This is a genomic window from Azoarcus sp. L1K30, assembly GCF_018122735.1.
GTDB lineage: Bacteria > Pseudomonadota > Gammaproteobacteria > Burkholderiales > Rhodocyclaceae > Parazoarcus.
The window spans coordinates 4,642,021-4,869,452 of the sequence record NZ_JAGRRD010000001.1; the positions used below are offsets into that span (position 1 = coordinate 4,642,021).

General features: G+C 63.6%; 206 protein-coding genes and 1 tRNA gene (2 of these 207 only partly in view). 105 read left to right on the top strand and 102 right to left on the bottom strand.

Annotated features, from left to right (window positions below; all coding sequences use genetic code 11):
* Both J5J83_RS21375 and J5J83_RS21380 read right to left on the bottom strand, forming a co-directional pair.
* Positions 1-1,165 carry the 5' portion of an NAD(P)/FAD-dependent oxidoreductase gene (locus tag J5J83_RS21375; protein ID WP_212352099.1) on the bottom strand. 110 nt of this gene lie to the left of the window's left edge, so the window shows 1,165 of its 1,275 coding nt (coding positions 1-1,165); it begins with the start codon at positions 1,163-1,165; its stop codon lies off the left edge, out of view.
* 15 nt (positions 1,166-1,180) lie between these two features.
* Entirely contained in the window at positions 1,181-1,483 is a 303-nt protein-coding gene (locus J5J83_RS21380; protein WP_212352101.1) for a c-type cytochrome, read from the bottom strand.
* Between the two features lie 261 nt (positions 1,484-1,744).
* Here J5J83_RS21380 and J5J83_RS21385 point away from each other — a divergent pair, with 261 nt between their 5' ends.
* From J5J83_RS21385 to soxB, 8 genes are all read left to right on the top strand, one after another.
* Entirely contained in the window at positions 1,745-2,104 is a 360-nt protein-coding gene (locus tag J5J83_RS21385) for a metalloregulator ArsR/SmtB family transcription factor (RefSeq protein ID WP_212352103.1), read from the top strand.
* A 52-nt stretch (positions 2,105-2,156) separates the two neighbouring features.
* On the top strand, positions 2,157-3,494 hold the full coding sequence (soxC, locus tag J5J83_RS21390; protein ID WP_212352105.1) for a sulfite dehydrogenase: 1,338 nt from the start codon (positions 2,157-2,159) through the stop codon (positions 3,492-3,494).
* Positions 3,478-4,554, top strand: a complete 1,077-nt coding sequence (locus J5J83_RS21395; protein WP_212352107.1) for a c-type cytochrome — start codon at positions 3,478-3,480, stop codon at positions 4,552-4,554. Before soxC ends, J5J83_RS21395 begins: the two co-directional genes overlap by 17 nt.
* 22 nt (positions 4,555-4,576) lie before the next feature.
* Positions 4,577-5,044: a thiosulfate oxidation carrier protein SoxY gene (gene soxY / locus J5J83_RS21400; RefSeq protein WP_212352109.1), complete on the top strand. Its 468-nt coding sequence runs from the start codon at positions 4,577-4,579 to the stop codon at positions 5,042-5,044.
* 30 nt (positions 5,045-5,074) lie between these two features.
* A complete protein-coding gene (gene soxZ / locus J5J83_RS21405) occupies positions 5,075-5,386 on the top strand; it encodes a thiosulfate oxidation carrier complex protein SoxZ (protein ID WP_212352111.1) in 312 nt (103 codons plus the stop codon).
* Between the two features lie 107 nt (positions 5,387-5,493).
* Positions 5,494-6,297, top strand: a complete 804-nt coding sequence (soxA, locus tag J5J83_RS21410) for a sulfur oxidation c-type cytochrome SoxA (protein WP_212352113.1) — start codon at positions 5,494-5,496, stop codon at positions 6,295-6,297.
* A 13-nt stretch (positions 6,298-6,310) separates the two neighbouring features.
* The gene (gene soxX, locus J5J83_RS21415; protein WP_212352116.1) at positions 6,311-6,928 is read left to right on the top strand and encodes a sulfur oxidation c-type cytochrome SoxX; all 618 of its coding nucleotides are present in this window, start codon (positions 6,311-6,313) and stop codon (positions 6,926-6,928) included.
* 99 nt (positions 6,929-7,027) lie between these two features.
* Entirely contained in the window at positions 7,028-8,752 is a 1,725-nt protein-coding gene (gene soxB, locus J5J83_RS21420; RefSeq protein WP_212352118.1) for a thiosulfohydrolase SoxB, read from the top strand.
* 22 nt (positions 8,753-8,774) lie between these two features.
* Here soxB and aceK read toward each other — a convergent pair whose 3' ends face one another.
* Positions 8,775-10,529: a bifunctional isocitrate dehydrogenase kinase/phosphatase gene (gene aceK, locus J5J83_RS21425; RefSeq protein WP_212352120.1), complete on the bottom strand. Its 1,755-nt coding sequence runs from the start codon at positions 10,527-10,529 to the stop codon at positions 8,775-8,777.
* A gap of 245 nt (positions 10,530-10,774) precedes the next feature.
* On the opposite strand from aceK, the gene icd reads away from it, so the two are divergent.
* Positions 10,775-12,019, top strand: a complete 1,245-nt coding sequence (gene icd, locus J5J83_RS21430; protein WP_212352121.1) for an NADP-dependent isocitrate dehydrogenase — start codon at positions 10,775-10,777, stop codon at positions 12,017-12,019.
* Positions 12,020-12,113: 94 nt separating this feature from the next.
* Here the strand turns inward: icd and J5J83_RS21435 are convergent, their stop codons facing one another.
* Positions 12,114-12,572, bottom strand: a complete 459-nt coding sequence (locus J5J83_RS21435; protein ID WP_249115809.1) for a universal stress protein — start codon at positions 12,570-12,572, stop codon at positions 12,114-12,116.
* Between the two features lie 311 nt (positions 12,573-12,883).
* Here J5J83_RS21435 and J5J83_RS21440 point away from each other — a divergent pair, with 311 nt between their 5' ends.
* The 3 genes from J5J83_RS21440 (at position 12,884) to J5J83_RS21450 (ending at position 15,510) form a co-directional block, all read left to right on the top strand.
* On the top strand, positions 12,884-13,138 hold the full coding sequence (locus J5J83_RS21440; protein WP_212352122.1) for a DUF4212 domain-containing protein: 255 nt from the start codon (positions 12,884-12,886) through the stop codon (positions 13,136-13,138).
* Positions 13,139-13,149: 11 nt separating this feature from the next.
* Positions 13,150-14,955 (top strand): sodium:solute symporter family protein, encoded by a 1,806-nt coding sequence (locus J5J83_RS21445; RefSeq protein WP_212352123.1) that lies wholly within the window; start codon positions 13,150-13,152, stop codon positions 14,953-14,955.
* Between the two features lie 144 nt (positions 14,956-15,099).
* Entirely contained in the window at positions 15,100-15,510 is a 411-nt protein-coding gene (locus J5J83_RS21450) for a hypothetical protein (protein ID WP_212352124.1), read from the top strand.
* 68 nt (positions 15,511-15,578) lie between these two features.
* Here J5J83_RS21450 and J5J83_RS21455 read toward each other — a convergent pair whose 3' ends face one another.
* Together J5J83_RS21455 and fusA are read right to left on the bottom strand one after the other, a co-directional pair.
* Positions 15,579-15,842, bottom strand: a complete 264-nt coding sequence (locus J5J83_RS21455) for a DUF4212 domain-containing protein (RefSeq protein ID WP_212352127.1) — start codon at positions 15,840-15,842, stop codon at positions 15,579-15,581.
* Positions 15,843-15,957: 115 nt separating this feature from the next.
* A complete protein-coding gene (gene fusA / locus J5J83_RS21460; protein ID WP_212352129.1) occupies positions 15,958-17,994 on the bottom strand; it encodes an elongation factor G in 2,037 nt (678 codons plus the stop codon).
* A 207-nt stretch (positions 17,995-18,201) separates the two neighbouring features.
* Between fusA and J5J83_RS21465 the strand changes: the two genes are divergently transcribed.
* From J5J83_RS21465 to pepN, 3 genes are all read left to right on the top strand, one after another.
* Entirely contained in the window at positions 18,202-20,916 is a 2,715-nt protein-coding gene (locus J5J83_RS21465) for a cation-transporting P-type ATPase (protein ID WP_212352130.1), read from the top strand.
* A gap of 83 nt (positions 20,917-20,999) precedes the next feature.
* Complete coding sequence (locus J5J83_RS21470; protein WP_212352131.1) at positions 21,000-21,896, top strand: universal stress protein; 897 nt, start codon at positions 21,000-21,002, stop codon at positions 21,894-21,896.
* A gap of 130 nt (positions 21,897-22,026) precedes the next feature.
* Positions 22,027-24,711 carry an aminopeptidase N gene (pepN, locus tag J5J83_RS21475; protein ID WP_212352132.1) on the top strand — a complete coding sequence of 895 codons (2,685 nt, stop codon included), beginning with the start codon at positions 22,027-22,029 and terminating at the stop codon, positions 24,709-24,711.
* Positions 24,712-24,805: 94 nt separating this feature from the next.
* Here the strand turns inward: pepN and J5J83_RS21480 are convergent, their stop codons facing one another.
* The 7 genes from J5J83_RS21480 to rlmM all read right to left on the bottom strand — a co-directional run bounded on the left by J5J83_RS21480 (position 24,806) and on the right by rlmM (position 32,322).
* Positions 24,806-25,249: a CBS domain-containing protein gene (locus J5J83_RS21480; protein WP_212352133.1), complete on the bottom strand. Its 444-nt coding sequence runs from the start codon at positions 25,247-25,249 to the stop codon at positions 24,806-24,808.
* 122 nt (positions 25,250-25,371) lie between these two features.
* Complete coding sequence (gene panC, locus J5J83_RS21485; RefSeq protein WP_212352134.1) at positions 25,372-26,199, bottom strand: pantoate--beta-alanine ligase; 828 nt, start codon at positions 26,197-26,199, stop codon at positions 25,372-25,374.
* 35 nt (positions 26,200-26,234) lie between these two features.
* Entirely contained in the window at positions 26,235-27,050 is an 816-nt protein-coding gene (gene panB, locus J5J83_RS21490) for a 3-methyl-2-oxobutanoate hydroxymethyltransferase (protein ID WP_212352135.1), read from the bottom strand.
* A gap of 81 nt (positions 27,051-27,131) precedes the next feature.
* The gene (locus J5J83_RS21495) at positions 27,132-27,773 is read right to left on the bottom strand and encodes a deoxynucleoside kinase (RefSeq protein WP_212352136.1); all 642 of its coding nucleotides are present in this window, start codon (positions 27,771-27,773) and stop codon (positions 27,132-27,134) included.
* Positions 27,774-27,842: 69 nt separating this feature from the next.
* The gene (locus tag J5J83_RS21500) at positions 27,843-29,417 is read right to left on the bottom strand and encodes an EAL domain-containing protein (RefSeq protein WP_212352138.1); all 1,575 of its coding nucleotides are present in this window, start codon (positions 29,415-29,417) and stop codon (positions 27,843-27,845) included.
* Positions 29,418-29,505: 88 nt separating this feature from the next.
* Complete coding sequence (locus tag J5J83_RS21505) at positions 29,506-30,981, bottom strand: DEAD/DEAH box helicase (RefSeq protein WP_212352140.1); 1,476 nt, start codon at positions 30,979-30,981, stop codon at positions 29,506-29,508.
* Positions 30,982-31,227: 246 nt separating this feature from the next.
* Positions 31,228-32,322 carry a 23S rRNA (cytidine(2498)-2'-O)-methyltransferase RlmM gene (gene rlmM, locus J5J83_RS21510; protein WP_212352142.1) on the bottom strand — a complete coding sequence of 365 codons (1,095 nt, stop codon included), beginning with the start codon at positions 32,320-32,322 and terminating at the stop codon, positions 31,228-31,230.
* A gap of 106 nt (positions 32,323-32,428) precedes the next feature.
* Between rlmM and J5J83_RS21515 the strand changes: the two genes are divergently transcribed.
* Positions 32,429-33,466 carry an aldo/keto reductase gene (locus tag J5J83_RS21515; RefSeq protein ID WP_212353552.1) on the top strand — a complete coding sequence of 346 codons (1,038 nt, stop codon included), beginning with the start codon at positions 32,429-32,431 and terminating at the stop codon, positions 33,464-33,466.
* 15 nt (positions 33,467-33,481) lie between these two features.
* Here the strand turns inward: J5J83_RS21515 and J5J83_RS21520 are convergent, their stop codons facing one another.
* A complete protein-coding gene (locus tag J5J83_RS21520) occupies positions 33,482-33,853 on the bottom strand; it encodes a hypothetical protein (protein WP_212352144.1) in 372 nt (123 codons plus the stop codon).
* Positions 33,854-34,051: 198 nt separating this feature from the next.
* Between J5J83_RS21520 and J5J83_RS21525 the strand changes: the two genes are divergently transcribed.
* From J5J83_RS21525 to J5J83_RS21540, 4 genes are all read left to right on the top strand, one after another.
* The gene (locus J5J83_RS21525) at positions 34,052-35,338 is read left to right on the top strand and encodes an extracellular solute-binding protein (protein WP_212352146.1); all 1,287 of its coding nucleotides are present in this window, start codon (positions 34,052-34,054) and stop codon (positions 35,336-35,338) included.
* Positions 35,339-35,342: 4 nt separating this feature from the next.
* Positions 35,343-36,086, top strand: coding sequence for a glycerophosphodiester phosphodiesterase (ugpQ, locus tag J5J83_RS21530; protein WP_212352148.1), 744 nt, complete (start codon positions 35,343-35,345; stop codon positions 36,084-36,086).
* A gap of 134 nt (positions 36,087-36,220) precedes the next feature.
* Positions 36,221-37,150 (top strand): polyprenyl synthetase family protein, encoded by a 930-nt coding sequence (locus J5J83_RS21535; protein ID WP_349251958.1) that lies wholly within the window; start codon positions 36,221-36,223, stop codon positions 37,148-37,150.
* A 48-nt stretch (positions 37,151-37,198) separates the two neighbouring features.
* Positions 37,199-37,275: transfer RNA gene (locus J5J83_RS21540), tRNA-Pro, on the top strand.
* Between the two features lie 271 nt (positions 37,276-37,546).
* Here the strand turns inward: J5J83_RS21540 and J5J83_RS21545 are convergent.
* The 11 genes from J5J83_RS21545 to zwf form a co-directional block, all read right to left on the bottom strand.
* Entirely contained in the window at positions 37,547-38,737 is a 1,191-nt protein-coding gene (locus tag J5J83_RS21545) for an ROK family transcriptional regulator (RefSeq protein ID WP_212352152.1), read from the bottom strand.
* A gap of 165 nt (positions 38,738-38,902) precedes the next feature.
* On the bottom strand, positions 38,903-39,835 hold the full coding sequence (locus J5J83_RS21550) for a carbohydrate kinase (protein ID WP_212352154.1): 933 nt from the start codon (positions 39,833-39,835) through the stop codon (positions 38,903-38,905).
* 45 nt (positions 39,836-39,880) lie between these two features.
* Entirely contained in the window at positions 39,881-40,810 is a 930-nt protein-coding gene (locus J5J83_RS21555) for an ABC transporter substrate-binding protein (RefSeq protein ID WP_212352156.1), read from the bottom strand.
* Between the two features lie 92 nt (positions 40,811-40,902).
* Positions 40,903-41,901: a ribose ABC transporter permease gene (locus J5J83_RS21560; protein ID WP_249115810.1), complete on the bottom strand. Its 999-nt coding sequence runs from the start codon at positions 41,899-41,901 to the stop codon at positions 40,903-40,905.
* A gap of 40 nt (positions 41,902-41,941) precedes the next feature.
* The gene (locus tag J5J83_RS21565; protein WP_212352160.1) at positions 41,942-43,489 is read right to left on the bottom strand and encodes a sugar ABC transporter ATP-binding protein; all 1,548 of its coding nucleotides are present in this window, start codon (positions 43,487-43,489) and stop codon (positions 41,942-41,944) included.
* A 15-nt stretch (positions 43,490-43,504) separates the two neighbouring features.
* A complete protein-coding gene (locus tag J5J83_RS21570; protein WP_212352162.1) occupies positions 43,505-44,722 on the bottom strand; it encodes an ROK family protein in 1,218 nt (405 codons plus the stop codon).
* Positions 44,723-45,035: 313 nt separating this feature from the next.
* Entirely contained in the window at positions 45,036-46,103 is a 1,068-nt protein-coding gene (locus J5J83_RS21575) for an oxidoreductase (protein WP_212352164.1), read from the bottom strand.
* Positions 46,104-46,122: 19 nt separating this feature from the next.
* On the bottom strand, positions 46,123-47,778 hold the full coding sequence (gene pgi, locus J5J83_RS21580) for a glucose-6-phosphate isomerase (RefSeq protein ID WP_212352166.1): 1,656 nt from the start codon (positions 47,776-47,778) through the stop codon (positions 46,123-46,125).
* Position 47,779: 1 nt separating this feature from the next.
* Positions 47,780-48,697, bottom strand: coding sequence for an SIS domain-containing protein (locus J5J83_RS21585; RefSeq protein WP_212352168.1), 918 nt, complete (start codon positions 48,695-48,697; stop codon positions 47,780-47,782).
* A 66-nt stretch (positions 48,698-48,763) separates the two neighbouring features.
* Positions 48,764-49,501, bottom strand: a complete 738-nt coding sequence (gene pgl / locus J5J83_RS21590) for a 6-phosphogluconolactonase (RefSeq protein WP_212352170.1) — start codon at positions 49,499-49,501, stop codon at positions 48,764-48,766.
* Complete coding sequence (gene zwf / locus J5J83_RS21595; protein ID WP_212352173.1) at positions 49,501-50,964, bottom strand: glucose-6-phosphate dehydrogenase; 1,464 nt, start codon at positions 50,962-50,964, stop codon at positions 49,501-49,503. The genes pgl and zwf overlap by 1 nt, the downstream gene beginning before the upstream one ends.
* A gap of 363 nt (positions 50,965-51,327) precedes the next feature.
* Here zwf and edd point away from each other — a divergent pair, with 363 nt between their 5' ends.
* From edd to J5J83_RS21635, 8 genes are all read left to right on the top strand, one after another.
* Positions 51,328-53,160 (top strand): phosphogluconate dehydratase, encoded by a 1,833-nt coding sequence (edd, locus tag J5J83_RS21600; protein WP_349251959.1) that lies wholly within the window; start codon positions 51,328-51,330, stop codon positions 53,158-53,160.
* Positions 53,161-53,187: 27 nt separating this feature from the next.
* On the top strand, positions 53,188-53,832 hold the full coding sequence (eda, locus tag J5J83_RS21605) for a bifunctional 4-hydroxy-2-oxoglutarate aldolase/2-dehydro-3-deoxy-phosphogluconate aldolase (protein WP_349251934.1): 645 nt from the start codon (positions 53,188-53,190) through the stop codon (positions 53,830-53,832).
* Entirely contained in the window at positions 53,829-54,890 is a 1,062-nt protein-coding gene (locus J5J83_RS21610; RefSeq protein WP_212352179.1) for an aldose 1-epimerase, read from the top strand. The genes eda and J5J83_RS21610 overlap by 4 nt, the downstream gene beginning before the upstream one ends.
* Positions 54,887-56,305: a pyruvate kinase gene (pyk, locus tag J5J83_RS21615; RefSeq protein ID WP_212352181.1), complete on the top strand. Its 1,419-nt coding sequence runs from the start codon at positions 54,887-54,889 to the stop codon at positions 56,303-56,305. The genes J5J83_RS21610 and pyk overlap by 4 nt, the downstream gene beginning before the upstream one ends.
* Positions 56,306-56,354: 49 nt before the next feature.
* Positions 56,355-57,989 (top strand): NADP-dependent glyceraldehyde-3-phosphate dehydrogenase, encoded by a 1,635-nt coding sequence (locus tag J5J83_RS21620; protein WP_212352183.1) that lies wholly within the window; start codon positions 56,355-56,357, stop codon positions 57,987-57,989.
* 87 nt (positions 57,990-58,076) lie between these two features.
* Positions 58,077-58,241: a hypothetical protein gene (locus tag J5J83_RS21625; RefSeq protein WP_212352185.1), complete on the top strand. Its 165-nt coding sequence runs from the start codon at positions 58,077-58,079 to the stop codon at positions 58,239-58,241.
* A 217-nt stretch (positions 58,242-58,458) separates the two neighbouring features.
* Entirely contained in the window at positions 58,459-61,248 is a 2,790-nt protein-coding gene (gene ppc, locus J5J83_RS21630) for a phosphoenolpyruvate carboxylase (protein WP_212352187.1), read from the top strand.
* A 174-nt stretch (positions 61,249-61,422) separates the two neighbouring features.
* Positions 61,423-62,397 (top strand): glucokinase, encoded by a 975-nt coding sequence (locus J5J83_RS21635; RefSeq protein WP_212352189.1) that lies wholly within the window; start codon positions 61,423-61,425, stop codon positions 62,395-62,397.
* Here J5J83_RS21635 and J5J83_RS21640 read toward each other — a convergent pair.
* The 6 genes from J5J83_RS21640 to J5J83_RS21665 form a co-directional block, all read right to left on the bottom strand.
* Positions 62,310-62,840, bottom strand: coding sequence for a ribbon-helix-helix domain-containing protein (locus J5J83_RS21640; protein ID WP_212352191.1), 531 nt, complete (start codon positions 62,838-62,840; stop codon positions 62,310-62,312). The two genes, J5J83_RS21635 and J5J83_RS21640, sit on opposite strands and share 88 nt — an antisense overlap.
* Positions 62,841-62,925: 85 nt before the next feature.
* Positions 62,926-63,504 (bottom strand): DJ-1/PfpI family protein, encoded by a 579-nt coding sequence (locus J5J83_RS21645; protein ID WP_212352193.1) that lies wholly within the window; start codon positions 63,502-63,504, stop codon positions 62,926-62,928.
* Between the two features lie 159 nt (positions 63,505-63,663).
* Positions 63,664-65,307 carry an aldehyde dehydrogenase family protein gene (locus J5J83_RS21650; RefSeq protein ID WP_249115811.1) on the bottom strand — a complete coding sequence of 548 codons (1,644 nt, stop codon included), beginning with the start codon at positions 65,305-65,307 and terminating at the stop codon, positions 63,664-63,666.
* A gap of 42 nt (positions 65,308-65,349) precedes the next feature.
* On the bottom strand, positions 65,350-66,564 hold the full coding sequence (locus J5J83_RS21655) for a GGDEF domain-containing protein (protein WP_212352195.1): 1,215 nt from the start codon (positions 66,562-66,564) through the stop codon (positions 65,350-65,352).
* 85 nt (positions 66,565-66,649) lie between these two features.
* Positions 66,650-67,144 carry a DUF302 domain-containing protein gene (locus J5J83_RS21660; RefSeq protein WP_249115812.1) on the bottom strand — a complete coding sequence of 165 codons (495 nt, stop codon included), beginning with the start codon at positions 67,142-67,144 and terminating at the stop codon, positions 66,650-66,652.
* 4 nt (positions 67,145-67,148) lie between these two features.
* Complete coding sequence (locus J5J83_RS21665; protein WP_212352197.1) at positions 67,149-69,236, bottom strand: TonB-dependent receptor; 2,088 nt, start codon at positions 69,234-69,236, stop codon at positions 67,149-67,151.
* A 433-nt stretch (positions 69,237-69,669) separates the two neighbouring features.
* Between J5J83_RS21665 and J5J83_RS21670 the strand changes: the two genes are divergently transcribed.
* A complete protein-coding gene (locus tag J5J83_RS21670) occupies positions 69,670-70,830 on the top strand; it encodes a porin (protein ID WP_212352199.1) in 1,161 nt (386 codons plus the stop codon).
* Positions 70,831-70,954: 124 nt separating this feature from the next.
* Entirely contained in the window at positions 70,955-71,644 is a 690-nt protein-coding gene (locus tag J5J83_RS21675) for a DUF3334 family protein (RefSeq protein WP_212352201.1), read from the top strand.
* Positions 71,645-71,714: 70 nt separating this feature from the next.
* On the opposite strand, the gene J5J83_RS21680 is transcribed toward J5J83_RS21675, so the two are convergent.
* Positions 71,715-71,975, bottom strand: a complete 261-nt coding sequence (locus J5J83_RS21680; protein WP_212352203.1) for a KTSC domain-containing protein — start codon at positions 71,973-71,975, stop codon at positions 71,715-71,717.
* A gap of 255 nt (positions 71,976-72,230) precedes the next feature.
* Here J5J83_RS21680 and J5J83_RS21685 point away from each other — a divergent pair, with 255 nt between their 5' ends.
* The 8 genes from J5J83_RS21685 (at position 72,231) to J5J83_RS21720 (ending at position 83,942) form a co-directional block, all read left to right on the top strand.
* Positions 72,231-74,330, top strand: a complete 2,100-nt coding sequence (locus J5J83_RS21685) for a TonB-dependent receptor (protein WP_212352205.1) — start codon at positions 72,231-72,233, stop codon at positions 74,328-74,330.
* A gap of 45 nt (positions 74,331-74,375) precedes the next feature.
* Positions 74,376-76,319 (top strand): carotenoid biosynthesis protein, encoded by a 1,944-nt coding sequence (locus J5J83_RS21690; RefSeq protein ID WP_212352207.1) that lies wholly within the window; start codon positions 74,376-74,378, stop codon positions 76,317-76,319.
* Positions 76,320-76,520: 201 nt separating this feature from the next.
* Positions 76,521-77,093 (top strand): YfiR/HmsC family protein, encoded by a 573-nt coding sequence (locus J5J83_RS21695; protein ID WP_212352210.1) that lies wholly within the window; start codon positions 76,521-76,523, stop codon positions 77,091-77,093.
* Complete coding sequence (locus J5J83_RS21700) at positions 77,080-79,854, top strand: ATP-binding protein (RefSeq protein ID WP_212352212.1); 2,775 nt, start codon at positions 77,080-77,082, stop codon at positions 79,852-79,854. Before J5J83_RS21695 ends, J5J83_RS21700 begins: the two co-directional genes overlap by 14 nt.
* Positions 79,847-80,773 (top strand): diguanylate cyclase, encoded by a 927-nt coding sequence (locus J5J83_RS21705; protein ID WP_212352222.1) that lies wholly within the window; start codon positions 79,847-79,849, stop codon positions 80,771-80,773. The genes J5J83_RS21700 and J5J83_RS21705 overlap by 8 nt, the downstream gene beginning before the upstream one ends.
* Before the next feature lie 112 nt (positions 80,774-80,885).
* The gene (locus tag J5J83_RS21710) at positions 80,886-81,884 is read left to right on the top strand and encodes an HlyD family efflux transporter periplasmic adaptor subunit (protein WP_249115813.1); all 999 of its coding nucleotides are present in this window, start codon (positions 80,886-80,888) and stop codon (positions 81,882-81,884) included.
* Position 81,885: 1 nt separating this feature from the next.
* Positions 81,886-82,824: an ABC transporter ATP-binding protein gene (locus J5J83_RS21715; RefSeq protein WP_212352224.1), complete on the top strand. Its 939-nt coding sequence runs from the start codon at positions 81,886-81,888 to the stop codon at positions 82,822-82,824.
* Entirely contained in the window at positions 82,821-83,942 is a 1,122-nt protein-coding gene (locus tag J5J83_RS21720; protein WP_212352226.1) for an ABC transporter permease, read from the top strand. Before J5J83_RS21715 ends, J5J83_RS21720 begins: the two co-directional genes overlap by 4 nt.
* Positions 83,943-83,963: 21 nt before the next feature.
* Here the strand turns inward: J5J83_RS21720 and J5J83_RS21725 are convergent, their stop codons facing one another.
* The 5 genes from J5J83_RS21725 to J5J83_RS21745 are packed head-to-tail and all read right to left on the bottom strand — an operon-like array spanning position 83,964 to position 90,168.
* The gene (locus J5J83_RS21725; protein WP_212352227.1) at positions 83,964-84,608 is read right to left on the bottom strand and encodes a response regulator transcription factor; all 645 of its coding nucleotides are present in this window, start codon (positions 84,606-84,608) and stop codon (positions 83,964-83,966) included.
* Complete coding sequence (locus tag J5J83_RS21730) at positions 84,605-85,975, bottom strand: histidine kinase (protein WP_212352228.1); 1,371 nt, start codon at positions 85,973-85,975, stop codon at positions 84,605-84,607. Before J5J83_RS21730 ends, J5J83_RS21725 begins: the two co-directional genes overlap by 4 nt.
* A 4-nt stretch (positions 85,976-85,979) precedes the next feature.
* Positions 85,980-88,370, bottom strand: a complete 2,391-nt coding sequence (locus J5J83_RS21735) for a TonB-dependent receptor (RefSeq protein WP_212352229.1) — start codon at positions 88,368-88,370, stop codon at positions 85,980-85,982.
* Positions 88,367-89,329: a quinoprotein relay system zinc metallohydrolase 1 gene (locus tag J5J83_RS21740; protein ID WP_249116113.1), complete on the bottom strand. Its 963-nt coding sequence runs from the start codon at positions 89,327-89,329 to the stop codon at positions 88,367-88,369. Before J5J83_RS21740 ends, J5J83_RS21735 begins: the two co-directional genes overlap by 4 nt.
* Positions 89,330-89,373: 44 nt before the next feature.
* Complete coding sequence (locus J5J83_RS21745) at positions 89,374-90,168, bottom strand: quinoprotein dehydrogenase-associated SoxYZ-like carrier (protein WP_212352231.1); 795 nt, start codon at positions 90,166-90,168, stop codon at positions 89,374-89,376.
* Between the two features lie 335 nt (positions 90,169-90,503).
* On the opposite strand from J5J83_RS21745, the gene J5J83_RS21750 reads away from it, so the two are divergent.
* Complete coding sequence (locus J5J83_RS21750) at positions 90,504-92,303, top strand: methanol/ethanol family PQQ-dependent dehydrogenase (protein WP_212352232.1); 1,800 nt, start codon at positions 90,504-90,506, stop codon at positions 92,301-92,303.
* 216 nt (positions 92,304-92,519) lie between these two features.
* Here the strand turns inward: J5J83_RS21750 and J5J83_RS21755 are convergent, their stop codons facing one another.
* Genes J5J83_RS21755 through J5J83_RS21765 form a run of 3 tightly spaced genes read right to left on the bottom strand, consistent with a single transcriptional unit; the run spans position 92,520 to position 95,550 of the window.
* Entirely contained in the window at positions 92,520-93,023 is a 504-nt protein-coding gene (locus J5J83_RS21755; protein WP_212352233.1) for a c-type cytochrome, read from the bottom strand.
* Positions 93,024-93,034: 11 nt separating this feature from the next.
* On the bottom strand, positions 93,035-93,619 hold the full coding sequence (locus J5J83_RS21760) for a pentapeptide repeat-containing protein (RefSeq protein WP_212352235.1): 585 nt from the start codon (positions 93,617-93,619) through the stop codon (positions 93,035-93,037).
* A 50-nt stretch (positions 93,620-93,669) separates the two neighbouring features.
* Positions 93,670-95,550, bottom strand: coding sequence for a methanol/ethanol family PQQ-dependent dehydrogenase (locus J5J83_RS21765; protein WP_212352237.1), 1,881 nt, complete (start codon positions 95,548-95,550; stop codon positions 93,670-93,672).
* 572 nt (positions 95,551-96,122) lie between these two features.
* Here J5J83_RS21765 and J5J83_RS21770 point away from each other — a divergent pair.
* The 3 genes from J5J83_RS21770 (at position 96,123) to J5J83_RS21780 (ending at position 98,175) form a co-directional block, all read left to right on the top strand.
* Entirely contained in the window at positions 96,123-97,091 is a 969-nt protein-coding gene (locus J5J83_RS21770) for a histidine kinase (protein WP_212352239.1), read from the top strand.
* On the top strand, positions 97,066-97,713 hold the full coding sequence (locus tag J5J83_RS21775; protein WP_212352241.1) for a response regulator transcription factor: 648 nt from the start codon (positions 97,066-97,068) through the stop codon (positions 97,711-97,713). The genes J5J83_RS21770 and J5J83_RS21775 overlap by 26 nt, the downstream gene beginning before the upstream one ends.
* A 111-nt stretch (positions 97,714-97,824) precedes the next feature.
* The gene (locus tag J5J83_RS21780; RefSeq protein WP_249115814.1) at positions 97,825-98,175 is read left to right on the top strand and encodes a c-type cytochrome; all 351 of its coding nucleotides are present in this window, start codon (positions 97,825-97,827) and stop codon (positions 98,173-98,175) included.
* A gap of 146 nt (positions 98,176-98,321) precedes the next feature.
* Here J5J83_RS21780 and J5J83_RS21785 read toward each other — a convergent pair whose 3' ends face one another.
* Complete coding sequence (locus J5J83_RS21785; RefSeq protein WP_212352247.1) at positions 98,322-98,756, bottom strand: CBS domain-containing protein; 435 nt, start codon at positions 98,754-98,756, stop codon at positions 98,322-98,324.
* 442 nt (positions 98,757-99,198) lie between these two features.
* On the opposite strand from J5J83_RS21785, the gene J5J83_RS21790 reads away from it, so the two are divergent.
* Genes J5J83_RS21790 through dctP form a run of 3 tightly spaced genes read left to right on the top strand, consistent with a single transcriptional unit; the run spans position 99,199 to position 102,054 of the window.
* The gene (locus J5J83_RS21790) at positions 99,199-99,720 is read left to right on the top strand and encodes a TRAP transporter small permease (protein WP_212352248.1); all 522 of its coding nucleotides are present in this window, start codon (positions 99,199-99,201) and stop codon (positions 99,718-99,720) included.
* A 1-nt stretch (position 99,721) separates the two neighbouring features.
* Positions 99,722-101,041 (top strand): TRAP transporter large permease, encoded by a 1,320-nt coding sequence (locus J5J83_RS21795; protein WP_212352250.1) that lies wholly within the window; start codon positions 99,722-99,724, stop codon positions 101,039-101,041.
* Between the two features lie 41 nt (positions 101,042-101,082).
* Positions 101,083-102,054, top strand: coding sequence for a TRAP transporter substrate-binding protein DctP (gene dctP, locus J5J83_RS21800; protein WP_212352253.1), 972 nt, complete (start codon positions 101,083-101,085; stop codon positions 102,052-102,054).
* 29 nt (positions 102,055-102,083) lie between these two features.
* Here dctP and leuE read toward each other — a convergent pair whose 3' ends face one another.
* The 6 genes from leuE to J5J83_RS21830 form a co-directional block, all read right to left on the bottom strand.
* Positions 102,084-102,737, bottom strand: a complete 654-nt coding sequence (gene leuE / locus J5J83_RS21805; protein WP_212352255.1) for a leucine efflux protein LeuE — start codon at positions 102,735-102,737, stop codon at positions 102,084-102,086.
* 123 nt (positions 102,738-102,860) lie between these two features.
* Complete coding sequence (locus J5J83_RS21810) at positions 102,861-103,754, bottom strand: radical SAM protein (protein WP_212352257.1); 894 nt, start codon at positions 103,752-103,754, stop codon at positions 102,861-102,863.
* A gap of 118 nt (positions 103,755-103,872) precedes the next feature.
* On the bottom strand, positions 103,873-104,544 hold the full coding sequence (locus tag J5J83_RS21815; RefSeq protein ID WP_212352259.1) for an LUD domain-containing protein: 672 nt from the start codon (positions 104,542-104,544) through the stop codon (positions 103,873-103,875).
* Positions 104,545-105,972, bottom strand: a complete 1,428-nt coding sequence (locus tag J5J83_RS21820) for a LutB/LldF family L-lactate oxidation iron-sulfur protein (protein WP_212352261.1) — start codon at positions 105,970-105,972, stop codon at positions 104,545-104,547. It lies immediately after the preceding gene.
* A complete protein-coding gene (locus J5J83_RS21825) occupies positions 105,969-106,808 on the bottom strand; it encodes a (Fe-S)-binding protein (protein ID WP_212352263.1) in 840 nt (279 codons plus the stop codon). Before J5J83_RS21825 ends, J5J83_RS21820 begins: the two co-directional genes overlap by 4 nt.
* A gap of 136 nt (positions 106,809-106,944) precedes the next feature.
* Entirely contained in the window at positions 106,945-108,642 is a 1,698-nt protein-coding gene (locus J5J83_RS21830) for an L-lactate permease (RefSeq protein WP_212352265.1), read from the bottom strand.
* Positions 108,643-108,961: 319 nt separating this feature from the next.
* Here J5J83_RS21830 and J5J83_RS21835 point away from each other — a divergent pair, with 319 nt between their 5' ends.
* Positions 108,962-109,732 (top strand): GntR family transcriptional regulator, encoded by a 771-nt coding sequence (locus J5J83_RS21835; protein ID WP_212352267.1) that lies wholly within the window; start codon positions 108,962-108,964, stop codon positions 109,730-109,732.
* A 16-nt stretch (positions 109,733-109,748) separates the two neighbouring features.
* Here J5J83_RS21835 and J5J83_RS21840 read toward each other — a convergent pair whose 3' ends face one another.
* Both J5J83_RS21840 and J5J83_RS21845 read right to left on the bottom strand, forming a co-directional pair.
* Complete coding sequence (locus tag J5J83_RS21840; RefSeq protein ID WP_212352269.1) at positions 109,749-111,818, bottom strand: M1 family aminopeptidase; 2,070 nt, start codon at positions 111,816-111,818, stop codon at positions 109,749-109,751.
* The gene (locus tag J5J83_RS21845; protein WP_249115815.1) at positions 111,815-113,038 is read right to left on the bottom strand and encodes a ChaN family lipoprotein; all 1,224 of its coding nucleotides are present in this window, start codon (positions 113,036-113,038) and stop codon (positions 111,815-111,817) included. The genes J5J83_RS21840 and J5J83_RS21845 overlap by 4 nt, the downstream gene beginning before the upstream one ends.
* Positions 113,039-113,201: 163 nt before the next feature.
* On the opposite strand from J5J83_RS21845, the gene chrA reads away from it, so the two are divergent.
* The gene (gene chrA, locus J5J83_RS21850; RefSeq protein ID WP_212352271.1) at positions 113,202-114,569 is read left to right on the top strand and encodes a chromate efflux transporter; all 1,368 of its coding nucleotides are present in this window, start codon (positions 113,202-113,204) and stop codon (positions 114,567-114,569) included.
* A 143-nt stretch (positions 114,570-114,712) separates the two neighbouring features.
* The gene (locus J5J83_RS21855; protein ID WP_212352273.1) at positions 114,713-115,840 is read left to right on the top strand and encodes an aminotransferase class V-fold PLP-dependent enzyme; all 1,128 of its coding nucleotides are present in this window, start codon (positions 114,713-114,715) and stop codon (positions 115,838-115,840) included.
* A 214-nt stretch (positions 115,841-116,054) separates the two neighbouring features.
* Here J5J83_RS21855 and J5J83_RS21860 read toward each other — a convergent pair whose 3' ends face one another.
* Entirely contained in the window at positions 116,055-116,219 is a 165-nt protein-coding gene (locus J5J83_RS21860; RefSeq protein ID WP_212352275.1) for a hypothetical protein, read from the bottom strand.
* A gap of 114 nt (positions 116,220-116,333) precedes the next feature.
* Between J5J83_RS21860 and gcvA the strand changes: the two genes are divergently transcribed.
* The gene (gcvA, locus tag J5J83_RS21865) at positions 116,334-117,308 is read left to right on the top strand and encodes a transcriptional regulator GcvA (RefSeq protein WP_212352277.1); all 975 of its coding nucleotides are present in this window, start codon (positions 116,334-116,336) and stop codon (positions 117,306-117,308) included.
* 185 nt (positions 117,309-117,493) lie between these two features.
* Here gcvA and J5J83_RS21870 read toward each other — a convergent pair whose 3' ends face one another.
* From J5J83_RS21870 to J5J83_RS21900, 7 genes are all read right to left on the bottom strand, one after another.
* Positions 117,494-119,587, bottom strand: coding sequence for an acyltransferase family protein (locus J5J83_RS21870; protein WP_212352279.1), 2,094 nt, complete (start codon positions 119,585-119,587; stop codon positions 117,494-117,496).
* A gap of 763 nt (positions 119,588-120,350) precedes the next feature.
* Positions 120,351-121,544, bottom strand: a complete 1,194-nt coding sequence (locus J5J83_RS21875; protein ID WP_249115816.1) for an MFS transporter — start codon at positions 121,542-121,544, stop codon at positions 120,351-120,353.
* A 321-nt stretch (positions 121,545-121,865) separates the two neighbouring features.
* Positions 121,866-125,039, bottom strand: coding sequence for an efflux RND transporter permease subunit (locus J5J83_RS21880; protein WP_212352281.1), 3,174 nt, complete (start codon positions 125,037-125,039; stop codon positions 121,866-121,868).
* Position 125,040: 1 nt separating this feature from the next.
* Positions 125,041-126,489 carry an efflux RND transporter periplasmic adaptor subunit gene (locus J5J83_RS21885; protein ID WP_212353571.1) on the bottom strand — a complete coding sequence of 483 codons (1,449 nt, stop codon included), beginning with the start codon at positions 126,487-126,489 and terminating at the stop codon, positions 125,041-125,043.
* An 83-nt stretch (positions 126,490-126,572) separates the two neighbouring features.
* The gene (locus J5J83_RS21890; RefSeq protein WP_212352284.1) at positions 126,573-127,877 is read right to left on the bottom strand and encodes a TolC family protein; all 1,305 of its coding nucleotides are present in this window, start codon (positions 127,875-127,877) and stop codon (positions 126,573-126,575) included.
* A gap of 89 nt (positions 127,878-127,966) precedes the next feature.
* The gene (locus J5J83_RS21895; protein ID WP_212353574.1) at positions 127,967-128,248 is read right to left on the bottom strand and encodes a copper-binding protein; all 282 of its coding nucleotides are present in this window, start codon (positions 128,246-128,248) and stop codon (positions 127,967-127,969) included.
* Between the two features lie 229 nt (positions 128,249-128,477).
* Positions 128,478-128,984: a cupredoxin family protein gene (locus J5J83_RS21900; RefSeq protein ID WP_212352286.1), complete on the bottom strand. Its 507-nt coding sequence runs from the start codon at positions 128,982-128,984 to the stop codon at positions 128,478-128,480.
* A 177-nt stretch (positions 128,985-129,161) separates the two neighbouring features.
* On the opposite strand from J5J83_RS21900, the gene J5J83_RS21905 reads away from it, so the two are divergent.
* From J5J83_RS21905 to J5J83_RS21915, 3 genes are all read left to right on the top strand, one after another.
* Positions 129,162-129,842 carry a heavy metal response regulator transcription factor gene (locus tag J5J83_RS21905; RefSeq protein WP_212352288.1) on the top strand — a complete coding sequence of 227 codons (681 nt, stop codon included), beginning with the start codon at positions 129,162-129,164 and terminating at the stop codon, positions 129,840-129,842.
* Between the two features lie 2 nt (positions 129,843-129,844).
* The gene (locus J5J83_RS21910) at positions 129,845-131,230 is read left to right on the top strand and encodes a heavy metal sensor histidine kinase (RefSeq protein ID WP_212353592.1); all 1,386 of its coding nucleotides are present in this window, start codon (positions 129,845-129,847) and stop codon (positions 131,228-131,230) included.
* 67 nt (positions 131,231-131,297) lie between these two features.
* The gene (locus J5J83_RS21915; protein WP_249116116.1) at positions 131,298-131,732 is read left to right on the top strand and encodes a DUF411 domain-containing protein; all 435 of its coding nucleotides are present in this window, start codon (positions 131,298-131,300) and stop codon (positions 131,730-131,732) included.
* Between the two features lie 42 nt (positions 131,733-131,774).
* Here the strand turns inward: J5J83_RS21915 and J5J83_RS21920 are convergent, their stop codons facing one another.
* Both J5J83_RS21920 and arfB read right to left on the bottom strand, forming a co-directional pair.
* The gene (locus tag J5J83_RS21920; RefSeq protein WP_212352292.1) at positions 131,775-131,963 is read right to left on the bottom strand and encodes a hypothetical protein; all 189 of its coding nucleotides are present in this window, start codon (positions 131,961-131,963) and stop codon (positions 131,775-131,777) included.
* A 247-nt stretch (positions 131,964-132,210) separates the two neighbouring features.
* The gene (gene arfB / locus J5J83_RS21925; RefSeq protein ID WP_212352294.1) at positions 132,211-132,615 is read right to left on the bottom strand and encodes an alternative ribosome rescue aminoacyl-tRNA hydrolase ArfB; all 405 of its coding nucleotides are present in this window, start codon (positions 132,613-132,615) and stop codon (positions 132,211-132,213) included.
* An 82-nt stretch (positions 132,616-132,697) separates the two neighbouring features.
* Between arfB and J5J83_RS21930 the strand changes: the two genes are divergently transcribed.
* From J5J83_RS21930 to dmeF, 3 genes are all read left to right on the top strand, one after another.
* Positions 132,698-132,913, top strand: coding sequence for a hypothetical protein (locus tag J5J83_RS21930; RefSeq protein ID WP_212352296.1), 216 nt, complete (start codon positions 132,698-132,700; stop codon positions 132,911-132,913).
* Positions 132,914-133,039: 126 nt separating this feature from the next.
* The gene (locus J5J83_RS21935; protein ID WP_212352298.1) at positions 133,040-133,426 is read left to right on the top strand and encodes a hypothetical protein; all 387 of its coding nucleotides are present in this window, start codon (positions 133,040-133,042) and stop codon (positions 133,424-133,426) included.
* A gap of 102 nt (positions 133,427-133,528) precedes the next feature.
* Positions 133,529-134,500, top strand: coding sequence for a CDF family Co(II)/Ni(II) efflux transporter DmeF (gene dmeF / locus J5J83_RS21940; RefSeq protein WP_212352300.1), 972 nt, complete (start codon positions 133,529-133,531; stop codon positions 134,498-134,500).
* Positions 134,501-134,546: 46 nt separating this feature from the next.
* On the opposite strand, the gene J5J83_RS21945 is transcribed toward dmeF, so the two are convergent.
* The gene (locus J5J83_RS21945) at positions 134,547-135,407 is read right to left on the bottom strand and encodes a PA4780 family RIO1-like protein kinase (RefSeq protein WP_212352302.1); all 861 of its coding nucleotides are present in this window, start codon (positions 135,405-135,407) and stop codon (positions 134,547-134,549) included.
* A gap of 373 nt (positions 135,408-135,780) precedes the next feature.
* Here J5J83_RS21945 and J5J83_RS21950 point away from each other — a divergent pair, with 373 nt between their 5' ends.
* Complete coding sequence (locus J5J83_RS21950; protein WP_212352304.1) at positions 135,781-136,437, top strand: hypothetical protein; 657 nt, start codon at positions 135,781-135,783, stop codon at positions 136,435-136,437.
* A gap of 32 nt (positions 136,438-136,469) precedes the next feature.
* On the opposite strand, the gene J5J83_RS21955 is transcribed toward J5J83_RS21950, so the two are convergent.
* Positions 136,470-137,786 (bottom strand): mechanosensitive ion channel domain-containing protein, encoded by a 1,317-nt coding sequence (locus tag J5J83_RS21955; protein WP_212352306.1) that lies wholly within the window; start codon positions 137,784-137,786, stop codon positions 136,470-136,472.
* 363 nt (positions 137,787-138,149) lie between these two features.
* On the opposite strand from J5J83_RS21955, the gene J5J83_RS21960 reads away from it, so the two are divergent.
* The gene (locus J5J83_RS21960) at positions 138,150-139,160 is read left to right on the top strand and encodes a diguanylate cyclase (protein WP_212352308.1); all 1,011 of its coding nucleotides are present in this window, start codon (positions 138,150-138,152) and stop codon (positions 139,158-139,160) included.
* Positions 139,161-139,179: 19 nt separating this feature from the next.
* On the opposite strand, the gene J5J83_RS21965 is transcribed toward J5J83_RS21960, so the two are convergent.
* Positions 139,180-139,581 carry a hypothetical protein gene (locus J5J83_RS21965; protein ID WP_212352315.1) on the bottom strand — a complete coding sequence of 134 codons (402 nt, stop codon included), beginning with the start codon at positions 139,579-139,581 and terminating at the stop codon, positions 139,180-139,182.
* A 218-nt stretch (positions 139,582-139,799) separates the two neighbouring features.
* Here J5J83_RS21965 and J5J83_RS21970 point away from each other — a divergent pair, with 218 nt between their 5' ends.
* Entirely contained in the window at positions 139,800-140,378 is a 579-nt protein-coding gene (locus tag J5J83_RS21970) for an OmpA family protein (RefSeq protein WP_212352318.1), read from the top strand.
* A gap of 4 nt (positions 140,379-140,382) precedes the next feature.
* On the opposite strand, the gene J5J83_RS21975 is transcribed toward J5J83_RS21970, so the two are convergent.
* Together J5J83_RS21975 and J5J83_RS21980 are read right to left on the bottom strand one after the other, a co-directional pair.
* The gene (locus J5J83_RS21975) at positions 140,383-141,069 is read right to left on the bottom strand and encodes a glutathione S-transferase (RefSeq protein ID WP_212352320.1); all 687 of its coding nucleotides are present in this window, start codon (positions 141,067-141,069) and stop codon (positions 140,383-140,385) included.
* Positions 141,066-141,998 carry a rhodanese-related sulfurtransferase gene (locus J5J83_RS21980; RefSeq protein WP_212352322.1) on the bottom strand — a complete coding sequence of 311 codons (933 nt, stop codon included), beginning with the start codon at positions 141,996-141,998 and terminating at the stop codon, positions 141,066-141,068. Before J5J83_RS21980 ends, J5J83_RS21975 begins: the two co-directional genes overlap by 4 nt.
* Before the next feature lie 217 nt (positions 141,999-142,215).
* Between J5J83_RS21980 and J5J83_RS21985 the strand changes: the two genes are divergently transcribed.
* On the top strand, positions 142,216-143,064 hold the full coding sequence (locus J5J83_RS21985; RefSeq protein ID WP_212352324.1) for a hypothetical protein: 849 nt from the start codon (positions 142,216-142,218) through the stop codon (positions 143,062-143,064).
* A 141-nt stretch (positions 143,065-143,205) separates the two neighbouring features.
* Here the strand turns inward: J5J83_RS21985 and J5J83_RS21990 are convergent, their stop codons facing one another.
* Together J5J83_RS21990 and J5J83_RS21995 are read right to left on the bottom strand one after the other, a co-directional pair.
* On the bottom strand, positions 143,206-143,586 hold the full coding sequence (locus tag J5J83_RS21990; RefSeq protein ID WP_212352327.1) for a hypothetical protein: 381 nt from the start codon (positions 143,584-143,586) through the stop codon (positions 143,206-143,208).
* A 217-nt stretch (positions 143,587-143,803) separates the two neighbouring features.
* Positions 143,804-144,616, bottom strand: a complete 813-nt coding sequence (locus tag J5J83_RS21995; RefSeq protein ID WP_212352329.1) for a helix-turn-helix transcriptional regulator — start codon at positions 144,614-144,616, stop codon at positions 143,804-143,806.
* Between the two features lie 283 nt (positions 144,617-144,899).
* Here J5J83_RS21995 and J5J83_RS22000 point away from each other — a divergent pair, with 283 nt between their 5' ends.
* From J5J83_RS22000 to J5J83_RS22015, 4 genes are all read left to right on the top strand, one after another.
* A complete protein-coding gene (locus J5J83_RS22000) occupies positions 144,900-146,357 on the top strand; it encodes an alanine/glycine:cation symporter family protein (RefSeq protein ID WP_212352331.1) in 1,458 nt (485 codons plus the stop codon).
* A gap of 95 nt (positions 146,358-146,452) precedes the next feature.
* Positions 146,453-147,853, top strand: a complete 1,401-nt coding sequence (locus J5J83_RS22005; RefSeq protein ID WP_212352333.1) for an aspartate ammonia-lyase — start codon at positions 146,453-146,455, stop codon at positions 147,851-147,853.
* Positions 147,854-148,855, top strand: coding sequence for a type I asparaginase (locus J5J83_RS22010; protein ID WP_212352335.1), 1,002 nt, complete (start codon positions 147,854-147,856; stop codon positions 148,853-148,855).
* 420 nt (positions 148,856-149,275) lie between these two features.
* Positions 149,276-150,697, top strand: a complete 1,422-nt coding sequence (locus J5J83_RS22015) for an RCC1 domain-containing protein (protein ID WP_212352337.1) — start codon at positions 149,276-149,278, stop codon at positions 150,695-150,697.
* 240 nt (positions 150,698-150,937) lie between these two features.
* On the opposite strand, the gene J5J83_RS22020 is transcribed toward J5J83_RS22015, so the two are convergent.
* Positions 150,938-152,575 (bottom strand): sigma 54-interacting transcriptional regulator, encoded by a 1,638-nt coding sequence (locus J5J83_RS22020; protein ID WP_212352339.1) that lies wholly within the window; start codon positions 152,573-152,575, stop codon positions 150,938-150,940.
* 351 nt (positions 152,576-152,926) lie between these two features.
* On the opposite strand from J5J83_RS22020, the gene adh reads away from it, so the two are divergent.
* The 3 genes from adh to J5J83_RS22035 all read left to right on the top strand — a co-directional run bounded on the left by adh (position 152,927) and on the right by J5J83_RS22035 (position 155,327).
* Positions 152,927-154,447 carry an aldehyde dehydrogenase gene (gene adh / locus J5J83_RS22025; RefSeq protein WP_212352341.1) on the top strand — a complete coding sequence of 507 codons (1,521 nt, stop codon included), beginning with the start codon at positions 152,927-152,929 and terminating at the stop codon, positions 154,445-154,447.
* 119 nt (positions 154,448-154,566) lie between these two features.
* Entirely contained in the window at positions 154,567-154,935 is a 369-nt protein-coding gene (locus J5J83_RS22030; RefSeq protein ID WP_212352343.1) for a DUF779 domain-containing protein, read from the top strand.
* 68 nt (positions 154,936-155,003) lie between these two features.
* The gene (locus J5J83_RS22035) at positions 155,004-155,327 is read left to right on the top strand and encodes a c-type cytochrome (protein WP_249115818.1); all 324 of its coding nucleotides are present in this window, start codon (positions 155,004-155,006) and stop codon (positions 155,325-155,327) included.
* 130 nt (positions 155,328-155,457) lie between these two features.
* Here the strand turns inward: J5J83_RS22035 and J5J83_RS22040 are convergent, their stop codons facing one another.
* Genes J5J83_RS22040 through pedF form a run of 4 tightly spaced genes read right to left on the bottom strand, consistent with a single transcriptional unit; the run spans position 155,458 to position 158,255 of the window.
* The gene (locus tag J5J83_RS22040) at positions 155,458-155,994 is read right to left on the bottom strand and encodes a cytochrome b (RefSeq protein WP_212352345.1); all 537 of its coding nucleotides are present in this window, start codon (positions 155,992-155,994) and stop codon (positions 155,458-155,460) included.
* Positions 155,991-156,965 carry a beta-propeller fold lactonase family protein gene (locus J5J83_RS22045; protein WP_212352347.1) on the bottom strand — a complete coding sequence of 325 codons (975 nt, stop codon included), beginning with the start codon at positions 156,963-156,965 and terminating at the stop codon, positions 155,991-155,993. The genes J5J83_RS22040 and J5J83_RS22045 overlap by 4 nt, the downstream gene beginning before the upstream one ends.
* Before the next feature lie 2 nt (positions 156,966-156,967).
* Positions 156,968-157,819 carry a transporter substrate-binding domain-containing protein gene (locus J5J83_RS22050; RefSeq protein WP_212352349.1) on the bottom strand — a complete coding sequence of 284 codons (852 nt, stop codon included), beginning with the start codon at positions 157,817-157,819 and terminating at the stop codon, positions 156,968-156,970.
* The gene (gene pedF, locus J5J83_RS22055) at positions 157,809-158,255 is read right to left on the bottom strand and encodes a cytochrome c-550 PedF (RefSeq protein ID WP_349251935.1); all 447 of its coding nucleotides are present in this window, start codon (positions 158,253-158,255) and stop codon (positions 157,809-157,811) included. The genes J5J83_RS22050 and pedF overlap by 11 nt, the downstream gene beginning before the upstream one ends.
* Positions 158,256-158,496: 241 nt before the next feature.
* On the opposite strand from pedF, the gene J5J83_RS22060 reads away from it, so the two are divergent.
* The 13 genes from J5J83_RS22060 (at position 158,497) to J5J83_RS22120 (ending at position 170,601) form a co-directional block, all read left to right on the top strand.
* Entirely contained in the window at positions 158,497-160,539 is a 2,043-nt protein-coding gene (locus J5J83_RS22060; RefSeq protein WP_249115819.1) for a sigma-54-dependent Fis family transcriptional regulator, read from the top strand.
* A gap of 159 nt (positions 160,540-160,698) precedes the next feature.
* Positions 160,699-161,175, top strand: a complete 477-nt coding sequence (locus tag J5J83_RS22065) for a 4Fe-4S dicluster domain-containing protein (protein WP_212352354.1) — start codon at positions 160,699-160,701, stop codon at positions 161,173-161,175.
* A 12-nt stretch (positions 161,176-161,187) separates the two neighbouring features.
* Positions 161,188-163,035 carry an aldehyde ferredoxin oxidoreductase family protein gene (locus J5J83_RS22070; RefSeq protein WP_212352356.1) on the top strand — a complete coding sequence of 616 codons (1,848 nt, stop codon included), beginning with the start codon at positions 161,188-161,190 and terminating at the stop codon, positions 163,033-163,035.
* Positions 163,036-163,154: 119 nt separating this feature from the next.
* Positions 163,155-164,420: an FAD-dependent oxidoreductase gene (locus J5J83_RS22075; protein WP_212352358.1), complete on the top strand. Its 1,266-nt coding sequence runs from the start codon at positions 163,155-163,157 to the stop codon at positions 164,418-164,420.
* Positions 164,421-164,434: 14 nt separating this feature from the next.
* A complete protein-coding gene (locus J5J83_RS22080) occupies positions 164,435-164,686 on the top strand; it encodes a MoaD/ThiS family protein (protein WP_212352359.1) in 252 nt (83 codons plus the stop codon).
* 2 nt (positions 164,687-164,688) lie between these two features.
* Positions 164,689-164,994 (top strand): hypothetical protein, encoded by a 306-nt coding sequence (locus tag J5J83_RS22085; protein WP_212352360.1) that lies wholly within the window; start codon positions 164,689-164,691, stop codon positions 164,992-164,994.
* A gap of 101 nt (positions 164,995-165,095) precedes the next feature.
* A complete protein-coding gene (locus J5J83_RS22090; protein ID WP_212352364.1) occupies positions 165,096-165,800 on the top strand; it encodes an ABC transporter permease in 705 nt (234 codons plus the stop codon).
* A gap of 10 nt (positions 165,801-165,810) precedes the next feature.
* On the top strand, positions 165,811-166,524 hold the full coding sequence (locus J5J83_RS22095) for a phosphate ABC transporter ATP-binding protein (RefSeq protein WP_212352366.1): 714 nt from the start codon (positions 165,811-165,813) through the stop codon (positions 166,522-166,524).
* A gap of 93 nt (positions 166,525-166,617) precedes the next feature.
* Positions 166,618-166,890 carry a PepSY domain-containing protein gene (locus tag J5J83_RS22100; RefSeq protein ID WP_212352367.1) on the top strand — a complete coding sequence of 91 codons (273 nt, stop codon included), beginning with the start codon at positions 166,618-166,620 and terminating at the stop codon, positions 166,888-166,890.
* 108 nt (positions 166,891-166,998) lie between these two features.
* Positions 166,999-168,270 (top strand): 2Fe-2S iron-sulfur cluster-binding protein, encoded by a 1,272-nt coding sequence (locus tag J5J83_RS22105; protein WP_212352368.1) that lies wholly within the window; start codon positions 166,999-167,001, stop codon positions 168,268-168,270.
* Positions 168,271-168,849, top strand: coding sequence for a hypothetical protein (locus J5J83_RS22110; protein WP_212352369.1), 579 nt, complete (start codon positions 168,271-168,273; stop codon positions 168,847-168,849).
* Positions 168,846-169,592 carry a cytochrome c3 family protein gene (locus J5J83_RS22115; protein ID WP_212352370.1) on the top strand — a complete coding sequence of 249 codons (747 nt, stop codon included), beginning with the start codon at positions 168,846-168,848 and terminating at the stop codon, positions 169,590-169,592. The genes J5J83_RS22110 and J5J83_RS22115 overlap by 4 nt, the downstream gene beginning before the upstream one ends.
* The gene (locus J5J83_RS22120) at positions 169,579-170,601 is read left to right on the top strand and encodes a DUF533 domain-containing protein (protein ID WP_282959142.1); all 1,023 of its coding nucleotides are present in this window, start codon (positions 169,579-169,581) and stop codon (positions 170,599-170,601) included. Before J5J83_RS22115 ends, J5J83_RS22120 begins: the two co-directional genes overlap by 14 nt.
* 55 nt (positions 170,602-170,656) lie before the next feature.
* On the opposite strand, the gene J5J83_RS22125 is transcribed toward J5J83_RS22120, so the two are convergent.
* Positions 170,657-170,875, bottom strand: coding sequence for a Nif11-like leader peptide family natural product precursor (locus J5J83_RS22125; protein ID WP_212352372.1), 219 nt, complete (start codon positions 170,873-170,875; stop codon positions 170,657-170,659).
* Between the two features lie 237 nt (positions 170,876-171,112).
* The gene (gene moaC, locus J5J83_RS22130) at positions 171,113-171,607 is read right to left on the bottom strand and encodes a cyclic pyranopterin monophosphate synthase MoaC (protein ID WP_212352373.1); all 495 of its coding nucleotides are present in this window, start codon (positions 171,605-171,607) and stop codon (positions 171,113-171,115) included.
* 114 nt (positions 171,608-171,721) lie between these two features.
* Between moaC and J5J83_RS22135 the strand changes: the two genes are divergently transcribed.
* A complete protein-coding gene (locus J5J83_RS22135) occupies positions 171,722-173,161 on the top strand; it encodes a M48 family metalloprotease (RefSeq protein WP_212352377.1) in 1,440 nt (479 codons plus the stop codon).
* An 81-nt stretch (positions 173,162-173,242) separates the two neighbouring features.
* A complete protein-coding gene (locus J5J83_RS22140) occupies positions 173,243-173,473 on the top strand; it encodes a sulfurtransferase TusA family protein (RefSeq protein ID WP_212352379.1) in 231 nt (76 codons plus the stop codon).
* Positions 173,474-173,760: 287 nt separating this feature from the next.
* On the opposite strand, the gene J5J83_RS22145 is transcribed toward J5J83_RS22140, so the two are convergent.
* From J5J83_RS22145 to J5J83_RS22165, 5 genes are all read right to left on the bottom strand, one after another.
* Positions 173,761-175,965, bottom strand: a complete 2,205-nt coding sequence (locus tag J5J83_RS22145) for an OsmC domain/YcaO domain-containing protein (protein ID WP_212352381.1) — start codon at positions 175,963-175,965, stop codon at positions 173,761-173,763.
* A gap of 172 nt (positions 175,966-176,137) precedes the next feature.
* Positions 176,138-179,134 (bottom strand): valine--tRNA ligase, encoded by a 2,997-nt coding sequence (locus J5J83_RS22150; protein WP_212352396.1) that lies wholly within the window; start codon positions 179,132-179,134, stop codon positions 176,138-176,140.
* 163 nt (positions 179,135-179,297) lie between these two features.
* Positions 179,298-179,804, bottom strand: a complete 507-nt coding sequence (locus J5J83_RS22155) for a hypothetical protein (RefSeq protein WP_212352398.1) — start codon at positions 179,802-179,804, stop codon at positions 179,298-179,300.
* The gene (locus J5J83_RS22160; RefSeq protein WP_212352400.1) at positions 179,801-180,238 is read right to left on the bottom strand and encodes a DNA polymerase III subunit chi; all 438 of its coding nucleotides are present in this window, start codon (positions 180,236-180,238) and stop codon (positions 179,801-179,803) included. Before J5J83_RS22160 ends, J5J83_RS22155 begins: the two co-directional genes overlap by 4 nt.
* Positions 180,239-180,243: 5 nt before the next feature.
* Entirely contained in the window at positions 180,244-181,746 is a 1,503-nt protein-coding gene (locus tag J5J83_RS22165) for a leucyl aminopeptidase (RefSeq protein ID WP_212352402.1), read from the bottom strand.
* 121 nt (positions 181,747-181,867) lie between these two features.
* Between J5J83_RS22165 and lptF the strand changes: the two genes are divergently transcribed.
* The gene (lptF, locus tag J5J83_RS22170; protein WP_212352404.1) at positions 181,868-182,947 is read left to right on the top strand and encodes an LPS export ABC transporter permease LptF; all 1,080 of its coding nucleotides are present in this window, start codon (positions 181,868-181,870) and stop codon (positions 182,945-182,947) included.
* Positions 182,944-184,020 (top strand): LPS export ABC transporter permease LptG, encoded by a 1,077-nt coding sequence (lptG, locus tag J5J83_RS22175; protein WP_212352406.1) that lies wholly within the window; start codon positions 182,944-182,946, stop codon positions 184,018-184,020. Before lptF ends, lptG begins: the two co-directional genes overlap by 4 nt.
* A gap of 124 nt (positions 184,021-184,144) precedes the next feature.
* On the opposite strand, the gene rplS is transcribed toward lptG, so the two are convergent.
* The 4 genes from rplS to rpsP all read right to left on the bottom strand — a co-directional run bounded on the left by rplS (position 184,145) and on the right by rpsP (position 186,192).
* Complete coding sequence (gene rplS / locus J5J83_RS22180) at positions 184,145-184,537, bottom strand: 50S ribosomal protein L19 (protein WP_212352408.1); 393 nt, start codon at positions 184,535-184,537, stop codon at positions 184,145-184,147.
* Positions 184,538-184,623: 86 nt separating this feature from the next.
* Positions 184,624-185,418 (bottom strand): tRNA (guanosine(37)-N1)-methyltransferase TrmD, encoded by a 795-nt coding sequence (trmD, locus tag J5J83_RS22185; protein ID WP_212353601.1) that lies wholly within the window; start codon positions 185,416-185,418, stop codon positions 184,624-184,626.
* A complete protein-coding gene (rimM, locus tag J5J83_RS22190; RefSeq protein WP_212352416.1) occupies positions 185,418-185,924 on the bottom strand; it encodes a ribosome maturation factor RimM in 507 nt (168 codons plus the stop codon). Before rimM ends, trmD begins: the two co-directional genes overlap by 1 nt.
* A gap of 19 nt (positions 185,925-185,943) precedes the next feature.
* Entirely contained in the window at positions 185,944-186,192 is a 249-nt protein-coding gene (gene rpsP / locus J5J83_RS22195) for a 30S ribosomal protein S16 (protein WP_212352418.1), read from the bottom strand.
* Positions 186,193-186,389: 197 nt separating this feature from the next.
* Here rpsP and J5J83_RS22200 point away from each other — a divergent pair, with 197 nt between their 5' ends.
* Complete coding sequence (locus J5J83_RS22200; protein WP_212352420.1) at positions 186,390-187,910, top strand: hypothetical protein; 1,521 nt, start codon at positions 186,390-186,392, stop codon at positions 187,908-187,910.
* Here J5J83_RS22200 and J5J83_RS22205 read toward each other — a convergent pair.
* Positions 187,898-189,136: a YihY family inner membrane protein gene (locus J5J83_RS22205; RefSeq protein WP_212352430.1), complete on the bottom strand. Its 1,239-nt coding sequence runs from the start codon at positions 189,134-189,136 to the stop codon at positions 187,898-187,900. The genes J5J83_RS22200 and J5J83_RS22205 overlap by 13 nt on opposite strands.
* 70 nt (positions 189,137-189,206) lie before the next feature.
* On the opposite strand from J5J83_RS22205, the gene wrbA reads away from it, so the two are divergent.
* Both wrbA and J5J83_RS22215 read left to right on the top strand, forming a co-directional pair.
* Entirely contained in the window at positions 189,207-189,806 is a 600-nt protein-coding gene (gene wrbA / locus J5J83_RS22210) for an NAD(P)H:quinone oxidoreductase (protein ID WP_212352432.1), read from the top strand.
* Positions 189,803-190,156, top strand: a complete 354-nt coding sequence (locus J5J83_RS22215; protein ID WP_212352434.1) for a DUF2069 domain-containing protein — start codon at positions 189,803-189,805, stop codon at positions 190,154-190,156. The genes wrbA and J5J83_RS22215 overlap by 4 nt, the downstream gene beginning before the upstream one ends.
* Before the next feature lie 28 nt (positions 190,157-190,184).
* On the opposite strand, the gene J5J83_RS22220 is transcribed toward J5J83_RS22215, so the two are convergent.
* From J5J83_RS22220 to J5J83_RS22235, 4 genes are all read right to left on the bottom strand, one after another.
* The gene (locus tag J5J83_RS22220) at positions 190,185-191,720 is read right to left on the bottom strand and encodes a 2-isopropylmalate synthase (protein ID WP_212352436.1); all 1,536 of its coding nucleotides are present in this window, start codon (positions 191,718-191,720) and stop codon (positions 190,185-190,187) included.
* A 283-nt stretch (positions 191,721-192,003) separates the two neighbouring features.
* On the bottom strand, positions 192,004-193,326 hold the full coding sequence (locus tag J5J83_RS22225; RefSeq protein ID WP_212352438.1) for a ferric reductase-like transmembrane domain-containing protein: 1,323 nt from the start codon (positions 193,324-193,326) through the stop codon (positions 192,004-192,006).
* Positions 193,327-193,394: 68 nt separating this feature from the next.
* Positions 193,395-193,889 carry a diheme cytochrome c gene (locus J5J83_RS22230; protein WP_212352440.1) on the bottom strand — a complete coding sequence of 165 codons (495 nt, stop codon included), beginning with the start codon at positions 193,887-193,889 and terminating at the stop codon, positions 193,395-193,397.
* Positions 193,890-193,904: 15 nt separating this feature from the next.
* Positions 193,905-194,324 carry a DUF1924 domain-containing protein gene (locus J5J83_RS22235; RefSeq protein WP_212352443.1) on the bottom strand — a complete coding sequence of 140 codons (420 nt, stop codon included), beginning with the start codon at positions 194,322-194,324 and terminating at the stop codon, positions 193,905-193,907.
* A 176-nt stretch (positions 194,325-194,500) separates the two neighbouring features.
* On the opposite strand from J5J83_RS22235, the gene J5J83_RS22240 reads away from it, so the two are divergent.
* Genes J5J83_RS22240 through J5J83_RS22250 form a run of 3 tightly spaced genes read left to right on the top strand, consistent with a single transcriptional unit; the run spans position 194,501 to position 196,895 of the window.
* Positions 194,501-194,860 carry a PepSY domain-containing protein gene (locus J5J83_RS22240; RefSeq protein ID WP_212352445.1) on the top strand — a complete coding sequence of 120 codons (360 nt, stop codon included), beginning with the start codon at positions 194,501-194,503 and terminating at the stop codon, positions 194,858-194,860.
* Complete coding sequence (locus J5J83_RS22245) at positions 194,860-195,522, top strand: response regulator transcription factor (RefSeq protein ID WP_212352447.1); 663 nt, start codon at positions 194,860-194,862, stop codon at positions 195,520-195,522. Before J5J83_RS22240 ends, J5J83_RS22245 begins: the two co-directional genes overlap by 1 nt.
* Positions 195,519-196,895 carry a sensor histidine kinase gene (locus J5J83_RS22250; protein ID WP_212352449.1) on the top strand — a complete coding sequence of 459 codons (1,377 nt, stop codon included), beginning with the start codon at positions 195,519-195,521 and terminating at the stop codon, positions 196,893-196,895. The genes J5J83_RS22245 and J5J83_RS22250 overlap by 4 nt, the downstream gene beginning before the upstream one ends.
* 164 nt (positions 196,896-197,059) lie before the next feature.
* Here J5J83_RS22250 and pssA read toward each other — a convergent pair whose 3' ends face one another.
* Positions 197,060-197,851, bottom strand: a complete 792-nt coding sequence (gene pssA, locus J5J83_RS22255; protein WP_212352451.1) for a CDP-diacylglycerol--serine O-phosphatidyltransferase — start codon at positions 197,849-197,851, stop codon at positions 197,060-197,062.
* A gap of 245 nt (positions 197,852-198,096) precedes the next feature.
* On the opposite strand from pssA, the gene J5J83_RS22260 reads away from it, so the two are divergent.
* Positions 198,097-199,020, top strand: a complete 924-nt coding sequence (locus J5J83_RS22260) for a cation diffusion facilitator family transporter (protein ID WP_249115820.1) — start codon at positions 198,097-198,099, stop codon at positions 199,018-199,020.
* Here J5J83_RS22260 and J5J83_RS22265 read toward each other — a convergent pair.
* The 5 genes from J5J83_RS22265 to J5J83_RS22285 form a co-directional block, all read right to left on the bottom strand.
* Positions 198,990-200,294 (bottom strand): sensor histidine kinase, encoded by a 1,305-nt coding sequence (locus J5J83_RS22265; protein ID WP_212352453.1) that lies wholly within the window; start codon positions 200,292-200,294, stop codon positions 198,990-198,992. The two genes, J5J83_RS22260 and J5J83_RS22265, sit on opposite strands and share 31 nt — an antisense overlap.
* Complete coding sequence (locus J5J83_RS22270; RefSeq protein ID WP_212352456.1) at positions 200,291-200,944, bottom strand: response regulator transcription factor; 654 nt, start codon at positions 200,942-200,944, stop codon at positions 200,291-200,293. The genes J5J83_RS22265 and J5J83_RS22270 overlap by 4 nt, the downstream gene beginning before the upstream one ends.
* Positions 200,945-200,972: 28 nt before the next feature.
* Positions 200,973-201,527, bottom strand: a complete 555-nt coding sequence (locus J5J83_RS22275) for a cytochrome b/b6 domain-containing protein (RefSeq protein ID WP_212352458.1) — start codon at positions 201,525-201,527, stop codon at positions 200,973-200,975.
* A gap of 68 nt (positions 201,528-201,595) precedes the next feature.
* Positions 201,596-201,856 (bottom strand): PepSY domain-containing protein, encoded by a 261-nt coding sequence (locus J5J83_RS22280; protein ID WP_212352460.1) that lies wholly within the window; start codon positions 201,854-201,856, stop codon positions 201,596-201,598.
* A 182-nt stretch (positions 201,857-202,038) separates the two neighbouring features.
* Positions 202,039-203,541: an ABC transporter substrate-binding protein gene (locus J5J83_RS22285; RefSeq protein WP_249115821.1), complete on the bottom strand. Its 1,503-nt coding sequence runs from the start codon at positions 203,539-203,541 to the stop codon at positions 202,039-202,041.
* A gap of 128 nt (positions 203,542-203,669) precedes the next feature.
* On the opposite strand from J5J83_RS22285, the gene J5J83_RS22290 reads away from it, so the two are divergent.
* The gene (locus tag J5J83_RS22290) at positions 203,670-205,247 is read left to right on the top strand and encodes a diguanylate cyclase (RefSeq protein ID WP_212352462.1); all 1,578 of its coding nucleotides are present in this window, start codon (positions 203,670-203,672) and stop codon (positions 205,245-205,247) included.
* Positions 205,248-205,424: 177 nt separating this feature from the next.
* Here the strand turns inward: J5J83_RS22290 and ilvC are convergent, their stop codons facing one another.
* The 3 genes from ilvC to J5J83_RS22305 form a co-directional block, all read right to left on the bottom strand.
* Positions 205,425-206,441 carry a ketol-acid reductoisomerase gene (ilvC, locus tag J5J83_RS22295; protein ID WP_212352464.1) on the bottom strand — a complete coding sequence of 339 codons (1,017 nt, stop codon included), beginning with the start codon at positions 206,439-206,441 and terminating at the stop codon, positions 205,425-205,427.
* 87 nt (positions 206,442-206,528) lie between these two features.
* A complete protein-coding gene (gene ilvN, locus J5J83_RS22300; protein ID WP_212352472.1) occupies positions 206,529-207,020 on the bottom strand; it encodes an acetolactate synthase small subunit in 492 nt (163 codons plus the stop codon).
* 48 nt (positions 207,021-207,068) lie between these two features.
* Positions 207,069-208,772, bottom strand: a complete 1,704-nt coding sequence (locus J5J83_RS22305) for an acetolactate synthase 3 catalytic subunit (RefSeq protein WP_212352474.1) — start codon at positions 208,770-208,772, stop codon at positions 207,069-207,071.
* A gap of 93 nt (positions 208,773-208,865) precedes the next feature.
* Between J5J83_RS22305 and J5J83_RS22310 the strand changes: the two genes are divergently transcribed.
* From J5J83_RS22310 to J5J83_RS22325, 4 genes are read left to right on the top strand one after another with little or no spacing between them, the layout of a single operon-like run.
* Entirely contained in the window at positions 208,866-209,462 is a 597-nt protein-coding gene (locus J5J83_RS22310) for an RNA polymerase sigma factor (RefSeq protein WP_349251936.1), read from the top strand.
* Positions 209,459-209,863 (top strand): DUF3619 family protein, encoded by a 405-nt coding sequence (locus J5J83_RS22315; protein WP_349251937.1) that lies wholly within the window; start codon positions 209,459-209,461, stop codon positions 209,861-209,863. The genes J5J83_RS22310 and J5J83_RS22315 overlap by 4 nt, the downstream gene beginning before the upstream one ends.
* Positions 209,836-210,297, top strand: coding sequence for a DUF3106 domain-containing protein (locus J5J83_RS22320; RefSeq protein ID WP_212352476.1), 462 nt, complete (start codon positions 209,836-209,838; stop codon positions 210,295-210,297). Before J5J83_RS22315 ends, J5J83_RS22320 begins: the two co-directional genes overlap by 28 nt.
* Entirely contained in the window at positions 210,294-210,800 is a 507-nt protein-coding gene (locus tag J5J83_RS22325) for an RDD family protein (RefSeq protein ID WP_212352478.1), read from the top strand. The genes J5J83_RS22320 and J5J83_RS22325 overlap by 4 nt, the downstream gene beginning before the upstream one ends.
* Here J5J83_RS22325 and J5J83_RS22330 read toward each other — a convergent pair.
* Positions 210,785-211,330: a DUF1415 domain-containing protein gene (locus tag J5J83_RS22330; RefSeq protein WP_212352480.1), complete on the bottom strand. Its 546-nt coding sequence runs from the start codon at positions 211,328-211,330 to the stop codon at positions 210,785-210,787. The genes J5J83_RS22325 and J5J83_RS22330 overlap by 16 nt on opposite strands.
* A 23-nt stretch (positions 211,331-211,353) precedes the next feature.
* Positions 211,354-212,310, bottom strand: coding sequence for a tRNA (adenosine(37)-N6)-dimethylallyltransferase MiaA (gene miaA, locus J5J83_RS22335; RefSeq protein ID WP_212352482.1), 957 nt, complete (start codon positions 212,308-212,310; stop codon positions 211,354-211,356).
* A 181-nt stretch (positions 212,311-212,491) separates the two neighbouring features.
* On the opposite strand from miaA, the gene J5J83_RS22340 reads away from it, so the two are divergent.
* The gene (locus tag J5J83_RS22340; RefSeq protein ID WP_212352485.1) at positions 212,492-213,355 is read left to right on the top strand and encodes a DNA ligase; all 864 of its coding nucleotides are present in this window, start codon (positions 212,492-212,494) and stop codon (positions 213,353-213,355) included.
* Between the two features lie 9 nt (positions 213,356-213,364).
* On the opposite strand, the gene J5J83_RS22345 is transcribed toward J5J83_RS22340, so the two are convergent.
* Positions 213,365-213,940 (bottom strand): HupE/UreJ family protein, encoded by a 576-nt coding sequence (locus tag J5J83_RS22345; RefSeq protein ID WP_212352487.1) that lies wholly within the window; start codon positions 213,938-213,940, stop codon positions 213,365-213,367.
* Positions 213,941-214,256: 316 nt separating this feature from the next.
* Entirely contained in the window at positions 214,257-216,029 is a 1,773-nt protein-coding gene (locus J5J83_RS22350) for a sensor domain-containing diguanylate cyclase (protein ID WP_212352497.1), read from the bottom strand.
* A 222-nt stretch (positions 216,030-216,251) separates the two neighbouring features.
* Between J5J83_RS22350 and J5J83_RS22355 the strand changes: the two genes are divergently transcribed.
* Positions 216,252-216,905 (top strand): DUF4124 domain-containing protein, encoded by a 654-nt coding sequence (locus J5J83_RS22355; RefSeq protein WP_212352499.1) that lies wholly within the window; start codon positions 216,252-216,254, stop codon positions 216,903-216,905.
* A gap of 101 nt (positions 216,906-217,006) precedes the next feature.
* Positions 217,007-217,585 carry a YqaA family protein gene (locus J5J83_RS22360; protein WP_212352501.1) on the top strand — a complete coding sequence of 193 codons (579 nt, stop codon included), beginning with the start codon at positions 217,007-217,009 and terminating at the stop codon, positions 217,583-217,585.
* Positions 217,586-217,596: 11 nt separating this feature from the next.
* Here the strand turns inward: J5J83_RS22360 and mutL are convergent, their stop codons facing one another.
* The gene (gene mutL, locus J5J83_RS22365) at positions 217,597-219,477 is read right to left on the bottom strand and encodes a DNA mismatch repair endonuclease MutL (RefSeq protein WP_212352503.1); all 1,881 of its coding nucleotides are present in this window, start codon (positions 219,475-219,477) and stop codon (positions 217,597-217,599) included.
* A 190-nt stretch (positions 219,478-219,667) separates the two neighbouring features.
* Here mutL and J5J83_RS22370 point away from each other — a divergent pair, with 190 nt between their 5' ends.
* The 7 genes from J5J83_RS22370 to J5J83_RS22400 all read left to right on the top strand — a co-directional run bounded on the left by J5J83_RS22370 (position 219,668) and on the right by J5J83_RS22400 (position 226,715).
* Positions 219,668-220,390 (top strand): hypothetical protein, encoded by a 723-nt coding sequence (locus J5J83_RS22370; protein WP_212352505.1) that lies wholly within the window; start codon positions 219,668-219,670, stop codon positions 220,388-220,390.
* A gap of 27 nt (positions 220,391-220,417) precedes the next feature.
* Positions 220,418-221,071, top strand: a complete 654-nt coding sequence (gene purN / locus J5J83_RS22375; protein WP_212352507.1) for a phosphoribosylglycinamide formyltransferase — start codon at positions 220,418-220,420, stop codon at positions 221,069-221,071.
* A gap of 13 nt (positions 221,072-221,084) precedes the next feature.
* A complete protein-coding gene (locus J5J83_RS22380) occupies positions 221,085-222,251 on the top strand; it encodes a DUF3108 domain-containing protein (protein WP_212352509.1) in 1,167 nt (388 codons plus the stop codon).
* Positions 222,252-222,260: 9 nt separating this feature from the next.
* Positions 222,261-223,550 carry an RsmB/NOP family class I SAM-dependent RNA methyltransferase gene (locus J5J83_RS22385; RefSeq protein WP_212352511.1) on the top strand — a complete coding sequence of 430 codons (1,290 nt, stop codon included), beginning with the start codon at positions 222,261-222,263 and terminating at the stop codon, positions 223,548-223,550.
* Positions 223,543-224,124 carry a phospholipase D family protein gene (locus J5J83_RS22390; RefSeq protein ID WP_212352513.1) on the top strand — a complete coding sequence of 194 codons (582 nt, stop codon included), beginning with the start codon at positions 223,543-223,545 and terminating at the stop codon, positions 224,122-224,124. Before J5J83_RS22385 ends, J5J83_RS22390 begins: the two co-directional genes overlap by 8 nt.
* Positions 224,121-225,452: a mechanosensitive ion channel domain-containing protein gene (locus tag J5J83_RS22395; RefSeq protein ID WP_249115822.1), complete on the top strand. Its 1,332-nt coding sequence runs from the start codon at positions 224,121-224,123 to the stop codon at positions 225,450-225,452. The genes J5J83_RS22390 and J5J83_RS22395 overlap by 4 nt, the downstream gene beginning before the upstream one ends.
* Before the next feature lie 93 nt (positions 225,453-225,545).
* Positions 225,546-226,715, top strand: a complete 1,170-nt coding sequence (locus tag J5J83_RS22400; RefSeq protein WP_212352515.1) for a fatty acid desaturase — start codon at positions 225,546-225,548, stop codon at positions 226,713-226,715.
* Positions 226,716-227,071: 356 nt separating this feature from the next.
* Here the strand turns inward: J5J83_RS22400 and queD are convergent, their stop codons facing one another.
* Positions 227,072-227,432 carry the 3' portion of a 6-carboxytetrahydropterin synthase QueD gene (gene queD / locus J5J83_RS22405; RefSeq protein ID WP_212352517.1) on the bottom strand. 89 nt of this gene lie beyond the right edge of the window, so the window shows 361 of its 450 coding nt (coding positions 90-450); the start codon falls outside the window, past its right edge; the stop codon is at positions 227,072-227,074.

Consider the following 227,432-nt stretch of genomic DNA (forward strand, 5'->3'; position numbering starts at 1 on the left):
GTTTCTTGATTGCATCGTACTGATGTACCGATGCGACATGCATGGCGTTCTTTCCGTCGACGAAGCTGTAACAGGTGTTCATGACCACCGGCGAGGCATTCGGCGCCTCGCCTGCAAGCAGGTTGATGATCGCGGCTGCAACCACCTTGCCTTGCTGGTTGGCCATATGCCCGGACTTGGGCATTGTTGGTGCGGGAAACAATGCATCGCCGATGACATGAACGCCCGGTACCCCCTTGGCCTCGTAGGTGATCCAATCGACATCGACCCACCGGTCGTTGATCAATGGCAGGCCGGATCGGGCGGCGATATCGCCCGCACGCATCGGCGGAATCACGTTGAGCACGTCTGCCTTGACCTTGTCGAAGTCGAGCTCTGCTGTGCGCGTCTTCGCGTCGACGCTGCGCAGTTCGTTGTTGGGGCGATATTCGATCAGGCCCTTGTAGCTTTCGAAGGCCTTGGTGAACAACGCCTTCTTTGACTGGATCTCGCCGTTGGCGTCGAGCACCAGTACCTTGGACTTCGGCTTGGCCTGTCGCAGGTAGTTGGCGACCAGACACGCGCGCTCGTAAGGCCCTGGCGGGCAGCGATAGGGTGCTTTCGGAATATGTATTGCGAATATTCCGCCATCTTTCATGGATTCCAGTTGGGTGCGCAGGATCACCGTTTGCGGACCAGCCTTCCAGGCGTGCGGAACGAGCGCCTCGTTCCCGCTGAGTCCGCCGACGCTGTCCGTCATGAAGTCGATGCCGGGTGACAATACGACGTGGTCATATGTAATCGTTCCGTTGTTTGTGGTTGTCAGGGTGCGCTTCGCGGTGTCGAGGGCGCGTACTTCGTCGGTGATGACGGTGACGCCCCATCTCGATTTCAGGTTGTCATAACTCATCGTGATGTCGGCCATGGTCTTGAGGCCGCCGATCACCAGATTCGATACCGGACAGGACACGAAGGCCGTATTGCGCTCGATCAGCGTCACCCGGATCTGCCCCTCACTCCACATGCGCAGGTACTTGGCCACCGTTGCGCCGCCGTAACCGCCGCCTACGACGACGACATGACCACCCGAGCCCTTTCCCATGCCGGCACAGCCCGCGATGCCGAAAACGGAACTGCCTGCCGCGGCAATGCCTGCGGTCTTGAGGAAATCACGTCTGTTCTGCATTTGTCTCTCCCCTGTCTATTTTTGCGCGGCAAAGTACGTCGTGATCAGATCGAGTTGCTCGTCGGTGTAGCCTCTTGCGATCTGGTGCATGACCGATGCTGGCTTTTCTCCCGAGCGGTAATCGGCCAGCTTCTGCAGCAGTTTCTGCTTGGGCTCCCCCGCCAGACTTTCAATGCCGCCCAGGCTCTTGCCGTTGGTTCCATGGCAGTTGGCGCAGGTTGCCGCAAGGTTGCGAGCAAGGTTTGGGTCTGTTGCATGGACAAGTCCGGTCGTGCCCATCAGACACAGGGTGATCAATGCAGTCTTGGCAAGGTTCACGGCTTTCTCCTCTCGTTTTTTTCATTGACGCAAACACGAACAGCCTGAACAGCAAGGGGTTTCCGGTGTGCGGATCGCACGCTGGATGCATGCTAAGGGCTCAGTATATCCCACCGGGGTTTGCTGTAAAGCACCGATTATTAAAGGAAATGTCTGCTGCGGAGACAGACCGGAAATGGCGCGCTGCACAAATATTAGTAGTTGACCATATGCGTGTATGGTCATAAAGTAATTCCATCAAGGCATAAAGCCGGGGGCGTGATGAACGAGCTCAACAAAGTCTTCGAGAGTGTTGCCGAGTACTTCGGAATGCTCGCGGAGCCTTCCAGGCTCAAGATTCTGCATTGCCTGTGCAACGGTGAATTGCCGGTCAATGAGGTGATGGAGAAGGCGGGGCTGGCGCAGGCGAATGCCTCGCGGCATCTGAACCTGCTGTACCGGGCCGGCGTGGTAGATCGCCGACGTGACGGCGCGCAGGTGCTGTACCGCATCGTGGATCCGAACTTTGCTGACCTCTGTCGCACCGTGTGCGTGAGCATTGCGTCACGCAGCGATGTCGGCACTCCGCGCCGGGAAGGCTTGTTGAAGCTCGAGCAGGAACTGGGCTCAGGGCACGACTGAGGGGCGGACGCAATGAATCTTGAATGGGTCGAATCTGTGGGGGAGCGCACGTATGGATAAAAATGAGTTCAGGCTTGGTCGTGTCAGACCTGCGCCCGAGAATTTCCTGACCGACGAGGACATTCAGGCGGTGCAGGCGGGGCGGCGCGACTTTCTGCGCAAGGCCTTGCTCGGCGCCAGTGCGGCAATGCTGGCGCCGGCGGCGGCGCGCGCTGCCAGCGATGGCGACCCGGCCATCCTGAATCTGCCGCCATGGTCGACGAGTCTCGGCATGCCGGTGGCCAGCCATCCATATGGCTTGCCCTCCAAGTATGAGCGCGGCCTGGTGCGGCGCGAGAGTCCGGGCCTGACCCGGGTTGGCGGATCCTCGGTGGCCTTTACGCCATTGCAGGGGCTGTTCGGCATCATCACGCCCTCGGGGTTGCATTTCGAGCGCCACCATCAGGGCTGGCATGACGTCGACCCGTCGGCGCATCGGCTGATGATCAATGGGCTGGTGAAGACCAATTCCGTATTCACCATGGATGACATCATGCGCCTGCCGTCGGTGTCGCGTGTCCATTTCATTGAATGCGGTGCCAATACCGGTATGGAGTGGGGCAACGTTGCCGTGCCCACGGTGCAATACAGTCACGGCATGCTGTCGTGCTCCGAGTTCACCGGTGTGCCGCTCAAGGCCATCCTCGACATGTGCGGCGCCGATTACAGGAAGGGGCGTTTCATTCTCGCAGAGGGCGCCGACGGTTCATCGATGACGCGAACGATCCCAATGGAGCTGGTGGAGTCGGGGGAGGTGCTGGTCGCCTACGGCATGAATGGCGAGATGCTGCGCCCGGAGAACGGCTATCCGTTGCGTCTGGTCGTGCCCGGCGTGCAGGGCGTGAGCTGGGTGAAATGGCTGCGTCGGATCGAGGTCGGTGACAAGCCTTGGGCCACCAAGGACGAAGCGGTACATTACATGGACCTGCTGCCCGACGGTCAGCATCGGCAATACACCTCCGTGCAGGAGTGCAAATCGGTCATCACCACTCCGTCGGGTGGGCAGATCCTGCTCGACAAGGGGTTCTACAACATCTCGGGCATGGCCTGGTCCGGACGCGGCAAGGTCAGTCGTGTCGACGTGTCGACCGACGGCGGCATCAACTGGCGTCCGGCACGCCTGGAAACGCCGGTGTTGTCGAAGGCGGTGACGCGATTCAACATCGACTGGGTGTGGGACGGCAAGCCGGCGATCCTGCAGTCGCGAGCGGCAGATGAAACCGGGTTCGTGCAGCCTGGGTACGGGCAACTGCGCGCCGCACGCGGAACAAAGTCGATCTATCACAACAATGCCATCCAGTCGTGGAAGGTGGTCGAATCCGGGGAGGTGAGCAATGTCCAGGTTCTCTAAGACGCTGAACGCGCTTGCCTTGGCCGGCGCGATGGCGGCTGTGGTGGCGCCCGCCGTCGCTCTCGACCGTTATCAAGGGGTTGGCAGGGCCGCCACGGCGGCGGAGGTCAAGGCGTGGGATATCGACGTGCGCCCGGATTTCACGGGCTTGCCGAAGGGCAGGGGCACGGTGGACCAGGGCATAGAGGTGTGGGAGAAAAACTGCGCCAGCTGTCACGGCGCCTTCGGCGAGTCGAACGAAGTCTTCACGCCGCTCGTCGGTGGCACGACGGTCGACGACATCAAGACCGGTCACGTAAAGGCGTTGATCACCGGCTCCTTTCCGCAACGAACGACGCTGATGAAGGTGGCGACGGTATCGACCCTGTTCGACTATATTCAGCGTGCCATGCCGTGGACTGCACCGAAGTCGCTCAAGCCCGACGAGGTCTATGCAGTCGTTGCCTATCTGCTGAATCTGGCCGAGGTCGTGCCCGCCGATTTCGAGTTGAGCGATCAGAACATTGCCGAAGTACAGGCGCGCATGCCCAACCGCAACGGCATGACGACGGATCATGGCATGTGGCCGGGGGCATCTGCGGCCGCCGGCGGTATCGGCAATGGGGGCAAGCCCGATACACGGAACCTTGCGTGCATGAAGGACTGCAAGAAGGACGTCGAAGTGGTGTCTTTCCTGCCGGCCTACGCTCAGGATGCGCACGGCAATCTGGCGGAGCAGAACCGCCCGGTGGGTCAGACCCGCGGCAAGCACACTGGTGACCCGTCCCAGGACGCCGCTGCGGCCACGCCTTCTGTTGCTGCCGCCGCACTGGCGCTGGCGAACGAAAAGGGGTGCATGGCCTGCCATGGCGTCGCGAACAAGATTGTCGGGCCGGCCTATAGCGATGTTGCGGCAAAATACAAGGGGCAGGCCGATGCCGGTACGCGCTTGATGGCGAAGATCAAGGCGGGGGGGCAAGGTGCCTGGGGGGCGGTGCCCATGCCGCCGCAAGGCCACGTGAAGGACGAGGAACTGAAGCAGCTCGTTCAGTGGATTCTGGATGGCGCGAAAGCGCAGTGATAATTCAACGAGGAGAGACGGGATGAACATTCAACGCAGGGATACCCTGAAGGCGGGCGGCGGTCTCGGCATGCTGGGTCTGCTGGTGGCCGCAGGCCTGATCCGGCCCGAACTGGCCGAGGCAGCCTGGAACAAGGGAGCATTCGATGCCAAGAGCCTCGATGCCGCAATGGCCGCAATGGGGGCGGGCAAGCCGGCAGAGAGTGCCGACGTCCAGATCGCCGCGCCGGATATCGCAGAAAATGGCGCCGTCGTACCGGTCGGTGTCGTCAGCAATCTGCCCAAGACCGAGCAGATCTCGATCATGATCGAGAAGAACCCGAACATGTTGGCCGCCACGTTCGACATTCCCGAGGGCACCATCGCCGACGTGCAGACGCGGGTCAAGATGGGGCAGACCTCGGACATCTATGCGGTGGTCAAGGCCGACGGCAAGTTCTACATGAGCAAGAAAGAAGTCAAGGTTACCCTCGGCGGCTGCGGCGGCTGAGTCACGGACTGGAACAAAGGAGAATTCTCAATGGCAAATCCAATGCGTATTCGCGCGTCCGCCAAGGATGGTGTGACGGAAGTTCGCGTGCTGATGTCTCATGTCATGGAAACCGGGCAGCGCAAGGACGCCTCCGGCGCACTCATCCCGGCGCATTTCATTACCGAACTGACCGCGAAGCACAACGACAAGGTCGTGCTCTCTGCCCAGTTCGGTCCCTCGGTGTCGACCAACCCCTACCTTGCTTTCAAGTTCAAGGGTGGCGCCAAGGGCGACAAGGTGACCGTGGGGTGGACGGACAATAAGGGCGAAAGCCGCGCCGACGAGGTTCAGATTTCCTGAACTTTTCTTGCAGCCCGCCTGCATCGTTGGCCGGGCGCGGTGGTTTCCGGGGTACACCGCCGTTGAACAAGAATACGAACGCCCCATCCTCGGAGGAGAGAGAGACGATGAGGAATGCACTCAAACCGATCGCAATTGTGGCAGCGCTCGTGATGTCGCACGGGACCGCAGTTGCGCAGTCCACTGCCGACGACATTGCCAAGTATCGCGAGATGATCGCCGATGGCAACCCGTCGGAGCTTTTCGAGATGGAAGGCGAAGAGCTGTGGAAGACGCCACGCGGGCCGATGAAAGCAACGCTTGAAAAATGCGACCTGGGTATGGGGCCGGGCGTGGTGAAGGGCGCGTCAGCCCGAATGCCGCGCTTCTTCAAGGATACCGGCAGGGTACAGGATCTGGAGTCGCGCCTGCTGACCTGCATGCAGACCTTGCAGGGCATCGACCCCAAGCTCGTCATCGACGGCAAGTTCAACAGCGGCGAGCGCAAGACTATGGCCGCCCTGGTGGCCTACGTGGTCACACATTCCAAGGGCGACAAGGTCCGGGTTGATATGACGAACCCGCAGATGAAGGAACTCTATGCTCTGGGCGAGCGTGCCTTCTACTATCGCACCGGGCCGATGGACTTTTCCTGCGCCACCTGTCATGGCGAGGATGGCAAGCGGATCCGTCTGCAGGACCTGCCCAATCTCACCAAGCATGAGGGGGCCGCGGCAGGCTGGGGCAGCTGGCCAGCCTACCGGGTGTCGAACAGTCAGTTCTGGACCATGCAGCACCGCCTGAACGACTGTTTCCGCCAGCAGCGGACCGCAGAACCCATCTATGCATCCGATGTCACCATCGCGCTGTCGGTCTACATGGCGGCAAAAGCGAATGGCGGCGAGGTGATGACCCCTGGACTGAAGCGCTGAGGAGACACGAGCCATGAATAGAATACTGATTGCGCCCCTGGCCCTTGCCGTCGCAGTGCTGTCGATACCTGCCCATGCAACCAGCCCGGAAGAACTCGACATCCGTGCGCGGCAGATGATGAAGGATTCCTTCAAGGACCACGGCATCGCCAAGACCTACCGCATGCTGCAGCTCGATTTCCAGCAGGCCTGCTCGCAGGCCAAACCGCCCTCGGCCGACGTCATGAAGCAGATCGAGGCCGAACAGATGAAAACCATCAAGTGGCCTGCCGACGGCAAGTATTTTGGTGACTGGAAGGAGGGCGAGAAGATCGCCATCAGCGGGCGAGGCCTGACCTGGACCGACAAGGCTGGCGCCGAGAATGGCGGCGGCTGCTACAACTGCCACCAGCTTTCGCATCACGAGATCTCCTACGGCACGATCGGCCCCAGCCTGCTCGAGTACGGCAAGGTGCGCGGCAATTCGGATGAGATCGTCAAATACACCTGGGGCAAGCTGTGGAATGCCAAGGCGTATAACGCCTGCAGCAACATGCCTCGCAATGGTGATGCGGGCATCCTGACCGAAGATCAGATCAGGCATCTGATGGCCTATCTGTTCGATCCGGCTTCCCCGGTCAACAAGCGCTGAAACGTTCTCCCGTCCGGCCCGGTCCGTGACACGGCCGGGCCATTTTTTCGCCCGCATTGCCGTTGCCCGCCCATTTTGCATGACGAAAGGATTCAGACCATGAGCATGAATCGCCGCGAGTTTCTCCAGGTTCTGGCTGTTGCCGCTGCCGGTGGAATGACACTGCACAGCGATATTGCGAGCGCAGAGAAGGCCGCAGACAAACTCTACGATGTGCCGAAGTTCGGCAATGTCAGCCTGTTGCACATGACCGATTGTCATGCGCAGTTGCTGCCGATCTATTTCCGCGAACCGAACGTCAACCTCGGGGTCGGTGACATGCTCGGCAAGGCACCCCATGTCGTTGGCGAGACGTTTCTCAAGACCTTCGGCATCAAGCCCGGTGGTGCGGAGGCGCACGCCTTCACCTATCTCAATTTCGTCGAGGCTGCCAGGCATTACGGCAAGGTGGGCGGATTTGCGCACCTGTCCACGCTGGTCAAGAAAATGAAGGCGAGTCGCCCGGGTGCGCTGCTGCTTGATGGCGGCGACACGTGGCAGGGCTCGGGTACTGCACTGTGGACCAATGCTCAGGACATGGTCGACGCATGCAAGCTGCTGGGCGTGGATGTGATGACGCTGCACTGGGAATCGACCTACGGCGCCGAGCGGGTGAAGGAGATCGAAGAGAAGGACTTTGCCGGCAAGATCGATATCGTGGCGCAGAACGTACGGACCACCGACTTCGAGGATCCGGTGTTCAAGCCCTACGTGATCAAGAATATCAACGGCGTTCCAGTGGCGATCGTCGGTCAGGCCTTCCCCTACACGCCAATTGCAAACCCGCGCTGGATGACGCCGAACTGGAGTTTCGGCATCCAGGAGCAGGGCATGCAGGAGGCCGTCAATGCCGCGCGCGCGGAAGGCGCCCAAGTCGTCGTCGTGCTTTCGCACAACGGCATGGATGTCGATCTCAAGCTCGCCAGCAGGGTGACCGGTATCGATGCCATTTTCGGCGGACACACGCACGATGGCATGCCCGCGCCCACCGTGGTCAGCAATCCCGGCGGCAGGACGCTGGTGACCAATGCCGGATCGAATGGCAAGTTCCTCGGCGTCATGGACTTCGATGTGCGTGGCGGCAAGGTGGTGGATTTCCGCTACAAGCTGTTGCCCGTATTCGCCAACATGCTTGCCGCCGACAAGGAAATGGCTGCTTTCATCGACAAGGTACGCGCCCCCTTCATCGAAAAACTGTCGGAGAAGCTCGCGGTCACCGAGGGTATGCTGTATCGGCGCGGCAACTTCAACGGCTCCTGGGATCAGTTGCTGGTCGATGCGTTGATCGCGGAGAAGGGGGCCGAGATCGCGTTCTCGCCAGGCTTCCGTTGGGGGACCTCGCTGCTGCCCGGCGACACCATCACCATGGAGCATCTGCTCGATCAGACGGCCATCACCTATCCGTGGACCACGGTGACGGAAATGAGCGGCGAGATGATCAAGACCGTGCTCGAAGACGTGGCCGACAACCTGTTCAACCCCGATCCCTATTATCAGCAGGGCGGCGACATGGTGCGGGTCGGCGGACTTCAGTACAGCTGCGACCCGAACGCCGGCATGGGCAAGCGCATCGACAACATGATGCTCGCGGGCAAGCGCATCGAGCCCGGCAAGACCTACAAGGTCGCCGGCTGGGCGCCGGTGTCCGAGGCCGCTAAAGATGCCGGTCCGGCGGTATGGGATGTGGTGGCCAACTACCTTCGCGGACAGAAGGTGATTTCGCAACGTCCGCTCAATCTGCCCACGCTCAAGGGCATGGGGGGCAATCCGGGCGTGGCTGTCTGACGCCGCGGGAGGCCTCGATCATTCACTGCCTGCCGGGGTAGAGATTGCACAAGCGCAGCGCCTGCGGGTAGGGGAAAAAATCCTCCACGTGGCCGCTGCGGATGCTGTCCTGCGCCTTGCGCCAGAATTCAGGGGCGAGCAGCTCGCGGTGGTATTTGAGGAAGGCCCTGCGCACACGCGGCGCCCCGAGCAGAAAGGTGGCGAACTCTTCCGGAAAGACGTCCATCGGTGCCGCAGAGTACCAGGGCTCGGCCGCCATCTCCATCTCTTCGTAGGGGGCCGGGGGGATGTGGCGGAAATTCATGTCGGTCATGTACTCGATTTCGTCGTAATCATAGAACACGACCCGCCCGTAACGGGTCACGCCGAAATTCTTCCACAGCATGTCGCCGGGAAAGATATTGGCGATGGCCAGTTCGCGAATGGCGTTGCCGTACTCGCGCACCGCCTCTTCCACGTCCTCGTCGTTTGCCTGTTCGAGATGAATGTTGAGTGGCGTCATCCTGCGCTCGATGTACAGGTGCTTGATCACGATCGACTCGCCGTCGATCTCGAACGAGGAGGGGGCGAGCCGGGCAAGCTCGTCGAGCAGCTCGGGATGAAAGCGCGACCGCGGCAGCGCGCCGTAGGAGAACTCCAGCGTGTCCGCCATGCGCCCGACCCGGTCGACGTGCTTGACCATCAGGTACTTGCGCTTGACGGTGGCGCGATCCATGTTCTTCGACGCGCCGAACACATCCTTGATGATCTTGAACACATAGGGGTAGGACGGCAGCGTGAAGACCAGCATCACCATGCCGCGAATGCCGGGGGCAATGATGAAGCGGTCGTTGGAGTGACGCAGGTGGGCAAGGAGGTCGCGAAAGAAGATGGTCTTGCCCTGCTTGCCCAGCCCGAGCATGGTGTACAACTCGCTGCGTGGCTTGTGCGGCAGGATTGAACGCAGGAACTGCACGTATCCCGAGGGCACCTCCATATCGACCAGAAAATAGGCGCGAGACAGCGAGAACAGTACCGAGATGCGCCACGGGTCGAGGATCAGCGTGTCGATGTAGAGCTTGCCGGCGCTGTTGTGGCGTATGGCCAGTGTGAATGGGTCGTCCTGGTAGCCGTTGACGACCTTGCCGATGATATAGGCGGTCTTGTTGCGATAGAAGGCGGCGTACAGCACCTGGATCTGGCAGTTCACTTCCATCTCGGGCCACTTGCCCAGATGTGAATGCGCTGCGCGCAGGACGAGGCCGACATCGCGGTCGAGGTCGTCGAAGGGCCGTTGCCAGTCGAAGTCCTCGACGATGCGTTTCAGGGTGGCGCGCAGTCCGCCGTCCTGCGGGTAATAGCTCGAATAGACCGGCGGATACGATTCGATGTACTCGGTCGAGGTGGCCGGACGGGCGAAGATGTAATCGTTGTTGAAATAGGTCCGATGCAGGATCTTGCAGCACACCGAATTGAAGAAGGTCTCGGCAAGCTCCGGCTGCTTGTGCCGGATCAGCATGCCGATGAAGTGGAGCTTGACCTGCTGCCAGGTCGCGTCGTCGAGCGAGTCGGCGTCGAACTCCTCGTGAAGTCGGCGAACGGTTTCGTCGACGCGGTCGTCGTAGAACTGCACGCGCTCGCGAACGGCATCGAGTTGCGCCTGCCATTGTCCGGACTCGAACATGTCCTTGGCCCGGCGCGACGTCTCGCGAAAGATCCGGTAATGCTTGTTGAAGCCTTCGATCAGGGTCTGCGCGATGGCTTGCGCAACCGGGTTCTCGCTGCCCGAAGAATCCATTTCAGAACCCTCATGAGGTGAGGTCGTGCTCGCCGGCTCGGGGCCGGAAACTGCTGCCGATTCTAGCATTCAGTGTCGCCGCGGGCCGCGTCGCCGATTCTTCCGAACCTCGCCGAGTTCGTCCATAATCAATTGACCGGTGGCTCAGCGGCCGGCATTTCCGCCTGGACCGCCCGTCCGGGTTGCCGCCGCCAACGGTGGTCGCAGCCCCGCAATTCCAACCACAGCACAGTGAGGGAAGAGCAATGAGCGAATCCAGGATCACGGTACCCGCAGACGGCCAGAAGATCGTTCCGGGTCAGGCCATTCCCGACAATCCGATCATTCCCTTCATCGAAGGCGATGGTATCGGCGTGGACATCACGCCGGTGATGATCAAGGTCATCGACGCGGCGGTCGCCAAGGCCTACGGGGGCAAGAAGAAAATCCACTGGATGGAAGTCTTTGCCGGCGAGAAATCCACCCGCATCTACGGTCCGGACGAATGGTTGCCGCAGGAGACACTGGGCGCATTGAAGGCGTATTCAGTATCGATCAAGGGGCCGATGACGACGCCGGTCGGCGGCGGTATCCGCTCGCTGAACGTGGCGCTGAGGCAGGAGCTCGATCTCTATCAGTGCGTGCGTCCGGTCCGCTATTTCAAGGGCGTGCCGTCGCCGCTGAAGGATCCGAGCAAGGTCGACATGGTGATCTTTCGCGAAAACACCGAGGACATCTATGCCGGTATCGAGTGGCCTGCGGAGTCCGAAGGAGCGAAAAAGGTCATCAAGTTCCTGACCGAGGAGATGGGGGTCACCAAGATCCGCTTCCCCGATACCTCCGGGATCGGCATCAAACCGGTCTCCAGGGAGGGCACCAACCGCCTGGTGCGCGCAGCGATCCGGTATGCGATCGACAATGACCGCCGCAACGTCACCATCGTGCATAAGGGCAACATCATGAAGTACACCGAAGGTGGCTTCCGCGACTGGGCGTACGCACTGGCAAAGGCCGAGTTCGGTGCGGTGCCGATCGACGGCGGGCCGTGGTGCAGCTTCAAGCATCCGAATACGGGTCGTGAGATCGTCGTCAAGGACGCGATCGCCGATGCCTTCCTGCAGCAGATCCTGTTGCGTCCGGGCGAGTATGACGTGATTGCCTGCTGCAATCTTAACGGCGACTACATCTCCGACGCGCTGGCGGCCGAGGTGGGCGGGATCGGCATTGCGCCAGGTGCAAACATTTCCGACCAGTATGCGTGCTTCGAGGCGACACATGGCACTGCGCCGAAGTACGCGGGACTCGACAAGGTGAATCCCGGGTCGCTGATCCTGTCGGCCGAAATGATGCTGCGCCATCTGGGGTGGACCGATGCGGCCGATCTCGTGATCCATGCAATGGAGGCGGCGATCGGCGACAAGGTGGTGACCTACGACTTTGCACGGCTGATGGAAGGCGCTTCCGAGGTGAGTTGCTCGGCTTTTGGCGACGCGATGATTGAGCGTATGTAGTTGCGGCGGCCGGTGGGTCATCCGCGATGGCCGGTGTGACGTGCGGGCCCGTCATCCGCGGAGGATGTCGGGGCCGCGGCGCGTCGGACGGTGGCTAGTGCTCGCCGCGAACGATCAGCACCGAGATATTGACCTTGCGCACGAGGTTCTCCGCGACGCTGCCAAGTAGCAGGCGCCGGAAGCCGCGGCGTCCATGCGAGCCCACAATCAGCAGGTCCGCACCGGACTTCTCCACCGCACTGGCGATCTGGTCCGCCGCGTGCAGATCTTCGGCGGCCATGAATCGTTCGCGTGGTTCGACACCTGCCGCACGTGCCTTCTCAACCGCCTCCTTGAGCGTATTGCGTCCGCCGTCGAGGAGGGCGTCCTGCATCTTGCCGTGATCGATCAGCGTCACCCCGTGGTTGGAAAAGGACTGCAGCATCGATTCGTCCACAGCGTGCGCGATCTCGAGCACTGCATTGTGCAGTCGCGCGAGTGAAATGGCTTCGTCCAGCGCCCTGCCGGAAGTGTGGCTGTCATCGACTGCCACCAGAATATGTTTGTACATCATGGCTCCTGTGCCCACAAAACTGAACGAAGCCTAGCACTGGCGCGCGGGGCCGTGCATCGGCGTTTTCCTGTAAGGGGCCTGCTTGGCGCGGGAACGCGCACCCGTTCAGAAAACCGTCAGGTATCCGCTTGTCTTCAGGGGCTGATTTTCGCGGGGTTGGCATGCTTTCTCTTGTAAACCTGACAAACAAGTTTCCGTTTGTAAGCCAGAAGTAAGATCCGCGTTCCTATAATCCACCTGCAGTTTTGTCGGCTGGCCGGTTTTCGGCCGGTGCGGTCGCAAAGCAGGCAACATTCATCGGAGGAGACATTATGGAAAACAACAGTGCAGCCTATTGGAAGGCGACGCTGGGGCTGTTGACCAAGATCCTGATCATCTGGTTCTTGGTCTCGTTCGGCGCCGGCATTCTCTTCGCGCCGATGCTCAACAGCATTCATCTGGGTGGTTACCCGCTTGGATTCTGGTTTGCGCAGCAGGGTTCGATTTATGTGTTCGTCGTGCTGATCTTCTACTACGCGAAGAAGATGGGTGAGCTCGACGAGCGTTTTGACGTTCACGAAGACTGAGAGGCGAGCACATGGATCTTCAGACAATTACCTATGTGGTGGTCGGCGCGAGTTTTGCGCTGTACATCGGTATCGCCATCTGGGCGCGTGCCGGTAGCACCAGCGAGTTCTATGTCGCGGGCGGCGGGGTTCACCCGATCGCAAACGGCATGGCGACGGGCGCCGACTGGATGTCGGCAGCCTCCTTCATCTCCATGGCGGGTCTTATCTCCAACATGGGCTATGGTGGCGGCCTGTTCCTGATGGGCTGGACCGGTGGCTACGTGCTGCTGGCGATGCTGCTGGCACCGTACCTGCGCAAGTTCGGCAAATTCACCGTACCGCAGTTCATCGGCGACCGCTTCTATTCGAAGTCGGCCAGCACGGTGGCGGTAATCTGCCTGCTGACCGCTTCCATCACCTACGTCATCGGCCAGATGACCGGTGTGGGCGTGGCCTTCTCGCGCTTCCTCGGCGTCACCAACGATACCGGTATCTACATTGGTATGGGCATCGTGTTCATGTACGCCGTGTTCGGCGGCATGAAGGGCATCACCTACACCCAGGTGGCCCAGTACGTCGTGCTGATCCTGGCCTACACGGTTCCGGCGCTGTTCATCTCGCTGCAGCTGACCGGCCATGTCCTGCCCCAGCTTGGTCTGGGTGGCACGCTGGTCGGTACGGATGTGTCGCTGCTGACGCGTCTCGACCAGGTGGTGACGGATCTGGGCTTCGGCAAGTACACCACCTCTGTTCCGGGCAGCACCCTGAACATGTTCGTGTACACCGTGTCGCTGATGATCGGTACGGCAGGTCTGCCGCACGTCATCGTGCGCTTCTTCACCGTGCCGAAGGTCAAGGACGCGCGTTCGTCTGCCGGTTGGGCGCTGGTCTTCATTGCCCTGCTGTACACGACGGCACCGGGTGTTGCGGCCATGGCCAAATACAACCTGATCTCGACGGTGAACTCTGCCGTTGCAACCGACGGTGACCTGTACGCAGCCGATGCCAGCCTGGAAGCCGACAAGCGTCCGGCCTGGATGAAGCGCTGGGAGCAAACCGGTCTGCTGAAGTTCGAGGACAAGAACGGTGACGGTCGCATCCAGTACTACAACGACAAGACCACCAATGCAGAAGCCAAGGCCAAGGCCGAAGCGGCTGGCTGGAAGGGCAACGAGCTGACGGTCAATCCCGACATCATCGTGCTCGCCAACCCGGAAATCGCACTGCTTCCCAACTGGGTGATCGCGCTGATTGCCGCAGGTGGTCTGGCCGCTGCGCTGTCCACGGCTGCGGGTCTGCTGATGGCGATCTCCTCGGCGGTGTCGCATGACCTGGTGAAGAACGTGATTGCGCCGGATATCTCGGACAAGAACGAGCTGCTGGTCGGCAAGGTCGCCATGGCTTTCGCGATCGTGCTCGCAGGCTATCTTGGTCTGAACCCCCCGGGCTTCGCTGCCGGTACCGTGGCCCTGGCCTTCGGTATTGCTGCCAGTTCGCTGTTCCCCGCCATCATGATGGGCATCTTCTCCAAGAAGATGAACAAGGAAGGCGCCATTGCCGGCATGCTGTCGGGTCTGTTCATCACCCTGCTGTACGTGTTTGCGCACAAGGGTCTGTTCTTCATCAAGGGCACCGAGTTCACCGGTCTGATCGGCGGTCCGAACTCCTTCTTCGGCATCACGCCGGAAGCCTTCGGCGCCATCGGCGCACTGGTGAACTTCGCGGTTGCCTTCCTGGTCGATAAAGTGACCAAGGAGCCGCCCGAGCACATTCAGGCACTGGTCGAAAGCGTTCGTATCCCGCGTGGTTCGAAGGCGGTCGACGGCGCGCACTAAGCAGGCTTGCAGTAACGCTGCACCGCGTGGGGCCTTCCGGGACACGCGGTGCAGGTGGAACCCCGCCGGATTCGATGGCGGGGTTTTTTGTTTTGTGGCACCTTGCAGGCAGACTTGCCTGCTGAAGGCTAACAGGAGTGCCCGATGGCGTTTGACGTAAGTGTTGCGATGACCTGGATTCTGTTCCTGGCGCTGTTTCCGATGGCTTTCTTCTGGCTGCGGCGCACGTGGCGAATCCTGGCGATGCATGATTTTTCCGAGGTTGCGCTCAAGCGCGGCGAGTCACCCCCGAACCCGGAGAAATTTGCGCCCTATGCGGCTGCGATCAACCTCATCGCTGGCGGCGTTGTGGTCTTCGTCATTGGTTGGGTCGTGCTCTACATTGTTTTCGGTGTCGGTGGCGATGTGCCGAGTTACGAGACCTGGAGCGCGATTGCGGGCAGCACGATCTGGTGCAAGTTCTTTGCCGATTTCGTCCTCAGCCGCCACGCTCATCCAATGGTGATCAAGAAGCGTGACAAGCCCCAGTCTGCGGCGGAGAAGCCCGGGCAATAAGCTGCGCGCGGATGACGTCTGCGGGCAGGCGGTTACAGTGCCGGCTGCCGCGATGTGGCTCACAACGGTCAGGTGCGTCGCTCGGATACACCGTAACGCCGGTCCAGACGATTCATGATGCGAACGTATGCGGCGATGATCAGCAGGTAGGCAATCAACGCGCCTTGTGCGAAAAAATAGAACCCGAGCGGAAAACCCAGAAAGCTCAGCTCATTAAGTTCGATGGCGTAATAGCCGGCGACGAAGGTGCCTGAAAACCAGACCAGCAACAGCGTGCCCGTTAACAGCAGGTTGCGGCGCCAGTAGGCGCGGTGGCGCGCGGTCAGCTCCATGGCTGCAATGTCTGCAATGCGTGCCTCGCGGCGGAATGCGGGTCGGGCAATGACGCCGCCCGGGCGCCAGCGGCCGGCGGCATTCGGTGGTGGCGCATCACACGCGCGGATGTATTCATTGGGCAGTGCGCTCCCGGCGCAGCTGTGCCTGCGTTTCTGCTGCGACCACTTCGTAGCCGCCGGCACTGATGACGAATTCGCTCTCGCCGGCACAGATCGCCTTCAGCCGCGCCTCGAATCCATCCATGTTCGCCATCGGCAGGCGTGCCGAGATCAGCGTCCAGCCGCTGGCCGGGCTGTCGGTCGCGGTCAGATGTCCGCGCCGGCCGGCAAGTTCGGCGCTGACTTCACCGAAACGATCGTCGGCGACCTTCACCGTAATCTCCAGCATCGGTTCGAGAATCTGCGGCCTCGCCGCCAGCACGGCTTCGATCAGTGCATGCCGGGCCGCAGTGGAAAACGACACTTCGTTCGAATCCACCGCGTGGTGCTTGCCGTCGGTGACGACGACCTTCAGGTCGTGAATCGGAAAGCCGGCAAGCGCCCCGTCATCCAGGGCCTGGCGAACGCCTTTTTCAACCGCGGGCATGAAGTGCGTCGGAATCGCGCCGCCCTTGACTTCGTCTGCCAGCTGCAGGCCCCCGCCGCGTGCCAGCGGTTCCACCCGCAACGCGACTTCGCCGAACTGACCCGAGCCACCACTCTGCTTCTTGTGCCGATAGCGCGCTTCGGCGGTCGCCGAAATGGTTTCGCGATAGGGAATCGCCGGCGGTGCGGTGTCGAGTTCGAGATTCCAGCGGTTGGCGAGCTGATCGAGCACGATCTTGAGGTGTTGTTCGCCCAGCCCGCGCACCACCGTGTGGTGACCACGCGCGTCGTAGCTCACCTCGAGGCAGGGGTCTTCGTCCGTCAGGCGCGCCAGCGCCTCGGCCAGCTTGTGCTCATCGGCGGGTTTGCGCGCGATCAGGGCGAGGCCGAGCACGGGCTGCGGGTAGGACGGCGTGGCAAGGTGAAACTCGTCTTCGTCGTGGGAGTCGTGCAGTACGGCATCGCGATGGATCTCATCCACACGTGAGATGGCGCACAGGTCGCCCGGCACCGCACGTGGGGTCTCGACCATGTTCCGGCCCTGCAGGCGCAGCAGGTGAGCAACCTTGAACGGCTTGCGCGCGTCACCGATGTAGAGGGCGCTGCCAGGGACGATCTGTCCCTGATGAACGCGGAACATGGCGATCTTGCCGCGGTAGGGGTCGTTACTGACCTGGAACACATGCGCCAGGGCGTGAAGGCTGGTATCGGGGACGGTGGTCACCGCCACGGCGTTGGCGCCGGCGCCCTTGAAGAACTGTGGCGGATTGCCTTCGGTCGGGTCGGGCATCAGGCGGCCGAGAATGTCGAGCAATTCGGGAATGCCTGCACCGGTGCGGGCGGAGACGAAGCACACCGGGACCAGGTGGCCCTCACGCAGCGCCTGCTCGAACGGTGCATGCAGCTGTTCGGGATCGAGCGCTTCGCCCTGCTCGAGGTAGCGTGCCATCAGCGCCTCGTCGAGTTCGATGACCTGGTCGACGATGGCATCATGGGCCGCAGCCGGGCTCGAGAACGCGGTGGCGCGCGCAGTGTCGGGCGTGAAGAAGCAGTCGACAACGGCGTTTCCGTCGGCCGCGGGCAGGTTGATCGGCAGGCACTCGTTGCCGAATTCCCCGGTGATGGCCTGCGCCAGTGCGACAAAGTCCGCACTGGCGCTGTCGATCGCATTGACGATGATGATGCGGCATTTTCCCGCGCTGGCAGCCATCATGCGGCGTGTGCCGCTTTCGATGCCGGTGGCGGCATGAATGACGATCGCAGCCGTTTCCACCGCCGGCAAGGTGGCCAGTGCGCGTCCGGCCAGATCGGGCAGGCCCGGGGTGTCGAGCAGGTTGATCCAGTGTCCCGCCCATTCGAGGTGCGTCAGGCTCGCGTTGAGCGAGTGCCCCATGGCCTTTTCCTGCGGGTCGTGGTCGGACACCGTGTCGCCTTTCGCCACGCTGCCGCAACTGGTAATGGCGCCAGATGCGGCGAGCAGCGCCTCCACCAGGGTGGTCTTGCCGCAGCCGGCGTGGCCGAGCAGGCTGAGATTGCGGATATCGTGAACCGACTCTGGCGTCATGACGCATTCCTCCGGAGAACGAATGGCTCAAGTTTCCGCCAGTGGCGAACGCTTGGCAATGCGCTGGATCAAGCCCGAGGTCGCCACAGTCCCACATACGGCATTCTTCGCGATCAACGGTGTCGCGCGGGAACCAAAGCGGAAATTGAATGTAGATATGTGCAAGCATGTGCGCCATGCAACTGAACCTGTCCGGGATGTCCATCGATGAACGTCAGATTCGAACCTGATTCAGTTGGGGAGGCTGTTGATTGGCATGCCTGTCCTGGCGCTGACGCCGTCGCCAGGCTGGACGCGAACCGGGGCCGGGGCCTGAGCGCCGCCGAACTCGAACACCGCCGTACCCGCTACGGGCCCAACGCATTGCCTTCACCGCACCGTCGTGGGCCGATGCTGCGTTTTCTGCTGCAGTTTCACAATGTGCTGATCTACGTGCTGCTTGCGGCTGGCGTCGTGACTACCCTGCTGGGACACGCGGTCGACGCTGGCGTGATCTTCGGCGTGGTGTTGATCAATGCCGTCATCGGCGTCATTCAGGAGGGCAAGGCGGAGCGGGCGCTGGACGCGATCCGCGACATGCTCTCGCCGCAGGCGCAGGTGCTGCGCGACGGACACCGGCAGGACGTGATGGCGGACACGCTGGTACCGGGTGACATCGTCTTTCTGGTGTCGGGCGACAAGGTGCCGGCCGACCTGCGCCTGCTCGAGGTGCGCAGTCTGCGCATCGACGAGGCGGCCTTGACCGGCGAATCGCTCGCGGTCGAGAAGCACATCACGGCGGTGAATGCGAATGCGGTGCTCGGCGATCGCAGCTGCATGGCCTATTCGGGCACCCTGGTGGTCCATGGTCAGGCGGTCGGTGTGGTCGTGGCGACGGCGACGCGGACCGAGATTGGCCGCATCAGTGCGATGCTCGATGAGGTGCAGACACTCAGTACCCCCTTGCTGCGTCAGCTGGCCGGATTCGGCCGTGTGCTGACGTGGGCCATTCTGGGCATCGCGCTCGCGGCCTATGTTTTCGGGGTCGTGGTGCGGGGCTATGCGTCGGGCGAGATGTTCCTTGCTGCGGTCGGGCTCGCGGTTGCTGCGATCCCCGAAGGACTGCCGGCCATCATGAACATCACGCTGGCGATCGGGGTGCAGGCCATGGCGAGACGCAATGCCATCATCCGCCGCCTGCCGGCAGTCGAGGCGCTGGGCTCGGTGACGGTGATCTGTACCGACAAGACCGGTACCCTGACGCGAAACGAGATGACGGTGCAGGAGGTTCTGCTCGGGGACGGAATGCTTGCGGTGTCTGGGGTGGGGTACGCGCCTCACGGCGGCTTCAGCCGCGATGGGCGCGAACTCGATGTGCTCGAGTACCCGCTGTTGCAACGTGTCGGCCGCGCGGCGTTGTTATGTAACGATGCCGCACTGGCGCTCGACGATGACGCGCGATGGCGTCTGACGGGCGACCCGACTGAGGGGGCCCTGCTGACGCTGGCTGCCAAGGCCGGCCTCGATGCCGCCTTCGAGCGCGAGGCCTTGCCACGGGTGGACGTGATCCCGTTCGAGTCCGAACACCGCTTCATGGCGACCCTGCACCACGATCATCGCGGCGGCGGGCTGATCCTGCTCAAGGGCGCGCCTGAACGTGTGCTGTCCTTGTGTGCGACACAGCGCGAAGGCGCGCATGAGCGCGCGCTCGATCCCGGGTACTGGCATCGTGGCGCCGAACGTGCCGCGGCGCAGGGCATGCGCCTGCTGGCGATTGCCGAGCGCTACGATGCCGAGCGCCGTCATGCGCTCGACTTCGACGATGTCGAACCCGGCGGTTTTACCTTGCTGGCCATTCTCGGTCTGAGCGATCCGCCGCGCGAGGAGGCCGTGCAGGCCGTTGCGCAGTGTCGCTCGGCGGGCATCCGGGTGAAGATGATCACCGGTGATCATGCGGTCACGGCGCGTGCAATCGGTCGGCAGCTCGGACTGGCTGCGGTCGAGCATGTCATCACCGGGGTCGAAATCGAGCAACTCGACGACGCGCAGCTTGCCCGCGTGGTTGGCGGCGTGGACATCTTTGCCCGCGCCAGCCCGGCGCACAAGCTGCGTCTGGTGAAGGCGCTGCAGGCACAACACGAGGTAGTGTCGATGACGGGCGACGGCATCAACGATGCGCCCGCGCTCAAGCGCGCCGATGTGGGGGTGGCGATGGGGCGCAAGGGGACAGAGGCGGCCAAGGAGGCGGCCGAGATGGTGCTGGCCGATGACAACTTCGCCTCGGTGGCCGCTGCGGTGGAGGAGGGGCGGCGGGTGTATGACAATCTGAAGAAGGCCATCGTCTTCATCCTGCCCACCAATATCGGTCAGGGGGCGATGGTCCTGGCGGCGGTGCTGCTCGGACTGACGATGCCGATCACGCCGGCGCAGATCCTGTGGGTGAACATGATTACTGCCGTCACGCTATCGCTTGCCCTGGCGTTCGAGGCCCCCGAGCGCGACATCATGTTGCGGCCGCCGCGCAGTCCTTCAGAGCCCTTGCTGACCCGCTTCCTGGTATGGCGTATCGTGTTCGTGGGGGCCTTGCTGGTCGCTGGCGGGATGGGCCTGTTCCTGTGGGAGCTCGCACGCGGCGCCGGGCTGGCGGCCGCGCGGACGGTGACCGTGAACGCGATCCTGATCGGCGAAGTGTTCTATCTCTTCAATGTGCGCAGCATTTCCGGCTCCATCCTCAACCGGGAGGGGATGCTTGGCAATCGCTACGTGCTTTATGCCATCGCCTTGCTGTTGCTTTGCCAGTCGCTGTTTACCTACCTTCCGGCGATGCAGCTCCTGTTCGGCACCGAAGCGCTGGGGCCGGATGAATGGATGCGGATCCTGGTCTTTGGCGTGATCGTGTTGCTGGTCGTCGAGGCGGAGAAAGTGCTGTTGCGGGGACGCTGACGCCGACCGCGCCGGAGACGGCTGCGTCATGTAGAGAATGGAAGCCCGGCAATGCACCGGGTGAGACGATGGAGAACATACACATGCATCCGATTCGCACATTGCTTGCAGCGAGCGACCTCTCAGCCTTTGCACGGCACGCTGCAGCAAGGGCCGCCATCGTGGCGCGCGGGCTCGGTGCCCGGCTGTCGATCGCCCATGTGGTCAATGGTGGGGGGCTGAACATCCTGCGGCACCTGGTCGATGCCGGCACTGGCGACGTCGCCGCGCGTCTGCTCGACGAGGTGCGCGGCGAGGTCCGCGAGTTGGTCGACGAAATCGACCAGCGCTACGGCGGCGGGGTGGACATGCATCTGGCTACCGGCTCGGTATTGTCCGAGCTCAGTGCCTGTGCCGATGCCATCGACGCCGATCTGCTGGTGTTCGGCGCCCGCGGGTCGAGCGTGGTGCGCGAGTGGTTGCTCGGATCGACCACCGAGCGCATGTTGAGCAAGACCTCGCGAGCCATGCTGGTGGTGAAGCAGATGCCGCATGAGCGCTATCAACGTGTGTTGATTCCGGTCGACTTCTCGCCGCGCGCCATCGACGCGTTGCGTCTTGCCCGCGCAGTGGCGCCGCAGGCTGATCTGATCCTGCTCCACGCCTTCGAAGTGCCCTTCGAAGGCAAGCTGCGCTACGCCGGGGTCGAGGCCGACGCCCTGGCGGCCTTGCGGGTGACGGCAAAGCGCGAGGCCGTGGAGAAAATGAACGCGCTCGTCGATGCAGCGGGACTGGGGGATGCAGGCGTGCGTCGCATCGTGCTGCACGGCGATGCGGCCGCCACGATTCTGGCGCAGGAGCAGGAGCAGGATTGCGACCTGATCGTGATCGGCAAGCGCGGACTGGGGCTGCTTGGAGAGTTGCTGCTGGGCAGCGTGACCAAGCATGTCCTTGCCCAGTCCAGCGCGGATGTGCTGGTGAGCGACCGCGATTTAGGTTGAACACATGCGCGGGGGCGGGTCTCCTGCCCGTCTCGTCACACTGGCGCGTTCGCGATGAGGTTGGGCATGAGCCCCCGGGCATCTTACACTTCCGGTTTCGCGGCCAGAAGCTGCCCCCGCCGGAGTCAGAATGAGAACCGAACAAGCCCCCACCATTGAACGCGTCGACTACCAGCCGCTGGCCTGGGTGGTCGAGCGCATCGACCTTCACTTCCGCCTCGAGCCTGCGGCGACGATCGTCACCAACCGCATGGTCTGCGTGCGCAACCCGGCCGTGGTCGCGGACGGTCCGATCCGTCTGTGGGGCGAGGCGCAGGAGCGCGTGTCGCTGAGCATCGACGGCGCAGCGCCGGCCACTGGTGCGCTGCGCGAGCATGGCGACCTGGTCGAGATCGACGTGGCCGGCGAAGCCCGGTCGGTGACACTCGAAGTGGTCACCCGGATCAATCCGCAAGCCAACACCACGCTCTCCGGGCTCTACCTCTCGAACGGCGGCTATTTTACCCAGTGCGAGGCGGAGGGTTTTCGTCGCATTACCTGTTTCCCCGACCGTCCGGACGTGATGGCGCGTTTCACCGTCACCCTCGACGCCGACCGCGATGCCTGCCCGGTCCTGCTGTCGAACGGCAATCTGCTTGAACAGGGCGAATTGCCGCAAGGGCGTCACTACGCGAAGTGGGAAGATCCCTTTCCAAAACCGTCCTACCTGTTTGCGCTGGTGGCGGCCAGGCTGGTGGCGCTCGAGCGCGAAGTGGAAACCGCGTCCGGGCGCAAGGTGCTGCTGCAGGTGTGGGTCGAGGAGGGCAACCTCGACCGCTGTGAGCATGCGATGGATTCGCTCGTCCACTCGATGCGCTGGGACGAATCCACTTTCGGGCTCGAACTCGATCTGGACCGCTTCATGATCGTGGCGGTGGCCGATTTCAACATGGGGGCGATGGAGAACAAGGGCCTTAATATCTTCAACACCAAGTTCGTGCTGGCCAAACCGGACACCGCGACCGACACGGATTTCGAGAACGTCGAGAGCGTGGTGGCGCACGAGTACTTCCACAACTGGACCGGCAACCGGGTCACCTGCCGCGACTGGTTCCAGCTCACGCTCAAGGAAGGTCTCACGGTGTTCCGCGACCAGCAGTTCTCGGCCGACATGCTTGCGCGTGCGGCCGGTCCGGAAGGTGCGGCTTCGGCGCGCGCGGTGAAGCGCATCGACGATGTCCGTGTGCTGCGCGCGGCGCAGTTTCCTGAAGATGGCGGGCCGATGGCGCATCCGATTCGTCCCGACAGCTACCAGGAGATCAACAACTTCTACACCGCCACGGTGTATGAGAAGGGGGCCGAGGTCATCCGCATGCTGCACACCTTGCTGGGACCGGAAGGCTTCCGCAACGGCATGGATCTGTACTTCAGCTATCACGACGGTTGCGCCGTCACCTGCGATGACTTTGTCGACGCGATGGCCGAGGCCAACGGTCGCGATCTCGACCAGTTCATGCGCTGGTACGGCCAGGCGGGTACGCCGCGCCTGCGTGCGACCTGCGCCTGGGATGCCGGCACGGGCACCTACACGCTGAACCTCGCCCAGCACACGCCACCCACGCCGGGACAGCACGACAAGCTGCCGCTGGTGATTCCGGTGGCGCTCGGCCTGATCGGCCCCGACGGGCATGACTGCCCGCTGCAACTCGACGGCGAGGCCCAGCCCGGAGCCGCCACGCGCGTGCTGGCCCTGACCGAGGAGGCGCAATCCTTCCGCTTCGTCGGTCTGACCGCCGAGCCGGTACCGTCACTGTTGCGCGGCTTTTCTGCGCCGGTGATGCTCGAGGTGGACGAGGATGACGCCCGCCTGGCGTTTCGCATGGCGCATGATTCGGACCCGTTCAATCGCTGGGACGCCGCGCAGCGCTACAGCGAGCGCATCGTGCTGGCGCTGGCCGCTGGTAGCGCGGCCGAGGTGCCACCGGCCTTCGTCGCGGCATTCCGCAGCCTGCTCGAGGATGCCCGGCTCGACCCCGCTTTTCGCGCGCAGGCGCTCACCCTGCCGACCGAGGGCTTCCTGCTCGAGCGCATGAGTCCGGCCGACCCGCAGGCGCTGCGTGCGGCGCTGGTGACCTTGACGCGCCACCTCGGCGGTACGCTGGCCGAGCAGTGGCTGACCTTGTTCAAAGCCATGCAGGTACTGGGCCCTTACCGCTATCATCCCGCCGACGCCGGGCGTCGCGCGCTGGCCAACCTGGCGCTGCGTTACCTGGCTGCGGCGCAGGATCCACGCGGGATTGCGCTGGCACGGCAGCGCTTCGAGGCGGCTACCAACATGACCGAGCGCTTCGGCGCGCTGGCGGCACTTGCCGTGAATGCCGGCGCGGCCCGCGATACTGCGCTGCAGAACTTTCATGCGCGCTATCAAAATGACCCGCTGGTGTTGGACAAGTGGTTTGCGCTGCAGGCGGGGGCATGGCGCTGGAGCGCTGCCGCCGCGCCGACCGTCGAGCAGGTGCGCGCGCTGATGGCCGATCCGGCCTTCAGCCTGTCCAATCCGAACAAGGTCTACGCGCTGCTGGGGACCTTCTTCCGCGCCAATGCCGGCGAATTCCACGCTGCTGATGGTAGCGGACACGTGTTCTGGGCCGACCAGGTCATCGCCCTCGATGCGACCAACCCGCAGGTTGCAGCGCGCATGGCGCGGGCGCTGGAGAACTGGCGTCGATACACCCCTGCGCTGCAGGCAAGCATCCGGCCGCAGCTCGAACGCGTGCTGGCGACGGAAAAGCTGTCGGCCGACGTCGCCGAAGTGGTGGGAAAGGCACTGGGTTGAAGTACGGCCCGGCAGCGGACGGAAGCGGTGTCCACTGCCGGGCCCGATGTCGCGCGCGTGGTGCGATCCGATGACGCGCGTCAGGGGTTGAAAGTCAGGTGGCGAGGTCGCCGGCAATGTAGCTGGACAATTGCTCGATCGTGGCCTGCTGTTGGGTGACGATACACTTGACCATGTCGCCAATGGTCACGATCCCGGCAATCCTGCCGTGATCGACCACCGGAAGGTGACGGAAGCGGTTCTCGGTCATGGTGTGCATGACCTCGTCCACCGTGCACGACGGCGTCACCGTGCACGGGTTCGGCGTCATCAGTTCGCGAACCTTGACGTCGCGGGACACGAGTCCCTTGAGCACCACCTTGCGCGCATAGTCCCGTTCGGTAAAGATGCCCAGCAGCTGCTCCCCCTGTACGACGAGCACGGCGCCGATGTCATGCTCCGCCATGATGCTCAGCGCATCGAACACTGAGCTGTCGGGAAGCACGGCCATCGCCTTGTTGCCCTTCTGGGAAAGAATCTGTCCTACGGTCGTTGTCATCTCCGGGGTCCCTCCTGTGGTTGCTGCGGGGATTTCGCCAAGGCAGGCGTTCTTGTCCGTGTAGCTTCCAATGTTCTGCGCCCTTATGCAAGGGGGGGCGAACCCTGATATGACAACGGGCGTCAGATTTCGAGATTGTCGATCAGGCGGGTGGCCCCCAGCCGCGCCGCCGCCAGCACGACCAGCGGGTCGCAGGTGTGGACCGGCGGCTGCAGGTCGGCGCGGTGGCGGATGGCCACGTAGTCCGGCTTCCAGCCCCGCTCGGTGAGCGTATTCATGGCTTCGGTCTCGAGTTTCAGGAAGTCGTGGTCGCCCGCGCGCACCGCTTCCCGGATCCGCGTCAACAGACTGTAAAGCAACGGGGCTTCGGCGCGCTGTTCCGCACTCAGGTAGCCGTTGCGCGACGACAGTGCGAGGCCGTCGGCTGCGCGTACGGTCTCGCCGGGCACGACTTCCACCGGCAGCGCCAGTTCGCGCACCATGTTCGACAGCACCATCAACTGTTGATAGTCCTTCTTGCCGAACAGGGCGAGGTCCGGTTGCACGATGTTGAGCAGCTTGAGCACCACGGTCGCCACGCCACGGAAATGACCTGGGCGGAATTCGCCGTCGAGAATCGACACTTGCGCCGGCGCAGGGTCGACGTGGTAGTGCTGGATCTGGGGGTACATGACCTTCTCGGTCGGCGCGAACAGATGTTTCACTCCCGCGGCTTCGAGCTTCTCACAGTCGGACTCGAGGGTACGTGGATACTTGTCGAAATCCTCGCTGGGGCCGAACTGCAGGCGATTGACGAAGATGCTGGCGATCACGCTGTCTGCGTGCTCGCCAGCCTGGCGCATCAAGGCGATGTGGCCGTCGTGCAGATTGCCCATGGTGGGCACGAGGGCAACGCGGCCGGCGCGTGCGCGTGCGGCGCGCAAGGATTCGATGGTGGTATGAATCTGCATGCTTTGAGACCCCTGAATTTCCGCGGACGGACTGCTCAATAGCAGTGTTCTGCGGCCGGAAAGCTGCCGTCCTTGACAGCTGCGACGTAGGCAGCTACGGCGTCGTCGATGCTGGCGGCACCGAGCATGAAATTGCGTACGAAACGTGCGGTCTTTCCCGGGTAGATGCCCAGCAGATCGTGCAGCACCAGCACTTGGCCGTCGCATGAAGGGCCCGCACCGATGCCGATGGTGGCCATGGACTGCAGGATGGACGTGATATCCGCGGCCACCGTGGCCGGTACCATCTCCATGACCATGAGTCCCGCGCCGGCATGCTCTAGCGCAAGGGCGTCGGCCTTGAGCCGGGCTGCACCGGCTTCGTTGCGGCCCTGAACGCGGTAACCGCCGAGCTGATGCACCGACTGCGGCGTCAGGCCGATATGGGCACACACCGGTATCCCACGCTCGACCAGAAAGCGCACCGTCTCGGCCATGAACTCGCCGCCTTCGAGCTTCACCATCTGCGCCCCTGCCGCCATTAGCCGCGCCGCGTTGCGCATGGCCTGCGACGGACTCTCATGATAGCTGCCGAAGGGCATGTCAGCGATGACAAAGGGGCGATTGCAGCCGCGCACGACGCACTCGGTGTGATACACCATGTGCTCGAGGGTCACCGGAAGCGTCGATTTGCGGCCCTGAAGCACGTTTCCGAGCGAGTCGCCCACGAGCACGGTATCCACGCCACAGCGCTCCACCAGTGCGGCGAAGCTTGAGTCGTAGCAGGTCAGCATGGCAATCTTGCGGCCTTCGGCGCGCATTTTTCCCAGCTCGAACAGGGTGATTGGTTTTTCGTCCTGGAGGTAGCTCATCGTTCGCTCCTGAAAGGAGGGCGCAGTTTTCACCAAACTGGTGCAATGCACAAGCGGGAATTGAGCATCGGCTCCGTCAGCCTAGCCTGCGTAGGCGAAAAATTCGCGATAGCTGCGCATGTTGCGCAGGCGGTCGACCAGCAGTTCGAAGTCGGCTTCGCTATCCACCGGATTGAGCACGCCCGCGTCCACCACGAACAGGGGGGCAGCCTCGTAATCATAGAAGAAGCGTGCGTAGTGATCTGCAACCCGTTCCAGATAGGCCTCGGTGATGCGCCGCTCGGCCTCCATGCCGCGCTTGCGGATGCGCTCCATCAGCGTGTCGGGGCGGGCCTGAAGATAGATCACCAGGTCGGGCTTGGGCGGTGTGGCGGGCTTGACCGCATCGAATATGCGCTCGTACAGCGCCCGCTCTTCGTCGGCAAGGTTCAGCCGCGCGAACAAGGGGTCCTTGTCGAGGAGAAAGTCCGACACGATGCGCGGTGTGTCGGCGTCGTCCTGCGCCAGGGCTGCGAGCTGGTCGATGCGCTGGAAGAGGAAGGACAGTTGCGTCGAGATCGCCCAGCGTTCGGCATTCTGGTAGAAACGCGCAAGAAAGGGATTGGCCTCGGGCTGCTCGAACAGCGTGTCTGCCTGCAGGTATTGGGCAAGGCGGGTTGCGAGCGAGGTCTTGCCGGCGCCGATCGGACCTTCGACGACGATGTAGCGCGCCTTGTCGAGCATGTGGGGTATGTGCCTTGTGCGAGACGGTGGAGGGCAGGTCCGGGATTCAGGCCCCGGCCGGTGGTGATCCTAGCAAAAAAGCTGATCCGAGAGAAAATCGCTGAAGTTCGCCTCCGGCATCGGCAGGCCGAACAGCGGGCCTTGCTGCAACTCGCAACCGAGTGCGAGCAGGAAGGCCTGTTGCGCCTCGTTTTCGACGCCGCGTGCGAGCACCTTGAGACCGAGCGGGGCCGCCATGCAGACGATCGCCTCGACCAGCGCATCGCTTTCATCTTCCTTGCCCACTCGCCCGACCAGTTCCGGCGCCAGCTTGAGTGCCCGAACGGGGTAGCGCTTCAGGCGCTGGATGTTGCTCAGTCCGCGGCCGAAATCGTCAATGGCAAGGCGCACGCCAAGCTCGGCAAGCGTCTGCAACGTGTCGGCAAGTCCGGCATCGGGTACGGCCAGCACCTGCTCGTCGAGATCGAGCTCGAGGCGCCCGGGTGCAATGCCGCTTTCGCTCAGCGCGGTGGTGACCTGTTGCACCAGCGCGCCGTGCAGGATCTGCTCGATCGATATGTTGACCGTGACGGTGAGCGCCCGTCCCTGCATCCGTGGCCAGGCACTTGCCTTGCTGCAGGCCGCACGCAGGGCCCAGCCACCGAGCTCGGGCAGGCGACCCTCGTCGCGTGCCGCGTCGACGAACTGGTGGAAAGGGATCAGACCCTGTTTGGGGTGGTGCCAGCGCAATAGGGCCTCTCCGGCATGGATGGCAGCGTCGCGCGCATGAACCAGGGGCTGGAAATGAAGTTCGAGTCGGGAGTTCTCAATGCGCGGATGGACCCTGACCGCGGTGCTCCTGGCGCCGACGCTTGCGATCGGGATAGTGGCAACGGCGGCGTCCGGTCCTGCGCTCACCGGTGGCAGCAGCAGCAGATGCCAGCCCGTACGGGGTCCCGGCAGCATGCGCGCATGAATCGGGCGGGCCTGGCCGCGCGGTTGAATGCGGGCGACGGACGATCCGCCGGCGTCCGGCCAGCGCACCCTGAGACAGTTGGATGCGTCGTGGCCGATCAGGTTGGCGCGGTCCATGCCCAGCGCGCTCATTGCGGCCGCGTTGGCGGCGCTGACGCGATTGCGGTCGTCGACCACGATCACCGGTTGCACCAGTGCGGCGGCCAGCCGCGGCCAGACCTTGTCTGCGAGACCCGCGGCGGCGGCGCGAGTGGTCGACATGTCGCCACTATCGAAGGTAGCTGGGTCGGGGGTGATGATCAGTGCATGAATGCCGGGGCGCAGGCGCGCCGCGGCAACGAACTGGAACCGGCGGCCGGCACCGTCAGGCAGTGCGATCTGAAGGGTGCCGCGCATCTCGCCCTGGATGAAGAGGCGGGCGCGGGCGTCCAGAAACGCGCGTTCGTCGACGAACAGCTCTGCGAGCGGGCGGCCTGCGATTTGCCGGTAGTCTCGTTCGAGCATGCGGCAGGCAGCACTGTTGGCGTCAATGATGCGCTCGTCGCCGGTGATGATCAGGCCCTCGTCGATGAGTTCGAGCAAGGCCAGATAGACGCCCGTCTCCGCCCCTTCCGACAGGTCGGGAACGAAGGGCTCGTCAGGATTGGCATTGCCCCTCGAGGGGCCAGGGTGGTTCATGGGCGACAGCATGTGAGGATTTCAAGCCATTTAACGGCAGGAACCCAGCATACTTGAAGTATCGCCCGGCGAATCACTCGAATAAGGGGGCGCCGCGGGCCTATTTTCGCCCCAGTCCGCCGAGCAGCACCGCGATCGGGCGCTGCGGGCGTCGCGGGGGGGCTTTGGCGGCGCCGGCTTCCTGCGCGATTTCCTGCGGGGCGTTGGGTTCGTAGGGCTTGCTGAAATCGAAACCGTCGGCGGCGATGTGAGACTTGTGCCGCTCCCGTGCGCTGCCCGATCCGTTGCGCGGCGGGCGCGCATCGCTGCCCGAGGCGGGATTGCGCGCCGACGCCGGTGCTGCGCGGCGTGGCTCGGCCGGCATCGCCGCCGTGCTGGCTGCAGTCCCGCTGCGGCGGCCACGGTGGCGCGTGCCTGCCTCGAAAAAGTCGGGGTCGGGATCGAAGCCGGGTACGATTTCCTGTGGAATCTCGAGCTTGATCAGCTTCTGGATGTCGGCCAGGTAGTGTTTTTCTTCCGAGCACACCAGCGACACCGCGTTGCCCTTGTGGCCGGCGCGACCGGTGCGTCCGATGCGGTGGACGTAGTCTTCGGCGGTGTGGGGAAGCTCGAAATTGATGACGTTCGGCAGTTCGTCGATGTCGATGCCGCGCGCAGCGACATCGGTGGCGACCAGTACGCGCAGTTTGCCGGCCTTGAAGGCCTCGAGGGTTTCGGTGCGCTGCTGCTGCCCCTTGTCGCCGTGGATGGCGTCGGCGGAGATGCCGCTGCGCTCGAGGAAGTGGGCGAGGCGGCCGCACACGATCTTGGTGGCAACGAACACCAGCGCCTGGGTATCGGGCTGGTGACGCAGCAGGTGCGCAAGCAGGTTGCGCTTCATGCCCGAGGACACCGGGTGCACCACGTGGGTAATCGTCTCCGACACCATGTTGCGGCGCGCGACCTCGATCAGTTGCGGGTTCTTCAGCATCTGGTCCGCGAGCTTCTTGATCTCGTCGGAGAACGTGGCTGAGAACAGCAGGCTCTGGCGGCTTGCCGGCAGCAGTTCGAGGATGCGCTTGATATCCGGAATGAAGCCCATGTCGAGCATGCGGTCGGCTTCATCGAGCACCAGCATCTCGACCTGGTTGAGCTGGATCGTCTTCTGCTGTACATGGTCGAGCAGACGCCCCGGGGTGGCGATGACGATCTCGATGCCGCGGCGCAATTCCTGCACCTGGGCCTTCATGTCGACGCCGCCGTAGATGCAGGTGGCGCGCAGCGGAATGTGCTTGCTGTAGGTCTTGACGGATTCGAACACCTGCATCGCCAGTTCGCGCGTGGGGGCGAGAATCAGTGCCCGTGTCTGGTGGCGTGCCGGGGAGGTGCTGGTGCTGGCGTGGCGGGCCAGGCGTTGCAGCAAGGGCAGGGTGAAGCCGGCCGTCTTGCCCGTGCCGGTCTGGGCGCCACCGAGGATGTCGTGCCCGCCGAGTACGATGGGGATCGCCTGACGCTGGATCGGAGTGGGTTCGGTGTAGCCGGATTCCGCTACGGCTTGCAGGAGTTCCGGGATGAGGCCGAGGTCGGCAAAACTCATGAGTGCCTTTCTGGTTGGGCCGTCTACCACGGCATCATGCGACGCCCGCAGGGCGTCGGGATGAATGCATGCCTGGCCTGCGTCACATTTGTGAGCGCGTGCTGGCGGGCAGACTGAAAAAGAATAAAGCGGTGATTATACACGCAGGCTGAAATGCGTTTTGTGACAAGTGCTTCCGTCTGCCAGGGCGCTGCAGCGATCAAGCGCCCGACGACATGGTCGCAAGCCCTGCGGCCCGGATTGCCGTCAGCGCTTGAGCGCGAGATAAGCCGTGACTTCCTCGCGGTCGTGATACAGCTGCTTGATCCGCAGGTCGTAGGGGCCGACGCTGGCCAGACGCTTCTGGATCAGGATGCGGCATTGCTCGACGGCCTCGAGGCGCCGCTTCATCGGCAGCTTGAGGTTGAAAATGGTGTGGCGGCAGCGGCCGGTGGCCACCCAGTCGGCCATCAGCGAGGCGATCCGGCTCGGTTGCTCGACCATATCGCACACCATCCAGTCGACCGGGCGCGGCGGTCGCCAGGTGAAACCGTCGGCCTTGAGGTGCTCGACCATCTCGGTGGCCATTACGCTGTCCTTCATCGGGCCGTTGTCGACCGCGATTACGCGCAGCCCGCGATTGGCCAGCTGCCACGTCCACCCGCCGGGCGCCGCGCCGAGGTCGACGGCACGCTGACCGGCGCGGATGTAGTTTTCGCGCTCCTCGTCGCTGAGCAGGGTCATGAAGGCCTCGGCCAGCTTCAGCGTGGAGCGGCTGGGGGCGTTCGACGGCATGCGCAGGCGCGGGATGCCCATCGGCCACGGCGCGCACATGCCGGGCAGCCCCGAGGCCAGCCAGGCCGTGGTCGGGCTGGTGAAGACCACGTGCAGCACCGGCAGGCCGGTGCGACTGGTGCGCAGCCGTCCGGCCTTCTCGAGCGCCCGCGTGAGCGGCTCGGCAAAGCGTCGGCAGAAACCGCTTTGTTGTTTGGCCTCGTCATTGTCCGGGGTTTCCAGCTGCACGCCCGAGAAGCGCTGTCCGGCGGCATGAACGGCGGCAACGATCGGCGTGGCGCGGTCGCGCTCGGGAAGATCGTCCACCTTGGCGAACCACGGCAGCAGCTGGCGGGCAAAGACCGGCTTGCGCCAGTCGGCATGCTCGCCGAGGGTGGAAACCGGTACCGGTTCGAAGGCTTCGAAGACGGCATAGCCGGCGTTGGGCTGGGTGCGCACGAAGCCGATCATGCCGGCGTCTGCAGCAATGTCGTCCAGTTCGGAGGCCAGTTCTTTCTCGAAACCGGGGCGGCAATAGGCGAGCAGGCCGGAGATGGCAATACTGGCGGGCGGTGTATGGTCGGACATGGGCAGGGTGCGCAGGTGCGCTGAAGTATCATGGTGATGCGAAGGGTCGCATGATATGTCGTGACGGCTTGAATCAACAGGAGAAATGCGGATGAGCGGTGGTGATATGCATTATCGGGTGTTGGGCGAGCAGGGGCCGAAGGTGTCCGCAGTGTGCCTGGGCACCATGACTTTCGGGCAGCAGACCGGCGAGGCCGATGCCCATGCGCAGCTCGACATGGCGTTCGAGCGCGGGGTGAATTTCGTCGATACCGCCGAGATGTATGCAGTGCCCCCGCGGGCCGAGACCTATGGCGCGAGCGAGACGATCGTGGGTAGCTGGCTGCGTCGGCAGGCGCGCGAAAAGGTCGTGCTGGCAACCAAGGTCGCCGGGCCGGCGCGCAGCCTGGGCTGGATTCGTGGCGGACCGCCGGCGCTGGATCGCGCCAACATCCGAGCCGCGGTCGAAGGCAGCCTGCGCCGGCTGCAGACCGACTACATCGATCTGTACCAGCTGCACTGGCCGGAGCGCAACCAGCCGATGTTCGGGCAGTGGGACTACGATCCGTCAAACGAGCGCGAATGTACCTCGATCCGGGCGCAGCTCGAGGCGCTGGGCGAACTGGTGGCCGAGGGCAAGATCCGGCATGTCGGGCTGTCGAACGAACACCCGTGGGGGGTGGCGGAGTTCGTGCGCGTCGCACGCGAATCCGGGTTGCCGCGAGTGGTCTCGATACAGAACGTCTATAGCCTGCTGTCCCGTGTATTCGAGTACGGCCTTGCCGAGGTGTGCCATCGCGAACAGGTCGGCCTGCTCGCATACTCGCCGCTGGCATTCGGCCATCTGACGGGCAAGTATCTGACGGACCCCGCCGCGCCTGGACGCCTGAACGAATTCGCCGGGTTCGGGCAACGCTACACCAAGCCGAACGTGCAGCCGGCGGTCGAAGCCTATGCGGCGCTGGCGCACCGGCATGACATGACGCCGACCGAGCTTGCGCTGGCCTTCGTCTATCGGCGGCGCCATGTGGCCAGTACGATCATCGGCGCGAGTTCGGCACGGCAACTGGCCGAGAACCTCGATGCGTGGCCGCGCGTGCTGTCGCACGAGGTGCAGGAAGAGATCAACCGCATTCACTTGCGCTACACGAATCCGGCGCCCTGATCCGGTGGCCGGCGTTCAGTGCGCGCCCGCCTTGGCGGGTGCCGCTGGCGCCTGAGCCTGCGCCTGGGCTTCCGCGGCCGGCGGCGTCACCTCTTTGGGCTGGAGTTGCGAAGGCACGACTTCGAGCTTGTTCTCCATCATGTAGTCGTTCATCGAGCGCCAGCCGGAAAAGATGGCGGCCTTTTGAGCGCCCGGATTGAGGATGTAGCAGTCTTCCAGCGAACGCCCGGCGTGCCGGCACGCACTGCCGATGGCTTCACCTTCCGCGGTGGCCATCGCTGCCTCTTTCTTCGGGTTCGGCAGTTCCAGAAGTTCGATGAGCTGGTCGCAACCACTGAGCAGCGGCATCAGCGCCACGACAGTCGCGAGTCGAATCGTTTTTAGCATGGTCTGATGGAATCGATTTGAGTTATCCGGATTAACGTCATCGTGGCGAAAATCTTGAAAGCGGTGTCAAGCTGTGAGCACATGTGAGGACGAGAGATCTTCTTGCGCCGGACGTCTATAATCCGATGTCAATCCCGATGTCGATGACGGTCCGTGTCTCGCATCCGGTCCACTTTCAGCCAGAGACCAGAACACGCCATGCGTTCAATTCTTGCCGCCGTTGGTTTACGCAGCGCACGCCGTATCGGCGCCCTGACCGCCATCACAATCGCTCCGTTTTGTGCGCACGCCGCCGCACCCAAGCCCGTCGAGGTGCAGCAGATCGAGCTGTTCCAGCGCCTTCCAGACCAGGCACAGGCGTCGCTGAAGGGTTTGATCGAACGTTTCAATGCACAGAACAAAGACTATCAGGTCGTGCTCGCAGATCGCGACTGGAAAGCGGCAGATGCGCCCGATCTGATGATCCTGGAAGGCGATGACGAAGAGCGTTTCCTCGCCGGAAAACCGCGGTTCAAGCCCTTGTACGCGGTGATGAAAGAGGCCGGCGGCGCGCTGCAGACCCTGCGTCCGCCTGCCATGATGACGCGCACGCCGGTCGACGCCAAAGGGCGGCTGCTAGCGTTGCCGATCGGGCTGTCCACGCCGGTGCTGTTCATCAATCGTGATGCGCTGCGACGCGCCGGCATGAACCCGGCGTCAACCAGCGTGGCGACCTGGTTCGATCTGCAGACGGTGCTTGGAAAGCTGGCCGATGCCGGCCATGCCTGCCCCTACACTGTGGCAGAACCGGGACGGGTGATGGTGGAAAACCTCAGCGCCTGGCACAACGAGCCGGTGGCGACGATGCGCGGCAAAGTGTTCGCACCCTCGTTCAATGGCATGTTCCAGGTCAAGCATGTGGCCATGATGGCGAGCTGGCATCGTGCGCATTACCTTCAGGTGTTCGAGCGTGCGAACCAGGCCGAAGACGAGTTCGCCAACGGCGATTGTGCGGTGATTGCTGCGCAATCCAACCGCTGGACCGAGTTCCGCAGCAAGGGTGGCATCGATGTCGGCGTGACGCGGCTGCCGTACTACGATGACTTTCCCGGTGCACCGCAGAACACCCTTGCCGACGGCCCGGCGATGTGGGTGTCTGCCGGCAAGAAAGCGGCCGAATACAAGGGCGTGGCGCGCTTCGTGAGTTTCCTGCTGCAGCCCGAGAATCAGGTCGCCTGGCAGCGTGAAACGGGCTATCTGCCGCTCAACCGCGCCGGCTTGCTGGCATCGCAGAGCGATCTGCTCGGCGGCGATCTCGAGAACATCAAGGTTGCCGTCGGCCAGCTGACCAACAAGCCGGTCACCAGCGATTCGTCGGCCCAGCCGGTGGTCGGGCGCGAGAAGATACGGCGCATCATCGATGAAGAACTGGCAGGGGTCTGGGCCGATCGCAAGGCCGCCAAGGAAGCGCTCGACAACGCCGTGACGCGGGCATCCGGGGGCTGAGCCATTGTGGCCGCTGCCGCCGGTGCTGGCGCATCGCTGTGGCGGTGCGCTGGCACCTGAGAACACGCTTGCTGGGCTCGATGTGGCGGCGGCATGTGGCTGTCGAGGCGTCGAGTTCGACGTCATGCTCAGCGCCGACGGCTTGCCCCTGCTGATCCACGACGAAACCCTCGAACGCACCACCAATGGCCATGGCAGGGTCAGCGCGCAAGCGCTGGCGCAATTGCGTCGCCTGGATGCAGGAAGCTGGTTCGACCGGCAATTCACCGGCGAACGCCTGCCTGCGCTGGAGGATGCGCTTGCCCGCTGTACCGCGCTCGGTCTTGCGGTCAATCTGGAACTCAAGCCGGCGGCCGGGTTCGACCGCATGACGGGGCAGGTCGTGGCCGACCGTCTGGTGGCTGGCATTCGCCGCGATCTTCCGGGGCTGGTGATCTCCTCGTTTTCTAGCGCGGCGCTAAATGCGGCAATGGCCGTGTTGCCCGATGCGTGCTACGGCTGGCTGGTGGACGCACTGCCACATGACTGGGCAGATCGCGCCGCCGCACTGGGCGTGCAGGCGATCCACACCAATTCCGCGTACTTGAGTCCGGCGCGGTGCGCGGCGGTGCGTGAACGCGGATACCACCTCGCGATCTATACCGAGAATGACCCGGTGCGGGCGAAGGCCATGCTGGATGCGGGGGTGGAGACCGTGATCACGGACTTTCCCGACAAGGTTCGACAGATCGATATGTCCTTGGTGTAATCCGGGTTGTCGCGTTGCCGGCACAATCTGCAGTCTTTCTTGACTCGACTTGCAGCGGCCCCCTACCATCCCGTTTTTTCCGCGAGCATCCCGTCTTGTCCGCCCAGCAGCTATTTGCGTCGATCGCCGCCGACATGCAGGCGGTGGATGCTGTCATCCGCCAGCGCCTTCACTCCGAAGTGGTACTGATTCGTCAGGTTGCGGAGTACATCATCCAAAGTGGCGGCAAGCGTCTGCGGCCCGCGCTGGTGCTGTTTGCCGCGGGCGCGATGGGCTATCGCGGGACGAACCACCATGAGCTGGCCGCCGTGGTCGAGTTCATCCACACCGCGACCCTGCTCCACGACGACGTGGTCGATGAGTCGGAACTTCGGCGCGGCAACAAGACCGCAAACGAACTGTTCGGCAATGCCGCATCCGTGCTGGTGGGCGACTTCCTCTACTCGCGCGCGTTCCAGATGATGGTGAGCGTGAATAACATGCGCGTCATGGATGTGCTGTCGGACGCGACCAATGTCATCGCCGAGGGCGAAGTGCTGCAGTTGCTCAACTGCCATAACGCCGACGTCGACATCGACGACTACCTGCGCGTGATCCGCTACAAGACCGCCAAGCTGTTCGAGGCCGCAGCACGCCTTGGCGGCATCCTCGCCGACGCGGACGAAGATACCGAGCGCAGGCTGGCCGACTACGGCATGCACCTGGGCACGGCTTTTCAGATCATTGACGATGTGCTCGACTATTCTTCCGTCGAAGCCGAAACGGGTAAACATCTCGGCGACGACCTCGCCGAAGGCAAGCCGACGCTGCCATTGATCCACGTCATGCAGCAGGGCACGCCCGAACAGGCGGCGCTGGTCAGGGGCGCGATCGAGAATGGCGGCAGGGACGATTTCGAAGCCGTACTCGCAGCCATCCACGCCACCGATGCGCTCGATGTCGCCCGTCGCCATGCCCGCGACGAAGCAAAACGCGCATCCGACGCTATTTCGTCACTTCCCCCTTCCATTTTCAGGGATGCGTTGCTACAATTATCGGACTTTGCAGTTGCTAGAAATTACTGATATTATTTCTGGCTTCGCAGAGCACGAAGCAAAGCTGTAAATCAGTGTCGGGGAATAGCTCAGCCTGGTAGAGCACTGCGTTCGGGACGCAGGGGCCGGAGGTTCGAATCCTCTTTCCCCGACCAAAAATCCCGCAAAAAAGCCACTCATTGAGTGGCTTTTTTGTTTTGTGCGCGATGCATGGCGCACGCCAGATGGGAGATTTCACCAGTTTGTCGCGCCAGATGTAGTCTGGCATCAGGCTGGGTGCTCGGTTTCCTGGCGAGGATGAACTTGCGGGTGACTTTTTTCCACGTCCCGATTGCTTCCAGAGACCTGCTCAGGGGAACGGCTCGTCACGACGTTGCGCCCTTTCCAATACGCCGGCCATTGGAAAGTCCGGCGCAAGCTCCGTTGTCAGCGCGGCGAAAAGCTGAAGAACATCGGCAGGCTCGCAGCCCCGATCGCGCCGGCGTCGGCACCGAAGGAGCCACGGAGCAGCTGTGGCGGATGGCGCGCTTCTGGGGTGATGTCGGCGAGAGCAAGGGCGAGTTTGCGCATGAGCGCGTCGATCAGACCATTGTCGATATCCGCATCGATGATCACGCGCGGTACGTCCAGCATGCACAGCGCCGACTGCAATGCGGGGGCGAGCGCATCGATGCAGTCGTCCAGCCATTCATTGACGGCTGGATGACCGGCCCCGACCAGGCGTGCGAGCGCGGCATGCGTTTCCACCGATTCGCCGGCGTGGCGCAGATGGCGCGACAGCGCATTGAGCGAGGCGCGCGACAGTAACAGGTCCCACTTTCCGGCGGAGCGGGGCGACGAGGGCAGGCTTCCGGGCAGTACGGGCATGACCGCGATGTCGCCTGCGTTGCCGCTGACGCCACGCAGGCAGTCGCCTTCGAGCGCGATACCGCAGCCGATGACCGGGCCGAGAAAGAGATAAAGGAAATCGTCGAATTCGCGCCCGCAGCCGTAGAACAGCTCGGCAATGGCGGCGGCGTTGCCGTCGTTCTCGCCGAAGACCGCGAGGCCGGTGGCCTTGCTCAGGTCGTGCGCGAACTCGGCTTTGTCCCAAGCCTGAAAGGCCGGGTCGGTGAGACCGAGCTGCGTCAGCCACGCGCCGAGGTTGTAGGGCTGGGCCAGTCCCACGCCGGCAAGGCGTTTGCGCTCTCCGGGGCTCAGGACCGCCAGTACCGCTTCGATATCCGCGCAGACGAGGTGCAGCGCTTCGTCGGGTGGCGGCAGCGCACGATTGTGCTGGCGGCGGGCGAGGATGGCGCCGTCGAAGTCGATCAGTGCGGTCTCGATGCTCTCGCGGTCGATGCGCACTCCGACGCCGAATGCGCCCTTCGGATTGAGCCGTATCAGGGTGGAGGGTTGTCCACGGCCTTCCATCCGGCGTCCGCCGTACTCGATGAGGCGGGCTTCGTCGAGCGCATTGATGATGCTGCCGACGGCCGTATTGGTGAGTTTTGTCTTGCGCGCGAGATCGGCTTTCGAGGCTTCACCGAGACGGCGCAGGGTCTGAAGCAGCAGGCGCTCGTTGTAGCGACGCAATTGCACCGAGTTCTGACCACGGCCTGGTTTGGGCTTGTCCATCTGGATCTCGAATGAGGTGATGATCTCCAGTGCGCATTATTAACTAAATCAGCTTGATCAAATAGGGTGGCCCAACACCCGGCCGTGATCGGCTGTCCGTCAATACTGGCGCAGAAGCTCGCGGTGTGCTTTCGTGGGCCCCGCACCCTTGCTTGTCGCGGGCGATCATGGGGGCGGCAGTTCGTGGCGGCGGGGCAGGTCTGCGCCCCGGCGCGAGCAGGTCATGGCTGCCGCGCACGCAGCGAACTGGAGCAAGTCGCGGAGGTCTCCAGATGGCAGGTGGGCCAGTCGTTCAGGATGCAGTGCGTCGCGTTCGGCAAGATGCGCGAGCATGGCGGCCTGGAACGTATCGCCTGCGCCCACGGTATCGACGACCGTCACCCGGGGAGCATCGACATCGACCCGTCCACGGCTGTTCCAAGCCGTGGCGCCCTTGCCGCCGCGCGTCATCACCACCAGCGACGCACCAGCGTCCAGCCAGCGCCGGGCGAGCGCATCGTCGCCGGCGTCGCCATAGAGCAGGCCGGCGTCCTCGTCCGAGATCTTCACCAGGTGGGCGAGGGCGGCAAGCGTCTCGACCCGCTCGCGCCATCGTGCCAGGGAGGGTTCGACGTTGAGCCGCACGTTGGGGTCATAGGCCACCAGTCGCCCTTCACGCTCGCGTCGCACCAGCGCTTCGAGCGCGGTGGCGACCGGCTCGACCACGGTGGCGAAGGAGCCAAGGTGAATCGAGCGGATTGACACGGGCAGCGTGGGCAGGTGAGCCGTGTCCGGCAGGCGGTCGGCGGCGCCGTTGCCATAGAAGGCGTAGCGCGGTACGCCTGCCTCGCCGAGCTCGATCAGGCCCAGCGTCGTGGGCGCGTCGAAGCGCGGCGCGAGCGTGGTATTGACGCCTTCGCGTGCCAGTGCGCGCGCCAGGCGTTCGCCCAGCATGTCGGTGGACAGCCCGCCGAAGAATGCGACTGGCTGTGCAAGCCGGGCCAGGCCGACCGCCACGTTGTATGGAGAACCGCCCAGGCGGGCGTCGAGATGGAGTGCCTGATCGTCTTCACTGCCGATGAAGACGTCGAACAGGGCTTCGCCACAGACCAGGAACATGGAAGTCGACCGTTTGGAGTGTTGGGAAAAGGTTCGTGGGGATGCTCAGCGTGGCGAAGACCAGCCTTTGTAGCTGCCGACGTTGTCGCGCGTGATCAGCGTCGAAGGCATCAGTACCATCGGGTTTGCCGGGCGTTTGCCGTTCAGAATGCCGTGACCGATTTCGATCGCCTTCTGCGCCATGGCCCAGGGGTCCTGGCTTGCCGACGCTTCGACCAGGGTGTCCGATTTCAGCGCGGCTTCGATGTCGGGGGCGCCGTCGACCGAGGTGACGATGGTCTTGCGCTTGAGCTGCTTGGCCGCGAGCGCGGTGCCGATCGCCTGCGGGTCGTTGATGGTGAAGACCGCGTCGATCTTCTGGAAACGGGTCAGGTGGCCGAGCATCACGTCCATCCCGCCTTCGCGCGAACCCTTGCCATCCTGGTCGTCGGACAGCACCTTGATGCCGGGTGCTTTGGCGAGCACGGCCTTGCAGCCATCGACACGATCGACGACGGCCGATACCTGAGGGCCATTCTGGATGATGACGTTGCCCTTGCCGCCGATCTTGTCGACGATGTACTGGCAGGCAATCTGGCCCGCCTGCACATTGTCGGTCTGCACCGTGGCGTCGGCGCCGGCGGCAGCGACGTCCACGCCGACCACGGCGATGCCGGCCTTCTGTGCCTTGCGCACTGCAGGTTCGATGGCCTTGGCGTCGGCGGCGTTGAGCAGGATCAGATCGACGCCCGAGGCGATGAAATTGTCGATCTGGGTGAATTGCTTGTTGAGGTCATAGTCGGCCGACACCGTCAGCACCTTGGCATTGGGGTTCAGCGCCTTTACTTTCGCTTCGGCACCCTTGGCAATGGTGACAAAGAAGGGATTGCCGAGCGACCCCACGGTGATGCCGACCGAATTGAGGTCGCGCGCCTGGGCGATGCCCGTGCCGAGGGCAAGTGCGAGAACGGCGGTAAGGGTCTTGTATTTGTACATCGATGTCTCCTGCCTGAGTGGTGGTGGATTGGTACCGAACGCGGCGGACCAGACGCCGCGTTTTTGAGGAAAAGAGCTCGAAAGCCAGCGAGTCAGGTTCGGGCGCCGGATTGACGGTAGCGGTCGAGCGCGACGGCGCCGATGATGACCAGGCCCTTGATGATGTACTGCCAGATGTCGGATACGCCGACCAGGATCAGGCCGTTGGACAGCACCGCAATGATCAGCGCGCCCACCAGGGTGCCCATGATCGAACCGACGCCACCGACAAAGCTGGTGCCGCCCAGAATCACCGCCGCGATCGCGTCGAGTTCGTAGGACTGGCCCAGCTGCAGGCCATTGGCGGCGAGGATGCGCGACGTCGTCATGATCGCGCCGATGCCGGCGAAGAGGCCCGAGATTGCATAGACGAAGAGCAGCACCTTCCACACCTTGATGCCCGACAGGCGGGCGGCTTCGGGGTTGCTGCCGACCGAGTAGATATGCAGCCCGAGCACCGTGCGGCGCAGGATGAACCACGATACCGCGATCACCGCGCCGGCGATGATCACCAGCCAGGGCACGCCGAGCACGGTATCGCTGCCGATGAACGCAAAGGGCAGATCCGGGTTGAACACGGTCTTGTCGTCGCCCAGCAGGCGGGCCACGCCGCGAACCGCGGTCAATGCGCCAAGGGTGACGATGAAGGGCGGCAGCCTGGCGAACGCCACCAGGCCGCCGTTGATGAGGCCGAAGGCGAGTCCGGTGAGCATGGCGGCCAGAATGCCGATGATGCCCCCTGCGGGCAACGTTGACGCCATGACGGTCACCACTGCGGCGGCGGCCAGCACTGCGCCCACCGAAAGGTCGATACCGGCGGTGAGAATGACGAGGGTCATGCCGGCTGCCAGCACCGTATTGATCGAGGCCTGCTGGGCGATGATCGAGAAGTTCTGCACCGAGAGGAAGCCGTCGGCGACGAAGCCGAAGACGAGCACGACGAGGATCAGGACCGGCAGCATGCCGACGGTGCGCATCAGGGCCTGGAACTTCTCACGGCTGCCGGGGCTGCTCGGGGAGGTCGCGACGACGGTTTGAGTGTGGGTGGCCATGGGTGTCTCCATTGCGGTTCGATGTGGTGTGGCGGCCGTCTCAAGCGGCTTGTGCGAGCGGCTGGCGTGCGCTGCCAGTGGCAAGTTCGATGATTGCTTCCTGGGTGATGGCAGCACCCGAATGTCCCCCCTGTTCGCCCACCAGTTCGCCTTCGCGCATGACCAGCACGCGGTCTGCGGTGCCGACGATTTCCGGCAGTTCGCTGGAGATCACGATGACGCCGACGCCCTTGGCGGCAAGGTCATTGATGATCCGGTAGATCTCCGACTTGGCGCCGATATCGACGCCCCGCGTGGGTTCGTCGAGAATGAGGACACGCGGGTTGATCTCGAGCAGGCGCGACAGCAGTACTTTCTGCTGGTTTCCGCCCGACAGGGCGCCGACGTTGACCAGCGAATTCGGCACCCGGATCGACAGGTTCTTGATCGCGGAGTCAGCGCGACGGCGCGCCTCGCGGCGGTTGAGCACGCCGCCCAGGCGGGCGTCCTTGCTGCAGGCACACAGGTTGATGTTGTCGCGTACGCTGGCATCGAGGAAGAGCCCCTTGCCCTTGCGGTCTTCGGTGAGATAGACGATGCCGGCGTTGATGGCGTCGAGCGGGGTCCGCAATGTCACCGGCAACCCCTCGATCTCGACCTCGCCACTGGTGCGCGGGTCACAGGCGAAGATCAGGCGCGCAAGCTCGGTGCGTCCCGCACCCACCAGTCCGGCAATACCGAGGACTTCGCCGGCGTGCAGGTCGAAGCTGCAATGGCGCACGCGGCGACCGTCCGACATCCCGCGCACGCCCATGACCACGTGGCCGGGGTCGTAGGGGGCGTGCTCCTTCTTGTAGAAGCCCGACAGATCGCGTCCCACCATCATCTGCACCAGGGTCTCGGCGGACAGGCTCGCGCGTTCCAGCGTACCGACATAGCAACCGTCGCGCAGTACCGATACCCGATCCGACAACTCGTAGATTTCAGCCATGCGGTGGCTGATATAGACGATGGCCAGGCCCTCGGCGCGCAGTTTGCGGATCAGCTCGAAGAGGCGGTCGGTTTCGCGCGACGACAGCGGCGTGGTGGGTTCGTCCATGACCAGAATGCGAGCCTTCGAATGCAGTGCGCGGGCGATCTCCACCAATTGGCGTTCCGCAATCGACAGGTCGGACACCGGCGTGCGGGCGGTGAAGTTCGCGCCCAGCCGTTGCAGGATATCGGTGCACGCGGCTTCCATCGAAGGCCGGTCGATACGGCCGCCGTGGCTGAGTTCGCGGCCAAGGTAGATGTTCTCGGCAACGCTCAGGCTGGGGCACAGCGAGAGCTCCTGGTAAATGACCGCGACCCCCAGGGCCTTGGCCGCCAACGGACCGTCGATGCGCGCCGGCTCGCCGTCGATGCAGATCTCTCCGCCTGCGTCCGGCGTGTAGGCACCGGACAAGATTTTCATCAGCGTCGACTTCCCGGCGCCGTTCTCTCCCATCAAGGCGTGAATCTCGCCTGGCAAGACCGTCAGCGAGACGTTCGTCAGCGCCTTTACGCCGGGGAAGGTCTTCGAGATCCCGCGCATCGTGAGTACGGGTTTGCACTGCGTGTTGTCGGCCATTTCAGAGTCCTCCGGTTACTTGGTGCCGTTGTGCAGAATGTCGGTACGTGGCGAGAAGCTGAAAAACATCGGCAGGCTGGCGGCGCCGAGCGCGCCCGCGTCGGAACCGAACGAGCCGCGCACCAGTCCGGGCGCGGTATGGGCCTCGGGTGCGGCGGCCTCGAGTGCGCGGGCCAGGCGCTGCATGAGCAGATCGATCAAACCGTCATCCACGTCGGCGTCGATCACCGCCAGCGGTGCATCGAGCATGCAGCTTGCGGAGAGCAATGCCGGTACCAGCGCGTCGATACAATCCTCGACCCACTCTTCGACGGCCGGATGGTGCGACTTGATGAAACGCGACAGGTCGCCGTGCGTATTCACCGATTCTCCGGCGTGACGCAGGTGGCGGGTGAGGGCGTTGAGCGAGGCGCGCGACAGCAGCAGCTCCCACTTGCCGCCATTGTTCGGGGCAGAGGCCAGGCGGCTGGGCGGGACCGGCATGACCGCAATGTCGCCGGCGTTGCCGCTGACGCCGCGCAAACAATCGCCGTCGAGCGCGATGCCGCAACCGATGACCGGGCCGAGGAAAAGATAGATGAAGTCGTCGAATTCGCGTCCGCGACCGTAGAACAGCTCGGCGATCGCTGCGGCATTGCCGTCGTTCTCACAGAACACCGGCAGACCGGTCAGCTGTCCGAGTTCGAAGCCGAAGTCGATCTCGTCCCAGTCGCGGAACGCGGGCGTGCTGATCACGATCTGGCTCAGCCAGGCGCCGAGATTGAAGGGTTGTGCGACGCCCACGCCGGCCAGACGCTGACGCTCTGCGGGGCTCAGGATGTCGAGCAGGCTGTCGATGTCCTGGCGCACCAGCGCGAGCGCTTCGTCGGGTGACGGCAGGATGCGGTCATGCACCCGGCGGCCCAGCATCTCGCCACCGAAGTCGACCAGCGCCGTCTCGATGCTGTCGCGGTCGAGGCGAACGCCAAGGCCGAACGCACCCTTGGGGTTGAGCCGCAGCAGCGTGGCGGGTTGACCGCGCCCTTCCGAGCGCCGGCCGCCAACTTCGATGAGCTCACACGCCTCGAGCCCGCCGATGATGCCGCCGATAGCCGTGCCGGTGAGTTTGGTCTTGCGCGCGAGCTCCGCCTTGGACGCCTCGCCCGCACGACGCAGCGTCTGGAGCAGCAGGCGTTCGTTGTAGCGGCGCAGCTGTACCGAGTTGCACCCGCGACCTTCGTCCGCAGCAAACATGATTCGTCTCCGCCTGCCGATTAAGTCGGCTTATCTATAATTAAATCAAGTTGATTTATTAAATAGCGCGAGGACGTGTTTGTCAAGAATTTAGTGCGGCGTTTTTCGCGACCCGTGTCCGCACCTGACGCGTCCCGAAAGCGTGCGATCTACACCTGCCGCGCGGTCACGGCAGGAGGGCATGAATGCACACGGTGCAGGTGCTGGATCTCGACAATCAAAATGAAGCGTTTGCGCTCGCGCCGGCGCAGCGGCGAGGCGTCGCCGAGACTACCGGACGCCGCTGACGGAAGGAATCGAGTTGCCCCGACCCTCAGGCCGGGGATCTGACTTCGTTGAAAGCGTTTACTTCGTCGGTGCTCAGGGGGAGGCCAAGCCAGGCGCCGGCATGGGCCGCATCGACCGCGGTTTCGAGCACCGCCATCGTTGCCACGGCCTGGGCCGGCGGCACCGGATTGGCACCTTTGCCCGACAGGGCATCACGGAAGCCGGCGTAATAGCGCCGGTAGTCCCCGGCCGGAACCGGCACAGGCCTTCCGTCCATGTCGCCGCAGAAAATACGCGCCGGACGCGGGTCGACGCCCCATCCGGGATCGCCGGGTCGTTGCCCGGCACGAAGCTGGTCTTCCTGGGGGTCTAGCCCGTGTTTGAGCCAGCTGCCCCGGGTCCCATGCGCGGCGAAACGCGGCATGCCGCCGCCGACCAGCGCCGATGCGGACAGGCTTACCTGGAAGTGGCCGTAGTCGAGCTGGATCTGGCTCCAGTCATCCGCGCGGGCACCATCGCGGTGCGCTGCGATACGGCCCCCCACGGTACGGGGAAGGCCGAACAGGAGCAGCATCTGATCGATCAGGTGCGGCGCCAGATCGAGCCACAGGCCGCCCGCTGGTGCCCGATCGCGCCACCGATCCGGCACCTCCGGCCTGAAGCGGTCGAACCGGGATTCGAGGTGAGTGAGGCGGCCGATGAGTCCGGAACCCAGCGCCGCGCGCAAACCGAGGAAGTCGCTGTCCCAGCGCCGGTTCTGGAATACCGACAGGATCAGGCCGCGTTCATCCGCGAGCGCGCGCAGTTGTCTCGCCTGCGCCAGTGAAAGTGCGAGCGGCTTGTCCACCACTACGTGTTTGCCGGCGCGCATCGCCGCCTCGGCAAGCGGGGCATGGGTGTCGTTCGGGGTGGCGATGACCACCGCCGAGATCGTCGGGTCAGCGAAGGCCTCAGCCGGCGTGGCCAGGGGATGTATGCCGGGCAGGGCAGCACGCACCGAATCGGGCTGACCGGTGACGACGGCGGACAGGTCGAGACCGGGTGTGCTGCGGATCAACGGGGCGTGAAAGGTCCTGCCGGCGAAGCCATGGCCGATCAAGGCGAGGCGGGGCATCGCGGGTGTCACGCAGGCCTCACGATGTCGCCGCGCGCGCCAGCGCGATCAGTCCCGCGGTGGAGGCGTCATGATCGCCGGGGGCTGCGCCAGCCAGCTCGCCGGCAATGCGGGTGGCGATCTGCTTGCCGAGTTCGACCCCCCATTGATCGAAGCTGTTGACGTCCCAGATGACGCCCTGCACGAACACCTTGTGCTCGTAGAGCGCGATCAGGGCGCCGAGCGTGCGCGGTGCCAGTTCAGGCATGAGCAGGGTGTTGCTGGGCCGGTTGCCCGGAAAGACCCGGTGCGGTACGAGCGCTTCGGCTGCCTCGGCGTTCATGCCGCTTGCCGCCAGTTCCGCTCGTACCTCGTCGGCGGTCTTGCCGATCATCAGCGCCTTGCTCTGGGCGATACAGTTGGCCAGCAGCAGGCGATGATGACCGGGCAGGTTGTGGCTGGCCTTGAGTGGTGCGATGAAGTCGACCGGGATGAGATCGGTGCCCTGATGCAGGAGCTGGAAAAAGGCGTGCTGCCCGTTGGTGCCGGGTTCGCCCCATACGACCGGACAGGTGGGCGATGCCGCCGGCTGCCCGTCGCGGGTCACCGACTTGCCGTTGCTTTCCATCTCCAGTTGCTGCAGATAGGCGGGCATGCGCGACAGCGCCTGGGCATAAGGGGCGATGCACAGGCTGCCGGCGTCGAAAAAGTTGCGATACCAGACCCCGAGCAGGGCCAGAATGACCGGCATGTTCACTTCGAGCGGGGCTTCGGAAAAGTGCCGGTCCATCTCGTGCGCGCCGTCGAGCATGGCCTCGAAACCGTCGCGCCCGACACACAGCGCAATCGGCAGTCCGACTGCCGACCACATTGAATAGCGACCGCCCACCCAGTCCCAGAAGCCGAACATGTTGTCGGGGGCGATACCGAATTCGGCCACCCGCGCCGCGTTCGTCGAGACCGCGACGAAATGGCGGGCAATGTCCTTTTCGCCGGCGCCGCTGGCAAGAAACCAGTCGCGCGCGCTGGCCGCGTTGGTCATGGTCTCGATGGTGGTGAAGGTCTTCGAGGCGATGATGAACAGCGTTCGGGCCGGATTGACGCTTGCCAGCACCCGTGCCAGCTGGTCGCCGTCGACGTTGGACACGAAGTGCAGCTTCAGGCGCGGGTGCCCGTGCGCCGCCAGCGCTTCGCAGGCCATGGCTGGACCGAGGTCCGAGCCGCCGATGCCGATATTCACCACGTCGGTGACGACCTCGCCGCTGTAACCCGTCCATCGGCTCTCGCGCACGGCCTCGGCAAACGCGCCGACGCGTTGGCGCACGGCCAGCACCGCCGGCATGACGTTCTCGCCGTCGACCTCGATGCAGCTGCCAGCTGGATTGCGCAGCGCGGTGTGCAGCACCGCGCGGTCTTCGGTGCTGTTGATGCGGGCGCCGGCAAACATGGCGTTGCGGGCGTGTTCGAGCTGACGTTCGCGGGCGAGTGCGACAAGCAGTTCAAGGGTGTGCTTTGTGATCCGGTTCTTCGAGTAGTCCAGGGTCAGGCCGGCCGCGTGCAGGCAGAAGCGCTCGAAGCGTTGCGGATCGCGCGCAAACAGAGTGCGCAGGTCGGTCGCGGCGATATCCGCGCGGTGGGCGGACAGCGCCTGCCATGCGGGCGAAACGGCAGGGGTGGGGGCTTGAGTCTGAGTCATGTCATTCACCAAATCCGCGGATGCGCTTGTCGCGCAGGGTTTGCTTGGTCCGTTCAAGGCGTTTGAGCAGCTCGGGGCCGCCGGCGAGGGCCACACCGACCGACAGGGCGTCGATGATGGTCAGATGCACGATGCGCGAACTCATCGGTGCGTAGATGTCGGGATCCTCCTGAACATCGGCGCCCAGCGTCAGGCTTGCGATTCGTGACAGGGCCGAGCCGCTGGCTGTGATCGCGATCACGTGCGCACCCGCCTCGCGCGCGAGCTCGCAGGCGCGCAGCAGGTCTTCGGTACGCCCGCTGGCCGACAGCGCGACCACGACGTCGTCTGGCTGCAGCAGTGTCGCAGCCATGCCTTGCGTGTGCGGGTCGCTGTAGGCCACCGACGGAACGCCGAAGCGGAAGAATTTGTGCTGTGCATCCTGTGCAACGATACCGGAGTTGCCAATGCCATAAAACTCCAATCTGCGTGCGCGGCTCAACAATTCGACCGCCTCGGCAAAGCGGGCGCCGTCGAGCTGGTTGCGTACGCTCATCAATGCCGTGATGCTGCGGTCGAACACCTTGGGGGCGACTTCGCTCAGCGGGTCGTCGGCGGAAACGTCGCGGTGCACGAATTGCACCCCGGTCGCCAGGCTTTGTGCGAGCCGCAGCTTGAAGTCCTTGAAGCCGCTGAAGCCCAGCGCGTTGACGAAGCGCGCGACCGTCGGTTGGCTGACGCCCACGCGGAAGGCCAGTTCGGCAATGGAGATGTTGAGCACTTCGTTGGGCTGGGCGAGGACGAAATCTGCGACCGCGCGCTCGGAGCGGCGCAACAGATCGAAACTGGCCTCGATGCGTGCAAGCAGCGGGGTGTTTTCGGCTGCGGGAGTGAGGATGGCTTCTTTGCGCTCGTGCGCGAGGTTGGTCAGTTTGTTCATGTCCATGCCCACTGTTCAAAAAGTCGACGCGAAAGGTGCCCGTGATCGCCGGCGAACCCTGCCGCCCTAATCGCAAGCCGCATGAAGCACCTCGACCGGCGTGTCGTGCTGCAGCAGTATGCCAGCCACCGGCATGCGCATCGCGTCGCCTTCGGCGCAGGCCTGCTCGATCACCGCGCGTTTGTTCCGGCCCGCAATCGGCAGCAGGATCAAACGCGAGTCGAGCAGGGCCGGCAGGCTCAGGCTGATCCGCGCATGCGGGGCCAGCGCAGGATGCACGGCGCCCACGCGGGGCGCGCTGGCATCGAGCAGTCCGGGCAGGGCGGCGCTGCCGGGAAACAGGGAGGCGGTGTGGCCATCCTCGCCCATGCCCAGCACCACGACATCCAGTGTCTGCGGCAGTGCCGTCAGTCGCCGCAGACAGGGCGCCAGCGCAGCTTCCGCCGTCGGCTCGCCATCATACAGTGTGATGAAGCGGGCATGCGCCGCCTCGCCCTGCAGCAGGGTGCGCTGCAACATGCCGGCATTGCTGTCGGCGTGCGTTGCCGGCACGCAACGTTCGTCTGCCAGGCTTATGATCACATGCGACCAGTCGAGTGGCTGTTGCGACAGGGTGTGCAGGAAGACCTCTGGGCTGCGCCCGCCCGACACCACCAGGCTGGCCGTCCCGCGTGCGCGCAGGGCCGCATCGAGCGCGAGTGCGACACGGCGGGCGAGGGCGGCGGATGCCGTCTCTGCGTCTGCATAGCACTGCTGCCTGACGTGCGCAGGCAAGGCCAGCGGCGGGGAAGGCGGCAGCGTCATCACGAATCCTGGCGCCATTCGTGGCCGTCGCGACCCAACAGGCTGCTCGACGCGGAGGGCCCCCAGGTTCCGGCGGTGTAGGGGCGCGGTGAGCTGGTGTCGCGCTCCCAGCCGTCGAGAACGGGTTCGATCCAGCGCCAGGCGGCGTCGAGCTCGTCGCGGCGCATGAACAGCGTGAGCTTGCCCCGGATCACGTCCATCAGCAGGCGTTCGTAGGCGTCCCACTGCCGTCCGCTGTAGGTGTCGGCAAAGTCGAGGTTGAGGGCTACCGGCCTCAGGCGCATGTCGTCGCCCGGCACCTTGGCCATCAGATGCAATTGCAGGCTTTCGTCGGGCTGCAGGCGGATGACGAGCCGGTTAGGCACACGGTCGCCGGCAATGCTGCCGAACAGCGCATGGGGGACATCGCGGAAATTCACCACGACTTCGGCGAGGCGCTCCTGCATGCGCTTGCCGGTGCGCAGGTAGAACGGCACGCCCGCCCAGCGCCAGTTGTTGAGCTCGGCCTTGAGCGCGACGAAAGTTTCTGTGCGGCTGTTCGCCGGTATCCCCGCTTCGTCGAGGTAGCCCGGCACGGGCTGGCCGTTGATGGCACCTGCGCGGTACTGGCCGCGTACCGTGCGGGTGGCGACATCCGCAGGCGTGAATGGGCGCAGGGCGCGCAAGACCTTGAGCTTCTCGTCGCGCATCGCGTCCGGATCGATGCTCGACGGGGGTTCCATCGCAACGATGCACAGCAGTTGCAGCAGGTGGTTCTGCACCATGTCGCGCAGTGCGCCAGTGCCGTCATAGAAATCGCCGCGACCTTCGACGCCGACCGTTTCGGCCAGCGTGATCTGCACATCGCGTACCGAGGCGCGACTCCACAGCGGCTCGAACAGCGCGTTGCCGAAGCGCAGCGCGATCAGGTTCTGCACCGTCTCCTTGCCCAGGTAGTGGTCGATGCGGTAGATCTGATGCTCATCGAATATCGCGCCGACTTCGGCATTGATGCGTTCGGCGGAGGCGAGGTCGCGGCCGAGCGGTTTTTCCAGCACGACACGGCTGTCGGGCGTCACCAGACCGGCTGCGCCGAGGTTCTCGGAGATGCATGCGAACAGGCTGGGCGCGGTGGCGAGATAGAAGACTCGCGTCGCCGCCGGGGCCCGATCGACGACATCGCGGAGGCGGCCGTAGTCGGCGGGCGAGCGGGCGTTGAGCGGGACATAGTCGAGGCTGGCGGCAAATGCGTGCCAGGCTGCATCGTCGAAGTTTTTCGCGCCCACGAACTTGCGGCAACTGGCCTGCGCGGCGGCGATATAGGCATCCCGTGACAGGTCCTCGAGCCCCACACCGATGATGCGCCAGCCGGCGGTATCGGCAGTGTCGCGATGGCGGAAGTACAGCGCCGGCAACAGCTTGCGCATGGCAAGGTCTCCACTGCCGCCGAACAGGATCAGATCGAATGCGTCTAGCGAAATCACGGGTCGCCTCTTTGGTCGGAAAGTTCGGCCATCTTCTGTCGTGTGGCTTCGAGGTATGTGCAAAAGCTACATCCATTAAACAAACTGCCATGTGCAAAGTCAACATCGGTATCGCTTAGATCGCGCTATGAGTGACTTTTCCAGCATGGTCGTCGCGAATATTCTTGAATTCTTCGAGTGAAAATCCTTTTAAATCAGTATTCAGGTTCAATCAATGTAGAAAAGAAACAAAATCACCTTGCAAGTTAATCTGTAGTAAATCTACAATCTGTTCATGTTCCGCTTCCCGGCGCTTCTGTGCGCAGCACAGCGCGAGTGATTCCGCGGGGGCAACCAGATTTTCCGACAGGAGGCCAGATGAGCCTGAACGCGACGCTTGTTCGAATTACCGACCGTATCCGCGCCCGCAGCGCAGTGTCGAGGGCGGCCTATCTCGAGCGCATGGAGGCCGCTGCGTCCGGCGGTACCGCGCGAGCGCGGGTCTCATGTGCAAACCAGGCGCACGCCTATGCGGCCTTCGAAGCCAGCGACAAGTTCGTGCTGCGCGAGGCGCGCAAGCCCAATCTCGGCATCGTCTCCGCCTATAACGACATGTTGTCCGCACACCAGCCGCTGGCGGGCATGCCCGCACTGATCAAGGCGCATGCACGGCGGGCGGGCGCGGTTGCGCAGTTCGCCGGCGGCGTGCCGGCCATGTGCGACGGCGTCACCCAGGGCGAGGCGGGCATGGAGCTCTCCCTCTTCTCCCGCGACGTGATTGCGATGTCCACCGCGGTGGCGCTGTCGCATAACGTCTTCGACGGCGTTCTGTGTCTCGGTGTCTGCGACAAGATCGTTCCGGGCCTGCTCATCGGCGCGCTGCAGTTCGGCCACCTGCCGACGGTGTTCGTTCCCGCGGGGCCGATGACCAGCGGCCTGTCCAATAACGACAAGGCCCGCATCCGCCAGCTTCATGCCGAGGGCAAGGCGACGCGGGCGGAGTTGCTCGAGGCCGAGATGCAGGCGTACCACGGCCCTGGCACCTGCACTTTCTACGGCACCGCCAACAGTAACCAGATGCTGATGGAGGTGATGGGTCTGCATCTGCCCGGCGCGGCCTTCGTCAATCCGGGCACGCCGCTGCGTGATGCGCTGACCGCGGCGGCTGCGGAGCGGGCGGCACGGATCACGCGACTGGGCAACGAGTACCTGCCGCTGGCCCGGGTGGTGGATGAACGCGCCATCGTCAACGCCATCGTCGGTCTGCTGGCGACGGGCGGTTCGACCAATCACACCATCCACCTCGTCGCCATCGCGGCGGCGGCCGGCATCCGTATCGACTGGACCGATTTCGACGAGCTGTCGGCCGTCGTGCCGCTGCTGACGCGCATCTATCCCAATGGCAGCGCCGATGTGAACCATTTTCACGCGGCCGGCGGCATGGGTTTCCTGATTCGCGAGCTGCTCGATGCCGGCCTGATGCACGACGACGTCACCACCGTGATGGGCCAGGGCTTGCGTGCCCACACCCGCGAACCCTGGCTCGATGGCGATGTGGCTGCATGGAAGGACGCGCCGGTGCAAAGCCTGGATGAGGACGTGCTGCGCACCGCGTCCAAGCCGTTCAGCGCAGACGGTGGTCTGCGTCTGCTGGTCGGCAATCTGGGACGCGCGGTGATCAAGGTGTCGGCGGTCAAGCCGGCGCACCGGGTGATCGAAGCGCCCGCGATCGTTTTCGACAGCCAGGAAGCACTGGGTGAAGCTTTCAAGCGTGACGAACTCAAGCGCGACTTCATCGCCGTCATCCGCTTCCAGGGGCCGCGCGCCAATGGCATGCCCGAGTTACACCGGCTGACGCCCTTCCTGGGCGTGCTGCAGGATGCCGGGCATCGCGTCGCACTGGTCACCGACGGGCGCATGTCGGGCGCCTCGGGCAAGGTCCCGGCGGCCATCCATGTGACACCGGAGGTGGCTAACGGCGGTCCGCTGGGCAAGGTTCGCACTGGCGATCTGCTGCGTCTCGATGCCGAGGCCGGCACGCTCGAGGCGCTGGTGCCGGCGGCCGAATGGGCGGCCCGCGATATTGCCGTCACCGATCTGGCACTGAACCGGCACGGCTGCGGCCGCGAGCTGTTCGTCAATTTCCGGGCACAGGCGAGCGGTGCAGAGCAGGGGGCCGTCACCTTCGGTTCCACTTTGCCGGCAGCAGCGGCCTGAATACAGGAATCTTCAAGGAGAATGCACGTGGAAATCCGTTCCGTACTGGCTGCGAGCCCGGTGATGCCGGTGATCGTTATCGACGACCTTGCGCATGCCGTACCGCTGGCACGCGCCCTGGTGGCAGGCGGCATCCGGGTGCTAGAGGTGACGTTGCGCACCGCGGCCGCGCTCGACAGCATCCGCGCGATCGCCGCCGAAGTGCCCGATGCGCTGGTGGGCGCCGGCACGGTCCTCAGCGCCGCCGACCTCGACGCCGCCGCGACTGCCGGTGCGCGGTTCGCGGTTAGCCCCGGCGCCTCGACCGCGCTGCTCGAGGCCGCGCACGCCGCGTCGATTCCCTTGCTGCCGGGGGTGATGTCACCTTCGGACGTGATCGCCGGGCTCGATGCCGGGATGGATACGTTCAAGCTCTTTCCCGCGGCCCAGGCTGGCGGACTCGGCATGCTCAAGGCGCTCGGCGGGCCCTTCCCGCAGGTGCTGTTCTGTCCGACCGGGGGCATCGATGCCTCCACCGCACCGGCCTTTCTCGCATTGCCCAACGTCGCCTGCGTGGGGGGGTCGTGGCTGTGCCCGGGCGAGCTCGTCCGGAGCGGCGACTGGGCGGCCATTACCGCGCTGGCTTGCGGCGCCGCCGCGCTGCGTCCGACGGCGGTGAAGGCGCAGGCATGATGCATGCACCGGTCAGCGCGCCGGCGGTCACGGGGTTTCGTGTCCGTCGCGAGTCGTTTCGCGGTATCGACGCCCTGCGTTTCAGCAATGACGCGATGCAAGCGGTATTTGCCTTGCGTGGCGCCACGCTGCTCGACTGGCGCGTACGTACGGACGACGGCGAACTGGGGCTCACGGATGGCTATCGCTCAGCTGCCGAGCTCGACGCCCAGAACGGCGTCAGGAACGGCATCCTGGCACCGTTCCAGAATCGCATTGCCCACGCGCGCTACTGCTTTGACGGCGTCATGCACGATCTCCTGCCGGCGTGCGGTGTGGGCGCGCGCGAGATCTACCATGGCTTCGCGCGCATGCTCGATTTCGAACCGCTGCTGATGACGGACGGGCGTGACGGCGCCGCTGCCGTGCTTGCCTGCGAGGGGATTCGTCCCGGGGTGTTCCCCGGCTACCCGTTTGCGATCTCGTTGCGGATCCGGCTCGCGCTGTCGGCCGCGGGGATCGCGTTGCACATCAGCGCGACCAATGTCGGTGAACGCGATGCGCCGGTGACGCTGGGTTGGCACCCGTACTTCCGCCTGGGCGAGGGCGGGATCGATGCGCTCGAGCTCAAGCTGCCGGCGACCGAGCGGATTCTTACCGACGCACGCTTGATTCCCTTGCCTGGCGATGCGGCGCGCGCTTCGCTCGGCACTCGCCCGGAAGCGGACTTCCGTGCCTTCCGCGTTCTGGGTGGCACAGTGCTCGATTGCTGCCATGGTGGCAACGTAGCCGGCGCGGACGGCCTGATTCGCAGCGTGCTGCGCGACCCGCGCAGCGGCCATCGTCTCTCGGTGTGGCAGGAAAGCGGACTGGTGCACGTATTCACCGGCGACACCCTGGCGCGTGACGCCCGGCGCGCGATCGCCATCGAGCCGGTGGATGCGCCGACCGACGCCTTCAATCGCGAGGCGTGCGCGGCGGACATCCGGCTACCGCCGATGGCCAGTCGGACCTTCTCCTGCGGCGTCGATTTCCTGGCGTCCTCTCACCGTACGCAAAACGCCGGGACATGCTCATGAGCGCAATCAAGTTCACCAAGATTCTGGCCACGCTCGGCCCCGCCAGCGGCAATGAAGACACCATCCGCGCGCTGGTGGACGCGGGCGCGGACGTGTTCAGGCTCAACTTCAGCCATGGCACGCATGATCAGCACCGCGCAGTGCATGGAATGATCCGCCGGGTCGAGGCAGCACTGGGCCGCCCGATCGGCATCCTGATGGACCTGCAGGGACCGAAGTTGCGCCTGGGCACCTTTGCCGAGGGCAAGGTCACGCTTGCCGCCGGCGCGCGCATCCGTTTCGACCTCGACCGCACGCCGGGCGATGCGCACCGGGTGTGCATTCCGCATCCCGAGATCATCGGCGCCGTCGCCGCCGGGCATGAACTGCTGATCGATGACGGCAAGATGCGCCTGACCGTGGTGGCGCGGGGCGAAGGCTGGGTGGAGGCACAGGCGCAGACCGCCGGCGTGCTGTCGGACCGCAAGGGGGTGAATGTACCCTCGGTGACGCTGCCGCTGTCGGCGATGACGGCCAAGGATCACGCCGACCTCGCGTTCGGGCTCGATCTTGGCGTGGATTGGGTGGCACTGTCCTTCGTGCAGCGGCCCGAGGACCTGTTCGAAGCGCGTGCGCTGATCGGCGAGCGTGCGTGGCTGATGGCCAAGATCGAGAAGCCCGCCGCGCTCGGCTGCCTCGATGCCATCATTGCCGAGGCCGACGGCATCATGGTGGCGCGTGGCGATCTGGGCGTCGAGCTGCCGGCCGAAGAAGTGCCGGTGCAGCAGAAACGTATCGTTGCCGCCTGTCGCGAAGCGGGCAAACCGGTGGTGATTGCCACCCAGATGCTCGAATCGATGATTTCCGCGCCCACGCCCACGCGGGCCGAAGCGTCGGACGTGGCCACCGCCGTGTTCGACGGTGTGGACGCGGTGATGCTGTCGGCGGAATCGGCCTCGGGCGCCTATCCGGTCGAGGCGGTGTCGATGATGGCGCGCATCATCGGCCGCACCGAGGCCGATCCGCTGCAGCGCAAGCTCATGGAAGCGATCAGCTCGCGCGTGGTGGCTACCAGCACCGATGCCATCGGCACGGCCATCCGGGCGGTCGCCCTGGCTTTGCCCGTGTCGGCTACGGTGGCCTTTACCGCCTCCGGCTCGACCACGCTGCGCATCGCCAGCCAGCGCCCGCACTCGGCGGTGGTGAGCCTGAGCCCGCGTGCGGAAGTCGCCGGGCGCCTGGCGCTGGTGTGGGGCGTGCGTTCGCGCTGCTGCGATACCACCTGTGAAAGCGATGCCGAGATGGTGGCCGAAGCGACCGCCGCCTGTCGCGCCGAAGATCTGATCAAGCCCGGACATGCCGTCCTGCTCACCGCCGGCGTGCCATTCGGCACGCCAGGCAGTACCAACCTGATGCGCGTGGTATGGCCGGACTGAAGGCTACGACCACATTTGACCCATGCCCGGAATGCCGGAGGAGACACCGATGAGTACCGAACTGAAACAGCGCCTGCTTGAGTGCTTTCCCGATGCCGACGCAATTCCCGCCGACTGCCGGATCCTGTCGCCCATCCACCAGCGCGCGATCCTGCTCAATGGCGAAATGCGGATGTGGAAGGGCGATACCCGTGCGGTGTATTCGCCGGTGCGCACACGCGCAGCCGACGGCACGCTGACCGCGGTGGAGCTGGGCAGCTTCCCCGTCACCGGTACCGAAGAAGCGGATGCCGCCATCGATGCCGCGTGCAAGGCCTACGACAACGGACGCGGCAAGTGGCCGACGATGTCGGTGGCCGAGCGCATCGCCTGCGTGGAGAACTTCACCAACCAGCTACTGGCCCGGCGCAGCGAGATCGTGAACCTGATCATGTGGGAGATTGGCAAGAGCCTGGCCGACTCGCAGAAGGAGTTCGACCGCACCATCGACTACATCAAGGCCACCATCGTCGAACTCAAGGCGCTCGACAATGCCAACTCGCGCTTTCAGATCGTCGACGGCACCATCGCCCAGATCCGCCGCTCGCCGCTGGGCATCGTGCTGTGCATGGGGCCGTACAACTACCCGATGAACGAGACCTTCTGCACCTTGATCCCCGCGCTGATCATGGGCAATGTGGTGCTGTTCAAGCCGCCGCGCTTCGGCGTGCTGCTCTACTACCCGATGCTCGAAGCCTTCCGCAGCGCGTTTCCGGCCGGGGCAATCAACATCGTCTACGGCCAGGGCAACCAGGTGGTGCCGCACATCATGGCCTCGGGCAAGGTCAATACGCTGGCGCTGATCGGCACCAGCAAGGTGGCCGATCAGCTGAAGAAGGCCCATCCGAAGACCAACCGCCTGCGCGCGGTGCTCGGGCTCGAGGCCAAGAATGCGGCCATCGTGCTGGCCGACGCCGATATCGAGCTCACGGTAAAGGAGTGTATCGCCGGCAGCCTGTCCTTCAATGGCCAGCGTTGCACCGCGATCAAGATGATCCTGGTGCACCAGGCCATTGCCGAGCAGTTCCTGCGCCGCTTCAGCGAGGAGATCGCCAGGCTCAGGATGGGCATGCCGTGGGAGCAGGGGGTGATGATCACACCGCTGCCGGAGATGTCCAAGGTGGCCTACATGCAGGAATGCATCGACGACGCCGTAGCCCGGGGCGCGCGCGTGCTCAATCCCGGTGGCGGCACGGCGGTGGAGACCCTGTTCTACCCGGCGGTGGTTTTCCCGGTCAAGGAGGGCATGAAGCTGTACCGGGAGGAGCAGTTCGGGCCGGTGATTCCGGTGGCACCGTTCGAGGACATCGAGACGGCACTCGAGTACGTGATCAGCTCCGACCATGGTCAGCAGGTGTCGATCTTCGGCACCAATCCGGACCAGATCGCCAATCTGGTCGATCCCCTGGTCAATCAGGTGTGCAGGGTGAACCTGAACTGCCAGTGCCAGCGCAGCCCGGACGTGTTTCCGTTCGCGGGGCGCAAGGATTCAGCCGAGGGTACGCTGTCGGTGCACGACGCACTGCGTGCCTTCTCCATCCGCACCATGGTCGCGGCCAAGCAGACCGAGGCGAGCAAGAAGCTGCTCGACGCAATGGTGCTGGGCAACAAGTCGAACTTCGTCAACACGCATTTCATCCTCTGACCCGTTTCATCCCTTGGGCTCCCTCCGGGGCCGGCGGCGCCCTCTCCCTCCTCTCCCGCTGCCGGCCCTCTTTTTTGGACGAACGACATGGACAAGATCAACAGCCTGACCGGGCTTGAAATTCTCGATTCGGGCGGCAATCCCACCCTGCAGGCCACGGTCACGCTGGCACAACCAAGCTCCCTCCCCTTCGAGGGGAGGGTTTGGGTGGGGATGGGTTTCAAGTGTCAGGAAATGCCATCCCCCTCTTAATAAGTAGTCTCGGCGTAGCCTCGCCGTTACGCCGGGAGCGAGCGGTGCTCGCTGAAACCCCGGCGCCTCCCCCTTGAAGGGGGAGGAGCCCATGCGAACCCGAACAGCAGGTTCGGGTGGCTCAACGATTCATCGCTCAGCGGCGCTGGATTCACTTTGCCCACGGCAAGGCCTGATTCCGGGCTTCTTTGTCTGTCGCTTATCAGAGGACGCGCTCATGGATGCTCAAGTACAAACCCTGCCGGATGCCCCGGTCACCGCCAATGAGGACAAGGACGAACCGCTGCGTGAAGACATCCGCCAGCTTGGCCGGATTCTGGGCGACACCGTGCGCACTCAGGAGGGCGAAGCTGTGTTCGAGCGTATCGAGCACATCCGCCAGCTGTCGATCCGCTTTCGCCGTGACGACGATCTCGGCGCGAGGCGCGAACTCGAAGCCGTGCTGGATTCACTCTCGCGCGAACAGACTCTGCACGTGGTACGCGCGTTCAGCTACTTCTCCCATCTTGCCAATCTTGCCGAAGACCAGCATCACATCCGGCGTTCGCGGGCGCATTTGATTGCCGGCTCGGCGCCGCGCGAAGGCAGTCTCGCCCATGCCATCGGACGGGCCTTCGATGCCGGTCTCGAAGCCCGTGCGATTGCCGACTTTTTCGCGTCCGCACAGGTGACACCGGTGTTGACGGCGCACCCGACCGAGGTCTCGCGCAAGAGCGTACTCAACTGCCAGATGGCGATTTCGCGTCTGCTCGATGCCCGCGACCGCATGCGGCTCACGCCCGACGAGGCACGGCAGAACGAGGATGCGCTGCGTCGCGGGGTCTTGACCTTGTGGCAGACCCGCATGCTGCGTCCGAACAAACTGTCGGTGATCGACGAGGTCGCCAACGGGCTGACCTATTTCGACTACACCTTCCTGAGCGAGGTGCCGCAGGTCTATGCGGCACTCGAGGACCAGCTTGGCGCAAGCCATCCCGCGCTCGCCGGGCTCGAGCTGCCGACCTTTCTCCAGGTCGGCAGCTGGATCGGCGGCGACCGCGATGGCAATCCCTTCGTCACTGCGGAGGTGCTCGATCAGGCGCTGAGAATGCAGTGCGAGCGTGTGCTGACCCATTACCTCGATGAAGTGCGCATGCTGGGCTCGCAGCTTTCACTGGCCTCGCTGCTGGTGTCGCCGTCGGACGCGCTACTGGCGCTTGCCGAGCAGTCACCCGACACGTCACCCCATCGCCGCGACGAGCCGTATCGTCGCGCGCTGGCCAGAGTGGGTGCCAGGCTTGGCGCCACCTGCTCGCGCCTGACCGGACAGCCGTGCGCGCCTCAGCCCCAAGGCGCCGCCCCCGCGTATAACGATGTCGCCGAATTCGCCGCCGATCTGGATATCGTCCATCGCTCGCTGCAGGCGAACGGTTCGGCGCCGCTCGCGGGCGGACGGCTCAGGCATCTGCGGCGTGCGGTCGGCGTGTTCGGCTTCCACCTGGCGCCGATCGACCTGCGCCAGAACGCCGATGTTCACGAGCGGGTCGTCGCCGAATTGCTGGCGGTCGCGCGCCCGGACATTGACTACCTGGCGCTGGACGAGGAGGCGCGGATTGCGCTGCTGCTCGAAGAGATCGCGTCACCGCGGCCCCTGTATTCGCCGTTCGCGCAATACTCGGCGCTCAGCAGCGGTGAGCTGGCGATTTTCCGCATGGCGCGCGAAGCGCATCAGCGTTACGGCGCAGCCGCGGTGCCGAACTGCATCATCTCCAAGACCGACGGCGTCTCGGACATGCTCGAACTGGCCTTGCTGCTCAAGGAGTGCGGGCTGCTCGACCCGCGCGCAGGCACCCTCGCGGTGAATGTGATTCCCTTGTTCGAGACCATCGGCGACCTGCAGGCGAGTGGTCCGGTAATGGACCGCCTGCTGGCCCTGCCTGCGTATCGCAGGCTTCTTGCGTCGCGCGGTATGAGTCAGGAAGTCATGCTGGGCTATTCCGACTCCAACAAGGATGGCGGTTTTCTGACCTCCGGCTGGGCGTTGTACAAGGCCGAGATTGCGCTGGTCGACGTGTTTGCCCGTCATGGCGTACGTCTGCGCCTGTTTCATGGTCGTGGCGGCTCGGTCGGCCGCGGCGGTGGTCCGAGCTACCAGGCCATTCTTGCCCAGCCCGGCGGCGCGGTGCAGGGACAGCTCCGGCTCACCGAGCAGGGTGAGGTCATCTCCGCCAAGTACGGCAACCCCGAGGTTGGCCGGCGCAACCTGGAGGTGCTTACCGCGGCCACGCTGGAGGCGAGTCTGTTCGCCGACGCCGAGCCGGCGCCCAGGCCGGAGTACCTGGCCGCAATGGATGCGCTCTCGGCAAGCGCATTCGAAGCCTATCGTGCATTGGTCTATGAAACCGAGGGCTTCGAGACCTACTTTCGTGAATCGACGGTGATCGAGGAGATCGCGCATCTGAATATCGGCAGCCGCCCGGCTGCGCGCAAGAAGACGACGAGCATCGAGGATCTGCGCGCCATTCCGTGGGTGTTCAGCTGGGCCCAGTGCCGCCTGATGCTGCCGGGCTGGTTCGGCTTCGGCAGCGCGGTGAGGGCCTACCTTGGCGCGCATGGGGAAGACGGCCTGCGGCGGCTGCAGGCGATGAACCGGGAGTGGGGCTTCTTTTCCACGCTGTTGTCGAACATGGACATGGTGCTGGCAAAGAGCGACATCGCCATTGCCAGCCGCTATGCGGGTCTGGTGCGCGACGTGAAATTGCGCGAGAACATCTTTGCCCGCATCCGCGGCGAGCATGAAGCGACCATTACCGCACTGCTCGACATTACCGGGCAGGGGGCACTGCTCGATGGCAACCCCTTGCTCAAGCGCTCCATCCGCAATCGTTTCCCCTACCTCGATCCCCTCAACCACGTGCAGGTGGAGTTGCTCCACCGTCACCGCGAGGGCAGTGACGACGAGCGCATCAAGCGCGGGATTCATCTGTCGATCAACGGCATCGCCGCGGGGCTCAGGAATAGCGGCTGAGTGAAGGGGGGCGGGTAGGGGCGCACCGACTGGTCGTGGCGTCGATGCCCCCCTGCTATCCCCCTTGGGTGGCACGAGGATTTGTGCAAGACTGCCTGGCATGCGCTGCAAGGGTTCCCGCAAGCGGGGCGGCGCGAAGCAATCTCCATTTTCCGTATTCGCGAGCCGATTGCCATGCCTCTTGCACACGCCGGCAGCTTTCCCCGATTGGTAGGCGACATCGGGGGCACCAATGCGCGTTTCGCGCTGCTGCATCGCCCTGGCGGCGTGCCCGAGCAGGTGGAGGCCTTCCGCTGCGCCGAGTTCGCCGGGCCGCAAGCGGTAATCGAACGTTATCTGGCGGGCCGCGGCGGTTGCAGACCGGTGTGGGCCGCCATCGGCATTGCGAACCCGGTCGATGGCGATCAGGTGCGCATGACCAATCACGACTGGTCGTTTTCGATCGAGGGCTTGCGTCAGGGCCTCGGCCTCGAGCGCCTGCGGATCATCAATGATTTCACCGCGCTGGCGCTGTCGATTCCTGCACTGGCAGCACACGAACTGCGCAAGGTCGGCGGGGGGGAAGCGCTGCCGGGGCGCGCGATCGGTGTCGTCGGGCCCGGTACCGGGCTCGGCGTGTCGGGTTTGCTGCCGTGCGGTGACGGCTGGGTGCCCATCGAGGGGGAGGGCGGGCACATCACGCTGGCGGCGAGTACCGCGCATGAGGCCGGTTTGATCGCCCAGCTTGCGCAGCGCTTTTCACATGTATCGGCCGAACGCCTGCTCTCCGGCCCCGGACTGGTCGCGCTGCTCGAGGCCAATGCAGCACTCAGGCGGGAAGCGGCGGAACGGCTCGGCCCGGACGAAATCACCCGTCGCGCGCTCAGTGGCGAATGCGAGCGCTGCATGGGCGCATTGAACGATTTCTGCGCCTTGCTGGGCACGGTGGCGGCCGACATTGCGCTGATTATCGGCGCGCGCGGCGGACTCTGCATCGGTGGCGGAATCGTGCCCAGACTCGGCACGTTCTTCGACGCGTCGCCATTTCGCGCCCGCTTCGAGAGCAAGGGGCGTTTCAGCGATTATCTGGCCGCGATACCGACCTTTGTCATCGAGGCGCCTTTTCCGGCGCTGCTGGGGGCCGCACGCAGTCTGGACACGGATGGCTGACGGGGCGCGTCTTGACCTGCCGCCGGTGCGGGAGGCGGCTCTTCACGTCGCCAACCGATTTGCGGACGGCCCGCATCCTCAAACGTGAGCCGCGACTTGCGCTGCTCCCCCGCCAGTACGCTACGGGCGTCGAGTGAGCCGATCGGCACCGAGGGGTCGGCAGGGATCAGCTCCGACACTTCGAGCTCGAGATAACGTGTGCAGCTGACGCGCAGAAATGACGTGAAATTCGCGCGATCCTGCAGCTTGCCCGCCGTGGTCAGCTCATCGTGCAGGCGGGTGACGAGCTGAGGCACGCTGAGGCCGTCGCGGCGCCCGATTTCGTCGAGCACCTGCCAGAAGATGTTCTCCAGACGTATGCTCGTCGCGACGCCACGCAGTCGGATCGAACGTGCGCGGCAGGCGTAGAGATCGGGGTCGGCATGGGTGAAGATCTGGCACATGAGCAGGTCCGCCGGGCAGTATTCTCCATCGCATTGTAGGCGCCGGCCGCGTGTCGCGCGATACGCGGCCGGCGCCGATGCGAGCTCAGTGCGAGATGCGGGTACCGAGCAGGGCGAGAAACTGCGACAGCCACGCCGGGTGCGCGGGCCAGGCCGGCGCACTGACCAGATTGCCGTCGGTCACGGCCTGGTCGATGGGGATGTCGGCATAGGTGCCGCCGGCCAGCTCGACGTCGTGGCGGCAGGCGGGATAGGCAGAACACTTGCGGCCTTCGAGCACGCGCGCGCCTGCCAGCAGCTGCGCGCCATGGCATACGGCCGCGACCGGTTTGTTGGCGGCGAAGAAGTGGCGCACGGCGGCGACCACCTTGTCGTTCAGGCGCAGATATTCGGGGCCGCGGCCGCCCGGAATCAACAGTGCGTCGTAGCTCGATGGGTCGATGTCGTCGAAGCTGGCATTGAGGCTGAAATTGTGGCCCCGCTTTTCGGAGTAGGTCTGGTCGCCTTCGAAGTCGTGAATTGCCGTGGCGATGGTGTCGCCGGCCTTCTTGCCGGGGCATACGGCATGCACCGTGTGGCCGACCGCCAGCAGGGTCTGGAAGGGCACCATGGTTTCATAGTCTTCGCAGAAGTCACCGCAGATCATCAGGATTTTCTTGCCCATCGTCGTCTCCTTGAGTTGTTGGTCGCTACCGCGGGCGATGCCGGCGGCGAACCGCCGACGCCACATCGCTGGTCACAGTCTGGGCGATTCGGCGGGGCGGCGGGTGGTATCCGGTTGTGACGCGCCGCGCTGTCGGGCGGCCGTGCCGACGCCCATGCCTCATTGTCCTGCCGCGCCGAAGCGAATACCCTGGGCGAGTGGCAGCCGCGACGAATAGTTGATGGTGGCGGTCGAGCGGCGCATGTAGCCGCGCCAGGCGTCCGAGCCCGCTTCGCGTCCGCCGCCGGTTTCTTTCTCGCCCCCGAACGCGCCCCCGATCTCGGCGCCGCTGGTTCCCACATTGACGTTGGCGATGCCGCAATCGCTGCCGACTGCGGACAGAAAATGCTCCGCTTCGGAGAGCTCCCGCGTGAAAATCGCCGAAGACAGGCCCTGGGCAACGGCATTGTGCCGTTCGATCGCTTCGTCGAGATCGGTATAGTCGAAGCAGTACAGGATCGGCGCAAAGGTCTCCGTCGGGTTGTTGCGAAACGTGTCCGTGCCTTCCACGAGCGCCGGACATGCATACCAGGCATGCGGATAGCGTTGCGCCAATACACGTTCGCCGCCCGTGACACTGGCGCCCCGTTCGCGTGCGAGCCGCAGTGCCAGTGTCATGTTGTCGAAGGCGTGGCGATCGATCAGTGGCCCCACGAGGGTGGCGCGCTCGCGCGGGTCACCGATGACGAGCCCGGCCCACGCCTTCCTGAGCCGGGCGAGCAGGGCGTCGTACACCTGCCGATGAATGAACACCCTGCGGGTGCTGGTGCAGCGCTGTCCGGCGGTGCCCACTGCGCCAAAGGTGATCGCTTGTTGCGCGAGTTCAAGGTCCGCGCTGGGTGTGACGATGATTGCGTTGTTGCCGCCGAGCTCCAGGATCGTGCGCCCGAAGCGGCGTGCCACGCGAGGCCCGAGTTCGCGTCCCATGGCGCAGCTGCCGGTGGCACTGATCAGTGGCACGCGCGTATTATCGACCAGCAGGCCGGCGCGCTCGCGATCGCCGATCAGCACGCAGGACAGGCCCGGAGGGACCTCGTTCATCCCGTCCGTGGCCTGTTCCAGCAGGTGCTGGCAGGCGAGCGCGCTCAGGGGCGTCCTGGACGAGGGTTTCCACACGATGCTGTTGCCGCACACCAGCGCCAGCGCCGCATTCCACGACCAAACGGCCACCGGGAAATTGAAGGCGGTGATGATGCCCACCGGACCCAGCGGATGCCAGGTTTCGCGCAGGCTGTGCTGCGGGCGCTCGGAGGCGATGCCGCGGCCGTAGAGCTGACGCGACAGCCCGACGGCAAAATCGCAGATGTCGATCATCTCCTGAACTTCGCCCTCGCTTTCGGCGCGGATCTTGCCGCACTCGAGGGTGACCAGTTCGCCGAGCGTGGTCTTGTGTTCGCGCAGCAGGTTTCCGAAGCGGCGGATCAGTTCGCCGCGGCGCGGTGCGGGGACGCGCCGCCAGCGCTCGAAGGCGCGTGCGCTCAATGCAATCTTTGCCTCCACCACTGCGGCGGAATCGTCGGCGAGGGAGGCCAGCGCGCTGCCATCGATGGGCGAGCGCAATGTCCGCTCGCCGGAGGCAAGCAGTGCGGGATCCAGTCCGATGCGAGTGAAAAGTGCGTCCACCTTCATGATGTCCTCCACTGGATTGGCGACAGCCGGGGCAACGGCGCAGCAGCGCAGGTCGGCGCCGCCAGGGCGCGCTCCGACGCCGAGTGTGCGTTCGCGGGCGTCGAGCGGAAGGCGTCTGTCCCAGTGGTCGGACAACGCGGTGTGCAATTGGTGCCGAAATCGGCTGGTGCGCAGGATTCAGACCGCGGCGACAGTCGGGGCCTGCGGGGGCGCAGGGGTGTCGTCGATTCTTACCCGGTTACGGCCGCTACGCTTGGCGCGGTATAGCGCGGCGTCTGCCCGAGCCATCAGATTGTCGAGCGATTCACCGGGATACATCGTCGCCAGGCCGATGCTGATGGTTGTACTGATCAATGCACGCGGGCGCTCCAGGATTGCCAGCGGCAGGGCGGCGATTTCGGCGCGCAGGCGCTCTGCCACCCGTGCAGCCTCATTTGCGTCTGCGCCGTTCATTGCCACCGCGAATTCTTCACCGCCTATGCGTCCAATGACATCGACTTCGCGGACCGACGCTTCGCAGCGGCGTGCGAAGTTGATCAGCACCGCGTCGCCTGCTGCGTGGCCATGGCTGTCGTTGATTTGCTTGAAATAGTCGAGATCAATGCTCAGTACCGACAGGGGATAGCCGTTACGATGGGCCGATGCGGCCATGGTGCGTAATCGCTGGAAAAATGCGCGGCGATTGTTGACGCCGGTCAGGCTGTCGCTCATTGCCAGCGCCCGCAGGACTTCGCCGGTGCGCTCTTTGTCGAGCAGCACCACGCCATAGCCGTTGGTCAGCATCAACAGGAACAGGGCGAGGAAGGTTGCGACCTGGATGCCATTATTGTCGAGCAGGCCGAAGCTGTGGGCAGGAAGGGCGGCGAAGATTCCGCGCAACAGGACGACGGCGGCCAGGAGCAGTGTGCTGCCGCCGACAAAATACTGCAGGCGCGAGCGCTCCGCACGCAGGTGGACGAGGGCGAAACCCGTGAGGCCGAACAGCCCGGCTGACATCAGGGACGCGACCACGACGCGATGCTCCGGGCTGTCTCCACCCAGCTGGTTGAGCGGATAGCGCGCGAGAACTACACCCACCACGACAAGGAGCAACCAGGACGGCCGGCGTCGGGTGGCAAACTGCCATGCCGCCAGACTTTCAAGTCCGAAACCGGCCAGCAGCAAAGTGTTGCCGATCTCGATCGACCACAGCGGCGGTATCTCCCCTCGCATCCACAGCAGCATCCATGCCACCGACTGCAGCAGCTTGGAATAGGCCCATGACTGGCTTACGCCGGACTGATGGTCCTCGTGAACGAAGCGAAAACTCTTGAGGCTGAGGAAGAGCAGCAGATTTCCCAGTCCTAGCAGCAGGATCAGGGTACGAATGTCCACCGACGGCATAAGCGTCATGAGCTACTAGAACGAAGGTCGTAGTCTAGCAGGTATCGCCAAGGGCGCGCGGAGCGCCGCTGTACGTGGGCGCCATGTGGGTAGATCAGTGCGGCCTGCGCTCGAATTGCGCGGACGTACGGGCGGCAATGCGTGCGAGCAGAGCGTCGGCTTGGCGCCCTCCCGGTGAGTCGACGCTGCGGCGATAGCCCAGATAGACCCTGCCGGGTTCGTCTGGCGTCTGGTACACCGCCATTGACAGCGGACACTGGGCGATGTTGTGCGCGGACTCGGTCGTCAGCCGGGCCGCGATCATCACACTGCAAAAGGTGTAGATGCGCGCTTCGGCAAAGAGGTCAGGGCGGTGGCCGAGGTCCGGCGCGGTACGGGTCAACATCTCGCCGAAGCGACTTTCCGTCGTGGCACCGATTCCTTCTTCGGCAATGGCGTCGACGAGCGCAATGCGGACATCGTCGAAGCTCGCGTCCTCGATGGTGCGGGTCACGTTGTCACCGGCGTTTGCGCCGCAGGACAGCAGGGCGAACGCGAAGGCCATCGCCTGCAGTCCCTTGCGCGCTGCGGTCGATCCGCGATGGCGCATGCAATCAGAATCGGTAGGTGGCGCGAATGCCGCCATAGATGCCTCGGCCCGGACCGGGTTCGTAATAGCGCCCGTTGCGATCGCCGACGATGACCGAACCGATGTACTTGCGGTCGAACAGGTTGTCCAGGCGCAACAATTCGTTGAATGTCCAGGGCCCGGACTGCTGCTCGGCTCCCAGGCGCAGGTTCATCAGCGTGTATGACGGTGCCGGATGGTCGGTATTGTTGTCGTTGACCTGCACCTTGCTCCGATGCACGACTTCGACCGCGGTGCTGAGGCCGTCAACCGGCTTCCATGCGAGTTCCCCATAGGCCGATACCGCCGGCACGCCCGGGATGCGATTGCCGGCGGGCACGGTGTCGAAGGCTTCGTCGTACACCGCGCGCATCACGGTCAGGGCGCCGCGAGCGCTCAGGGTCCGGGTGAGCCCGGTCTCGGCGGCGAGTTCGAGGCCCTGGCGCAGGGTGCGACCGGCGTTGGTGTAGCTCGTGCGTCCGCCGCTCGAGCCGGCGACGACGATTTCATCATCGGTGGTGATCTGGAACAACGCCGCGTTGATGCGTCCGGTTTCGCCGGCGTAGGTCTTCAGCCCCAGTTCGAACTGTCTGCTGCGCGAAGCCTTGAGGTCGAAATTGAAACCGCCGCTGGGCGCATACGACAATTCGCCCAGGGTCGGCGTTTCGAAGCCGGTGCCAAAGCTCGCGTACAGGTTGAGGAGCGGGGTCGCACGCCACAGCACACCGATTGCCGGGGTGGTCCTGCTGTAGCTAACCGAACCGCTGTCGTCGCCGTTGGCGCCGACGATGAAGTGATCGTCTACGTCGAACTTGACGTTGCTGTGGCGCACGCCGACGGACCAGTCCCAGTCGCCCTGCTGCCAGCTGAGTTGGGCATAGGGGTCGAGGCTGGTGACGGTGTCGATCTCGTCACGGCGCAGTGCGCCCTTCACGCCGAGGGTGTTGCCGATGAAGTTCTGATATCCCTGGCGGTCGTCCTCTGCCTGGTCATAGTCGAGGCCGCCGGTGACGGTCAGTTTGCCGGTCTCGAGCGTGCGCTGGGCAATCCAGCGTGCGCCGAGACCATGGAAACTGCGGTCGAAGTCGATGACGCCGCCGGCCTGGGTGATGGCCGATTGCGCGACCTTCGGAATGGACTGGTACTGGATGACGCTGCGCTGGCCGGCATAGGCTTGGACCTGCAGCTTGTCCTCGCCGAAGCGGCGCTCATACACCGCGCCGCCCTGCATGTGCTCAATGCTCTTGCGCGTTTTGTACTGCAGAGCGACCGCCTCGACGGCGGTGGCGTCCCGCTTCCAGGTGTCCCAGGTGAGGCCGAGCGGGTCTTCGGTGTCGGGCTGGCGCAAGCCGCTTGCGAGCAGGGTGAGTTTGCTGTCCTCGTCCGGGGCCAGCGTCAATTTGGCGAAGGCCTGATCGCGCGTTGCCGCACTGTAGTCGCGTTCGCCGTCGGTTTCAAAATGGGAGGCGTCGAGGACATAGCCGACACCATCCTTCTCGCCCTCGGCACCGATGTCGACCTTCAGCGTGCCGTGATCGCCGCCGGCCACGCCGGCACGGATGCGGGGCGCGCCCTTGCCGTCGCGCGAGAACAGCTGGATCACGCCGCCGGCGTGATTGCCATACACGGTCGCGAAGGGGCCGCGCAGGACTTCGATGCGTTCGGCCGTGTCGAGGTTGAAGGTTGCCGCCTGGCCCTGGCCGTCTGGATTGGTGGCCGGAATGCCGTCGGCGACGAGCTTGACGCCGCGCACACCGAAGGCTGCGCGAGCGCCGAAGCCGCGCACTGAAATCTGCAAATCCTGAGCGTAGTTCTGGCGGTTCTGCACTACTACCCCGGGAACACCGGCGAGCACTTCCGAGACATTCACCCGCAGGCCCTGGGCAGCGTTTTCCTGCAGCGGCACGCCTTCGACCGAATACGGCACGTCGAAGGGAGAAACTTCCACCCGGCTGCCGGTGATGACCACGGTGCCCAGCGTCTGCTCCTGGGCACAGGCCGTTCCGGCGGTGAAGCCGAGTGCGAGCAGGATGACCAGTCGAAGCGGTGCGGTGCGGGGGCGAAGATCATGCATGGTCCGGATCCTGATTGATGGCGTGGTTCGGAGAGAGGCGTGGCATGCCCCTGCGTGTCGTGCACTTTACTGCCTTCGCGGGCTGCCAACCTCCTGCGGACGCCTGAATTCGCTCATGAAAATCATGAGATGCAGTGGAGCGGGCGTGGGGCGCCGCATTGGGGGGCGGTCTGTCAATTCTGAACACCCGGCACTGTTCCGTCAGTGAGCAGATGTCCTCAATCTGAACAGGGATCTTTGTCCTCCGTCCCGTCTGGGAATGTTGAGGCTTTTTCTAAATCTTAATAAAAACAATATGTTGCGAGTCAATCTGTCGGTCGGAGTGAATTCAGGCACAGCACTGGCTGTAAGTGGATGTTTCGCAGATTTGCACAGTTTCAGGCACTTCCTGCAGACAAATCAAACGATTCAAAAACACTTGGAGACGATTGTCATGAAATTGAGACCTCTTGCTGCGCTGCTCGCCTTGTCGCTGTCCTCGCTGTCCGGTGCCTCTCACGCGGTGAGCTTCACCAACGGCGACGCCACGCTGGACATCAATGGCACGATCAATGGTTTCTACTCCTTCCGAACCACCGAGGACGATCGCGGCAGGGTGCATAATTCGGGCATCACCAATGGCCTGCTGCCGGGCTGGATCAATTTCGTGTTCACCACCAAGGTTGAAGGCCTGGACATCAAGGCGCACGTCGGCTTTGCGCCTGGCATCAATAACGATTCGACGGTCGTTGGCCTGCCCCTCGGCGGCGGCGGAGAGCCCTACAGCCAGATCGACACCCGCAATCTGTATTTCCAGTTCGGTAACGCAGATGCCGGCACCATCAAGTTCGGGCGTGACATCGGCCTGTTCGGGCAGAAGATCATCCTTAACGACATGACGCTGCTGGGCATCGGCGGCAACAGCTATGCCGCGACGCCGTTCAACACCACGTTCGGCATGATCGGGCACGGCTACATGTACACCGGCTTCCAGCCGCAGATCACTTACACCACTCCCGATTTCGACGGTTTCTCGGCCTCGGCCGGGCTGTTCCAGCCCAGTGATTTCATCGGCAGCGGCGAAACCTCCTCGCCGGGCTTCCAGGCCATTGCCAGCTACGACTGGAAAGGGACGATGCCGGGCTCGGTCTGGGGCGGTCTCATCCACCAGAGTACCGACAGCGGCCTGAACAACGTCGACACCTTCTCCGCCCGCGGCTTCGAACTCGGTGCCAAGGTCGGCATCGGCAACTTCGAGGCGACCGCCTATGGCTTCACCGGCAAGGGGCTCGGTCTGTCGACCGTCGGCGCGCTGTATTACTCGCCCTTCGGCGAGACCGACAGCCGTGGCTACTTCCTGCAGGGTGCATACAAGTTCGGCAAGACCAAGGTCGGCATCAACTTCGGCGAAAACCGCGACAGCGGTGGCATGCTGACCGACAGCAACCGTTTCCGCTCGGCCACCCTCGGTGTCTATCACACGCTCAACAAGTACATCACGCTGGTGGGTGAGTACAACCAGGAGCGCGCAACCGGCGACGACCAGATCAACTCTGGCGGCAATGGTGATCTGAAGACCCGTACCATCTCCGTAGGCGGCATCATCTTCTTCTGAGCGAGCGTCCGGCCCGTCGTGAAGGCGGGCCGGCGTCGGCAATTGTTGTGCCGGATATGCGGGGTATGGCGGAAGTCTATGTTATAAAAATGGGCATCCTCCTTGCAAAGGCTGCAGCATGAAGATGAGCACACAAAATTACCCCGTCGTATTCGGCACCGAAGACATTCTGCGCAGTCTGTGTGACTCGGTCACCAAGGTCATCACGTCCGCGACCCGAAGCGATATCCGTTATTCGGGGATGATCCAGCGCATCGCCAAGACCTGCATCAAACCCGATATCGGCTGCTTCGTGCTGTTCGACGGTGGTTTCTCGGGGCTCGTTGTTATCAACTTTTCCGCCCAGGCAGCGATGGAGCTGTACGAGAACTACATGCTGGGCATGGGCATGGCCAAACAGGACCTGGCGTCCAGTCATACATCGGACGAGGTTTCCAATGTCATGGGTGAGCTGATGAACCAGTGTGTCGGAAATTTCACCGGCAAGATTGCCCGCGAATTGCAGACCCACATTACCCAGAACCAGCCCAAGATGATGGCGCTGAGCAAGCAGGTAATGCTGAGCGTGGATACCTACCTCGAGAAGCCCGAGGCAAGACGTGTCACTTTCTTCACCGGACGCAACAACATCTTCTATCTCGAACTGGCAATCGATCGTACAGAGTTCATCAAGCTCAACGAATTCGACGCCACCGAGGAGCCCGATCCTGACGCGTTGATCGATCAGGCCGCGGACGCCAGCGCGACGCGCCCCGAGCCCGCCGCTTCGTCCTCCAGCGAGCATGACGATCTGCTCAATTCTCTGGGAATGTAAGCCTCGAACGGCGCTGAGGCCGCAAAGTGTTCGTGCAGCCCGGCCCGGGCTGCACGAACACTGGGCCATGCTAATCCTTGAACAGGTCGTCGAGCGGGTTGACCTTCTTTTCCGTCCCCACAGTCGCCCGGCGACCGGTGAACTCCTCCTCGATGTTGTCGCGGTAGTAGCTCCACGCCGACGCAGAAGACGACAAGCGTTGCCAGATGGCGACACCGACGCCCGAATACTCGATTGCGCGGCCATCGTCGAGTTCGATGCGCAGGATGCGCGCGCGTTCGTCATATCCAGCCGCGCGCAGTTTGCCGGAATTGATGCGTTTCATCTCCATGGAGGCCTCCTTCTTTCTTGCGGCCATTCTACGGTCATGGAGGGGCGCTGCGAGGATTTCTGCCGTGTGTGGCAACGGCGCAGACGGGGTCCGGCAGTGCGCCCGAGCGGGAATCGATGAAGCCCGCCGGCTGACACTGCGTTCGCGGACGGGCCTGACCAATATAGCTAAAGATGTAACAATGGGTGTCGATAACGTTTGCCTTCAGGAATGAATGCCGGGAACGGCGTTTGTTCCGACCTCAGGGGGAGAAGAATGAAGAATATCGGACGTTGTATGGCGATGGGAGCGTTGCTGCTCGGGACAATGGGAGCGCCTGCATTTGGCGCCGTTGCCGGTGAGGGCGATGATGCAGCCGAGTTGCAGGGGCTGCTGGCGGTGCTCGAGCAGCAGACCGAGATTGCCACCAAGACGCGGCTCAATGCCGATTACGTGCCGGGGCTGGTGACGGTACTGCACGGCGAGGAAATGCTCGCGTTGGGCGCACGGACGGTTTGGGAGGCTTTGCGCCTGGTGCCCGGCATCGAACCGTCCTCCGACAAGATCGGTGCGCGCCAGATCCTGGTGCGTGGGTTGGGGGGCAGTTTCGCCTCGGGCAACATGAAGATACTGCTCAACGGTCACGCAATGAACTCGGCCCTGTCTGCCACGGCCAATCCGGTGCTGAACCTGCCGATCGAGCAGGTTGAACACATCGAAGTGGTGCGCGGGCCGGGTTCAGCGGTGCACGGCGAGTTCGCCTATGCCGGCGTGCTGAACGTGATTACGCGCAAGACCGGGCGCGAGGTGTTCCTGCGTGCGGGCGAGTCCGACGTATTCACGGCGGGCGGTCTTGCGCAATGGCAAAACGAGGACGGACGCAGTGGTGGCAGCCTGAACGTCGGCGGCTGGCACGCCGGGGGAGCAGGCGTGAATTCGGGTCGGGACGCGCTCTACAACGGATTCAATGCGCCACAGTCGGCACTGTCAAATGCGCCGGGCGCGGTGGATGACGTAGCGGAGCAGAGATCCGTGCTGCTCGATCTCTATCGGGATGCGCTGTCGCTTTCGCTGGTCTACGCGGAAGATGGACATGGCGACCACTTCGGTACGATCAACGTCCTCGACGCGCCCGACGAGCGCGGTGTGGATTACCGCAACCGCTACCTGATGGCCCAGGGCAAGGGCAATTGGGCCCTGTCGGAGCACCTGGGTGCCGAGCTCGCGCTGGGTTGGCAGCAGTATGAAAACCGCTTCGACACGCGCTTGCTGCCGAACGGATTCGTGTGGTTCAACGCGACGCCGGCGCTGACGGTACTGCCTGGCGGCTATGTGACGGAGGGCTACTACGAAGAGCAGCGTGTGTCGGCCGACCTCGACCTGCACTGGGATGGCTGGGCCAGGCATCGCTGGCTGGCGAGCTTTGGCGTGGCGCGCATCTCGGTTGGCGATGCATGGCAACGGAACAATGTCGACCCGGTCACCCTCAATGCGCTGGCGCAGCCGCAGCGATTCCGGAAGGAGGATGGCGTGCCCTGGGTGTCCGCGCATCGCGCGCGGCGCATTGCCAGCATGACGATACAGGATGAATACCGCGTCTCCGACGACGTGACCCTGACTGCGGGCGCGCGTTATGACGATTACGATGATTTCGGCACCAACATGTCGCCGCGCCTGGCGGCCGTGTGGCGACTCGACCGCCAGCACATTCTCAAGGCGCAGTATGCAGAAGCCTTTCGCCCCCCCACCTTTTACGAAACCGGCTTTGCGCCCGGTCTCGAGCCGGAAACCAGCCGCACCACCGAGCTGGCCTACGTGTTCAAGTCGGCGGCGACAGAGGCCCGCCTTACCGGCTTTCAGTCGCACCAGAACAATCTGATCGTCGCGACCGGCATTCTCGGCTATGCCAATATCGACGAGGTGCGTGTCAGAGGGGTGGAGGGCGAGATTCAGCAGCGCTTCGGACCGCACTTTCGCGTCGAGGCCAATCTGACCCTGGTCGATACCGAGCGCGCCGCGGGGGCTCCTGTGGCCGGCGCGGCCAACCGGCTGGCCAATCTGGTGTTGCGCTACGAACCGGGTTCGACGCGGACCTATGCATTGTGGCTGCGCCACGTCGGTGCGCGTGAGCGCGAGGCGGGTGATCCGCGCGCGGCGCTTCCCGGCTACGAGACGGTGGACCTGGCTGCCACGCTCGGCGGCCTGGGGATCAAGGGGCTGACGCTGCGCATCGGCGTGCGCAACGTGTTCGACCGCGACGTGCGCTACCCGGCGTTCAATACGCTGGATCTGGCTGGGCAGCCGATCAGATCCTATGCCAACGACTATCTGCAGCCCGGCCGCGCGGGCTGGTTGCAGTTCTCCTATGCCCTGTAAATTCATTTCTGACGCCCGGCTTCGGCCGACCACCGGAAGTTCTCCATGCACGCCTTGAACCCATCGACCGGCTTTGTCGTACTGCAGTCGCTCAACTACGTCCTGACCGCCGCGTTGCTGATCCATGCCTGGCGCAAGCAGCGTGCTCTGTTCTGGGTGATTCCCGCCGCGATCATGTTCGGCTTCGTGATCGAATACTCGCAGGTCTCGAAGGCGGTACCGCCCTATCATTACACCCAAGCGCTCGTCGCACTGCCCGGACCGGTACCCCTTGGGGTGGTCCTCAGTTGGGGCACGATACTCTATGCGGTGCTGGCGACGGTTCGTGCGCTCGCCGTGCCCGCACGCTGGGTGCCGGTGGTGGCAGGGCTGCTGGCGACGTCGATCGACTTCGTGTCGGATCCCGCCTTTGTTTCACTGGGGTTCTGGGTCTGGGCCGAGCCCGGTGCCTGGTTCGGCATCCCGTGGACAAACTACGTGGGATGGTTCGTGATCGTGGCGTCCTATGCCGGCTGCCTGGAGGTGGCTGCGCACTTCGGGCCGCGGCGCGACTGGTTTCGTGCGCTGGCGCCATGGCTTACGATTGTGCCGGCGTTCCTGGCCTTCATGGGCATCATGATTGCGTATCTGTGGCTGGAAGCGAGGGCGATTGTCGATCCCGAGACGCTGGTGGCGGCGTTCTTCGGACTGTGGCTGTTGCCCTTCCTGTTCCGCGCAGCACGCCTGCGCGGCGACGCGCCGATCGATCGATGGGTCCTGGCACCACCGGTGTTCCTGTTCGGCAGTTCCCTTGTCATCCTCTTCGGTACCGGCCTGCACCGGCTGAAGCCCGAGCTCGTATTGGTGTTGCCGGCTTTCGCCCTGCTCGGCATGGCAGGGTTTCTGTGGCCTTGCCGACAGGCGCTCGGATTGGCGTCGAGAACTGCGGGCGTCTCGATCGCCGCGTCGACCTCGCGCACACGGCTCGTGGCAATGTTGGTGCTCGGCGTGGTAGCCGGCGCGGGGTGGATGGTGGCTACGCCCGGCAAAGGCTTGATCGGACCGGTGAGCCTGCCCAACGACGATGCCTTCCTGCCGAATCAGGATGTGCAGTGGTGGTACTGGACCGGCCACCTTGAGTCGGAAGAGGGCCGGCGTTTCGGCTTCGAGGTGGTATTTTTCAGTTTTGACAGCTTTCTGGTGATGCGCGACCAGCTTACACAGGTGGCGATTACCGATGTGGATGCCGACCGGTTCAGGTTCGGCGAACACCTGGCTCTTCACCTGCCGCGACGAACAGCCAAGCGCTTCGATCTGAGCGCCGGACCCGGCGACATCATCCGGGCAGTGGGCGACGACCGCGTCGATCGCCTGCACAGTGAGGTTGACGGCTACGTTCTCGATCTTGAACTCGAGGCCAGCAAGGAGCCGGTGCTGCACTATGGCGGTGACGCCCATCCCTATCGATTCGGCGGCTATACCTACTACTACTCGCGGGTCAGAATGCAGACCCGTGGCACGATCACGGTCGATGGCAAGACCTATCACGTCAAGGGCAGCAGCTGGTTCGATCGTCAGTACGGCGAGCTTTACCAGGCCATCGTCAAGGGCTGGCAGTGGTTCGCCATCGAGCTCGACGACAACCGCCAGATCATGCTGTACGACATTCTCGGCAAGTCCAATAAAGTCGAACGCGCGGGCTCGATTACCGACGCCGACGGAAACACCCGCGCGCTGGCCGGACATCAGTTCCAGGTCGAGGTGCTCGGCCGGTGGACCAGTCCGCATACCGGATGCGTATATCCGTCCGGTTGGCGTGTTATCGTCGAGGGTGAGACGTTCGACGTTCAACCGTTGGTGCGCGATCAGGAGTTGCGCGCCACGCACGGTCTGTGGCCGGGGCCCGAATACTGGGAAGGCGCCGCCTCCGTAGGCGGTGGAAGCCAGGGCAAGGCCTATGTCGAGCTCAACGGGTTTTGTCGGGGCGTTGAAGGCACATTGGCGTTCTGATGGTCCTGCTGTGCGGAGCGCCCTTTGTTCCTGCCTTGTGATAGCGGGCGCTTCCGTTTCGCTCACCGGGGTTGAAGAACATGGATATGGCTCAGGTCATGGGTGGGGCGCACGATTGAGACGGATTGTCACGCACCGGCGCCTGCCGAGTTGTTTTCACCACCTTCCCGCCGGTTGCGACCGGCGGTGCGACGGTGTGCGATGACGTTGTGGCGCATCCTGTCCTTCCTGCTGGCGGCGCTGCTGTTTGCCGGGTCGCCCTGGCTCGGCGCCATGGCCGCCGATGAGCAGGACGCGCGCCGGGTGACGGTCGGCATAAACCTGTTTCCGGCGGTGCTGGCGGCTGATCAGGACATTGGAAGCAAGCGCAGCAATGAGGGGCTGTTGCTGTTGCTGCTCGTGCATCGCGACGAGACGGCGCTGGTCGACCAGTTGGCTGCCACACTGCGGGACAAGGGTGAGATCCGTGGCATTCCGGTGCAGGTGAAGCCGGTGTCGATCGCGCAGTTGCCTGCCTACGCAAAATCAAAGGTCGCCGGCGTCTTCGTCGCCCAGCGCCTGGGCGACGATATTGGCGCTGTCCTTGATTTCAGTCATCGTCACCAACTCTTGAGTTTCTCCCCATTTCCGGGTGACGTGGAGCGCGGCGTGGCCGCAGGGCTGGTGGTCAGCGACCGTGTGCTGCCCTATGTGAACACGACCGCCATCGACGCAGCGGGGGTACGGATCAAACCTTTCTTCCTGAAGATTGCGGAGCGTTATGAGCAGCGCTGACATGACGCGGCGGGTCCGCATCAAACTGCCCGCCGGTGCCGCGGTGACCGCCTTGTTCCTTGCACTGGCGGCGTGCCTGGCGGTGTTCATTGCGTATTACTGGTTCGCGGTGCTGGCGCCGCGACTCGATGCCAACGCCCGTGCCAACGCGAGCGCGCTGGCCAGCTCGCAGGCCCACGTGCTGGCCGATGCCCTCGGCGGGCGCGATTCCGAAGCAGCACGGCGGCGTCTGGTCGGGGTGATGGACGAAATCCTCATTGCCCGCGATCCGACGACGGGCGAGCCGATTTTCCTCGCCCTGCGCACGGAAATCGATTACGACGTGGTGCGCGCGCCACCTGGCGTGTTCGACATCGCCAAGGAGAGCGGGCAGTGTGCCGACTGTCTGGCGATAGACGTGCCGCTGTATGCCAGGCAGTCGCGAGAGTTGCTCGGCATTGCCCACTTCCAGGCCAATCTGCTGTTTGTGAGCGAGATGAAGCAGGACGTGCGTGACAAGCTGTCGATCGGCGCTGCCGTGCTGCTGGTCGTGATTGGCGGCATCTGGTGGGCCGTTGTCAGCTTGCTGCGCAATATCGTGCGCAGTGAGCGCAACTTGAGGGCGGTGTTCGAGGTTGCGCCGGTGCCGATGGTATTGGCGCGCCAGAGCGACTGCCAGATTCTGCGCGCCAATCGCGCCGCAGCCGAACTGTTCGGGGTTTCGCCCGAGGCGTTGCCCGGCCTGCGCGCCAGCGACTTCCATGGCGAGGCCGCAGGGCAACGGCCGCTGTGCGGACCGCTTGCGGATGCGCGCAGCGTCGACGGTCGCGAGATCGAGTTTACCGATCGCCAGGGCGCACACCACTGGGTGCTGGCTTCCGCCTATGCCATCGGCTTCTTCGACGAACCGGCACACATCCTCAGTTACGCCGATATCACCGCATTGAAGCGCATCCATCAGGAACTGATGGACGCCAAGGAGGCGGCCGAATCGGCCACCCGTGCCAAGAGCCTGTTCGTGGCCAACATGAGCCACGAGATTCGTACGCCGCTGAATGCGGTCATCGGCTTCTGTCACCTGGCCTTGCGCACGCCGCTCAGCGACAAGCAGCGCAGCTACCTCGGCAACATTCGCAATGCCACCGATTCCTTGCTCGCCGTCATCAACGACATTCTCGATTTCTCGAAGCTCGACGCCAGCAAGCTCGAGCTTGAGCGGATCGACTTCCAGCTGTCGAAGGTCGTTGGCGACCTGCTCGAGCTCTTCGGCGTGCTCGCCGATCAGCGCGGACTGAGCATCACCGCAGAAATCGCTGACGATGTGCCCGACTGGATCAATGGCGACCCGCAGCGACTGCGTCAGATATTGATCAACCTGATCGGCAATGCACTCAAGTTCACCGAGACCGGCGGAGTGCAGTTGCGTGTCACCAGGCAGCAGGGCTCGGGCGATGGTGAGACCTTGTGCTTCGAAGTCAGCGATACCGGCATTGGTATCGACGAGGCGGCGATCCCCGGCCTGTTCGAGTCCTTCACCCAGGCAGACAGTTCGATCACTCGCAAGCATGGTGGCACTGGCCTGGGACTTGCGATCTGCCGCAGTCTGGTGGCGTTGATGGATGGTCAGATCGGTGTGCGCAGCGAGCCCGGTCGTGGCAGCATCTTCTGGTTTACTGCGGATTTCACGATCGCCCCCGAGCACGGCGTGTCGCGGAATGTTCCCGCCGTCTCCGAAGGAGGTATACCGCGCCGCGGTGCGCGTGTACTGATCGTCGAGGATAATTCGACCAACCAGCGCATCATGTGCGAGCTTCTGGGCGGGATGGGACTCGAGGTGCGGGTGGCGGGAGACGGCATGGCCGCGCTGGAGGCTATCGCGCAGGATCACTTCGACCTGGTGCTGATGGACTTGCAGATGCCGCGCATGGACGGATACCAGGCCACGGCCGCCATCCGCGCCGAGCACGACCTGTCTGGCCTGCCGATCATCGCCATGACCGCCCACGGCCGCGACGAGGATCGTGAGCAATGTCTTGCTGCGGGAATGAACGATCATTTGAGCAAACCCGTGGATCCGGCGTTGCTTGCCGGTACGCTGGCGCGTTGGCTCCCGCCTGGAGCGACTGCGGAACGGCCTGTCGAGGTCGATGCCCTGCCGCACGTTGCAGCCGATGCGCCCGGGTTTACGCTGCCCGGCGTTGACACGAAGTCGGGTCTGGCACGCGCCGGCGACAAGCGCGGCCTGTACGTGCAATTGTTGTGCGAGTTTCGTGAGGATCATGCCGATAGCGTTCGTCGCATCCGCAATGCCTTCCTGCAAGGACAACCCGATGAAGCGCTGCGCATCGCCCATAACCTCAAGGGCACGGCTGGCAATCTCGGCGCCCGCGTGCTGGAGCGTAGCGTGCTGGCACTGGAGCGGGCGGTACGCGGTGATCTGGCAGCCGATGCCGCGCTGGATGTGGTCGAGACCGCACTGATGCAACTCGTGGACGCGATCGGCGCGCTGACACCGCCGCCTGCGATCTCCGAGCGTGGCGTGCTCGACGAGGCGGCGCTGGCGGCCAGCATCGAGGCACTGGCACATGCACTTCGTGATGGCAATTTCGACGCGGTACAACGCCTCGAGCCGTTGGCCCGCGCGTTGGCGGGACACTTGAACGAGCACTACCAGCAGCTTTCGCGACGGGTGCATGCATTCGAATTCGAGGCCGCACAGGCGGCTCTGGCCGAGCTTGCGCGCCAACTCGCCAGAATTTCGGGAGAGCAGACACATGAATGATGACAAGCCCCGGGTGCTGATCGTGGACGATGAACGGTCCAATATCAGTCTGCTCGGCAACCTGCTGTCGCCCGACTGCGAAGTCGTCGTCGCCACGGACGGAGAGTCGGCCTTGCGCCGTGCAGCGGCAGAGGCCAGGCCCGATATCATCCTGCTCGATGTCATGATGCCCGGCATGGATGGCTACCAAGTGTGCAGGCAGCTCAAGGAAAGTGATCTGACCCGCGACATCCCGGTCATTTTCATCACCGCGATGGGCGAGGAGGACGATGAGGCCCTTGGTTTGCGGATTGGTGCCGTCGACTACGTTACCAAACCGTTTTCGCCAGCGATCCTCAAGATGCGCATTCGTACCCACGTCGAGCTCAAGCGCCTGCGCGACCACTGGCAACGCCTTTCAACCGTCGATGCACTGACGCAGGTTGCCAATCGCCGTTGTTTCGACGAGGCGCTGGAGACAGCGTGGCGCACCACGATGCGCAACGAACAGACGCTGGCGCTGATCATGATCGACGTCGATCATTTCAAGGCCTACAACGACCATCATGGTCACGCCGCCGGCGATGTGTGTCTCAGACGATTGGCGCAGGTGCTTGGCAGGGAGGTCAAACGTGCCGGAGACCTGTTTGCCCGCTTTGGTGGTGAGGAGTTCGTGTGCCTGATGCCGGATGCGGATCTCGTTGGTGCGGAGACCGTTGGTCGTCGAATGTGTGCGGCCGTTGCCGAATTGGCCATCCAGCACGATCATCCGGCAGTGCAGGCAACGGTGAGTATCAGCCTTGGTCTGGCGGTGCTGGCGCCGAACAAGCGAACGAACCCGACCGATTTGATCGTCGAAGCGGACCGCAGGCTCTATGACGCCAAGCGCGGCGGGCGAAACCGGATCAGTGCGGCCTTCGTGGGTGCGCCAGGCGGCTAGCCTCATTCAATTGCGAAGATGAAGATGAGGGCGCCGGAGGTCATTCTGTCCCGCAAAGCGGGAGGCGGCTCCGGATGTGCCGGGGCATATTCAATTCGTCGAGTGGCAGGAGATGGATGACCGGGTCAGGGGCTTGATGATGAAGCGCATGGGCGGAAGGACGCTGCTTCTGGTATTGCTCCCGGGTGCGCTCGGGGCGCTTGGCGGATGCGACTCGGCGCAGGATGCCGGCTATCAGGGCTATGTCGAAGGCGAGTATCTGTATCTGTCGGCGCCGCAGCCCGGTTTTCTGGATACGCTTGCGACGCCGCGTGGAAGCCGGGTTGGCGCAGGGCAGACCCTGTTCGTGATCGCCAGCGAACCGGACGGGCAGGCGCTGTCCGAAGCAGAGGCGCGCGCCCAGGCCGCGCGCGAGAAAGTGGAGAATCTGAAGGCGCCACGGCGCGCGCCCGAGGTGGCTGCGCTCGAGGCCGAACTCGAAGCCGCTCTGGCCGGTTTGCGCCTGAGTCGTGCGCGTTTGCAGCAACAGACGGCCCTGGCCGCGCAACGCTTCGTGTCCAGGGCTGCGCTCGATGATGCCCGCAGCGCATTCGACCGGGCTGCCGCGCAGGTGGACGTCGCGCGCCAGCAACTGGCCAGTGTCCGCGCCTCGGTGGGGCGCCAGTCGGAGGTTCGTGGCGCCGAAGCGGATTTGCGCGCAGCCACGGCGGTCGTTGAGCAGAAGCGCTGGGCTGCGCAAATGAAGACGGTGCTTGCGCCAGTCGTTGGTGAAGTGAGCGAAACCTACTATCGCCCGGGCGAATGGGTGCCCGCGGGTGCTGCCGTGGTCAGCCTGCTGCCCGACGACCGGCGTAGGCTGCGCTTCTTCGTGCCGGAATCCGCGCTTGCCGGCCTGAAGCCGGGGCAGGTCGTCGAGGCCGGTTGTGATGGCTGCTCCGCCGCCGTTCGCGCGACCATCGACTTCATCGCGCCGCAGGCGGAGTACACACCGCCGGTGATCTACAGCCGCGGCAGCCGAGAAAAGCTCGTGTTCCGGGTCGAAGCGGTGCCCGAGCATGCAGCCGAACTGCGTCCTGGTCTGCCGGTGGACGTGCATCCGGTGGCGCGCTGACATGACGGCCGCGCCGCTGGTGATCGATGTCGAGGGCATCAACAAGCATTTCGGCGACAAGCACGTGGTGAAGGACCTGTCGCTGCAGGTGCGACAAGGAGAGATTTTCGGCTTTCTCGGCCCCAATGGCAGCGGCAAGACCACCTCGATCCGCATGTTGTGCGGACTGCTGACTCCGGACAGTGGACGCGGCAGCTGCCTCGGGCTCGACGTGCTGACCGAGAGCGCCGCGATCAAGCGTCAGGTCGGCTACATGACGCAGAAATTTTCGCTGTGGGACGATCTCACCATCGGCGAGAATCTGGATTTCGTCGCGCGCATGTTCGGCGTGGCGCAGCGGCGCGAGGTGGTGGCGAGAACGCTCGACGAGCTCGGTCTGGGCGGGCGGCGCGATCAACTGGCCGGCACCTTGTCGGGCGGCTGGAAGCAGCGCCTTGCGCTGGCGGCCTGCCTGCAGCACAAGCCCCGCCTGCTGCTGCTGGACGAGCCTACCGCGGGCGTCGACCCGAAGGCCAGGCGTGATTTCTGGGAGGAGATTCATCGTCTGTCGGCGGCCGGCATCACCGTGCTGGTGTCGACCCACTACATGGACGAAGCCGAGCGTTGCCACCGCCTGGCCTACATTGCCTATGGGGCGTTGATGGCCTCCGGTACCGCGCATGAGGTCGTGGCGGCGCAGCAACTCAGTACCTGGTCCCTGAGCGGTCCCCATCTGCAGGGCCTGGCGCAGACACTGGGCGACTTGCCGGGGGTGGATCTGGTGGCAAGCTTCGGCGCCACACTGCATGTCAGTGGCAAGGATGCTGCGGCGCTGGAGGCGAGCCTGAAGGATTTTGCCCGGCGCAAGGGGCTGACGGCGACGGCTGTTGCGGCATCCCTCGAGGATGCGTTCATCTACCTGATGCAGAACAGTCAGGATCCGTTCGCGGGGGGCAAATGAACGGATTCTCGCTGTCGCGATGGTTCGGCATCATGCTGAAGGAGTTCATCCAGCTGCGCCGCGATCGCCTGACTTTCGGCATGATCGTCGGTATTCCGATCATGCAGTTGATGCTGTTCGGCTTCGCGATCAATTCCGATCCCAGACACCTGCCGACGGCGGTCGTCATGGCCGACCCCGGCCCCTTCGCCCGCGCCTATGTCGCGGCGATGCGCAACAGCGACTATTTCAGGATCGTCGGCACCGTGGATGCGCGCGATGCCGATAGCCTGCTCGATCGCAGCCAGGTGCAGTTCGTGGTCACCTTTCCGCCCGGTTTTCACCGCGACCTGGTGCGTGGAAAGTCCCCCGTGCTGCTGGTCGAGGCCGATGCCACCGACCCGATGGCGACCGGTGGCGCCATTTCGGTACTCAACCATCTCGGCGCGGAGGTGTTCGCTCCCGATCTGCCGGGGGTGCAGCGACCGGGTATGGCGGCGGTGGATCTCAGAGTACACCGCCGTTACAACCCCGAAGGCATTACCGCCTACAACGTGGTGCCGGGCCTGTTGGGGGTGATCCTGACGATGACCATGGTGTTGATGACGGGGCTGGCGATGACGCGCGAACGCGAGCGTGGCACGTTCGAGAATCTGCTGGCCACGCCCGCGACGCCGGTGGAGGTGATGACGGGCAAGATCGTGCCCTACATTGTCATCGGGCTGGTACAGGTCACGCTCATCCTGCTGGCGGCGCGCTGGATTTTCCAGGTGCCGATGCATGGCAGTCTGCTCGTGCTCTACGCCGTGGTGCTGCTGTTCATCGTTGCCAATCTTGCGCTTGGCATCACCTTCAGTTCGATTGCACGCAACCAGTTGCAGGCCATGCAGCTGACCTTCTTCTTCTTTCTCCCGTCGATGCTGTTGTCGGGCTTCATGTTTCCGTTCCGCGGCATGCCGGAGTGGGCGCAGGTGGTGGGCAATGCCCTGCCGCTGACGCATTTCCTGGTGCTGGTGCGCGGCATCATGCTCAAGGGCAACGACATGGGCATGCTGTGGGATCAGGTATGGCCATTGCTGCTGTTCATTGCCGTCGTGCTCGTGGTCGGGCTCAAGACCTTCCGCCGTACGCTCGATTGAGGCGCGTGCGGCGCGTTCGAATCAGGCTTCGACGAGCCCCGCACGCACCGCAATGAGTGCGAGTTCGGCCGCGTTGTCGGCGTTGAGTTTCTGCTTGATGTGATACAGGTGGGTGCCTACCGTACTGTTGCTGAGCTTGAGGGTTGCGGCCACGTCGGCCACCGAGCGCCCGTGCGCCAATTGCACGAAGACATTGAATTCGCGTGCCGTCAGCGAGGATGCAGGGTTGCTGTTGCCGCCCATGCAGGCCATCGCCAGACGCGGCGCGAGTTCGCTGTCGATGAAATGCTCGCCGCGGGAGACGGCTGCAATGGCCTTGAGCAGTTCGTTCGGATGGGCGCGTTTTGACAGGTAACCGGTCGCGCCAGCCTGCAGCGCGCGCGCCGGGATCTGCGTGTCCTCGTGTGCGGACAGCATCAGCACGCGCGCGCCACGGTGGCGGGCGAGCAGCCGTTCAAGCGCGGCCAGCCCGCCCATGCCTGGCATCGAGACATCCATCACCAGCACCTCGGGTGTGTGCTCGGCATATGCACTCAGGGCCGTTTCGCCGCTGTTCGCCTCCTCGACGACGGTGCCGCCGGCGCCTTCGATCAGTAGCCTGAATCCCATGCGGACGATGGTGTGGTCGTCCGCGAGCACGATACGCAGTCCGTTCAGTGTAGTCATGACGAGGTGATCTCCATCGTTGGCACCAGAGGCAGGGTGGCACGCACGCTCAGGCCGCCCGAAGGTGCGGGTTCGAAACACAGTTCACCGCCAAGCTCGAGGGTACGTTCATGCATGCCGGTCAGGCCGTAGCGCGGCCGGCTGTCGGTGCATGCGCGGCTCAGGCCGCAGCCATTGTCGGCAATGCGAAGTTCGATGGCCCTGGCGTCGCAATGCAGCGAGACGTCGACCCGGCTTGCGCCGGCGTGACGTACCACGTTGGTCAGACTCTCCTGGAGCAGGCGCTGGATGGTGTGCTGTACGGCGGTGTCCACCGCTGCGGCAGGCGCATCGGTGCGGCAGTCGAGGTGGATGCCGGGGTGAAGCGTGCGCCACTGCGCGCACAGCTGCTGTACCGCCTCGTCCACACCGCCGTCGACAGGGTTAGGCGGGCGCAGGCGCTGCAGGATGGCGCGTACGCCGTCGTGCATCTGGCCCGCCATGGCGACGATGGCCTGGGCGCTGCCGTGGATGCCCGGCTGGTCGGCGCTGCGCTGCTGGATGGCTCCGGCGATGGCGCGTACGGCGGTGATACCCTGCGCGAGTTCATCGTGCAGTTCGCGGGCGATTGCGCGGCGCTCGTCCTCGAGTCGCGCCTGCAGGGCAAGGTTGAAGCGCTGGCTGGCTTCGAGTCGGGTGTTGTCGGCGAGACTGTCATCCAGCCTGTCGGCGAGGCGATTGTAGCTCTGGGCGAGATGATCGAGCTCCGGCGCCCCGACCGCGGGCAAGCGGCGGTCGAAAAGGCCGTCCGCGCCGCGGGCAAAGGCGTCGCCGATCTCACGCAGCGGCCGCAGCGCGCGATCGAGCGCGACATGGCTGCCCATCCACGCCAACAGCAGGATCGCAAGCCCCCAGCCGATGAGTCCGCTGAGGTCATCCCAGGCGTCGAGCACCGAGCGCGAGGGATCGGGCGTGAGGCTCAGTTGCAGGTGGCCGGCGTCGAAGTGGCGTACGGCGAGCGTGGGGGTCACCTGTGCGGCGAACCAGTCGGGCGCACTGCGTCCGGCCTTGTAGGTCGGTTCCGGTGAGCGATACAGCGGCTCGGCCGCGCCCGCGGCGGTCTTCACCTCCAGCATGTGGGCGCGCAGGCGGCCGACCTCGCGCAGCGCGCTCATCAGGCGATCTTCGCCGCCGGTCGGCGAACGGCGGCTCTCGGCCACGAGCACTGCCAGCCACTGGCTCGCCACCCGGTTTGCCGCTTCCATCTCCTCGTGGATGGCATTGCGGGTTTCGCGTATCCACACGGCGGCCGTCGCGAGCATGGCGACTGCGAGCAGGGCGGTGATGACCAGACTGATCCGGGTGTGAAGACTGCCGCGTGCATGCATGGTGTCAGCTCTCCCATTGATAACGCAAACCGATCCAGCCCGAACGCGGCGCACCGGGGGCGACGAAGGTTTCGTGGCGCCAGTTGCTCGAGCCGGTCAGGAAGCTGCCGGCGGCGTCGAAGGGATTCTCGGCCAGCGCGCCACCGCTGGCGTACTTGCGGTCGAAAACATTGTTGATGCGGCCAAACAGTGTCCAGCCGCCACCGAGTGACATGTCGGCCGCAAGATTGAGCAGCGCGTAGGCCGGGATCCTGCCCTTGCCGTCGAAGTTGCGGGTGGTGCCGAAGACGTCGGTCGCTTCTCCGCGGACGTGCGCATTGTTTTCGTTGCCGCGCACATACTGGGACGAGAAGCCGACGACGTCGGTGATCAGGCGCAGCGCCGAGGTGGCCTGCCATGCCAGTGAGAGCTTGAGGCTGTGGGCGGGGATGCCGGGCAGGTGATCGCCCTTGCCGACCAGGATCTCGTCGTCCTGGCCATTGGCGGTGCAGGCGGTCGCTTGACCACGACTGCTGTTGTCGGCGGCGAGCAGGCAGGCCGACGACTGGAAGGTCGCCTGCACAAAGCTGTAATTGGCTTCCCAGCTCAACACGCCGCGCTGACCGGATACGCCGAGTTCGGCCCCCTGGCGGCGGGTGCGGACAAAGTTGGTGAAATAGCCGGCGCTCGTCGAGGTGCCGACGAACAGGATGTCGTCATGGTTGATGGTGCGATACAGTCCGGCGTTCCAGCTCGGACCATTGGCCAGCCTGCCGCGTACGCCAAGTTCGATGCTGCGCGCCACGACCTGTTTCAGGTAGGGGTCTGCGGCCAGCGCGTTGGGCAGGGTGCACGGGTTGTCGGGGTCGGCACAGCCCAGTTCGATGGGCGAGGGGGCGCGGTTGCCCTGGGACATGCCGCCATAGACGGTCAGGCTTTCGGCCGCCTGCCAGCTGAGCCCCAGCGCGGGGTTGAGCTTGCGATAGGTAAAGTCGCCGTCCAGATTGGGGTAATCGGGATTGAGACGGTCGCGGTTGATGACTCGGGTTTCGTTGTAGCGTGCCGAGGCGGTGAGATGCAGCGCCGGCGACAGCGACCAGGTATCGGTGGCATAGACGCTGGTGGTGCGCGTTTGTCCATCGAGGCTGTTCTCTTCTTCGATGTCGCTGCCGGGCACGACGCCACGGCTGGCGCCGAGCACACCGGTCTGGGCGCTCTGGCTGAAGTCGCTGCGGCTGCGGTCGTGGGTAAGTCCGATGGCCAGCGTGCTGGCGTCCGCCTCGTGGATCCATTGCAGCGCCAGCCCCTGCGCATGCTGGCGGTTTCGGGTGCGGTTATTGGCACCACTGTCGACATTGAAGCCGCCGGCTGCGTTGGCGGCCAGGCATCGGCTTTCGTCGGCCGAGCCGGCCCCAAAGTCGTCGGCTTCGCAGTCGCCGTTGTTGGGGCCGTCCTCGAAGTCATCGTTGGCGTCGCCGTTGAGCGTACGCGTCAGGGTCTGGCGATGGTAGAGCGTTGCGGAGAGGCTGTTGCGCTCGTCCACCCAGAGGCTGCCCGACAGGGCGACCAGCGTCATCGCATTGCGGGTGTTGTCCGGGTGGGTGAAGATCGCGCTGCGGCGGCGCGCAAGCATGGACTCGGGCACCAGGCCGTTGCCGGTGAGGTCGGTGTCGGCCCGCATCAGGGTGAGGTCGATCTCGCCGTTGTCGAAACGTTGGCTCAGTTTGCCGAACACCTGTCTGAGCTCGGACGGCGAACGGTCGCGCCAGCCGTCTTCGCGCGACAGGTCCGCCGCGAGGTAGTAGGCGGAGTCGCCGCTGTGCCCGCCCTGTTCCACTTCCAGTGCGCTGCGGCCGAAGGCGCCGGTCCGCATGCTGGCCGCTCCGCCCGGATGGGTGAAGCCGCTCCTGGTACGCAGCGATAGCGCCCCGCCGAGGGTGTTGAGTCCGAATACCGGATTGGAGCCCGGAATCAGCGTCACCGAGTCGAGGGCGACGCGGGGGATGAGGTCCCAATTCACGGTATCGCCGAAGGGCTCATTCACCCGGACGCCATCGAGATAGATCGAGAGTCCCTGCGGGGTGCCGAGCAGCGGCGAGGCGGAGAAGCCGCGATAGTTCACGTCGGGCTGGAACGGATTGCCCTGTGTTTCGTTGATGTTGACGCCGGGCAGTCGATCGCCCATGAAGTCGGGCAGGCTCAGGCTCTGTTTGGCACGGAGGGCGTCGGCGGTGACGGTTTGGACGTTGCTTGGCACCTGATCGCGCGGGACGTCGAGGCCGGGCAGAGGCGTCGTCGCCACGACTTCGACTTTTCCGAGGGTGGCGTCGGCACAGTGCACAACCGCAGGAAATGCCGCGGCGAGTGCGATGCACAGCGGTTTGCCCAAGCGTCGACGTGTAGTGCGCTGTGTCATTTGGCGATGTGTTCGAAAGTTGGGGACGCCATTGCCTTGCGCGCGGATGCGGCCCGCAGCGCCGCCAGTTCGGCCTGAGGGAAGAGGTGCACGACCGAGCGCCGGTATTCCTTGTCCACGACCGCCAGTCCCGCAAATTCGGCCGGCACGGGTTTTTCCAGCATCTCGGTCATGTCCAGGCCCTGCTCGGCGCCTTCGGCAATGGTTCTTGACAGCCATTGCAGGTAGCGGCGGGTCTGCTCGATGGGTCTGGTGTCGGTGGCAATGGCACCATGCCCGGGCACGAGGTGGGAGAAGGGGATCTGCTGCAGGCGGTCGAGGGCTTCCAGCCAGGTGGCGATGTCCGCATGCGGCGTGGTGGGCGCGCGGCCATTGAACACCAGGTCGGATGCAAACAGGGTGCCGGTACGGATGTCGCGCACGACGAGGTCGGACGCGGTGTGACCGTCGAAAGTGAGAATCTCGAGCTTGCGTCCGCCACTGTCGATGCGGCCGGGTTCCAGCGTGGCGCCTGGCACGACGACCTCGGTGCCAAGCATCCAGTCGCCGTTGAGGCGGTACATGTTGTCGAGAAATGCCGGGCCTTCGGTCTCGATGCCGTGTGTCGTCGTCGGTGTTGCCGCCAGTATGGCGGTGGCGAATCCCTGATTGCCGAGGAAATGATCGGGGTGGTGGTGGGTGTTGATCACCAGCGTGATGGGCAGTGGTGTGATGCGGGCAATGGCGGCACGCAGTTGCTCGCCGTAACGTTTCGATGAGCCGGTGTCGATCACGGTGACGCCGCTGTCGCCCACGATGAAGCTGGTATTGACGATGTTGCCGCCGTTGTCGAAGGAGAAATCCTCGGTGCGCCCGACCAGCACATAGACGCCATCGGCAATGCGCTCGGGGGCCAGCTGGTAGTCGAAATCGGCGGCTGCGCAGGAAAGGGCTGTGGCGGCGCCGATCAGGCCTGCCATGAGCCTGCACAGCAGCGCATCGATGCGCCGGGCCCGGGCGCGGGTCATGGTTTCACCTCGGCCTGGATACGGTTGCCGTTATTGTCCCGGCCGCTGACCGTCAGGACCCCGTCGCCGATGATGCCGGGCGGCGCGTCGATGGTGAAGAGCGGGTTTTCGGATACCGGCTCTGCCGGATAGATCGTCATCAGGCGTTCGTTGCCGGGCAGGCTGATGCGCAGCTCGTCGATGTGAAACACCGGAATGCCGGCCGCCAGCCCGGTATCCATTGGATGAATCACCTGCAGGCGCAGCCGCTTGCCGCCGTCGACCCGTGGCCACACGCGTGCGCTGACTTCGTTCAGGCGTTGCTGCCATTCGGGAGAGCCGTTGCCGGTGGAGGGCAGCGTGCAGCCGCCACCCGTGGTGTTGACCCAGGTGCCGCCGACATGCCACAGGCCGTCCGCGGTGCGGGCGGCTGCGCGCACCGGAGTCGATTGCTGCAGCTTGAGACGAAAGCCGAGCACGCTGCGCGCCTGTCCCGGCTCGAAGCTGAGCGCCTTGACGATCGGATTGAAATCGGCGAATACCAGCACTTCCTCGACGCCCGGCAGTGCGCTCGCGTCGACCAGCACCGGCACATTCATCGCATCTTCGGCGGTGCCCGGCGCAGATACCTTGACGCGTTCGTCGAACACGACCCGTTCGTCGCGGAAGAACTCGCGCTGCATGTCGTGCCAGCGTGCCGAGTCGAGCGGGTCGGCAGCGGCGGGTGCGGTCGCCGCGGCAGTCGCCGTGCAGGCAAGCGGGCCGAGGATGAGCGCCAGCGTCGTTGCGGCGATCATGCTTTTCAGTTGCATCGTGTCTCCTCATGGGCGCGGTACGTGCCGCGCCGTTCTATAGTGAAATGTACGCAAAGCCTGTGCCACATGGGTGAGGCTGGCCTACAGGGGAGAGGGCCACGCGTCGAGGCATGCCTGCCCGTCGTTGTGCCGGCGCGAGTAAAGCATGTTGCTGTTCAGTTTTGGAGCATCTGCCTTGATTTGGCACAGGCGTCACCTGTCACTGTGACAGCACGACAGGAAATGGGGCCATGGCATGCAGCTTGCGAACAGGGTCGCTGGAGGCTCGCAGGTTCATGCAGACCTGTCAGGGCTTGCCGGATACACATACCGAGAGACCAAGGAGGAAACTGATGAAAAAAACACCAAGGATTTCTGCCGCACCGCGTCGGCTCAGCATGATTGCTGGCGCGTTGCTGGTGCTGGGGGCGACCCAGGCGATGGCAAAGGAAGTCACCGACGCCGACATCGTCAATGACGCCACCATCACCACCCAGGTGGTGACTCATGGTCTGGGTACGAAAGGTCAGCGTTTCAGCCCGCTGACCCAGATCAATACCGACACGGTCAAGGATCTCGTTCCGGCGTGGTCGTTCTCCTTCGGGGGCGAGAAGCAGCGCGGACAACAGTCGCAGCCGATCATCTTCGACGGCAAGATGTACGTGACCGCTTCTTACAGCCGCCTGTTCGCGCTCGACGCCAAGACCGGCGAGAAACTGTGGAAATACGAAGCCCGCCTGCCTGACGGCATCATGCCCTGCTGCGATGTGATCAACCGTGGTGCCGCGATCTACGGCAACCTGGTGATCTTTGGCACGCTCGATGCCAAGCTGGTGGCGCTGGACAAGGACACCGGCAAGGTGGTGTGGCGCGAGACGATCGACGACTACAAGGCGGGCTATTCGTTTACCGCCGCACCGCAGATCGTCAAGGGTATGGTCATCACTGGCACCTCAGGCGGTGAGTTCGGTATTGTCGGCCGCGTGGATGCACGTGACGCCAAGACCGGCAAGCTGATCTGGAGCCGTCCGACCGTCGAAGGCCACATGGGTCACAAGTACGACAAGGACGGCAAGGCCATCGACAACGGCATTTCCGGCAAGACCAACGCGACCTGGCCGGGTGACCTGTGGAAGACGGGTGGCGCTGCACCGTGGCAGGCCGCCTACTACGATCCGGAAGCCAACCTGATCTACATCGGTACCGGCAACCCTTCGCCGTGGAACAGCTGGCTGCGTCCGGGCGACAACCTGTATTCGTCGTCGACGCTTGCGATCGATCCGGATACCGGCAAGATCGTCTGGCACTTCCAGGGTACGCCGCATGACGGATGGGACTTCGACGGGGTGAACGAGTTCATCTCCTTCGAGTACAACGATCCGAAGACCGGCAAGATGGTGAAGGCCGGTGGCAAGGCAGACCGTAACGGCTTCTTCCTCGTCAATGACCGTACCAACGGCAAGCTGCTCAATGCCTTCCCTTTCGTCAGCCGCATCGACTGGTCCAAGGGGTACGACCTCAAGACCGGGCGTCCGATGTACAACGACGACAAGCGTCCGGGCAACCCCTTCACCGAAGGTGGTGGCGATGGACACAAGGGGGCAGTGGTGTTCGCCGCGCCGTCCTTCCTCGGTGGCAAGAACCAGATGCCAATGGCCTACAGCCCGAAGACCGGCTACTTCTACGTGCCGGCCAACGAGTGGGGCATGGACATCTGGAACGAGCCCGTGTCGTACAAGCGTGGTGCGGCCTACCTCGGTGCCGGTTTCACCATCAAGCCGTTGTATGAGGATTACATCGGTGCGCTGCGTGCGGTCGATCCCGTGTCCGGAAAGATCGTGTGGGAAGTCAAGAACAATGCCCCATTGTGGGGTGGCGTGATGACGACTGCCGGCAATCTGGTGTTCTACGGTACGCCCGAGGGCTACCTGAAGGCGATCAATGCCACTACGGGTGAAGAAGTGTGGCAGTTCCAGACCGGCTCCGGCGTCATCGCGCCGCCCGTGACCTGGGAAGAGAATGGCGAGCAGTACATTGCGGTCGTGTCGGGTTGGGGCGGTGCGGTGCCGCTGTGGGGCGGCGATGTTGCCCGCCGTGTGAACACGCTCGAGCAGGGCGGTTCGGTGTGGGTGTTCAAGCTGCACAAGAGCTAAGCTGCGGCAGCCATCCGTAACGGGTGGCGTACCCACGGAGCCCCGCTGGCGAGCGCTGGCGGGGCTTTTCGCATTTTTCGAGCGGCTCCGTTCGACGAGGAGATCGGTCCTGTGTGCCTGGACTGGGTGCGGGCTCCAGCCCGGCTGGCTCCAGTTGTGGCTGGCTCGAGTGAAGCCGTCGGGGAGCAGGATCGCTTTGTTCACGGACCCGGCGTCCTAGTGCGCCAGCTCGGGCGAATCCGGATCGCGGCCCGTCTGCGCGGCCAGTGGAGACTCTACAAAGCTGCGGATCGCCCAGATGAGTTCGAGCGAGAGCACATCCTTCCACGGGGGCATATGCACGATGCCGACCTTGACCTTGCCTTCTTCCGCACTTTTCCGGAAATAGTAGTCGGCGTCGCTGGTGCAGCGCGCTTTGAGTTCGGGTTCGCTCACGCGCGCACAGGCGCGGCCGACACGACGCAGGTCCGGCGCGGGCGAGGCGTGGGCGTCTGCATCGGTGCCGTGGCACTGCGCACATGTCTGGTTGAACGCCGTGCGGCCGATCGTGATTGCTGCGTCATTGCCGCGGTAGGGGTTCCGCTCCTCATCGTGGTGGGTCAGGCGAGGAAGTGCGGTCGTATTCACCTCGGGTGAGTGGACCACGATCCCGCGTGCATTGGCGGCGCATATCAGGCCGAGTGTCAGACTGGCAGCGAAAATCAGGGTATGCAGGGACATTGGGTGCGGTCCTACCAGCCGCTCGGGCAGCCTTGGCAGCCCTCGAAATCGGAGTCGGGAAAGATCGTGAAGCGGGTATGGCAGCCCTCCATGTGCGCACCGCGCAGATTCACGGTGACGAATTTGGCTTCCTGCAATTCGGTGGCGATCAGTTGGGCGCGCTCGAACCACGCGAAGTTGAGACGGGCGTATTCGAGGCTTGCGCCCGTAAGGTTTGCGTCCGAGAAGTCGGCGCGCATCAGGCGGGCAGCTTCCAGATTTGTGCCCACGAGCGTCGCCCGGCGGAAGATCGCGGAGGGGGCGCTGGCTTTCTCCAGGCGTGCCGCGGTAAGGTTGGCGCCTTCCAGGTTGGCGCCGGCCAGGTTTGCAGCGCGTAGGTCGGCACGTGTGAGATCGGCCCCGCGCAAATCGGCTCCAGCGAGGTTCTTGCCGACCAGGTCCGCGTGGCGCAGGTCGGCACCCGGACAGCGGGTGTATGGCCAGATCGGGCAGCCATTGATGACAGTGGTCGCGCTTTCCTGCACGCGCTCGTTCGCCGTTGCCGGGGGTGAAGCGCACAGCGCAAGCAGTGCGGCGAAACATGCTGTTCGGTTCATGTCGGGCGTTCCTTGAGGGCAGCGGGCGGATTGTGGCCGCCCGCGACGGCTTACTTCGCAGCAATCATTTTGGGCAGCTTGAAGACCCAGAACGAGCCACCCTGAGTGACTTGTTTGGTCAGGTCGGCCATATCACCACCCCACAGCGGTACCGCGCCGCCGTATCCGGACTGGATGCCGATATATTGTTCGCCGTCCATCTCCCAGGTGATCGGTACCGACACGACGCCGGAGCCGGTCTGGAACTTCCACAGTTCGTCGCCGGTTTTTGCGTCGAGCGCCTTCACGTAGCCGTCCGATGTTCCCGAAAACAACAGGCCCCCAGCGGTGGTGAGCGTGCCGGCCCACAACGGGAAAGTCTCCTTGTGTTCCCATACGATCTTGCCGGTCCTGGGGTCGATCGCGCGGAACACGCCCACGTGGTCGTCATGGAGTTTCTTGATGCGGAAGCCCTGGCCGAGATAGGCCGATCCCGCCTTGTAGGTAAGGTGTTCGGTCCAATAGTCCATCGCCCATTCGTTGGCGGGGATGTAGAACAGGCCGGTATCTGGACTGTACGACATGGGCATCCAGTTCGTGCCGCCGAGGAACGGGGGGGAGACGAAGACTGAATCCCCCTTGTCAGCCCCTTCTTTGGGTTCGGGCGGGCGGTTACCCTTTTCAATGGGCTTGCCGGTCTTGAGGTCGAAGCCCGAGGCCCAGGTGATGCCGTCTACAAAAGGCCACGCGCCGATCAGGGACGTGGGTTTGTTGGGATAGCCGGCACCGTTGGCAAGTTTCTCCCTGTCGGTGACGAAGAAGAAGCCGTTGCGGTCAGCGTGAGCTGACGCTTTCACCGTCTTGCCGTTCTTCGGGTCCTTGTATTCGAACAGGACCACCGAGTTGTTGCCGGAGAAGTCCCACGCATCGTTCGGGGTGTGCTGAAAAAAGCCCTTCAGCTCGCCGGTGCTGGCATCCACGTAGGCCTGACCCGAGGTGAACAGGCTGTCCCAGTTACGTGGATCGTCGCCGGGGGCGGTGCGTTTCCAAGTGTTCCAGGGGGCGGGGTTGCCGGCACCGATCACCACCATATTGTTGTCGATGTCGAAGCTTGCGGTCTGCCACGGGGCGCCGCCGCCGTGGCTCCATGCTTCAACCTTGCCGGTTGCAGACGTCGGATCGTCGGGCCAGCTCGGTGCCTTGGGATCTCCGGTCGGGGTGCTGTCCTTGCCGTTAAGGCGGCCCATGTGCCCTTCCACCATCGGGCGCGCCCACACCTCTTCGCCAGTGTCCGGATCTCGCGCGAACAGCCAACCCACCACGCCGAACTCGTCGCCCGACGAGCCATGGACGAGCAACACGCGGCCGCTCTTCTGGTCCTTGATGACGAAGGGGGCACCGGTCATGGTGTAGCCCACTTTGTGGTCACCGAACTTCTTCTTCCAGACGACCTTGCCCGTATCCTTGTTCAGCGCCACGATGGCCGCATCCAGCGTGCCGAAGTAGACCTTGTCACCGTAGATCGCGGGGCCACGGTTGACCACGTCGCAGCAAGGGCGAATGTCCTCGGGCAGTCGGTACTGGTATTCCCACAGACGCTTGCCGGTCTTGGCATCGATCGCGAAGAAGCGCGAATAAGAGGCGGTGACATAGATCACGCCATCATGGACCAGCGCCTGAGCCTCCTGGCCGCGCTGTTTTTCGCCGCCGAAGGAGAAGCTCCAGGCCGGCACGAGATTGGCGACGGTCTTGGTGTTGATTTGCGTGAGGGGGCTGTGACGCTGCGCTTTGAGGCCGAGACCGTAGGACAGAACATCGGACGGGGTCTTGTCGTCGTTGGCAATGTCGTTCCAGGTGACATCGGTTGAGGCCGCGACGGGCATCGATAGCACCGCAGACAACGCAAGGGCGATGGACGTCGGCTTGAACGACGGGGTTTTCGGGATTTTCATTGTTTGCTCCTGGCCTCCTGGTTTGATTTCCTCCGAGTCCGAAGGGCTCACAGAGCCACGTTCGGATGGCAGGGTCAGTATCAGAGGCGCCACGCAGGCCCGTCGCGGGAGCTCGGACTCCGGAAGCCGGGAATATTTCCCGACGTCTTCGGGCGTGGCATGCAGCTTGCATTGGACCGCACTATTGGTGGCTATTGGAGCATGTGGTGGATCTGCGGGTGCGTTTGCTTGCCTTTCTGTCGGCCGCGTCGCTGGCCTTGTTGCTTGCCGCATGTCTTGTCACGGCATCCAGTCTGCGTGCCGACGTCGCGGAAGAACTGTCCGCATCTTCTCGTCTGGTTGAGCTGATGCTCCGCCTCAACTCGGTAGGAGAGCGGGGAAGCGAGCCAATTGCAGCATTGGTCGAAGGCGGGCGTCTTCGTCATGTTCAGGTGGTGCTCGGTCGTTCAGATTTGGAGCAACCGTTCCCTTCCGTGACACTTTCCGGGCCTGCCGGTTGGGCGTACCGGCTGGCTGTTGGCGCTCATGCAGCGCCTGAAATACACCGGGTTGACGTGGGCGGGGGAGAAGCCGTGTTCATCCGCGCGGATCCGCGCAACGAGATCGAGGAAATCATGGCTGACGGTACGCGGATCCTGTCGGTACTGCTGCTCTTCTCGATGGGTTCCATTCTGGCCGCCTGGTTTGCCACCGACAGGGCGCTGCGCCCGGTGCGCGCGCTGGAGGACGGGTTGGCGATGCTGGCACGTGGTGAGTCACGTCCAGTGCTGCCCCGATTCGAACTCAAGGAGTTCAGCCGCATCGCGGCGTCAATCGAGGAGCTTGCGGACGCGCTCGTCCACTCGCGCGCAAATGAACGAAGGCTTGGTCGCTGCATCATGGCCCTGCAGGAGGCGGAACGATGTGAACTGGCACGCGAGTTGCACGATGAGTTTGGTCAATCCCTGACGGCAATCGGCGCTGCAGCTGCTTTTGTCGAGATGCACTCGACAACGGCCGATCCGAAAATTCTCGCCGAGTGTGCGCGTGATATTCGCGCCGAGTCGGGGCGGATGTCGACGCATGTGCGTGGTCTGCTGCGTGAGCTTCGCCCGCATGGGCTTGAAGGGCTTGGTCTGCGTGAAGGGGTGCGCGAGTTGATCGATGCGTGGCGTCAGCGCTCGACCGGGATTGCGGTCGACGTGACATTGCCGGCGGCCTTCCCGCAACTGGGTGCGGATGCCGGCCTCGCGCTTTATCGGACCGTGCAGGAGGCGCTCACGAATGTAGTGCGTCACGCGGGTGCGAACAGGGTTCGCGTCGGAATCGAAGTCGAAGCGGAGATTCTGGTGCTGACAGTAGAGGATGACGGCAGGGGACGTGCGGCGGAAGTACTGCACAACGCACGAGGCGGGATACTGGGGATGCGAGAGCGGGCCGAGATGGTCGGTGGGACGTTGCGGATCGGTGACTCGTCTCTCGGGGGACTGGGCATCAGCCTCGGTTTGCCACTCAACAAGACTGGAGACAACAAGGATGATCAGGATTCTCCTGCTGGATGATCACGCCGTGGTCAGAACGGGCTACCGCCGGTTGATTGATGCCGAGGACGGTCTGCAGGTCGTTGCGGAGGCCGCAACCGCAGACGAGGCGTACTGCTGTGTGCAGCAGGGCGGAATCGACGTGGCGGTGGTCGATCTGAGCCTGCGCAAAGGTAGCGGTGTCGAGGCCATACGGCGGATGCTGTCGCGCGACCCCAGTCTCAAAGTGCTTGTGTTGTCAATGCATGACAACGCCGGTTTCGTGACCCAGGCGATGCGGGCCGGTGCATTGGGGTACCTGACCAAAAGCAGTGAGCCGGCCGAGATGCTCAGTGCGATCCGGATGGTTGCCAAGGGCCGTCGAATCCTGTCGGCGGACATCGCACAGGTGCTTGCTTCTGCCACCCTGGATGGAGATCAGCTGCTGAACCGGCTCACTCCGCGCGAATTCGAGGTGTTGCGAATGGCCGCGACCGGCGAGCCTGCGAGTTTGATTGCCGACCAGATGCATCTCAGTCACAAGACCATACTCAATCACCTGTCTGCGATTCGGCAGAAGCTTGATGCGGAGAACGATTTCAAGCTGTTCCGTGTTGCTGCCCGCCACGGACTGGTGGATTTCGCCGTCGAGGCCTATTGTTAGCCGATTCGCCGTCATCGCGTAGCACCACGTTCTCTTAAGTTCCATTTCCAAACACAATCCTAAATAAGGAGCTCCATGATGATAATCGTTAGATCAGTTGCGGCAGTTGCAATGTTCGCTACGGTTGCCGGCGCATATGCCGCTGACCCCTTGGCCGATGCCGAGATGACCAAGCTTGCGTCGGTGAGCGGGTGCCTGACCTGTCACAGCATCGAATCCGGCAAGCCCGGCCCGAACGGCATGGCCCCAATCGGGCCGGCGTGGCAGGACGTGGGCAAGCAGTATGCAGGCAAACCCGGCGCAGGCGAATTCCTGACGCGCATCGTGCTCGAAGGCTCGAGTCCGTACAGCAGCCACTGGAAGGGAAAGGTCAGCGGTCTGTCGATGCCGCCCAACGCAGTGGCGATTACAGAAGGCAACGCGCGCCGCCTGGTCGACTGGATTCTTGCGCTGGGTAAATGACTCGGCTCGCATGTCCATGCGCAGACCGTACTCGTGGTCTCGCACGGATGGCATCGTTGCAAGCGGGCGTCTGCGCCCGCGAGCGGAATGGAAACAGGCCCTGACTTTGCACGCGCAAAGCAGGGCCTGTTTCCATTCTTCGTGGTTCAGAGGATCACGGTGATCTCTTCGCGCCGGATCAGCTCTTCGCCGAAGGCCGTGGCGTCCAGTCCCAGCGCGTCGCGCGCCGTCACGATGCCTACAGGCCGTCCATCGGGCGCAACGACCGGAAGGTGACGGAACCCGCCTTCGTACATCATGTGGAGCGCATGACCGAAGGGATGGTGTTCGCCGATGGTCTGCGGGTTGTGGGTCAGGACGGCGCCGACTGGCGTCAGGTCGGCGTCGAGCCCGGCCGCCAGTACGCGGAAGGTGGCGTCGCGCTCGGTAAAGATGCCCGTAAGCACGCCATGCTCCGTCACCAGCGCGGCGCTCTCATTGTGCTGAAGCATCAGGCGGGTGACATCGCGCACTGGCATGTCGATCGATACACAGACGAATTTGCGGTCGTTGATGACGTGGTGGATGGGGCGGCTCGGCATGATCTGTCTCCTGTGCTTGTTGTGGGTCGTGCGTAACGCGATTCGTCACAACGGGTACGGCCCCGGGAATCGTGCGGTGAAGATCATGGCGAGGTCGGCGGGGGCTGCAGCTCTTGTGTGACATCACGGCGATAGACAAGCTTCAATCATGCCAGGATCGATGCTTGACGAAAGTAAATGTCAAGGCTCTGATTTGTCTCGGAATAGTCCATTGTGCTGTGCGTCATGGTCGGCTCGAAGGCGGAAAGTCACGAACCGAAAAGGTGCGGAAGGAGGATTCCCGCACGGTCGTGGTGCGGTCTTATCACCATGTTTTTATTATGGTTTTTAGTTTTTGGCATGGGTTGTTTCGCAGCGCCGAAAAGATGGGCAGCACCTGTGGACATGAAAGTTTAGCCCTGATATTTTGATGGTTAAATCAACTTTTCGGCAGAGGGCTCGCATGACCATTGAGCAATCATCTCCATCATTTCGGTCGCCGGCGAACCTTCTCTACCATGCATTGATGTCGGGGTGCGGGCTCATTGCCGCACTGCTCTTTGGTGCGATGGGTTTGCTCGTCTGTGCTGACGTGTTCATGCGCAACCTCGGTCTCGGTTCCCTGCCGTGGAGCGTCGAGGTCACCGAGTACATGCTGATGCTTGCCACCTTTGTTGCCGCACCGTGGCTGCTCTACGTCGGCGACCACATCCGTATCGACATCCTGTTGCGGGCCTCATCGGCCCGGGGTCGGTGGCGGCTTGAGCTGCTGACCGATTGTTTGGGTTTGCTGATCTGCGCCGTGCTCGCGTGGCAGTGCGTGGTGGTGGCGATCGACTCGGCACAGCAGGACAGCATGGTGTTCAAGGTACTGATATTTCCCGAGTGGTGGCTCAACCTGCCGATGGGTTTTGCCTTTGTCCTTCTGACATTCGAGTTCGCACGCAGAGTGTATGCGGTGGTACGTCACCGCGGAGGACGTTGAGATGGAGTGGCAGTCTGCACTCTTGCTAATGCTGGGCGTCCTGTTTGCGCTGATGCTCATCGGAGTGCCCGTCGCATTCGGGTTCCTTGGCGTCAACCTGCTTGGCGCCTGGATCTTTCTTGGCGGCGAGGCGGGACTCGGACAGTTGGTGCGTAATTCTGTGGGGTCGATCAGCAGCTTTTCGCTGACTCCGATCCCGCTCTTCGTACTGATGGGTGAGGTGTTGTTTCATAGCGGTCTGGCCTACCGCGCGATCGAGGCCATCGAGCGTCTGATCACCCGCTTGCCTGGGCGCCTGTCGGTCGTTGCAGTGTTGGGAGGAACGACTTTCGCGTCCCTGTCGGGGTCGACCATAGCCAATACGGCAATGATGGGCGGCACCTTGTTGCCGGAAATGCTGCGACGAGGCTACCACCCGACGCTGGCCATGGGGCCGATCATGGCGGTGGGCGGCATTGCAATGTTGATTCCACCATCGGCGCTGGCGGTGATGCTTGGTAGTCTGGCCGGCATCTCCATCGGGCAACTGCTGATTGGCGGCATCCTGCCCGGCTTGGTGATGTCGGCCGGCTTTCTCGGCTACGTGATCCTGCGCTGTCGTGCACACCCGGAGCTCGCGCCCGTCGATGCATTGGAAGGTGCGGAAATCGCAGGTTGGGCACGCTGGTGGCCTTTCCTGCGCGACGTGGTTCCGTTGTTGGGTATTTTCGTCGCGGTGGTGGGAAGCATGCTTGCCGGATGGGCGTCGCCGACCGAGTCGGCGGCAATCGGTGCCATGGCTTCAGTGTTCGCGACGATGGCATATCGCGTATTGACGCTACGTGCGCTGTCGAGAGCGCTAATGGAAACCGCGCGCATTTCGGTCATCATCCTTTTCGTGCTTGTGGCCTCCACCACCTTCTCGCAGTTGCTCAGCTTCTCGGGTGCGACGTCAGGGTTGCTCGGGCTGGTCTCCGAACTCGAGCTGTCGCCGGTGATGCTGGTCCTTGGCATGCTGCTTCTGTTGCTGATCCTTGGCTGCGTCATTGATCAGGTCAGCATGATGATGATCACGCTCCCTTTTTTTATGCCTCTGGCAAGCGCGGCCGGCATCGACCCGGTGTGGCTCGGGGTGATGATGCTGATCGCGATGGAGATGGGGTTGCTTACACCGCCGTTCGGCTTGCTGTTGATGGTCATGCAGAGTGTTGCACCCGCGCATATCCGCCTGCCGCAGATCTATGCCGCAGCGACCCCTTTCCTTGTTATCGAGTTGATTGTCCTCAGTTTGATTTTTGCTCTCCCAAGTCTGGCAGTTGGCCTGCCGCGCTTGATGAGCTGACCGTTTCTAACCCGATTGCACTACCCCCTCGGAGATTCGCTATGCAGAAGAGAACCGGAGTATTCGTAGCGAGCGTGCTGTTCTCGCTGGTCGCAACGTCCGCCCAAGGGGCGGAGATCACGCTAAGAGCGATTAGTGCTTTTGGCAAGGACACCTTTTTCTCGCAACGCTTTAACGCTTTTGTCGAAAAGGTTAACGCCGAGGGCAAGGGCATCATGCAGATCCGGGTAATTGGCGGCCCCGAGTCGATGCCGCCATTTGAGGTCGGAAACGCGGTGCGTGCCGGGGTTGTGGACTTTGCAAACAGCACTGGCGTGTTCCATGCCAACATGGTGCCCGAGGCACTGGCGATGACGCTCGCCGAGAAGCCAATGGCGGAGATTCGAGCCAATGGCGGGTACGCGCTGCTGGATGGCATTCACCGTCAGAAGGCGAACATGGTCTGGCTGGCACGCGTGTCGGACGGGTTGGATTACCACATCTACACGACGAAGAAGCCTGAGGGCAGCGACTTCTCAGGCTTCAAGTTGCGCAGCGTACCGGTTTATCGCGCATTCTTTCAGTCGATAGGAGCGGCGCCGCTACAGGTGCCACCCGGCGAGGTATATACGGCACTTGAACGTGGCGTGGTCGATGGTTACGGGTGGCCTTCGGTCGGGATGTTCGATCTTGGCTGGCAGGAGAAGACCAAGTATCGGGTGGAGCCCGGCTTTTACAACGTCGAAGTCAGTTTTTTCATGAATCAGAACACCTGGAAGAAGCTCGATGCTACGCAGCGTGCCTTCCTTGACAAGCAGGTTGCCTGGGTGGAGTCGCAGAACGCGAAGGATCTGGCGATTGCAACAGATGAAAAGACAAGACAGGCAAAGGCTGGCATCAAGACCTTTGCGCTGCCAGAGAGCCAGGTCAATCTCTTCCGGGCAAAGGCCTATGAGGCTGGCTGGGCCGGGATCGAACAGGCCAGTCCGCAGAACGCGCAGAAGCTCAAAGCTCTTTTCAGCAACGGCCGCTGACGGCCCGCCAGGTCTTCAGCATGGCCCGTTCAGCTCAGTGTTGCGTTGGCAAGCTTGAGCCCGAAGCCGATGAACAGTCCGCCCACGCCACCGGTGGCCGTGGCGGCAAGACGGCGACGGCGGCGGAACTGGCGGGCGAGGTGTACCCCGCCGAAGATCAGCGCCGACAGATAGAGCGCGCTGCAGGCCTGCACGATGATGCCGAGGATGAGGAAGGACAGGCCCGGCCAGGCGTAGCCCGGGTCGACGAACTGGATGAAGAAGGAAACGAAGAACAGGATCGCCTTGGGGTTCATCAGGCTGATCATCAGCGCGGTGCGGAAGGGCTTGCTCGCGTTGGCGACGGGGGCGGCGGTGTCGTCGGGCGCCTCGCTGCGTTTTCTCCAGTTGGCGAGCGAACTGCGCAGCAGGCTCAGGCCCACCCAGGCCAGGTAGCCGGCACCTGCGTACTTGATGACCATGAAGAGTTCGGGCGTCGCGCGCAGCAGCGAGGCGGCGCCGGTCGTGGCCAGCAGCATCAGGATCGTATCGCCGACAAAGATGCCGCAGGCACCGCGATAGCCTGCGGCCACGCCCTGGCGGGACGCGAGCGCCATCACGTAGAGCGAGTTGGGGCCGGGCAGCAACACGATGAAGATCGTGCCGAGGACGAAGGTCGTAAGGTCGGTGATGCCGTAGAACATTTGATGCTCCTGCCAGATAATCGCACTGCGATCAGGCACTTGGGGGAGTGCGCCGAGTCGTGATCATATCAAGCATCGTGCCTGCCATGGAATCTCGCCCGCTCATCCTGGGGCGCCGGTCCTTCAGAGCCCTCGCGCCCACGCCGGACGCAGACGAGTATGCCCGGGGTCTGCAAGGGCAGCACGAATCTGCGCCAGCAACCGTTCCTTTTCGGCTCCCAGGGTGCCCTTGAGCACCAGCCAGTTGCTGGCATGATCGGAGCGGAACACCGTGCGGCGCAATTCAAGCTGCGACAGGAAACGTTCCATCTCTGCAATCAACCCGTGCTGGTCCAGCGGCTCCCATTCCGGAAATCCGGCACGAAAACGGGCTTCGCCGGTCGGGAAGCTCACCACCAGAGTGGCCAGAAATTCGGGCTGGGTCGCGTTGGCGAGGCGTGCCGAGTGGTCGGCATGCTGGTCACTGAAGATCTGGCCGCCGAGGCCGTTGAGAATCATCACCGAGCGCGTGATGCCGGCCGAGCCGAGCTTGTCCAGTGCCGCGCAGGTGGTCTCGAAGGTCTCGCCCTTGTTGACCCGCGCGAGCACTTCGTCGTCGCCCGATTCGGCGCCGAGATAGGCCAGCGAAAGCCCGGCTTCGCGCAGGGCGCGCAGTTCCTCGACCGATTTCTTCGCCAGATTGCGGGCCAGACAATAGCTCGACACCCTGCGCACGGCCGGCATCTCGCGCCGGATGGTTTCGAGAATGCTCAGCAGGCGCCGGGTCGGCAGGACCAGTGCGTCGCCGTCGGCCAGAAAGATGCGCCGGATGCGGTCGCCATAGCGTGTGCCGGTGTGGCGAATGCTCTCGAGTACCTCGTCCTCGCTGCGGGCGCGAAACGCTTTTTGCGGCGCGGTGTACATCTCGCAGAAGGTGCATTTGTTCCACGAGCAGCCATCGGTGACCGGCAGGATCAGCGAGTCGGCTTCGCTCGGTGGGCGAAACACGGGTTCGACATAGCGGATCGGAATGCTCATGGCGCAGGCTCAGTGGCTGGAGACGACCCGCATTGTCTCCGCTTGGGCGACATCGGCTCAAGCGCTTTGGCGCCAATGGCCTCCGCGAGGCGGTCGTCCCGCCCGCGGAAAGGATGAGTCAGGCGTCTTCCAGGATCAGCACGATCAGCTCTTTCGGGCCATGCGCGCCATAGGCCAGGGTTTGCTGGATGTCGGCGGTCTTGGACGGGCCAGACACCAGCAGCGCGTTGGTCGGCAGGCCCTCGGCCCAGGACTGTGCCTGCAGTACGGAGTAGAGGTTGTCGTACACCTCGCTTGCCTTGAGCAGTGCGATATGCAACGGCGGCACCAGGCTCATCAGCCGCGGTTCGGCGGTGGTCGGCCACAGGATCAGGCTGCCGGTGGCGGAAATGCCGCCAAGCGTGCCGGTGAGGCTGGCCGGGGTGCCGAAGAAGAGCTCGTCCTTCCACGCCTCGACCGGACGGTCGTAGCTTTTCAGGCGAACGGACTTGCCAATGGCTGCAATATGGGCGGCGAACTGCTGGCCGTGCGGGGTGTCGGGCGAGATCAGCAATTCATCGATTCCGCGCGCGGAAAGGGCGTCGACGACCCGCGCAGGCCAGCCGTCTGTCGTGGTGAGATGGGTTTCTCCATGCACTGCCTCAAGCAGTTCGCGCAGGCGCGGAATGCGTTGTTCGGGCGCGTAGGTCCAGGGCGTGGTGACCAGCGCCTGGTCGTAGTCGTCGGCGATCGGTGTGGTGCCGGCGAGGCTGCGTCCGAGTTTGGCGAGGATGCGTTCCTTGGCGCTCATTCAGTCTTCTCCCAGATGTTCGCGGGCCAGTTCATGGAGGCTGCGCGGGGCGGCTTTCGGGGCGCTGTGGTGCTCGGTCCATGGGCCCAGTTTGGGCGGCGTCAGTGCGCTCAGGCGCGTGGCTGCGAGGTTGAACAGCCGGTACAGCCGTGGCGAGGTGTTGAGCAGGCGCCAGCCTTTCCACGCCAGGCCCTCCGCGCGTGAATACTTGCTGCCCTGGCCGCGCATGTGCCTGGGTTCGTCGTCGGGCGCGCGCACGTTCTCTTCGCGCAGGCGGCGCAGGATGGCGGGGATGGGAATCTTCACCGGGCACACCTCGCCGCATGCTCCGCACAGCGAGGATGCGCTGGGCAAGTCCTTCGTTGCTTCCAGTCCGAGCATGTGGGGGGTGATGATCTTGCCGATGGGGCCAGGGTAGACGGTGCCGTAGGCGTGGCCACCGATGCGGGTGTAGACCGGGCAATGGTTCATGCATGCGCCGCATCGGATGCAGTTCAGGGTCTGGCGCAGTTCGCTGTCGGCGAAGGCTTGGCTGCGACCGTTGTCGAGCAGCACCAAATGCACCTCCTGCGGACCGTCGAGTTCTTCCGCCTTGCGTGGGCCGGAGATCACGTTCACATAGGTGGTGATGGGCTGCCCGGTGGCGGAGCGGGTGAGCAGCGACAGCAGTGGCACCACGTCGCGCAGGTTTTCCACCACTTTCTCGATACCGGTCACCGCGATGTGCACCGGTGGCACGGTGGTCGACATGCGGCCGTTGCCTTCGTTTTCCACCAGCAGCAGCGAGCCGGTTTCGGCAACGGCGAAGTTCACCCCCGATACGCCGATGTCGGCCTCGTAGAACTTGCGTCGCAGGGTCTCGCGGCCGATCTGGATGAGTCGGTCGACATCCTCGGTGTAATCGACCTCGAGCTTGTCGTGAAACAGCGAGGCGACTTGTCCCGCGTTGAGATGGATGGCCGGCATGATGATGTGTGAGGGCTTCTCGTTGCCGAGCTGGACGATGAATTCGCCCATGTCGGATTCGAGGCAATCGACGCCGTGGCCCTCGAGGTAATGGTTCATCTCCATTTCCTCGCTCACCATCGACTTGCCCTTGATCACCTGCCTGGCCTCGTGTGCGCGGACGATGTCGTGCACGATGGCATTGGCCTCGTCGACCGTCTCCGCCCAATGCACCTTGACGCCATTGCGGGTCAGGTTGGTCTCGAGGCGTTCGAGCAGTTCGGGCAGCTTTGACAGCGCCCGCGCACGTACCGCATTGCCGAAGCTGCGCAGGCGCTCGAGCTCATCGCCGTCCGGGAACTGGGCGGCGCGCTTGGCCATGAGGAAATCCATCGCGCCACGGAAATTCCTGCGCAGTTGGGCGTCATGGACCGCGTCGTGGGCACGGCACTTGAAGGTCATCGGGATGGCGGGCGCGTTCATGATTGACCTCCGTCCGCCTTGCCGCCGGAGCGGCGCAACAGAAAGCTCGCCAGGTGTTCGCCACGCAGGCGCTCGTATTGCTTCTCGAAGGCGCCGTTGATGTTGAGCAGGCAGCCGCAGTCCGCGCTGACCACTTCCGCCGCGCCGGAGCCCTTGAGGGCCGCAGTCTTGTCGCGGACCATGGCGCCGGCGATGTCTGGCATGCGCACGCTGAAGGTGCCGCCGAAACCGCAGCATTCGCTCTCGTGATCGTGATCCACGCGTTCGACCTGCTCGAGTTGCGCAAGCAGGGCGCGGCCGTGCACATGGGTGCCCATCTCGCGCCGGGCCGAACAGGATGTGTGCAGTGCCACCTTGACCGGGGCGCCACGGTCTTCGAGCCTGATCTTGCACACCTCGAGCAGGAACTCGGCCAGTTCATAGGTGCGCGCCGACAGCGCGTCGACCTGTTTTAGGGTGTCGGGCTCGCCGGCGAACAGTTCGGGGTAGTGATGGCGGAACATCCCCGCACACGATCCGGAGGGCACGACGACCGGCCAGTCCCGGGCAAACAGGGCGAGCTGCGCGCGGGCTACTTCACGTGCGTCGTCAGTGTAGCCCGAGGTGTAGGCAGGCTGTCCGCAGCAGCTTTGTCCCTGCGGGAAATGCACCCTGATGCCTTCGCGCTCGAGCAGACGGATGGCGTCCATGCCGGCGTCGGGAAAGAACAGGTCGAGCACACAGGTGCCGAACAGATAGACGTCGGAAGGTTTCTGTTCGGGGTAGGTTCGCGCCGCCGCCAGGGGCGGCGCCAGCCGGGTTGCATTTGAGGCCGTATTCGAAGTGCCGTTGCTCATGAGCTGCTGTCTCCGTCCGATTCTTCTGTTGTCGCCGAGAGGCGCATGCGCAGCGGTCTTCGCCACCGCTGCCGCCAGCGACGTCCGGCGCGCGACCTCGGTCATGGGGTCGCGCGCTGAAAGGGCATGTCGTGCGCTACTTGCCGAGCAGCGGATCGCTGACGCCAAGGAGGTTAATCGCGATCAGCGCAATCACGCCAGTGGTGATTACATAATAGAGCGTCGGCCACAGCGTCTTGCGCAGTGTCGCGCCTTCGCGTCCGAGCAGGCCGACCGTCGCCGAGGCCGCCACCACGTTGTGGATGGCTACCATGTTGCCCGCCGCCGCGCCGATCGCCTGGATCGCGACGACCAGGGCACCGGAGATGCCAAGCGTCGTAGCCACGCCGAACTGGAACTGGCTCAGCATCATGTTGCTCACCGTGTTCGATCCGGCGATGAAGGCGCCCAGCGCGCCCACGCTCGGTGCCAGCAGGGGATAGATGTGGCCCACGCTGTCGGCCACCCACTGCGCCATGGCAATCGGCATGCTCGGCAGCGATCCGGCGTTGACCCCGGAATTGATCAGGATGCGGACCATCGGCACGGTAAACAGCAATACGAAGCCAGCACCCAGCAGCACGCGGGACGACTCGCTGACGGCCTTCACCAGCGAACGCGCGTGCATGCGATGGAGGAAGACGGTCGCAATCACGACGGCGACCAGGATACCGCCGGGCAGGTAGAGCGGCATGAAATTGCCGCCGACGCCTTTCTCGCCGAGGAGATCGGGGAAAACCATGACCACCGACTTGAGCGCCCCGCCCACATCGGGGAACACGCGGCTGATCACCAGCAGCGCGCCGACCAGTACGTAAGGCAACCACGCCCTGACCGTGCTGATTCTGTGATGACGGGGCAACTGGTCGAGCTTCATCTCCACCGTGCCCAGCCACTCGGCAGGCCATTCCTTCGGGTCGGCGAAGTCCCACGTCGTCCTCGGGACGAGAAAGCCGTAGTGCGCGGCGGTGGTCACGATCGCGAGGCCGACGAGACCGCCCAGCAGCGACGGGAACTCGGGGCCGAGAAAGACGCCGGTGGCGGCGTAGGGCAAGGTGAAGGCAAGACCGGCGAAGAGTGCGAAGGGCAGGACTTCGAAGCCGGCTTTCCAGCTCTTCTCCTTGCCGAAGAAGCGCGTCAGCATCAACACCATGATGAGCGGGATGAAGGTGCCGACGATGGCGTGAATGATTGCCACGTTGCTGGTGATGAGCTGCAGGAACTGCGCCCAGCTCGAACCGTGTTCGACGAGCTGGGCGCCGATGGTCGCGCTGTCGAGCCCGCTATTGACCCCGATGATGATCGGCGTCCCCACCGCACCGAAGGACACCGGCGTGCTTTGCACCAGCATGCCGAGCATGACCGCGGCCATGGCCGGAAAGCCGATCGCGACCAGCAGCGGCGCCGCGATTGCCGCCGGGGTGCCGAAGCCTGACGCGCCCTCGATGAAGCAGCCGAACAGCCACGCGATGATGATGGCCTGGACGCGGCGGTCGGGGCTGATGGTGGCGAATCCGCTGCGGATGGTGCTGATTCCGCCCGAATATTTCAGGGTGTTGAGCAGCAGGATGGCGCCGAAGATGATCCACAGCACGCCGATGGTGATGACGAGGCCCTGAAGCGTTGAAGCGAGGATGCGGTTGATGCTCATGTCCCAGGCGAACAGGCCGATGGCGGCGGTTACTAGGTACACCACGGGCATCGCATGCTTGGCGGGCCAGCGCAGGCCGACGAGCAGGATAGCCGCAAGCAGAATGGGCGAGAAGGCCAGAAAGGCGAGGGTGCCGGCCTGCATGTCAGCGCTGCCGCTCGACAGTGGATCGGTGGTGAACTGCTCGGAACAGCGGCGGCAACGTCTTCATATCGGTTCTCCTCGCGTGGATCTGATTCATTTGTTGGTAAAGTGGTAATACCAATTGACAAAATGCCGACCTAGACTAGAAGACCGGGTCAGGACTGTCAATTCTTTTGATCCGTGCATTCATTGTGTGCATCGCAGGCGTGGTGTCTTGCGATCCGGTGCCACCGTGCGTAGATTGGCCGGGTGCGGGGCCAAGGGCCGTGCGTGGTCCCCCGCGGTGGGCGCGACAGCAAGGGTAACGGGAGGAGGGTCAATGAAGTCGGGTCAATTGCAGCAGCGTCGCTTGTCCGACGACATCGTCGAGCGTCTGGAAGCAATGATTCTCGAGGGCACGCTGGGTGCGGGCGAACGCCTGCCGGCGGAGCGCGCGTTGGCGGAAACATTCGGCGTGTCGCGCCCGTCGGTGCGCGAAGCGATCCAGAAAATGAGTGCACGTGGGTTGCTGAACAGTCGCCACGGCGGCGGCACCTTCGTCGCCGATACGCTCGGGTCATCGTTTCGCGATCCGCTGCTGACCTTGCTCGAAAACCATCCGGAAGCGCAGAACGACCTCATCGAGTTTCGGCATACGCTCGAGGGGTCATGCGCCTATTATGCGGCGCTACGTGCCACCGAGCCGGATCGCGCCCGCCTGAGCGCTGCTTTCGATCGCCTCACCGAATGTTATGCGCGCGAGCGCAAGGTAAGCCGCGCCGAGGAAGGCACGGCCGATGCGCACTTTCATCTCGCCATTGCCGAAGCCAGCCACAATGCGGTTTTGCTGCATACGATCCGCAGCCTGTTCGAACTGCTCAAGCGCAACGTGGTGACCAATATCGGCGGCATGTACCCGCAGAGCGACGAAGTCAGGGGCATGCTGATGCAGCAACATGCCGAGCTCTACCGCGCGATCATGGAGCGCCGCGCCGAGGATGCGCGCAACTGCGCCTGTGCTCACCTCGACTACGTGCAGAAGGTGCTCTCGGACGTCCAGCTCGAGGCAAGCCGTACCGAGCGTGCGCGCCGTCGTCAGGCCATGGCCTGAGGCAGCGCTGCAGGCTTCAGTCGTGCTCGACGGCGATGGCCGGCGCGGCGGATGGCCACACTCCCCGATCCAGGGCGCGGCTGCCATCGAAGGCCAGCCAGCTCTGAGCGCCGTAATGTGGCAGGGGACGCTGCAGCGCACGCAGTGCGTTTTCGTCCGCAGCCGAGATCACGGCCAGCGGCGCGCCGTGTGTGCCCTGCACCGTCCATACCTGTGCGCTGCCCTGGCGTCCGGGCGGGCTCGGGCGGGGCGGCAGACCCGCCTGTGCAAGCGTGGAATCGATGGCATCGCTGCGGCCGATCAGCAGCACCGGCGCGTCGCCGTGCCACGCTTCCTGCGCCGGCCCTTCGTGTGGGGCGCGCTCGAGCAGCGCGTGCGCCAGTGTTCTTGCCGCTGCGGCGAAAGCGTCGGTTGGCTTGGCCTGCGCATCGGCAATGACCAGGCGCGGTGCGCTTGCGGTCACCCATTGGCGCAGGATCGGTGCCAGCTCCGCGCCGTCGAGCTGACGCCAGACGCGCAACTCCGGGTCGAGGCGGACGTGAGTTGGCATCTCGTCGAGCAGCAGTTCGAGCTGCTGTGCGCGACGGTTCATGGTGATTTGCCGGGATTCGATGCGGTCGGGATAGATCAGCGCTACCGGTAGTGACAGTGCATAGGGTGGCGCGGACTGCACCAGGTCCAGTGTGAGCCGGGCGACACCGTTGTCGGTGTGCGCGCGGGCGCGGTCGATACGCACCGCCGGCGCGTCCGCACGCTGCAGCCACTGCGCGAAGAATGGACCCAGATCCCGTCCGGAGACTTGTTCGAACGCCGCGCGCAAGTCGTGCCAGCCGGCGACCTGGAAGCGCTGCTGCGACCAGAAACGGCGAATGCCGCGCTCGAACGCGTCGTCGCCAATGAGGTCGCGCAGCATCACGAACAGCATCGCCGACTTGCCGTAGCCGACCGCGGCAGCAGCCCCATGGGTGCGCGAGCGGAAGGCCGCCAGCGCCTGCCGGTCCTGCACCGGTACGGCGGCGAAGTCGCGCAGCCAGCCCTGGCGCATCGCGCTGGCGGCTGTCGGCGAGGTATCTTCCTTGAACGCCAGGTCTGCCATGAAGGTGGTCAGCCCTTCGGACCAGTTGCCGCTGCGGTAGTCGACGAGGACGCCGTTGCCCCACCAGTTGTGCAGCACTTCGTGTCCCAGCGAGGTGGCGCGGATGAAGGGCAGCTTGAGCACGTCGGCGCCGATGTAGGTCAGCGTGGGCATGCCGAATCCGGTGGGCAGCGGGCTCGCGACTACGGAGAAGCCGTCGAAGGGATAAGGGCCGATGGCCTCGCTGTAGCGCGCGATATAGCGCGCAGAATCCTCGAGATAGGCCGTGGCGAGACCGTCGATGGCGTCCAGTGCGGCCGGGAAGTAGGTGCGCAGGCGCAGCGGCTGCGCATCCGTGCGCGGCAACAGGTGTTCGCGCACGGCCCAGGGACCGGCCATGAGGTCGATGCCGTCGGCGACTTGAGAAAACTCGAACGCGGCGCGATAGCGGTCGTCGCCATCTGCCGGTGTCGATTCGGTTTGCAGGCGTCCGGCCACCAGCGCACGCTGGCTGCCTGGCACCGACAACGCGACGCGGTAGGTGAACAGCGGCCCCGGGCGGGGATACCAGGCGCCGCTGGCGGGGAGAAAACTCCCCGCGGGAGAGGACATCGGCTCGAGTTGACGCAGCACAGCGCGATGGTCGAGTCCAGGCTCGAGTGCCGGCAGAATGCCGCTGTACTGCAGCCTCAAGTCGCCGCTGGCCGTCGTCATGACGCGCCATTCCACCCATGGACCTTCCGTGCCCGATTGCGTCACGCGCACGGCTTTGCCCGCCACGCTCGCAGCATTGACTGCGAGCGACCGGTGCAGGACGAAGCGGAAATCGCGCGCCTGTCCTCTCAGTGTGGCCGTCGCCGCCATGCTGCGCGTGTCGGGATCGAGTGTGAGCTCGAGGTCGACCGATGGCAGCGGCGCCGATGCCACGCTTACCGCTGCAGAAAAAACCAGCAGCAACGCCGCGCCCAGCCGGGCAACACGGCTGAGCGTGCGTGTAGCCAGCCTGTTCATGACCTTGCGGGGAAGCGGACCACCACCTCGATGGTGTCGCTGCCGCGCTTGACCTTCATCGGCAGCCAGGTGCCCGCGGGTTGGGAGCGAATGGTCGCAATCAGGGCTTGCACCTTGGGGGCGGTGGCGCCGGCGGCCTCGACGATGACATCGTTGGCACGCAGGCCGGCGGTGTCGGCCAGGCTGCCAGGTGTCACCTCGGCGATTCTCACGCCCTCGGGATGGGTGTCGAGTCCTACACCGAGCCGGGGGGGCGGGGGGGTGTCACGCACGACGGGCGGAATGGAGAAGAGTGCGTCGGCCAGCCCCGCCGGAATGTCCGCACACGGGGTGGCGGAAGGGAGCGGCAACAGGGCGCCGACATTGCGGATGCCGAGGTCGCGCAGCTGGTGCGGAACGCCATGGCCGCGCTGGATGTGCCCGCTGCCCATGATGCCCACCACCAGCGGGCGACTGCCCTCGCCGGCGTCACTGCGGGAGCGGCTTGCCAGCGCTTCGGCCATGGCACGATCCCACAGCAGCTGGGCGTCGACGAAGTTGCGGAAGGCCGGATCATTGCGATCGGGCGTGGCGCCGCTGCGGCGATGGGCTCGCATGTCGAGATGCGCACGGTGGATGTCGAACAGTTCGTCAACATAGGCAGGCAGCGGGGCCGCGGGCTGTCCCACGCCCTCGCGCATCGACATTGGCACTGCAGCCCAGCCGCCGGACGATGTGGCGCGGACCAGTGGCTGGTCGACATTGAGTGCCAGCATCGAAATGCGGTTCAGGCGCGCGAACTCGAACAGCGGCATGTAGAGCGAGGCCGGCAGTTTCCACACCGTGTCCCATTCCGCCAGCTCGAGAAAGCGCGACTCGCTCAGCGTGCCCGCGACCCATTGATCGAGCACCGCTTGCAGTCGGCGCGGGAACATCTCGAAACCGATGACCATCCGGGTGCGTTGAGCGTGCAGTGCGGCCAGGGTCTGGAGCTGCCAGCGGTGATGGTCGGCATCGTCATGCTGTTCGCCCAGCAGCACGACATCCTTGAGCGCCATCGCGGCCAGCGTGGCCGGGCCGGGGGTTGCGCGCACGCCCCCGGCTTCGGGAACCGCCCAGGTGGCGGGCGGTATGCAGCTGGCTGTGGTGTCGCTGTCGGCTGCGCGGGCGAGCCCGAAGGCCATCGCACCGCTCAGGGTGGCGCAGGCAAGCAGGAGCGGGCGAAGGGATGATTTGCGCATGGGCTCGAAAATTCTTGAAAGACGAATAGAGCATATACCGTGCAGGCGAGTTCCGGCGGCGGTGACGCGGCCTGCGTTTGCGCTCGGCGATGCCATGGCAAGCGAACAATTGAAACCGGTGCACGCTATGCTCCCCGACGTCCCTCACGCACGTCGCGCCACCATGTCCAAATCAGCTGCCGCCACCATCCCGACGCAGAATTGCGAGGCGCCTGCCAGCGTGAGTCTGTGGGAGGCGGTCCTGTTCTGGCTGAAATTGGGCTTCATCAGCTTTGGCGGCCCCGCCGGGCAGATCTCGATCATGCATGCGGAGCTTGTCGAGCGCAGGCGCTGGATCAGCGAAAGGCGTTTCCTGCACGCCCTCAATTACTGCATGCTGTTGCCAGGCCCTGAGGCGCAGCAACTGGCCACCTACCTGGGCTGGCTGCTGCATCGCACCTGGGGCGGCGTGGTGGCGGGTGTGCTCTTCGTGCTGCCGTCGCTTTTCATTCTGATTGCGCTGTCGTGGATCTATATCGCGTTTGGTCAGGTCGGGCTGGTTGCAGGCCTGTTCTACGGCATCAAACCCGCAGTCACGGCCATCGTGGTGCAGGCGGCCTGTCGCATCGGTTCGCGGGCGCTGAAGAACGGCGTGTTATGGAGCATCGCGGCGGCATCTTTCGTTGCCATCTTTGCGCTCGGGGTACCGTTTCCGTTCATCGTTTCCGGTGCGGCGCTGACAGGCGTCATCGGCGGACGCGTCGCGCCCGGTTCATTCGGTGCGAACCACGGGGTTGCCGCGGTCTCTGCGTCGGCCCTGCCCGCGATCGTGGGTGACGATACACCGACGCCGGCGCACGCCCGCTTCAGCTGGCGGCGGCTGGCCACCGTGCTGGGGTGCGGTGCGTTGTTATGGCTGGTGCCGATGGGCGCGCTGACGGCGATCTATGGCTGGACGCATACGCTGACGCAGATGGGATGGTTCTTCACCAAGGCTGCGCTGCTCACCTTTGGCGGCGCGTATGCGGTGCTGCCCTACGTTTATCAGGGTGGCGTCGTGCATTACGGCTGGCTCGGTGCTGGACAGATGATCGACGGCCTCGCGCTAGGCGAAACCACGCCGGGGCCATTGATCATGGTGGTCGCGTTTGTCGGCTTCATCGGTGGCTATATCGGCGAACTGTTCGGACCCGGGCAGCAGTTTCTCGCCGGGGCGGTCGCGGCGATACTGGTAAGCTGGTTTACCTTTCTGCCATCCTTCCTGTTCATTCTGGCCGGTGGGCCGCTGGTGGAAGCCACCCACGGCGATCTCAAATTCACCGCGCCGCTGACGGCGATTACTGCTGCGGTGGTCGGCGTGATCCTCAATCTCGCACTGTTTTTCGGCTATCACGTATTGTGGCCGGAAGGCTTCGGTGGTGGGTTCGACGGACCCTCGGCGTTGATCGCGGTGTTTGCGGCGACGGCGCTGTTCCGATTTCGCGTGCAGGTGATTCACGTCATCATGGCTTGCGGACTGCTGGGTCTGGTGGCGCGCACGATCGCTGTCTGAAGGGCGGACGACAGATCCCGGCCCCGGTCGGGGGGCGGAGTGGTTACAATCTTATGCGTATGGCAGGTGTGATACCTGCCGCTCACCCGGCTTGGGCGCATTCTTCGGCGCCGGTCGGCCACGACACGAACAAGGAGGCAAGCATGGCTGCATTGCTCGACAACGTTGATCCGGATGGTCTGCTCGAATACTCGGTGGTCTATACCGATCGCGCGCTCAACCACATGTCAAAAGCGTTCCAGGGCGTGATGCGCGATCTTTCCGCGATGCTCAGGCGTACCTACCACGCCGACGCAGTTGCCATCGTCCCCGGCAGTGGCACGTTCGGCATGGAGGCCGTCGCGCGCCAGTTTGCGACCGGTAAGCGCGCGCTGGTGATCCGCAATGGCTGGTTCAGCTACCGGTGGTCGCAGATTTTCGATATGGGCCGCATTCCCGAAGCCTCAGTGGTGCTCAAGGCACGGCCGGTGAGCGCTGGTCCGCAGGCGCCCTTCGCGCCGGTGGCGATCGAGGACGTCGTCGCCGCCATCCGCCAGCACAAACCGGACGTGGTGTTTGCTCCGCACGTCGAGACCTCGGCGGGCATGATCCTGCCGGACGACTACCTCAAGGCGGTGGCCGATGCGGTGCACGCCGAAGGCGGTCTGTTCGTGCTCGACTGCATCGCCTCGGGCACGATCTGGGTCGATATGAAGCAGACCGGGGTGGACGTCCTGATCAGTGCACCGCAGAAGGGCTGGTCGGCGTCGCCGTGCTGCGCGATGGTCATGCTCAGTCCGCTCGCGCGCGAGCGCATCGAGACCACGTCGAGCACCAGCTTTGCCTGCGACCTGAAGAAGTGGTTGCAGATCATGGAGGCCTATGAAGGTGGTGCCCACGCCTACCATGCCACGATGCCGACCGATGCGCTGGTGAAGCTGCGCGACACCATGCGCGAAACGGAAGCCTACGGCCTCGAGCGCGTGCGTGCGGAGCAGATCGAGCTCGGTACCAAGGTGCGTGCGCTGCTTGAGCAGCGGGGGTTCCGCAGCGTCGCCGCGGACGGTTTCAAGGCGCCGGGCGTGGTGGTCAGCTACACCGAAGACGACGGCATCCGCACCGGCACCAAGTTTGCCGCCGTCGGTGTCCAGAGTGCGGCCGGTGTGCCCCTGCAGTGCGATGAACCCGCCGATTTCAAGACCTTCCGCCTTGGCCTGTTCGGTCTCGACAAACTCCACAATGTCGAGCGAACGGTGGCACATCTGGCGACGGCGCTCGACAGCGTGCAATAGGGTATTGCACTGAAGGGTATTGCACTGAAATCGAGCGGCCGGTCGATACGGCTGGTCGGCTGTGGTGTTCGCGCCGATTTGCCGGTACAGGCTCGGTGTGCGGAAGCCTGGGCGCAAACGTCCTGCCGAGAGGCGGGGGCACTGAAATGCGCTGGCCTGACGGCCGGAGCCCGTCCGACGGTATCAGTGCGGTGTGACGACTGCGGTCGATGACTTAGCGGTGAGCGTGGCGCAGCGGATGGGCCAGTCGGGTCATCACGGTGCCAATCATCACCTTCACGCGCTGCACAGCGACGCCGGTCAGGCGGTTGACTTCCTCGCTGCGGAGGCGGTTGGCCTCCCGGAGGATTGAGTCGATCTGGTCACGGTTGTAGTCCATGTTGATGCTCCTTGAGATAGCTCCCGTCGTGTGGGAGTGATGCAAATTTACCTTGCGTGCTGCAGCGCAACAAACGATGATTTGTCATCTGACGAATTAGAAAATCTCATCTGTATGGTCGAACGACTGCCTCCGCTCAATGCACTGCGCGCTTTCGAGGTGGCTGCCCGCCATCTCAGCTTCCGGCGTGCAGCCGACGAGCTGGCAGTCACGCCGACTGCCATCAGCCACCAGATCCGCGGTCTCGAGGAGCATCTCGGCGTTTCCCTGTTTCGCCGCCTGACCCGTGCGCTGGAGCTGACACCCGAGGGCGAGGCGATGCTGCCGAAGGTGCGCGAGGGCATGGACTGCTTCGCCGCAGCGGTGGCCTCAGTTCGCGACTTGGTGCCCGACCCGCGCCTCGTGGTCTTGGCACCGCCTTCGCTCGCGCTACGCTGGCTGCTGCCCCGATTACAGCGCTTTACCGACATGTATCCCCAGGTTGAACTTCATCTGTCGGCTTCGGCTGCGATGATCGATCGCGGCGATGCAGCAGTGGTAGCGATGCCGGAAGTGCGCCCGGCGCGGAGCGAAACGCCCGAGATCTGGATCCGCAACGGCTTTGGCCGTTATCCTGGCTACCAGGTCGATTTCATGCTGGCGCCGGACTACACGCCGGTGTGCAGTCCGCAGCTGCTGCGCGCCAAGCTGCCGCTACGAAAGCCCGAGGACATCCGTTACCAGAAGCTGATCCATGACGACACGATCCAGGACCTGCAGGAGCGGCCGAGCTGGGCGGAATGGCTTAAGGTCGCCGGCGTGAGCAACGTCGATACCACGGGTGGCCTGCACTTTACCGACTCCGGGTTGGCCATCGCGGCCGCCCTTGGTGGCTATGGTGTCGCCCTGCTGTCACGCCCCTTGGTAGCTGCCGAAATCGCGGCCGGGCAGCTGATTGCGCCTTTCGACATTTCGCTCGGGCGGCGTTTTGCCTACTACATCGTCACCCCGCTGGATCTGGCCGACCGTCCGATGGTTGCAGCATTCCGACGCTGGCTCCTGGCTGAAGCGGGAGAGTCGTCTAAAGCGCCGCATCAAAAAGATAACTAGGTTATCTTGCTCCGGTGTGATGACAGCTACCGGAAGGCCGTAATCGGAATTAAGTCGGGTAGTGACGAATAGATTCAAGGTCCTTTTCGAAAGCCATGTTTATCAAGTTGTTCGTCATCCGCAGAGATGTGGCGGGTCAGGTTGGGTCACTCCCACTCAAGGGCGTAGAAATAATCTGTCGAATTTCAGAAGGATCTTTCCACTCTGACAATAACAATCATGTTTGGTTTTCTTTCTGCATTTTCCAATTCCGTAGGTAAGTCGTTGAGCTTATGAGCCCAATGTCCGACATAACGAACCTCTCTGAATGTTGCGCTGAAGTATTGCCTCAATGCACTCGTAAATGAATCACCGATAACCCAGATGTACATATCCGACAGCGGTCTGTCGTTAGTCGCAATACTGGATGGTCCGAATGTACTCGGTTGCTCGTTTGGAATGCCAATCTCTGTCAGTAAGGGATTCTCCTTCAAGATAACATCCCAACTATCTTCTGCGTGTAAGGGAAAATCGTTCAGTTTCGAAAGTCCAATCAGGTCTGCGCTGCGAGTTGATCCAGCCTTGAATTCGACTTTTGGAATGGGTAAGTCGAATAGTCTTGAAAAGCCAGAGTAAGTGAGAAATGCTCCTCGGTTGTTCCAGTGTGTATCAGTCATCCAATAAAGATACTCGCCTGAACTCTTCTGAGAAATCAAGTCATTCGTTGGGTCGTAGACAGTAAGGTCCGGGATTTCCTTAAGCTTCTCCAAAAAGAAGCTACTGTATTTTCTGGGTGAAGGGGTGATTTCATCAGGTAAATACTCTGGGTAAATGCTTGCCTTGTTCGGGGCGACAATCAAAGCAAGCTTTGTATTGTGCTTGGATCCCGTTGTAGCAATTCTTGAAAAGATCTCTTTGGTTTTATCCACCTCGGTATCGCTAGGGGTAGTGGCCAGTTTGATTTTTGCGACCGTGTTGTCGTAGGCGTTTCCCAAATACAGCCAATCGTTCTTTCCTCTATACCAGGAGAGCGAAGATCCTAATGCGTGCTCAAATCCTTTTCGCTTGATTGCCAGTTTTTCATAGCGATGGGATTCTGAAAAATCGACATTACGAAATGCGAAGCCAGTGACGCCAATTGAAAGAATTAACCCGCAAAGCGCGGCGGTTTTTAATCTGGCCCTTTTGTTGCCAATTCTGAAAGGTTTTTCAATTAGCCTTGTCGTGAGCCACGCAAGCACAACTGAAATCAGTATCGCCGTGATGCGTGTTCTTATTCCAGGCTCTTCGTTCTCAATTATTCTTGAAAATGAAAGCAGTGGCCAGTGCCAAAGATAGAGAGGAAAGCTAATTAACCCAAACCAAATGGCGATCCTGCTGGAAAGAAGGTTCCGGTTAATCCAGGCCTGGGGGCCTGCCATGATTATCAAGACGGCGCCTAGAACGGGAATAACAGCCCATTTCCCTGGAAAGCTGAACTCCTTGTTTATCCTCCAGAATCCGTAGGCTAGAAGACAGCATCCGGATAGCGAGAGAATATTCAAGGTCAAGTTGCCTTTTGCCTCAATTTCCTTTTCATATATCAGCCTGGAAATAAATATGTCAATCTTCAATTTGACAATCGAAAGTGTGTCCTTTTTGTAAATGGTAAGCCAGGCTAGAATGCTCCCGCATAGCAACTCCCAAAATCTTGTTTTTGGGGAGTAAAAGGTGGCGATTGAATCTTGCTTGACTCCTTTTATGTTCAGGTAAATGGAAACAAGCGCCACGATGGACGTGAGGGTAAGCAGATTAAAATTTCTCTTCCACGCAAGCCATAGAAGCAGAGGCCAGACGATATAGAACTGCTCTTCGATGCCTAAGCTCCAAAGATGAAGGAGTGGTTTAGTCTCTGCGGCGTTGTCGAAGTATCCTGCCTCGCCCCACAAAACAAAGTTGGAGACAAAGCCAGCGCCAGCGGCTATGTGCGTACCTAATTGGTTAAGCTCATCCGGAGTCAGGATCAACCAGCCGGCCGCCAGGCAAACCAACAGGACAACCGCCAATGCTGGAAAAATTCGTCTAACACGTCGTACGTAGAACTCGGAAAAGCTGAATGTTTCATTGTCCAGATTCTCAAAAATGATTGTAGAGATCAGGAATCCGGAAATGACGAAAAATATATCAACGCCTATAAATCCGCCTCTTATCCAAACGGGAAAAGCGTGAAAGCCTATGACGGCCAGAACAGCCACGGCTCTCAATCCGTCGATGTCAGGCCGATACTTTGGATGTGAGAGATGAGAAAATGCTTTAGTCATTGATTCGGAATTCTTGCCGCGGGCCTTTGTGATGGCTTAGCGGTCCAATAGGGTAAGGGAGATTGTAGAGATTTTGTTGCAGGGCAACTCGAATGACCGGGTGCGTCAATGAGCTCCGGCGTGCAACCATGAACGCGATCGAATTGGTGTCAATTACTCTGGAGAATTGCCGCATTTCCAGGCGGTCTGGCCTTTCTTCCGCGAGTTGGTCCGGGATCGGTAATCTCGGTCATTCTTGGCTTCAGAATGTTCGGTCGGCATCAGCACGGATATGGACTAACTACTTGAGGTTACAGATCGCGAACCATCTCTTCGACGACTGCGACTCTATCCTCGACCTGTTCACGTCTTGGAGAGGCTTTTGTTATGCAACCTCTGGATTTAGGGTTCATGGTGGGATCCGTGTCAGGCGTTGATTTTGGGTCGTTCGGGGGTGAGACGTGCATGCAGCGATGGCGCTGCAGCGTACCTTTCCGCATGAATGGACGCAGGGAGCGGTGGAATGCATGTGGCGCTCGGTATAGTCGTTCTGGACTTTCGGATTGTATCCTCGTATTCCCGTTGTGCATATGATGTTCGAGACAATCGTGCGCAGACCCGGATCGGTGGAGGATGGGGCGGAATAGAGGAATTGTTTTTTACGATTGGCAGGATGACATGTCACTTCCTGCCGGCTGCAGTTTTGCGATGTGGCTTGATCTTCTTGCTGCGGGAGCTGCGTTGTTGCGCTCGTCCGCACGGGAACTTCGTGTGGCGATACGGTTCAGGACGGGACCGATATGTGTCGGAGGCGTAGGGGAATCGTCAGGAGCGCGAGCGCGGCAATGACCGCGGCGGCAACAAAGGTCCATGCCGCCCCTTGCGTCTCCCACAGCAGTCCGGCCAATACGCTGGCGAGCAGCATGGTGAGGCCGCTGACGAGGTTGAAGAGCCCGAAGGCGGTGCCGCGCAGGACGGCCGGCGCGCTGTCGGCCACCATGCGCGCGAGCAGGCCCTGGGTCATGCCCATGTGCAGTCCCCACAGCGCGATGCCGGCTGCCAGCGCGAGCAGATGGGTGCTGCTGGCGAGCACGAGGTCGGCCGCGATCAGGACGATCAGGCCGAGCGCGAGCAGACGGGCGTGGTTGACGCGGTCGGAGAGTGTGCCGAAGGGATAGGCCGCGAGCGCATACACCACGTTCATGCCGACCAGCACCAGCGGGGTGAAGGCGACCGGCAGCCCGCCGTCGAGCACTCGCACGACGAGGAAGGCCTCGGAGAATCGGGCAAGGGTGAAGAGGGCACCAATGCCGACCACCCACCAGTAAGCGCGTGACAGTTGTCGAAGATTTTCGCGGCGCAGGGGCTGGCCTGCGCAAGATGGCGCCGGCCGGTCCGGTTCGCGCACGCCGACCACCAGTAGCGCTACCGCGAGGAAGGCCGGAAGGATGGCAACGGCGAAGACGGCGCGAAAGTCGTTCGCCCACAGCAGCATCAGCCCGATTGCCAGCAGTGGCCCTAGGAATGCACCGACGGTATCGAGCGACTGGCGCAGTCCGAAGGCTGCGCCGCGCACCTCGGGCGGCGCAATGTCCGCCACCAGCGCATCGCGCGGGGCGCCGCGGATGCCTTTGCCGACGCGATCGATGAGTCGTGCGCCGAGCACCATGCCGGCACCGGTGGCGAGTGCGAACAGGGGTTTGGACAGTGCGCCGAGACCGTAGCCCATCACCGCCAGCGGCTTGCGCTTGCCCCAGTAATCGGAGAGCACGCCCGAGAACACCTTGACGATCAGCGCAGTCGCCTCGGCCGCGCCCTCGATCAGCCCGAGGGTGACCATGTTCGCGCCCAGCGTGGTGACGAGGAAAACCGGCAGCAGGCTATGGATCAGCTCTGACGAAACATCCATCAGCAGACTGACGAAACCGAGCATCCAGATGGCGCGGGGGAGGCGTGGGGGCGAGGCTGAGGAGATCATCTGCCGAGCATAGCCCGGCGTTGGCTCCGACGGAACATACCCGCCACAAGCGTCACTCGGTACCGCCGATGACCGGGATGGCTACGTCTTCGGTGGTCGGTCCGCGGGGCGGCCGGCGCCCGGCGGCGGTGCCGAGCAGCAGGGCGACACCGGGGCCTCTCGGTGTGCTTTTTCGTTCTCGCGGCACCAAGCGCGAAAGGCCGCCCATGCCTGCCGCAACCGATTCTTGATCACGATGTGCTCCTTTCATGAGGGTCGATGAACGGTCTCTGTTTACCTTGAGTCCAGGCCCCCGATCCGGATCTGGTGCCGACCGGGAGATCAGGTTTCAGTTGCGATCGGCGCGACCTCCTCGGCGATTCGGGGCGCGGCCGTGCCGCGTCGCAACTGCCACTGTTTGACCAGGGCGTACAGGGCGGGGATCACCGCAAGGGTGAGCACGGTGGAGGAGATCATGCCACCCACCATCGGCGCGGCGATGCGGCTCATCACTTCGCTGCCGGTGCCGGTGCTCCACATGATCGGCAGCAGGCCGGCCATGATCGCGACCACGGTCATCATCTTGGGACGCACCCGTTCCACCGCGCCTTCCATGATGGCGTGGTACAGATCCGCCACGGTCGGCTCGACGCCTTCGTGCGCGCGCTGGACGCGGATCTCCTTCCATGCCTGGTCGAGATAGATCAGCATCACCACCCCGGTCTCGGCGGCCACCCCGGCCAGCGCGATGAAGCCCACCGCCACCGCCACGCTCATATTGTAGCCCAGCCACCACATCAGCCAGATGCCGCCGACCAGGGCGAAGGGCACCGACAGCATCACGATCAGGGTTTCGGTGAGGCGGCGGAAGTTGAGGTAGAGCAGCACGAAGATGATCGCCAGCGTCACCGGCACCACGACCGACAGCTTGGCCTTGGCGCGCTCCATGTACTCGAACTGCCCCGACCAGGTTGCGTAGTAGCCCGGTGGGAACGTCACTTTCTCGGCCACGGCCTTGCGTGCATCGGCAACATAGGAGCCGACGTCGCGGTCGCGAATGTCGACGAACACGTAGGCGGCAAGCAGCGCGTTCTCGGTCTTGATGCCCGGCGGGCCGTTGCGCAGCTCGATGCTGGCAAGCTGGCCGAGCGGGATCATGCCGGACGCGCTGGGGATGAAGACCTCGTTGGCGATGCGCTGCGGATCGTCGCGCAGCGCCCGCGGGTAGCGCACGCTGACGTTGTAGCGCTCCAGCCCCTCGACCGCGGTGGTGACGCTCGCGCCGCCGAGCGCGGTGGCGATGACCTGCTGGAAGTCGCCGACGGTGATGCCATAGCGGGCGAGCTGCTCGCGCTTCGGGGTGATGTCGAGGTAGTAGCCGCCAGTGACGCGTTCGGCGTAGGCGCTGGAGGTGCCCGGAACGTCCTTCACCGCCTGCTCGATCTCGCGCGCCACCTTCTCGATGACGGCCAGATCCTTGCCGAACACCTTCACCCCCACGGGTGTTCGGATGCCGGTAGAAAGCATGTCGATGCGGGCCTTGATCGGCATCGTCCATGAGTTGGCGAGACCGGGAAAGGTGAGCGCGGCGTCCATCTCCGCGATCAACTTGTCCACATTCATGCCTGCGCGCCATTCGTTCTCGGGCTTGAGGTTGATGACGGTTTCGAACATCTCCATCGGCGCAGGGTCGGTGGCGCTGTTAGCACGGCCGGCCTTGCCATAGACCGATTCGACCTCGGGAAAGGTCTTGATGATGCGGTTCGTGGTCTGCAGCAGGCGTGCGGCCTCGGTCACCGACATGCCGGGCAGCGAGGCCGGCATGTAGAACAGCGAACCCTCGTTCAGCGTCGGCATGAACTCCGAGCCGATCTGGCGTGCGGGGAAAATGGTGGCCGCCATGGCCACCACTGCCAGCACCAGGGTGAGGATCTTGTGCTGCATGACCTGTTTGATGATGGGTCGGTAGGCCCAGATCAGGAAGCGATTCACCGGGTTCTTCTGCTCCGGCATGATGCGGCCACGGATGAAGAACATCATCAGTACCGGCACCAGCGTCACCGACAGCAGCGCGGCACCCGCCATGGCGAAGGTCTTGGTGAAGGCCAGCGGGCTGAACAGCCGCCCTTCCTGGCCTTCGAGCGTGAACACCGGCAGGAAAGAGACGGTGATGATCAGCAGCGAGAAGAACAAGGCCGGGCCGACCTCCTTGCAGGCCTTCACCATCACCGCCGCGCGTTCGTTCTGCGGCGCATCGGGCGGCAGGTGTTCGAGCCGCTTGTGTGCGTTCTCGATCATGACGATGGCGGCGTCGACCATGGCGCCGATGGCGATGGCGATGCCGCCCAGGCTCATGATGTTCGAGCCCATTCCCATGCTGTGCATGGCGATGAAGGCGATCAGGATGCCGATCGGCAGGGTGAGGATGGCCACCAGCGCACTGCGCACATGCATCAGGAAGATGATGCACACCGCGGCCACGATCAGGCTTTCCTCGAACAGCGTCCATTTCAGGTTGGCGATGGCGCGCTCGATCAGTCCGGAGCGGTCGTACACCGGCACGATATCGGTGCCTTCGGGCAGGCCGGGGCGCAATTCCTCGATCTTCTGTTTGATGTTGGCGATGACATCGAGCGCATTCTGGCCGAAGCGGGCCATGACGATGCCCGATACCACCTCGCCCTCGCCGTTGAGTTCGGTGATGCCTCGCCGGCTGGCGGGAACGATCTCGACACGGGCCACATCGCGCACCAGTACCGGTGTGCCGCCATCGCTCTTGAGCACCAGGCTTTCGATGTCGGCGACACCCTTCAGGTAGCCGAGACCGCGCACCATGAACTCCTTCTCCGCGAGCTCGATCACGCGCCCGCCGACATCGCGGTTCGATTCGCGAATCACCTGCGACACCCGGGCCAGCGCAATGCCATAGGTGGCGAGACGGTGCGGATCGACGGTGACCTGGTATTCCTTGACGAAGCCGCCGACGCTCGCCACCTCGGCCACGCCGCCTGCCTTGGTAAGCTGGTAGCGCACGTACCAGTCCTGCACGCTGCGCAGGTCGGCCAGCGACTGGTCCTTTCCGGTCAGCGCGTACTGGAACACCCAGCCCACGCCGGTGGCATCAGGGCCGATCTGTGGCGCCACGCCTTGCGGCAGTTTGCCCTGCACCGAACTCAGGTATTCCAGCACCCGAGAGCGGGCCCAGTAAATGTCGGTGCCGTCGGCAAAGATCACGTAGACGTAGGACGCGCCGAACATGGAAAAACCGCGCACCACCTTGGCCTTGGGCACGGCGAGCATCGCGGTGGTAAGCGGGTAGGTGACCTGGTCCTCCACGACCTTCGGTGCCTGTCCGGCGTAGGGCGTGTACACGATGACCTGCACGTCGGAGAGATCTGGCAGGGCGTCGAGCGGCGTCTGCTTCACGGCATAGATACCGCCGCCGACGACGGCCAGCGTCGCCAGGATGACGAGAAAAACGTTGCGTACCGACCAGTCGATCAGGCGGTCGAGCATCTCAGTGCTCCTTGCGGGCCGAGGTGCCAGCCTTGTCGAAGCGGGTGATCACGAATTCACCGTTGCCGCGGTCTTCGAACTCGAACGTCACCGGTTCGCCGGGCAGCAGGCCCTTTGCGGTTTCGGGCGAGGCAAGGCCGAAGTCCATCGTCATCGCCGGCCACTGCAGCGCGGGAATCGGCTCGTGGTTCATCGACACCGTATTCGATGCGGCGTCGACCGCATCGATGGAGCCGGTGGCGTGATAGACCGGGAAGCTGGCTGCCGCCGTATCGGCGGCGGTGAAGGTCGACAGCGCCGCCTTGAGGTTGCTTTCCGCATCGATCAGGAAGTTGGCGGCCACTACCACTTCGTCGCCGGCTTCGAGTCCGTCACGGATTTCCACCGCATCCGCGCCGCGCAGGCCGAGCGTCACCGGCTGAGGCTTGTACTTGCCTTCGCCGAGCACGAGCAGTACCACCTGGCGCTCGCCACTGTCGATCACCGCCGAGGCGGGGACGGTCAGGCGGGGAGCAGCGCTGCCGGTGGCGACTTCGACATGGGCGAACATGCCGGGTCGCAGCAGGCCGTCTCGATTGTCCAGGGCCAGCCTGACCGGGGTCGTTCGGGTGGCCGCGTTGAGGGTCGGGTAGATGTAATCGATCTTCGCGTCGAAACGCCGATCGGGAAAGGCGTCGACGATCAGCCGTGCCGTTTCGCCGAGCTTGATGCGGCCGAGATCCTGTTCGTAGATGTCGGCCATGGCCCACACCGAGGACAGGTCGGCGATACGGAAGATCGTCGTTCCGGGCGCGAAGCGCATGCCTTCGACGGCCTTCTTTTCCACCACCACCCCGTTTGCGGGCGAAACAAAGGTGGTCGATGCCGACCGTGCTGTGCCGGCGCCGGCCATATTCCAGTTGCGCAGGCGTTCGCGGGCGGCGTCTACCAGGCGCTGTGCGCCTTCGCGCGCGGCAGGATCGGCAGTGGAGGCGGCCGCCGCGAGTGTCTCGGCGATGCGCAGTTCTTTCTGCGCGGACAGGAGCTCGGGGCTATACACCGAGAACAGCGCCTGCCCCTTCCTGACTGGGTCGCCGGTCGCGTTGACGTACAGGCGCTCGATCCAGCCTTCGAAGCGCGGCGCGACTTCGTGCGTCCTGCGCTCATCGATATCGATCCTGCCCACGGCGCGCACGGCCGCGTCGAGCGTACGCATGTCGGCGCGAGCGGTCTTCACACCGAGGGTCTGCACGCGCGCCGGGCTGACCTTGACCACGCCCGCGTCGCCGGGTTCGTCGTCCTCGTAGACGGCGATGTAGTCCATCCCCATCGAGTCCTTCTTCGGCACTGGCGAGGTGTCGGGCAGGCCCATCGGATTGCGGTAATAGAGCAGCTTGCGTGCGGGCTTGGCGCTGTCCGACGCTGCGTCCGGTGGCACCGCATCGGCGGACGGGGCGGGCGCGGCTGCCATCGGTCGCTGCGTGCCTGTCCAGTAGCCGAGGCCCAGGGCGGCGGCAACGGCAATGGCGCCCACGGCGAGGTTGGGGTTTCGGGTCACAACGGCGCTCCTGTGAGGAATTCGAGTTCGGCCAGGCGGATGGCGGTGTTTGCCTCGGCGTCGAGCAACGCCAGACGGGTGCGCAGAATCTGGCGCTCGGCTTCGATCAGGGTATTGAAATTGACGCGCCCGCTTTCGTAGCCCGAGCGGGCGGCATCACGGCTTGCCACGACTTGTGGCAGCAGGCTTGCGCGCAGCAGTGAGGCCTTGTCACGACTGGCTTCGAAGGCGGCAAGGGCCTCGCCGAGGCGTCCGTTCAATCGTGCTTCAGCCGCGCTGACGCGAGCCTGAGCTGCGTCCAGACGGCGTTCGGCTTCGCGCTCCTGGGCGCGTCGCGAAGACTGTTGCAGCGGGATGGTGATCTCGATCATCAGGTCCCAGTTGTTCGCACCGTTGAGCGGGCGGTTGTTGGTGAGGCCGACGGCCATGTCCGGATAGCGGTTCAGCCAGGTGAGGTCGCGATTCTTCTGTGCAGCTGTCACGCCCAGGCGTTCGCGCGAGAGTTCGGGTGACCGGGCGTTGATCCGCTCGAGCAGGTCCGTGCGCGATAGTGCGGTGGGTGGTGGGGGAAGTCCCGCCGGTTCGGCGAGCGCGGCATCCGCATCACGCGCCAGCAAGGTGTTGAGGCGGGCAGCGGCATCGCGGCGACGTTGTTCGGCTTCGATCAGATCGAGCTTGAGCGAGGTGATCTCGCCTTGCGCACGGACGGCGTCCTGTTGCGGCACCAGTCCGACGCTGTAGCGGGTCAGAACCAGCTTCTCCAGCGCGGCGATCAGGTCGCGGGTTTCACCCAGGATGCGTGTCTGGCCTCGTGCGAGAAAGTAGCGCGCGAAGGCGATCTTGATGCCGTTCTCGATCTCGAGCGCGGCACCGTCACTCATCGTTTCTGCCTGCTCTGCCTGTGTCCGGGCGAGTTCGCCACGCAAGTCGCGCTTGCCCCAGAACGGCACGGGCTGGATCACCCGATAGCGGGTGGTGCCGACCTGGCCGGGTAGCAGCGAGGCGTCGCGGCCAGGTGTCATGGCGTTGGTGAAGTCCATGAGCTCGAGCTGGAAGCGGGGGTCGGGGAGGGCGGCGGCGGGTTCGATGCGTTCATGTGCGGCTTCGGCTTCGAGACGGCGGACGCGCAAGTCCGGATTGTGTTCGCGGGCGTAGTCGAGCAGCCCGTCTATCGTCGTACCAAGGGGTGTCTGCGACGTGGCCTGGGCGTGCGCGGGTGCGAGTCCGTACGCACAGAGCGAGAGCACGAGCAGCGCGGCTGCGCGAAGCGGCTGCGTGGGGCGGAAAAGGGGGGGCGTCATCGGGCGTGTCCGCAATCCGGCGTGGCGGGAAAACCGCGCCCGGGCAAACCAGGCACGGTACGGCGAAGCGACGTGCTTAGGCGGCTTGCTTAATTTGCAGCGTCGAGCCGGGTGACGACAAACATGCCGTCGACACGGTCGGCGAGGAAGCGAATCCTGTCGCCCGGCTTGACCTTGTCCAGCATCGCCGGGTCGCCGGCACGGAAGGCCATGGTCATCGGTGGCATGCCCAGGTTTTCGAGCGGGCCGTGGCTGATGGTGATTTTGCCGCCGGCCTTGTCGACTTTCTTGACCGTGCCTTCGGAGAGCATCGCTTGGGCCCCGGCCGCGTGCATCTGCGCGCCCTGGTTCATGGCCGCGCCATGGTTCATATCATGTTCGCCGGCTGCATGGGCGGCATTGAAGAGGGTCAGACTGGCGACGGAGACGGCGGCGAGAAGTGTTTTCACAGGGTGTCCCTTCATGTAAATGGATCGATGGATGTTGAGGCAGATTCGGTTTGGCGGAATTCGGGAGAATTCTAGAGACCGGCGGTATACAGGGTCCTGTCTTCCGGATTACATCTATGTCATTCGGGGAGACGCCCGGTACTGCCAGAAATCAGCCGGGTGCAACGACGATCGTGCCGATCATGCCGGCTTCGAAGTGCCCCGGTATGAGGCAGGCGAAGCTGAAGGTGCCCGGCCGGTTGAAAGTCCACACCATCTGGCCTCTTTCGCCAGGGGCGACGTGGGCCATCCAGGCGTCTGCGTGTTCCATGCCTGGAAATTTCTTCATCAGCTCGGCGTGTTCGGCGAGCGCGTCGCGCGTACCGATCACCATTTCGTGCAGGACCGCACCCGAGTTCCGATAATCGAAGCGGATGGTCTCACCGAGGCGTACTTCGATACGGTCGGGCGTGAAGCGCATCCGATCGCTCATTGCGATCGGGACGGTACGGCTGATCTTTCCGGGGTCACCCGCGATCCCCCAGGCCTGCTGGTCGGGTGCGGGGGGCGAAACCCTGGTGTCCTGATGTGTGACCGTTCCGTGCGCGGACGCTGAACGGGTGGCGGCAAGCAAACTTGCGGCAAGGCTGGAGACAATCATTCGGCGTCGGCTGATCATGCGTTTTTCCGTGTGGCGGTTACGCGCGGCATAAGGTGCTTGCCGAGGATGGTCGCAATGTTGCCTTTTCGAGGTCGTCAGCGAGCTGACGCGAGCATTACATCTTTGTAATCCGGGTGCTTCGGCCTGCCCTTGCGGGCACAATACGAAGCCATGTCAGTGAGCGGTCTACCCAGCGTGAAGATATTGATTGTCGAAGACGAGCCCAAGACCGGCGACTACCTGCGCCAGGGCCTGGTCGAGGCCGGATTCGTGGTCGACCTGGCGCGCGATGGCCTCGATGGCCTGCATCTGGCGCTCAGCGGTGATTACGACCTCGTCGTCCTCGACGTCATGCTGCCCTCGCTGGATGGCTGGGGCGTGCTGAAATCGGTGCGCAGGAGCGGGCAGCACATGCCGGTGCTGTTTCTCACCGCGCGCGATCAGGTCGAAGACCGGGTGCGTGGGCTGGAGCTGGGCGCAGACGATTACCTGGTCAAACCCTTTGCCTTCTCCGAACTGCTCGCCCGGGTGCGCACGTTGTTGCGGCGAGGCAAGGCAAAGGAGCCGGAGGTGCTGCGCGTGGCCGACCTCGAACTCGATCTGCTGCGGCGGCGGGTGACGCGCGCCGGTGCGCGCATCGATCTCACCGCCAAGGAGTTCCTGCTCCTCGAACTGTTGCTGCGCCGCCAGGGTGAGGTGCTGCCGCGCTCGCTGATTGCCTCGCAGGTGTGGGACATGAATTTCGACAGCGACACCAACGTCATCGAAGTGGCCGTGCGCCGCTTGCGCGCCAAAGTGGACGAGCCCTTCGAGCAACGCCTGATCCGCACCGTGCGTGGCATGGGCTACGTGCTCGAGGCGCCGGAGCAGATGTGAGCCTGGGGCGTTCGGTATCGCTCACGGCCCGGCTCGCGCTGCTCTTCGCCGCGCTCACGGCGAGTTTGCTGATCGTGGTCGGGGTGGTGCTGGGGCGCGCGGTCGAGGCCCATTTCCGCGAACTGGATGCGCACGAGATCGCCGGCAAGCTCAGCCTCATCGAAAACCTGCTGCAGCGCACGACCACGGCACAGGCCCTGGCGACCTTGCCGCAACGTCTGGACGATGCCTTCGTCGGCCATGCGATGGTGGCCCTGCTGCTGCGCGACGACGAGGGCAGCGTGATCTACGCCCTGCAGGCTGCGCATTTCCCAGCTGCGCAACTGGCGGGTGAGATGCTGCCGGCGGGTGTGGCGATGTGGGAAGGTGGCGGACAGCAGTTCATCGGGCGCGAGGCGGTGTTTCCGATGCCGCTGTCGGGGCGGCCGGTGCGCGTGTTGCTCGGGCTGGACATTTCCCATCACGCCCGCTTTCTGGACCAGGTTCGCACACGGCTGTGGTTCGGCATCTCGGGGGCGGCCGTCATCGCGGCGCTGCTGGGCTGGTTCGCTGCGCACAAGGGACTGGCACCGTTGCGCCGGGTGACGGCGACGGCGCAGCGGCTGACGGCGGAGCGGCTGGACGAGCGCCTGTCCGAAGACGATGCGCCGTCCGAAGTGCGCGAGCTGGTCGAGGCCCTCAACGGTCTGTTCGAACGCCTGGAGCAGTCCTTCCAGCGCCTGGCGGAGTTCTCCGCCGACATCGCTCATGAGCTTCGCACGCCGGTGTCGAACCTGATGACGCAGACCGAGGTGGCCCTGTCGCGCGCGCGCGGGACCGACGAATACCGCGAAGTGCTGGCGTCGAATCTGGAAGAGTACGAGCGCATCGCACGCATGGTGAGCGACATGCTGTTCCTGGCGCAGACCGAGAACGGCAAGCTGCCGGGCGCGGTCGAAACGGTGCAACTGGCCGACGAGGTGCATGCGCTGATCGAATTCTATGACGCACTTGCCGAAGAGAAAGGCGTCCGGATCGCCGCCAGTGGCGATGCACGGGTGAGGGGAGACCGCCTGATGCTGCGACGTGCGATATCGAACCTGCTGTCTAACGCGCTACGCCATACGTCGCAAGGCTGCACCGTGGACATCGACATCGCGCATGCCGACGACGAGGTCGTGCTGAGCGTGAGCAATCCCGGCGACACGATTGCGCCCGATCAACTTGCGCGCATCTTCGAGCGTTTCCATCGCGCCGGTCCCGACCGCCATCGACATGGCGAGGGCGCCGGGCTGGGACTCGCGATCACGCGCTCGATCATTGCTGCCCATGGCGGCCGCGTCACGGTGAAATCGGACGCCGGCCTGACGACATTTCTCGTGACCCTGCCGGTGGCGGGGCGCGCGTGACCGGGGGCACAGGTCTCCGGTTCCGGACAATCAGCCTGGAGAGAAAACGATGAAGTCCTTCAACCCGATGCGGCCCTTGTTCGCGCTATCGCTGCTGGCCTGCGTGGCGCTTGCGCCCGCCGTTGCCGCCGGCGACGAAGTGACGATGTACAAGGATCCGAACTGCGGCTGCTGCGGAAAATGGGCGGAGCACATGCGCGCCAACGGCTTTGTGGTGAAAGAGATCGCCACGCCACGTATGCACGAGGTCAAGCGCACGGCCGGTGTGCCGCAGGCGCTGGCCTCGTGCCATACCGCGAAGGTCGGTGGCTACGTGGTCGAAGGGCATGTGCCCGCTGCCGACGTCAAGCGCATGCTGGCCGATAAGCCGAAGATCGCCGGCATCTCCGCGCCCGGCATGCCCCAGGGCTCACCCGGCATGGAGGGGCCCTATCCGGCAGACCGTTACAGCGTGGTCAGTTTCGATCGTGACGGCGACAGCAAGGTCTTTGCCCGCCACTGAACGCCTGTCGCGGTGGCGGTCGCACATGGGCCGGTAACGCGATCAGGGCGCTGACGGCCCGCCCTGGTCCGCAGGTGCGGGCGCGTCGTTTTCAGTGTCGTCAGCGGTTTCGCCTTCGGTATCGGCGCCGGCCGCCTTGGCGGCGAGCTTCTGAATGCGTTTTTCTTCCTGCTTGCGTTTCTTTGCCAGATCTCGCTGGCGCTTTTCGAACTGATAGTTTGGTTTGGCCAAGTGGCCTCCTCTGATTGCCCCGAAGGGCGGAATCGAACGCGGTTGAAAGACTGGAACGGGCGAATGGGCGCTTGCGTTCCTGCGGGGCGTGCATGCCCGAGGATAACGGGCAGGAAAAGCAGGCAAAAACCGTATGCGACCCTGTGATTGCGTCGTGCGCGAGGGTGGCATGGCGCGCCGGATCGGGATGCGGCGCGAACGGTTCGCCTGCGTGTCGCCCCGCCATTATGGCAGGGATACGCGTGCGCTACTCACCAACGCGGCCGCGCCCGGCCTTGATGGCCGCCCGCCGAGTCTTGCTTTCGAGCCGTCGCGTCACCGAATTGCGCGTCGGGCGCGTGGGGCGGCGCGCCTTTTGTTCGGTCGCGGCACGCTCGATCAGTTCTTCCAGGCGGCGTATCGCCTCCATTCGGTTCTTCTCCAGGCTGCGGAAGGCCTGGGCCTTGATGACGATCACGCCGTCCTTGCTGATGCGCTGGTCGCCGAGGCGCAACAGGCGTTCGCGAATGATCTCGGGCAGGGACGAAGCCGCGATGTCGAAACGCAGATGCACCGCATTCGACACCTTGTTGACGTTCTGACCACCCGCACCCTGGGCGCGGATCGCAGTGATGTCGAGCTCTTCGGGGCGGAGCGTGAAATGAATGCGCATGGGAGCAGTGTTGGCAGGGGCAGGGTGTTATTGTGACCCATGCCCGGCATCCTGCCGTGCGCCATTCACTTCGGCGGACCCCATGCAACGTTTCGAATACCTCATCCGCAGTGACATCCACCAAGTCGCCGAAGACGTCGCCCGCGCGCACGGCAGCCGCGAAAAGGACCGCCTTCGTGCGTATACCGAGGTCGTGCTGAAAGAGCTGAACACCCTGGGCGCCGAAGGCTGGGAATTGATGCAGGCGCCAGACAGCAATACCAACCGCAACTGGATCTTCAAGCGGGCGGCGGGTTGAGCATGACCGTCAGCGATTTACGCCAATGCGGCCAATGTGCGAAATGCCGGTTCAGGTCCGGACTCGGTTCATTTCGTGCGCCAATTGCAGCTAGACTCTGGATATTCTTCCCTCGTAACACGATCGATGGCTGTGCGTTCAAACGAATCTGACCCCTTTGGGGCGCCGCCGACCGAGCGCGGTATCCGCATCGCGCTGATCTTCGCCCTTACCGCCGAGCGCCTGTCAGCCTTCTATGAGCACGGGCAGTGGCTGAACGAGGGGCAGGGGGCGACGCTGGCGGCCGACTGGCTGCGGCGTACGAAACGCAGCTTGCCGATGACCGCGCGCAAGCAGCTTTCCGCGCTGAGCGACGACATGGCGCGACAGATCGCCGGCTCGCTGTCGCGTGAGGCGGGGCTGTTTACGGCGCATGAGATGATGGAAGCGCTCGATCCCAATTATCAGTCGGAACTGGCACAGGCGATGATGCTGGAGTGCGAGCGTTTGCTTGATGGGAGCGAGGGGCTGTAGGAGCGTTTCGTTACGGGCTGCCCCGCTTTGCCGGGCGATGCCAACCTCGAGGCATTGTCGGGGTAAAGTAGTCGCCAGACCGTTACTCCCGATCGTGTTCAGATGAAGCCGACCCTCTCCAGCCCGGACAATTCGCACTCCCACGTTTTCGACGAAGGCAATCCGCTGGCCGAGCGCAATACGCGCTGGGCGGTCGTCGTCACGGCGGTGATGATGGTGGCCGAGATCGTCGGTGGCTGGGTGTATAACTCGATGGCTTTGCTGGCAGACGGCTGGCACATGAGTTCGCACGTGCTGGCGCTCGGCCTCGCCGCCGTTGCCTATGCCGCAGCCCGGCGCCTGGCACACGATCCGCGTTTTGCCTTCGGCACCTGGAAGATCGAGGTACTGAGTGGCTATACCAGCGCACTGATGTTGCTTGGGGTGGCCGCGCTGATGCTGTTCCAGTCGGCGGAACGGTTGATCTCGCCGATGGTGATTCGCTATGACCAGGCCATTGCGCTTGCGGTGATCGGGTTGCTGGTGAACCTGGTGTGTGCCTGGCTGCTCAAGGACGGGCACGCGCACCATGGCCATCACCATGGACACAGCGAAACCGGCGCACACGATCACCATCACGCACACTCGCACGAGCACGACCTCAACCTGCGTTCGGCCTATGTGCACGTGATCACCGATGCCGCAACCTCGGTGCTGGCCATCATCGCGCTGACAGGGGGCAAGTACTGGGGCGCCGACTGGCTCGACCCGGTGATGGGCATCGTTGGCGGCGTGCTCGTGGCGGTATGGGCGGTGGGGCTGTTGCGCGAGACCGGTCGAATCCTGCTTGACGCCGAAATGGATGCGCCGGTGGTGACAGAAGTGCGTGAGGCGATCGATTCGAGCCCGGTCGATGCGACGATTACCGATCTGCATGTGTGGCGCGTGGGCAAGGGCAAATACGCCTGCATCGTGTCACTGGCAGTCGCGGAGAACGTGGGGGCAGATTACTTTCGCCAGCGGCTGGGCGTACACGAAGAGCTGGTACACGTCACGATTGAGGTGAACTCAACCCATTCTTTACGGACGTCCTGATTCCGCATGGTGCGGCTTCGTCATCTGGCCGCAGCGAACCGTGCGCTTAGTCTTCCTCCGGCGGAAGCCCGGCCAGTCTAGCCTGACGCGCCGCTTCCTCGCGCCTTGCCGCTTCGATGACCTGCATTACCTCGTCCAGGTTTGCCAGCGTCTCATCGGCCTTGAAGGTCCCGGTGAGCGGGCTGTCGGGTTGCAATTTTCCGGTCTCGTACAGCGCCCAGATTTCTTCGCCGTAGCGGGTGTCGCGCAGTTCGGGGGCGAACTGGCCGAAGTAGTCAGCGAGGTTGGCCACGTCACGCTGCAACATGCGCCGGGCGTTGTTGTTTGCGGCGGCGTCTACGGCTTGCGGCAGGTCGATGATCACCGGGCCGGCAGCATCGACGAGGATGTTGTACTCGGACAGGTCGCCATGCACGATGCCCGCGCACAGCATGCGCACCACCTGGCGGATGAGGAAGGTGTGGAAGCGGCGGGCGTCGTCCGCACCGAGTTCGATATCGTTGAGGCGCGGTGCCGGTTCGCCATCTTCGTCGGCCACCAGCTCCATCAACAGCACGCCCTCGTGGAAGTCGTAGGGCACGGGCACGCGCACGCCGGCCGCCGCGAGTTGGCGCAGGGCGTCGACTTCGGCGTGCTGCCACGCGGCTTCCTGTTCCTGGCGGCCGTAGCGCGAGCCCTTTGCCATGGCGCGCGCCTGACGGCTGTTCTTGACCTTGCGTCCTTCGGTGTAGTCGACCGCCTTGTGGAAGCCGCGCTTGTTGGCCTCCTTGTAGACCTTGGCGCAGCGCACTTCGTCACCGCACTGGACGACGTAGACCATGGCTTCCTTGCCGCTCATGAGCTGGCGCAGGACGGTGTCGACCAGGCCGTCTTCGACCAGGGGGGCGATTCTGTGCGGGGTTTTCATGCGGCGTGCGGGCTCCGGTGCCGTCCGGCGAACGCGGCGAGAAGGCCGTCTTGCGGGCATTTGCCGTCGAGCGAGGCATTCCTGTCCGCGATGAAATGTTTTGTCTGCATTGGATTTTCCTGCTGCGGGTCGGTAAGAATGTGCCCGCCATTGTCGCCGGCGCGGTCGACTGTGCGGAAAAAGGATAGGACTACAGGGCGAATCCGACCGCAGTGAGTCAGGCGGAATCGACCGCACTGCATGCTTGTCGAACGCCTGGCCCGGCATGACTCGGGGCAGCGCTTCGGCGGTGGTGTCTCGCGGTAACGGGCGGATGATACCTCGCCCGGCTTGCCCTGGCGTGACGCTGCATAATCTTGTGCTGCGGTGCGCCATGACCGGGGAACAGTTGCCCTCGGCGCTGGAGACGCCGGACAATAGCGCCATGGATACCTATCTGCTTTTCATTCTGGCCGCGATCGCCCTCTTCGTTCTCAGGATGCGCGACCAGCGTCGGCGCATCGCCCTGCTCGGCAGTCATCTGCGCAACTACCAGATCGAGAAGCTCATGGAGACGCTCTCGGCGGGCTATGAGCGTGCGCTCGGCGAGTCCGATACCGGCCGCCAGGATCAGATCTTCGCGCTCATGCAGCCTCATGAGGCTGCGCTGGCCGGCCAGTTTCGGCGCTTCGCCGCGGAGATGGCGGGGGTCGATGCACAGGACGTTCGCGTCAGCACCTTTCCACTTGCGATTCCGCAGGCTGACCGTCTGTTTCCGTTTGCCACCTTCGATCTGCGCAATGCGTTCGAGATTCATGCCGCGGGGCTGGAGCGGGCCGCGGAGATCGATCCCGATCGTCCGTTGCGCGAACGGGCGTTCGTGCTCTCGGCCGAGATGTACCTGATGCAGCACACGTGTCACTGGTACTGCAAATCGCGCGCGGTGGCCTCGGCCCGTCTGCTGGCGCGCCATCGCACCCGCTACGAGCAGGTGCTGGAAGCCGTGTCGCCCGAGACCCGTCGGGCCTATCGCGAACTGACTGGCGTCTGACGAGCGCATGTGTGACAAGGCCGGGCGCCAGTTCAAACGCCCTGCGTTGTGGCGATGGTACGCAGATGCACGTCGCGCTGCGGAAAGGGAATGGTGATGCCGGCTTCCTTGAACAGCTTCCAGATCGCCAGGTTGATGTCGGTGCGCACGTTGCCGATGCCGTTTTCCGGGTCGCTGATCCAGATGCGCAGCTCGAGCTGGATGCCGCTGTCGGCAAATTGGAGCATGCGCGCCGCCGGCTCCGGCACGGCGAGCACGCGGTCGGAAGCCTTTGCTGCCTCGAGCAGCAGCGTCATGGCTTGCTCGGGATCGTCCGCATAACTGATCTGTACCGGTAGCCGTACCCGGGTATTGGTGTCTGAGTAGCTCCAGTTGACGACCTCGGAGGTGATCAGGTTCTCGTTCGGGATCAGGCGCTCCACGCCGTCGCGGTCGCGCACCACCACGTAGCGGGCGCGCAGTTCCTGCACCCAGCCGAATTTTCCATCGTTGCTGCCGACCGAGATGACGTCGCCCGGTTTGATCGAGCGGTCGAGTACGAGAATGAATCCGCTGATGAAATTGCTGGTGATGCGCTGCAGGCCGAAACCGATGCCAACCCCGAGCGCTCCGCCGAATACGGTGAGGGTGGTGAGGTCGATGCCGACGGCGTCGATCGCGAGCAGGACGGCCAGCGTGATGAGAAAGACCTTGCTGAATTTGCCGAACGCGACCTGCGACGATGGCGTCATGCGTGTCGAGGTGCGTATGCGGCGCTCGATGAAACCGGACAGCCAGAACGCCAGCGTCAGCAGCAGGGCGACCAGGGCCACCAGCTTGATCGCCGCCAGCAGCGAGATGCGGGAACTGCCGATATTGACCGCGAATTCGTCCAGCGTGGCCTCGACGGCGGGCAACCAGCCGAGCAGGTGCAGCGCGACCATGACCCAGATCGTGCCGGAAATGAGGTTCTCCCAGGTTTTCAGCGCGGGGGTGACGGGAAATCCCTTGCGCAGCACATAGACCAGCAGGCGGATCGCGACGAGCGACACCAGGAGCGGAACGACGACGTCGAGCAGCCCGACCGGCCACTGCATCGAGCGCAGGCCGCTACGGCCGATCAGCACCCCGGCCAGCATCGTCGACGGCAGCAGGATGCGTTGCGCGGTGCGCAGCGTGATATGCCGCAGGCCCTTCTGTGCCGCTGCAGCAAGCCCCGCGCGCAGCGATTCGCTCATGGTGCGGTGGATCAGCCAGGCGCACAGCGCCGAGATCGCGAGCACCGTCAGTTCGTAGAAGAGTTCGGGCGTTGCCCGCGCTGCAATCCAGTGCGGCAACTGCCGGAAGAATGCCTGAATGCCCGAATCCATGGACCTTCCCCGCGCACGTGTCCTTCATGAGGCGCCAGTTTAGCGCGCACGGACGCATGAAAGCGGAACGGGGGCATGGGGATAACCCGAAGGGGGAGATGGGGGCTTGCGGGCGCGAGACGCTCCTGTTTCGCGTGCGCGTTCGAGCGGGGTGACGACCTGCATGTCGGTGGGGGCCGCAAATGCGGTCGCCTTACCGTCCTGATATCTCTGCATGGGTGACGCGGAGGTTTGCAATGGATTCTTCGGCCATCACCGCCCGGAGAGGCCCGTTCGGACGACCGAATGGCTGACCTGCTCTGCCTTTCGTGGCATGCTCGGCGAACTTTGCATACAAGAACCAAGAAGACGGAGTGAGACGATATGGAAGCGGATGTTGAACGTCGTGGTGCGGGCGGCCGCGACGAAAGGGCTGGAGTGGCGGACCACAGTTTTGCGGTGGAGCTGATGCAGCATCTGGTGGTGCCGACCTTCGTGCTGGATCCGCAGGGGCGGGTGCTGATCTGGAACCGGGCCTGCGAGCGCCTGACCGGCGTCAATGCGGAGGATGTGCTAGGCACGAAGGATCACTGCTTCGCGTTCTACGACGAAAGACGTCCCTGCCTGGCTGACCTGGTGGTGGAGGGGCGTGCGGCGGAAATGGCCGCGCTATACACCAATCACGACCGCAACTCCTGCTCTGCGATCGGTTTTCATGCTGAAAACTGGTGTCGCATGCCGCGCGCCGGCTCGCGACTGTATCTGGCCGTCGATGCGGGGCCGATTTTCGACGGTGCCGGCAATCTGTTGGCGGTGGTCGAAACCCTGCGCGACATGACAGTACAGAAGGAGGCCCAGCTTCAGCTCGAGCAACTGGCGTCCAAGGATCCGCTCACCGGGCTGGCCAATCGCCGCGCCTTCGACGAGCGCCTCGAGCAGGAGTGGCAGCGCGGGTGTCGCGCCGGCGCGCTGGCGGTGGTGATGCTCGATGTCGATCATTTCAAGACCTACAACGACAACTGCGGCCACCCCGAAGGCGACACCTGCCTGCGCAGTGTGTCCTCGGTGCTGGCCGGCGTCGCCGCGCGCACCGGCGATCTCGCTGCCCGTTACGGTGGTGAAGAGTTCGTGCTGGTGTTGCCGGGTACCAACGAAGCCGGCGCGCGTGCGGTTGCCGAGCGTGTCAGGGTGGCAATCGAGGCTCTTGGCATCGCGCATCCTGCGTCGTCGGCGGCCCCGGTCGTCACCGTCAGCGTCGGCGTGGCGGTTGCCGACGCGTGGCACACGCGTGCCGCAGACCTGGTGGCGCGTGCCGACGCTGCGTTGTACCGCGCCAAGAGGCTGGGGCGAAACCGGGTCGAGGTGGACCTCGATCTCGAGCCTGCTCCGAGTTGAAACGCGGCGATCCGCCCGCTTAAGATCTGAGAACGATCAGCAGGCAGGAAATCGCTGCGGCGGTGCTCACGACGACGGCAGCCGAGAGCCATATCAGGCGTACGCGATTGGCTTCGACACGTTTCACCAGTTCGGTATTCTGATCTGCCAGCGCCTTGATCAACTCGGATGAGGCGAGCATCTGCGCGTGAAGGTCGGCCACCGTATCTTCCGTCTTGCTCAGCCTCGATTCGAGTGGCGAGCTTGCCTCGGGGGATGTCGGGTTCGCGGTGTCCTCTTGCGCGGCGGCGTCCTTGCCGGCGGGCGATTTTCTTGCCACCGTATTCCACAGTTTTCGCGCGCCGTCGGCGACGACGGGTGCGGTGGAGATGACGTCGGCCCAGGGGACCGTCTTCAGAAGGGTGAGCCAGCCGATTGCCATGAGTGCCTCCTCGGGTTCAAACCGTCAGGGACGGCGCAACAATCCAGATGCGTGTTTGGCCACGGACAAAAGTGGTTGGAGAAGTGGCGGGGATGAAATATGCTGAAAATATCAGATCCTGTTCGTGCCGATCGATTCATGCGATGGTTGCGGAAATGCTATCGCGGCGACGCTTTCGGTGTCGGCACGTGTCTTACCCATGAGAGGAGCGCATCGGAATGAAAATTCAATTTGCCGTCATTGCAGTTGTCAGCGCCCTTGCCATCCAGGGTTGCGCCACCAACACCCAGGGGCAGAATCAGACCATTGGTGCGGTTTCCGGTGCCGTGCTCGGCGGGGTGCTGGGCAAGCAGATTGGTGGTGGCACGCGCAGCGCTGTCGTCGGGGCGGCACTTGGTGGCGCATTCGGCTACCTTGCCGGGTCGAATGTGAAGGTCACCGAGCAGGCCGACGGGTCGGTCAAACTCGATATCCCGGGGTCGGTGCTTTTCGATACCAACAGTTCGCGTATCAATCCGACTTTCCAGCAAACGCTGGACAAGATCGCCGGTACGCTCAACGAGCATCCGAACGCGACCGTGAACGTGGTGGGTCATACCGACAGCGTAGGTTCGGACGCCTACAACCAGAAGCTGTCGCTTGACCGCGCCCTGTCGGTCACGACCTATCTGCAGGGGCGGGGCATTTCCGGTGCCCGCCTGTCGGCGGTCGGCCAGGGCGAGTCGATGCCCATTGCCGATAATGCGACCGCAGAGGGGCGGGCGCAGAACCGCCGGGTCGAGATGTTCGTGCGCTGATCGTTCAGGCGCCGCAAGGATCCTCGGGCGGAAACAAGGTCGGCGCATGGCCGGACATCCACTGCGGATACTTGGCCATGATGCGCTCGAACCGCGGGCTTGCCGTAAACGCGCTCAGCCAGCTGTGTAGCCGCGGCCAGGCCTGACCGGCAAACCAGTCGGGGTCGGTGGCGGCGAACTGTCGTACGAAGGGTGCGATTGCCATGTCGGCGAGTGCGGGACGGCTGCCGAACAGGCATCCCGTCGATGCAAGCCGGTCTTCGAGATGCAGCAGGAAGACTGCGCCGGCGCCGCGGTGTCGCTCGGCATCCGCGCCTGGATAGCGATTCGGATACTTGTAGCGGTCGAGATGGTGCTTGAAGCCGCCCTCGCGGTTGCTGTCGTTGCATGCGACAAGTGCCAGCATGTCCTCGAGCGTGCCTGATGACGGTGTCAGCCAGCAGTACGGGTCGCGCCAGCGTAGCGCCCACAGCATGATGTCGATGCTCTGTTCGAGCACCTGTCCATCGGGCAGGACGAGCACTGGAACCGTCGCCTTGGGTGAGGCGGCGATGAGTTCAGGCGGTTTGTCGCGTAGCTTGATTTCGCGCAGTTCGACCTGCTGGCCGCTTGCCGCAATCGCGAGGCGTGCGCGGATCGCGTACGGACAGCGGCGAAACGAATACAGCAGGGGCAGGGCGGCGCGAGTCATGGTTTGGGGCGCGCAGCCTCCTCGTCGGCGCGCTTGTGCGCGGCGGCCAGGGCTTGTTGGTGGCGGCGTTCGCGCAGTTCGGCCTTGCGCTCCGGCGTCGAGTCGTAGCAGTGCGGGCAGCTCACACCGTCCTCGTAACGCTCGGAGGCCTGCTCTTCAGCGCTGAGCGGGTAGCCGCAGGCGAGGCAGCGGCCAAGGTTGCCGGGTACCAGCGCGTGGCCCACCGAGACGCGGTCGTCGAACACGAAACACTCGCCCTTCCAGCGGCTGTCGGTTTCCGGCACGGTTTCGAGGTATTTGAGGATGCCGCCCTCGAGGTGATACACCTCGTCGAAGCCCTGCATGCGCATGAAAGCAGTGGATTTCTCGCAGCGGATCCCACCGGTGCAGAACATTGCCACCTTGGGTTTGTCGGCAAGCAGTCCGCCGGGCGCGGATTCCCGCTTCACCCAGTCGGGGAGCTCGGAAAAACTGCGGGTGTGCGGGTCGACCGCGCCTTCGAAGGTACCGATTGCCACTTCGTAGTCGTTGCGGCAATCGACCACCACCACATCGGGGTCGGCAATCAGGCGGTTCCAGTCCTGCGGCTTGACGTACTCGCCGGCCATGCTGGTGGGCGACACGCCGTCGACGCCGAGGGTGACGATCTCGCGCTTGAGCTTCACTTTCATGCGCTGGAAGGGCATCTCGTCGGCCCACGAGGATTTGTGTTCGAGCCCGGCCAGGCGTGGATCACTGCGCAGCCAGGCGAGAACCGCCTCGATGTCGTCAGGCAGTCCGGCGATGGTGCCGTTGATGCCTTCTTCGGCCAGCAGCAGCGTGCCCTTGACCCGATGACGATTGCAGCTCTCCAGCAGCGGGTCTCGCAGGGCGCGGAAGTCGGCGAGGCGGACGAACTTGTACAGCGCGGCGGTCAGGAAACGGGACATGGGGTGGGCCGGGATGGAATCGCGCCGATTCTAGCCCGGAATCGGCACCGATCGATTGCTCTGCATGGCACGTTGAGGCCAGGGTTCGAAAACTCGAAATTCAGTGGAGAGGGCCGTGGTCTGCCTGGGCGTCCAGAGGCTTCCGATCCAAACGTAACAAATTTTGTGTAAAAATACTTTTCCCGAAAGATAAATCAATCAAAAGTTGATCAATTCAATGAAAAAAATCGCGCTCGCCATTGCCACCGCCTTGACTGCCACCGTTGCGCATTCCGCGGTCGTCATCAGTCCCACGACCCTGACCACTACCGAGGATGGTGCGACAGCCCAATACAAGGTCGTCCTCGACAGCCCGCCAAACGCCGGTGAGACGGTGACGGTCACGCCGGCATCCGGCGATTTCACCGAAGGTACTGTGAGCGCGCCCGTACAGTTCACTGCGGCAAACTATTCGACTCCGCAATATGTCACCGTGACCCCCGGCGCTAGTGGGGATGGAAATGACGGCGACGTTAGCTACACCATCACGAACACGATTTCGTCATCGGGGGGGGCATATGCGGCGGGGCCGGCGGCTGACACCACTGTCACTAACTCGAACGTCGATGGCGTCGCGATGGTCATCGTTGATCCGAGCAGTGGTTTCTGGATTACCGAGGGGAGCACTCGGATAATCACGTTCAAGACTGGGGCTGACGTGACTCCCGGTGGCGGCAACGACGTAACCATCAACCTCACCAACAATACGCCCGGGCAGGTGACGCTGTCGGCGAACTCGGTCATCTTGTCCGCAGGTAACGGCTATTCGGCAACGGTGACAATCTCGGCGATTGACGACACGGTCATCGATGGCGATCAGGCGTTCTCGATCACGACCGCGGCTACTCTTTCCGGCGACGCCGCTTTTAACGGCGTAAATCCGCTTGATATCGAAGGCTTTGCCGGTGACAACGATGTGGCTGCCGTGGCGCCCGTTCCGACCTTGGGTGAGTGGGCGCGTATTGCCCTTGTGCTCATGCTGATGGGGATCGGCGGGCGCGCCTTCCTGCGCAGGCATCAAGGATAAGTTGCTGTCTGGTGCGCGGAATGTCAGCGGCTTCATGGGGCGGGCGATCCGCGCGCGTCGCGCAGGTTTGGACGCGGGCCATTGTGCGAAGCGAGACCCGCGCCGAAAGCGCCGGAGCCACCTCCATGCTGGGCTCGTGCCTCACGTTTGCCAGAGCAGGCGAATGGAGAGCACGATGCTCAGAAAGCAGATGATCCAGAATACGATGGGTGCCGCCCCGCCCTTGAACTTGACGCCTGCCATCTCGAACTCGAGCGGACCTGTGGATATTCTCAGAATGAGGGTGACGAAGAGCGCACCCAGGCCTGCCATCGGCAGCCCCACCAAGACCGGGAATTGTTCGCGGATCAGGCTCTGCCAGTAGTCACCCGGGGTCTCGTGGACCGAGGTCAGCTTCGTCAGGGCATAGGCGCCGAAGCCGATCAGAATGACAACGACGACCCAACTCGCCAAGGCCTGGAACTTGCGCGTCTGTAGATCCGTTGCTTCAAGTCCGGCGCTGTCGTTTTCGGGAGGCTGCATGGATCATCCTGGAAGTGGGGCGACGGCTGGCGCGGCCGCCGAGTCTGCAGGGCGATGTCAAGGATATCGACTGAAGTGGGCCGGATCGGGCATCCACCAGCGCCGTGACGAACGATGCCGGTAATTTGGCATGCCATTGGAGCATAGGTGGTGATGCCCGTGCTTGCCAGTATCGGCTGGGCCGCGCGCCCTCACAGGGGCGGCAGGCGCATCCATATCAGAATCGCGCCCGCAAATGCCATTCGCCCGGCGCGATGTCATTGATCACGGCGGCACGCGTGGCGGCGTCGATCGCCGGATCGTCGGCCTCATGAAGCCCGCACAGCCGTAGCGCCTTGCGCACGTTGATCGAGGTGCCTAGAAATTCGTACACCACGCGCGCGCAGCACGGCATGCGCTCACCGCTGCCCGATGCACCGAGCTTGAGCCCGGTGAGGCGGGTGACCCGGTTCTTGAATGACGGAAAGAGGATGGTCTGCGTCATCTCCAGTCCGGTCAGGGATTCGTAGTCGACAAGGAAAATGCGGTCGGTCAGCAGGTGGACAAGGCCCAGGTAGCGACCGTGGAAGACCTTGCCGTGACGGGTTTCAGCCAGCCGTTCGGTGCGCTGGTAACACACGCGGTCGTCACGCCGTTCGAGGCAGACCAGGGTGCGCAGGATCTTGCCCGGGCACGCCATCGAGGCATAGGTCTCGAAGTAGTAGCCGAGGTATTTGTCGAGCCCGCTGCTGCCCAGTTCGCGCAGGTGCGCAAGGTGCGGGGTTTCGAGTGTGTCCGGCGTGGCGGTGGCGGGCGTGACCGGGCGTACCTGTACCAGACGTTCGAACTGCGCGCTGGGCAACAGGATCTCGTGTTCCTCGACACCAAAGAACTCGCAAAAGCGCCGCAGGGTGCGGGCGGCCGGCCGGTAGCGGCCGCTCAGGTAGCGATTGAACTGCGGACGGTTGATGTCGAGCCGCCTGCAGACATCGGCGATGGAGCTGTAGTAGCCGCACAGCAGGCGCAGGTTGCGGGCGAAATCCTCGTGCATGAAAAACTCCGTGGTGAGCGGGTAGAGGCGTGAAACCGGTGTCCAGACGGCATTATTCTGATCGATGGCGCACTATGGCGCAGTATAAGCGCCAAATAGCGCTCTAAAGTTCCATTCAGGCAAATGTTCGTCAAGCCTTCGTCTTGTTCAAATCGCATTGCCTTCCGGCAGCGAAAAACACAACGGCGGCCCAAGCCGCAGATGGAGACAGAAATGCGACACATCTATTGCCTTTCCCCCGGCATGACGTTCTGCACCCTCGATCGTAATGGAGGTGCACGCCATGCTTGATCTGCTCAATGACCTGTTGTGGAGCAAAGTGCTGATCGTGGTGCTGATCGGCCTCGGCCTGTGGTTCACCATCGGCTCGCGCTTTGTCCAGTTCCGCTATTTCGGTCGCATGTTCCGCATCCTCGGTGCCAATCAGGCTTTCTCCAGGGACCAGCATGGCCACTTGAGTTCCTTTCAGGCCCTGATGCTGTCGGTGGCAGGGCGCGTCGGCGGCGGCAATATCGCCGGTGTTGCCGTTGCCATCACCGTTGGCGGGCCGGGTGCGATCTTCTGGATGTGGGTGGTGGGCCTGATCGGCATGGCCACCAGCTACTTCGAGTGCACCCTCGCCCAGGCCTACAAGAAGGCTGAACCCGATGGCACCTACCGCGGCGGCCCCGCGCACTACATCGCCCGCGGCATGGGTGCGAAGTGGAAATGGCTGGGCGCGGTGTACTCGGTGCTGCTGCTGGTGACTTTCGGCTTCGGCTTCACTGCACTGCAGTCGTATTCGGTGGCCACCTCGTTCGAGGATGCGTTCGGCATTCCGGTGCTGGTGACCGGTGCGGCCCTCGCGCTCATCATCGGCGTGATCGTGTTCGGCGGCGTCAAGCGTATCGCCAAGGCCGCGGAAGTGCTGGTGCCGGTGATGGCGATCGGCTACCTGCTGATTGCGCTGGTCGTCATCGTGCTCAACGTCGATCAGATTCCCGCCGTGCTGACGCTGATCGTCAAGAGCGCCTTCGGCCTTGAGCCGGCAGTGGGCGGCGGTATCGGCGCAGCCATCCTGATGGGGGTGAAGCGCGGACTGTTTTCCAACGAGGCCGGTCTGGGCAGTGCGCCCAATGTGGCAGCGGTGGCCTATGTGCCGCATCCGGCCAGCCAGGGCATCGTGCAGGCCTTCTCGGTGTTCATCGACACCCTGATCCTGTGTTCCTGCACCGCCTTCATCATCCTGCTCGGTACCGTGTATGAGCCCGGTGTGTCGACCGACATCGGCGGCGTGGCGCTGACCCAGGCTTCGCTGGCCAGCCATGTCGGCGAATGGGGGCGCATCTTCGTCAGCATTGCGCTGATGCTCTTCGGCTTCACCACCATCATCTACAACTGCTATCTGGGCGAGAACAGCCTGAGCTTCTTCAGCGACGACAACCGGCCGCTGGTGACCGCGTACCGACTGGTCGCGATCGTGCTGTGCGGGTGGGGGGCGACGACTGACCTTGGCACCGTGTTCGCCTTCGCCGATGTCACGATGGGCTTCCTGGCGCTGGCCAACCTGCTGGCGCTGGCAGTGCTGTTCAAGTCCGGCCTTCGCATCATGAACGACTACGACAGGCAGATTGCCGACGGCATCGAGGAACCGGTTTTCGACGCGGCCCGCTTTGCCGACCTCAACATCGATGCGGACGCCTGGGTACTCGAACCGGCCGACGCAAGCCAGGTGCTCACGGCGCGCGTTCGCACCGCCTGAGACGAACGGCTCCGCCGCGGCGGAGTCGTGCCCGAACCGATTTCGACCGGGCGCGTGCCGCCCGGTCCTCCCTCCTGCATTGGATCGATATCCGAATGAACACACGCATCGAACATGATTTGCTCGGCGACATGGAAATTGCCGAGGACGCCTGGTTTGGCATCCAGACCCAGCGTGCGGTCGACAACTTCACCATTACCGGTGTGCCGATCAGCCACTTTCCGCCCTTCATCAATGCCCTGGCAATGGTCAAGGCCGCGGCCGCAAAGGCCAACCTCGAACTCGGTCTGCTCGCGCCGCACAAGGCCGAGGCCATTATTACGGCCTGTGGCGACGTCGTCGGCGGACGTCTGCACGACCAGTTCGTCGTAGACCTGATTCAGGGCGGCGCCGGTACCTCGACCAACATGAATGCCAACGAGGTGATCGCCAACATCGCGCTGGAAAAGCTGGGGCAGCGCAAGGGCGACTATGCCCACCTGCACCCGAACGACGACGTCAACAAGTCGCAATCGACCAATGACGCCTATCCGACGGCCGTCTGCGTCGGCCTGCAGTTTGCCGCCGAGCCGCTGATCGACGCCGTGCGCAGCCTGAAGGAGGCACTCGAGGCCAAGGGGCGCGAGTTTGCCGACGTGATGAAGATGGGGCGCACCCAGTTGCAGGATGCGGTGCCGATGACGCTGGGCCAGGAGTTCGACGGCTTCGCGGTCAACCTCGGCGAGGATATCGACCGCATTCGCGACGCCTGCAAGCTGTTGTGCGAGGTCAATCTGGGTGGCACCGCAATCGGCACCGGCATCAACACCCATCCGGACTATGCGAAGTTGGCTGTGGCCCACCTTGCCGAGATCTCCGGCTTGCCGATCGTGCCGGCGGCGAACCTGGTCGAAGCCAGCTCGGACATGGGGGCGTTGGTGTTTCTGTCCGGCATCCTCAAGCGCCTCGCGCTCAAGCTGTCGAAGGTGGCCAACGACTTGCGCCTGCTGTCGAGCGGACCGCGCACGGGGTTCGGTGAGATCCATCTGCCGCCAATGCAGCCGGGTTCGTCGATCATGCCGGGCAAGGTCAATCCGGTCATCCCGGAGGCGGTCAACCAGACCGCCTACCAGGTGATCGGCAACGATCTGGCAGTGACCCTGGCCGCCGAGGCCGGGCAACTGCAGCTCAATGCCATGGAGCCACTGATCGTCTATAACCTGTTCAACTCGATGAAGATGCTCGACGCGGCGTGCCGCATGTTCGAGTTGCGCTGCATTCGCGGCATCCGCGCCGACCGCGTGCAGTGCCAGCTTCACCTCGATCGCAGCATCGGCGTGATTACCGCGCTGGTGCCGCACATCGGTTACGCCAATTCCACCCGGATCGCTGCACAGGCGCTGCACTCCGGGGCGACCGTGCGTGAACTGGTGATCGCGGAAGGGCTGCTCAGTGCCGAGCGTCTCGATGCGCTGCTGAGTCCGAAGTCGATGCTCGCTCCTCAGGGCGCGGCCTGAATGAATCCCCGCGTGCTGGTGCTCAACACCGGGGGCACGATCGGCATGTGCCGCTCGCCAGATGGCTATCGTCCGATGGCCGGCTTCGGCGAGCGGCTTGCCGGGATGCTTCACGTTCGGACCTTGCCGGCGTTTGAGGTCGTGGAGATCGAGGAGCCGATCGACAGCGCCAATCTGCAACCTGCGCATTGGTCACGGATTGCGCGCGAACTGCTGAAACGCTGGGATGACTATTCCGGTTTCGTCGTGCTGCACGGCACCGACACCATGGCATGGTCGGCGTCGGCGTTGTCCTTCATGTTGCGGGGCGCCGACAAACCGGTGATCCTGACCGGTGCGCAAATCCCGCTCGTCGAACCGCGCAGCGACGCACTCGGCAATCTGGAAGCAGCCTTGCTGTTCGCTGCTGGCGGGCAGGTGCGAGAAGTCTGCATCTGCTTCGGCCGTCATCTGCTGCGTGGCAATCGCAGCAGCAAGATGGCAAGCATGGACTTCGATGCTTTCGGTTCGCCGAACTTTCTCCCGTTGGCCGATATCGGTATCGACATTGTGCTTCATCGCGAGCGCCTGTTGCCCGCGGCAGCGCGTGCGTTCCGGGTGCCTGAGCTGGGTGCGGATGCGGTCGCCGTCATCACCCTTCATCCCGGCATTTCGGCCAGAATCGTTCAGCCCGTGCTGGCCGACGCCGCCGTTCGTGGGGTGATCCTGCGCAGCTATGGCGTTGGCAATGCACCGGATGCTGATCAACAGTTGATGGCGGTCCTGAAAGCAGCCGTTGCGCGCGGTGTCGTCATAGTGAACACGACGCAATGCGTGACTGGCCGCGTGGCGCAAGGCGCCTATGCAACCGGCGCGACGTTGTCTCGCGTCGGGGTCACACCGGGTGCCGACATGACCCTCGAGTCAGCCTTCGCCAAGTTGCATTTCCTGCTGGCGACCGAACCCGATGCCGACGCGGTCCGCCTGCGTCTGGGGCAGTCTTTGTGCGGGGAGCTGTCCTGATTCCGGGTCTGGCAGCGGATCGAAATGGCCTCGGCAGGTCTTGGTTCGGATGCCGGGTGCCATCTCTGCGGGGAAGGGCTGGTGCACGCTCTTGAGCAGGATGGTGCAGCCCTTGCGGCTGAAAGGCCCGCACTTGCCCTCTCTACCCAGGCGCAATCATATCGCCCGGTGCCAGGTCGATTGGCGTCGTCACGAAGCTCGAAATCTCGTTGAACGACTTCTCAATCTTCAATTGGCTCACGCAGTTAGTTTCGACGCCTGGTCATCCGCTTCGGCGCGCACGTCCGTCGCGTCAACGCCTTCCTGCGGTTGGCATGCGCATTCATCCGGTTACTGTGAGAGCGCTCTCGTTCAAACAAGAAAAATAAAGTTACAATCAGATTCAGAAGTTTGACTATCAAGCATTCCGAGGCTTCTGCCTTGAGCGCGCTACATATCACCATCACCGCGGTTTCGCGGTTTTTTTTTGGCTCGACGGCCTATAGGGACAAACAGATCATGAAAAAAGGAATAACGGCAATAGCGGCCTGGCTCATCGTCCTGTTGACCTGGCTTCCACATGCGGCGCTAGCCAATGTGATTGCGTGGGGAGAGAACGGTTTGGGCAATCTCGGGAACAACAGTAACGTTGATTCAGCTTTGCCGGTGTCGGTAATTGCATCGGGCGCGCTTGCAGGCAAGACCATCACTCAGGTGAGCGCATCCTTTTCCAATGGGGCTTGTGCGCTCAGTTCGGATGGCATGGTGTATTGCTGGGGGTTGAACTCCAGTGGCGAGCTGGGTGACGGCACCTATACTCCTTCGGACGTACCGGTCGCCGTCGACCAAAGCGGTGCGCTCGCAGGTAAGACTGTCACGGCGATCACGTCGGGTGTGGCGTCGAGGTGCGCGCTGACATCGGATGGCAAGGTGTTCTGCTGGGGCGACAACAGCTCCGGGCAGCTCGGGGACAACAATGGCGGCGTCGATTCGAACGTGCCGCGTCCGGTCACAGGCATTGTCGCCACCAAGACGGTGACCTCGATCAAGTGCGGCGGGCTCTTCTGTCTCGCGCTCACCGACGAAGGTCTGGTCTACAGCTGGGGGGAGAACGGTTCGGGGCAGCTTGGTAATGCTGATGGAACAAACACCGATCTGGACGTATCGACGGGCGTGGATGCGACGGGTGCGTTGTCGGGCAAGGCTGTCGTGGCAATTGCCGCGGCTAGCGAGACGGGCTATGCGCTGACCAGCGACGGACTGGTGTTTTCCTGGGGCGAGAGCGATGCTGGTCAGCTGGGAAACAACACCATGTCTCCCGACGCGCTTGCTCCGGTCGCGGTGTTCACCGGAGGACTGCTGAACGGCAAGACGGTGAGCAAGATCGCAGCCAGTGGTGACAGCGGGTATGCATTGACGAGTGACAACGGGCTCTATGCATGGGGTGAGGCCGGGCTCGGTCAGCTGGGCAACAACAGCGCTGTCGACTCGTCCGTACCGGTTGCTGTCGATGTCAGTGGTGTGTTGGCCGGCAAGACCATTGCTGCGGTCGTGGGGGGAGGCTCGACCGCGTACGCGCTGACGACAGATGGCTTGATCGCCAGCTGGGGCGGTGGCGCTTCCGGACAGCTCGGCGATGGCACCTTTGCTGCCAGCGCAGGTGCGCCCGTGCTGGTTTCTTTGGCCGCGGTGTTGAGCGGCAGGGTGGTTTCGGCGCTTGGTGCCTCGACCGCGAGTGCATTCGCCGTTCTGGCCGCGGCTCCGTTGCCGGCCGCAGTGCCGACGTTGTCGTCTTTCGCGCAGATCATTCTGGTGATGTTGATGGCCTTTGTCTTCGCCTTGCGGATGTCGAAGCGCACCTGAGCGGATTCGGCCAGCCGTACGAGCATGCTGATGCTTCATTTGGGCGAAGGTTACAAGGTCTGATGCTGGCTTTGCCGTCGGGACCTTGCGCGAGGCGTTTGCGGCCGCACCGGACTACGGTGCGGCCGTTGACGTTGACCGGGCCAGTCGCTCCCGTTCCGGTCAATCTGCCCCCTTGGCGCTCACGGTGGTGAAAACGGGGCGCTGGCTGACGCGGCGCCCCGTTTGACCATCGTGTTCTCAGTCCGAAACCTGCTCCAGCAGTTCCTCGGGGATGTCGTCCGGGCACAGCTGGCCTGCCTCATCTCCCATCAGCGCCAGGATCAGGCGCAGGCGATTGTGGAGTTCGCTCAGGTTGCCGGGCCAGTGGTGCTTGCGTAGCAGGGTAAGGGCGTCGGGGCAGACGTACATTGGCCGATCGGGGATTTCCTGGCGCACGAAATCGCGCACCAGCGCATCGAAGTCGGTCCGTTCGCGCAATGGCGGCAGCTGTATCTCTAAGCCGCCACTGCGAAGAAGGGCGCGCCTGTCGAGGCGGTTGTCCTCGACCAGGGCGTCGAGCGAGCGCCGTGTAGCGACGATGATCCGTATCGTGCCTGCTGTGGCGGCGTCGAAAAGGCGGGCTTGATGCGGAAGGGGCAATGCGTCGATGTCGCACAGGTAGAGAATTTCGCGGGCTGAACGTTGCAGGAGCTGTGTCACTTCAGTGCCGATGCTCGGTTGCGCCGCCAGAGCACGGCAGTCGATCTGGACCAGGGTCTGGTTCGCCGCGAATTCGCGTTGATAGGTGCTGGCGAGGGCGTGCTTTCCGGTGCCGGTTTCGCCGGCGATCAGCAATGGACCGGCGCTCGCCGCCCATTGCCGCACAAGGGTTTTCGCCAAGGTGATGCGACGGTCCTCGACGGGAGCGTCCTGACGTTCATCATGCGCGCGCGTCAGCTGCAGTGTGTCGGGGGATACGCTGCGCCGGGCTTCTCTGCCCTCACTGTTTCGTCTGCGACCGAAACCGAGCCCGCGCTGGCGCAGGCTGGCGCGTGCGGCCCAAGTCTGTCCCTGCAGGGTCCGCAACGGGAAGGGGGTATTCTGGTCAAGTGCGGCCCAGTCGAGGAGGTTTCGCCAGGTAATGGCGAAGCAGTCTTCGCAGCTCACGTCCGGGTACTCGTCGTGCAAGCCGAGCATTGTTCGTGCATTGCGGTTGCAGGCAATCACACGTCCGCCCTCGTCGAACACGACGATCGATTCGAGCGGACTGCCAAGCAGTTCATGGCGCTGGTGAAAGCGCACGCTGACGAAACCGTCGTCCATGCTCTCGACGAGACGATGCTCGATGATCTCGGCTGTGGTTCGCAGCAACGCGTTGGCGTGCTGCAGATTGGCGCTGGCATCGGTGGAGATGTCGAGAATGCCTGCGATGCCACCGGTGGGCGCAAGGATCGGTATGGCCACGCAACTCAGAAAGCGGTTGCGCTCGAGGAAGTGTTCCTGTCCGCGCACTGCGGCGATGTCGCCGATCGCCAGCGCGGTGCCGATGGCATTGGTGCCCATGTCCGCCTCGCTCCATGCCGCGCCCGGTCTGAGGGCGACGCGCGCGGCACGGTCGAGAAAGTGGGGATCGCCGCTGGCGCTGAGAATCAGGCCCTGGCTGTCGGTGAGCAGTACGGTTGCGTCGCGGTTGTCGATCTGACGCAGGAGGTTGTCGATGACCGGTTGCGAGAACGTCAGCAGTCGCGCGTTGGACGCCAGGCGGTCGCTGAGGTCGGCGCGGTTGATCGGGTTCAACGGCAAGGCCTGGCCGGTCTGCAGCCCGTGCGCGCGGCTGCGCTGCCACGACGCGCGCAGGTCGGGAGTGAGTGCAACGGATGAGCTTGCCTTGTTCATGCCGAAATTGATGCAGGAAGTGTGCCTTCCGCGAACGTTAACCTGCATGCGCGCGACCGGACGCATGATGGCATGGATTCTGGGCGATGCGTCCGTATGCCGTCGATATGCAGATTGATGCATACGTGGATCTGCATCGCATTGGAGCAGTTGTCATTTATTGGAGCAACCGACGTTGCAACACAGCGGCTTGCGCGGGGGGCGGGTTTTCCTGCTGAGGCGGAACGCATGTCGTGGAATACAGGCGCTTTTCGGCTGTTTCCGGATGTGGTGCAAGGGGGCTGGCATGGCCCCTGCGAAGAGAGGTGCAACGCAACAACGCGTTAATCGCTTATCTGGAAGGAGACAAGAATGATCTACGCAATGCCCGGTACGCCGGATGCCAAGGTTCAGTTCAAAGCCCAATACGACAACTTCATCGGCGGCAAGTGGGTTGCGCCGGTCAAGGGGCAGTATTTCGACAACATCACGCCGATTTCGGGCGCGGTGTTCTGCAAGGCCGCACGCTCGACCGCCGAAGACATCGAGCTCGCGCTGGATGCCGCGCATGCCGCGGCCGACAGCTGGGGGCGAACCGCCCCGGCTGACCGCGCCAACATTCTGCTGAAAATTGCAGACCGTCTCGAAGCCAACCTCGAGATCCTCGCCTATGCCGAGACCGTGGATAATGGCAAGCCGATCCGCGAGACGCTCAACGCCGACATCCCGCTGGCCGTGGATCACTTCCGCTACTTTGCCGGCTGCCTGCGCTCGCAGGAAGGCAGCCTGAGCGACCTGGACGAGAACACGGTTGCCTACCACTTCCACGAGCCGCTGGGCGTTGTCGGCCAGATCATTCCGTGGAACTTCCCGATTCTGATGGCAGCCTGGAAGCTTGCGCCGGCGATCGGTGCGGGCAACTGCGTGGTGCTGAAGCCTGCCGAGTCGACGCCGGTCAGCATCCTGGTGTTGACCGAACTCATCGCCGATCTGCTGCCGCCGGGCGTGCTCAACGTGGTCAATGGCTTCGGTCGCGAAGCCGGCATGCCGCTGGCCAACAGCAAGCGCATTGCCAAGATCGCCTTCACCGGGTCGACCTCCACCGGGCGCGTCATCGCGCAGGCCGCGGCCAACAACCTGATTCCGGCTACGCTCGAACTGGGTGGCAAGTCGCCCAACATCTTCTTCGAGGATGTGGCGGCCGCCGACGACGAATTCTTCGACAAGGCGATCGAAGGTCTGGTGCTGTTTGCCTTCAACCAGGGCGAAGTGTGTACCTGCCCGTCGCGTGCGCTGATCCACGAATCGATCTACGACAGATTCATGGCGCGCGTGCTCGAGCGCGTTGGGGCGATCAAGCAGGGCAACCCGCTCGACACCGACGTGATGATGGGCGCCCAGGCGTCCAAGGAGCAGCTGACCAAGATCATGAGCTACCTTGATCTGGGCAAGCAGGAAGGTGCCGAGTTGCTGATCGGCGGTGAGCGCGCCCATCTGCCGGGTGAGCTGGGCGACGGCTATTACATCAAGCCGACGCTGTTCAAGGGCCACAACAAGATGCGCATCTTCCAGGAAGAGATCTTTGGCCCCGTATTGGCGGTAACCACTTTCAAGACCGAAGCCGAAGCCCTTGAGCTTGCCAACGACACGCTCTACGGCCTGGGTGCCGGTGTGTGGACGCGCGATGGCAGCCGGGCCTACCGCATGGGTCGTGCAATCAAGGCCGGGCGCGTGTGGACCAACTGCTACCACGCCTATCCGGCGCACGCCACTTTCGGCGGCTACAAGGAGTCGGGTATCGGTCGTGAAACCCACAAGATGATGCTCGACCACTACCAGCAGACCAAGAACCTGCTTGTGAGCTACGACCCGAAGAAGCTCGGCTTCTTCTGATGAAGTCTCGCGCACGCCGATTGGCGGCGTGTGTTTTTTGCCTGTAGTTCTCCCTCCTCATGAAAGTGAGTTCACGGGCGGCGTAAGCCGCCCGTTTTTTTGGTGTGGTGGAGGTCAGGATGGTTGAAAGGGTCATCGCGACGGAGGCGGCGCTCGAGCTGATCGCGTTTCTGCGCGCGAAGCACGGGGAGGTGATGTTTCACCAGTCCGGGGGCTGCTGCGACGGTAGTGCGGCGAATTGCTATCTGCCGGGCGAGCTGTGCGTGGATCAGGATGTGCTTCTGGGCGAGATCGGTGGCTGCCCGTTCTACATCAGCCCTTCGCAGTACGAGTACTGGAAGCACACACAGCTGATCATCGACGTCATCGACGCACGCGGTGGCGGGGCCTTCTCGCTGGAGGGGCCCGAGGGCAAGAGTTTCCATACGCGCTCGCGTCTATTCAGCGATGACGAATGGGCCGGGTTGGTGGCAGCTGGTCTGGTTTGAAGTGTGGCAAGAGAAGCGGAAGTCTGTGCAGGCGGGTGCAGTGGGCGCCCTATCAAGGAGAGTGAAAAATGATCAAGACGGCAGTGATGGCTGGGGTGGTGCTGATGGCGTCGATGTCGGCGCCGGCGATGGCCTCGTTGGACATCGTAAAGAAGGCCCGCTGTGTGGCTTGCCACGCGGTGGACAAGAAACTGGTGGGACCTGCGTATCGCGATGTCGCAGCCAAGTACCAGGGGCAGGCGGGGGCGGCATCGATGCTCTTCGACAAGGTACGTCAAGGCGGCTCCGGGGTATGGGGTGCGATCCCCATGACTCCGAACGACGAGAGCAAGATCAGCGATGACAATCTGAAGGCGGCAATCGAGTGGATCCTTGCCGGCGCCAAGGATTGAAGTAGGCAGGAACACCTGCTCCGGAGTGGAGCAGGTGTTCCATTTTGGAGCAGGTGTTGAGCAACTGAGACTGGGTGCCACGACCGCCATGAAGCGGCGAAGCGCAGGCCGGAATGTACCGGTGGTGGTTTCAGTCGATTGGGGTGCGACCGGGAAGCATGCGCCCCATCACCGGCTTCTTCCTGATCGCGTGCAGCACGACGGCTGCCAGATGCACGGTGATCATGGCGGTCAACGACCACGCCAGAAAAACGTGTGCGCCGTTGAAAAATGCGTTGAAGCGCTCGTCTGGCCAGCCGGGCTTGGGCAACACGATGCCGAAAAAGCGCATCGGATATTGCGTGAAGCTGGCGGACAGGTAGCCTGCCAGCGGTGTCAGCACGAGGAGCATATAGAGCAGATGGTGCCCCGCAGTGGCCAGCTTATGCTCGACTTCCGACAGTCTCAAGTCGGCTGGCGCCGGGTGGCTGCGGCGCCACAGCAGACGCAGGATCACCACGGCGAGCGCAACGATGCCAAAGGACTTGTGTACGCCGATGGCAAAGCTGCGCTCCGGCCCCTTGGGCAGTTCGGACATGTACAGTCCCCACGCAATCAGGCCCAGCACCAGGATCGCGTGCACCCAGTGCAACAGCATGGTGCCGTACCCGTAGCGTTGCGTACTCATCTGATCTGCACACCCCAGGGCAGCTCACCCACCTCGACCTCGCCAAGACGGACCAGCTTTTCGGTATCGATCACGCTGACGGTGTTGGAGCGACCATTGGCGACATAGAGCTTCTTGCCGTCGGGCGTGATGGCCATGTTCCACGGGCGCTTTCCGACCGGGATCGTGGCGATCATGGTGTTGCTCGCGGTGTCGATGGCCATCACCGTGCCGTCGCGGCCGTTGGAAACGAACACCCGCTTGCCGTCCGGGCGGATGGCGATGCCGTTGGAGAAGTTGCCAACCGGAATCTTCGCAATGACGGCGTGGCTGGCGACATCGATCGCGTACACGGTATTGGCCAGTTCGCAGGCAACGTAGGCGCGGCTGCCATCAGGGGTGAAGCCGATGCCGCGCGGGCGCTTGCCTACGGGAATCTGCGCCACCTGCTTGCGGCTCGCGACATCGATTACATCGACCTGTTCAGCGTCTTCCGCGCTGGCGTACAGCCAGCGACTGTCGGGGCTGAACACCGCATGCTCGGGGTTTTCGCCCTTGACCGCGATCTTTGCCAGGATGACGCCGGTGGTGGCGTCGAGCAGCGCGACCTTGTCCTCCTCCTCGACCGCGACCGACAGGTAGCGCCCATCGGCGGAGGCGTAAGTGCCTTCTGGTGACTCGCCCACTTTCCAGTCGGCAACCTTGTTGCCGCCGGGAAGCGCCAGTACCACGACCGATTCGGTCGGCGCATTGGTCAGAAAGAGGTGCTTGCCGTCGGCGCCAACGGCGATGCCGCGCGGCCTTTCGCTGGGCTTCAGGGTGAGTACGACTTGATCGTTCGCGGTATCGATGACGCTGACCGTACCGGATTTCTCATTGGGGACATATGCAAAGGGGGCCGCGCCGGCAATGACGGGCGTCAGGCCACCGAGCGCGGCGCATAGCAAGGCGATGCGCAGCGGCCGACTGCGGTTTGCGAAGTGAGGGCTCATGGTCAGGTTCCTGCAGGAAGGCGGTGGGTTGCGCCATGTTCGCTGAAGATGCGGCTGAGTTCTCCGCTGCGCTGTATGTCGGCCAGGGCGTTGCCGAGCGCGGCTGCAAGTGCGGGGTGGTCGGCCTTGACCGCCATGCCCAGCGGCCAGCCGGTGACGCGCAGCTCCGGCATCTGCAGGGTGTCGATCACGGTCCCGGGAATATCCTTGAATGCGGTTTCCAATTCCGTTCGGGTGCCGATCACCGCTGCCACCTCGCCTGCTTTCAGCCCTTCCGCCGCCAGCGGAATGCTGCGGTAGTGAGTGACCTGGTCGCGCAAACGGCCATTGAGTACGTTGAGCAGAAAGTCGCTGCCATGGGTGTCGAGCTCTGCGCCGATGCGTTCGCGGGTGAAAATCTCGAAGGCGTTGGCGGCCGATCCGGCGATGGCCGGAATGCGCGCGGCATTGCGCGCAATGGCCATGGTTTCCAGGTGATAGGGTGCGAAGATCGTGACCTTGTCGTTGTTCGCGGCGAAGTTGCGATCGACCGGAACATGCAGCATGACGTCGCCCGGCCGGGTACCCAGGTAGTGACCCTTCCACACCATGTTGCGCAGGTCGTCGTTCATGTCCTCGTCGGCCGGAAACTCGACGAATTCGGGACGCAGGCTCAGTTTGGCGGCCAGTGCCCTGCCCAGTGCGACGTCGATCCCCTTACCCTTTGCCGACCACGGCGGATAGTCGGCATAGACGGCGATGCGTAGCGCGCCGGCCTGCTGCAGTTCGAGTTCGGTTGCGGCGCGGGCGGGCAGCGCAGTGGCCACCAGCAGTGCGCCTGCCCCCATCAGAAAGTGTCTGCGTTCATTCTTCACGGACGGTCTCCAACCATGCACGAATGGCCCACATGGCCTCCTGCTGAAGGATACCCTCGAACGGCGGCATGTACACGCGGCCGTCGCGGCTGGCGCCGTGGCGGATGCGATTGAGGAAGATCTCGTCGCCTTCGTCGCCTTCGGGCAGGTAACGCAGATCCGGCGCGATCCCGCCGGAGATGGCGCCGAGGCCGTGGCAACGGGCACAGTTCTGGTTGAACGCAGAGTCGCCGATACGGATGGCTTCGGGATTCTTGCGATAGGGGTTGCTGTTGAGCCATTCCGTGCCGACTGGCTTGAGCGTCGATACGTCCACTGCCTGCGGCGTGACGTCCCCGTGAGCACCCGCGAGCAGTGACACGCCGGCCAGGGCTGCGGCGCAGGCGGCCTGGCGCAACGAACGGGTGATTGTCTCCTTGTTGTACTTGTATTCCACGATTCGACTCCTCATGACTGGTCTGATGTTAATGCACGTCTTGGTTGCGTGTGCCGGTTGGGCCGGTGTGCCAATGCTCTGCAATCCCTGTGCCACTGTTGCCGGATTCCAGCGCTGGCAAGGAAATTGCTGACGGTGCTGTAGTCGATCGGGTGCAGCAGTTGCTGCGCATCGTGACAGGTGCTAAGTTTTGGAACATCCCCCTACAAGAATAGACAAACGGGGGTCTGGAGGAGACGAAATGGCAGGTCATCCCATGGCCGCGACACCGCACGAATTGCGTGTGCGGGAGGCGCGGCAGCAGTTTTTCGAGCGCGGTGAATGCGCGGATGTCGAGTTGTCGCAGGACGTGCTGCGCTCGTGGCTGCGGTGCCGCGACAGCGGCGTCGATTTTCAGTACGACGGACGTGGCGATCCGGAGGGCCGCCTCGGACTGGATGAAGCGCGGGCACGCAGTGAAAAACTGCTCAGCAACGCGGCCGGCATCATGGAGCACGTGTTCGAGCAGATTCGCGCTTCGGGCAGCATGGTGATCCTCGCCGACAACCGCGGCATGATCCTGCACAGCATGGGCGATCCCGATTTTGTCAGTCGTGCGCAGCGCGTGGCGCTACAGCCCGGATCGTCGTGGAGCGAGGAGCTGCGAGGCACCAACGCGATCGGAACGACGCTGGTGGAGGCGGCGGCGGTCGAGGTCAATGGCGCCGAGCATTTTCTGGAACGAAACGGCATCCTGACCTGCAGCGCGTCGCCGGTCTTCAATCCTGCCGGTGAGATTGCCGGGGTGTTCGACATCTCAGGCGACTATCGCGGAAATCAGCGCCATACGCTCGGGTTGGCGCGCCTGGCTGCGCAGTTGCTCGAGAAGCGGCTGTTCGAGATCGAGTTTGCGCGCGAGGTGCTGGTGGCATTTCATGTGCGTCCCGAATGCGTCGGCGGCCTGCAGGAGGGTTTGCTGGCAGTCTCGGCCGAAGGCCGCATCGTGGGCGCCAATCCGGTCGCGCGTGCCTTGCTGGGCATGACGTCGGCGATGCCGGCGGGGGTGGAATTCAGCAACCTGTTCCGGTTGTCGTTCGGCACCTTCATTGACCGCTGCGCGCGCGATGTGTGCTCGCTGCAGGCACTGGAGACGCGCGGCAGCGACCCGCTGTATGCGCGTCTTCGCGGCAGCGTACCGGTGCTCGGACGAACGACTGCCCGCGCCGAGAACCCTGCCGCTGCGGGGCGTAACGAGACCGTTGGCAGCGGCGCCCGCCCGGCGCCGCCGTGCGACCGGCGCAACGGGCGTGCGACCCTAGCATGTCTGGCCACCGGAGACGAGCGTCTGCAACTCGCGCTCGATCGCGCCGCGCGCATCATGGGCAAGGACATACCGCTGCTGATCCAGGGCGAATCAGGCGTCGGCAAGGAGCTCTTTGCGCGCGCCTTCCACTATTCGAGTCCGAGGCAGGATGGACCCTTCGTGGCGGTGAATTGCGCGGCCATTCCGGAAAATCTCATCGAGTCCGAACTCTTCGGCTACGTCGGCGGCGCCTTTACCGGCGCGCGGCGCGAGGGCTCGGTGGGCAAGATCCAGCAGGCGCATGGCGGCACTCTGTTCCTTGATGAGATCGGCGACATGCCGCTGGCCATGCAGGCGCGTCTGCTGCGGGTGTTGCAGGAGCGTTGCGTGACACCGGTCGGCGCCCAGCGCCAGGTGCCGGTGGATATCACGCTGGTATGCGCGACTCACCGCGTGTTGCGCGATTCGGTGCGCAACGGCAGTTTCCGCGAGGATCTGTATTACCGCGTCAACGGGCTCACCGTCACCTTGCCGCCACTGCGTGACCGCAGCGACATCCGTTCGATCGTGGCCAATATTCTCGCTGCCGAACTCGACGGTTCCCGTGACGCAGAGTCGGTGGTCATCAGCGAGGAGGTGCTCGATTTCTTCGAGCGTTACCCATGGCCGGGCAACGTGCGTCAATTGCAGAACGTGATCAGGGTGGCGGTTGCGCTGCTCGATGCGGACGAGCACGAGATTCTGCCGCTGCATTTGCCCGAGGAACTGTTCGGCGCCGATCCCATGGATGACGCCGAGAGCGGACAGGCCGCACCCGTTGGCGACTCGCGTCCGGGGCAGGCGCAGGTGGCGGTCGCTGCTGCCGGACGCAGTCTGGACGAAATCGAGCTCGACGCGATTTCGCGCGTGATGCATGAGGTCGGCGGCAACGTGTCGGCCGCCGCAAGGCGCCTTGGTATCAGTCGCAACACGCTCTATCGCAAGATCGGCCGCATGAATTGAGAGTCGGGCCGGCATGCCGGCTATTCTGAATAGGGGTTTTCCTGCGCTTGTCCCTTCCCGGGGTGGGCGTATCCTCGAAGGCAGGTATGAAGTGTGCTTCATAGCAATTGCTTCATGCGTGCCATAACAATGTCTTCAATGTTTCGGAGGAGAAGGTCGATGTGGAAATCACTTCATATTGATCCCGCAAAGTGTACCGGCTGTCTGCAGTGTGAGATGGCCTGCTCATATGAGCACACCGGGGTCTTCAATCCCAGCAAGTCGCGGATCAAGGTATTCAACTTCGAGGCCGAGGGGCGCAAGGTGCCGTACACCTGTACCCAGTGCACCGAGGCCTGGTGTCTGAATGCCTGTCCGGTCGATGCGATCCGCATCGACCTCTCCACCGGTGCCAAGATGGTGTTCGAGGACACCTGTGTTGGTTGCAAGGTGTGCACGATTGCCTGTCCGTTTGGCACGATCAACTACAACCAGGACTCGGGCAAGGTGCAGAAGTGCGACCTGTGCGAGGGTAGCCCGGCCTGTGCCGAGGCCTGTCCCACGGCGGCGATTACCTATATCGACGCCGACTGGACCGGGCTGGACAAGATGCGCGCCTGGGCCGCCAAGGCCAATACGCCGACCACTGCTGCCTGAGGAGGAGAAACCATGGGCTGGAATCGAAAAGTCCTGCGCGTCGATCTGACCGCGGGCACGTGCAAGGAAGAGCCGCTGAACATGCAGTGGGCGCAGGATTACCTGGGTTCGCGTGGGCTGGCAACCAAATACCTGGTGTCCGAGATCGATCCCAAGGTCGATCCGCTGTCGGCAGACAACAAGATGATCATGGCCACCGGGCCGCTGACCGGCACCATGGCCTCGACTGGCGGCCGCTATACGGTGGTGACCAAGGGGCCGCTGACCGGCGCCATTGCCTGCTCCAACTCCGGCGGCTTCTTCGGTGCGGAGATGAAGTTCGCCGGCTGGGACATGATCATCTTCGAAGGCAAGTCGCCGAAGCCGGTCTATCTGTTCGTGGAGAACGACAAGGCTGAACTGCGCGATGCCGGCCATCTGTGGGGCAAGAGCTGCTGGGACACCGAAGAGACCATCAAGCACGAGTTGCAGGATCCTCTGGTGCGCGTCTCCTCGATCGGCGTGGCGGGCGAGAACCAGGTGTTGTTCGCCTGTGTGGTCAATGACCTCCACCGCGCAGCCGGCCGCTCCGGCGTCGGTGCGGTCATGGGCTCGAAGAACCTCAAGGCGGTGGCGCTGCGCGGCACCAAGGGTGTCTCGGGGATCAAGGATTTCCGCGCCTTCATGAAGGCCACGACCGATGCCAAGAAAGTGTTGGCCGACAATGCGGTCACGGGCCAGGGGTTGCCGACCTATGGCACCCAGGTGTTGATGAACGTGATCAACGAGATGGGCGCGTTGCCCACGCGCAACCACCGCGATGTGCAGTTCGAGGATGCGGGCAAGATCTCCGCCGAGGCGATGGCCGAGAAGCGTCCGAGCGACGGCAAGTCGCAACTGGTGACCAATGCAGCCTGTTTCGGCTGCACCATTGCCTGCGGGCGCATCTCCGAGATCGACAAGGGCCACTTCACGGTCAAGAACAGTCCCAAGTACTGGGGCGCAAGCGGCGGTCTCGAGTACGAGGCGGCGTGGGCGCTGGGTGCGGCCAATGGCGTGGGCGACCTCGAAGCCTTGCAGTACGCCAACATGATCTGCAACGAACAGGGCATGGATCCGATCTCCTTCGGCGCAACCGTGGGCGCGGTGATGGAGCTCTACGACATGGGCGTCATTACCAAGGACATACTCGGCATCGAGGCGCCCTTCGGCTCTGCCGAAGCGCTGGCGAAGATGGTCGAGATGACGGCGATGGGCGAAGGCTTCGGCAAGGAAATTGGCCAGGGTTCGAAGCGCCTGTGCACCAAGTTCGGTCACCCGGAGCTTTCGATGAGCGTGAAGGGGCAGGAATTCCCCGCCTACGATTCGCGCGGCATTCAGGGCATGGGTCTGACTTACGCCACCTCCAACCGTGGCGCCTGTCACCTGCGTTCCTACACCGTCGCCTCCGAGGTGCTGGGCATTCCGGTCAAGACCGATCCGCTCACCACCGAGGGCAAGCCCGAGCTGGTCAAGGCCTTCCAGGATGCGACAGCGGTGTTCGACTCGGCCGGCATCTGCGTGTTCACCAGCTTCGCGTGGACCCTGGCCGACGTGCAGCCGCAACTCGACGCGGCCTGCGAGGGCGAGTGGACGATGGACAAGCTCAACGAAGTGGGTGAGCGCATCTGGAACATGGAGCGCATGTTCAACAACGCTGCCGGCTTCACCGCCAAGGATGACAATCTGCCGCCACGCCTGACTACCGAGCCGGCCAAGGTCGGTCCGGCCAAAGGCTTGGTAAACGGGCTTGCGACCATGCTGCCGGAGTATTACAGGATTCGCGGCTGGACGCCCGAGGGCGAGCCGACGACAGAGACGACGGCGCGTCTCGGATTGTAGTGGCGCGCATGAGTGCGGAACGGGGCAACCCGTTTCCGCCTCTTCCCTGCGAAATCGCTTAGGCAAGGACTGCGGGTGCGGCAAGCGTTCCACCCGCGGTCGTGCATTGAGGATGCTTCATGAAACACCTGATACTCGGAAACGGCCCCGCTGGCGTGGTGGCTGCCGAAACCCTGCGCCGCGCTGCGCCGCAGGACGAAATCGTACTCGTCGGGAACGAAGATTCGCCTCCTTATTCGCGCATGGCGATTCCCTACCTGCTGGAAGAAAACATCGACGAGAAGGGAACCTGGTTGCGCAAACAGCCGGGTCATTTCGAACAGTTGCGTATTCGCGAGCTGCGCGGGCGGGCGGTCGCCCTCGATACCGAGAAGCAGCGCATGCTGTTCTTCGACGGTCATTTCGAGGACTATGACCGCATGTTGATCGCTACCGGGTCGCATCCGGTACGGCCGCCCATTCCCGGCGTCGATCTGCCGGAAGTTCAAACCTGCTGGACGCTGGAGGATGCGCGCGCGATCGCGCAGCATGCTCAGCCCGGCGCGCGCGTGCTGCAGCTGGGCGCCGGTTTCATCGGCTGCATCATCATGGAGGCGCTGGCCAAGCGCGGTGTGGCGCTGACCGTGGTGGAGATGGGCGACCGCATGGTGCCGCGCATGATGACGCCCAAAGCGGGGGGCATGATCAAATCCTGGGTTGAAAGCAAGGGCGTCAAGGTGGTCACATCGGCCGGCGTGAGCCGTATCGATCGGGGCACGGACGCGCCGCTGACGGTGACCCTGAGTACCGGCGACAAGCTCGATTGCGAACTCGTTATCGTTGCTGCGGGGGTGGCACCCAACGTGGCCTTCCTCGAAGGTACGGGTGTGCATGTGGCCAAGGGCGTTCTGGTCGACGATCGCCTCGAGACCAGCGTCAAGGGCATCTTCGCCGCGGGCGACGTTGCCGAGGCACCTGACCTGTTCACCGGCGCCCACCTCGTTGCCGCAATCCAGCCCAACGCAGCCGACCAGGCGCGGGTGGCCGCGCTCAACATGGCCGGGCGCAATACGCGCCTGAATGGCGTGCTGGCAATCAACGTGCTCGATACGCTGGGGCTGATCTCGACCTCGTTCGGGCAGTGGTGGGGCGAGAAGGCGGAAGCCGGCGGCGAAGGCGTCGAGCATGTGGATGAGGCGCGGAGCCGCTATCTCAGTCTCCAGTTCAAGGGTGACGTGATGATCGGGGCAACGTCGATCGGCCTTACCGAGCATGTGGGCGCCCTGCGTGGGCTGATTCACGGCCAGGTGAAGCTCGGGCCGTGGAAGGCGCGTCTGTTGGCCGCGCCGCTGCAGTTTGTCGACGCCTACGTCGCGACCTCCCAGCCTATGGCGCTGGCAAGGTGAGTGCGCAGCTCAAGATGAAGATCGCGTTCAAGCTGTTTGCCTCCCTGACCGATTACCTGCCGGCCGATCGTAAAGGCAATCGGCTGGAGCTGGAGGTCGACGAGGGGACGACGGTGGCCGACCTGATCCGGCGCTACAACGTGCCGGAAAAGAGCGCCCACCTCGTACTGGTGAACGGAGTGTTCATTCCGCCGTCCGAGCGAATCCGCCATCGCCTGCAGGCGGGCGACGAACTGGCGATCTGGCCGCCGATTGCCGGCGGCTGAGGATGGCCTTCATCAACGGCCCGGTGCCGGAGGTCGTCGAGCGACTGGTGACTGCGACCGCCACAGCGTTCGAACGCGACCTGCGGGCGGCGTGGCCCGAGGTGGGGCGCTCGGTGTCCGGCGCGCTGCTGCTTGCCTGTGATGACCTGCACCTGACGATCGAGCTCGAGGTCTTGCCGCAGCGCCGGCTCGGGCTGTTCGAGTTGCCTCAGCTCAAGGTGCGCTATGTCTTTCAGGGGGGCGATGAGGCGGCGCGACGGCGCTGGCTTGCGCTGCTCGATCGCTCGATGCAGAAGGGTGGCGGCTGAGGCTTCGTGAGCAGTCACCGCGGCCGCCGGTTGGCCGCTCGGCGGGTGCGCACGCCGCAACCGGCTACGGCAGCCCTTCCGTTTCGGGTATTCTCCGGGCGATGTCAATGTTTACGTCCACCTTTGTCGACGCGCTGGGGCTGCTCGCGACCTTCGATGCGCGTGTGGGCGAGATCGTCTGGCTGTCGCTGCAGGTCAGCGGCGGCGCGGTACTGCTGGGAACGCTGATCGGGCTGCCGCTGGGCGCCTGCCTTGCGGTGGGACGCTTTCCCGGAAAGCAGGCGGCATCGATACTCGTCAATGGCATGATGGGCCTGCCGTCTGTCGTGGTCGGCGTGGTGGTCTACCTGTTCCTGTCGCGCTCCGGGCCGCTTGGCGAATTCGGTTTGCTCTACACGCCGTCGGCGATGGTGATTGCGCAGACCTTGCTGGTGGTGCCGCTGATGGCGGCGATCTCGCGCCAGGTGATCGAGGACGTGTGGCAGCGCTATGCCGAGGAGCTGCAGGTCATGTGCTTCAGCTGGTGGCAGAGTGTGACCACGCTGCTGTACGACTGCCGCCATTCCCTGATGGTGGCCGTGCTGGCCGGGCTGGGCCGGGCGATGAGCGAGGTGGGCGCGGTCATGATCGTCGGTGGCAATATCGACCGATCCACGCGGGTGATGACCACGACCATCGCCCTGGAGACCAGCAAGGGTGACCTGCCATTGGCGATCGCGCTTGGCATGGTCCTCATCCTGATCATCCTCGCGCTCAATGCGCTGGCCTTCTTCGTACGCCGGTGGGCCATGCGGCACTATGACTGAGCCCCGGACCATGTTTCCCATTCGCATTCGTGACCTGCGCTATTCGCCTAATGGGCATGCAGTGCTCGACGGTATCGACCTCGAGCTTGGGGGGGAGGGCATTACCCTTATCATGGGACCCAATGGCGCCGGCAAGAGCATGCTGCTGCGTGTGCTGTGCGGTCTGGTCGAACCCTGCGGCGGCAACATCGACTGGGGAAGCGGCGCACGTCCTGCGCGTGGGGTGATGATGGTGTTCCAGCACCCGATGATGCTGCGGGCGTCGGTGCTCGCGAACGTCGCACTGGGTCTCAAGCCGCTGCGGGTCACGGCTTCGAAGCGCAGGCAACAGGCACTGGCGATACTGGACCGCATCGGTCTTGCCCATCGCGCGGACGACAGCGCGCGGCAGCTGTCCGGTGGCGAACAGCAACGGCTGGCACTTGCCCGTGCCTGGCTGACCCGGCCCCGCCTGCTGTTGCTCGACGAGCCGACCGCAAGTCTCGACCCTTCGGCGAGCGCGGAGGTCGAGCGCATCATTCGCGAGATCCGTACCGACGGTACCCGCATCCTGATGGTGACCCACAATCTCGGGCAGGCGACCAGGATGGGGGACGACATCGTGTTCCTCAGTGCCGGCAAGGTGCGTGAGCACACATTGACGCAACGCTTCTTCGCCCGCCCGCAGTCTGTCGAGGCCAGGCTGTTCATTCAGGGCGAACTGCCGTGGCGGATGGGATTCTAGCGGGCGAAGCGATATTCACCCTGTGTTCATGATGGTCTTTCCATAATCCATGCCATGCCATCTCGGCATCGAAGCAACTTATGGAGGGAAATCATGAAAGTCCGAGTGATTTGCGCGGCAGTGGCATTTCTGACTGCAGCCACGCCCGCGCTTGCTAGCACGTTCTGCACGGCCGCACCACGATCCACCTGGCTGCCGCAGGTTGAGATGCTGCAGCGACTCGTCGACGCCGGTTATACGATCGAGCGCTTCGAGATCACCGATGGTGGCTGCTATCACTTCCAGGGATATGACAAGGCGGGAAAGCCACTGAATATCGATTTCAGTCCCGTCGACGGTCAGGTTGTGCAGAAACGGTCGGCCTGAGTTGTCATGCGATGAACGTAGTGCCTGAATGATTGTGCTCCGCCTGGCGGCGAAAGTTGCACCGAGCATGGGACAACTGTCGCCGGGGTGGAATCGAATGAGAAATCGATGACCTCGCTCACCCTGCTGTTGTGGATCGCGCTTGGCCTGGCCTTGCAACTCGCGATCTATCTTGCAATCGGTTTCGTGCGCCATTGGCGCGAGTATCGCTTCCTGCGCCGACGTCTGAGGGGGCTTGAGCTGCCGCCGGAGTCTGCGCCTGCCGCAGTGCAGGAGGATATTGCCGCCGAGGGTTGGAACGGCTTCAGGGCGTTTCGCGTCGACCGCAAGCAGTTTGAGGACGCTGCGCGATCGATCTGTTCGTTCTACCTCGTACCGGAGGACGGTGCGCCGCTGCCCGCGTTCAAACCGGGACAGTTCCTGACGTTTCGCCTGGATGTCGGAGGCGATGCCGCAGGTGGCGCGCAGATCGTCCGCTGCTACTCGCTGTCAGATGCGCCGCGGAAGGACTATTACCGGGTGACCATCAAGCGCGCATTGCCCCCTGCCGGTAGCGATTACCCGCCGGGTCGATCGTCGAGTCATTTCCACGATCGTGTCGGGCCAGGCGATGTGTTGCAGGTGCGGGCTCCCTCGGGGCATTTTCATATCGAGCGCAGTCAGGCGCCTGTCGTTCTCATCGGGGGCGGTATCGGCATTACGCCGATGCTGAGCATGTTGAACTGGTGCGTGGCCGAACAACCGGAGCGCGAGGTCTGGTACTTCCACGGCGTCCGCAATGGGCAAGAGCTGATCATGCGGCCCGAGATCGAAGCACTGGCGGAAGCGCATCCAAACCTGCACGTGCGCTTCTGTTTCAGCAACCCGCTGCCTTCAGAGGTGTCCGGGCGGGATTATCACCATGACGGGCGTATCGATGTCGGCATGTTGCGTATGGAGCTTGGCCTGAGACCCTATGAGTTCTATATCTGCGGGCCGACGCCGATGATGGAGTCGTTGGTGTCTGCACTGGAGGACTGGGGCGTTCCTGATTCGCGGATTCACTATGAGGCGTTTGGTCCGGCATCAATCAGGCGGCGGCAGGCAGGGGATGTTCAGCCGGCAGATCCGGATGTGTCCACCGCGAGCGTCATGGTGACCTTCTCCCGATCCGGAAAGCAGCTGTCGTGGTCGCCACCCGATGGCTCACTGCTTGATTTTGCAGAGGCGAATGGGATCGACGTCAACGCCGGGTGCCGAGCAGGCGCGTGTGGCAGCTGCGAGACGGCGATTTGCGCAGGCGAGGTCGCCTATCGCCAGGCGCCTGATTACGATCCCGAGCCAGGCAAATGCCTGCTATGCATGTGTACCCCGAAAACCAGTCTGATTCTGGAGGCCTGAATGTTCAATTCACTTTGGCGCCAGCAAATCCTGCCCTTTGTCGTCCTGCTCGGCGCGCTCGCGGCAGCGACCCTGGCAGGGGACTATCTGCTGCACGTGCTCGATCTCGCGTGGGTCGGGCGATATCTGGGCATTCCCGGCACGATCCTGATCATCACCTCGCTAATCTACTCGTTGCGCAAGCGCAAGCTCATTGGCAAAGGTGATCCAAAAAGCCTGCTCAAGATGCACGAACTCAGCGCGTGGCTCGGTTCGCTGATGGTGCTGATTCACGGCGGGGTTCATTTCAACGCCATCCTTCCCTGGCTGGCAATGTGTGCGATGGGTGTGAACGTAATCAGCGGCATGGTGGGCAAGTTGTTGCTTGACCGATCACGGCGCCATGTCCAGGCGCAGCGGGCGCAGTTCCAGTTACGCGGGATGCCGAAGGCCGAAGTGGAGCAGGCAGTGTTCTGGGATGCTGTTGCGCTTGATGCGATGAAACAGTGGCGCAAGGTTCATATCCCGATCTTCATCGCCTTTGCAGCGCTTTCGCTCGGTCACATCATCAGTGTGTTCCTGTTTTGGGGGTGGGTATGAGCAGGATTGTCAGGGTCATCCTCGCGCTCAACCTGATCGCGATCGCCGTGCTGGTGTTTGTCTATCCCCAATGGATGGTCAGTCCGGGAAAGCTGATCCCGGGTCATGCGCAGCTGGCAAGCGATTGCTTTGCATGCCATGCGCCGCTGACCGGAGCCGATTCGGCGCGCTGTGTGTCCTGCCATAAGCCTGTGGACATCGGGCGTTTGACCACCACCGGGCTACCCATTGCAAAGCCGCTGACCGCGGTGCCATTCCATCAGAAGCTGCGTAACCAGGATTGCGTGGCCTGTCACAGCGATCATGCCGGCGTGAAACGTTTTCGCCAGCAGGGCAGGTTCGATCACGCATTGCTGCAAACCAGCGTGCGCAATGAATGCCAGTCCTGCCACAGCGCACCGACCGATACGCTGCATCGCCAGGTCAGCGGAAACTGCAGCCAATGCCATACGCAGGAAAAATGGGTGCCTGCCACGTTCGATCACAACAAGTACTTCGTGCTCGACCGCGATCACGATACGCGATGCGTGACCTGTCACGTCGGCAATGACTATGCGCGCTACACCTGCTACGGCTGTCACGAGCATACCCAGGCGAATATCCGGCGCGAGCATATCGAAGAGGGTATCCGTCAGTTCGATGACTGCGTCGAGTGTCACCGCAGTGCCAACGAGCACGACATTCGAGGCAGGTCCGGGGCACGGGAAAGCGGTCGCGGCCGGGAACGAGATGACGACGATTAAGTCTCTCTCCGCAACAACGGTCATTTCACCAGACAGGGAAAACATGAACGCAGATCAACAGAAAGCACTGCTCACGATTGCACTTCTCGCCGCATTTTCCGATGGTGCCAATAACGACAGGGAGCGTGAGCAGATTCGTGATATGGCCGAATCGCTCGGGGGCGAGGAGGGTGCCTCGCACCTTCGGGGTCTCTACCAGCAAGTGTTGTTGAAGCAGGTCAGCGTCGCGGATGTGGCAGGGGTGCTGGTTGAAACCGGGCATCGGCAGCTGGCGTACGAAATGGCTGTGTGCGTGTGCGATGCCGATGGCGCGATGACCGAGGCCGAGCGCCAATTCCTTGACGGGCTGGCGACAAGTCTGGGGCTCGATCAAGGTACGACGGCGGCAGTCATCGAGCAGGCCGAAGGCATGGCCACTGCAGAAACGGTCATCCAGCCTGGAACGCCCCGGCCGGCCACGAAGCAGGCGGCCGCAGGCGGTGCGGTGTCGGTGTCCGATGCGGAACTCGATCGCAGCATCCTCAACTATTCGATCCTCAATGGCGCGCTGGAGCTCCTGCCGCAATCCTGGGCTTCCATGGCGATCATCCCGCTGCAGATCAAGATGGTTTACGGGATCGGCAAATCGTATGGACACGAGCTCGATCAGGGCCACATTCGTGAGTTGCTGGCGACGGTGGGCGTGGGCATGACATCGCAATACCTGGAGCAGTTCGGACGCAAGCTGTTGGGTGGACTGCTGGGCAAGGTCGGTGGCGGCCTCGGCAAGCAGTTGGGCAGGTCGGCCACCAGCATGGCCTTCTCGTTTGCCACGACATATGCGCTGGGGCAGGTAGCACGACGCTATTATGCCGGCGGGCGGCAGATGAGTACCGAGCTGCTGCGCGACACCTTTCAGACGATGCTCGGACCCGCCAAGGAACTGCAGACGCGTTATCTGCCGGAGATTCAGCAGAAGGCGGGCACCCTGGATGCGGGCCAGGTCATGTCCATGGTGCGAGGCCGCTGAGGCCCGGTGGATGCCTGATTACGCGGGCACGGACACAAGCCCGCGCCCGTGCCGGTCAGACCCGCAGCAGCGCCTTGCACAGACGCTCTGAGAACTGGTCCTCGGTGAATTGCGGTTCGTTGGGCGGATAGAGTTCGACTTCGTCGATCGGGAAGCCATTGTCGCGGGCGAGTGCGAGCAGTTCCTTGATCTTCTGACAGGCCTTCAGCTGTTCGCCGAGGGCCGCGTCTGCGCGGGCTTTGTCCGAAAAGGCCTTGATATCCTTGATTGCCATGATTCCCTTGCTCTTTCATTCCGAATTGAAACCAGGGCGTGGCCGCTGAACCACGCCCGACCTGTACTACCTGACTACAGGTGCCCCTGTCGCAATTCTGGTGCCAGTGCGTGAAATCTCGGATGCATTGCAATCAAATCAAAGGCTTGCTCTCCAACTTCGCGGCGCAATGCGCCGACGTTTTGTCGGTTTTCAATCGCTGTGCGGCACATTGAGGGCTTTGCGCCGAAACAAGGGTCACGCGCCGGCCACCCAGTGCCCCGACTTGCCCCCGGCCTTCTCCAGCAACTGGATGCCGTCCATGCGCATGCCGCGATCCATTGCCTTGCACATGTCGTAGATGGTGAGCAGGGCAACGCTGACCGCGGTGAGGGCCTCCATCTCCACGCCCGTGCGCCCGACGGTTTCTGCGGTCACGGTGCAGCGGATGGCGCAGTCGCTGGCGTCCTGTTCGAATTCGACGGCGACCCGGGTGAGCGGAATCGGATGACATAGCGGAATCAGGTCGCTGCAGCGCTTGGCACCCTGGATCGCCGCGATGCGGGCAATGCCCAACACATCGCCCTTTTTTGCCGTGCCACGCTGGATGGTGTCGAAGGTGGCCGGCTGCATCAGGATGCGACCGGTGGCGATCGCGACTCTGAGGGTTTCTGACTTGGCGCCGACATCGACCATGTGCGCCTGGCCTTCGGCGTCGAAATGGGTCAGCACGGGGGGAGAGGAATCGCTCATTTTCGGCACTGGAGTGGCTTGATCGGTGGAGTCGGGCAGCGCCGTCCGGCGACTGCTACACGCCGATACATGGTGTGCCGGAACTCCGCTTGCGGAGGGTTATCATAGCATCCCATGATGCGTCGATCCCTTGCCCTGCTGCTCAGCCTCGCGCTGGCGTTTCCTGCCCATGCCATCGATCTTCCCGATCTCGGAGACGTCGGCACGTCCGATCTGTCCCCTGCCGCGGAGCGTCGTATCGGCGAGCGCATCATTCGCGAGATTCGCTGGAAGGATCCCGCCTATCTGGACGATCCCGAGGTCGAGGAGTATGTGAATCGACTCGGCAAGCGTCTGGGCGGCGTGAGCAACAATCCGCAGCAGGCGCTCGATTTCTTTGTCGTCAAGGATCCCACCCTCAATGCGTTCGCAATGCCCGGCGGCTATATCGGGGTGCATTCGGGCCTGATCCTGGCGGCGGAGAGCGAATCGGAACTGGCCTCGGTGCTGGGGCACGAAATTGCCCACGTCACCCAGCGTCATATCGCGCAGAACATCGGCAAGCAGGGCCAGAGCAGTATCGTGATGCTGGCCTCGCTGTTGGTCGCGGTACTTGCCGCGCGCAGCAGTTCGGACGCCGGGATGGCGGCAGTGGCGGCGGGACAGGCGGGCGCGATTCAGTCGCAACTGGCCTATTCGCGCGATTTCGAGCGCGAGGCCGACCGCGCCGGGTTGCAGACACTGGATGCGGCCGGATTCGATGTGCGCGGCATGCCGAGCTTCTTCGAGCGGCTGCAGCGTTCCAGCCGTCTCTACGAGAACAACGCACCGGCCTATCTGCGCAGTCACCCGCTGACCACCGAGCGTATTGCCGACATGGAAAACCGGGCGTCGTCGCTGCACTACAGGCAGGTTCCGGATTCGGCCGATTTTCGCTATGTGCGCGCCAAACTGCGTGCGCAGGGCGATCAGCCCGCCGAGACCTTGCAGGTGTTTCAGGACATGCTGGCGCGTACGCCAAACGACGAGGCGTTGCGCTATGGCCTGATCCGTGCGCAGTTGCGGGGTGGACATCTGGAAGAAGCCGATGCGGGCGTGAAGGCCCTGCGCGCCTCGGCTGCGCCGTCGCCCTTCATCGAATCGCTCGCCGCCGAAATCGCCTTGGCGCGGCGAGATGGCGCGGCGGCGGTAGGCATTCTGGATGCGGCGACGAAGCGTTTTCCGGCTGCGCAGAGCCTGCGCTATGCACTAGCCGATGCGCAGATCGTTTCCGGTCGTGCGGACGATGCGGTCAAGGCCTTGCGTGTGAGTCTTCAGACCCGGAGCGACGATATCCGCTTGTGGCAACTGATGTCGCGCGCAAATGCGACGCTGGGCAAGCTGACCGCGCGCCATCGTGCACAGGCCGAAGTCTACGCGCTGCAGGGAAGCTACCCGGCTGCACTCGAGCAGCTGGAAATCGCACGCAAGGCGGCGGATGGTGATTTTTACGATCTTTCTGCAGTCGACGCGAGGTTGCGCGAGGTCAAGCTCATGGTGCTCGAAGAGCGCCGCGAACGCGGCCTGTCGAACTGACGCGGCCGCGCGCCTACCGGGTCAATGCGCTTTCCATTAGAATTCCTGGGTTAGCCGATATAGACGAATAAGGAACAAGCAATGGATTTCGACAAGGAAGTGGATGCCCGCGGTCTGAATTGCCCGTTGCCGATCCTGCGCGCCAAGAAAGCGCTCGCCGAGATGGGCCAGGGGCAGGTCGTACGCATCATCGCCACCGATCCGGGTTCGGTGAAGGACTTCCAGGCTTTCGCCAAGCAAACGGGCAACGAGTTGGTGAAGCAGGGCGAAACGGCGGACAAGGCGTTTGAGTTCTTCATGCGGCGCAAATAGTCCGGCTTCGATTCGGACGGACGGGCCGCGCTCGCGGCAATGCCGTTCAGCTTGCGCTGAACGGCTTTTTTTCATCTGCGCAAGATGCTGGAAACAGGATGAGACCGGTCGGCTACGGGGCGGCAGCGTTCGAATCAGCAGCCGAGGACGTCCACTTCCGTGGTGTTCAAAAGGCACGAGTGCGATGGCTGGAAGAAGGCTGTTTCCGGCCGGCCTTGATTTCCGGCGGCGCCGGGGCTCGTAAGTCCTGAAAGCGCTGCACGCCTTGAAGCACGTGACGCGGCACCCTAACTCGATAAGGCGGCCACCTTGGCCCGCGCCGTGTGCAGTTTGGTGTAACTGTCGATCAGGCGTTGATGCCGTTCGAGCCCTTCCAGTTTCATGCTCGTGGGCGTCAGGCCGAAGAAGCGCACGCTGCCGTTCACTGATCCCATGGCGGCGTCCATTCGCGGATTGCCAAACATCCGACGGAAATTGACTTCGTAATCATCCAGTTCCAGTTCGTCGTCCAGCACCACCTCCAGCACCACATTCAAGGCCTGATAGAACAACACGCGTTCGACCGTGTTCTCGTTGTATTGCAGGAAGGCCTCCACCCGTTCCTTGGCCGCTTCAAATTGCTGCAAGGCCAGATGAATGAGCAGCTTCAACTCCAGAATCGTCAGCTGACCCCAGGCCGTGTTCTCGTCAAACTCGACACCGATCAATGTAATGATGTCGGTGTAATCATCGAGCTCACTGTCTTCCAGACGCTCGAGCAGTGCTTCCAGGCTGGTGTCGTCGAGGCGATGCAGGTTCAGGATATCGGCGCGGAACAACAGCGCCTTGTTGGTGTTATCCCAGATCAGGTCTTCCACCGGATAGATCTCCGAATAACCCGGCACCAGGATGCGGCAGGCCGTTGCGCCGAGTTGGTCGTACACCGCCATGTACACCTCCTTGCCCATGTCTTCGAGGATGCCGAACAGGGTGGCGGCTTCCTCGACATTGGAGTTCTCGCCCTGGCCGGAGAAGTCCCACTCTACAAATTCGTAATCGGCCTTGGCGCTGAAAAAGCGCCACGACACCACGCCGCTGGAATCGATGAAGTGTTCGACGAAATTATTCGGCTCGGTGACGGCGCTGCTCTCAAAGGTGGGTTGAGGCAGGTCGTTCAGACCCTCGAAACTGCGCCCCTGCAGCAATTCGGTCAGACTGCGTTCGAGCGCAACCTCCAGGCTTGGATGCGCCCCGAACGAGGCAAATACGCCGCCCGTGCGCGGGTTCATCAGGGTGACGCACATCACCGGAAACGCGCCCCCCAGCGATGCATCCTTCACCAGCACCGGAAAGCCCTGTCTTTCCAATTCTTCAATGCCGGCCAGAATGCCGGGGTATTTCGCCAGCACTTCGTGCGGCACATCGGGCAGTGCGATCTCGCCTTCCAGAATTTCGCGCTTGACGGCCCGCTCGAAGATTTCCGACAGGCACTGCACCTGCGCTTCCGCAAGCGTATTGCCGGCACTCATGCCATTGCTGAGGAACAGGTTGTCGATCAGGTTGGACGGGAAATACACCACCGCGCCGTCGGACTGACGCACATACGGCAGCGAACAGATACCGCGCTGCACATTGCCGGAGTTGGTGTCCACCAGATGCGAACCACGCAATTCGCCATCAGGGTCGTAAATCCGCAGGCAGTATTCATCGAGTATTTCAGCCGGCAGCGCATCTTTGCGGCCCGGCTTGAACCAGCGTTCATTCGGGTAATGCACAAACGCGGCATTTGCAATGTGCTCCCCCCAGAACTGGTCGTTGTAGAAATGATTGCAGTTCAGTCGCTCGATGAATTCACCCAAGGCCGAAGCCAAGGCGCTTTCCTTGCTTGCGCCCTTGCCATTGGTGAAGCACATCGGTGAGTGCGCATCGCGGATGTGCAGCGACCACACATTGGGAACAAGATTTCTCCACGAAGCGATTTCAATCTTGATGCCCATGTCCGCCAAGACGCCCGACATCATGGCGATGGTCTGCTCCAGCGGCAGGTCCTTTCCTACAATATAGGTGCTCGAGGCCGAATCGGGATTCAGCGTCAGCAGCGCCTGCGCATCGGCATCCAGGTTCTCCACTTCCTCGATCACGAATTCAGGCCCGGTCTGCACCACCTTCTTGACGGTGCAACGGTCGATGGAGCGCAGGATGCCCTGCCTGTCTTTGGCCGAGATATCCGCCGGCAACTCGATCTGGATCTTCAGGACCTGCTTGTAGCGGTTCTCGGGATCAACGATATTGTTCTGCGACAGACGGATGTTATCGGTCGAAATATTGCGTGTGTCGCAATACAGCTTCACGAAGTAGGCCGCACACAATGCCGATGAAGCCAGAAAGTAGTCGAACGGACCCGGCGCCGAGCCATCTCCCTTGTAGCGGATTGGCTGATCGGCCACCACCGTGAAGTCATCGAACTTGGCTTCAAGACGAAGCTTGTCGAGGAAATTGACCTTGATTTCCATGGGGGAGTCCTGAGCGGGCGTTCAATGAGAATGGCCCCCATTATCGCCGCTTTCCCGGTGGAGAATCCGTGCTTGTGGGCAGTTGGAGGAATCGGAGGACGGAGTGTTCGTCGGCCTCGGTGCGCAAATTGGCACCGAGGCCGACACCACGGCCGTCGGGGTAACGCTGCGCTCAGCGCCCGGCCAGCTTGTCCAGCTGCGGGCGCAACTGTTCCAGCGTGGCGCGGAAGCCGGCCAGTCGGTCGCGTTCCTGCTGCACCACGGCGGCCGGGGCGCGGTCGACGAAGCTGGCGTTGCCGAGCTTGCCTTCGGCCTTGACGATCTCGCCTTCGATGCGGGCGATCTCCTTGCCCAGGCGCTCGCGTTCGGCGGCGATGTCGATCTCCACCTTCAGCATCAGGCGGGTTTCTCCTGCCACCGCGACTGGTGCGAGTTCGTCGGCACCGATTTCGGCCACCACTTCGACCTCGGACAGTTTGGCCAGGCCGGCGAGATAAGGCGCATAGGCCTTGAGCGCGTCGGCGTTGCCTGCGGCCACCAGCGGCAGGCGCTGGGCGGGCGAGATGTTCATCTCGCCGCGCAGGTTGCGGCACGCGTAAATCATGGCCTTGAGTTCGGTTACCCTGGCTTCGGCGGTCTCGTCGATGCGGCTCGAGTCCGCCTGCGGGTAGCGTGCCAGCATCACGCTGTCGGCGTCCTTGCGTCCGGCCAGCGGTGCAACCGTTTCCCACAACGCTTCGGTGATGAAGGGGATCAGCGGATGCGCCAGACGCAGCACGGTCTCGAGCACGCGCAGCAGGGTGCGGCGGGTGGCGCGTTGCTGCTCCGGTGTGCCGGTCTGGATCTGCACCTTGGCCAGCTCGAGATACCAGTCGCAGTACTCGTCCCAGACGAATTCATAGACGGTGCGGGAAACCAGATCGAAGCGGTAGGCCTCGAAATGGGCGGCGACATCGGCCTCGGTGCGCTGCAGGCGGGATACGATCCAGCGGTCGGCAAAGGAGAAGTCGAGGTAGCCGCCGGGCGCGCACTGATCCGGTGTGTGTTCGGCGATGCCGCAGTCCTGGCCTTCGCAGTTCATCAGCACGAAGCGGGTGGCGTTCCACAGCTTGTTGCAGAAGTTGCGATAGCCTTCGCAGCGGGCGAGGTCGAACTTGATGTCACGGCCCGGGCTCGCCAGGCTGGCGAAGGTGAAACGCAGCGCGTCGGTACCGAAGGCCTGGATGCCCTCCGGAAATTCCTTACGTGTCTTCTTTTCGATGCTCTGTGCCTGCTTCGGGTTCATCAGGCCGGTGGTCCGTTTCTTGACCAGTTCATCGATGGCAATGCCGTCGATGAGGTCGATCGGGTCGAGCACGTTACCCTTCGACTTCGACATCTTCTGGCCTTCCGCATCACGGATCAGACCATGCACGTAGACGTGCTTGAACGGGATCTTGCCGGTGATGTGAGTGGTCATCATCACCATTCGCGCGACCCAGAAGAAGATGATGTCGAAGCCGGTGACGAGCACGGTGGACGGCAGGTATAGGTCGAGTGCGTCGTTGCTTTGCTGTGGCCACTCGGCGGTCCAGTCCAGCGTCGAGAACGGCCACAGTGCGGACGAATACCAGGTGTCGAGCACGTCGTCCTCGCGGCGCAGCTTGCCCTCTTCGTAGCGGGCGTGCAGTACGGCCAGGCGCTGCGCGAGTTGCGGGTGCTGCTCGGTGGTTTCGCCTGCGGCCTGGCGGGACTGGACTTCAGCCTTGAGACGGTTGATTTCGGCTTCGAGATCGGCTTTCCAGGCGTGGATCGCGGCTTCTTGGTCGGTGGCGACGTAGATCTTGCCTTCCTCGTCATACCAGGCGGGAATGCGGTGGCCCCACCACAGCTGGCGCGAGATGCACCAGTCCTGGATGTTGTTGAGCCACTGGTTGTAGGTGTTGATCCAGTTTTCCGGGTAGAACTTGATCTCGCCGGACGAAACCACATCGAGCGCCTTCTGCGTGATCGACTTGCCGTCAGTGCCCGGCTTGCTCATGGCGACGAACCACTGGTCGGTGAGCATCGGCTCGATCACGACGTTGGTGCGGTCGCCGCGCGGCACCTGCATCTTGTGCGCCTTGATCTCGAGCATCAGGCCGAGCGCTTCGAGCTCGTTGACCACCTGCTGCCGTGCGGGCACGCGGTCCATGCCGACGACGCTCTCTGGCATGGGTACGCCTTCCAGGGCCTTGCCGTCGGTGGTGTAGCGCTCCGCCACGGCGGGCATGCTGCCGTCGAGCTTGAGCACGACGATCATGTCGAGCTTGTGACGCTGGCCGACGGCATAGTCGTTGAAGTCGTGCGCCGGGGTGACCTTGACGCAGCCGGTGCCGAACTCGCGGTCGACATAGTCGTCGGCAATGATCGGGATGTGGCGGCCGGTGAGCGGCAGGGCAACGGTCTTGCCGATCAGATGGGCGTAGCGCTCGTCCTCCGGATGCACCATCACCGCGACGTCGCCCAGCAGGGTCTCGGGGCGGGTGGTGGCCACGGTGAGGCCTGGCAGGCCGCCGATCGCGCCCTCGGAGAACGGGTACAGGATGTGATAAAGCTTGCCGTCTTCTTCCTCGGAGACGACCTCGAGGTCGGACACCGCCGTGCCCAGCTTCGGATCCCAGTTGACCAGGCGCTTGCCGCGATAGATCAGGCCTTCGTTGTAGAGGCGCACGAAGGTCTCGGTGACGGTCTTCGACAGGCCTTCGTCCATGGTGAAGCGTTCGCGCTTCCAGTCCGGGCTGGTGCCAAGGCGGCGCATCTGGCGGGTGATGGTGCCGCCGGAGTATTCCTTCCACTCCCACACCTTCTCCAGGAATTTCTCGCGGCCAAGCTCGTGGCGCGACACGCCTTGCGCGTCGAGCTGGCGCTCGACCACGATCTGGGTGGCGATACCGGCGTGGTCCGTACCCGGCTGCCACAGCGTGTTGAAGCCACGCATGCGGTGGTAGCGGGTGAGCGCATCCATGATCGTCTGGTTGAAGCCATGACCCATGTGCAGTGTGCCGGTGACGTTCGGCGGCGGCAGCAGGATGCAGAAGGCGTTAGGGTTCGACTTGTCGAGGCCGGCATCAAAGTAGCCGCGGGATTCCCATTCGGGGTACCAGCGACGCTCGATGTTTTCCGGTTCGAAGCTCTTGGCCAGTTCCATGTTGTTTTATCGCGCTTGAAGGCAAAGGCGCGATTATAACGGATGCGCCCCCTTGGCCGAGGGAGGCGTTGGAATATGCCGCACGGACACGGTGTCGCGGCGCATGCGCATTCAACCCCGTGGCATGGGTACGGCGCCGGCAGGCGGTCCGCCGGTCTGTGGCCTATTCGCCTGCCTCATCCAGCCGACTTGCGATGTGCGTGGATAGCGTCGGCAGCAGTGTGGCCCTGAGGTGGGCCAGGGTTTCGACGCGCAGGCGGTCGCTCAGCGCATCGAGTTCGCGCGAGAGCAGTTGTGGCAGTTCGTTGCACAGCCAGGCCTCGACTTCGCGCGCGATCAGGGTGTCGATCTGCACCAGGTGTTCGACCAGTGTCGCCCGCTCTCGCGCCTGAGCCTCTGCGGTTGATACAGGTGGCGCTGCGGCGGACGCGGGCGTATCCGGCGGGAGCGGTGCGACCTCGTCGAGGAGCGGGATGCCATCGTCGAAATCGGTGACGACGTCGGTCAGGATGGGCAGTTCGTCGTCTATGTGCTCGGTGTGACTGTTCGGAGCGGATCGCAGGTCGGCCGCGTGATGCTTGCGCAGAAAGGCATCGGCCTTGACGATCAGGCTGTCGGCCATCCGCAGTTCGTCGTCGGGATCGTTGTCTGTGTGCGGCCAATCATTCATAGGGCTGACCTGCTTTCGGCATCGAAGGCCTTCAGTGGCGCGCCATGTGCCTTGTAATGCTGCCAGCGCGCGCGTGCCGGCAGCTTGTCTGCTTCGTTCCGGCCGACGATTTCGATGACGGTGCGAAACCGGTCGAAGTGCGGCGGCACGTCGTCGGCAAGGTTGAACAGGAGGTCCGCATGGGGCCAGGAAACATGGCTGTCGGCAAGCCCGATCACGATCGGTGTCTCTGCCGCCAGCGGCGAGTCGATCAGCACATGCGGAATGAAGGAAAGCGGTTCCGCCGTCCACAGATGCTGGTCGAGGCGCCGTGCGTGCGCACCGTCGGCAACGCGGATGGCGACCTTGCGGCCGCCTTCGTGCGCCTTTGCGGCCAGCTCGCAGGTGAGCGCGAGCCGGTCCGGCGTGTTGTGATAGAACTGGACCCGCGTCACCGCGCTCAGTCCGCCGTGCCCTCGGCACGCCCCATCAGGAACTCGGTCAGCAGCGGCACCGGGCGTCCGGTCGCACCCTTTGCGTCACCTGACACCCAGGCCGTGCCGGCGATATCCAGGTGTGCCCACTTGTAGGCCTTGGTGAATCGCGACAGGAAGCAGGCTGCGGTGATGGTGCCGGCGTAACGGCCGCCGATGTTGCCCATGTCGGCGAAATTGCTCTTGAGCAGATCCTGGTATTCCTCCCACAGCGGCATCTGCCATGCGCGGTCGCCCGAGTCGTTGCCGCGCTTGAGCAGTTCGGCGGCGAGCTCGTCGTCGTTTGCCAGCAGTCCGCTCGGGATCTTGCCCAGTGCGACGACACAGGCCCCGGTCAAGGTGGCAACATCGATCACGCAGTCGGGCTTGAAGCGTTCGGCGTAGGTGAGGGCGTCGCACAGAATGAGTCGGCCCTCGGCATCCGTGTTCAGAATCTCGATGGTCTGCCCCGACATCGAGGTCACCACGTCACCCGGACGGGAGGCATTGCCGCCAGGCATGTTCTCGGTGGCCGGCACGATCGCAACCACGTTGAGTGGAAGCGCCATGCGTGCAATGGCCTTGATGCTGCCGATCACGCTGGCTGCGCCACACATGTCGTATTTCATCTCATCCATTTCGGCGCCGGGCTTGAGCGAAATGCCGCCGGAGTCGAAGGTGACGCCCTTGCCGACCAGCACCACGGGTTTGGCTTTGGCCTTGCCGCCCTTGTAGTGCATGACGATGAGCTTGGGCGGAAGGTGCGAGCCACGGGCAACCGACAGCAGCGAGCCCATGCCGAGCTTTTCCATGTCGGCGCGGTCGAGCACGTCGACATCGAACTTGAACTGCTTGCCAAGCGCTTTGGCGGTGTCGGCGAGATAGGCCGGGGTGCACACGTTGCCGGGCAGGTTGCCGAGATCCTTCGCCAGCGCCATGCCTTCGGCAACGGCCTGGCCGCGGCGGATGGCCGCCTCGAGTTCGGCGTTGATCTTGGCGGCGGTGATGAGGACGATCTTGCGCACGCCGCGCTCCTTCTTGCCGTCCTTGGCGGCCGCCTTGGGCGCATCGAAGCGGTAGGCGCCATCTGCGAGCAGGCGACTGGCCTGATGCATGCACCAGGCCAGCGAACGGTTGCCGGGGGCAAGGTCGGGCAGGGTGATCGCTGCATCCTTTGCCGGGCTGCCGTTCAGCGTCCTGGCGACGCTCGACAGTGCATCACGGTAAGCCTTGTCGGTATAGTCGTCGGCCTTGCCCAGGCTGACGAGCAGCACGCGATCGGCAGCGGTTCCCGGTACATCGTGGAGCATGACGGAGGCGCCGGCCTTGTCTTCGAGGTCGCCATGCTTGACGACCTGGGAAAGCTTGCCCTTACTGGCCTTGTCGACGGCCTGTGCGGCCGTGCTCAGCGCGCCGCCGGCAAAGGTACCGACAACCAGCACGCCAGCCCGGACTTTCTCCGGGCTGGCGGTCTTTATGGTAAATTCCACGAGCTTACTCCTGTGAAAGACGCGTCCTTGGGTCTGTTGCCGATTATGGCCCGTTCCCGGCAAGCCCGTCAAAAACAGCTGAAAACCTCCCCAAAACGCATATTGGTTCAATTTTGGTGCGATGATCTTCCGCCGCGCCCTTCAGCGGGAATTCTCCTACGCCGCAGCGGCCGTGTTTGTCGCGCTGTTTGCGATCCTCATCACTACCGTGCTGATCCGGCTTCTCGGTCAGGCGGCGGGCGGCAGCGTGCCGCCCGATGCGGTGCTGGCGCTGATCGGTTTCGGCGCACTGACCGAACTGCCGATCGTACTCACGCTGACACTCTTCATCGCGGTATTGCTGTCCTTGTCGCGCAGCTATCGCGATTCAGAAATGGTGGTGTGGTTCGCCGCGGGTGTGCCTCTGACGGCGTGGATCAGGCCGGTGCTGCGCTTTGCCGTGCCGCTGGCGCTGGTCATTGGCGGGGTGACACTGTTTCTCGGGCCATGGGCGCAGCTCAAGAACGCGGAATACCGCGAGCGCCTCGACAGTCGGGATGACACGACGCGTGTCGCGCCCGGGGTGTTTCGTGAATCGTCCGGCGCACGCCGGGTGTTCTTCGTCGAAGTCGGTGCGGGCGAGGATGGCCGGGTGCGCAATGTCTTCGTCAGCGAGGAGTCGGGCGCCACCCTGAGCGTGATTGCGGCGGCCGAGGGCTTCATTCGCAATGATGAAGATGGCAATCGCTACGTGATCCTGGAAAAGGGGCGGCGTTACGATGGTAAGCCTGGTACGCCCGAGTACAGGGTGATGTCCTTCGATCGTTACCAGGTGCAGATCGAGTCGCCACAGGTCGCCGCGGGGCCGGCCAAGGTGCGGACGAGGTCCACGCTCGAACTGCTGCAGGAGCGGACTCCGCGCAATCTGGGTGAGCTCGCCGGACGCATCGGCATCCCTGTCGCGGCGCTGCTTCTGGCCTTGCTGGCGATTCCGCTGTCTTTTGTCAATCCGCGCGCCGGGCGCACCAACAACCTGTTGCTGGCCCTGTTCACCTACCTCATCTACAGCAATGTGATCACGGTGTGTCAGGCGTGGGTGGCGCAGGGGCGGCTACGCTTCGAGTTGGCCGTGATCCTGCCGCATGTCGTCGTGCTGGGGTTGATTGCAGTCATGTTCTATCGACGTCTGGCGATGACGCCATTCTGGCGGGCGCGCGCATGAGCCGGATCCTGACCCGCTACCTTGCGCGCGAGATCTACGGCGCGACGGCGATCGTGCTGGTGGCTTTTCTCGGCCTGTTTGCGTTCTTCGATTTCGTCAATGAACTCGACAGTGTCGGCAAGGACGGCTACATGCTGTATCACGCCATGGTCTATGTGGCGATGATCCAGCCGGGGCGGGTGTATGAACTGTTGCCGGTGGCGGTACTGATCGGCTCGCTCTATGCCCTGACCACGCTTGCGCGCCATTCCGAGATCACCGTCATGCGTGCGTCCGGGCTGTCGACCTCGCGCATGCTGCGAGTACTGGGTTTGATCGGCAGCGTGTTTGTCGTGCTGACCTTCGTTTTCGGTGAGTACATTGCGCCGCCGGCCGAAAGCGCCGCGCAACAGTGGCGCCTGACGGCGACCAATTCGACTGTTTCGCAGAAGCTGCACTCGGGCTTGTGGGTCAAGGACGGGCGTCTGGTGGTGAACGTGCGCACCTTGTTGCCGGATCGGACAATGGAAAAAGTGCGGATCTACAGCTTCGACGATGACACGTCACTGGCGGCGATCAGCGAGGCCGACCGGGGTGAATATGTCCGGGAAGGGTTCTGGCGCCTGACGAACGTGGTGCAGACGCGTTTCCTTGGCGACCGAACCACGGTGGAGGTGCAGCCCGAGTTCATCTGGCACTCTGAACTCACCCCCGAGGTGCTCAGCGTGCTGATGGTCGTGCCCGAGCGGATGTCGGTGGGCAACCTGTGGGCCTTCGTGCGGCACCTGCGCGACAATCAACAGAACGCCGAGCGCTACGAGATTGCGCTGTGGAAGAAGCTCGTCTATCCGTTCGCGGCACTGGTGATGATTGCGCTGGCACTGCCGTTTGCATTCACCCATGACCGCATGGGCGGCGTCAGTGTGAAGGTGTTCCTGGGCGTGATGATGGGGGTCGGCTTCCATCTGCTCAACGGCCTGTTCTCCAATCTCGGCGTGATCAATTCCTGGTCGCCGGCGTTGGCGGCGCTGACGCCGAGTGCGCTCTTCCTCATCGCTGCAGCGGTGATGCTGTACTCCGTGGAGCGGCGTTAGATCGTCGGCCGTTCCTGGGTGCCGGTGGCGTTCGCCAGGTCGGCGGCAGTGCAGAGGTGGTGCGGTGCGGACCACAAAAAAACGGACCCGAGGGTCCGTTTTTCGTGCGATTCCGAGAGGGATATCAGCCTTGATGCTTCTTTGCTGCTGCCGACTTGTAGTCCAGCTTTTCCTTGATCCGTGCCGACTTGCCCGAACGCTGGCGCAGGTAGTACAGCTTGGCGCGACGAACATCACCGCGGCGCTTGAGTTCGATCGAGGCGATCAGCGGGGAGTAGAGCTGGAACGTACGCTCGACACCCTCGCCAGAGGAGATCTTGCGCACGATGAAGGCGGAGTTGAGGCCGCGGTTACGCTTGGCAATGACGACGCCTTCGTAAGCCTGCAGACGCTCGCGGGTGCCTTCCTTGACCTTCACTTGCACCACGACGGTGTCGCCGGGGGCAAATGCGGGGAAAGTCTTGCCTTCGGACAGGCGGGCGAGCTCTTCCTGCTCGAGTTGCTGAATCAGGTTCATGTGTAAAACTCCATCTCGTCTAGTGGCCTTTGGCCTGACATGCAGAGCAGGTCGCCACCTGATGCATGCGGTTTGTCATGGAAGCATCAGCCGGTCGCCCGGTCTTCCGCCTCGGCTTGCTCCCGCTTGAATTCCTCAAGCAGGCACAATTCGTCCTTGCTCATCGTCCGCGCTGCGAGCAGTTCGGGCCGGCGCAGCCAGGTGCGGCCCAGTGACTGCTTGAGTCGCCAGCGACGAATCAAGGCATGGTTGCCGGACAACAGTACATCCGGCACCTTGTCATTCTCATACACTTCTGGCCGCGTGTAATGCGGACAGTCCAGCAGGCCGTCGGCGAAGGAATCCTCCACCGCCGAATCGGCGTCGTTCAATGCCCCCGGCAACTGACGCACGATGGCGTCGAGCAGTACCATTGCCGGCAATTCCCCACCGGAGAGGACGAAATCGCCGAGCGAGATCTCCTCATCGACGCAGCGGTCGATCAAACGCTGATCGACCCCTTCGTAGCGCCCGCACAACAGCGTAAGGGCGGGTGCCCGGGCCAGTTCCATCACCCGGCCGTGTGTCAGCGTGCGCCCTTGCGGCGACAGATAGATGACCGGGCCCGCGTTGCCGTGGGTCTCGATCTGCTGCTGCCGGGCCTGATCGATGCTCCGCTCCAGCGGAAAGGGCATCATGACCATTCCCGGTCCGCCACCATAAGGCCGGTCATCCACCGTGCGATGGGCGTCGGTGGCAAAATCCCGCGGACTGTGAAACGCAATCCGGTACAGCTCGCGATCCAGCGCCCGGCGCGTGATGCCGCTGCCGGTGAGGGCGGCGAACATCTCCGGGAACAGCGTGATCACGTCATAGCGGCGCGGCGCGCCGTATGCCTCGATCACCAGTCTTTTTCCCAGGCTACCCGGATCGTCCGGTTTGCCAGGTCCACATCGAGTACGTAGGCGGCAACGAAAGGAATCAAGCGCTCGTCGTCACCTTCCTGCACCTGCAGTACGTCATGGGCGCCCGTGGAGATCAGGCCGCTGACGGTGCCGAGAGATTCACCGGCTTCGTTGCTGACCGTGAGCCCGACCAGGTCGCCCCAATAGTATTCGTCCGCATCCGGCTTCGGCAACGCCTCACGGGGGGCGCCGATGTACCAGCCTTCGATGGCTTCGGCCGCGTTGCGGTCATCCACCCCTTCGATGCTTGCGACCAGTCCTTTGCCGTGCATCCGGCAGCCACGCAGCTTGCGCGGCGACCAGGCTTCGGCCGGCGCATCGGGGTCGGTTGCGATCCACCAGTTCGGCATGCTCCGCCACGACAGCGGATCATCGCCGAAGGGATGGATTTTGAGCCAGCCTTGAACGCCGAAAGGGGCGACAATGCGCCCCAGTACAATCATGCTTTGAGCGGCCTGACGTTCAGGCAGCCTTGGCGGACTGCTTCACCAGACGGGCGACCGTCGGCGACATCTGGGCGCCGTTTTCGGCCCAGTATGCGAGGCGCTCGGTATTGACGACGAGTGCTTTCTCGGCGCCGGAAGCGACCGGATTGTAGAAACCGACGCGCTCGATGAAGCGACCGTCACGACGGTTACGCGAATCGGCAGCAACGATGTTGTAGAACGGGCGCTTTTTGGCGCCACCACGGGCAAGGCGAATGACGACCATCTGAGTATCCTGAGATCGGTAGAGACGAAAAGCGCACGATTGTAGGGCAAAAAGCTTGATACGGCAAGGTCGATGTGAGTTTTCAGGCTGGCATGTCCTGTCCCGGGGAGTACGGGGCAGGAAGCGAGCACGGCGGTCCCGTGTTCTCGCGAAAACTTGAATAGAATGGAGGAACATTGCATCCACAGTCACCGCCGATGTTTGAATCTGAGCAGTCTTCCGAACCCCTGGACGCCGCATTGGCGTGGCTGGCGGCCGAGCCTGACGACAACCCCGTTGCCGATCTCGAGGCGTTTCGCCGGCACGAGGCGGTGGCGGGGGATGCCGGCCTGTCCGTGGCGCACCGCGAGGCGGTGCTCGTGCAGCTGCAGGGACGGGCGAAGGATATCTGCGGTCGGTTCCGTCCCCGGCTGCTGACGGCCAGCCTGCCGCTCGATCGCGAGATTCATCAGCCGGCGATGGCGCTTATCGGGAGTCTGCTGGTCATCGGCGAGCATTATCGCGCACTGGTCGTCGAATTGCGGCGGAGCTGGTTGCCGGCGCGACGCGACGAGATGGTGGGATTGTGTGGCAAGGCGCTGGACCTGCTCGGCGAGGCTTGTGCCCTGACTGCGATGGCGGGTGCGGCGGTGCCGGCCGGTTTCTGGCGACTTGCCCATCAGTTGTGGCTCGTGTCCGGCGCAGGCGAGTTGCCAGAGGAGGGGGCCGACGAACCCGGTGTGCGCATGCTGAACACCCAGTATCGGCGCCTTCTCACGATCGCGGTCAGTCAGTACGAGAGCCTGACCGCACGCGAGGTGCAGTGGCTGTTCGACTATCTCGAATGTGCCGCTGCCAATGCATCGCTGTCGGCGCAGCCCATTCAGCCCGACAACGCGGCGTACTGGATCGACCCGGAGCAGGACCTGCCGCCGGCGTCGGTGGCCCGGCACGGCGCGCCGCCGGGACGACAGGGGATGTACTTCAGCCCCCAGGATCTCGCGCGGCGCATGGGCGAGCAGATCGAATGGCTCGAAGAGCGCGTGCTCGAGGCCGAGATCGTCGGCATGGAGCGCGATGGCGAATTGCTCGACCCCGAGGTGTCGGGCTTGCCCGAGGGTTTGACGCCGGTTGAACTGCTCTCCTTGCTGCGCCGCTTGCGCGAGCGCTGGGTTTCACCGCCGCAGCGTACGCAACCGCGGCGCAAGCATCAATACACGGTGCAGGTCTGCGCCGGCCTGAAGACGATCTGGGAAGTGGGCCGCGGTGGCAGCGACAAGGTGTCGGAGTGGATGGTGTTCAACGAGAGTCCTGGCGGCTATGCCATTCTCTGTGTTGGCGGAATCGATGCCGCGCTCTCGGCCGGAATGCTCCTTGCGCTGCGGCGGGAGTCGACGCTGGGGTGGTCGGTGTGTGTCGTGCGCTGGATTCGCACGGAAAAGCCCGACCAGGTCGAGCTGGGGCTGCAGGTCGTGTCGCAGGGATTCACGTCGGTGATGGTCGGGTTTCGCGGCAGTGAGGTCAGGGCGCTGTCGCCGGCGCTGATGTTGCCGCCGCTGGCACTGGTCAGACAGCACCAGGCTCTGGTGACCGGCGCCGGCACCTACGTATCGCGGCGCTTCGTGCTGGTACATGACGCTGAGCGTCTGTATGTGGCGCAGGGTCGCGTGCTCGGGCTCGACATGCAGACCGCGAACATCGAGCTCCTGCGCTACGAAGTCGACCCTTATCCGATCTGATCGGGCGCGCCCGGCGTGTGTGGATCCTGCTGTGTCTGGACCAGGACGCTGGCGATCGTTTCGCCGTCCAGCTGCATGCTGTGTCCGATGCGCCGGGCAAGCGCACCGAGCTTGCCGTTCGACGCCGCCTGCCAGGCAATGTCATCCAGTGCAAAGCGGCGAATGATGGCGTTCACCTGAATCCGGTCCGGTGTCTGAGTCAGCACCCATTCACCGTTCTCTGCGCGAGTGGCCCAGCCACTCTCGGCCAGTTTACCCAGTAGCGACTCGGCTTCCGGCTCCGCTATCCCGACCTGCTCGCGCAGCTGCGTGAAGCCGGTCGTGCGCCCGGACTGCTGGGCAATGGCCAGTTGCAGCAGTATGCCAATGGCCTTCCAGGCCTCGCTTCCCGGAAAGCTGGGCGTGTGCCGGCTGCGCTCGAGAAAGGCGGGCAGCGTGGCCGCCACCAGCGCGCCGAGCAGGATGACGATCCACGACAGGTAGAGCCAGACGAGGAAGATCGGGAGCACGGCGAATGTGCCGTAGATCAGGGTGTAGGTGGGAAACTGCACCAGGAACATGCCGAAGGCGCGCTGCATCAGGAAAAATACCACCGCAGCGGACAGGCCGCCGCAGATCGCATGCAGGGGGCGGATCGGGTGGTTGGGGACGGCGTAGTACAGGAAGCTGAACAGTGCCCCCAGCAGCAGTGGTGGCAGCACGCGCGCGGCGAGCTCTGCGATCCAGGGCAGGTGGGCAGACCACTGCATCGAGGTGCTCACCAGATAGCCGGTGGCGAACACGCTGCCACCGAGAATGGCCGGTCCGAGTGTCAGCATGAACCAGTAGACGGTGATGCGCAGCAGCATCGGTCGTGGTTTTCTTACGCCCCAGATGAGGTTGAATACACGTTCGATGGTGGCCAGCAGCATCAGTGAGGTGATGGCCAGCAGGCCGGTTCCGATCAGCGTCATGCGCGCCGCTTTCTGCGAAAACTGTATGGCGTAAGTGGTGATGATCTTGCCGGCACGGTCCGGCAGGAGGTTCTCGAGCAGGAAGATCTTCAGTGAGGCGCCGAGCTGGTCCATGCCCGGCAGGCTGCCGAAGGCCGAAAGCGTGACCGTGACCAGCGGCACCAGTGCCAGCAGCGTGGTAAAGGCGAGGCTGCTGGCAACCTGCGGGCAGCGCGTTGCGCTGAAGCGCGCCGCGAATAGCGCGGCGAAATCGCGGAATGACTGCAGCGTCATGTGGATTGAGCGGGCGGAGCCGGCGGGGTGGGCAGGTATAATCCGCGCATTCTATCCACTTCGGTTCGTCATGCAGGAAATCCTCGTGTTGTACTACAGTCATCGCGGTTCGGTTCGCGCGCTGGCGGAGCAGATCGTGCGCGGTATTCACCAGGTGCCTGGCGTGGCGGCGCGCGTGCGTACGGTGCCGAAGGTGTCTGCGCTGTGCGAAGCGGTCGAAGCCGACATTCCTGCGGACGGACCGCCCTACGTCGAAGCGTGCGATCTCGAGGCCTGCGTCGGACTGGCATTGGGCAGTCCCACCCGTTTCGGCAACATGGCGGCGCCGATGAAGTACTTCCTGGACGGGCTGGCGAGCGAGTGGGTCAATGGGACGCTGGCGGGCAAGCCGGCTTGCGTGTTCTCCTCGAGTGCGAGTCAGCACGGGGGGCAGGAGTCGACCTTGCTGTCGATGATGTTGCCATTGCTGCATCACGGCATGGTTCTCGTCGGCCTGCCCTATACGGAGGCGGCATTGAACCGGACCCGAAGCGGTGGTACGCCTTACGGGGTGACGCATGTCGCCGGCACCGACGGCATTGCCCTGCTGAGCGAAGAAGAGATCGTGCTGGCGCAGGCCCAGGGCCGCCGGCTTGCGACGGTCGCGCGCAAACTGGCGGTGGCGCAATGAGCCCGCGCGTGTTGTCGATCGTGTCGAGCGTGGTGCTGCTGGCGCTGATCGCGCTGTGCGTGCTGTGGGAGGTGTGGCTGGCGCCGCTGCGACCCGGTGGCTCGTGGATGATGCTCAAGGTACTGCCGCTGATGGGCGCCGTGTTCGGCGTCCTGCGGGGCAGGCGCTACACCTATCAGTGGCTGTCGATGCTGACCCTGCTCTACCTCACCGAGGGCGTGCTGCGTGCGAGCGATCCCGGCCTGACCGGTACGCTGGCGCTGATCGAGGCGCTGCTGTCGGTGGTGCTGTTCCTGACGACCATGTTCTACGCGCGCAATACCGCGCCGTCGCGGCAACGGCAGGACTGAACCGGCTGTTGCCGCGAGGCGCGCAAGGTCAGACTTGCGGGTTGAGCTTCTCGCCGCCGGCGTGGAGCTTGTTGAGCGCGTTCAGGTAGGCCTTCGCCGACGCCACGATGATGTCGGTGTCGGCCCCCTGGCCGTTGACGATGCGGCCGTCGCGCGACAGGCGCACGGTGACTTCGCCCTGGGCATCGGTGCCGGTGGTAATGGCATTGACCGAATACAGCAGCAGCTCCGACCCGCTGGCGGCAACCGACTCGATGGCCTTGAACGCGGCATCGACCGGACCGGACCCCGTGGATTTGCTGTGGGTCTCGTGTCCACCTGCCGTGAGGGTGATTTCCGCCTGCGGAATTTCACCGGTTTCGGAATGGAAGCGGGTCGACACCAGCCGATAATGCTCGATGGCGGGGGTGATGGCCTCGTCGCTGGCCAGGGCCTGCAAGTCCTGGTCGAAGATCTCGTGCTTCTTGTCGGCGAGCTCCTTGAAGCGCGCAAAGGCCAGGTTGAGGTGTTCCTCCGAGGTCATCTCGATGCCGAGTTCCTGCAGCCGGGCGCGGAATGCATTGCGTCCCGAGTGCTTGCCCAGGACCAGTTTGTTCGTGCCCCAGCCCACGTCCTCTGCGCGCATGATTTCGTAGGTTTCACGATGCTTGAGCACGCCGTCCTGGTGAATGCCGGATTCGTGCGCGAAGGCGTTGGCGCCGACGATGGCTTTGTTGGGCTGTACCGGATAACCGGTGATCTGCGACACCAGGCGCGAGGCCGGCACGATCTGCGTAGCATCGATGCGGGTCTCGACCGGAAACACATCGGCGCGCGTGCGCACTGCCATCACGATCTCTTCGAGCGACGCATTGCCCGCACGCTCGCCCAGGCCGTTGATGGTGCATTCGACCTGGCGTGCGCCGGCCATGACCGCAGCGAGCGAGTTCGATACCGCGAGGCCGAGGTCGTTGTGGCAGTGAACCGACCAGATCACCTTGTCGGCGTCCGGCACGCGTTCGATCAGGGTGCGGAGCGTGGCTGCGTATTGCTCGGGCACGTTGTAGCCGACGGTGTCGGGTACGTTGATGGTCTTCGCACCGGCCTTGATCACGGCATCGAAAATGCGCACCAGGAAGTCGATCTCGGAGCGCCCGGCATCTTCGGCGGAAAACTCGACGTCATCGGTGTATTCACGTGCCCAGGCGATGGACTTCACTGCCTGCTCGACCACCTGGTCGGGCGTCATGCGCAGCTTCTTCTCCATGTGAATCGGGCTGGTGGCGATGAAGGTGTGTATGCGGCCGCGCGCCGCGGGCCGGATGGCCTCGCCCGAGCGGCGGATATCGTTCTCGTTGGCGCGGGCGAGCGAACATACCGTTGAGTCCTTGATGACTTCCGCAATCGCGCGTACGGCTTCGAAGTCACCATTGGAGGCGGCGGCGAAGCCGGCCTCGATCACGTCGACCCGCATCCGCTCCAGCTGGCGCGCGATACGCAGTTTCTCGTCACGGGTCATCGACGCGCCCGGACTCTGTTCGCCGTCGCGCAAGGTGGTATCGAAAATTATCAAGGCGTCTTTCATGGTCGGCTCCAGCAAGAATGCGGTTTGCGTAAACGGCTCGGCTACCGGCACGGGGTGCGGGCAGCGGGGTGTGGCACGAAGGGAGGGGGTATGATTTTAGCGCGCGGGGCGCAGCAGTCGGGCGCACAGCAGTGCACCCGCCGGCAGGAGGCGAAGCGACAAGGCGTGGAGGTCGCGTTCGGTATTCATGGCTGGCACTATAAATCAGCGCTTTGCGTCATGGCAAGCCGGGTCTGCCCGGCGGCGCGAGCCGCCGGGGGGCAGGTACCCGGGGTGAGGGTGATCAGCGCATCTCGAAAGCTTCCTGATGGAAGCGCACGTCCCCCATCCCGAGCGTGGCCATGCCTTCGCGCAGGGCATCGGCAAACGGGCGCGGACCGCAGAACCACAGTTCGGTGCGGCGGGTTGCTCTGTGATGTTGGTGCAGTTGATCGGCGGTCAGTGGCGCGTCGCGGTCTGCACTGACGACATGCAGCTGAATGGATGGCAGCCTGGCGCACATGGCCTGCAGCCTGGGCACGAAGGGGTCGCTGTCGCTGCAGCGGGTGCAGTAGTAGAGCGCGGCCTGCGGCGCCTTTGCCGGAGCGGCGAGCAGGGATTCGAGCCAGGCGAGGAAGGGGGTGATCCCGATGCCGCCCGCCACCCAGATCTGCTGCGCCCTGGGGGATGCACGGCGATAATCGAAGCGGCCGTAGGGCCCTTCGACACTGACTGTCTGTCCTGGGCGGAGGCCGGTGCCCAGCTGACGGGTATAGTCGCCCAGGGCCTTGATCTGGAATTCTATGCGACGGTCGCCCCGATCGGCGCAGGCAATGGTGAACGGGTGGGCGCCCTCGATGTCATCGAAGCTGACAAAGGCGAACTGGCCCGCGCGATGCCCCTGCCATTGCGGCGCCAGCAGGCATCGCACTTCGGTGACGCCCCCGCCGCAGTCCCGGACTGATTCGATGCTGCCGCTGACCCGGCGCTTGCGCCCGATCCGACCGGCGAGCGACATCATGCCGGCCGTCGATCCAGCGAGCATGAGCGCGGCACTCATCCATCCGACCGGCGCGGCCCACCAGGTCGCAGGCGCGAGGAAGACCGCATGGACGACCAGCATCAGGTACAGCACCGGCATTGCATGATGGGCGTAGCGCCAGATGTGATAGGGGAAGCGGCGCCATAAGGTGATTGCGAGCATGGCCAGCAGGGCGTAGATCGCCCATTCGCCGAGTTCCTCGCCGACATCCTGCATCATCGCGAGGAAGCCGCCGTTGCGATCGTTGAAGATCCGGCCTTCGCGCCCGAATACCGCCTTGAGAATGTCGTCCGACATCTCGATCAACCAGTGGGCTGCGGCGAAGGCCACGGCGAGGATGCCGGCCTGCTTGTGGAGGCGATAGACCTGATCCATGCCGCCCAGCGGCGCCTCGAGCCAGGTCGGGCGGGTGGCGAGCACCATGATCAGGGACATCAGCGAGATGGACCACAGGCCGGTGAGGTAGAGGGCCTGTTGGCGCAGCATCCACGCCGTGGTGGCGCCAGCGGGTGCCGGTGTGGCGATGAGTGCGCCGAGCCAGGCGAACGTCACGATGCTCAGGAAGGGGATCAGAATGCGTTTCATGGCAGTTCCCGGTTGGTCGGCGAAGCCCGCAGCCGGCAATGGCGGCTGCGGCACGATACGACCTCGCGTCAGTCGTCGTCGAAATACCCCTGGGCGGCGCCGTCATGGCACGCGGCGCAGTTCGCTTTGGTCTTGACCTTTGGATCGTTCCACTCCGCCTTGCTGATCTCCCTGTGCTCGCGTTTCCAGCGCGGCAGCTCGGTAATGCGTTGCGGTGCCGCACCCGGTGCGATATCGCGCAGCAGTTTGCCACTGAAGCGCAGGCCGCTGCTGTCACCGGCATTGGACGTCAGGTAGCGGGTGATGAGGTCGGCGGTCGCCGCGTCGACGCTGGCGTCATCGCCGAAATGCCGATCGAGTTCGCCCATCATTTTCTTCCACGATGCCGCCGGCAGCATCGACGGCGGGAAAGCCATATGACAACTGCCGCACTCTTCGGCAGTCGTCTTGTCCGTCACGGGCGGATAGTAGTGTCCGCCGTCGGCGATTGCGCCAGCCAGCGTAAAGGCGCTGACGCCGAGAATCAGCACTGCGGACACGAGCGGGCGGATCGGATGGTTCATGGTGTACTCCTCGTGTTACTGGCTGATCATCCAGGTGATCCAGTCACCCTTTTCGGTCGCTGTGCATTCGCGGCCGAGGACTTCCCTGCAGTTGCGCTTGAACCACTTTTCGACTTTCGCCGGCTCCGTATAGCGGCTTGGGCTGACCGAAACGGCGACCGGGTCGATGGCCTTTCCGGTCAGGGTCCGACCGGACTGACGCGGGTTGTCGGCATGACAGGATGTGCAGGAGGGGGTATCGGGTTTGCCGCCGGCATGACGGTCGCGGTAGAGCTTTTCACCGCGCGCGGCGGAGAAGGTGGTGAATGCGGCATCGGCGGCGCGTGCAGCGTCGGCATATCCGGCGAGCAGATCCTCACGCGGCCCCGCAGATGCGGTGAAAGGCAGGAGCAGCGAAAACAGTGCGACAAACGGGGTGAGTCGGTGGCCGGGCATGTCTGACCTCGCGGGGACGATGAAGGATGGCGCCATCATGCGTTGAGCCGGCTGAATGCAGTCTGAAGCGGGTGTTCATCGCGGATTCAGCTTTAAGGCGGTATAAGGAGGAAACCGCCGCCCGCAGCCGACCGCGCGGCGCGCGCTCGACGCCCCGGCCAAGGAGACGCCTGCCCATGCTGCCTTATCTGCTTCGACTGCCCGTGTTGTCACTTGTCCTGGCGGCAGTGCTCGCCGTGCCCGCCCGGCCGCTGTGGGCCGACGACGGGCATGATCACGATCGCGCCCGTCGCGCACTCGAGGCCGGCGAGGTCATGCCCCTGCGCGGTATCATCGAACGGGTGGAGCGGGAGCAGGCGGGGCAGATCATCGAAATCGAACTCGAACAGGATGACGGGCGCTGGCAGTACGAGCTCAAGCTGCTGCGCAATGATGGAAACATGCTGCGGGTGAAGGTGGACGCCCGCGATGGAAGGGTACTGTCGGTGCGCGGGCGCCGCGGGAGTGCCCCGCACGGAACGGAAGGAGCGCGCTGATGCGCATTCTCGTGGTCGAAGATGAGCCCACGCTGGCACAGCAACTCCGGCAGGCACTCGGCGCTGCCGGCTATGCCGTGGTCGCGGCGGACAATGGAGAGGACGCCCACTTTCTCGGATCGGTCGAGGCCTTCGATGCTGTCGTGCTCGACCTGGGCTTGCCGCGCATGGACGGGATCACCGTGCTCGGCAAGTGGCGCGCCGCGAAGATCGCGGTGCCGGTGCTGATCCTGACCGCGCGCGATGGCTGGCACGAGAAAGTTGCCGGCATCGACGCCGGTGCCGACGATTACCTCACCAAGCCCTTCCACATGGAAGAACTGCTGGCGCGGGTCAGGGCGCTGATCCGGCGCGCAGGCGGACATGCGAGCGCCACGCTGACCTGCGGCGCACTGGCGCTCGATACCCGGGCCGGACGCGTCAGCCTGAACGGGCAACCCGTGATCCTGACCAGTCACGAGTTTCGCGTGCTGTCCTACCTGATGCATCACCAGGGCGAAGTGGTGTCGCGCACCGATCTCAACGAGCATATCTACGAGCAGGATTTCGATCGCGACTCGAATACCATCGAAGTTTTCATCGGCCGGTTGCGCAAGAAGCTGCCGCCCGGTGCGATCGAAACCGTACGCGGCCTTGGCTACCGCCTGGTGGCCGTGCAATGAAGCTGGCGCGGCCCGGACTGCTGGCGGCGGGTTCGCTGCGCTTTCGCCTGCTTGCGGGCAGCCTGCTGTGGATCTTCGTCACCCTCACGGTGTCGGGGGTGTTTCTGGCAGACCTGTTTCGCGAGCATGTGTCGGCCCGTCTGGAAGCCGAGTTGCGGATGCACCTCGACCAGCTTGCGGCCAGCGTGGACATCGGTGAAGCGCACCGCGCCCGGCTGCTGTCGGAGCTGAGCGATCCGAGATTGCGCAAACCCTATTCCGGTCTGTACTGGCAGGTCGATGGCCCGGGGGAGCAGGGCGTCGGCCTGTTGCGCTCGCGCTCGCTGTGGGACACCGCCTTGGCGGTACCACCGGATCGGCCGGACGACGGTCAGGTCCATGTCCACCGCATTGGCGGGCCTGATGGCGCCGTGTTGGTGATGATGGAGCGGCTCGTGCGTCCGGTGGATCACCCGGATCTGCCGCTGCGACTGATCGTTGCTGCCGATCAGCAGACGACGCTCGGACCGGTACGTGAATTCATCGGCATCCTCGCGCTCGCACTGTGCATTCTGGCCGCCGGCCTGGTCGCAGTGGTGTTCATCCAGGTCTGGGCGGGGCTGGCACCCCTCAGGCGTTTACGCGATGGCCTGGCTTCGGTGCGTGACGGTCGCAGCGCTGCGCTCGAGGGACGATTTCCATCCGAGGTCCGGCCATTGGTCGATGAATTCAATGCAGTGCTGCGTCGCGATGCTGAAGTTGTCATGCGCGCGCGCACGCAGGCGGGCAATCTCGCCCACGCAGTAAAGACCCCGCTTGCCATCCTGGCCAATGCGGCCGCGCAGGATGACAGTCCGCTGGCTGGCCTCGTCGTGGAGCAGGTGGCCACTGCTCGCCGCCAGGTCGATTACCACCTGGCGCGGGCACGCGCGGCTGCCGCAGTGCAGGTGCCCGGTGTGCGCACGCCCCTGCGTCCGGCGCTCGAGGCCCTGCTGCGCGTGATGGACCGTCTGCATCCGGAAAAACGGTTGGCGATCGACTGGCAGGAGCCAGGCAGCCAAGCGGTGTTTCGTGGAGAGGAGCAGGACTTGCAGGAGATGCTCGGCAATCTGCTGGACAATGCCTGTAAGTGGGCGAAATCACGGGTTGATGTGAGCGTGTCGCTGCGAGACCAGACGCTGCTCGTCACGATCGACGATGATGGACCCGGTCTGGCGCCCGAGGCGAGGGAGGCGGTTTTCGCACGCGGCATTCGTGCCGATGAAGAGGTGCCGGGCTCCGGGCTGGGGCTGGCAATCGTGAATGACCTGGCCCGCCTCTATGGGGGAGAAGTGAGCCTCGACGTATCGCCACGGGGCGGGTTGCACGTCACGCTCAGTCTGCCAGCCGCTTGATCCGCTCGGGCGGGCCTGTCAAAGGCCCGCAATCCTTGCAGCTGGCACGCTCAGGATGAACCCGAGCTGGAGAAACCGCCCCACCCAGCGGTGCCATGCCCGGGCCCGCAGCAGATGCGCCTGTCGTCCGGCAGTGACATGTGCGCACGGTGGTGGCGGGAAAATCAGGCTTGCGGCGAATCCGAAGGCGGCACGTCCCGTTCGGCTTCTGCTGCGCGTGCGTTGGCACGGAGCCGGCGGTTTCGCCAGCGGATCGCGTACATCACGTAGCCCGACAGAGCATAGACCACGAACAGGCCGAACAATACGCCCGGCGGGTAGCTGGAAATCAGCGCAAATGCCATCACCAGCGCGATCAGCACAATAAAGGGCACGCTCTTGCGCAAGTTGATGCTCTTGCCGCTCCAGAACAGCACATTGCTCACCATGGAAATGCCGGCGAACATGGTAAGAATGCAGGCATACCAGCGCACGTCGGTCCCGGCCAGACCGTGATCGATTACCACCCACACGAGGCCGGCCACCAGCGCGGCCGCGGCCGGGCTGGGCAGGCCCTGGAAGTAGCGTTTGTCGACGACTTCGATGTTGGTATTGAAGCGTGCCAGGCGCAACGCGGCGCCGGCGCAATAGATGAAGGCGGCAATCCAGCCGAGTTTGCCCATGTCCTTGAGTGCCCACTCATAGACCACCAGCGCGGGCGCAGCACCGAAGGAAACCATGTCGGAGAGCGAGTCGTACTCGGCGCCGAATTCGCTCTGGGTATGCGTCAGGCGGGCGATGCGACCGTCCAGCCCGTCGAGCACCATGGCAATGAAGATGGCGACTGCGGCAACTTCGAAACGCTGGTTCATTGCCTGCACGATGGCAAAGAAACCCGCAAACAGTGCGGCAGTGGTGAACAGGTTGGGCAGGATGTAGATGCCGCGGCGGCGCTTCTCGGGGGTGATCAGAGGCATGCGGTCTGTGTGGTCCACGTGTAAAGCCGACTTGAGAGAATGCCAGATTCTAGCCTATCGGGCACGTTTCGCTCGGCAGATGGGTGATTTGTCATCCGCCCGCCGGCAGGTGGACGGGCGCATTCGAGCGCCTGGCAGGCATGACACCTGCGCTCGGGGGCTGCATTTGTATTTACTGTTCACCACCAATTCACATTCGACATGTTAGAAAGCCGATTTCCCTCATGCGATTGCGGATTTATTCGATGCATCTGTCAGACAACATGGAAGCACGTCACTATTTCTGGCTGTCCACTGCCGCCGCCGTCCTCACCATCGTGCTCAAGACGCTTGCGTGGTGGACCACCGGCTCCATCGGCCTGCTGTCGGATGCGATGGAGTCCTTCGTCAATCTGGCGGGGGCGAGTTTTGCACTGTGGATGATCACCATCGCAAAATGTCCGCCGGATGACGATCATCCGCTCGGGCACGGCAAGGCCGAGTATTTCTCCGCCGGCTTCGAGGGCGTGCTGATCTTCGGTGCTGCAGGCGCAATCATCTGGTCGGCGGTGGCGCGCCTGTTCGCGCCGATGCCGCTCGAGTCGGTGGGGGTCGGCCTCGCATTCTCCGTCGGCAGCAGCCTGATCAACCTCGGCGTGGCAGTGTCCTTGGGCCGCGCCGCGGTGCGCTTGCGCTCGATCGCGCTCGAGGGCAGCTCCAAGCATCTGATGACGGATGTGTGGACCTCGGCCGGTGTGGTCGTCGGGCTGACGCTGGCGAGTCTGACCGGGTGGTTGTGGCTCGATGCCGTGGTCGCGATTCTGGTCGGCCTGCATATTCTGAGCGAGGGCTGGGGGCTGATTCGCAGTTCTGCGCATGGTCTGATGGATGCGGCCTTGCCGGGCGAGGTGCTCGAGACCATCGAGACCGTGCTGCGGCGTTTTGCCGACAGGGGGGTCGAGTATGCCGATTTGCGCACCCGTCGCGCCGGGGCCGAGAGTTTCGTGTATGTGGATGTGCTGGTGCCGCGCGACTGGAACATCGTGCGCACGCACGACACGCTCGACGAGATCGAGCAGGCCATCCGCCAGGCCGTGCCCGGTGCCCATGTCTTTACGCATCCCGAGCCGCGCAGGTTGGACCCTGCAGCGGCTGTTGATCACACTGGAGGCGTGGCGGCGCTGCCGTGAGGCAGTCGCAGTTCAATCGTGCATCCAGTCGGCTCGTCGCAGATCGTCAACGAGCCGCCATGGGCGCGTGCGACCAGGTCCGCAAGCATCAGACCGAGGCCGGTGCGCTCTGAATACGCCTGGGCAGCGATGGCCTGTTGCAGCATCTCCCGCTTTGGGCGGGGGATGCCGCTGCCGTTGTCGCTGACCCGGATCACAATGCCGTTTTCCTCGCGCACGGCGATGTGTGCGCTGCTGGCGTGATGGCGCGCGGAATTGTCGAGGAGATTCATCAGCGCAGCGGCGATGAGATCGGCATCGGCGCGAATGCAGTCGATGCCGCCGACGGTCGTGCTCAGGCCGTCGAAGGTCAGGTGGGCGACGAGGTCGCGCATGAGAAACGCATGGATGTCGGGCTCGGCACCGCTGCGAAAGAGGGCCAGCAGCGCGGTAACGACGCGTTGTAGACGATTGGCAGCGGCGCGCGTGCGCAGCAGGCGCGGCCTGAGGTCGGCGGGGCTTTCACGCAAGGCGACGGCCAGCTGCGCATCGAGTCCCGCGAGCGGGGTTCGCAGGGCGTGGGCGGCATGGGCCGAGAAGGCCCGCTCGTTGGCGATGCGTTGAAGCAGCCGGGCACTGAGTTCGGTGATGGCGTGATGCATCGGCTCGAGTTCGGCACGCGTGACCGGGGGCAGCGCAGTGCCCGGGTCGAGCGGATCGAACCGGCGCACCGCATCTGACAGCTGCGCCACTGGCAGCAGTTCGCGCTTGAGTCGCCAGCGCAGCCACAGCACGCATGCCAAACCGATGCCGAGCGCGAACTGCGCAGTGTACTTCGCTGCCTCGAAGCCGACTTCGCGACGTTCTTCGGCGTCCTGCGCCACATGCAGGACCAGGGCATCGGCGCCGGGCATTTCCATGGTCACCACCCGCCATGCGTCGCCCGCATCGGCGAAGCCGGGTGTCCGACGCTCGAGCAGCGGGCGTTCGGGTGCGTCGTGAGAGCGCAGGATCGTCCTGCCGCGGACATCCACCACCTGCCAGATCAGGTGCTCGACATGCGGCGGTGCCGGCATCGTTGACGCCTGTCCGTCCTCCCGGGCAGGGTGCGACAGTTGATGCGACAACAGGCCGAAGATGATCTGCGCCGACTCCTCCAGCGTACTGTCCTGCAGCTCGGCGATTTCGTGACGAACGACGGTCCAGACCGCGGCAGTGACAGCGATGCTCCAGACCAGTGCGATGAGGACCACGCTGGTGGACAGGCGGCTGCGAATCGATGGCGGGCGCTTCATGCCGGGATGCGGTAACCCATGCCACGCACGGTCTCGATCAGGTCCTTGCCCAGCTTGCGCCGCAGATGGCTGACATGCACTTCCAGTGCGTTGCTCATGTTCTCGCCTTCGAAACCGCTGACGAGCGCTTCGAGATCGCTCTTGGAGACGATTCGCCCGCTGCGCAGCACAAGTGCTTCAATCAGCGCCCATTCCCGTGCCGTGACCTGGACGGGTTTGCCGTCCACCTGAATGGCGCGGGCCGTGAGGTCGATATCGACGTTTCCAAATCTGCGCAGGTGACTGGACACGCCGCTAAGACGTCGGCCCATTGCCCGCACCCGGGCGGCGAGTTCCTCCGGCGCGAAGGGTTTCACCATATAGTCGTCGGCACCGCTGTCGAGCCCGCGGATGCGGTCGCCGAGGCGGTCGCGGGCGGTCAGGATGATCGCCGGGGTGGTGTTGCCGCGCCTGCGCATACTGGTAATCCAGTCCGTGCCGGCGCCGTCGGGCAGGTTCCAGTCGACCAGCAGGAGGTCGAAGGCCTCCTGTTCCAGCGTTTTTGCTTCGGCGAGCGAGCCGAACCAGTCGACCACATGCCCCTCGCTGCTCAGGAAGTCCCGTAGTGCTTCCCCCAGTGTCGTATCGTCCTCGAGCAGCAGCAGGCGCATGGTGTTCGGTTTCCGGCCAATGTGTCCGTCAGTATCTGGCGGTTTTGCGATGTCGGGTCTTGACGCCGGAGATCATGGCGCCGATCAGGTTGATGCCTTCGATGCGGCTCATGATAATCGCGGCGGCGGCGTGCAGCACAGCCAGGCCGATCAGGATCGAGCCGAATGCCTCATGCAGTTCCTGCAACCACTCTTCGCCCCAGAAGGCGTCCAGCGTCTGCATGAAGCCGGTAATGCCCAGTGCAAGCACGAGTGCGATCAACATCAGCATCATCAGCGCGCCGGCCGGATTGTGACCGGGATGATAGTCCGGTTGGCCGGAGAGCAGGCTGCGCAGATGCTGACGCAGGCGCGCAGGGGTGGGAAAGAAGTCGCTAAAGCGCGCATGCCGGGAGCCGACAAAGCCCCATACAATCCGCGCCACGACCAGCCCGCTCGCCAGGTAGCCGATCCACTGGTGGAGCGTCTCACCGTCGTCGATGATGAAATAGTTGCTGAAAACGCACAGCACGAGACTCCAGTGGAAGACCCGCACGAAGCGATCCCAGACGCGCACTGCGCCATTTGAGTCAGGCGTGGACATGATGGCCGAACCCTCCATGGTGGCCGGGGCGTGCCCTTACGGGCGCGCCCCGCGGTGGATTGACTGGATCAGGACTTGGTCTCGAGCGCTGCGCCGGTGATCGGGTCGAAGTAGATCTCGACCTTCTTGCCTGCCTTGTCGAAGCCGTAGATCTCGTAGCACTTGCCCTTGCTGACCTTGAAGGTCTTGATCTGGTAGCCCTGAGCTTCGACCTGTGCCTTGAAGTCGGCCTCCTTCATCCATTGGCTTTCGGGGGCATTGCAGGTGGGGCCAGCCATCGCGGCGGAAGCGGCAAGTGTGGTGAAGGCGGCGGCGAAAAGCTTTTTCATGCTGGATTCCTCTATCAGTTGAAGTGTCCCGGGTGGGGCGACGGGATGCATTACAACGGTCGGGAATGAAGCCTGGCTTAAGCAATCCGATCTAGATGTATCAAATGTTTGCCGCCCGCGGCATGGAAAAGGCAGGCCGGGTCCTTCGTCGAAAGGGGCGGAGCCTGTGCGCCGGCCCTTCCTCAGCGCCAGCGCAGCGCAGCGAGATCATGGACGTAGATCGGGTAATTCACCCACAAGCCTTCCAGCCCCTTGCGTGTAAGGGTGGAGATCTGTGGCGCGTAGAGCCAGGCGTTCACCGCATCGTCTGCCAGCTTGCGCTGGATGTCCGCGAGCAGGCGGTTGCGCTGGCGCGGGCTTTCAGCGTTGCGATGGGCATCGACAAGCGCGCGGAATTCCGCACTGTCGTAGCCGAAGTAATAGGAGCGATCGGAGTAGATGTCGTAGTCCAGCGGTTCGACATGGTTGATCAAGGTCATCTCGAATTTGCCCTTGAAGGCGCCATTCAGCCAATCGGGCCAGTTGACCAGCTCGATTTCGGTGTCGATGCCGGCCTCCGCGAGTTGTTGCGCGACGATCTTACCTCCATCACGGGCATAAGGCGTCGGTGGCAGGCTCAGCTTCAGACGCAGCCTGCCCTTGATGCCGACTTCGGCAAGCAGCGCCCGGGCGCGCGCCGGATCGTGGGGGTAGCGGTCGGCCAGGTGCAGGTAACCGCCTTCGGTGGGCGAGTAGTGGCTACCGATCGGATCGCCGCGCCCTTCGAGCACCTGCTGGATCACCGCGGCGCGGTCGATGGCATGGCTGATTGCCCGGCGCACGCGCAAATCGTCGAGCGGTGGGTGGCGGTTGTTGAGGGCAAGCAGGGTCTTGCTGCTCGAACTGCCGATCAGCACTTGGTAACGCTCGTTCAGGCGGTTTCGAAGTACCGACTTGGTTGCGAAGTTGAAGAAGACGTCAATCTCCGCCGGCAGTTCAGTGCTGTCTACGAAGGAGTTTACGAAACGGAATACGGCCCGTTGCAGCTGAACCGACCCGGCGTTGCGGTATTCCGGCCACTTCACCAGGGTGATCGCGTGTCCCTTGTCCCAACGTTCGAAACGGAATGGCCCGGTGCCGATGGGGTTCATGCTCGCTTGTTCTGCGCTGGCTGGGTGCAAGATGACCGCGGGGCTTTCACCGAGCCGGTAGAGCAGATGCGGGTCACGATGACGCAGTTCGAGCACCACCGTGTAAGGATCGGGGGTGTCGATGCGCTCGATGTTGTCGAAGAGTTTGGTGCGTGACTTGTTACCGGAGTCGGGCGCCTGAGCTCGTGTGAATGAGTACTTCACCGCCGAGGCGTCAAAGGCCTGTCCATCATGAAAGCGCACGCCACTGCGTAGGTGGAAAGTGTAGCGGTGTCCGTCGGCGGAGATTTGCCACGAGTCGGCCAGCAGGGGCGTGGTATCGCCGTTCTCCTCAATCTTGACCAGACCTTCGAGTACGTTGTAATGGACCACCTCGCCTATTGCCGCCGCGGGCGCTGCAGTGGGGTCGAGACTGTTAGGCTCGAGGGTGATCCCGAATACGACCTGGTCCATGGTATTGGCGTAAGCCGGGAGCCAGACGCCGGCAATCAGGTGTGCAATCAGGAGGTAGTGTGCGATCATACGGGCCGTGCTGCGCCAATCCGTCTTGCTCATGTAGCTTCCTTTGCAGAGTCTCTGACCCCGTTGTTCTAGATTCGTCCGGATCGAATGTGTCCACAGTAGTCCGTTCAGCGTCTGATTCCGGCCACTCTCGTCGCAATGCCGCATTCGCGGCCGCAGCATTGATCGCGATTCTGTTGCTGGGCCTGATCTACTGGCTCAAGGGCGTCTACGTCGAACGTGAATTTCGCCATCGCCACCAGGCTGAACGAGAGCTGCAGTCTATCAACCAGTTGCAGTTGCGTGCACTGAATGCGTGGCGGCAGGATGCCTTGCGTGATGCAGGCATGCTGGTCGAGGACGGCTTGCTGGGCGGCGCGTTGGCACGATGGCGGAATGCCGCGGACGAGACCGCGCGTATGCGGGTCAGTGAGCGCCTCCGTTCGCTCAAGGAGTTGCGGCATTACACCGCGGTTTATTTTGTCGATGTCGACGGAAAAGTGCATCTGAGTGCGCTTGGCGAAGCAAGCGGCAGAGGCGTCGACCGGGTTCCGGAGGACTACGCCGGATTCCTGCGCGAGGCTCTGGTTTCGGCCCTGCCAGTGATGTCCCAGCCAGTGGCCCGGCAGGTGTTCGCTTTCCCTTCCATCGGCGTGTTTGCTCCGATGTTCGATGAAGATCGATTGATCGGCGCGGTGTGGCTGGTGCAGGATCTGCGCGTCGGCCTGATCCCGTTGGTGGAGCCTTGGCCCACTCCTAGCCAGACGGCGCGTTCCAGTATCGTATGGCGCGACGGCGAGCTTGCACGCTACCTGAATGCTCCGCGCGGTGCGGGCTCCGATGTCCTGCGTTACGCCTATCGGCTTGGCGCCGGGAATACGGCCGCCGTGCAGGCCCTCGAGGGCATGCGCGGTGTCTTCTACGCCCGGGACGAATTCGAGCGAGCAGTGATGGCTGTCGCCAGCCCGATTTTCGGTACTGACTGGGTGTTGGTATCCGCGGTCGAGGTCGCAGAGGTTTTTGCCGACGTACGCCGGCGCGAACTACTTGCTCTGACCTTGCCGGTGAGTCTCCTCCTGCTGTTTTTTGCGGGAGTGATAGGGCTTGTGCTTCGCCGGGCCTGGCAGCGCGAGCGGGTGCTTACTCAGGCCTTGCAGCGTAGCCTCGGTGGGCTGGAGGCCGAGTTGCGGGTCGACCCGCTGACCGGTGTGGCCAACCGCCGCGCGATCGACGAATCGGCGCGCTTCCAGCTTGCGCTTGCGGTGCGTGGCCAGACGCCGATGTCCGTGCTGATGATCGATGTCGATCATTTCAAGTGTTTTAACGATCACTATGGTCACCCTGCCGGTGACCAGTGCCTGAAGAATGTGGCGATGGCATTTCAGGCTCATGTCAGGCGCGCGGGTGAGCTGGTCGGGCGATATGGCGGCGAAGAGTTCGCCGTGTTGCTGCCGCTGTCCGATGCGAAGGCCGCGCGGGTGATGGCGCAAACCATGTGCGATGCGGTGCGCGACCTGCGGATTCCGCATGCGGCGTCTGCAGGCGTGCCGTGGGTGACGATCAGCGTGGGGGTAGCGTGTGTAAGGTGCGAGGACTTCGCGCTCGAGGCGGATGAGCACGAAAGGCCTGGTGCGCCGGGGGACTGGCGGCTGCTCCGGGATTTGTTCGAACGTGCCGACGTGGCGTTGTATGAGGCCAAGCGACAAGGGCGCGACTGTGTCGTGCTGTACGAAGACCTCATCGACAGCGTGGTGTCATGAGTCCGCGGGGGCGTTCTGGCTCCGGATCATACTCGCCTCGGCGCTGAACGTCGGGCCGGAGGACGGAACTTTAGTCCGGCCCGTCGACCTCTGCTTCTTCCTGGCGCACGATAACGCACAAAAAAACCGGGGGACGCATGCTGCGTCCCCCGGCTCGACGGGCCTTGAAGCGAAGGCTTAGTTCTTCGACTTGTCGACCAGTGCCTTGGCCTTGATCCACGGCATCATGTCACGCAGCTGACCGCCGACCTTCTCGATCGCGTGTTCGGCATTGAGGCGGCGACGCGCGGTCATGCTCGGGTAGTTGGTCTTGCCTTCCTGGATGAACATCTTGGCGTATTCGCCGGTCTGGATGCGCTTCAGGGCGTTGCGCATCGCGGCGCGCGACTGTTCGTTGATGACTTCGGGGCCGGTCACGTACTCGCCATACTCCGCGTTGTTGGAGATGGAGTAGTTCATGTTGGCAATGCCGCCCTCGTACATCAGGTCGACGATCAGCTTGAGCTCATGCAGACACTCGAAATAGGCCATCTCGGGGGCGTAGCCGGCTTCGGTCAGGGTTTCAAAACCCATCTTGACCAGCTCGACCGCACCGCCGCACAGCACGGCCTGCTCGCCGAAGAGGTCGGTCTCGGTCTCTTCCTTGAAGTCGGTTTCGATCACGCCACCCTTGGTGCCGCCATTGGCAGCGGCGTAGGACAGGGCGATGTCCTTGGCCTTGCCCGACTTGTCCTGATAGACGGCGATGAGCGACGGCACGCCACCGCCACGCAGGTATTCTGAACGGACGGTGTGACCGGGGCCCTTGGGGGCGACCATGATCACGTCCAGGTCCTCACGCGGCACGACCTGATTGTAGTGCACGTTGAAGCCGTGGGCGAAGGCCAGCGTGGCACCCTTCTTGATGTTGGGCTCGACGTTTTCCTTGTACACCTGCGGGATATTCTCGTCCGGCAGCAGGATCATGACGATGTCGGCGGCCTTCACGGCCTTGTCGATTTCCTCGACCTTGAGACCGGCGGCCTTGGCCTTGTCCCACGACGGACCGCCCTTGCGCACGGCCACGGTGACTTTGACGCCGGAGTCGTTCAGGTTCTGGGCGTGGGCGTGGCCCTGCGAGCCGTAGCCGACGATGGTGACCTTCTTGCCCTTGATGAGGGAGAGGTCAGCGTCCTTGTCGTAATAAACTTTCATGGTTTTCCTTTCAGGTATCAAGGGCAGAGATTGCCGGCGGCCGACATGATATAGGCAGGTCGGCCAGGTGCAAAACAGCAGGGAGGGTCAGAGCTTCAATACGCGATCGCCGCGACCGATGCCGCATACGCCGGAGCGCACGGTTTCGAGAATCAGGGCCGGGTCGATGGCGCTGGTGAAGGCGTCGAGCTTGGCCTGGTTGCCGGTCAGCTCGACCACGTAGGAGGCGTCGGTGACGTCGATGATGCGCGCCCGGAAGATGTCCGCGGTGCGCTTCATTTCTTCGCGGTCCTTGCCGGTGGCGCGAACCTTGACCAGCATGAGTTCGCGTTCGATGTGTGCGGCTTCGGAGATATCGACCACCTTGACCACCTCGACCAGCTTGTTGAGCTGCTTGGTGATTTGCTCGATGATCTCGTCCGAGCCGATGGTGACGATCGTCATGCGCGACATCGATGCGTCTTCCGTGGGGGCCACGGTCAGCGACTCGATGTTGTAGCCGCGCGCCGAGAAGAGGCCGGAGACGCGCGACAGCGCGCCCGATTCATTTTCGATCAACAGTGAGATGACGTGACGCATATTGATTTCGGTCCTGGATTCAGAGGATTGACTGGACAAAGGCGCTGATCACAGATCTTCGGCCGACAGGATCATCTCGGTGAGACCCTTGCCGCCCTTGACCATCGGATACACGTTTTCTGTCTGATCGACCTGGAAGTCGAGGAACACGAGATCGTTCTTGTGCGTGGTGAAGGCCTCGCGCAAGGCGCCTTCGACATCGCACGGCTTGTCGATGCGAATGCCCACATGGCCGTAGGACTCGGCCAGTTTGGCGAAGTCGGGCAGCGAGTCCATGTAGGACTCGGAGTAGCGCTGGCCGTGGAACAGCTGCTGCCACTGTCGCACCATGCCGAGATAGCGGTTGTTCAGATTGCAGATCTTGATCGGCAGGCGGAACTGCTTGCAGGTCGACAGCTCCTGAATGTTCATCTGGATCGAGGCCTCGCCGGTGATGCAGGCGACCTGCGCTCCGGGGTGCGCGAGCTGGGCGCCCATCGCATAGGGCATACCCACGCCCATCGTGCCCAGACCGCCGGAATTGAGCCAGCGCCGCGGCTTGTCGAAGCGGTAGTACTGCGCGGCCCACATCTGGTGCTGGCCGACATCGGAGCTGACGAAGGCGTCGCCGCCGGTGACTTCCCACAGCGTCTGCACCACGAACTGTGGCTTGATGATCTCGTCCGAGTTCTTGTACCCCATGCAGTCGCGGCTGCGCCATTCCTCGACCTGCTTCCACCACGCGCTGATGTCGGGGCGGGCGGGGCCGGCCTCGAGCTGGCGGATCATCTCGTCAAGCACGTCCTTGACGTCGCCGACGATGGGCACATCGACACGGACGCGCTTCGAGATCGACGACGGGTCGATGTCGACGTGAATGATCTTTCGCGGTTCTTCTGCAAAGTTGGCGGGATCGCCTACCACGCGGTCGTCGAATCGCGCGCCAACGGCCAGCAGTACGTCGGAATAATGCATCGACATGTTGGCTTCATAGGTGCCGTGCATGCCCGGCATGCCGAGGTACTGGCGATCGCTTGCCGGGTAGCCGCCCAGACCCATCAGGGTGGTGGTGATCGGGTAGCCCAGCAGACGGGTGAGTTTGGTCAGTTGCTCGGACGCGTCCGACAGCACGACGCCGCCGCCGGCATAGATCATCGGGCGCTTGGCTTCGAGCAGCAGTTGCACGGCCTTCTTGATCTGCCCCTGATGACCCTTGACCACCGGGTTGTAGGAGCGCATCGAGATTTCCTTCGGATACTCGAACTCGCACTTTGCGATCGTGATGTCCTTGGGGATATCGACCAGCACCGGACCGGGACGGCCGCTCTGTGCGAGATAGAAGGCCTTCTTCATCGTGGTGGCGATGTCACGCACGTCGCGCACCAGGAAATTGTGTTTCACGCAGGGGCGGGTGATGCCGACGGTGTCGACTTCCTGGAAGGCGTCCTGGCCGATGGCGCCGGTCGGCACCTGGCCGGAAATGATCACCATCGGAATCGAATCACAGAACGCAGTGGCGATGCCGGTGACGGCATTGGTCGCACCCGGGCCCGACGTCACCAGCGCAACGCCGACCTTCTGCGTACTGCGGGCAAAGCCGTCTGCAGCGTGCACCGCAGCCTGCTCATGGCGCACGAGGACGTGGCGAACGTCTTCCTGCTGGAACAGCGCATCGTAGATGTACAGCACGGCCCCGCCCGGATAGCCGAATACGTATTCGACCTTTTCTTCCTGCAGGCACCTGATTACAATTTCCGCTCCAGTCAGCACCATCGCAAAACCGCCCTGTCATTCGTTTGAAGAAACGGAGAACAGTACCTGCACACAGGTGTATTGGTCAAGGCTGCGGATGTCGAGCAAGTGTTTGTGCGACGAGCGTTTTTTCTCAAGGATCTTCCGCTGGCCTCCCGGATTGAACTCTCGGCATTTCTCGAAAGCGTCGAAAAACGTGCGTTCAAGCAGGCTGTCTGGTCCTTGCGTGATGATGAGGCGGCCCTCGATGCCGTGCAGGACGCCATGCTCAAACTGTCGGTGCGCTATGCCGAGCGGCCGGCGGATGAATATCCGATGCTGTTCCAGCGCATCTTGCAGAACGTCATCCTCGATGCCCATCGCCGCCTCAAGGTGCGGCGCTTCTGGGTGTCGCCGCTGTCGGTGCTCAAGGGCAGTGACGACGACGCGGACGATCCGCTCGAGACGATTGCCGACGAGCGGCAGGAGGCGGAATCCGAGACACCGCATGGGCGTTTCGAGCAGCGCCATGTGCTGGCATTGATCGAACGCGAGATCGAACGCCTGCCTGCCCGTCAACGCGAAGCATTCCTGATGCGTTATTGGGAGGAGATGAATATTGCCGAGACCGCGGAAGCCATGGGGTGCTCGGAGGGTAGCGTCAAGACACACTGTTCGCGGGCCACGCAGACGCTGGCCGCGGCACTAAGAGCGAAGGGAGTCGTGCTGTGAGCGATCTGCATCGTTCCCCGGAAAATGACATCGACGAGGCGTTCGGGCGCCACGTCGCCGCCTACTTGTCCGCAGGTGTCCATGAAGTGGACGACGCCGTCGCCGCGCGTCTGCGCCAGGCGCGGCGACTGGCGCTGGCGGCCCACCGGCCCGGGCGAAGCGTGCTGCTGCGCGTGCTGGCCTGTGGTCGGCGAGCCTTGTCCATTCAGCCGATCCTGCGTCAGACCGTGGCGCTGGCTGCGGTCGTGGTGCTGGTGGGGGTGGGCGATTACTGGTCCACATCGGCGATGTTGGCCGAGATCGAAGAGATCGACGCCGCCATGCTCGCAGATGAGTTACCCATCGATGCCTATCTCGATTCGGACTTTTCCGCATGGCTGCGACAAGACTCCTCATCCTGATCTGTTGCCTGTTGTTGTCGGCCGCGGCCGATGCGCGCATCACCCCGGTGCTTGCACCGGGCTGGAGCGAACTGGCGCCGCATCAGCAGCAGGCGCTGGCGCCGCTGGCCGAAGACTGGGACGGCATGTCCGCTGTCAGCAGGCTGAAATGGATTGGTATCTCCAACCGCTATGAGCACCTGTCGGCTGACGAGCAATCGCGCATCCAGGCCCGCATGCGCGATTGGGCGCGATTGGATCCCGATGCGCGCAGGCGTGCGCGCGACCGCTATCGGGCGATGCAGGCGCTGCCGGCCGAGCGCCGCAACAATTTGCACGAGGAGTGGGAACGCTATCAGAATCTGCCCCCTGAAGGACGTCGCCCGCAGGACGCGACGTCCGCGCCGCGCCGGCCCGGCGATGCGCTTCAAGGACAGGCAAACATAATTCGATGAATCAACAACGCAATACGAATCCGGCAACCGTCGTTCCGGCTGGCGGGCAGTCGCGCCCGCTGGCGCCCACCCAGGTCGAGCTGGCCGGATTGCGCCGCCGCCTGGCAAGCATGCTGTACGAATCGATGCTGCTGCTCGGCGTGCTGGCGCTGACATTCATGGTGCCGTATCTCCTGCTCGGCATGTTCTTCGGTATTGCACCACCCGGTGGCTTGGCATGGGCCCACATCTTCGTCGTGCTGGGCTGCTATTTCGTCTGGTACTGGCACCGCCGCGGGCAGACGCTGGCGATGCAGACTTGGCGTCTGCAGATTGTCGACGCGGTCACCGGCCTGCCGCTGGGCGGCGGGCGCAGCTGGCTGCGCTACGCACTGGCGTGGCCATCGGTGCTGCTGGGCGGCGTCGGTCTGTTATGGGCGGTATTCGATCGCGACCGGCAGTTCCTGCACGATCGCCTGGCCGGGAGTTGCGTGGTGCTGTTGCCGGTTCAGCCGAAAAGATAGGGAAACAGGCGCTTGCGCTCGTCCTCGGTCAGCGTTTCCATGCGCAGCACGTTGCGTTCGGGAATGCCCTCGGGGTCGGGGTAATGCGCCAGCGCCTGCTCCAGGCTGTCCTCGCGGATCAGGTGCAGAAGCGGCCACGGCGAGCGATTGGTCAGGTTGCCGGCGTCGTCCGGTTCGGTATCGGCAAACTGGTAGTTCGGGTGAAAGCTCGCGACCTGCAGGTCGCCGTCCCACCCGAACTGCTGCAGCCACAGGTCCACGAGATCGAGAAACTGGTTGTAGTCCTCGAAGTCCTCGAGCATGTCGGGAATGGCGAGGACCGTCGTTTCCAGTTCGGCGACCGGCGTGTCCGACAGGCGCTCCAGTTCCGCCTGCATGTCGTCGAGCAGGGCCTCATCGGTGGTAGCGTGGCTGACGCAGATGCGAACCCTGCCTTCGGCGCGCGGTTTCGACGCGAATGGGCACAGGTTGAGACCGATGACGACGTCGTCGAGCCACTGCTGCACATCGGCAATGATTTGTTCATCCATGGTGTTCGGGTTCCGGGTGGGGTTCAGGATTCGAGGAGGGTGAGTGCCGCAGCGCATACCGCGTTGGCCAGGTCCGTCCGCAGACAGTCCAGTTCGATCAGTTGCGGCCAGTCGTCGCGGAACTGTCGCTGCCAGGTCAGCTGGCGCTTGGCCAGCTGTCGGGTTGCGGCGATACCCTTGAAACGCAGCGTGTCGAGATCGTCTTCACCGTCGAGGTAAGCCCATGCCTGTCGGTAGCCGACGCAGCGCATCGACGGCATCGAGGTGTCGAGTGCGTAGTGTGCGCGAAGGCGCGCGACCTCGTCGATCAGCCCCGCGAGGATCATCTGCTCGAAGCGATCGGCGATGCGCTGGTGCAGTACCCCGCGGTCCGACGGCGCGAGGGCGATCGACAATAAATTGAATGGCGGTGGTGTCATCTCCCGGCGGGCGTAGCTCTCCGCCAGCGGGCGACCGGTCACGCGCACGATTTCGAGCGCGCGCTGAATGCGCTGCGCGTCGCCAGGGTTCAGTCTCGCCGCCGCCTCGGGGTCGAGTCGGGCGAGGCTTGCATGCACTGCGGGCCAGCCCTGCGCCGACGCCTGAGCATCGATCTCGCGCCGGATGGCTGCATCGGCGCCGGGCAGTTCCGACAGTCCGTCGCGCAATGCCTTGAAGTACAACATGGTGCCGCCGACCAGTAGCGGGATGCGCCCGCGGCCCGTGATCTCGGTCATCAGACGCAGCGCATCCGCTCTAAATTCTGCCGCAGAGTAGTTTTCCTGCGGCGACACGATATCGATCAGGTGGTGCGGGCAGCATGCCCGTTCCTCGGCGCTGGGCTTGGCCGTGCCGATGTCCATGTCACGGTACACGAGCGCCGAATCCACGCTGATGATCTCGACCGGCAGGCGTTGCGCCAATGCAAGCGCGCTGGCGGTCTTGCCACTGGCGGTCGGGCCGAGCAGGAGCAGGGCGGGTGGCAGGGAGGCGCGGGTCATCGGGAGTCGTGGTGCGAAAAGTCCTGCATTATCCCCGCGCCAGCGCGATTGCGGAACCGTGAGGCGGGCGCCCGGCGCTGCTGGCTCGTTCGCGACGTCGCAGGGTGTGTCTCCCGCGTCTGGCGGAGGATGGGTGATAATGCATGTGGCATAATCCGGATTTCCCCGAAGTGAGACTGCCATGAAGATCCGGCTTGTCAGCCTGCACGCGGTACGCCGATGCTTCCTGTCGTGCGTGATCGCCCTGTCCGTTGCGACGTCGGCGTGGTCCCAGGTACTTCCGCTGATGCTGGCAGGGCGCTATGACGGAAAGGTCGATCCCGCCGCTTACTGGGTGAGTGAGAAGCTCGACGGCGTGCGTGCTCACTGGGACGGCCGCCGGCTCCTGTTTCGTAGTGGCAAGCCGATCTCTGCGCCCGCCTGGTTCGTCGAAGGGCTGCCGCCGGTGGCGCTTGATGGAGAGTTGTGGATCGGTCGGGGCCGCTTTGAAGAACTGGTCGGCATCGTGCGCGAGCAGACTCCGGATGATGCGCAGTGGCGAAAACTGCGATTCATGGTTTTCGACCTGCCCCGCCATGAGGGAAGCTTCACCGAGCGCATCGTCGCGATGCAGGCGCTCGTCGAGCAAGCGGGGTTGCCGTGGGTGCGTAACATCGAGCAACAACGCGTGCCCGACCGCCCGGCTCTGGCGTCGCTGTTCAATACCGTCGTGGCCGGTGGCGGCGAGGGCCTGATGCTGCATCGGGCCGATGCGCGTCATATGGTCGGGCGCAGCGACGCACTCCTCAAGTATGTGCCCTGGCTGGACGACGAGGCCCGCGTCGTCGCCCATCTGCCGGGCAAGGGCAAGTTCGCGGGTATGCTCGGGTCGTTGCTGGTAGAGAGGCCGGACGGGCGCCGGTTTCGGCTGGGGAGCGGCTTCTCCGATGCCCAGCGCAGGCAACCGCCCGCACCGGGGGTACTGGTGACCTACCGCTACCGCGAGTTGACGGGAAACGGATTGCCGCGCTTCCCTGTGTTTCTGCGCGTGCGCGAGCTGCCCTGACGCCGGCGATCAGCTGCCCAGCAATACCAGCCCGCTGGCCGCGATCAGTGTGCCGACCACCCGTTTGCACATCATGGCGAAGCGGGTTTCGGGCACCCACTTGGCCAGCACATAGCCTGCACCGTGCAAGCTTGCAGTGGCGGCGGCAAAGCCGGCGGCAAAGACGAGCATCGACGCGCTGCCCTTCTCGGCATGGTGGGCGAAGCCATGGAATACGGCGAATGCAGCTACAAGTGGCAAGGCTGCTGCAAGCGGCAGCCGTACGACGAATGCAATCAACAAGCCGAGCACCAGCACCGACACCGAGATGCCGGTCTCGACCAGCGGGAGCTGCATGCCTGCTGCACCCAGGGCGGCACCGCCGAGCATTGCTGCGACGAAGCCCGCCGGGAGCGCCCAGCGGACGGCGCCCTGTTGCTGGGCGGCGTACACACCGACTGCCAGCATCGCAAGCAGATGGTCGATGCCACTGAAGGGATGTGCGAAACCGGCGCTGAAGCCGGTCGTTCCGTGGCCCGTATGGGCGCTGGCAGCACCGGCAAAGACAAACAGGGCGAGAGCGGCAAGGAATCGGTAAGCGGACATCGATGTCTCCAGTGGGCAGATTCGGGACGGACCCATGCGGCTGAGATCGGGGCAGGGCCTGTCAGTGCGGAAATTTTAGCAAGCTTCATACCAAGGTGGTGTCATCCCCGTGCGCGCAGCGGCATCCCGCCGTAAACGGGCGTTTGGCGTCGCGTGTGGGCCGACAGGGTGCGCACATCGGTTCAACGAGTGGAAAGCAGGTTTGCAATCCGGGTGCAAACTTGCCGCGCTGCGGGGAGTTGACTGCACCGTCATGGTGCAAAAGGCTAGGGAAACGGCAATGCATGTGGAACTGCCCGCATTGCCACCTTTGCCCTCAGATTCGCGATTCCGGGTCTCGCCCCGGTGCAGGGGGGCCGACCTGTCGTCCGGAAAACTTGTGCTCGTACATAGCCCTGTCGGCGCTCTTGATCAGGCTTTCGGCGTCGTTGCCGTCGTCCGGGTAGACCGCTTCGCCGATGGCGCCGCCCACGCTCAAGGTGTGTGTGCCGTCGGCGTCGGTGACCTCGAGGGGCTGGCGCAACACCTCCTCGATCTGCCGGCGGATATGGCCGACGGTGTCGGCGCTCGCCACCTGGTCGAGCAGAATGACGAATTCGTCGCCCGCGTAGCGTGCGACCAGGTCACCGGTGCGGACGTTGGTGCGCAGACGCTCGGCAATTTCCTTGAGTGCAAGGTCGCCGGCATCGTGGCCGTGGGCATCGTTGATCTGCTTGAAGCGGTTGAGATCGACGAACAGCACACCCAGTCTTGCGCTGCGGCGATCGGTGCGTGCGTCCGAAATGCGCTTCTGCAACTGCTGCATGAATGCTTCGCGATTGGCCAGTCCGGTGAGCTTGTCGGTGCGCAGGCGTGTCTGCATGGCTTCAAAACTGCGCGCAAGCACGCCGATTTCGTCGCTGCGCTCAACGCCGACGGGTGCATCCAGTTCGCCTTCCCCGACCTTGCGCGCGGCTTCGCCGATCTTTCGCAGGTCGCCCGTCACCCAGCCGAGAATGCGCAATCCGATCAGGACGGCGAGTACCACTGCTGCCACCGCGAGCATGACCGTGCGTGCGACGTTCTCGGTTACGCCGGCCATGAAGTCGCTGGTGGGAACGGCCACGATGGTGATCCAGTTCAGGCCAGCGTCGTCGCGAATGCGGTCGAAGGCGACGTGAATCTCCTCGCCTTCCTCGCTGCGGAAGGTCATCACGCGGGGCAGGGCGGTGGCATCGGGCGCGCCCAGGCGCTCCTGCACGACACGGTAGGCGTTGCGCAGCAGCGCATTTTCGCTGTCCATGGCCTTGAGGCGAGCGTTGCCACCATCGGGCAGACTGACGACATTCGGGCTGGCGGACGACGCGATCAGGTTGCCATCCTGTTCGATGATGAAGGCGATGCCGTTGGGCGATACCTTGAGGCGGCTGACGAAGTCGTTGAGCGCGCGCAGGGAGATGTCGGTTGCGACCACGCCTTCGAATGCGTCGCTTGCCGAGAGTACGCGGCGGGCGCGGGTGGCCAGAAGTTCGCGGGTGCCGAAATCGATGTAGACCGAGGTCCACGTGTGCCCCTTGGCATGCTTGCCATCGAGATACCACGGACGCGTGCGGGGGTCGAAGAATTTGGTCTCGCGACGGTCGAAGTTCAATGGGCCGTCGATGCCGCTGAAGTGGTAAATGGCCCGGTGCTCATCGGCCTGCAGCTTCATCCGCAGTTCGGCATCCTGTAACGAAAAGCGGAACAGCCCCAGGCCCTGGCCGGCCTCGTTGCCGTAATACACGTAGTTGTTGGGGTCGATATGCAGCGACGTGGCGATCCAGAAGCGCGTTCTCAGATCGTGGAACTCCGATTGGAGGTCCTTGGGGGCGGGCATGCCGTCCGGAAAGGCGGATTCGAGAACCGCACCCGAGCCGACGATGTGACGATCCACCGCTTGGGCGATGCGGCCTACCGTTTCAAGCAGGAGATGTCCGGAAACCGTGGACACAGCGCGGTTTCCGGCGGAATAGGAAAGCCACCCCACCGCCACGGCGAGCGCAACGACCAGCACCACGTAGGGGACGATGAGAACCAGTTTGAGCGAAAGCGGTGCGGAGGGCTTGGACATGGTGTGCAGGGCGTGCCCTGATCCCGAGTGACTCGAACAATGGAAGGGACTGATTCTCTATATGAATTTGCGTCTTTGCAATGCCGCGGTGTTAGTTGCCCGGGTTGATCCGCCGTTGCGGCAACGACTTGTTGCGCTTTGCGCGCGGCAAGTGCCGCGGCCTGCGGTAGCGTGCACAATGCAGACGGAACTATGGTGATGCATTGCGGATGGAGACGGATAATGAAGCGCGGGTGGATTGTGTGCGGCCTTGGCATGGCATTGAGCTTTTCGGCATTCGCCGAAGACGCGGTGGTTTATCGCTGGAAGGACCGAGACGGACGCGTCAATTACGGCAATGCACCGCCAGAGGGGGTTCGCGCCGAGCCGGTCGATGCGAGTTCGCGCATCACCGTAGTGCCCGCACTTGCGCCCACCGCACCATCGGGGCGGCAGCCCACGGACACGCCCGCTGCAGCCGAGCGTCTGGACCGGCTCGAACGTGAGCTCGAAGCCGAGCGGCAATCACGACGCGACACCGAAGCAGCCGTCGAACAGCAGGCGCAGGAGAGGGCGCGACGCAAGATCGAGTGTGAAGAGAAGTACCGTGAGTCCTGCGATGAGGACGGACAGCCATCGGCCAAGCGCTTCATCGTGATACCGGCACGTCCGGTCCATCGCGCACCGGTCGTTGGCAAGGGCGATGCGGACGATGATCGGGGGCGCGGACCGGCGCATCCACGAACGGATCCTGCCGCCGGCGATGCGCCGCGCGAACAGCCTGGCTTCGCCCGACCCGATACACCAACCGTCAAGCGTTCTGAGCCAGCTGCCGCGCAGCAGCGCAGCGCGGTCGGTGGTACCCGGGCGGACGATCGCGGCGGCACAGCACGGTAATTGTTGCGGCGCGTTAACGCATGCAATAACTTTCCCGCCGAGCCGCTATCATGACGGCCGTTTGCGGCATTTGCCGTCTGGCTGTCATTCGGGGACTATTCGTGAAGATCTTTTCGCCGCTCTATCAGCGTGCAATGAAGTGGGCGCGTCATGATCATGCGCCCTGGTATCTGTGTGCGCTGAGTTTCGCCGAGTCCTCCTTCTTTCCGATTCCGCCGGACGTGATGCTGGCGCCGATGAGTCTGGCCACGCCGAGGCGGGCGATGTGGTTTGCCTTGATCACCACGCTCGCTTCGGTGGCCGGCGGTCTGCTAGGCTATTTGATTGGCGCCTATGCGTTCGAGATGATCGAGCCCTGGCTGCGAGGCAGCAGCTATTGGTCGAATTACGAGATCGCGGTGGCCTGGTTCAGGGAGTGGGGGTTCTGGGCAGTGTTCGTCGCCGGTTTCTCACCCATTCCATACAAGGTCTTCACGATTGCTGCCGGCGCTCTGTCGATGGCTCTGCTGCCGTTTGCGCTGGCGTCAATGGTCGGGCGCGGAATGCGCTTTTTCATGGTGGCCGGCTTGATGGCATGGGGCGGACCGCGTATGGAAGCGATGCTGCAGCGCTACGTGGATCGGCTGGGTTGGGCGATGGTTGCTGCCGTGGTGGTCGGCATCGTCGTCTACCGCGTCTGAGCGCGCCGCGCCTACTGACCGCGCATGAAGAAGCGGTCGAGATCGTTCATGGTTAGCTGCGTCCACGTAGGCCGTCCATGATTGCATTGATCTGCGCGCTCGGTCGCCTCCATGTCGCGCAGCAATGCGTTCATCTCCGGTATCGTCAGCTGGCGGTTCGCGCGTACCGCGCCATGGCAGGCCATGGTCGCCAGCAGTTCGTTGCGCCGTGCAGTGACCACTTCCGATGCGGGAAATTCGCGCAGCTCCTCCAGCAATTTGCGTAGCAGTTCGGCGACCGGCGCACTGGCCAGCAGCGCCGGCACGCTGCGAACGGCAAGCTCTTGCGGTCCGGCAGGCGCGACTTCAAAGCCCATGCGCGAGAGCACCTCGGCGCACTCGCCGGCGGCCGCCATGTCCTTCGGGCCGACCGAGAACACGGCGGGAATCAGCAGGCGCTGCACCGCAGGCGTGCCGTCAAGCACGGTTTTCAGTTTTTCGTACAGGATGCGTTCGTGCGCCGCATGCATATCGACCAGGATCAGGCCGTTCGCATTCTGCGCCAGGATATATACCCCGTGCAGTTGCGCCAGGGCGTATCCGAGCGGGGCGCCGTTCCCGCCTGCGGGCAGGGGCGTGGGTGGCTGGTCCGGCGATGGCGCATGCGCTGCGCCGGCAGCAAAGAATGCTGCCGGTGAAGCAGGCGGCGCAGCCGGACGCATTTGACCTTCATCGGCCGCCGGACGTGCGCTTGCAGCAAAGTCGAAGTAGGCGCGGCTGGCTGAGTCCATGGCCAGCTGCCCCTGCACCGGAGGACGATGCCATGCCGCGTCCGTAGCCCTTTCGTAGGCGGTGGTCGTGGCCGCTGAAGCCGGGTGGGGCGGTGCAATGCCCGCACTTGCCGCCAGCGGCGACTCGTCCAGCGCCCGCCCGGCGCCCGATTCGGCCAGGGCGCGGCTGACGGCATGAAAGACGTACTGGTGCACCGCGCGTGCGTCGCGGAAGCGCACCTCGATCTTGGCCGGATGAACATTGACATCGACCCCCGCGGGATCGAGTTCCAGAAACAGCACGTAAGCCGGATGGCGACTGCCATGCAGAATGTCACTGTATGCCTGGCGCACGGCATGGGTCAGCAGCTTGTCGCGGACGAAGCGGCCGTTGACGAAGAAGTACTGGGCGTCCCGGCTGCTGCGTGAGTAGGCTGGCAGCGAGGCAAAGCCGCCCAGTGCGAGGATGCCGCCTTCGGCACGGACCTCGCGCGCGTGTTCGAGAAAGTCGTCGCCCATCAGCGCGCCGACGCGGCGGATCGGCTCGCCTGGCGGCAGCCGATGGACGACGCGTCCATTGTGCATCAGTTGCAGGCCGACGTCGGGCCGGGCCAGCGCGACGCGACGGAACATCTCGTCGCAATGGGCGTATTCCGTGCCCTCGGACTTGAGGAACTTGCGCCGCGCGGGCGTGTTGTAATAAAGGTCGGCAACGTCCACCACGGTGCCCTCATTGAGCGCTGCCGGTGCCAGTTCTCCGCTGTCGCCATCAATGCGCCAGGCGTGATTCGCGCCTTCGGCACGGCTGGTGATGGTGGTGCGCGCGACCGCGGCGATCGCCGCCAGGGCTTCGCCGCGAAAGCCCATCGTGCCGACACGTTCGAGATCGTCGAGGCTGGCAATCTTGCTGGTTGCATGGCGTTCGAGGGCAAGCGCAAGCTCGTCACGGGCGATGCCGCATCCGTCGTCCGCCACCCGGATCCGGCGCACGCCACCTTGCTCCAGCTGCACCTCGATGGCCCTCGCCCCCGCATCCACGGCGTTTTCCAGCACCTCCTTCAGTACCGATGCGGGACGGTCGACCACCTCGCCGGCAGCGATCTGGTTGACCAGGAGGTCCGAGAGGCGATGAATGGCGGGCATGGGCGAGGCAGTCAGAAATGCGTTTTCGGGTCGGGTGGCGTGGCAGCGTGGGGATTATACGGGGCCATCGGTGGTGTCGCGGCGTCGGCAGGCCGTCAGCACCGATGGCGGTGCGATCGGATCCGATCCGGTATGATCCGGCCTGAAGGTAAGGGCGCGATACCCGCGGCAACTTTGCAGGGGAGATCGGATGACAGCAACGGCCAGATGCTCGCACGCCATGGTGCTGATCGCGGCGGCGGTGTTCGCGGCCGGATGCTCGTCGCCGGGAACGGGGCCAAAGCCCGGGCGCCTGCCCGGTTTCGCCGCCCAGCATCTTGTAAAGTCTGATTTCAACCGCTTTGCCGAGGCGCATCAGCAGCGTATCTTCGTCAGCCTGCGCAGGCTGGCGGAAAAGCTCTACAAGCGAAACCCGAAAGAGTGGCGAAAGTCCGGGGCGGCCAGTCTGGAGGTGGCCATGCACAACCTGTTCGAGGTCGAGCACGGCTGGCGCCTCGAATCCCTTGGTTACCGTCGCGATCTCGATGCGCTCAGTGTCGCCCTGCATCCGGATTATCTCGGAGATCGCGTCCAGGCCTACATCGTCGGTCTGGCGAGCATGGTGCAGTCGGCTTTCGGCGATCGCGAGGAGTTTTATCTTCTGGATGATCTTGACGCCCAGCACCTTTACAATGCGGCGCGCAATGTCGAGGTCGCCGCCTGGAAGCTGAGCAACGCGCGTGCGGCTGACGGTCACCTGCTGTTGTTGTCGAACGAGATGGGTGGCATCAGCAATCTCAGTTTCGAGCGCGATTTCGGCCGAATCATCGGATTGCTCGATACGCTGTCGGATGTGGTCGAGGAAAAGACCGAACGCACGGTGACCCGCGTCGTCCAGAATCTTGCAACTGCAGTCTTTCTGCCGGTGTATTGAATACGCCGCCATCCCTGTCTGAGGATCATGAAGTCCATCGTTATTCTGGTTTCCGGTCGTGGCAGCAACATGGAAGCAATCGTGCGCGCCGACATTCCGGGCGCGCGCATTGCCGCCGTGATCAGCAATCGTCCCGACGCCGCGGGGCTCTCCTTTGCCGCCGCGCGGGGCATCCACACGGTGGCGCTGGACCACAAGGCCTTTGCCGATCGTGCGGCGTTCGATGCGGCGCTGGCCGAAGCGATCGATGCCTTTGAGCCCGATCTGGTCGTGCTGGCCGGATTCATGCGGGTGCTCACGGACGACTTCGTTCGTCGCTATGACGGTCGCCTGCTCAACATCCACCCGTCATTGCTGCCGTCGTTTCCCGGTTTGCACACCCATCGCCGCGCACTGGAGGCAGGCGTGCGACTGCACGGTGCCACCGTCCATTTCGTGACGCCAACGCTCGATTGCGGTCCGATCGTGCTGCAAGCCGCGGTAAGCGTGCGGCCCGGTGACGACGAAGCGGCGCTGGCTGCGCGCGTGCTCGAACAGGAGCACCGGATCTATCCGCAGGCGGTGCGCTGGTTTGTCGACGGTCGTCTGCGCCTGGACGCTGCTGGCAGGGTGATGGTCGATGGCGGCGAGTTTTCGGCGCCGGCCGCCGTGGTGCCGGCGATCGATGAGGTCATGTCCTGATGACGGATGGAACATGGTCGATCGTGGCCTGATCGCGGCGCTGAGCGTGTCGGTACTGGCACATGGTGCCTTGCTGGCAAGCGGCGGCTGGCAATGGTCGGCACCGGCGTCGGGGGTGTCGGCGCCAGCGCTCGTGAGCGCAAGGCTCGTCGTTCCGGTGGCGGTTCCTCAGACGCCCGTGCCGCTCGCGCCGGCACGGTCGAAGCCCGCAAGCAGGGCCATGCCGGATTCCGCGGCGTCCGCGCCGGCGAGTGCTCCCGCACCGGTGCAGCTTTCTGCACTCGAGCCGGATGTCGGCGTCGTCAGCGACGCCGTGCCCGACGACTCATGGATGACAACCGCGGAGCCCGTGGCTGCGGGGGACGATGCGGCGGCGGAGGCGGTACGACTCGCGCAGGCGGATGAGGGTGGCGCCCCCGATGCGGAGTCGTTTGCGATCGATGGCTGGCCGTTGAGCGGGGCGATTACGTACCGCGTGTATCTTGGCAGTGGCGGCTTGCAGGTGGGCGAGGCCCGCCATGAGTGGTCCCACGACAAGACCCGCTACAGCATGCAGGTGACGCTCGAGACCACCGGTGTGGCTGCATTGCTGCACGGCTTTCACTATGTGCAGAAAAGTGAGGGCGAGTTGCGCCCCGAGGGGCTGCGGCCGCAGGTGTTCACCGTGACGCAGAAGGGCAAGACGCAGGAAAGCGCGGTGTTCGACTGGGAGCATGCGCAGGTCAGCATTCGCCGTGGTGAGCGCGAACGGAAAAATGCCGTGCTCAAGCCCGGAGATCAGGATGTACTGAGCTTGTGGCACCAGATCGGCATCGTCGGTACCGAGGGCTTGCCGCGGACCCTCATGGTGATCAGCAACAAGAGCGCGACGCCGGCACTGCTGGAGTCGGTGGGGGAAGAGGGCTTGCGGTTGCCGATAGGCCAGCTCGATACCTTGCACGTCCGTGCCAAGGCGGAGACCAGCGAGCTGACTATCGATATCTGGCTCGCACGCCACTATGGCATGTTGCCGGTGCGTATCCGCGTAGTCGATGACAAGGGCGAGGTGCTGGACCAGCAGGCATTTCAGCTGCGCCTGGAACCCCCGAACGGCACCGCAGCGCAGACGGCGGATGCCGCCGACATGATTGAACTCAAAGAAGAGCCGGTGTTGCCGCTGGCCGAACTATCCACGAACTGAACGGACATCATGCAAAAAACAGTCAAGGCAGCCGAGGCCATTTCGCGCGGTCTCATCATTCAGACCACTCAGGTGCTTGGCACTGTGCTGTCTTTCGAACACCCGGCCGACGCGGTGCTGTCGAGACATTTTCGCGAGCATCGCGATCTTGGGCATCGCGACCGTGGCTTCATCGCCGAAACCGTCTATGGCATCGTGCGTCGCCTGCGCTGGCTGCGCCGGCTGGCGGGCCCGGCCGCATCGCCACGGCAGTTGCTGCTGGCCTGGCTGGCACGCGGGGAGGGCTGGCCGATGCGCCAGTTCGAGGGGCTGGCTTCGGCCACCGAACGCGACTGGATCGAGGGTATCAAGTCGGCCACGCTGGACGAAGGAACAGTGGCCGAGCGCGCCGACCTGCCCGACTGGCTGGCCGATCGCCTGCTCGCGCAGCACGACGAAGCCGAGGTATTGCGGCTTGCCCACAGCCTGAATCGACCGGCCCCGCTGGATCTGCGCGTCAACGTGCTCAAGGCCGACCGCGACGCGGTACTGGCCCATCTGCGCGAAGATGGTTTCGGTGCCGAGCCGTGCGCCCTGTCGCCGCACGGCATTCGCCTGAGCGGAAAGCCGGCGCTGCAGAAACACGCGCTGTTTGTCGATGGCAGCTTCGAGGTGCAGGACGAAGGCAGCCAGTTGCTCGGTTTGCTGGTACAGCCCAAACGGGGCGAGCTGGTGGTGGATTTCTGCGCCGGTGCCGGCGGCAAGACCCTGCAGCTGGGGGCATTGATGCGATCGACCGGGCGTCTCTATGCCTTCGATGTGTCGGAGAAGCGCCTGGCCAAGCTCAAGCCGCGCATGGCGCGCTCGGGCCTGTCCAACGTGCATCCAGTGCTGATTGCGCACGAGAACGACGCGAAGGTGAAACGGCTCAACGGCAAAGCCGACCGTGTGCTGGTGGACGCCCCGTGCAGCGGCCTGGGTACCTTGCGCCGCAACCCCGACCTGAAGTGGCGACAGACCGCGGCATCGGTCGATGAGATGGTGGCCAAGCAAGGGGCGATTCTGGCCGCTGCCGCCAGGTTGGTACGCCCGGGTGGGCGGCTGGTGTATGCCACTTGCAGCCTTCTGGTCGACGAGAATGATGCCGTGGTCGATGCCTTCCTTGCCGCCAACCCGGCATTTACAGCGGTGCCTGCCGAACAGGTGCTCCATAGCCAGGGCATCGACTTGCCCACCGGTGAGCGCCTGCGCCTGTCGCCCGATGCGCACGACACCGACGGATTCTTTGCCGCGGTGCTGGAACGTGCCGCCAATGCCTGATGGCCGCTGGCGAAGGCTGCTGATCGCACTTGCGCTTGCGCCGGCGCTTGCCGTCGGCAGCGTGTCGGCGTCGCAGCAATTGCGGGCCGAAGGCAGCATGGAGCTTGCGTTCTCGCCGTGGGACAACCCCGAGGCGCTACTGCTCAAGGTGGTGCGCGACGCGCGCCACAGCGTGCTGGTGCAGGCCTACGCCTTCACCAGCAAGCGCATTGCCGACGCGCTGGTGGCGGCGCACCGGCGCGGGGTGCGGGTGGAGGTGCTGGCCGACGCGAAAATGAATCACCGCGAGCGCGGCAATGCGGTGCCGCGCCTGCTGGCGGCAGGTATCCCGGTGGCTTTCGAGACGCGCTACCAGGCGGCGCACAACAAGATCGTGATCGCGGACGCCGAAGGGCCAGGATGCACGGTGGTGACGGGGTCCTACAATTTCACCTGGTCTGCGAACAATCGCAATGCAGAGAATCTGCTGGTGCTGCGTTCCAATTGCGCACTGGCCCGCAGCTATCGCGACAACTGGCGTCGGCACCGGGCCGAGGCCAGTCCGGTGAAGAAACTTCCATGGAGATTGCAATGACGACACCGGGGCCCGATCTTGGCGCCGTGGCCGATCTGTTCGTGCGCGCGGGGGAGGGGGTCGATCAGCGCATCATGCTGGTGCAGCTCGCGGTCATCGTCTGTGCGCTGGCGGCGGGCTGGCTGATTCAGCGCGCCTGGGATCGACGCCTGCTGGAGGTTGCGCCCGATGCGATGAGTTCCGCCCGGCGCTTTGGCCAGCATGGTGCAAAGCGGGTGCTCCTTCCACTGTCGGCGCTGCTGCTGGTACTCGCCGGTCGTGGCATCGTGGCGCATTTCCAGTCCGTGCATGTGCTCGATCTCGCCGTGCCGCTGCTGACCTCGCTGGCGATCGTACGCTTCGTCGTATTCGCATTGCGCCAGGCAGTCGGCCGTTCAAGCTGGCTGGGCATGTTCGAGAAATTTTTCTCGGCGCTGGTGTGGGGCGTTGTCGCGCTGCATATTCTCGGCCTGCTGCCGGACGTGATCGAAGGTCTCGAGTCGATGTCGTTTACGCTGGGTGGGCAGAAGCTGTCGGCGTGGACGCTGCTCAAGGGTGTGGCGATGGTGTTGCTCACCTTGCTCGTTGCAATGTGGGCGGCGGGTGTGCTGGAACGCAGGATGGCGGCTGCGTCCGGGCTCGACAGCAACATGCGTCTGGTGCTGACCCGGGTGATGCGCGCATTGCTGACCCTGGTCGCTTTCCTGGTGGCATTGCCGATGGTCGGCATCGATCTGACGACACTGTCGGTGTTTGGCGGTGCGCTTGGTGTCGGCCTCGGCTTCGGCATGCAGAAGATTGCCGCCAACTACGTATCCGGTTTCATCATCCTGCTCGATCGCTCACTGAGCATCGGCAACCTCATCTCGGTGGGAACGGACCGCGGCGTGGTCAAGGAGATTACGACGCGCTATACGGTGATCCGGGCGCCGAACGGGATCGAGTCGATCGTGCCCAATGAGGTGCTGGTGAGTTCGGTCGTGCAGAACGAGACCTTGAGCGATACCCAGGTCGCGCTGCCGCTCACGTTCCAGGTCAGCTACGATACCGATCTCGACCGTGCGCTGGCGATCCTGGTCGAGGTGGCCGGTCAGCAGCCTCGTGTGCTCACCGATCCGGCGCCGCGAGCCTTTCTCGCGAGTTTTGGCGACAACGGCATCAACCTGCGCCTGGGGTGCTGGATCGCCGACCCGCAGGAGGGCACGCTCGCCGTCACCTCCGAAATCAACATGGAAGTCTGGCGGCGGTTCAAGGCGGCCGGCATCGGCATTCCGTTCCCGCAGCGCGAAATTCGCATCCTGTCGCCACTATCTCCGGACTCCGCTGTCCAATTCCCGCAAAGTGGCTGATCGAGTCTTCCATCTGCGCCTTCGTTGCGGTTTGGTCCGGTTGGCGTAGAATCGGATGGCAATAAGCGTTTCTTGTACAAGGATTTTTTAAGAATGTATTCCGGGTTGTTCGAGCTCCCCTGGTGGGGCTACATCGTCGTGGCACTGGTGCTGACCCACATCACTATTGCCGCGGTCACCATCTATCTGCACCGTCATCAGGCACATCGCGCGCTCGAGCTGAGTCCGCTGCCGAGCCACTTCTTCCGTTTCTGGCTGTGGATGACGACGGGCATGGTCACGGGAGAGTGGGCGTCGGTTCATCGCAAGCACCACGCCAAATGCGAGACGGCGGAGGATCCGCACAGTCCGCAGACGCGCGGTATCCGTAAGGTTCTGCTCGAAGGCGCGGAGCTGTACCGGGCAGAGGCGAACAACAAGGAAACCCTGGCGCGCTACGGCCACGGCACGCCCGACGACTGGCTCGAACGCAATGTCTATCGGCACTCCGTTGTCGGCGTGTCGCTGATGTTGATCATCGACGTGGTCGCGTTCGGTGCGCTCGGGCTGACGATCTGGGCGGTGCAGATGATGTGGATTCCGATCTGGGCCGCGGGCGTGGTCAATGGCCTGGGGCACTATGTCGGTTATCGCAACTACGACTGCGCCGACGCCTCGACCAACCTGCTGCCCTGGGGCATCCTCATCGGCGGCGAGGAACTGCACAACAATCACCATAGCTTCGCCACCTCGGCCAAGCTGTCGTCGAAGTGGTACGAGTTCGACATCGGCTGGATGTACATTCGCATTCTCGAGATCTTCGGGATGGCCAAAGCGAAGAAGGTCATTCCGCAGCCCATCTTCGGCGAAGCCAAGCCGCATGTGGATTTCGATACCCTGCAAGCCATCATCACCCATCGTTACGACGTCATGACGCGCTACGTGCGATCGCTCAAGCGCACCTGCAGCGAAGAGATCGACCGTCTGAAGGCGGAGCATGCGGGCAAGTTCGATGCGCGGGCGCTACGCCGCTGGGTGCTGTCGGGCGAGGAGCGTCATCTGTGCGCGCAGCAAAAGGCCGAACTCGCGGTGGTGATCAAGGACAGTAAGGCCTTGACGACCGTGGTCAGCATGCGCGAAGAGCTGGTTGCCATCTGGGCACGCTCGACCGCCACGCGTGAGCAGCTGCTCAAGCAACTGCACGACTGGATCGAGCGCGCCGAGCAGAGCGGCATCGAACAATTGCAGGAATTCTCGTCGCGCTTGCGGCGTTACGCCGTTTGAGCCTGATGATGATTAACCCGGCAATCAATTAGATGGCGAATGCTGGAGTTCAGCACGGTCGCTCCCTCCCCTTCAAGGGGAGGGTTTGGGTGGGGATGGGTTCCACCGACGCCGCAGTAACCCATCCCCCTCCTAACCGGTAGTCTCGGCAATGCCTCGCCGCTACGCCGGCAGCGAGCAGGGCTCGCCGAAATCCCGGCTACGCCCTCCTTGAAGGGGGAGGAACGAGGTGCCGACAATGACTTCGTCTGTTTCATTCCCGGGCTAATAAGCAAGAAGGCAGCGCGAGCTGCCTTCTTGCTTTGGAGGACGACAGGCGTGCGTGACGGAGAGGCTGGGAGGCCGCCTGCGCCCGCTCAGTTCTCGCCCCGCACGGCGTCAGCCCAGCAATTCGGGGTTTCGTACAGGCGCACACGCTCGAGGCGCAACTGGTTGCCGTAAACGTCCTGATAGCCACTGTCCAGAACACGGAAGGCTTCGGCCGCCAGATGCTCTGCGGTGGGGACGACATCGAGCACGACCGTCTTGTGTCCGGGCATCGAGGCGAGGAAAGTGGCGACCTCGACATCACCCCGATAGACGAGGAAGGCATGATCCCAGCGCTGGACGATCAGTTCGCTGGCAACTTTCTTGACGTCGGCGAAGTCCATCACCATGCCATTGACCGCTTCGCCGGCGGCATTGATGATGTGGCCTGACAGCGTCACCTCCAGCGCG

Excerpts from the sequence above, each read along its gene's own strand:
- dctP (WP_212352253.1), top strand. The coding sequence starts at position 101,083 with ATGCAGAAGAGAACCGGAGTATTCGTAGCGAGCGTGCTGTTCTCGCTG.
- J5J83_RS22250 (WP_212352449.1), top strand. The coding sequence starts at position 195,519 with ATGAAGCTGGCGCGGCCCGGACTGCTGGCGGCGGGTTCGCTGCGCTTT.
- J5J83_RS21395 (WP_212352107.1), top strand. The coding sequence starts at position 3,478 with ATGTCCAGGTTCTCTAAGACGCTGAACGCGCTTGCCTTGGCCGGCGCG.
- J5J83_RS21900 (WP_212352286.1), bottom strand. The coding sequence starts at position 128,984 with ATGATCAGCCGACGCCGAATGATTGTCTCCAGCCTTGCCGCAAGTTTG.
- J5J83_RS21935 (WP_212352298.1), top strand. The coding sequence starts at position 133,040 with ATGGCTGTGCGTTCAAACGAATCTGACCCCTTTGGGGCGCCGCCGACC.
- J5J83_RS21890 (WP_212352284.1), bottom strand. The coding sequence starts at position 127,877 with ATGACGCCCCCCCTTTTCCGCCCCACGCAGCCGCTTCGCGCAGCCGCG.
- panB (WP_212352135.1), bottom strand. The coding sequence starts at position 27,050 with ATGAGCTACCTCCAGGACGAAAAACCAATCACCCTGTTCGAGCTGGGA.
- J5J83_RS22145 (WP_212352381.1), bottom strand. The coding sequence starts at position 175,965 with ATGGAAATCAAGGTCAATTTCCTCGACAAGCTTCGTCTTGAAGCCAAG.
- mutL (WP_212352503.1), bottom strand. The coding sequence starts at position 219,477 with ATGCCCGCCATTCATCGCCTCTCGGACCTCCTGGTCAACCAGATCGCT.
- J5J83_RS21815 (WP_212352259.1), bottom strand. The coding sequence starts at position 104,544 with ATGAGCGCCAAGGAACGCATCCTCGCCAAACTCGGACGCAGCCTCGCC.
- J5J83_RS21990 (WP_212352327.1), bottom strand. The coding sequence starts at position 143,586 with ATGCAGCCTCCCGAAAACGACAGCGCCGGACTTGAAGCAACGGATCTA.
- J5J83_RS21780 (WP_249115814.1), top strand. The coding sequence starts at position 97,825 with ATGTTCGCTACGGTTGCCGGCGCATATGCCGCTGACCCCTTGGCCGAT.
- J5J83_RS22265 (WP_212352453.1), bottom strand. The coding sequence starts at position 200,294 with ATGAAGCGCCCGCCATCGATTCGCAGCCGCCTGTCCACCAGCGTGGTC.
- J5J83_RS22385 (WP_212352511.1), top strand. The coding sequence starts at position 222,261 with ATGCAAAAAACAGTCAAGGCAGCCGAGGCCATTTCGCGCGGTCTCATC.
- J5J83_RS21495 (WP_212352136.1), bottom strand. The coding sequence starts at position 27,773 with ATGCTCGACAAGGCGCGCTACATCGTCGTCGAAGGTCCGATCGGCGCC.
- J5J83_RS21725 (WP_212352227.1), bottom strand. The coding sequence starts at position 84,608 with ATGACTACACTGAACGGACTGCGTATCGTGCTCGCGGACGACCACACC.
- J5J83_RS22305 (WP_212352474.1), bottom strand. The coding sequence starts at position 208,772 with ATGGTGCTGACTGGAGCGGAAATTGTAATCAGGTGCCTGCAGGAAGAA.
- J5J83_RS22320 (WP_212352476.1), top strand. The coding sequence starts at position 209,836 with ATGGCTGCGACAAGACTCCTCATCCTGATCTGTTGCCTGTTGTTGTCG.
- J5J83_RS21625 (WP_212352185.1), top strand. The coding sequence starts at position 58,077 with ATGGACAAGATCAACAGCCTGACCGGGCTTGAAATTCTCGATTCGGGC.
- J5J83_RS21470 (WP_212352131.1), top strand. The coding sequence starts at position 21,000 with ATGCATCCGATTCGCACATTGCTTGCAGCGAGCGACCTCTCAGCCTTT.
- J5J83_RS21895 (WP_212353574.1), bottom strand. The coding sequence starts at position 128,248 with ATGAACCATGGCGCGGCCATGAACCAGGGCGCGCAGATGCACGCGGCC.
- J5J83_RS21535 (WP_349251958.1), top strand. The coding sequence starts at position 36,221 with ATGCAGGCGGTGGATGCTGTCATCCGCCAGCGCCTTCACTCCGAAGTG.
- J5J83_RS21525 (WP_212352146.1), top strand. The coding sequence starts at position 34,052 with ATGCGTTCAATTCTTGCCGCCGTTGGTTTACGCAGCGCACGCCGTATC.
- soxZ (WP_212352111.1), top strand. The coding sequence starts at position 5,075 with ATGGCAAATCCAATGCGTATTCGCGCGTCCGCCAAGGATGGTGTGACG.
- J5J83_RS22280 (WP_212352460.1), bottom strand. The coding sequence starts at position 201,856 with ATGAAAAAGCTTTTCGCCGCCGCCTTCACCACACTTGCCGCTTCCGCC.
- soxX (WP_212352116.1), top strand. The coding sequence starts at position 6,311 with ATGAATAGAATACTGATTGCGCCCCTGGCCCTTGCCGTCGCAGTGCTG.
- fusA (WP_212352129.1), bottom strand. The coding sequence starts at position 17,994 with ATGACGCCAGAGTCGGTTCACGATATCCGCAATCTCAGCCTGCTCGGC.
- J5J83_RS22330 (WP_212352480.1), bottom strand. The coding sequence starts at position 211,330 with ATGGATGAACAAATCATTGCCGATGTGCAGCAGTGGCTCGACGACGTC.
- J5J83_RS21515 (WP_212353552.1), top strand. The coding sequence starts at position 32,429 with ATGCATTATCGGGTGTTGGGCGAGCAGGGGCCGAAGGTGTCCGCAGTG.
- J5J83_RS21875 (WP_249115816.1), bottom strand. The coding sequence starts at position 121,544 with ATGATCTCCTCAGCCTCGCCCCCACGCCTCCCCCGCGCCATCTGGATG.
- J5J83_RS21975 (WP_212352320.1), bottom strand. The coding sequence starts at position 141,069 with ATGACTCGCGCCGCCCTGCCCCTGCTGTATTCGTTTCGCCGCTGTCCG.
- J5J83_RS22010 (WP_212352335.1), top strand. The coding sequence starts at position 147,854 with ATGAATCCCCGCGTGCTGGTGCTCAACACCGGGGGCACGATCGGCATG.
- J5J83_RS22035 (WP_249115818.1), top strand. The coding sequence starts at position 155,004 with ATGATCAAGACGGCAGTGATGGCTGGGGTGGTGCTGATGGCGTCGATG.
- J5J83_RS22080 (WP_212352359.1), top strand. The coding sequence starts at position 164,435 with ATGAAGATCGCGTTCAAGCTGTTTGCCTCCCTGACCGATTACCTGCCG.
- J5J83_RS21705 (WP_212352222.1), top strand. The coding sequence starts at position 79,847 with ATGAATGATGACAAGCCCCGGGTGCTGATCGTGGACGATGAACGGTCC.
- J5J83_RS22355 (WP_212352499.1), top strand. The coding sequence starts at position 216,252 with ATGAAGCGCGGGTGGATTGTGTGCGGCCTTGGCATGGCATTGAGCTTT.
- J5J83_RS21720 (WP_212352226.1), top strand. The coding sequence starts at position 82,821 with ATGAACGGATTCTCGCTGTCGCGATGGTTCGGCATCATGCTGAAGGAG.
- J5J83_RS21750 (WP_212352232.1), top strand. The coding sequence starts at position 90,504 with ATGAAAAAAACACCAAGGATTTCTGCCGCACCGCGTCGGCTCAGCATG.
- J5J83_RS21660 (WP_249115812.1), bottom strand. The coding sequence starts at position 67,144 with ATGCGCCATCGCGGATCGACCGCAGCGCGCAAGGGACTGCAGGCGATG.
- J5J83_RS22395 (WP_249115822.1), top strand. The coding sequence starts at position 224,121 with ATGACGACACCGGGGCCCGATCTTGGCGCCGTGGCCGATCTGTTCGTG.
- J5J83_RS21575 (WP_212352164.1), bottom strand. The coding sequence starts at position 46,103 with ATGCCCCGCCTCGCCTTGATCGGCCATGGCTTCGCCGGCAGGACCTTT.
- J5J83_RS21480 (WP_212352133.1), bottom strand. The coding sequence starts at position 25,249 with ATGACAACGACCGTAGGACAGATTCTTTCCCAGAAGGGCAACAAGGCG.
- J5J83_RS21765 (WP_212352237.1), bottom strand. The coding sequence starts at position 95,550 with ATGAAAATCCCGAAAACCCCGTCGTTCAAGCCGACGTCCATCGCCCTT.
- J5J83_RS21565 (WP_212352160.1), bottom strand. The coding sequence starts at position 43,489 with ATGGCCGACAACACGCAGTGCAAACCCGTACTCACGATGCGCGGGATC.
- J5J83_RS21980 (WP_212352322.1), bottom strand. The coding sequence starts at position 141,998 with ATGTCCCGTTTCCTGACCGCCGCGCTGTACAAGTTCGTCCGCCTCGCC.
- J5J83_RS21870 (WP_212352279.1), bottom strand. The coding sequence starts at position 119,587 with ATGACTAAAGCATTTTCTCATCTCTCACATCCAAAGTATCGGCCTGAC.
- J5J83_RS21945 (WP_212352302.1), bottom strand. The coding sequence starts at position 135,407 with ATGAAAACCCCGCACAGAATCGCCCCCCTGGTCGAAGACGGCCTGGTC.
- J5J83_RS21930 (WP_212352296.1), top strand. The coding sequence starts at position 132,698 with ATGCAACGTTTCGAATACCTCATCCGCAGTGACATCCACCAAGTCGCC.
- J5J83_RS22340 (WP_212352485.1), top strand. The coding sequence starts at position 212,492 with ATGAAGATCCGGCTTGTCAGCCTGCACGCGGTACGCCGATGCTTCCTG.
- J5J83_RS21820 (WP_212352261.1), bottom strand. The coding sequence starts at position 105,972 with ATGAACGCGCCCGCCATCCCGATGACCTTCAAGTGCCGTGCCCACGAC.
- soxY (WP_212352109.1), top strand. The coding sequence starts at position 4,577 with ATGAACATTCAACGCAGGGATACCCTGAAGGCGGGCGGCGGTCTCGGC.
- J5J83_RS22200 (WP_212352420.1), top strand. The coding sequence starts at position 186,390 with ATGTTTGAATCTGAGCAGTCTTCCGAACCCCTGGACGCCGCATTGGCG.
- J5J83_RS22030 (WP_212352343.1), top strand. The coding sequence starts at position 154,567 with ATGGTTGAAAGGGTCATCGCGACGGAGGCGGCGCTCGAGCTGATCGCG.
- J5J83_RS22230 (WP_212352440.1), bottom strand. The coding sequence starts at position 193,889 with ATGAACCATCCGATCCGCCCGCTCGTGTCCGCAGTGCTGATTCTCGGC.
- J5J83_RS21740 (WP_249116113.1), bottom strand. The coding sequence starts at position 89,329 with ATGGCAGGCCTGATCGGCGCCGCCACAGCCCTTTCCTGCGCAGCCGCC.
- J5J83_RS21570 (WP_212352162.1), bottom strand. The coding sequence starts at position 44,722 with ATGTTTGCTGCGGACGAAGGTCGCGGGTGCAACTCGGTACAGCTGCGC.
- rpsP (WP_212352418.1), bottom strand. The coding sequence starts at position 186,192 with ATGGTCGTCATTCGCCTTGCCCGTGGTGGCGCCAAAAAGCGCCCGTTC.
- J5J83_RS21500 (WP_212352138.1), bottom strand. The coding sequence starts at position 29,417 with ATGCTGTCGCCCATGAACCACCCTGGCCCCTCGAGGGGCAATGCCAAT.
- J5J83_RS22220 (WP_212352436.1), bottom strand. The coding sequence starts at position 191,720 with ATGAAAGACGCCTTGATAATTTTCGATACCACCTTGCGCGACGGCGAA.
- J5J83_RS21695 (WP_212352210.1), top strand. The coding sequence starts at position 76,521 with ATGACGTTGTGGCGCATCCTGTCCTTCCTGCTGGCGGCGCTGCTGTTT.
- J5J83_RS21845 (WP_249115815.1), bottom strand. The coding sequence starts at position 113,038 with ATGCGCAAATCATCCCTTCGCCCGCTCCTGCTTGCCTGCGCCACCCTG.
- J5J83_RS21985 (WP_212352324.1), top strand. The coding sequence starts at position 142,216 with ATGAAAAAAATCGCGCTCGCCATTGCCACCGCCTTGACTGCCACCGTT.
- J5J83_RS21635 (WP_212352189.1), top strand. The coding sequence starts at position 61,423 with ATGCCTCTTGCACACGCCGGCAGCTTTCCCCGATTGGTAGGCGACATC.
- dmeF (WP_212352300.1), top strand. The coding sequence starts at position 133,529 with ATGAAGCCGACCCTCTCCAGCCCGGACAATTCGCACTCCCACGTTTTC.
- J5J83_RS22060 (WP_249115819.1), top strand. The coding sequence starts at position 158,497 with ATGGCAGGTCATCCCATGGCCGCGACACCGCACGAATTGCGTGTGCGG.
- miaA (WP_212352482.1), bottom strand. The coding sequence starts at position 212,310 with ATGACCCGCGCCTCCCTGCCACCCGCCCTGCTCCTGCTCGGCCCGACC.
- J5J83_RS21440 (WP_212352122.1), top strand. The coding sequence starts at position 12,884 with ATGGAAAACAACAGTGCAGCCTATTGGAAGGCGACGCTGGGGCTGTTG.
- aceK (WP_212352120.1), bottom strand. The coding sequence starts at position 10,529 with ATGGATTCTTCGGGCAGCGAGAACCCGGTTGCGCAAGCCATCGCGCAG.
- J5J83_RS22075 (WP_212352358.1), top strand. The coding sequence starts at position 163,155 with ATGAAACACCTGATACTCGGAAACGGCCCCGCTGGCGTGGTGGCTGCC.
- J5J83_RS21785 (WP_212352247.1), bottom strand. The coding sequence starts at position 98,756 with ATGCCGAGCCGCCCCATCCACCACGTCATCAACGACCGCAAATTCGTC.
- J5J83_RS21520 (WP_212352144.1), bottom strand. The coding sequence starts at position 33,853 with ATGCTAAAAACGATTCGACTCGCGACTGTCGTGGCGCTGATGCCGCTG.
- lptF (WP_212352404.1), top strand. The coding sequence starts at position 181,868 with ATGATCTTCCGCCGCGCCCTTCAGCGGGAATTCTCCTACGCCGCAGCG.
- J5J83_RS21965 (WP_212352315.1), bottom strand. The coding sequence starts at position 139,581 with ATGGCAATCGGCTGGCTCACCCTTCTGAAGACGGTCCCCTGGGCCGAC.
- J5J83_RS22390 (WP_212352513.1), top strand. The coding sequence starts at position 223,543 with ATGCCTGATGGCCGCTGGCGAAGGCTGCTGATCGCACTTGCGCTTGCG.
- J5J83_RS21715 (WP_212352224.1), top strand. The coding sequence starts at position 81,886 with ATGACGGCCGCGCCGCTGGTGATCGATGTCGAGGGCATCAACAAGCAT.
- J5J83_RS22090 (WP_212352364.1), top strand. The coding sequence starts at position 165,096 with ATGTCAATGTTTACGTCCACCTTTGTCGACGCGCTGGGGCTGCTCGCG.
- J5J83_RS22285 (WP_249115821.1), bottom strand. The coding sequence starts at position 203,541 with ATGAGCAAGACGGATTGGCGCAGCACGGCCCGTATGATCGCACACTAC.
- soxC (WP_212352105.1), top strand. The coding sequence starts at position 2,157 with ATGGATAAAAATGAGTTCAGGCTTGGTCGTGTCAGACCTGCGCCCGAG.
- J5J83_RS21745 (WP_212352231.1), bottom strand. The coding sequence starts at position 90,168 with ATGCAACTGAAAAGCATGATCGCCGCAACGACGCTGGCGCTCATCCTC.
- J5J83_RS22095 (WP_212352366.1), top strand. The coding sequence starts at position 165,811 with ATGTTTCCCATTCGCATTCGTGACCTGCGCTATTCGCCTAATGGGCAT.
- J5J83_RS21700 (WP_212352212.1), top strand. The coding sequence starts at position 77,080 with ATGAGCAGCGCTGACATGACGCGGCGGGTCCGCATCAAACTGCCCGCC.
- arfB (WP_212352294.1), bottom strand. The coding sequence starts at position 132,615 with ATGCGCATTCATTTCACGCTCCGCCCCGAAGAGCTCGACATCACTGCG.
- J5J83_RS22000 (WP_212352331.1), top strand. The coding sequence starts at position 144,900 with ATGCTTGATCTGCTCAATGACCTGTTGTGGAGCAAAGTGCTGATCGTG.
- J5J83_RS21560 (WP_249115810.1), bottom strand. The coding sequence starts at position 41,901 with ATGGCCACCCACACTCAAACCGTCGTCGCGACCTCCCCGAGCAGCCCC.
- J5J83_RS21675 (WP_212352201.1), top strand. The coding sequence starts at position 70,955 with ATGAGCACACAAAATTACCCCGTCGTATTCGGCACCGAAGACATTCTG.
- J5J83_RS22020 (WP_212352339.1), bottom strand. The coding sequence starts at position 152,575 with ATGAACAAGGCAAGCTCATCCGTTGCACTCACTCCCGACCTGCGCGCG.
- J5J83_RS22140 (WP_212352379.1), top strand. The coding sequence starts at position 173,243 with ATGGATTTCGACAAGGAAGTGGATGCCCGCGGTCTGAATTGCCCGTTG.
- J5J83_RS21830 (WP_212352265.1), bottom strand. The coding sequence starts at position 108,642 with ATGCAGGCCGGCACCCTCGCCTTTCTGGCCTTCTCGCCCATTCTGCTT.
- J5J83_RS21620 (WP_212352183.1), top strand. The coding sequence starts at position 56,355 with ATGAGTACCGAACTGAAACAGCGCCTGCTTGAGTGCTTTCCCGATGCC.
- J5J83_RS21555 (WP_212352156.1), bottom strand. The coding sequence starts at position 40,810 with ATGTACAAATACAAGACCCTTACCGCCGTTCTCGCACTTGCCCTCGGC.
- J5J83_RS21885 (WP_212353571.1), bottom strand. The coding sequence starts at position 126,489 with ATGGCAGCCGCGCCCGCCCCGTCCGCCGATGCGGTGCCACCGGACGCA.
- purN (WP_212352507.1), top strand. The coding sequence starts at position 220,418 with ATGAAGTCCATCGTTATTCTGGTTTCCGGTCGTGGCAGCAACATGGAA.
- J5J83_RS21860 (WP_212352275.1), bottom strand. The coding sequence starts at position 116,219 with ATGGACTACAACCGTGACCAGATCGACTCAATCCTCCGGGAGGCCAAC.
- J5J83_RS21760 (WP_212352235.1), bottom strand. The coding sequence starts at position 93,619 with ATGAACCGAACAGCATGTTTCGCCGCACTGCTTGCGCTGTGCGCTTCA.
- pgl (WP_212352170.1), bottom strand. The coding sequence starts at position 49,501 with ATGACGCTGCCGCCTTCCCCGCCGCTGGCCTTGCCTGCGCACGTCAGG.
- J5J83_RS21790 (WP_212352248.1), top strand. The coding sequence starts at position 99,199 with ATGACCATTGAGCAATCATCTCCATCATTTCGGTCGCCGGCGAACCTT.
- J5J83_RS21775 (WP_212352241.1), top strand. The coding sequence starts at position 97,066 with ATGATCAGGATTCTCCTGCTGGATGATCACGCCGTGGTCAGAACGGGC.
- J5J83_RS21730 (WP_212352228.1), bottom strand. The coding sequence starts at position 85,975 with ATGCATGCACGCGGCAGTCTTCACACCCGGATCAGTCTGGTCATCACC.
- J5J83_RS22105 (WP_212352368.1), top strand. The coding sequence starts at position 166,999 with ATGACCTCGCTCACCCTGCTGTTGTGGATCGCGCTTGGCCTGGCCTTG.
- J5J83_RS22070 (WP_212352356.1), top strand. The coding sequence starts at position 161,188 with ATGGGCTGGAATCGAAAAGTCCTGCGCGTCGATCTGACCGCGGGCACG.
- J5J83_RS21950 (WP_212352304.1), top strand. The coding sequence starts at position 135,781 with ATGACCGGGGAACAGTTGCCCTCGGCGCTGGAGACGCCGGACAATAGC.
- lptG (WP_212352406.1), top strand. The coding sequence starts at position 182,944 with ATGAGCCGGATCCTGACCCGCTACCTTGCGCGCGAGATCTACGGCGCG.
- J5J83_RS21670 (WP_212352199.1), top strand. The coding sequence starts at position 69,670 with ATGAAATTGAGACCTCTTGCTGCGCTGCTCGCCTTGTCGCTGTCCTCG.
- J5J83_RS22350 (WP_212352497.1), bottom strand. The coding sequence starts at position 216,029 with ATGTCCAAGCCCTCCGCACCGCTTTCGCTCAAACTGGTTCTCATCGTC.
- J5J83_RS21435 (WP_249115809.1), bottom strand. The coding sequence starts at position 12,572 with ATGATGTACAAACATATTCTGGTGGCAGTCGATGACAGCCACACTTCC.
- ppc (WP_212352187.1), top strand. The coding sequence starts at position 58,459 with ATGGATGCTCAAGTACAAACCCTGCCGGATGCCCCGGTCACCGCCAAT.
- J5J83_RS22155 (WP_212352398.1), bottom strand. The coding sequence starts at position 179,804 with ATGAATGATTGGCCGCACACAGACAACGATCCCGACGACGAACTGCGG.
- J5J83_RS22275 (WP_212352458.1), bottom strand. The coding sequence starts at position 201,527 with ATGTCCACGCCTGACTCAAATGGCGCAGTGCGCGTCTGGGATCGCTTC.
- ilvC (WP_212352464.1), bottom strand. The coding sequence starts at position 206,441 with ATGAAAGTTTATTACGACAAGGACGCTGACCTCTCCCTCATCAAGGGC.
- J5J83_RS21455 (WP_212352127.1), bottom strand. The coding sequence starts at position 15,842 with ATGGAGCTGACCGCGCGCCACCGCGCCTACTGGCGCCGCAACCTGCTG.
- J5J83_RS22400 (WP_212352515.1), top strand. The coding sequence starts at position 225,546 with ATGTATTCCGGGTTGTTCGAGCTCCCCTGGTGGGGCTACATCGTCGTG.
- J5J83_RS21385 (WP_212352103.1), top strand. The coding sequence starts at position 1,745 with ATGAACGAGCTCAACAAAGTCTTCGAGAGTGTTGCCGAGTACTTCGGA.
- pgi (WP_212352166.1), bottom strand. The coding sequence starts at position 47,778 with ATGACTCAGACTCAAGCCCCCACCCCTGCCGTTTCGCCCGCATGGCAG.
- J5J83_RS21735 (WP_212352229.1), bottom strand. The coding sequence starts at position 88,370 with ATGACACAGCGCACTACACGTCGACGCTTGGGCAAACCGCTGTGCATC.
- J5J83_RS21545 (WP_212352152.1), bottom strand. The coding sequence starts at position 38,737 with ATGGACAAGCCCAAACCAGGCCGTGGTCAGAACTCGGTGCAATTGCGT.
- J5J83_RS21690 (WP_212352207.1), top strand. The coding sequence starts at position 74,376 with ATGCACGCCTTGAACCCATCGACCGGCTTTGTCGTACTGCAGTCGCTC.
- chrA (WP_212352271.1), top strand. The coding sequence starts at position 113,202 with ATGTCCAAATCAGCTGCCGCCACCATCCCGACGCAGAATTGCGAGGCG.
- J5J83_RS21835 (WP_212352267.1), top strand. The coding sequence starts at position 108,962 with ATGAAGTCGGGTCAATTGCAGCAGCGTCGCTTGTCCGACGACATCGTC.
- J5J83_RS22345 (WP_212352487.1), bottom strand. The coding sequence starts at position 213,940 with ATGTCCGCTTACCGATTCCTTGCCGCTCTCGCCCTGTTTGTCTTTGCC.
- J5J83_RS21880 (WP_212352281.1), bottom strand. The coding sequence starts at position 125,039 with ATGCTCGACCGCCTGATCGACTGGTCGGTACGCAACGTTTTTCTCGTC.
- rlmM (WP_212352142.1), bottom strand. The coding sequence starts at position 32,322 with ATGTCCGACCATACACCGCCCGCCAGTATTGCCATCTCCGGCCTGCTC.
- pyk (WP_212352181.1), top strand. The coding sequence starts at position 54,887 with ATGAGCGCAATCAAGTTCACCAAGATTCTGGCCACGCTCGGCCCCGCC.
- J5J83_RS22260 (WP_249115820.1), top strand. The coding sequence starts at position 198,097 with ATGCATCTGTCAGACAACATGGAAGCACGTCACTATTTCTGGCTGTCC.
- J5J83_RS21915 (WP_249116116.1), top strand. The coding sequence starts at position 131,298 with ATGCGGCCCTTGTTCGCGCTATCGCTGCTGGCCTGCGTGGCGCTTGCG.
- J5J83_RS22100 (WP_212352367.1), top strand. The coding sequence starts at position 166,618 with ATGAAAGTCCGAGTGATTTGCGCGGCAGTGGCATTTCTGACTGCAGCC.
- J5J83_RS22120 (WP_282959142.1), top strand. The coding sequence starts at position 169,579 with ATGACGACGATTAAGTCTCTCTCCGCAACAACGGTCATTTCACCAGAC.
- J5J83_RS21550 (WP_212352154.1), bottom strand. The coding sequence starts at position 39,835 with ATGTTCCTGGTCTGTGGCGAAGCCCTGTTCGACGTCTTCATCGGCAGT.
- J5J83_RS21655 (WP_212352195.1), bottom strand. The coding sequence starts at position 66,564 with ATGACGCTTATGCCGTCGGTGGACATTCGTACCCTGATCCTGCTGCTA.
- wrbA (WP_212352432.1), top strand. The coding sequence starts at position 189,207 with ATGCAGGAAATCCTCGTGTTGTACTACAGTCATCGCGGTTCGGTTCGC.
- J5J83_RS22245 (WP_212352447.1), top strand. The coding sequence starts at position 194,860 with ATGCGCATTCTCGTGGTCGAAGATGAGCCCACGCTGGCACAGCAACTC.
- soxB (WP_212352118.1), top strand. The coding sequence starts at position 7,028 with ATGAGCATGAATCGCCGCGAGTTTCTCCAGGTTCTGGCTGTTGCCGCT.
- pepN (WP_212352132.1), top strand. The coding sequence starts at position 22,027 with ATGAGAACCGAACAAGCCCCCACCATTGAACGCGTCGACTACCAGCCG.
- J5J83_RS21450 (WP_212352124.1), top strand. The coding sequence starts at position 15,100 with ATGGCGTTTGACGTAAGTGTTGCGATGACCTGGATTCTGTTCCTGGCG.
- rimM (WP_212352416.1), bottom strand. The coding sequence starts at position 185,924 with ATGATTGTACTGGGGCGCATTGTCGCCCCTTTCGGCGTTCAAGGCTGG.
- moaC (WP_212352373.1), bottom strand. The coding sequence starts at position 171,607 with ATGAGCGATTCCTCTCCCCCCGTGCTGACCCATTTCGACGCCGAAGGC.
- J5J83_RS22325 (WP_212352478.1), top strand. The coding sequence starts at position 210,294 with ATGAATCAACAACGCAATACGAATCCGGCAACCGTCGTTCCGGCTGGC.
- gcvA (WP_212352277.1), top strand. The coding sequence starts at position 116,334 with ATGGTCGAACGACTGCCTCCGCTCAATGCACTGCGCGCTTTCGAGGTG.
- J5J83_RS21810 (WP_212352257.1), bottom strand. The coding sequence starts at position 103,754 with ATGAGCATTCCGATCCGCTATGTCGAACCCGTGTTTCGCCCACCGAGC.
- J5J83_RS22235 (WP_212352443.1), bottom strand. The coding sequence starts at position 194,324 with ATGCCCGGCCACCGACTCACCCCGTTTGTCGCACTGTTTTCGCTGCTC.
- J5J83_RS22240 (WP_212352445.1), top strand. The coding sequence starts at position 194,501 with ATGCTGCCTTATCTGCTTCGACTGCCCGTGTTGTCACTTGTCCTGGCG.
- J5J83_RS21665 (WP_212352197.1), bottom strand. The coding sequence starts at position 69,236 with ATGCATGATCTTCGCCCCCGCACCGCACCGCTTCGACTGGTCATCCTG.
- J5J83_RS22225 (WP_212352438.1), bottom strand. The coding sequence starts at position 193,326 with ATGAAACGCATTCTGATCCCCTTCCTGAGCATCGTGACGTTCGCCTGG.
- J5J83_RS21825 (WP_212352263.1), bottom strand. The coding sequence starts at position 106,808 with ATGAGCAACGGCACTTCGAATACGGCCTCAAATGCAACCCGGCTGGCG.
- J5J83_RS22215 (WP_212352434.1), top strand. The coding sequence starts at position 189,803 with ATGAGCCCGCGCGTGTTGTCGATCGTGTCGAGCGTGGTGCTGCTGGCG.
- J5J83_RS21970 (WP_212352318.1), top strand. The coding sequence starts at position 139,800 with ATGAAAATTCAATTTGCCGTCATTGCAGTTGTCAGCGCCCTTGCCATC.
- J5J83_RS22205 (WP_212352430.1), bottom strand. The coding sequence starts at position 189,136 with ATGACGCTGCAGTCATTCCGCGATTTCGCCGCGCTATTCGCGGCGCGC.
- J5J83_RS21640 (WP_212352191.1), bottom strand. The coding sequence starts at position 62,840 with ATGTGCCAGATCTTCACCCATGCCGACCCCGATCTCTACGCCTGCCGC.
- J5J83_RS21840 (WP_212352269.1), bottom strand. The coding sequence starts at position 111,818 with ATGAACAGGCTGGCTACACGCACGCTCAGCCGTGTTGCCCGGCTGGGC.
- J5J83_RS21685 (WP_212352205.1), top strand. The coding sequence starts at position 72,231 with ATGAAGAATATCGGACGTTGTATGGCGATGGGAGCGTTGCTGCTCGGG.
- J5J83_RS22085 (WP_212352360.1), top strand. The coding sequence starts at position 164,689 with ATGGCCTTCATCAACGGCCCGGTGCCGGAGGTCGTCGAGCGACTGGTG.
- J5J83_RS21505 (WP_212352140.1), bottom strand. The coding sequence starts at position 30,981 with ATGAGTTTTGCCGACCTCGGCCTCATCCCGGAACTCCTGCAAGCCGTA.
- J5J83_RS22370 (WP_212352505.1), top strand. The coding sequence starts at position 219,668 with ATGACAGCAACGGCCAGATGCTCGCACGCCATGGTGCTGATCGCGGCG.
- J5J83_RS22005 (WP_212352333.1), top strand. The coding sequence starts at position 146,453 with ATGAACACACGCATCGAACATGATTTGCTCGGCGACATGGAAATTGCC.
- J5J83_RS22115 (WP_212352370.1), top strand. The coding sequence starts at position 168,846 with ATGAGCAGGATTGTCAGGGTCATCCTCGCGCTCAACCTGATCGCGATC.
- J5J83_RS21585 (WP_212352168.1), bottom strand. The coding sequence starts at position 48,697 with ATGAACAAACTGACCAACCTCGCGCACGAGCGCAAAGAAGCCATCCTC.
- panC (WP_212352134.1), bottom strand. The coding sequence starts at position 26,199 with ATGCAGATTCATACCACCATCGAATCCTTGCGCGCCGCACGCGCACGC.
- J5J83_RS22380 (WP_212352509.1), top strand. The coding sequence starts at position 221,085 with ATGGTCGATCGTGGCCTGATCGCGGCGCTGAGCGTGTCGGTACTGGCA.
- pssA (WP_212352451.1), bottom strand. The coding sequence starts at position 197,851 with ATGCCTCTGATCACCCCCGAGAAGCGCCGCCGCGGCATCTACATCCTG.
- J5J83_RS21465 (WP_212352130.1), top strand. The coding sequence starts at position 18,202 with ATGAACGTCAGATTCGAACCTGATTCAGTTGGGGAGGCTGTTGATTGG.
- adh (WP_212352341.1), top strand. The coding sequence starts at position 152,927 with ATGATCTACGCAATGCCCGGTACGCCGGATGCCAAGGTTCAGTTCAAA.
- J5J83_RS22065 (WP_212352354.1), top strand. The coding sequence starts at position 160,699 with ATGTGGAAATCACTTCATATTGATCCCGCAAAGTGTACCGGCTGTCTG.
- J5J83_RS22150 (WP_212352396.1), bottom strand. The coding sequence starts at position 179,134 with ATGGAACTGGCCAAGAGCTTCGAACCGGAAAACATCGAGCGTCGCTGG.
- J5J83_RS21955 (WP_212352306.1), bottom strand. The coding sequence starts at position 137,786 with ATGGATTCGGGCATTCAGGCATTCTTCCGGCAGTTGCCGCACTGGATT.
- J5J83_RS21960 (WP_212352308.1), top strand. The coding sequence starts at position 138,150 with ATGGAAGCGGATGTTGAACGTCGTGGTGCGGGCGGCCGCGACGAAAGG.
- J5J83_RS22135 (WP_212352377.1), top strand. The coding sequence starts at position 171,722 with ATGATGCGTCGATCCCTTGCCCTGCTGCTCAGCCTCGCGCTGGCGTTT.
- rplS (WP_212352408.1), bottom strand. The coding sequence starts at position 184,537 with ATGAACCTGATTCAGCAACTCGAGCAGGAAGAGCTCGCCCGCCTGTCC.
- J5J83_RS21610 (WP_212352179.1), top strand. The coding sequence starts at position 53,829 with ATGATGCATGCACCGGTCAGCGCGCCGGCGGTCACGGGGTTTCGTGTC.
- ilvN (WP_212352472.1), bottom strand. The coding sequence starts at position 207,020 with ATGCGTCACGTCATCTCACTGTTGATCGAAAATGAATCGGGCGCGCTG.
- J5J83_RS21445 (WP_212352123.1), top strand. The coding sequence starts at position 13,150 with ATGGATCTTCAGACAATTACCTATGTGGTGGTCGGCGCGAGTTTTGCG.
- J5J83_RS22045 (WP_212352347.1), bottom strand. The coding sequence starts at position 156,965 with ATGAGCCCTCACTTCGCAAACCGCAGTCGGCCGCTGCGCATCGCCTTG.
- soxA (WP_212352113.1), top strand. The coding sequence starts at position 5,494 with ATGAGGAATGCACTCAAACCGATCGCAATTGTGGCAGCGCTCGTGATG.
- J5J83_RS22270 (WP_212352456.1), bottom strand. The coding sequence starts at position 200,944 with ATGCGCCTGCTGCTGCTCGAGGACGATACGACACTGGGGGAAGCACTA.
- J5J83_RS21680 (WP_212352203.1), bottom strand. The coding sequence starts at position 71,975 with ATGGAGATGAAACGCATCAATTCCGGCAAACTGCGCGCGGCTGGATAT.
- J5J83_RS21995 (WP_212352329.1), bottom strand. The coding sequence starts at position 144,616 with ATGCACGAGGATTTCGCCCGCAACCTGCGCCTGCTGTGCGGCTACTAC.
- J5J83_RS22040 (WP_212352345.1), bottom strand. The coding sequence starts at position 155,994 with ATGAGTACGCAACGCTACGGGTACGGCACCATGCTGTTGCACTGGGTG.
- J5J83_RS21645 (WP_212352193.1), bottom strand. The coding sequence starts at position 63,504 with ATGGGCAAGAAAATCCTGATGATCTGCGGTGACTTCTGCGAAGACTAT.
- icd (WP_212352121.1), top strand. The coding sequence starts at position 10,775 with ATGAGCGAATCCAGGATCACGGTACCCGCAGACGGCCAGAAGATCGTT.
- leuE (WP_212352255.1), bottom strand. The coding sequence starts at position 102,737 with ATGTTCTACGGCATCACCGACCTTACGACCTTCGTCCTCGGCACGATC.
- J5J83_RS21795 (WP_212352250.1), top strand. The coding sequence starts at position 99,722 with ATGGAGTGGCAGTCTGCACTCTTGCTAATGCTGGGCGTCCTGTTTGCG.
- J5J83_RS21755 (WP_212352233.1), bottom strand. The coding sequence starts at position 93,023 with ATGTCCCTGCATACCCTGATTTTCGCTGCCAGTCTGACACTCGGCCTG.
- J5J83_RS21710 (WP_249115813.1), top strand. The coding sequence starts at position 80,886 with ATGGATGACCGGGTCAGGGGCTTGATGATGAAGCGCATGGGCGGAAGG.
- J5J83_RS21855 (WP_212352273.1), top strand. The coding sequence starts at position 114,713 with ATGGCTGCATTGCTCGACAACGTTGATCCGGATGGTCTGCTCGAATAC.
- J5J83_RS22125 (WP_212352372.1), bottom strand. The coding sequence starts at position 170,875 with ATGGCAATCAAGGATATCAAGGCCTTTTCGGACAAAGCCCGCGCAGAC.
- J5J83_RS22110 (WP_212352369.1), top strand. The coding sequence starts at position 168,271 with ATGTTCAATTCACTTTGGCGCCAGCAAATCCTGCCCTTTGTCGTCCTG.